General features: G+C 42.5%; 204 protein-coding genes and 3 pseudogenes (1 of these 207 running past the window's edge). 119 read left to right on the top strand and 88 right to left on the bottom strand.

From position 1 onward, the window contains the following. Positions 1-541: the 3' portion of a DEAD/DEAH box helicase gene (locus tag A3K86_RS03925; protein ID WP_068328036.1), read on the top strand. 716 nt of this gene lie to the left of the window's left edge; 541 of the gene's 1,257 nt are visible here — the last part of the coding sequence; its start codon lies off the left edge, out of view; it ends in the stop codon at positions 539-541. 126 nt (positions 542-667) lie between these two features. Here the strand turns inward: A3K86_RS03925 and A3K86_RS03920 are convergent, their stop codons facing one another. After that, on the bottom strand, positions 668-1,741 hold the full coding sequence (locus A3K86_RS03920; protein WP_068328032.1) for a ketoacyl-ACP synthase III: 1,074 nt from the start codon (positions 1,739-1,741) through the stop codon (positions 668-670). Positions 1,742-2,069: 328 nt separating this feature from the next. Here A3K86_RS03920 and A3K86_RS03915 point away from each other — a divergent pair, with 328 nt between their 5' ends. Next, positions 2,070-3,050, top strand: coding sequence for a Gfo/Idh/MocA family protein (locus A3K86_RS03915; protein WP_068328018.1), 981 nt, complete (start codon positions 2,070-2,072; stop codon positions 3,048-3,050). A gap of 65 nt (positions 3,051-3,115) precedes the next feature. Here the strand turns inward: A3K86_RS03915 and A3K86_RS03910 are convergent, their stop codons facing one another. From A3K86_RS03910 to A3K86_RS03855, 12 genes are all read right to left on the bottom strand, one after another. Further along, positions 3,116-4,486 (bottom strand): SLC13 family permease, encoded by a 1,371-nt coding sequence (locus A3K86_RS03910; RefSeq protein ID WP_068328015.1) that lies wholly within the window; start codon positions 4,484-4,486, stop codon positions 3,116-3,118. 794 nt (positions 4,487-5,280) lie between these two features. After that, the gene (locus A3K86_RS03905; protein ID WP_068328012.1) at positions 5,281-5,961 is read right to left on the bottom strand and encodes a SanA/YdcF family protein; all 681 of its coding nucleotides are present in this window, start codon (positions 5,959-5,961) and stop codon (positions 5,281-5,283) included. A gap of 191 nt (positions 5,962-6,152) precedes the next feature. Next, positions 6,153-7,841, bottom strand: a complete 1,689-nt coding sequence (locus A3K86_RS03900) for an NAD-dependent malic enzyme (RefSeq protein WP_068328009.1) — start codon at positions 7,839-7,841, stop codon at positions 6,153-6,155. 305 nt (positions 7,842-8,146) lie between these two features. Beyond that, positions 8,147-10,504 (bottom strand): helicase-related protein, encoded by a 2,358-nt coding sequence (locus A3K86_RS03895; RefSeq protein WP_084406504.1) that lies wholly within the window; start codon positions 10,502-10,504, stop codon positions 8,147-8,149. Between the two features lie 181 nt (positions 10,505-10,685). Beyond that, positions 10,686-11,141: a hypothetical protein gene (locus A3K86_RS03890; protein WP_068327999.1), complete on the bottom strand. Its 456-nt coding sequence runs from the start codon at positions 11,139-11,141 to the stop codon at positions 10,686-10,688. 11 nt (positions 11,142-11,152) lie between these two features. Next, positions 11,153-13,315: an LruC domain-containing protein gene (locus A3K86_RS03885; RefSeq protein ID WP_068330175.1), complete on the bottom strand. Its 2,163-nt coding sequence runs from the start codon at positions 13,313-13,315 to the stop codon at positions 11,153-11,155. Between the two features lie 298 nt (positions 13,316-13,613). After that, positions 13,614-15,770: an ATP-binding cassette domain-containing protein gene (locus A3K86_RS03880; protein WP_068327996.1), complete on the bottom strand. Its 2,157-nt coding sequence runs from the start codon at positions 15,768-15,770 to the stop codon at positions 13,614-13,616. After that, entirely contained in the window at positions 15,767-17,359 is a 1,593-nt protein-coding gene (locus A3K86_RS03875; protein ID WP_068327993.1) for an ABC transporter transmembrane domain-containing protein, read from the bottom strand. The genes A3K86_RS03880 and A3K86_RS03875 overlap by 4 nt, the downstream gene beginning before the upstream one ends. Before the next feature lie 10 nt (positions 17,360-17,369). Then, the gene (locus A3K86_RS03870; RefSeq protein WP_232321902.1) at positions 17,370-18,803 is read right to left on the bottom strand and encodes a TolC family protein; all 1,434 of its coding nucleotides are present in this window, start codon (positions 18,801-18,803) and stop codon (positions 17,370-17,372) included. Then, positions 18,748-20,985, bottom strand: a complete 2,238-nt coding sequence (locus tag A3K86_RS03865) for an ATP-binding response regulator (RefSeq protein WP_068327978.1) — start codon at positions 20,983-20,985, stop codon at positions 18,748-18,750. The genes A3K86_RS03870 and A3K86_RS03865 overlap by 56 nt, the downstream gene beginning before the upstream one ends. 5 nt (positions 20,986-20,990) lie before the next feature. Then, a complete protein-coding gene (locus tag A3K86_RS03860; RefSeq protein ID WP_068327975.1) occupies positions 20,991-22,328 on the bottom strand; it encodes an HlyD family type I secretion periplasmic adaptor subunit in 1,338 nt (445 codons plus the stop codon). A 51-nt stretch (positions 22,329-22,379) separates the two neighbouring features. After that, entirely contained in the window at positions 22,380-22,712 is a 333-nt protein-coding gene (locus A3K86_RS03855) for an Hpt domain-containing protein (RefSeq protein ID WP_068327973.1), read from the bottom strand. A gap of 299 nt (positions 22,713-23,011) precedes the next feature. Here A3K86_RS03855 and A3K86_RS03850 point away from each other — a divergent pair, with 299 nt between their 5' ends. Together A3K86_RS03850 and A3K86_RS03845 are read left to right on the top strand one after the other, a co-directional pair. After that, positions 23,012-29,218 (top strand): tandem-95 repeat protein, encoded by a 6,207-nt coding sequence (locus A3K86_RS03850; protein WP_068327966.1) that lies wholly within the window; start codon positions 23,012-23,014, stop codon positions 29,216-29,218. Positions 29,219-29,369: 151 nt separating this feature from the next. Continuing rightward, positions 29,370-30,017, top strand: a complete 648-nt coding sequence (locus A3K86_RS03845) for a GNAT family N-acetyltransferase (protein ID WP_068327964.1) — start codon at positions 29,370-29,372, stop codon at positions 30,015-30,017. Positions 30,018-30,031: 14 nt separating this feature from the next. On the opposite strand, the gene A3K86_RS03840 is transcribed toward A3K86_RS03845, so the two are convergent. Next, positions 30,032-31,972: a sigma 54-interacting transcriptional regulator gene (locus A3K86_RS03840; protein WP_146145574.1), complete on the bottom strand. Its 1,941-nt coding sequence runs from the start codon at positions 31,970-31,972 to the stop codon at positions 30,032-30,034. Between the two features lie 529 nt (positions 31,973-32,501). Between A3K86_RS03840 and gcvPA the strand changes: the two genes are divergently transcribed. The 4 genes from gcvPA (at position 32,502) to A3K86_RS03820 (ending at position 37,519) form a co-directional block, all read left to right on the top strand. Next, entirely contained in the window at positions 32,502-33,902 is a 1,401-nt protein-coding gene (gcvPA, locus tag A3K86_RS03835) for an aminomethyl-transferring glycine dehydrogenase subunit GcvPA (RefSeq protein WP_068330173.1), read from the top strand. Positions 33,903-33,914: 12 nt separating this feature from the next. Further along, entirely contained in the window at positions 33,915-35,468 is a 1,554-nt protein-coding gene (gcvPB, locus tag A3K86_RS03830) for an aminomethyl-transferring glycine dehydrogenase subunit GcvPB (RefSeq protein ID WP_068327959.1), read from the top strand. A 90-nt stretch (positions 35,469-35,558) separates the two neighbouring features. Continuing rightward, positions 35,559-36,716, top strand: a complete 1,158-nt coding sequence (locus A3K86_RS03825; protein WP_068327955.1) for an ATP-NAD kinase family protein — start codon at positions 35,559-35,561, stop codon at positions 36,714-36,716. A gap of 35 nt (positions 36,717-36,751) precedes the next feature. Continuing rightward, the gene (locus tag A3K86_RS03820) at positions 36,752-37,519 is read left to right on the top strand and encodes an SDR family oxidoreductase (protein WP_068327952.1); all 768 of its coding nucleotides are present in this window, start codon (positions 36,752-36,754) and stop codon (positions 37,517-37,519) included. Between the two features lie 273 nt (positions 37,520-37,792). Here A3K86_RS03820 and A3K86_RS03815 read toward each other — a convergent pair whose 3' ends face one another. The 5 genes from A3K86_RS03815 to A3K86_RS03795 form a co-directional block, all read right to left on the bottom strand. Further along, entirely contained in the window at positions 37,793-40,069 is a 2,277-nt protein-coding gene (locus A3K86_RS03815) for a glycoside hydrolase (protein ID WP_068327949.1), read from the bottom strand. A 172-nt stretch (positions 40,070-40,241) separates the two neighbouring features. Next, complete coding sequence (locus A3K86_RS03810) at positions 40,242-41,135, bottom strand: DUF2861 family protein (RefSeq protein ID WP_232321901.1); 894 nt, start codon at positions 41,133-41,135, stop codon at positions 40,242-40,244. A gap of 18 nt (positions 41,136-41,153) precedes the next feature. Next, positions 41,154-41,810: a response regulator transcription factor gene (locus A3K86_RS03805; protein ID WP_068327946.1), complete on the bottom strand. Its 657-nt coding sequence runs from the start codon at positions 41,808-41,810 to the stop codon at positions 41,154-41,156. Then, positions 41,788-43,284, bottom strand: coding sequence for an ATP-binding protein (locus A3K86_RS03800; protein WP_068327943.1), 1,497 nt, complete (start codon positions 43,282-43,284; stop codon positions 41,788-41,790). Before A3K86_RS03800 ends, A3K86_RS03805 begins: the two co-directional genes overlap by 23 nt. 150 nt (positions 43,285-43,434) lie before the next feature. Beyond that, complete coding sequence (locus tag A3K86_RS03795; protein WP_068327940.1) at positions 43,435-43,890, bottom strand: tellurite resistance TerB family protein; 456 nt, start codon at positions 43,888-43,890, stop codon at positions 43,435-43,437. 241 nt (positions 43,891-44,131) lie between these two features. Between A3K86_RS03795 and hrpA the strand changes: the two genes are divergently transcribed. Continuing rightward, the gene (hrpA, locus tag A3K86_RS03790) at positions 44,132-47,995 is read left to right on the top strand and encodes an ATP-dependent RNA helicase HrpA (RefSeq protein ID WP_269747604.1); all 3,864 of its coding nucleotides are present in this window, start codon (positions 44,132-44,134) and stop codon (positions 47,993-47,995) included. 201 nt (positions 47,996-48,196) lie between these two features. Here hrpA and A3K86_RS03785 read toward each other — a convergent pair whose 3' ends face one another. Both A3K86_RS03785 and A3K86_RS03780 read right to left on the bottom strand, forming a co-directional pair. Beyond that, entirely contained in the window at positions 48,197-49,501 is a 1,305-nt protein-coding gene (locus tag A3K86_RS03785) for an inosine/guanosine kinase (protein ID WP_068327937.1), read from the bottom strand. Positions 49,502-49,871: 370 nt separating this feature from the next. Continuing rightward, on the bottom strand, positions 49,872-50,567 hold the full coding sequence (locus A3K86_RS03780; RefSeq protein ID WP_068327934.1) for a DUF2786 domain-containing protein: 696 nt from the start codon (positions 50,565-50,567) through the stop codon (positions 49,872-49,874). Positions 50,568-50,806: 239 nt separating this feature from the next. On the opposite strand from A3K86_RS03780, the gene A3K86_RS03775 reads away from it, so the two are divergent. Beyond that, the gene (locus A3K86_RS03775) at positions 50,807-51,778 is read left to right on the top strand and encodes a hypothetical protein (protein ID WP_068327931.1); all 972 of its coding nucleotides are present in this window, start codon (positions 50,807-50,809) and stop codon (positions 51,776-51,778) included. 95 nt (positions 51,779-51,873) lie between these two features. On the opposite strand, the gene A3K86_RS03770 is transcribed toward A3K86_RS03775, so the two are convergent. Beyond that, positions 51,874-52,317 carry a DUF411 domain-containing protein gene (locus tag A3K86_RS03770; protein ID WP_068327928.1) on the bottom strand — a complete coding sequence of 148 codons (444 nt, stop codon included), beginning with the start codon at positions 52,315-52,317 and terminating at the stop codon, positions 51,874-51,876. Positions 52,318-52,393: 76 nt separating this feature from the next. Continuing rightward, positions 52,394-52,756 carry a hypothetical protein gene (locus A3K86_RS03765; protein ID WP_068327924.1) on the bottom strand — a complete coding sequence of 121 codons (363 nt, stop codon included), beginning with the start codon at positions 52,754-52,756 and terminating at the stop codon, positions 52,394-52,396. 510 nt (positions 52,757-53,266) lie between these two features. Here A3K86_RS03765 and A3K86_RS03760 point away from each other — a divergent pair. Continuing rightward, on the top strand, positions 53,267-54,994 hold the full coding sequence (locus A3K86_RS03760; protein WP_068327911.1) for a chitinase: 1,728 nt from the start codon (positions 53,267-53,269) through the stop codon (positions 54,992-54,994). 112 nt (positions 54,995-55,106) lie between these two features. Here A3K86_RS03760 and A3K86_RS03755 read toward each other — a convergent pair whose 3' ends face one another. Further along, on the bottom strand, positions 55,107-57,536 hold the full coding sequence (locus A3K86_RS03755; RefSeq protein ID WP_068327909.1) for a hybrid sensor histidine kinase/response regulator: 2,430 nt from the start codon (positions 57,534-57,536) through the stop codon (positions 55,107-55,109). Between the two features lie 377 nt (positions 57,537-57,913). On the opposite strand from A3K86_RS03755, the gene A3K86_RS03750 reads away from it, so the two are divergent. Together A3K86_RS03750 and A3K86_RS03745 are read left to right on the top strand one after the other, a co-directional pair. Continuing rightward, positions 57,914-58,282 (top strand): helix-turn-helix domain-containing protein, encoded by a 369-nt coding sequence (locus A3K86_RS03750; RefSeq protein WP_068327906.1) that lies wholly within the window; start codon positions 57,914-57,916, stop codon positions 58,280-58,282. 459 nt (positions 58,283-58,741) lie between these two features. Beyond that, positions 58,742-59,821 (top strand): porin, encoded by a 1,080-nt coding sequence (locus A3K86_RS03745; protein WP_068327904.1) that lies wholly within the window; start codon positions 58,742-58,744, stop codon positions 59,819-59,821. Positions 59,822-59,937: 116 nt separating this feature from the next. On the opposite strand, the gene A3K86_RS03740 is transcribed toward A3K86_RS03745, so the two are convergent. The 5 genes from A3K86_RS03740 to A3K86_RS03720 form a co-directional block, all read right to left on the bottom strand. Further along, positions 59,938-60,777 carry a pirin family protein gene (locus tag A3K86_RS03740; RefSeq protein ID WP_068327902.1) on the bottom strand — a complete coding sequence of 280 codons (840 nt, stop codon included), beginning with the start codon at positions 60,775-60,777 and terminating at the stop codon, positions 59,938-59,940. Positions 60,778-60,895: 118 nt separating this feature from the next. Next, complete coding sequence (locus A3K86_RS03735; RefSeq protein WP_068327900.1) at positions 60,896-61,501, bottom strand: DNA-J related domain-containing protein; 606 nt, start codon at positions 61,499-61,501, stop codon at positions 60,896-60,898. Positions 61,502-61,623: 122 nt separating this feature from the next. Next, positions 61,624-62,919: a serine/threonine transporter gene (locus A3K86_RS03730; protein ID WP_068327896.1), complete on the bottom strand. Its 1,296-nt coding sequence runs from the start codon at positions 62,917-62,919 to the stop codon at positions 61,624-61,626. Positions 62,920-64,070: 1,151 nt separating this feature from the next. After that, positions 64,071-64,553, bottom strand: a complete 483-nt coding sequence (locus A3K86_RS03725) for a YajQ family cyclic di-GMP-binding protein (RefSeq protein WP_068327893.1) — start codon at positions 64,551-64,553, stop codon at positions 64,071-64,073. 94 nt (positions 64,554-64,647) lie between these two features. Then, positions 64,648-65,703, bottom strand: coding sequence for a 3-deoxy-7-phosphoheptulonate synthase (locus A3K86_RS03720; protein WP_068327890.1), 1,056 nt, complete (start codon positions 65,701-65,703; stop codon positions 64,648-64,650). A 280-nt stretch (positions 65,704-65,983) separates the two neighbouring features. Between A3K86_RS03720 and A3K86_RS03715 the strand changes: the two genes are divergently transcribed. Then, on the top strand, positions 65,984-66,892 hold the full coding sequence (locus A3K86_RS03715) for a putative PEP-binding protein (RefSeq protein WP_068327882.1): 909 nt from the start codon (positions 65,984-65,986) through the stop codon (positions 66,890-66,892). Between the two features lie 124 nt (positions 66,893-67,016). Here A3K86_RS03715 and A3K86_RS03710 read toward each other — a convergent pair whose 3' ends face one another. The 4 genes from A3K86_RS03710 to A3K86_RS03695 all read right to left on the bottom strand — a co-directional run bounded on the left by A3K86_RS03710 (position 67,017) and on the right by A3K86_RS03695 (position 72,108). Further along, positions 67,017-67,397: a hypothetical protein gene (locus A3K86_RS03710; RefSeq protein ID WP_068327881.1), complete on the bottom strand. Its 381-nt coding sequence runs from the start codon at positions 67,395-67,397 to the stop codon at positions 67,017-67,019. A 179-nt stretch (positions 67,398-67,576) separates the two neighbouring features. Further along, complete coding sequence (locus tag A3K86_RS03705) at positions 67,577-68,665, bottom strand: acyltransferase (RefSeq protein WP_084406501.1); 1,089 nt, start codon at positions 68,663-68,665, stop codon at positions 67,577-67,579. A 184-nt stretch (positions 68,666-68,849) separates the two neighbouring features. After that, positions 68,850-70,364, bottom strand: a complete 1,515-nt coding sequence (locus A3K86_RS03700; RefSeq protein ID WP_068327880.1) for a protein adenylyltransferase SelO — start codon at positions 70,362-70,364, stop codon at positions 68,850-68,852. 238 nt (positions 70,365-70,602) lie between these two features. Continuing rightward, positions 70,603-72,108, bottom strand: coding sequence for a hypothetical protein (locus A3K86_RS03695; protein WP_232321900.1), 1,506 nt, complete (start codon positions 72,106-72,108; stop codon positions 70,603-70,605). Between the two features lie 198 nt (positions 72,109-72,306). Between A3K86_RS03695 and A3K86_RS03690 the strand changes: the two genes are divergently transcribed. The 5 genes from A3K86_RS03690 (at position 72,307) to A3K86_RS23050 (ending at position 76,857) form a co-directional block, all read left to right on the top strand. Next, complete coding sequence (locus A3K86_RS03690; RefSeq protein WP_068327879.1) at positions 72,307-73,149, top strand: CvfB family protein; 843 nt, start codon at positions 72,307-72,309, stop codon at positions 73,147-73,149. Positions 73,150-73,438: 289 nt separating this feature from the next. Beyond that, positions 73,439-75,055, top strand: a complete 1,617-nt coding sequence (locus A3K86_RS03685; RefSeq protein ID WP_068327877.1) for a peptide ABC transporter substrate-binding protein — start codon at positions 73,439-73,441, stop codon at positions 75,053-75,055. A 74-nt stretch (positions 75,056-75,129) separates the two neighbouring features. Continuing rightward, positions 75,130-75,747, top strand: coding sequence for an NUDIX hydrolase (locus A3K86_RS03680; protein ID WP_068327874.1), 618 nt, complete (start codon positions 75,130-75,132; stop codon positions 75,745-75,747). A gap of 245 nt (positions 75,748-75,992) precedes the next feature. Further along, positions 75,993-76,547: an OmpA family protein gene (locus A3K86_RS03675; protein ID WP_068327870.1), complete on the top strand. Its 555-nt coding sequence runs from the start codon at positions 75,993-75,995 to the stop codon at positions 76,545-76,547. Positions 76,548-76,722: 175 nt separating this feature from the next. After that, the gene (locus tag A3K86_RS23050) at positions 76,723-76,857 is read left to right on the top strand and encodes a hypothetical protein (protein ID WP_269747595.1); all 135 of its coding nucleotides are present in this window, start codon (positions 76,723-76,725) and stop codon (positions 76,855-76,857) included. 316 nt (positions 76,858-77,173) lie between these two features. On the opposite strand, the gene moeB is transcribed toward A3K86_RS23050, so the two are convergent. Beyond that, positions 77,174-77,920: a molybdopterin-synthase adenylyltransferase MoeB gene (gene moeB / locus A3K86_RS03670; protein WP_084406500.1), complete on the bottom strand. Its 747-nt coding sequence runs from the start codon at positions 77,918-77,920 to the stop codon at positions 77,174-77,176. Positions 77,921-77,941: 21 nt separating this feature from the next. Then, entirely contained in the window at positions 77,942-79,177 is a 1,236-nt protein-coding gene (gene moeA, locus A3K86_RS03665; RefSeq protein WP_068327867.1) for a molybdopterin molybdotransferase MoeA, read from the bottom strand. A 68-nt stretch (positions 79,178-79,245) separates the two neighbouring features. Here moeA and A3K86_RS22615 point away from each other — a divergent pair, with 68 nt between their 5' ends. Next, positions 79,246-79,434, top strand: a complete 189-nt coding sequence (locus tag A3K86_RS22615; protein WP_146145575.1) for a hypothetical protein — start codon at positions 79,246-79,248, stop codon at positions 79,432-79,434. Positions 79,435-79,548: 114 nt separating this feature from the next. Then, positions 79,549-80,202 carry a GTP cyclohydrolase I FolE gene (gene folE, locus A3K86_RS03660; protein WP_068327863.1) on the top strand — a complete coding sequence of 218 codons (654 nt, stop codon included), beginning with the start codon at positions 79,549-79,551 and terminating at the stop codon, positions 80,200-80,202. 99 nt (positions 80,203-80,301) lie between these two features. Here folE and A3K86_RS03655 read toward each other — a convergent pair whose 3' ends face one another. Next, positions 80,302-81,315 (bottom strand): TerC family protein, encoded by a 1,014-nt coding sequence (locus A3K86_RS03655; RefSeq protein WP_068327859.1) that lies wholly within the window; start codon positions 81,313-81,315, stop codon positions 80,302-80,304. A 1,064-nt stretch (positions 81,316-82,379) separates the two neighbouring features. Here A3K86_RS03655 and A3K86_RS03650 point away from each other — a divergent pair. The 5 genes from A3K86_RS03650 to A3K86_RS22610 all read left to right on the top strand — a co-directional run bounded on the left by A3K86_RS03650 (position 82,380) and on the right by A3K86_RS22610 (position 84,594). Beyond that, the gene (locus A3K86_RS03650) at positions 82,380-82,748 is read left to right on the top strand and encodes a hypothetical protein (protein ID WP_068327855.1); all 369 of its coding nucleotides are present in this window, start codon (positions 82,380-82,382) and stop codon (positions 82,746-82,748) included. Positions 82,749-82,782: 34 nt separating this feature from the next. Further along, positions 82,783-83,046: a hypothetical protein gene (locus tag A3K86_RS03645; protein ID WP_068327852.1), complete on the top strand. Its 264-nt coding sequence runs from the start codon at positions 82,783-82,785 to the stop codon at positions 83,044-83,046. Between the two features lie 228 nt (positions 83,047-83,274). Beyond that, a complete protein-coding gene (locus A3K86_RS03640) occupies positions 83,275-83,535 on the top strand; it encodes a hypothetical protein (protein ID WP_068327848.1) in 261 nt (86 codons plus the stop codon). 400 nt (positions 83,536-83,935) lie between these two features. Further along, positions 83,936-84,124 (top strand): hypothetical protein, encoded by a 189-nt coding sequence (locus A3K86_RS03635; protein WP_146145576.1) that lies wholly within the window; start codon positions 83,936-83,938, stop codon positions 84,122-84,124. Positions 84,125-84,420: 296 nt separating this feature from the next. Continuing rightward, complete coding sequence (locus A3K86_RS22610) at positions 84,421-84,594, top strand: hypothetical protein (protein ID WP_157599458.1); 174 nt, start codon at positions 84,421-84,423, stop codon at positions 84,592-84,594. Between the two features lie 189 nt (positions 84,595-84,783). Here A3K86_RS22610 and A3K86_RS03630 read toward each other — a convergent pair whose 3' ends face one another. Continuing rightward, positions 84,784-85,620, bottom strand: coding sequence for an arginase family protein (locus A3K86_RS03630; RefSeq protein WP_068327844.1), 837 nt, complete (start codon positions 85,618-85,620; stop codon positions 84,784-84,786). A 6-nt stretch (positions 85,621-85,626) separates the two neighbouring features. Beyond that, on the bottom strand, positions 85,627-86,361 hold the full coding sequence (locus A3K86_RS03625; RefSeq protein WP_068327835.1) for an IclR family transcriptional regulator: 735 nt from the start codon (positions 86,359-86,361) through the stop codon (positions 85,627-85,629). Between the two features lie 1,065 nt (positions 86,362-87,426). Here A3K86_RS03625 and A3K86_RS03620 point away from each other — a divergent pair. After that, positions 87,427-87,837: a hypothetical protein gene (locus A3K86_RS03620; RefSeq protein WP_068327833.1), complete on the top strand. Its 411-nt coding sequence runs from the start codon at positions 87,427-87,429 to the stop codon at positions 87,835-87,837. Positions 87,838-87,945: 108 nt separating this feature from the next. Here the strand turns inward: A3K86_RS03620 and A3K86_RS03615 are convergent, their stop codons facing one another. After that, a complete protein-coding gene (locus A3K86_RS03615; RefSeq protein ID WP_068330164.1) occupies positions 87,946-89,352 on the bottom strand; it encodes a basic amino acid/polyamine antiporter in 1,407 nt (468 codons plus the stop codon). 221 nt (positions 89,353-89,573) lie between these two features. Next, positions 89,574-90,053 (bottom strand): cell division inhibitor SulA, encoded by a 480-nt coding sequence (locus A3K86_RS03610; protein ID WP_068327832.1) that lies wholly within the window; start codon positions 90,051-90,053, stop codon positions 89,574-89,576. A 735-nt stretch (positions 90,054-90,788) separates the two neighbouring features. On the opposite strand from A3K86_RS03610, the gene A3K86_RS03605 reads away from it, so the two are divergent. From A3K86_RS03605 to cobA, 12 genes are all read left to right on the top strand, one after another. Continuing rightward, complete coding sequence (locus tag A3K86_RS03605) at positions 90,789-91,280, top strand: hypothetical protein (protein WP_068327829.1); 492 nt, start codon at positions 90,789-90,791, stop codon at positions 91,278-91,280. A 128-nt stretch (positions 91,281-91,408) separates the two neighbouring features. Continuing rightward, the gene (locus A3K86_RS03600) at positions 91,409-91,834 is read left to right on the top strand and encodes a hypothetical protein (RefSeq protein ID WP_068327826.1); all 426 of its coding nucleotides are present in this window, start codon (positions 91,409-91,411) and stop codon (positions 91,832-91,834) included. Positions 91,835-92,036: 202 nt separating this feature from the next. Further along, on the top strand, positions 92,037-92,435 hold the full coding sequence (locus tag A3K86_RS03595) for a hypothetical protein (RefSeq protein WP_068327824.1): 399 nt from the start codon (positions 92,037-92,039) through the stop codon (positions 92,433-92,435). Between the two features lie 170 nt (positions 92,436-92,605). Then, positions 92,606-92,938 carry a hypothetical protein gene (locus A3K86_RS03590; RefSeq protein ID WP_146145577.1) on the top strand — a complete coding sequence of 111 codons (333 nt, stop codon included), beginning with the start codon at positions 92,606-92,608 and terminating at the stop codon, positions 92,936-92,938. 102 nt (positions 92,939-93,040) lie between these two features. After that, positions 93,041-93,526, top strand: a complete 486-nt coding sequence (locus tag A3K86_RS03585; protein ID WP_068327816.1) for a hypothetical protein — start codon at positions 93,041-93,043, stop codon at positions 93,524-93,526. A gap of 105 nt (positions 93,527-93,631) precedes the next feature. Beyond that, the gene (locus tag A3K86_RS03580) at positions 93,632-94,042 is read left to right on the top strand and encodes a hypothetical protein (RefSeq protein ID WP_068327813.1); all 411 of its coding nucleotides are present in this window, start codon (positions 93,632-93,634) and stop codon (positions 94,040-94,042) included. 134 nt (positions 94,043-94,176) lie between these two features. Further along, positions 94,177-94,728, top strand: coding sequence for a hypothetical protein (locus tag A3K86_RS03575; protein ID WP_068327810.1), 552 nt, complete (start codon positions 94,177-94,179; stop codon positions 94,726-94,728). Between the two features lie 237 nt (positions 94,729-94,965). Then, positions 94,966-95,916, top strand: a complete 951-nt coding sequence (locus A3K86_RS03570) for a precorrin-2 dehydrogenase/sirohydrochlorin ferrochelatase family protein (RefSeq protein WP_068327789.1) — start codon at positions 94,966-94,968, stop codon at positions 95,914-95,916. 228 nt (positions 95,917-96,144) lie between these two features. After that, entirely contained in the window at positions 96,145-98,709 is a 2,565-nt protein-coding gene (gene nirB, locus A3K86_RS03565; RefSeq protein ID WP_068327786.1) for a nitrite reductase large subunit NirB, read from the top strand. Further along, entirely contained in the window at positions 98,709-99,038 is a 330-nt protein-coding gene (gene nirD / locus A3K86_RS03560) for a nitrite reductase small subunit NirD (protein WP_068327783.1), read from the top strand. The genes nirB and nirD overlap by 1 nt, the downstream gene beginning before the upstream one ends. 138 nt (positions 99,039-99,176) lie before the next feature. Then, positions 99,177-99,998, top strand: coding sequence for a nitrite transporter NirC (nirC, locus tag A3K86_RS03555; protein ID WP_068327780.1), 822 nt, complete (start codon positions 99,177-99,179; stop codon positions 99,996-99,998). A 36-nt stretch (positions 99,999-100,034) separates the two neighbouring features. Next, complete coding sequence (cobA, locus tag A3K86_RS03550) at positions 100,035-100,814, top strand: uroporphyrinogen-III C-methyltransferase (RefSeq protein WP_068327778.1); 780 nt, start codon at positions 100,035-100,037, stop codon at positions 100,812-100,814. Positions 100,815-100,951: 137 nt separating this feature from the next. Here the strand turns inward: cobA and A3K86_RS03545 are convergent, their stop codons facing one another. Then, entirely contained in the window at positions 100,952-101,740 is a 789-nt protein-coding gene (locus tag A3K86_RS03545; RefSeq protein WP_068327777.1) for a PEP-CTERM sorting domain-containing protein, read from the bottom strand. A gap of 335 nt (positions 101,741-102,075) precedes the next feature. Here A3K86_RS03545 and A3K86_RS03540 point away from each other — a divergent pair, with 335 nt between their 5' ends. After that, positions 102,076-102,552: a DM13 domain-containing protein gene (locus tag A3K86_RS03540; protein WP_068327774.1), complete on the top strand. Its 477-nt coding sequence runs from the start codon at positions 102,076-102,078 to the stop codon at positions 102,550-102,552. A gap of 131 nt (positions 102,553-102,683) precedes the next feature. Here A3K86_RS03540 and A3K86_RS03535 read toward each other — a convergent pair whose 3' ends face one another. From A3K86_RS03535 to A3K86_RS03520, 4 genes are all read right to left on the bottom strand, one after another. After that, a complete protein-coding gene (locus A3K86_RS03535; protein WP_068327771.1) occupies positions 102,684-103,409 on the bottom strand; it encodes a phosphate ABC transporter ATP-binding protein in 726 nt (241 codons plus the stop codon). 1 nt (position 103,410) lies between these two features. Further along, entirely contained in the window at positions 103,411-104,271 is an 861-nt protein-coding gene (locus tag A3K86_RS03530) for a PstA family ABC transporter permease (protein WP_068327768.1), read from the bottom strand. Beyond that, on the bottom strand, positions 104,268-105,071 hold the full coding sequence (locus tag A3K86_RS03525; protein ID WP_232321899.1) for a PstC family ABC transporter permease: 804 nt from the start codon (positions 105,069-105,071) through the stop codon (positions 104,268-104,270). Before A3K86_RS03525 ends, A3K86_RS03530 begins: the two co-directional genes overlap by 4 nt. Positions 105,072-105,167: 96 nt before the next feature. Continuing rightward, positions 105,168-106,001, bottom strand: a complete 834-nt coding sequence (locus A3K86_RS03520; RefSeq protein ID WP_068327762.1) for a phosphate ABC transporter substrate-binding protein — start codon at positions 105,999-106,001, stop codon at positions 105,168-105,170. 399 nt (positions 106,002-106,400) lie between these two features. Between A3K86_RS03520 and cyaB the strand changes: the two genes are divergently transcribed. The 4 genes from cyaB (at position 106,401) to A3K86_RS03500 (ending at position 108,566) form a co-directional block, all read left to right on the top strand. Beyond that, positions 106,401-106,952 (top strand): class IV adenylate cyclase, encoded by a 552-nt coding sequence (cyaB, locus tag A3K86_RS03515; protein WP_068327758.1) that lies wholly within the window; start codon positions 106,401-106,403, stop codon positions 106,950-106,952. Positions 106,953-107,009: 57 nt separating this feature from the next. Continuing rightward, complete coding sequence (locus tag A3K86_RS03510) at positions 107,010-107,417, top strand: GFA family protein (protein ID WP_068327755.1); 408 nt, start codon at positions 107,010-107,012, stop codon at positions 107,415-107,417. A 231-nt stretch (positions 107,418-107,648) separates the two neighbouring features. Beyond that, a complete protein-coding gene (locus A3K86_RS03505) occupies positions 107,649-107,915 on the top strand; it encodes a hypothetical protein (protein WP_068327752.1) in 267 nt (88 codons plus the stop codon). Positions 107,916-108,008: 93 nt separating this feature from the next. After that, positions 108,009-108,566 carry a nucleotidyltransferase family protein gene (locus A3K86_RS03500; RefSeq protein WP_068327749.1) on the top strand — a complete coding sequence of 186 codons (558 nt, stop codon included), beginning with the start codon at positions 108,009-108,011 and terminating at the stop codon, positions 108,564-108,566. Here A3K86_RS03500 and A3K86_RS03495 read toward each other — a convergent pair. After that, a complete protein-coding gene (locus A3K86_RS03495) occupies positions 108,552-109,466 on the bottom strand; it encodes a LysR family transcriptional regulator (RefSeq protein WP_068327748.1) in 915 nt (304 codons plus the stop codon). The two genes, A3K86_RS03500 and A3K86_RS03495, sit on opposite strands and share 15 nt — an antisense overlap. A gap of 221 nt (positions 109,467-109,687) precedes the next feature. On the opposite strand from A3K86_RS03495, the gene A3K86_RS03490 reads away from it, so the two are divergent. The 9 genes from A3K86_RS03490 to A3K86_RS03450 all read left to right on the top strand — a co-directional run bounded on the left by A3K86_RS03490 (position 109,688) and on the right by A3K86_RS03450 (position 119,716). Continuing rightward, positions 109,688-112,606, top strand: coding sequence for an amylo-alpha-1,6-glucosidase (locus tag A3K86_RS03490; RefSeq protein WP_068327746.1), 2,919 nt, complete (start codon positions 109,688-109,690; stop codon positions 112,604-112,606). Between the two features lie 261 nt (positions 112,607-112,867). Next, complete coding sequence (locus A3K86_RS03485) at positions 112,868-113,728, top strand: MBL fold metallo-hydrolase (protein WP_068327743.1); 861 nt, start codon at positions 112,868-112,870, stop codon at positions 113,726-113,728. Positions 113,729-114,185: 457 nt separating this feature from the next. After that, the gene (locus A3K86_RS03480; RefSeq protein ID WP_068327740.1) at positions 114,186-115,427 is read left to right on the top strand and encodes a serine hydrolase domain-containing protein; all 1,242 of its coding nucleotides are present in this window, start codon (positions 114,186-114,188) and stop codon (positions 115,425-115,427) included. A gap of 200 nt (positions 115,428-115,627) precedes the next feature. After that, positions 115,628-116,536, top strand: a complete 909-nt coding sequence (locus A3K86_RS03475; RefSeq protein WP_084406497.1) for a DMT family transporter — start codon at positions 115,628-115,630, stop codon at positions 116,534-116,536. A 49-nt stretch (positions 116,537-116,585) separates the two neighbouring features. Beyond that, positions 116,586-116,981 carry a DUF2391 family protein gene (locus tag A3K86_RS03470; protein ID WP_068327734.1) on the top strand — a complete coding sequence of 132 codons (396 nt, stop codon included), beginning with the start codon at positions 116,586-116,588 and terminating at the stop codon, positions 116,979-116,981. A gap of 41 nt (positions 116,982-117,022) precedes the next feature. Then, entirely contained in the window at positions 117,023-117,814 is a 792-nt protein-coding gene (locus A3K86_RS03465) for a carbon-nitrogen hydrolase family protein (RefSeq protein ID WP_068327731.1), read from the top strand. 223 nt (positions 117,815-118,037) lie between these two features. Further along, complete coding sequence (locus A3K86_RS03460; protein ID WP_068327728.1) at positions 118,038-118,691, top strand: class I SAM-dependent methyltransferase; 654 nt, start codon at positions 118,038-118,040, stop codon at positions 118,689-118,691. 211 nt (positions 118,692-118,902) lie between these two features. Continuing rightward, on the top strand, positions 118,903-119,304 hold the full coding sequence (locus A3K86_RS03455) for a hypothetical protein (protein ID WP_068327724.1): 402 nt from the start codon (positions 118,903-118,905) through the stop codon (positions 119,302-119,304). Between the two features lie 40 nt (positions 119,305-119,344). After that, the gene (locus A3K86_RS03450) at positions 119,345-119,716 is read left to right on the top strand and encodes a zf-TFIIB domain-containing protein (RefSeq protein ID WP_068327721.1); all 372 of its coding nucleotides are present in this window, start codon (positions 119,345-119,347) and stop codon (positions 119,714-119,716) included. Between the two features lie 55 nt (positions 119,717-119,771). Here the strand turns inward: A3K86_RS03450 and A3K86_RS03445 are convergent, their stop codons facing one another. Further along, positions 119,772-121,298: a YfcC family protein gene (locus tag A3K86_RS03445; RefSeq protein ID WP_068327718.1), complete on the bottom strand. Its 1,527-nt coding sequence runs from the start codon at positions 121,296-121,298 to the stop codon at positions 119,772-119,774. 349 nt (positions 121,299-121,647) lie between these two features. Between A3K86_RS03445 and A3K86_RS03440 the strand changes: the two genes are divergently transcribed. The 7 genes from A3K86_RS03440 to A3K86_RS03415 all read left to right on the top strand — a co-directional run bounded on the left by A3K86_RS03440 (position 121,648) and on the right by A3K86_RS03415 (position 127,222). After that, positions 121,648-122,601 (top strand): helix-turn-helix transcriptional regulator, encoded by a 954-nt coding sequence (locus A3K86_RS03440; RefSeq protein ID WP_068327715.1) that lies wholly within the window; start codon positions 121,648-121,650, stop codon positions 122,599-122,601. A 122-nt stretch (positions 122,602-122,723) separates the two neighbouring features. Further along, entirely contained in the window at positions 122,724-123,797 is a 1,074-nt protein-coding gene (locus A3K86_RS03435) for a chemotaxis protein (protein WP_068327713.1), read from the top strand. 51 nt (positions 123,798-123,848) lie between these two features. After that, positions 123,849-125,570 carry an ATPase gene (locus A3K86_RS03430; protein ID WP_068327710.1) on the top strand — a complete coding sequence of 574 codons (1,722 nt, stop codon included), beginning with the start codon at positions 123,849-123,851 and terminating at the stop codon, positions 125,568-125,570. After that, the gene (locus A3K86_RS22440) at positions 125,567-125,854 is read left to right on the top strand and encodes a YkgJ family cysteine cluster protein (protein WP_084406496.1); all 288 of its coding nucleotides are present in this window, start codon (positions 125,567-125,569) and stop codon (positions 125,852-125,854) included. The genes A3K86_RS03430 and A3K86_RS22440 overlap by 4 nt, the downstream gene beginning before the upstream one ends. A gap of 17 nt (positions 125,855-125,871) precedes the next feature. After that, on the top strand, positions 125,872-126,210 hold the full coding sequence (locus A3K86_RS03425) for a hypothetical protein (RefSeq protein ID WP_068327708.1): 339 nt from the start codon (positions 125,872-125,874) through the stop codon (positions 126,208-126,210). Positions 126,211-126,367: 157 nt separating this feature from the next. Beyond that, on the top strand, positions 126,368-126,823 hold the full coding sequence (locus A3K86_RS03420; protein WP_415860028.1) for a GNAT family N-acetyltransferase: 456 nt from the start codon (positions 126,368-126,370) through the stop codon (positions 126,821-126,823). A gap of 30 nt (positions 126,824-126,853) precedes the next feature. Beyond that, positions 126,854-127,222 (top strand): MmcQ/YjbR family DNA-binding protein, encoded by a 369-nt coding sequence (locus A3K86_RS03415; protein WP_068327705.1) that lies wholly within the window; start codon positions 126,854-126,856, stop codon positions 127,220-127,222. Positions 127,223-127,331: 109 nt separating this feature from the next. Here the strand turns inward: A3K86_RS03415 and A3K86_RS03410 are convergent, their stop codons facing one another. Further along, the gene (locus A3K86_RS03410; protein ID WP_068327702.1) at positions 127,332-127,685 is read right to left on the bottom strand and encodes a hypothetical protein; all 354 of its coding nucleotides are present in this window, start codon (positions 127,683-127,685) and stop codon (positions 127,332-127,334) included. Between the two features lie 305 nt (positions 127,686-127,990). Here A3K86_RS03410 and A3K86_RS03405 point away from each other — a divergent pair, with 305 nt between their 5' ends. The 5 genes from A3K86_RS03405 to A3K86_RS03385 all read left to right on the top strand — a co-directional run bounded on the left by A3K86_RS03405 (position 127,991) and on the right by A3K86_RS03385 (position 130,455). Beyond that, the gene (locus A3K86_RS03405) at positions 127,991-128,563 is read left to right on the top strand and encodes a dioxygenase family protein (RefSeq protein ID WP_068327699.1); all 573 of its coding nucleotides are present in this window, start codon (positions 127,991-127,993) and stop codon (positions 128,561-128,563) included. A 126-nt stretch (positions 128,564-128,689) separates the two neighbouring features. Then, positions 128,690-128,920: a hypothetical protein gene (locus A3K86_RS03400; protein WP_068327696.1), complete on the top strand. Its 231-nt coding sequence runs from the start codon at positions 128,690-128,692 to the stop codon at positions 128,918-128,920. A gap of 199 nt (positions 128,921-129,119) precedes the next feature. After that, a complete protein-coding gene (locus A3K86_RS03395; protein ID WP_068327693.1) occupies positions 129,120-129,788 on the top strand; it encodes a class I SAM-dependent methyltransferase in 669 nt (222 codons plus the stop codon). Next, the gene (locus A3K86_RS03390; RefSeq protein WP_068327690.1) at positions 129,785-130,084 is read left to right on the top strand and encodes a hypothetical protein; all 300 of its coding nucleotides are present in this window, start codon (positions 129,785-129,787) and stop codon (positions 130,082-130,084) included. Before A3K86_RS03395 ends, A3K86_RS03390 begins: the two co-directional genes overlap by 4 nt. Positions 130,085-130,098: 14 nt before the next feature. Beyond that, on the top strand, positions 130,099-130,455 hold the full coding sequence (locus A3K86_RS03385; protein ID WP_068327688.1) for a hypothetical protein: 357 nt from the start codon (positions 130,099-130,101) through the stop codon (positions 130,453-130,455). Positions 130,456-130,596: 141 nt separating this feature from the next. Here the strand turns inward: A3K86_RS03385 and A3K86_RS03380 are convergent, their stop codons facing one another. Then, positions 130,597-131,091: a peptidylprolyl isomerase gene (locus tag A3K86_RS03380; RefSeq protein ID WP_068327686.1), complete on the bottom strand. Its 495-nt coding sequence runs from the start codon at positions 131,089-131,091 to the stop codon at positions 130,597-130,599. A gap of 207 nt (positions 131,092-131,298) precedes the next feature. Here A3K86_RS03380 and A3K86_RS03375 point away from each other — a divergent pair, with 207 nt between their 5' ends. The 4 genes from A3K86_RS03375 (at position 131,299) to A3K86_RS03360 (ending at position 136,408) form a co-directional block, all read left to right on the top strand. Next, the gene (locus tag A3K86_RS03375; RefSeq protein ID WP_068327684.1) at positions 131,299-131,844 is read left to right on the top strand and encodes an outer membrane beta-barrel protein; all 546 of its coding nucleotides are present in this window, start codon (positions 131,299-131,301) and stop codon (positions 131,842-131,844) included. A gap of 20 nt (positions 131,845-131,864) precedes the next feature. Further along, positions 131,865-133,037 carry a hypothetical protein gene (locus A3K86_RS03370; protein ID WP_146145579.1) on the top strand — a complete coding sequence of 391 codons (1,173 nt, stop codon included), beginning with the start codon at positions 131,865-131,867 and terminating at the stop codon, positions 133,035-133,037. Between the two features lie 68 nt (positions 133,038-133,105). Beyond that, on the top strand, positions 133,106-134,635 hold the full coding sequence (locus A3K86_RS03365) for a hypothetical protein (RefSeq protein WP_068327678.1): 1,530 nt from the start codon (positions 133,106-133,108) through the stop codon (positions 134,633-134,635). 27 nt (positions 134,636-134,662) lie between these two features. Next, positions 134,663-136,408 (top strand): hypothetical protein, encoded by a 1,746-nt coding sequence (locus tag A3K86_RS03360; RefSeq protein ID WP_146145580.1) that lies wholly within the window; start codon positions 134,663-134,665, stop codon positions 136,406-136,408. Between the two features lie 41 nt (positions 136,409-136,449). Here A3K86_RS03360 and A3K86_RS03355 read toward each other — a convergent pair whose 3' ends face one another. After that, complete coding sequence (locus A3K86_RS03355; protein ID WP_068327670.1) at positions 136,450-138,990, bottom strand: Ig-like domain-containing protein; 2,541 nt, start codon at positions 138,988-138,990, stop codon at positions 136,450-136,452. Positions 138,991-139,293: 303 nt separating this feature from the next. Continuing rightward, positions 139,294-140,535, bottom strand: a complete 1,242-nt coding sequence (locus A3K86_RS03350; protein WP_068327667.1) for an SGNH/GDSL hydrolase family protein — start codon at positions 140,533-140,535, stop codon at positions 139,294-139,296. A gap of 569 nt (positions 140,536-141,104) precedes the next feature. On the opposite strand from A3K86_RS03350, the gene A3K86_RS03345 reads away from it, so the two are divergent. Further along, on the top strand, positions 141,105-141,767 hold the full coding sequence (locus tag A3K86_RS03345) for a TapB family protein (RefSeq protein WP_068327664.1): 663 nt from the start codon (positions 141,105-141,107) through the stop codon (positions 141,765-141,767). 145 nt (positions 141,768-141,912) lie between these two features. Beyond that, on the top strand, positions 141,913-142,614 hold the full coding sequence (locus A3K86_RS03340) for a class I SAM-dependent methyltransferase (RefSeq protein WP_068327661.1): 702 nt from the start codon (positions 141,913-141,915) through the stop codon (positions 142,612-142,614). A gap of 86 nt (positions 142,615-142,700) precedes the next feature. On the opposite strand, the gene A3K86_RS03335 is transcribed toward A3K86_RS03340, so the two are convergent. The 3 genes from A3K86_RS03335 to A3K86_RS03325 all read right to left on the bottom strand — a co-directional run bounded on the left by A3K86_RS03335 (position 142,701) and on the right by A3K86_RS03325 (position 144,301). Next, complete coding sequence (locus A3K86_RS03335; protein ID WP_068327658.1) at positions 142,701-142,934, bottom strand: glutaredoxin family protein; 234 nt, start codon at positions 142,932-142,934, stop codon at positions 142,701-142,703. 111 nt (positions 142,935-143,045) lie between these two features. Next, positions 143,046-143,714, bottom strand: a complete 669-nt coding sequence (locus tag A3K86_RS03330; protein WP_068327655.1) for a glutathione S-transferase — start codon at positions 143,712-143,714, stop codon at positions 143,046-143,048. A 116-nt stretch (positions 143,715-143,830) separates the two neighbouring features. Beyond that, positions 143,831-144,301: a hypothetical protein gene (locus tag A3K86_RS03325; protein WP_068327652.1), complete on the bottom strand. Its 471-nt coding sequence runs from the start codon at positions 144,299-144,301 to the stop codon at positions 143,831-143,833. A 101-nt stretch (positions 144,302-144,402) separates the two neighbouring features. Between A3K86_RS03325 and A3K86_RS03320 the strand changes: the two genes are divergently transcribed. The 8 genes from A3K86_RS03320 to A3K86_RS03290 all read left to right on the top strand — a co-directional run bounded on the left by A3K86_RS03320 (position 144,403) and on the right by A3K86_RS03290 (position 150,345). Further along, positions 144,403-144,918 (top strand): ClbS/DfsB family four-helix bundle protein, encoded by a 516-nt coding sequence (locus tag A3K86_RS03320; RefSeq protein WP_068327650.1) that lies wholly within the window; start codon positions 144,403-144,405, stop codon positions 144,916-144,918. A 19-nt stretch (positions 144,919-144,937) separates the two neighbouring features. Further along, the gene (locus A3K86_RS03315) at positions 144,938-145,309 is read left to right on the top strand and encodes an MmcQ/YjbR family DNA-binding protein (protein ID WP_068327647.1); all 372 of its coding nucleotides are present in this window, start codon (positions 144,938-144,940) and stop codon (positions 145,307-145,309) included. A 151-nt stretch (positions 145,310-145,460) separates the two neighbouring features. Next, entirely contained in the window at positions 145,461-146,552 is a 1,092-nt protein-coding gene (locus A3K86_RS03310) for a polysaccharide deacetylase family protein (protein WP_146145581.1), read from the top strand. Between the two features lie 197 nt (positions 146,553-146,749). Further along, entirely contained in the window at positions 146,750-148,258 is a 1,509-nt protein-coding gene (locus A3K86_RS03305; RefSeq protein WP_068327643.1) for a peptide MFS transporter, read from the top strand. 115 nt (positions 148,259-148,373) lie between these two features. Further along, positions 148,374-148,595 carry a DUF4177 domain-containing protein gene (locus tag A3K86_RS03300; protein ID WP_068327640.1) on the top strand — a complete coding sequence of 74 codons (222 nt, stop codon included), beginning with the start codon at positions 148,374-148,376 and terminating at the stop codon, positions 148,593-148,595. Position 148,596: 1 nt separating this feature from the next. Next, positions 148,597-148,842 (top strand): membrane protein insertion efficiency factor YidD, encoded by a 246-nt coding sequence (gene yidD / locus A3K86_RS22435; protein ID WP_084406492.1) that lies wholly within the window; start codon positions 148,597-148,599, stop codon positions 148,840-148,842. A gap of 112 nt (positions 148,843-148,954) precedes the next feature. Continuing rightward, positions 148,955-149,842 (top strand): patatin-like phospholipase family protein, encoded by an 888-nt coding sequence (locus A3K86_RS03295; protein ID WP_068327637.1) that lies wholly within the window; start codon positions 148,955-148,957, stop codon positions 149,840-149,842. 137 nt (positions 149,843-149,979) lie between these two features. Further along, positions 149,980-150,345 carry a spore gernimation protein gene (locus tag A3K86_RS03290; RefSeq protein ID WP_146145582.1) on the top strand — a complete coding sequence of 122 codons (366 nt, stop codon included), beginning with the start codon at positions 149,980-149,982 and terminating at the stop codon, positions 150,343-150,345. A gap of 6 nt (positions 150,346-150,351) precedes the next feature. On the opposite strand, the gene A3K86_RS03285 is transcribed toward A3K86_RS03290, so the two are convergent. Then, the gene (locus tag A3K86_RS03285; protein WP_068327626.1) at positions 150,352-150,738 is read right to left on the bottom strand and encodes a nitrous oxide-stimulated promoter family protein; all 387 of its coding nucleotides are present in this window, start codon (positions 150,736-150,738) and stop codon (positions 150,352-150,354) included. Positions 150,739-150,964: 226 nt separating this feature from the next. Here A3K86_RS03285 and A3K86_RS03280 point away from each other — a divergent pair, with 226 nt between their 5' ends. The 3 genes from A3K86_RS03280 (at position 150,965) to A3K86_RS03270 (ending at position 153,658) form a co-directional block, all read left to right on the top strand. Then, positions 150,965-151,258 carry a hypothetical protein gene (locus A3K86_RS03280; RefSeq protein ID WP_048898335.1) on the top strand — a complete coding sequence of 98 codons (294 nt, stop codon included), beginning with the start codon at positions 150,965-150,967 and terminating at the stop codon, positions 151,256-151,258. 219 nt (positions 151,259-151,477) lie between these two features. Next, positions 151,478-152,134 (top strand): thiopurine S-methyltransferase, encoded by a 657-nt coding sequence (locus tag A3K86_RS03275; RefSeq protein ID WP_068327620.1) that lies wholly within the window; start codon positions 151,478-151,480, stop codon positions 152,132-152,134. A 546-nt stretch (positions 152,135-152,680) separates the two neighbouring features. After that, entirely contained in the window at positions 152,681-153,658 is a 978-nt protein-coding gene (locus A3K86_RS03270; protein ID WP_068327619.1) for a hemolysin, read from the top strand. A 199-nt stretch (positions 153,659-153,857) separates the two neighbouring features. Here the strand turns inward: A3K86_RS03270 and purT are convergent, their stop codons facing one another. Continuing rightward, complete coding sequence (gene purT / locus A3K86_RS03265) at positions 153,858-155,033, bottom strand: formate-dependent phosphoribosylglycinamide formyltransferase (protein WP_068327618.1); 1,176 nt, start codon at positions 155,031-155,033, stop codon at positions 153,858-153,860. Between the two features lie 301 nt (positions 155,034-155,334). Between purT and A3K86_RS03260 the strand changes: the two genes are divergently transcribed. Further along, positions 155,335-155,739, top strand: a complete 405-nt coding sequence (locus A3K86_RS03260; protein WP_068327617.1) for a hypothetical protein — start codon at positions 155,335-155,337, stop codon at positions 155,737-155,739. A gap of 82 nt (positions 155,740-155,821) precedes the next feature. Here A3K86_RS03260 and A3K86_RS03255 read toward each other — a convergent pair whose 3' ends face one another. From A3K86_RS03255 to cspE (A3K86_RS03210), 10 genes are all read right to left on the bottom strand, one after another. After that, positions 155,822-158,029 carry a cytochrome-c peroxidase gene (locus A3K86_RS03255; RefSeq protein ID WP_068327616.1) on the bottom strand — a complete coding sequence of 736 codons (2,208 nt, stop codon included), beginning with the start codon at positions 158,027-158,029 and terminating at the stop codon, positions 155,822-155,824. 336 nt (positions 158,030-158,365) lie between these two features. Beyond that, positions 158,366-159,082, bottom strand: a complete 717-nt coding sequence (locus A3K86_RS03250) for a PEP-CTERM sorting domain-containing protein (protein WP_068327614.1) — start codon at positions 159,080-159,082, stop codon at positions 158,366-158,368. A 368-nt stretch (positions 159,083-159,450) separates the two neighbouring features. Further along, entirely contained in the window at positions 159,451-160,338 is an 888-nt protein-coding gene (locus A3K86_RS03245; RefSeq protein WP_068327611.1) for a DMT family transporter, read from the bottom strand. Between the two features lie 184 nt (positions 160,339-160,522). Continuing rightward, entirely contained in the window at positions 160,523-161,407 is an 885-nt protein-coding gene (cdd, locus tag A3K86_RS03240) for a cytidine deaminase (RefSeq protein WP_068327608.1), read from the bottom strand. A gap of 312 nt (positions 161,408-161,719) precedes the next feature. Then, positions 161,720-162,403, bottom strand: a complete 684-nt coding sequence (locus A3K86_RS03235) for a CidB/LrgB family autolysis modulator (protein ID WP_068327606.1) — start codon at positions 162,401-162,403, stop codon at positions 161,720-161,722. A 2-nt stretch (positions 162,404-162,405) separates the two neighbouring features. Further along, positions 162,406-162,744, bottom strand: a complete 339-nt coding sequence (locus tag A3K86_RS03230) for a CidA/LrgA family protein (protein ID WP_068327603.1) — start codon at positions 162,742-162,744, stop codon at positions 162,406-162,408. 136 nt (positions 162,745-162,880) lie between these two features. Beyond that, complete coding sequence (locus A3K86_RS03225) at positions 162,881-163,417, bottom strand: response regulator transcription factor (RefSeq protein ID WP_068327600.1); 537 nt, start codon at positions 163,415-163,417, stop codon at positions 162,881-162,883. A 208-nt stretch (positions 163,418-163,625) separates the two neighbouring features. After that, on the bottom strand, positions 163,626-165,050 hold the full coding sequence (gene sbcB, locus A3K86_RS03220) for an exodeoxyribonuclease I (protein WP_068327598.1): 1,425 nt from the start codon (positions 165,048-165,050) through the stop codon (positions 163,626-163,628). 207 nt (positions 165,051-165,257) lie between these two features. After that, positions 165,258-165,467, bottom strand: coding sequence for a transcription antiterminator/RNA stability regulator CspE (gene cspE, locus A3K86_RS03215; protein ID WP_068327595.1), 210 nt, complete (start codon positions 165,465-165,467; stop codon positions 165,258-165,260). 687 nt (positions 165,468-166,154) lie between these two features. Then, positions 166,155-166,364 carry a transcription antiterminator/RNA stability regulator CspE gene (gene cspE, locus A3K86_RS03210; protein WP_068327593.1) on the bottom strand — a complete coding sequence of 70 codons (210 nt, stop codon included), beginning with the start codon at positions 166,362-166,364 and terminating at the stop codon, positions 166,155-166,157. Between the two features lie 423 nt (positions 166,365-166,787). Between cspE (A3K86_RS03210) and A3K86_RS03205 the strand changes: the two genes are divergently transcribed. Both A3K86_RS03205 and A3K86_RS03200 read left to right on the top strand, forming a co-directional pair. Beyond that, on the top strand, positions 166,788-167,099 hold the full coding sequence (locus A3K86_RS03205; RefSeq protein ID WP_068327590.1) for a DUF496 family protein: 312 nt from the start codon (positions 166,788-166,790) through the stop codon (positions 167,097-167,099). Between the two features lie 394 nt (positions 167,100-167,493). Then, complete coding sequence (locus A3K86_RS03200; protein ID WP_232321898.1) at positions 167,494-168,849, top strand: MipA/OmpV family protein; 1,356 nt, start codon at positions 167,494-167,496, stop codon at positions 168,847-168,849. Between the two features lie 102 nt (positions 168,850-168,951). Here the strand turns inward: A3K86_RS03200 and pncB are convergent, their stop codons facing one another. After that, positions 168,952-170,145: a nicotinate phosphoribosyltransferase gene (pncB, locus tag A3K86_RS03195; protein WP_068327583.1), complete on the bottom strand. Its 1,194-nt coding sequence runs from the start codon at positions 170,143-170,145 to the stop codon at positions 168,952-168,954. Positions 170,146-170,466: 321 nt separating this feature from the next. Here pncB and pepN point away from each other — a divergent pair, with 321 nt between their 5' ends. From pepN to A3K86_RS03180, 3 genes are all read left to right on the top strand, one after another. Next, on the top strand, positions 170,467-173,076 hold the full coding sequence (gene pepN, locus A3K86_RS03190; protein WP_068327580.1) for an aminopeptidase N: 2,610 nt from the start codon (positions 170,467-170,469) through the stop codon (positions 173,074-173,076). Between the two features lie 107 nt (positions 173,077-173,183). After that, on the top strand, positions 173,184-173,402 hold the full coding sequence (locus A3K86_RS03185) for a DUF2835 domain-containing protein (protein ID WP_068327576.1): 219 nt from the start codon (positions 173,184-173,186) through the stop codon (positions 173,400-173,402). Between the two features lie 417 nt (positions 173,403-173,819). Continuing rightward, positions 173,820-178,649, top strand: a complete 4,830-nt coding sequence (locus A3K86_RS03180; RefSeq protein WP_068327573.1) for an NAD-glutamate dehydrogenase — start codon at positions 173,820-173,822, stop codon at positions 178,647-178,649. 130 nt (positions 178,650-178,779) lie between these two features. On the opposite strand, the gene A3K86_RS03175 is transcribed toward A3K86_RS03180, so the two are convergent. Next, positions 178,780-179,787 carry a GGDEF domain-containing protein gene (locus A3K86_RS03175; protein ID WP_084406490.1) on the bottom strand — a complete coding sequence of 336 codons (1,008 nt, stop codon included), beginning with the start codon at positions 179,785-179,787 and terminating at the stop codon, positions 178,780-178,782. 410 nt (positions 179,788-180,197) lie between these two features. Here A3K86_RS03175 and pyrD point away from each other — a divergent pair, with 410 nt between their 5' ends. The 7 genes from pyrD to rmf all read left to right on the top strand — a co-directional run bounded on the left by pyrD (position 180,198) and on the right by rmf (position 190,201). Beyond that, positions 180,198-181,208, top strand: coding sequence for a quinone-dependent dihydroorotate dehydrogenase (gene pyrD, locus A3K86_RS03170; RefSeq protein WP_068327570.1), 1,011 nt, complete (start codon positions 180,198-180,200; stop codon positions 181,206-181,208). A 183-nt stretch (positions 181,209-181,391) separates the two neighbouring features. Then, the gene (locus tag A3K86_RS03165) at positions 181,392-181,931 is read left to right on the top strand and encodes a cell division protein ZapC (protein WP_068327566.1); all 540 of its coding nucleotides are present in this window, start codon (positions 181,392-181,394) and stop codon (positions 181,929-181,931) included. Positions 181,932-183,492: 1,561 nt separating this feature from the next. After that, a complete protein-coding gene (rlmKL, locus tag A3K86_RS03160; RefSeq protein WP_068327564.1) occupies positions 183,493-185,634 on the top strand; it encodes a bifunctional 23S rRNA (guanine(2069)-N(7))-methyltransferase RlmK/23S rRNA (guanine(2445)-N(2))-methyltransferase RlmL in 2,142 nt (713 codons plus the stop codon). Continuing rightward, positions 185,635-185,886 carry a glutaredoxin family protein gene (locus tag A3K86_RS03155; RefSeq protein ID WP_084406489.1) on the top strand — a complete coding sequence of 84 codons (252 nt, stop codon included), beginning with the start codon at positions 185,635-185,637 and terminating at the stop codon, positions 185,884-185,886. After that, the gene (gene uup / locus A3K86_RS03150) at positions 185,873-187,801 is read left to right on the top strand and encodes an ATP-binding cassette ATPase Uup (RefSeq protein ID WP_068327557.1); all 1,929 of its coding nucleotides are present in this window, start codon (positions 185,873-185,875) and stop codon (positions 187,799-187,801) included. The genes A3K86_RS03155 and uup overlap by 14 nt, the downstream gene beginning before the upstream one ends. Next, entirely contained in the window at positions 187,801-189,852 is a 2,052-nt protein-coding gene (locus tag A3K86_RS03145) for a DUF3466 family protein (RefSeq protein ID WP_068327554.1), read from the top strand. Before uup ends, A3K86_RS03145 begins: the two co-directional genes overlap by 1 nt. 175 nt (positions 189,853-190,027) lie before the next feature. Further along, positions 190,028-190,201 (top strand): ribosome modulation factor, encoded by a 174-nt coding sequence (gene rmf, locus A3K86_RS03140; RefSeq protein ID WP_068327552.1) that lies wholly within the window; start codon positions 190,028-190,030, stop codon positions 190,199-190,201. A gap of 384 nt (positions 190,202-190,585) precedes the next feature. Here the strand turns inward: rmf and fabA are convergent, their stop codons facing one another. Both fabA and A3K86_RS03130 read right to left on the bottom strand, forming a co-directional pair. Then, a complete protein-coding gene (fabA, locus tag A3K86_RS03135; protein ID WP_084406488.1) occupies positions 190,586-191,101 on the bottom strand; it encodes a bifunctional 3-hydroxydecanoyl-ACP dehydratase/trans-2-decenoyl-ACP isomerase in 516 nt (171 codons plus the stop codon). Between the two features lie 69 nt (positions 191,102-191,170). Next, positions 191,171-192,865: an AAA family ATPase gene (locus A3K86_RS03130; protein WP_068327546.1), complete on the bottom strand. Its 1,695-nt coding sequence runs from the start codon at positions 192,863-192,865 to the stop codon at positions 191,171-191,173. A 187-nt stretch (positions 192,866-193,052) separates the two neighbouring features. Between A3K86_RS03130 and matP the strand changes: the two genes are divergently transcribed. Beyond that, complete coding sequence (gene matP / locus A3K86_RS03125; RefSeq protein ID WP_068327543.1) at positions 193,053-193,514, top strand: macrodomain Ter protein MatP; 462 nt, start codon at positions 193,053-193,055, stop codon at positions 193,512-193,514. 36 nt (positions 193,515-193,550) lie between these two features. Further along, on the top strand, positions 193,551-193,856 hold the full coding sequence (locus A3K86_RS03120; protein WP_068327540.1) for a DUF3634 family protein: 306 nt from the start codon (positions 193,551-193,553) through the stop codon (positions 193,854-193,856). Between the two features lie 78 nt (positions 193,857-193,934). Here A3K86_RS03120 and A3K86_RS03115 read toward each other — a convergent pair whose 3' ends face one another. After that, positions 193,935-194,204: a hypothetical protein gene (locus A3K86_RS03115; RefSeq protein ID WP_232321897.1), complete on the bottom strand. Its 270-nt coding sequence runs from the start codon at positions 194,202-194,204 to the stop codon at positions 193,935-193,937. A gap of 216 nt (positions 194,205-194,420) precedes the next feature. Here A3K86_RS03115 and A3K86_RS03110 point away from each other — a divergent pair, with 216 nt between their 5' ends. Then, complete coding sequence (locus A3K86_RS03110; protein ID WP_084406487.1) at positions 194,421-195,143, top strand: PilZ domain-containing protein; 723 nt, start codon at positions 194,421-194,423, stop codon at positions 195,141-195,143. Here A3K86_RS03110 and A3K86_RS03105 read toward each other — a convergent pair. From A3K86_RS03105 to A3K86_RS22605, 3 genes are all read right to left on the bottom strand, one after another. Next, positions 195,140-195,520 carry a response regulator gene (locus A3K86_RS03105; RefSeq protein ID WP_068327534.1) on the bottom strand — a complete coding sequence of 127 codons (381 nt, stop codon included), beginning with the start codon at positions 195,518-195,520 and terminating at the stop codon, positions 195,140-195,142. The two genes, A3K86_RS03110 and A3K86_RS03105, sit on opposite strands and share 4 nt — an antisense overlap. Positions 195,521-195,660: 140 nt before the next feature. Further along, positions 195,661-195,888: a hypothetical protein gene (locus A3K86_RS03100; protein ID WP_068327531.1), complete on the bottom strand. Its 228-nt coding sequence runs from the start codon at positions 195,886-195,888 to the stop codon at positions 195,661-195,663. 323 nt (positions 195,889-196,211) lie between these two features. Then, the gene (locus tag A3K86_RS22605) at positions 196,212-196,370 is read right to left on the bottom strand and encodes a hypothetical protein (protein ID WP_107270191.1); all 159 of its coding nucleotides are present in this window, start codon (positions 196,368-196,370) and stop codon (positions 196,212-196,214) included. A gap of 394 nt (positions 196,371-196,764) precedes the next feature. Here A3K86_RS22605 and A3K86_RS03095 point away from each other — a divergent pair, with 394 nt between their 5' ends. Together A3K86_RS03095 and A3K86_RS03090 are read left to right on the top strand one after the other, a co-directional pair. Further along, positions 196,765-197,772, top strand: a complete 1,008-nt coding sequence (locus tag A3K86_RS03095) for an alpha/beta fold hydrolase (RefSeq protein ID WP_068327528.1) — start codon at positions 196,765-196,767, stop codon at positions 197,770-197,772. Positions 197,773-197,852: 80 nt separating this feature from the next. Continuing rightward, positions 197,853-198,179: a DUF6176 family protein gene (locus A3K86_RS03090; protein WP_068327524.1), complete on the top strand. Its 327-nt coding sequence runs from the start codon at positions 197,853-197,855 to the stop codon at positions 198,177-198,179. On the opposite strand, the gene A3K86_RS03085 is transcribed toward A3K86_RS03090, so the two are convergent. Further along, entirely contained in the window at positions 198,176-198,634 is a 459-nt protein-coding gene (locus tag A3K86_RS03085; RefSeq protein ID WP_068327520.1) for a DUF302 domain-containing protein, read from the bottom strand. The two genes, A3K86_RS03090 and A3K86_RS03085, sit on opposite strands and share 4 nt — an antisense overlap. A gap of 90 nt (positions 198,635-198,724) precedes the next feature. On the opposite strand from A3K86_RS03085, the gene A3K86_RS03080 reads away from it, so the two are divergent. From A3K86_RS03080 to A3K86_RS03070, 3 genes are read left to right on the top strand one after another with little or no spacing between them, the layout of a single operon-like run. Further along, entirely contained in the window at positions 198,725-199,315 is a 591-nt protein-coding gene (locus A3K86_RS03080) for a GNAT family N-acetyltransferase (protein ID WP_068327517.1), read from the top strand. Between the two features lie 30 nt (positions 199,316-199,345). Beyond that, a complete protein-coding gene (locus A3K86_RS03075; protein WP_198160399.1) occupies positions 199,346-199,897 on the top strand; it encodes a P-loop NTPase family protein in 552 nt (183 codons plus the stop codon). A gap of 23 nt (positions 199,898-199,920) precedes the next feature. After that, entirely contained in the window at positions 199,921-200,346 is a 426-nt protein-coding gene (locus tag A3K86_RS03070; RefSeq protein ID WP_068327512.1) for a GNAT family N-acetyltransferase, read from the top strand. A 78-nt stretch (positions 200,347-200,424) separates the two neighbouring features. Here the strand turns inward: A3K86_RS03070 and A3K86_RS03065 are convergent, their stop codons facing one another. Continuing rightward, the gene (locus A3K86_RS03065) at positions 200,425-200,586 is read right to left on the bottom strand and encodes a CCGSCS motif protein (RefSeq protein WP_162844295.1); all 162 of its coding nucleotides are present in this window, start codon (positions 200,584-200,586) and stop codon (positions 200,425-200,427) included. Between the two features lie 308 nt (positions 200,587-200,894). On the opposite strand from A3K86_RS03065, the gene A3K86_RS03060 reads away from it, so the two are divergent. Further along, positions 200,895-201,239: a hypothetical protein gene (locus A3K86_RS03060; RefSeq protein ID WP_068327506.1), complete on the top strand. Its 345-nt coding sequence runs from the start codon at positions 200,895-200,897 to the stop codon at positions 201,237-201,239. Between the two features lie 63 nt (positions 201,240-201,302). Here the strand turns inward: A3K86_RS03060 and A3K86_RS23110 are convergent, their stop codons facing one another. The 4 genes and pseudogenes from A3K86_RS23110 to A3K86_RS03045 form a co-directional block, all read right to left on the bottom strand. Beyond that, positions 201,303-201,542: a DUF3653 domain-containing protein gene (locus tag A3K86_RS23110; protein WP_332310115.1), complete on the bottom strand. Its 240-nt coding sequence runs from the start codon at positions 201,540-201,542 to the stop codon at positions 201,303-201,305. A 711-nt stretch (positions 201,543-202,253) separates the two neighbouring features. Continuing rightward, positions 202,254-202,500: pseudogene (locus A3K86_RS22430) on the bottom strand (SDR family NAD(P)-dependent oxidoreductase). 143 nt (positions 202,501-202,643) lie between these two features. Beyond that, positions 202,644-204,713, bottom strand: coding sequence for a PAS domain-containing hybrid sensor histidine kinase/response regulator (locus tag A3K86_RS03050; protein WP_068327503.1), 2,070 nt, complete (start codon positions 204,711-204,713; stop codon positions 202,644-202,646). Positions 204,714-204,715: 2 nt separating this feature from the next. Continuing rightward, a complete protein-coding gene (locus A3K86_RS03045; protein ID WP_068327500.1) occupies positions 204,716-205,888 on the bottom strand; it encodes an FIST signal transduction protein in 1,173 nt (390 codons plus the stop codon). Between the two features lie 159 nt (positions 205,889-206,047). Between A3K86_RS03045 and A3K86_RS03040 the strand changes: the two genes are divergently transcribed. Further along, positions 206,048-206,776 (top strand): SDR family oxidoreductase, encoded by a 729-nt coding sequence (locus A3K86_RS03040; protein WP_107270193.1) that lies wholly within the window; start codon positions 206,048-206,050, stop codon positions 206,774-206,776. Between the two features lie 84 nt (positions 206,777-206,860). On the opposite strand, the gene A3K86_RS03035 is transcribed toward A3K86_RS03040, so the two are convergent. Beyond that, positions 206,861-207,304, bottom strand: a complete 444-nt coding sequence (locus A3K86_RS03035) for a hypothetical protein (protein ID WP_068327494.1) — start codon at positions 207,302-207,304, stop codon at positions 206,861-206,863. A gap of 276 nt (positions 207,305-207,580) precedes the next feature. Here A3K86_RS03035 and ccoN point away from each other — a divergent pair, with 276 nt between their 5' ends. The 10 genes from ccoN to uspE all read left to right on the top strand — a co-directional run bounded on the left by ccoN (position 207,581) and on the right by uspE (position 216,787). Then, positions 207,581-209,008 (top strand): cytochrome-c oxidase, cbb3-type subunit I, encoded by a 1,428-nt coding sequence (gene ccoN / locus A3K86_RS03030; RefSeq protein WP_068327491.1) that lies wholly within the window; start codon positions 207,581-207,583, stop codon positions 209,006-209,008. 12 nt (positions 209,009-209,020) lie between these two features. Beyond that, positions 209,021-209,629, top strand: coding sequence for a cytochrome-c oxidase, cbb3-type subunit II (ccoO, locus tag A3K86_RS03025; RefSeq protein ID WP_068327487.1), 609 nt, complete (start codon positions 209,021-209,023; stop codon positions 209,627-209,629). 11 nt (positions 209,630-209,640) lie between these two features. Continuing rightward, positions 209,641-209,814, top strand: coding sequence for a cbb3-type cytochrome oxidase subunit 3 (locus tag A3K86_RS03020; RefSeq protein WP_068327484.1), 174 nt, complete (start codon positions 209,641-209,643; stop codon positions 209,812-209,814). A gap of 5 nt (positions 209,815-209,819) precedes the next feature. Next, positions 209,820-210,800, top strand: a complete 981-nt coding sequence (gene ccoP / locus A3K86_RS03015) for a cytochrome-c oxidase, cbb3-type subunit III (protein ID WP_068327481.1) — start codon at positions 209,820-209,822, stop codon at positions 210,798-210,800. A gap of 120 nt (positions 210,801-210,920) precedes the next feature. After that, positions 210,921-211,412, top strand: a complete 492-nt coding sequence (locus A3K86_RS03010) for a FixH family protein (RefSeq protein WP_068327478.1) — start codon at positions 210,921-210,923, stop codon at positions 211,410-211,412. Beyond that, entirely contained in the window at positions 211,409-213,802 is a 2,394-nt protein-coding gene (locus tag A3K86_RS03005) for a heavy metal translocating P-type ATPase (protein WP_068327474.1), read from the top strand. Before A3K86_RS03010 ends, A3K86_RS03005 begins: the two co-directional genes overlap by 4 nt. Continuing rightward, positions 213,795-214,001 (top strand): cbb3-type cytochrome oxidase assembly protein CcoS, encoded by a 207-nt coding sequence (gene ccoS / locus A3K86_RS03000; RefSeq protein WP_068327471.1) that lies wholly within the window; start codon positions 213,795-213,797, stop codon positions 213,999-214,001. Before A3K86_RS03005 ends, ccoS begins: the two co-directional genes overlap by 8 nt. Further along, positions 213,998-214,675 (top strand): sulfite exporter TauE/SafE family protein, encoded by a 678-nt coding sequence (locus tag A3K86_RS02995; RefSeq protein WP_068327468.1) that lies wholly within the window; start codon positions 213,998-214,000, stop codon positions 214,673-214,675. The genes ccoS and A3K86_RS02995 overlap by 4 nt, the downstream gene beginning before the upstream one ends. Before the next feature lie 73 nt (positions 214,676-214,748). After that, the gene (locus tag A3K86_RS02990; RefSeq protein ID WP_068327464.1) at positions 214,749-215,504 is read left to right on the top strand and encodes an FNR family transcription factor; all 756 of its coding nucleotides are present in this window, start codon (positions 214,749-214,751) and stop codon (positions 215,502-215,504) included. 338 nt (positions 215,505-215,842) lie between these two features. Beyond that, positions 215,843-216,787, top strand: a complete 945-nt coding sequence (gene uspE, locus A3K86_RS02985; protein WP_068327461.1) for a universal stress protein UspE — start codon at positions 215,843-215,845, stop codon at positions 216,785-216,787. A 65-nt stretch (positions 216,788-216,852) separates the two neighbouring features. On the opposite strand, the gene A3K86_RS02980 is transcribed toward uspE, so the two are convergent. The 3 genes from A3K86_RS02980 to A3K86_RS02970 all read right to left on the bottom strand — a co-directional run bounded on the left by A3K86_RS02980 (position 216,853) and on the right by A3K86_RS02970 (position 219,742). Then, positions 216,853-217,224, bottom strand: a complete 372-nt coding sequence (locus A3K86_RS02980) for a hypothetical protein (protein ID WP_232321896.1) — start codon at positions 217,222-217,224, stop codon at positions 216,853-216,855. A gap of 301 nt (positions 217,225-217,525) precedes the next feature. Continuing rightward, the gene (gene ttcA, locus A3K86_RS02975; protein ID WP_068327456.1) at positions 217,526-218,419 is read right to left on the bottom strand and encodes a tRNA 2-thiocytidine(32) synthetase TtcA; all 894 of its coding nucleotides are present in this window, start codon (positions 218,417-218,419) and stop codon (positions 217,526-217,528) included. 132 nt (positions 218,420-218,551) lie between these two features. Beyond that, positions 218,552-219,742 carry a D-alanyl-D-alanine carboxypeptidase family protein gene (locus A3K86_RS02970; RefSeq protein WP_068327453.1) on the bottom strand — a complete coding sequence of 397 codons (1,191 nt, stop codon included), beginning with the start codon at positions 219,740-219,742 and terminating at the stop codon, positions 218,552-218,554. Positions 219,743-220,079: 337 nt separating this feature from the next. Between A3K86_RS02970 and A3K86_RS02965 the strand changes: the two genes are divergently transcribed. Then, on the top strand, positions 220,080-221,564 hold the full coding sequence (locus tag A3K86_RS02965; RefSeq protein ID WP_068327450.1) for a carboxypeptidase M32: 1,485 nt from the start codon (positions 220,080-220,082) through the stop codon (positions 221,562-221,564). A gap of 114 nt (positions 221,565-221,678) precedes the next feature. Here A3K86_RS02965 and A3K86_RS02960 read toward each other — a convergent pair whose 3' ends face one another. Beyond that, positions 221,679-223,742 (bottom strand): hypothetical protein, encoded by a 2,064-nt coding sequence (locus tag A3K86_RS02960; RefSeq protein WP_068327447.1) that lies wholly within the window; start codon positions 223,740-223,742, stop codon positions 221,679-221,681. After that, positions 223,724-227,340: pseudogene (locus A3K86_RS02955) on the bottom strand (hypothetical protein). The gene A3K86_RS02960 and the pseudogene A3K86_RS02955 overlap by 19 nt, the downstream one beginning before the upstream one ends. Before the next feature lie 72 nt (positions 227,341-227,412). On the opposite strand from A3K86_RS02955, the gene A3K86_RS02950 reads away from it, so the two are divergent. Further along, positions 227,413-228,267 carry a helix-turn-helix transcriptional regulator gene (locus A3K86_RS02950; RefSeq protein ID WP_068327442.1) on the top strand — a complete coding sequence of 285 codons (855 nt, stop codon included), beginning with the start codon at positions 227,413-227,415 and terminating at the stop codon, positions 228,265-228,267. Between the two features lie 67 nt (positions 228,268-228,334). Continuing rightward, positions 228,335-228,436 (top strand): annotated as a pseudogene (locus A3K86_RS22925) (carboxypeptidase); the annotation flags it as partial. A 79-nt stretch (positions 228,437-228,515) separates the two neighbouring features. Here the strand turns inward: A3K86_RS22925 and A3K86_RS02945 are convergent. Next, a complete protein-coding gene (locus tag A3K86_RS02945) occupies positions 228,516-228,812 on the bottom strand; it encodes a DUF3861 domain-containing protein (RefSeq protein ID WP_068327439.1) in 297 nt (98 codons plus the stop codon). A 231-nt stretch (positions 228,813-229,043) separates the two neighbouring features. Here A3K86_RS02945 and A3K86_RS02940 point away from each other — a divergent pair, with 231 nt between their 5' ends. After that, positions 229,044-229,472 carry a MarR family winged helix-turn-helix transcriptional regulator gene (locus tag A3K86_RS02940; RefSeq protein ID WP_068327436.1) on the top strand — a complete coding sequence of 143 codons (429 nt, stop codon included), beginning with the start codon at positions 229,044-229,046 and terminating at the stop codon, positions 229,470-229,472. A 76-nt stretch (positions 229,473-229,548) separates the two neighbouring features. Here the strand turns inward: A3K86_RS02940 and A3K86_RS02935 are convergent, their stop codons facing one another. Next, complete coding sequence (locus A3K86_RS02935) at positions 229,549-230,649, bottom strand: Fic family protein (protein WP_068327433.1); 1,101 nt, start codon at positions 230,647-230,649, stop codon at positions 229,549-229,551. Positions 230,650-230,686: the final 37 nt, after the last annotated feature.

The following is a 230,686-nucleotide window of genomic DNA, read 5'->3' as shown; positions in this document are numbered from 1 at the left end:
CTACTTGATTGGTTCGCGTAACTGGCAACAGGTGCTGGTATTCACCCGCACTAAGCAAGGTTCTGACGAGTTAGCGAAAGAGTTGGGTTTAGACGGCATTAAAGCCGCATCTATCAATGGTGATAAAAGCCAAGGTGCACGTCAACGTGCACTAGATGAATTCAAATCGGGCAAAGTGCGTGCGTTGATCGCGACCGATGTTGCGGCTCGTGGTCTGGATATCGAGCAGCTTGGTTATGTGGTGAATTTTGATATGCCATTTAAAGCTGAGGATTATGTTCACCGTATTGGTCGTACTGGTCGTGCTGGCAGCGTGGGCAAAGCTGTATCACTGATGAGCATTGATGAAGAGCCGTTACTTCGTGCGATTGAAGATTTGCTTGATAATCGTCTACCGCAAGAATGGCTAGAAGGTTATGAACCGGATCCAACGATTTCAGCACCAGAGCATCAACGTCGTGGTCGTTCGGCAGATAAGCGTCGTGCTAAAGCGAAATCCAAGATCCATCGTAATCGAGGACGTAATACTCAACGTCGTTAATCAAAACGCCACTTGGCTTAATGTGAACACTATTGTTTTTGACTAAGCCTTTATGAAACAATGCCCGCAATATTTTGGCGGGCATTGTCGTATTACGGCAGTGGTAAAGAATGTTAGCTATTGCGCTTATTTGGCTGCACAGTGCTTGATGGCGTCGTCCAGCAGTTCTAATGCGGTTTGCTCACAATCAGGTAACGTAGCCGTTGGCGGGTTAACCGGTGTTACGCGTTCACCCCATTGAATGACGCTCGCTCCCCACGTTAAACCAGCACCGAATGCAGCAGACAAGATCTTGCTGTTTGGTTTTACGATACCTTGTTCCACCGCTTCACATAGCGCAATAGGAACTGTTGCAGCAGAGGTGTTGCCGTATTTATGGATATTAATGAAAGCTTTGTCGAGAGGGATTTTGGCGTGCTCACATAAAGCTTCAATAATGCGCTTATTGGCTTGGTGAGGAATAACTACATCAATGTCATCACTTTCGAGCTCGGCACGTTGTAGCACCAAATTGGCTGCTGCTCCCATGCCGCGCACAGCACGACGGAAAATATCGCGACCAATAAAGTTAAATGTGAAGTGTCCCGCATTAGGGTTAAAGCGATCCATACTGGTGCCAAAATTAGGGATAGCTAACACATCACGACCTTCAGCATCGCAACCTAGCTGCGCTTGTAATAGTCCTGTTGGTTTGTCTGTTTTGCTCAGTACAACAGCACCAGCGCCATCACCAAATAAAACAGCAGTATCACGTTGCCCCCAGTCTAAATACCAGGTCAGACGCTCAGCACCGATAACTAACGCATGGCGATAGTTACCTGCCTGAATCATGCGGGTTGCTGTTTCAAGCCCATATAAAAAGCCAGTACAAGCGGCATTCATGTCAAACGCAGCCGCTTTACTTGCGCCTAAGTCCAACTGCACTTTAGAGGCGATATTTGGAATTAAGGTGTCAGGTGAGCAGGTGGCGACAATAATAAGATCCAGTTCATTCGCATCGATACCTGCGGTTTGCAGTGCACGCGCTCCTGCAACTTCTGCTAACTTGGAAGTATCAACATGACTGATACGGCGAGATTGAATGCCGGTACGTGTTTGAATCCATTCGTCGCTAGTATCAACAAATGTACTCAAGGTGTCATTAGTGAGTTCGGTCTGCGGTAAGCATTTACCCCAGCCAGTAATTTCTGCGTAATACATCTAGCGTTATACCTTATTCTTTTCATGGAATTACGGTAAACAAATGCAGTTAAAGCATGTTTACGTAACTGGTGTATTCATACTAACCCTCATGCATCAATGTGCAACGTTGAAATGGGTAAACAGTCGCGGATGCCACAGTTTCTGTTTAAAACAAATATCACTTACGAAGCGTTATTTTACTTAATGCAAGGTGTTGAGTTATCTACCTTTCTGCTCAGCTTAAAAAGTTATGTTTATATATATGTTGGTGTTGGCTAACAGGTATTAGTCTGGCATCGACAAAGGTATACTTTCAGCTTAGTAATAAAAATAAATAGGGAAGTAGATGATTAAGTTTGCAGTCATTGGCACGAATTGGATCACCGATGCTTTTATCGAAGGCGCAACCGCAACGGGTAAGATGGAACTGGTGGCGGTGTACTCAAGAACGGTAGAGAAAGCCCAAGAGTTTGCTGAAAAATACGGTGAGTTAGCGTGCTTTGATGAGCTGACTGAGTTGGCAACCAGTGATCTCATTGATGCGGTTTACATCGCAAGTCCGAACTCACTTCACGCAGAACAAGCCAAGTGTTTTATTGAGCAGGGCAAGCATGTGATTGGTGAGAAGCCTTTGGCTTCAAATATCGCCGAAGTGGAATCGCTATTTGAGCTAGCGCAACAGCAGAAAGTTGTACTGTTCGAAGCGATGAAAACACCTTACACGCCTAACTTTGCAATCCTTAAACAAGCACTGCCTAAACTGGGTAAGTTGCGTAAGGTGTACCTGAGTTACTGTCAGTATTCTTCTCGTTATCAAAAATTCTTAAATGGTGAAAACCCAAACACCTTTAATCCTGAGTTTTCAAATGGCTCATTAATGGATATTGGTATTTACCCGTTAAGCGCAGCAGTTGCTTTGTTTGGAGAACCTAATAGTTTTACAGCTCAAGGCTCATTACTATCTTCAGGCGTTGATGCGCATGGAACACTCGTACTGCATTACCCTGATTTTGACGTTACGATTGCGCATTCAAAAGTGAGTGACGGGATGATCCCAAGCGAGCTACAAGGTGAGCAGGGGACTATTACAGTCAATGGGATTTACGATTGCCTAGATGTGAACTTACATCGCCGAGGTGAACCTACCGTGACGTTGTCACAACAGCAAGCGCAGAACACGATGCAATATGAAGCAGAAGTGTTTGCAGAGCTGGTTGAGAAAGGGCAAGTGACCCATCAGGGCATGAATCGTACTCGTATTGTGAGCAATATTATTACTCATGCGCGTGGTGTAATTGGGGTTCGTTATCCTGCGGATGAAGTCTAATAAAGGCTAAGAAAAAGAGAAGCGACCAGGAGGTCGCTTCTTTTGTTATGGGGGAAGTGTTTTAATTACCAGAAAATGTACGCAAAAGCTGATAGTGCAGCGATACATGCAAGGTTAAGGTAGATACCGGCTTTCATCATTTCGCTTTGCTTGATGTGACCAGAGCCAAATACGATTGCGTTTGGTGGGGTCGCAACAGGTAGCATGAAGGCACAAGATGCGGCAACGGCGATAAGCGCAGATAGTACGACAGGTGATACGCCTAATGCTTCAGCAACGGTTGCGAATACTGGTACTAATAGCGCCGCACTTGCTGTGTTACTCGCGAATTCGGTTAGGAATACTACGAAAGCGGCCACGACTAAGATTGTGAAGAACAGTCCTGCTTGCTCTAGGAAACCACCTAGGCTGTGCGCCAAGAACACGCTGGTGCCCGTTGCTTTTAATACATTACTTAGACAGATACCACCACCAAATAGAAGTAGTACACCCCAGTCAGTCGATTTTTCAATATCCTTCCAAGCAACAACACGTGATGCACCAAGTAGAACGATGGCACCTAGTGCAACTAATGTATCGAACTTGCTAAAACCACCTAAGAAAGCATTGATTGGCTTGCTGAAAATCCAGCATGAAACAGTAAGAGCAAAGATTGCCAGTGTTATCAGTTTGCCGTTGCTCCATTCCACTGGCTTGTGGTCAAGCTCGAAAGTGTGGTTTAGGTTTGGCTTCAGTAGGACATAAAGTAGTAATACTGTGATTGGTAATAAGATTAATGAGATTGGTAGGCCAAACGCCATCCACTCGGTGAAGTTTAAGCCAACTTCTGCCGCAGCAATTGCATTCGGTGGGCTACCTACAACCGTTGCAATACCACCAATACTGGCACAGTAAGCAATACCCAATAGAACGAAAACATAGGTGCTGCGCTCACTCTTAGCATTCACTTTGTTGAGAACACCAAGAACAAGAGGCAACATCATTGCGGTAGTAGCAGTGTTACTGATCCACATAGAGAGGAAAGCTGTGACACCAAATAGCATGAAGACTGCCACCGACATACGCCCTTTAGCGATCAGCAATACTTTATCGGCAATGGCCTTATCCAGTTCTTGTTTGTGAAGAGCTGCTGCCAATGCAAAACCACCTAAAAATAGGAAAATAATAGGGTTGGCGAAATTGCTTAAGGCTTTTGGTGTTTCGAAAACACCGAAACCAATCGCGAGGATTGGCACTAAAATCGCGGTGATACTGACGTGAACGGCTTCAGTTAGCCAAAGGATGGCGACGAAAGCGAGAATACTTAAGCCGATAACCACATTTTTCTCAAACGGGAGGGTGTTTAACAAAATAGTAAACAGCGCAATGTCTGCGAGCAAGATTAGGCTATTTCGATCAAACAGCCACTTTTTTAGCGTAAGTGATAAGGCTGTCATAATGTCTTCCTTTTGATGTAATTGCTTCGTGCAATGGGATTGTTATCGCTCTCTCAAATAAAGCATCGTAAAAATAGTGACAAAGCCGCATATTAACTATGAATCTATTAACCGCTACATTTGTTTATTCTGAACAATGACTTATCTGAGGAGAGCTGTTTTAATGAAACGAATGTTACACCTTTTAAATGTAATGTTAACGCCTTGGTGGTGAAATGTTGTTCGACTGCGCTGCGAAAATAGAAAACTGTGATGTGATGAAAATGGAATGAGTAGAACTCTACACATACACTTGCGCTCATAACCTTCCAAAAAGGAAGAGGGTCAAATCTGCAATGCAGATGTTACTGCTATGTTTAAAAATAAGCTTGGAGTAGGCTAAAAGTGTGATGTAACTCGACATCTATGATTCGGTCATTTGTTCACCCTAGTTACTAATTTGCCCATCTTGTATTATGCAACCTCTCAATTAAAGGCATTAATTTGCACTTAAAAATAAAATGGATAAAGGCTAGGGAAATGGCAAAGGATAAAAGATTAATTCGTAAACGAATTCAAAAAGATGCGAGCGCTCATGTGAAAGGGGTTAAGGCGAAATTTCTTCGTGATTACCTGTCGCGGTAAAATAGAAAAAGCACAGTATTCAAACTTTTGAGCTTCATTTTGATGTGCCATTCTCTGTTTGTAGCTACGTAGTTGGATTGAGTTTGTAATCGGTTACTATTGCCAGAATGTGAAAAGCACTAAGGTCATGATTTGGACTTTAGTGCTTTTTTGTTTTGAAGCGGGCAGGTTTATGAGCGAAGATCTGGTGGACCAATAAACTCAGCTGGCTTGTCGTTGATGGGTTCTTTAGGGCCAAGGAAGCGTGGCTGGATATTGAGCAAATAGAGATCCAAAATCGCTTTGCTGCGTGCTAGTACCTCACGAGCGCGGATCTTAAGCCCAGCAAGCCCTTTAGGTGCCGGTACGGCTAAACAGATGGCATCTATTTCATTTTTGTCAGCAATGAATAGGGCGCGTTCGCAATGAAAGCGCTGCGTGATCACTACAAAGTGATCGGCATCGAAGACTTCTTTGGCTCTCACAATCGAATCGAGAGTACGAAAGCCTGCATAATCGAGCACGATATCTTGATCGGGAATTTCAGCTTTCAGTAAATCCCGCTTCATGGTCCACGGCTCATTGTAAGACCGATGCGCGTTATCGCCACTGAGCAGCAATACGTTGACCTTCTGCTGCTGATATAAATCAATCGCGGCTTGAATACGGTACTGATAAAACGGATTGAGTGTTTTGGCAATGTACTTGCTGGTGCCCAGCACTAAGCCAATGGAGCGCGCAGGAATATCTGCGGGATCGGTAAAGATGCGATCAGCCGTACTTTCTGAAATCCAACGATCGAGCAATAGGCTGCTACCAACAGCAACGATGCCAACAATGGCTGAAATGCGAATGAGATTTAACAGCTTCATACCAATCCAATGAGAATTTATTGGAAACATCTTACCTTAATATATTGATAATGTTAGGTAAAAAGCAGGTCAAATGTGATGCTTTTTCAAGCTATTATGTCAATTTTCTTGTGGGCGAGATTTTGATACCTCGACAGACGTAAAAAAGCCTGCATAGTTGCAGGCTTTGAAGGTGTCAGTTTTGCATGAAATTAGAATGCAGTGCGCTTGTAGCGACGGTACTCTGATTTCCAGAAGTTTGAGTTGATCTTCTCTTTGATGCGCTCATCAGTGTTCTTAGGTGCTTTACGTTGCTCAACAGCTTTCTTAGCAACAGCAAACGCAATGTGACGCGAAACTTCTTGAATGTCTTCTAGCGGTGGTAGTAGGGCACCAGAACCGTTCTTCGCCAGTGGTGAACACTCAGCTAGCGCACGGCTAGATTCCATTAGCATCTCATCCGTTACACGGCGTGCATTCACAGCAAGTACACCTAAACCAATACCTGGGAAAATGTAGCTGTTGTTGCATTGCGCAATTGGGTAAGTTTTACCGTTGTGGATCACTGGCTCAAATGGTGAACCCGTTGCCACTAGTGCGTTACCATCAGTCCAACGGATCAAATCAGCTGGTGTTGCTTCAACACGGCTAGTTGGGTTAGACAGTGGGAAGATGATTGGACGCTCACAGTGCTGGTGCATTTCGCGGATAACATCTTCGCTGAATAGACCAGGAACACCTGATACACCAATCAAGATGGTTGGTTTCGCGTTACGCATTACATCTAGTAGTGATACGTTGTTGTCTTCTAGATCCCACTCGTTCATGGTCGTGCGCTTCTGAACCAACTTCTTCTGGAAGTTGATTAGGTTTGGCATATCGTCGATCAATAGACCCCAACGGTCAACCATGAAGACTTGGCTACGTGCTTTGGCATCAGAAATACCTTCCGATACCATTTGTGCAATGATCGCTTCTGCGATACCACAACCTGCTGAGCCTGCACCTAAGAAAGTTACACGCTGATCTGATAGTTTGCTGCCTGCTGCTTTACATGCTGCAAGTAGTGAACCAACGGTTACCGCTGCTGTACCTTGGATGTCATCGTTGAAACAACATACTTGCTCTTTGTAGCGCTCAAGAAGAGGCATCGCATTTTTCTGAGCGAAATCTTCAAATTGAATTAGCGCTTCAGGCCAACGTTGTTTCACTGCAGAAATAAATTCATCAACGAAGTTCTCGTACTCTTGACCAGTAATACGAGGATGACGCCAACCCATGTACATAGGATCAGATAGACGTTGTGGGTTGTTAGTACCTACATCCAGTACAACTGGAAGGGTGTAAGCAGGGCTGATACCACCACAAGCGGTGTAAAGTGATAGCTTACCAATTGGAATACCCATACCACCGATACCTTGGTCACCTAGACCAAGAATACGCTCACCATCAGTTACCACGATAACTTTAACGTTATGACGTGATGCATTGTTTAGCATTTCTTCAATGCGGTCACGGTTAGGGTAAGAGATGAAAAGACCACGACCACGACGGTAGATGTTCGAGAAGTTTTCACATGCCGCACCTACAGTCGGGGTGTAGATGATTGGCATCATTTCTGTGATGTGGTTTTCAACCAAACGGTAGAATAGCGTTTCGTTGGTGTCTTGAATGTTGCGCAGGTAAATGTGCTTATCAATGTCGTTTTCGAATTTTTGGTATTGTTGATAAGCACGTTCTTCTTGTTCTTCGATACTTTCGATGGCTTCTGGAAGCAGACCTTCCAGGTTAAAGAACATACGTTCTTCGACAGAGAATGCACTACCTTTGTTTAGCAGAGGTGTTTCAAGCAGCGCAGGGCCTGCGTAGGGAATGTATAAAGGTCTTTTATCGTTGTTCATGCAATAGACTCTGTTTTGATGGAGAAATGAAGAGAGCGAATAACTTTTTCTCTAAGGCGGTAATCCTAGTCTTTCAATGGAGTGAATTCAAAGGCAGATCGCATTATTTTCGAGAAAGAGATCAAGTTTCTATAGATTGCTGACAATCCTCACTTTATGTCAGCTAATAGACTGTTAAAACATGAGGTGCCAGCCGCTAGATATGTAAAAAAATAGCGCAAAGAATGCGCTATTTGTGAACACTGACTTTTAGAGCGGCTAAGAAGCTCCCGGGTAAAAATGGGTAAATATTGGTAAATTAAGGATTAGCGAATATCGACCACACGACTGGCTTTTCGATACTTGATTCGCCAGCCTTGCCAACTTGGTAGTTCCCAACGTTGCGGATCTTGTTTACGTTTTCCGCTTTCGTATACCACTGTCGCTAATTTTCCTGCTACCGCGTATTCAACCGTCAGGTGCAGATCGGCAATATAAATGCGTTGTGGAAATTGGCGGGTAAAATCTTCCAGCTCCCACTCTGGAATACCATCGAAAGGGATGTCGCCATTTTCAAATAGCGCTAAATCCTCTAAAGATTCAATACCCAGCGCATCAATTTGTTCGGTTAACCATGAATGGAAATCTACCGCTGCTTGTCGCGTGCAAATCGCAGGATCGGCTTTGCCCAACTGTAGGTACAGATTCCATAAGCTGATGGCTTGTTGACGTTCTGCCGCTAAACCGGGCATTACCTGATCCTTGATGATCATATCGACAACCATTTCAGTGGTTAATGCTTGCGAATCTTGCAACTCAAACTCTTGAATAACGCGACCAGCATACTGGCGTTGGTGAGTTGAAATACACTGTCCATCGACGATTTGACTGTCGGTTAGGCTTACTTCGCCTAAGTCGTTGTCGATAAGTTGCGATAAACGAATCGGTGCCATACAAGTCGCAAGGTTTAAGGTTTGCTTGACTCCGCGCCCCGGCATGCTGAATTGGTCAAACACAATGGCGGCTTCAGCTTGTTCGGTAAAGCGACTGTCTCTGCCTAAGCTAACTTCACTAAATCCATTTCCCAATGCTTGGCGGCGTTTTTCTCGGCGTACATAAACCAATTCAGGCGCCGCTTTAATTACGGCATTTAACCACGCGTCACGCTTGATTGATGTTGCAACAGATAACTGTGGTAATGCGAGAGCTTCACGAATTTGCTCGGCAAGCTGGCGCGCTTCTTTTAATAGCTCGTTATCGACAGTAATAAATTCCGGTGTCGGTTCACGTAACAGTTTGATTAACGCGGTTGCATCACAGAAGTGCTTTTCCCACTGTTCGATCTGAGCGAGTTTCTCTTCACTTTTAGGTACTTGCCACAAACGGTGTGAAATTGTTAGTGCAGCAGATAAATCAGCCATTGCCTCGGTTGCCGCTTTATCGGGCATTGCGGTAATAAGATGCGCAAAGAGTGAATCAATTGGCAGCGGGTATAAACGCTTGCCGTGCGCGGTCACCTTGCCATCGTCGTTAATGGCGTTCATTTGTAGTAGGCGTTGTTGCGCTTGGTGTAATGACTTTTCTGGTAGAGCATCAATAAACGGCAAGTCAGTAAGGCGATGGCCACAACACGCAGCCGCGAGCATAGGCTCAATCAATTCTTCACGGTGAAGTTCGGGCGGAGTAATTAACTCAAGCGGTGCCGCTTTGCCAAACAGACGAATACATTTACCCGCGGCGATACGACCAGCACGGCCTTTTCGTTGCTCTGCACTGGCTTGAGAAATAGCGTGTAACCCCAGTACAGTTCGACCATTGCGCTGGTGGGTACGGCGCTCTAATCCTGCATCAATGATAAAGGTCACGCCGGGAATGGTCAGTGAAGTTTCAGCAACATTGGTTGCTAAAATGATGCGTTTGTTGTGGCTGGTGGAAAGAGCGCGTTGGCGATCATGATCCGAGACCGCTGCATGCAATGGGATCACTTCTGCATCACAATGTTTGAGCTGACTTTGGCACTGAGCGATTTCCTTTTTACCCGGTAAAAACACCAAAATATCGCCTTGTTGGTCAATATTGGCTTCAACCGCTTTGGCAACTCTTCGCTCAAGGTTACGAATATCTGGGCTTTGACGGCTGCCATCGCTGCTGTTGTCGGTGTAATGTTCCACTTCAACAGGAAAGTTACGGCCTTCTGCGTGTAAATGCTCGCCACCTAAGTATTGGGTAAGGCGTTGGCTGTCGATGGTTGCAGATGTTAGCACTATACGATGTTGATTGTGCGTTTTGAGTAAGGCGAGTAATAAGTCTGTATCCCAACGACGTTCGTGAAATTCATCGATGATGACGGTATCAAAGTTACTCAGTTGATTTTCACTCAGCCAACGCAAGGCAACGCCGGGTGTAACAAAAATGATTTGAGTATCGTCATCACAATGATTTTCAAATCGGATGGCATAGCCGATTTGCTTTGCTAACGGTTGACCACTTTCTGTTGCGAGAAATTCTGCCAGTGAAGAACAGGCTATACGGCGTGGCTCGATAACTAACACGCGACCTTGCTCTGCCGCCCATAAAGGTAAACGTGTTGACTTCCCTGAGCCTGTTTCGGCTTCAACAACAAGGTTGGCACGAGTTAAGGCGGTAAGAAATTGTGGTTTAAGGACGTCGATAGGTAATTGCAAGGTGGGATCCAAATCTTTGTAAAAGCTTGTTGGATCATAATATTTATTGGCTGAACAAAAAAGGGTGGTGAGAGTTAGAAAAAAAGGAGCAGCTTAGGTGAAGCTAGTAACACCTAAACTGCTAATACCATAAAGGGAAAGGCTAGAACAGAGTGTTTATCAATACTGATAGATGTTGCTACTACTGGTTAATGACGATCTCACTGACTGGTAGCGGAATGACTTGGCGAAAAGGCTGACGAGCCCCGTCTTGATACCAAGCTTCAACTAACAAGCTTTCGCGTTTTGGTGTGACGGTAAGCTTGCCTTTAAATTTACCGTCTTTCATGGTGCTGGTGATCATACGGCTACTGCTATCAGGGATAGGCGTACCGTCTTGCGCTTCTGTAAATCGACCGTAGATATTGAGGTACATATCTTCCGATGAATTAAGGTCAATATCGACCGTAACAGGGTAGGCGCTACGGAACTTGAAGCCTTCTGGAACTACAATATCTTCAAATTTTTTATTGGGTGCCGCAGGGCTATCTGCGGCAGGTGAATTGCCACCAGCGCCTGAATCATCACCGCCGCCGCCACCACCGCCACAAGCAATCAGTTGCAGACTCAAAAATAAAGCAATTGTTAAACGAATCATGGCGATGCTCCTTATTCAAATAGGCTTTGTTGGTTAGCTTTACTGCGTAAGAACCAAGTTTGGTTGGAGCTTCCGCCTGAGGTTGCGTAACCCTCAAGTTCAGGGTAAGCGGTTAGGATGTTGATGCGCTCGGTTGGGTGCATCCAGTTGTCTTCAATGATTAATCCCCATGGAATACCATTGCTAGTTCGGTAGCTATCGCAATTAGGACCCGGACAGTTGGCAACGCTGTACACCGATGTATCGTCTTGGGTTGAGAAGAAGTTTTCAGATGCCAGTGAAGTTAAGCAGTCGCCTTTTAAGTGAACTTCGAGTGCGCGCCCTGGGTAGTCTGTACCAAAGCTGCTACCACGATAACGACCTTCAGGTGCGAAGATGAATGGGTTGAGTGGCATGTCAGGACCCGTATCTAAACCTGTTGTGAAAGGAATACTGACTTCAAAGGTGAATTGATCCGCTGGATCTGAGCTACATCCGCGCCATACTCGGTAGTATTTTCCAGAGCTGCCTGAACAGACTGGAGCGTCGATTTCTTGTTTAAGATCTGCAGATATAATGGCGACCGCGTTGGTTTGACCGGCCTCTAATACATCGGCGGTATGACGGGTTTTGCCATTGACCACAAGTTTAGTGAGAGCCTCGTTAACTGCACTGCGTGCGACATCATCAAACTGAACGGCAAAGCCGTTGGTGAAGCTAGCACCATAAGCTTGCAACTTACCACTGATATCGTAACGGACAATTTTCCCTTCGCTGTTCGAGACAGTATCAACACGGTAATACATCACCACATCATTGAAGTCGAAATCCCCTTTGTTTGGCCAGTTATCTTCATATGCCAAGGTTGCCCATTCACCTTCACCCGGATAATAAGAGTGGGTCAGAGTTTGCTCTTCAATGGTTACGCTGTAGTCTTCAACTTCACCGTAAGTGACACCACCGAAAGATTGTAGCCCTGTATCTTTACCAATTCTGAAGCGTGCCCAGGTATTACCCGCTACTGCGTCTTCAGGTATCCGAAATTTCAAACTATGTGAACCGGGAGCGAGTAGTTCATCAACGATCACTTGTTCAGTTGAAGCATCAAATTGACCGTTTTGGTTCCAGTCAAACCATGCACTAACATAACCCGCCGCACCACCACCGACCGTGACTTGAATTAGTGCGTCAGAGCCTTGTTTAAGCGCAGAGTTAAAAGTGATGCCGTCTTCATCATCGTTACCGTCATTATCATCAGAACTTGGTGAAATTTGGGCTTCTCCTTCGGCATCTATATCACTACCAAAGAAAAAATTAGGTCCGATAAAGTGACGGGGACCATTGCTAGCTAGCGAGGTTTTATAACTGTCAGGTGCATCACCAAAATCGGTATTACTTGCAATCACAGGAGCACTAGCACAGCGAGCACCATCGTTTTGACTAGAAGATGGACCACTAGCGAAAAACTCAGCTTTAGGTTTTAAATCGCCAAGGTCACGTAAATCTAAACGATAGATAATGCCATCGTTATTGTTACTGATGTACATGAAGCCTGACTTATCAAAATATTGCGCCCCAAAGGTAGTGGTACCGCCAAGTTCTGTTGAACCAATACGGCTAAAGCTCGCTTTACCTTGGCTATCAAAGCTAAACAGATATAAATCATTATTGGTATTTTCTACTGCAAATAATTCACCAGTTTCTGGGTAGAAAGCAAAGTCGGTAAGTTGAAGCGTAGCTTGTGCAGCAGTCATGATTTCTTCTGCGACCAAACTATCGTCACCGGCACTTAAATCAATCTTGAACATCCCAGTACCTTTTAAATAGACGTAGTAATGATTATCGAATACATCACCAACAAAATAGTTTTTATCTGGTAAACCGCTTATTACCGTTAAGTCTTCCACTTTGAAGGCTTGGTTGATACGAGTGACCGTACTGCTGCTTTTGTTCCAACCATAGATGTAGCGATCTGTTTCGTTAAAGCCCACCGCATTGATGGTGCCTCCAGCCCCAGTCTCTGTCTGGCTGATGGTGTAATTACCGGTCGATAAATCAACCGCGTAAACCGTTGATGGGTTGCCTTGAAATAATAGAGCTTCGGTCGGACAGCCATTAAAAGGCGCAACAGCGAAGCTTGGCATCGAGACACTTGCTCCGAGTGTCAGGGCGATTGGAACTAGCTTTTTTTTCATTTCAGCCTCTGCGTAATGTCGGTGATTACTCAGAGCCATTCAAAATGGTTGCCAAGGTTTGAATATTAATTGCGAATGATTTAAGTGGCTGATTTTATGATCTTTTACTGTCTTTCGATTTCAGCGAAGTGTATGGCGGTTGAGGAGTGATATCAGCTTTTGCATTTTGAGAACTGTTTGAAAAATGCTGATTAGACAACACGATAAAGAAAGGCAGACATCCGCGAAGTGTGCATATCTATAGATAAAAGGAAGGTCGAGCAATGTGGCTCGACCTATATATTGAGATAGGAGTAAGTTAATTACTCAACGTCTGAATTACCTTATCAGGGAAGCCGAAATACTTTTGTGCCCCGTCTTTATCGAGTAGTAGGCAGTTATTTGAAGCTGCGATAAAGGATTTATCGTTGGTGGTGAAAATAACAGTCGCCGCTGCTAACTTTTCAGTAAATAGTTGATTAATGTATTTCACACACTCTTTTTCACAGCCGACGAAAGGTTCATCCATTATGATGACGCCTTGGTCGTTACTGCCTAGCCCTAATGCAATGCGCAGGCGTTGCTGAACACCGTTAGGTAGTGAGGCGACGTAATCGGATGACATCTGTGTTTCTAACCCTTGAGGGAGCCAAGGCGAAAGGTCGAAGAAATTAACCATCTCTTCCATTTGATCACGAGCAATCAAACCATCGTGAATAATAAAGTTAGAGGCTAATGTGCCCTCAAAGATGTGAAGGTCGAATGGAATATAATTGATCGCTTTACGATAACGAAAATTATTAAACTGCTTAATGTTGTAACCATCTAACAGCACATTACCTTGATAGCGTTCTTCCAGTCCCGCCAAAATTGTCAGTAAGGTTGTTTTGCCTGAGCCTGACACGCCAGAAATTGAGACTTTATCGCCAGCCTTCGTATTGAACGCCAGATTGGTTAACCCAGTCGGCGTACCTTGGTAGCGATGGGTAAGTCCGCTGATAACCACATTGCCATTAAACTGGCGAATAGGCGGGCTACTTTCTAGCGCGTTACGGTCATCGTTTAAAGACATTAAAGCATTAATCTGAGCACTGGCAGATTTGATGGTTTTGAATTTAGTGATGGAATTGTAAATCCCCATGATTGGTCCGAGGGCTTTCCAGACCAAAATGATGATAGCAAGCATCGCGCCTGCTTGGGTTTCGCCCGCCATAACCCCCATTACCGCAGTGACAATACTGGCAGTACCAATGGCTTGGATTAGCCCTTGTCCCATTGATTGAATCTTGCCATTGGTGACAGATACCCCCTTAGTGTCTTCCAAATTTTGATTATGGGCGGCATGAAAACGCGAACGAATAACGCGTAATAGCGGTAAGCCTTGAATGGTATTGATGTTGCGTAACAGTTCATTCCACTGATAAGACACCATCGCGTTTGCTCGGGAGCTTTTTGCGGTCACTTGGCTGTAGATGTAACGAGAGTAGACGCAGAATGCCAACATCAAGCCAATGCCTGCCAATACAGTGAGCGCAGCACTGCCAGAGATAATGGTGATCGCCAAAATAAAGATGATCACAAATGGCATATCAAAATAACTCAGGCTTGATTCTGCGGTCACGAGTTTACGCAGCTGATCGATATCCTTTAAACGTGCAAGCTGTGAAGACACCCCAGCGGATGATGTCATGGCATAAGGGAGCCAGAGTAATTTGCTGAGTACATTTTTGGATATGTGAGTGGCGAGATCTTTGCCTGATGTTGCCAGAATATTCATCCGCAGTCGTTTAAAACCGTACTCAGCAGCGGCTAAGAAAATGGCAAAACTGGTTAGCCAAAATAGTGTGGCTTCAGAGCCTGATGAGAGGGCAAAGCTATAAACACCCATAATGAAGAACGGCTGCATGGCACCAAGCAAATTGATGATTAAGCTTAAAATCATCAAGCTCTTTATTTCGTTGGTGTAGCGGTAAAACGCGTGTTTTATCCAATTGGACTTATCTTGTGATTCTGGCGGCGGTTCGCGGAAGATTTTAGAATATTCTGAAATCTCACACACATCGCAGCTAACGTTCGCTATAGCTGCATCTGTTATAGCGTGTTCAATAACAACATTGTTGCGATAGTCATAAAGCTTGGCGATGTGGTTTTCAATGCCAAGAAAAATCGCGCTGACAGTATCGAACTCGATAAAGGCAGGCACGCTGATGTTGCTTAATTGGGTTAAATCTTTAAGCTGACGGCGTTGGCATTCGTAATCAAGTCGAGTCAGTGTGCTGGCGAAACTATCAATATCATTTTCTTGGGGTGTGAAAGCATCACTGAGAATTTCAGGTGTTCCTTCCCATTGCAAGCACACCAAGGTGTAGGCGATGCCCAACATGCTTGGTGAATCTTGATAACGCTGCCGAAATTTAGCGGAGCCAAAGTCGCCCAAGCGTTCTGCGGTATTACTGAAATCAATTAATACACTCATGCGGCAACCTTAATCTCAAATTTGTGGTTCGTTAATCGGTTATCTAACGCGCCTAATTTATTGCTGACAATGACACAGATGAGGTTGTTGGTTTTGGGCGAAATACACGAAAGTAATAAGCGGCCAAACTGATCGTCGAACACCATATCTAGATCATCAATCAGCAAAATAGATTTGTTACTCAGCAGGGCACGCACCACCAATAAAGCAAATAATACTTGGCGCGAAATCGGCAGTTGGTTGTGACTGGAAATTTGGGTATAAAACCCGTTTTTCAGCCCATCGATTTTGTTTTTAATGGCCAAGTTTTCGCACAGCGCAAAAGCGGCATTGTTGAGGTGTGGTTGAAAACAAGTGAGGTTATCAATGATGGTGCCTTCCACTAAGGTGGAGTTTTTATCAACCTTAATAATGCTGTTACGCCATGTGCCGTAAGGGATATCGTCAATGCTTTGCTCATCCACATGAATATCACTCAGTTGGTCTTGGCTATCGCGCATTAAACTACGCAGGGTGTGGCTTTTACCACTACCACTGACACCGCTAAAGATATGAATTTGACCTGTGGCGAGGCTAAGGGACTGACCATTGTCGTTGGCTTTAAGTTCTATTTTGTTAACGCTATCGAGGCGCTTATCTTGTTCTTGGCTAGCGTCTAAATCCAACAGCTCAGCAATTCGTTCAATGTTGAGTTCATTAACTCGCCAGCGGCTTAGCGTTCGCATCACTTGCTGGTAAGGGGCGAAGTAACGGTTTGTTAATAGAATAACCGCTGCCATCACACCTTGGCTGATTTCTAAATTGATAACCGCGTGGGCGCAAAGTACGACCACAATCGCAACGGACAGTTGTTGAAGCAAAGTAATGGTGAGATTGAATGAAGACTCAAGTTTTTCATAGGTGACACTTTGCTGCTCGCGCTCGCGGATCATCTCAACCATGATCGACTCAATGCGGTACTCCATCGTGCGGCTTTTTATATCGAGTGGGTTCGACACAATTTCGATAATTTTAGAGTTGGTGAGTCCTTCAATATCGGAACGTTGCGATAAAACCGCGACCCGCTTTTTAGATAGGTAACGAGCCGTAATTAATAGAATCAGTGAAGCTGCTATTAACGCCAGTCCCGCCCACATATTGATTAAACACACGATGAGAATCGTCACTAGGCTTGTGCCTGCGTTGATCATGGCTTTAATTGTTTCGCCACCGAAGAAGTGCTTGATTTCAGGGATGGTTGCAATGCGCTCTAGGTATTCTCCCATTTCTAAACGATTGAAACGGGCAATGTTAGCGCCGCAAATCGCACTAAATACTTTATTGGTGAGTTGGCTTTCAAAGCGCTTCATGATGATGGACAGGAGATTTTCTTCTTGGCGTTTGAGTTGATAGTCCAAAAAGATGGCAACCAAGATGATGGCGAACAATAGCATCAAGGAGTTGGTTGATTGGTTTGGCAGGATGCGATCAAAAATGATCAGAATAGAGAAGGGCAGTACCAAGCCAAGCAAGGTGGTCATTATGGTTGAGAACACCAAATACAGCTTATCGAGTGGGCTGATTTTCCGAGTAAATAAATGACTTTTCATTGTTTACTCCTTATTGCGCCAATAAGTGAAAGGGGATTGGTGAGTCTGCTTTGCTGTCATTCATTGGCGACATCTGCTCGGCGATTTTACCTATGGTAACAGGGGTTAAGTTGCCTATTCTGTCATTCAGTTGCAGGGTGGTGATGATGTAGTCGTAACGGGCGTTTTCATAGTCGCGGATGCTGCTGAACAGCTTGCTTTCTGCGGAAAGCAAGTCAGTGATAGTTCGCGTGCCGAGCTTGTGGGCTTTTTGAATGCCAATATAAGAGGCGTAATTGGCTTTGATGATTTCCGCTAAGCTGTCAAGCGAGGCGGAGAAATCATTGATGTTATAGATGAACTCATCAAATGATTGCTGGCTTTGTTGTTTACGATCTTCAAGATCAATTTCTGCTTTCTCAATATTGACCTTGTTCTGCTCATAGCGGTAATAGTCACGACCGCCATTTAAAATTGGGACATCTAAGGTCAGCGCGTATTTGGCTTCTTCTGTCACGCCTTTATCGGGGAATACATTGGCAGTGGCATCGTTGGTATTGTCGTAGGTATAACCAATGCTGCCTTTTAGTGACGGTACAAAATCAGCCCCTGTCTCTTTTAATGCTTGGCGGCTTTGAGTGACTTGGCGCTGTGCTATCAGCAATTGATAGTCAGATTCATACATCACTTGGTTTAGCTGTCGTTGCTGCTGGTTACCGATGGGCTCGAAATCAACGGCGGATTGCAAATCAAAGTCAGGGCTAACGGGTTGTAGAACTAAGGTTTCAAGCTTGGTAAGTACAATGCGTTGGTCTTTTTTTAATGAACGTAACGTGTTGGCGGTACGCTCTTTTTGTGCCAAGACTTCATACCTTTCGGTTCCTGCTACATTGCCTAGCTCGACGTTACGAGTGATCAGGCGCAAGCGGGTTTGCGATGATTCAAATTCCGCTTGAGTGGCTCGAATTTGTGCTCGCGCTTTGAGGTATTCGAAGTAAGTGGTGGCCGTATCACGAATGATGGATTGACGAGTCTGTTCAGTTCTTAGTTTTTCAATATCTAAATCGACTTTGGCACTGGAATGGGAATAGATATCGGCAAGATTAAATAAGGTCTGCGATAGAGTGATATTCACGCCGTGATTGTTGTAGCCGTTATCAAGGCTAGGCGCTTGATGCTGGTGTGTTTTGCCATCATTCCAGTTGGTACTTGCAGAGGCGTTCAGCGAGGGTAAAAACTTAGCGCGATTGATATCGACATCGTATTCAGCGGCGCGTAGTCCGGTTTCTGCACTATTTAGCGCTAAGTTGTTCTGTAGCGCAGCATCGACCACTTCCAATAAGTTATCAGCATGCACAGGGCTAGTGCTGATCCCAAGGAGCAGCACACTGGAAATGACATGACGCAAATTAGCAGATTTTCTGAATGGCCATGTATTTCTTAATAACTTTGATGATTTCATCATTTTTGTACGGCTTACTGATGACATAGTCCATCCCTGCTTCAATACATGACTTGTGTTCACTGGCGCTGGTGAGTGCGGTTGCGCCGATAATGGTGGCGGGTTGACTATCCTGTTCAACCTCGCGTTGGCGAATGAGTTTGGTCGCTTCAATACCGCCCATGCCCGGCATAATGCAGTCCATAAAGACGATGTCGGCACCGTGATCTTTCATATACTCGACGGCTTGAGCTCCATCGCTAACGGTATGTGCATCGTAGCCTTGCTTGCTCAATAGTTTTTTGAGTAAGAATTGCTGTACTTTGTCATCTTCAACAATCAAGAAGGCATGCTGCCGTTGCTCGTTGGCTTGCTCGGTATCTTGAATAGCTTCAACTAGATTAGGTACAAGCTCATGGGGAATGAACGGGGTATAGAACACGCGATCGACAAACTCGTGTGTATCTTGCACCGTACTGGATTCTGAAGCTGCTAGTAGCAACTTGGTTCTGGCTTTTTTCAAGCGCGAGTGCAAGGTTTTACAGAACGACTTGAGCTGAATGCCTTTGATGGTGTCCGTGATCAAGATAGCGTCAAAGTCATTCATTCTAGGTAGTGATTTGAAAATATCGTTTGCCGAGCGAATGACCTCCACTTGCGCACTGTAGCGCTCGAGCATCCGCGACATAATATCGATCTGAAGTTCAGAGTCGGTGCACACCATAAAGCGTTTATTCTCTAGGGTTGGCTCGGTACGGTAAAAACGTTTAGGTGTAATGTCGATGCTGATTTGTAGCTTTTGCATCTGAGTTTGCGTGTCGTCTTGTGATAGACAATCAGCCTGCGACCAAGATGAACCAAAGTGATTCACCTTGGTTAAAATCGCTTTTGACCATTCATCGTTAATACCGCTTTTCTCTTCGATTTGTTGCCAGCTCGCTTGCTGTATTTGAGGTAGAGCAAGCGCATAGGTAGGTAAGAAGATTATTTCAAATACCAAGCGGGTTTGCTCGACTTCATCGGCAGCTTGATTGCGAACCGACAGCAAAATATAAGGTTCATTTTGCGCTGAAATAGCATTAGAGAGCTGAAGGAACAGTACCCAAAACAAGCTGGTGGCATTACCTTCGATAACTTCGGGTAAGTTGTCGTCAAGGTGACACTCTAAAACGCCTTGAGTGTGCTGAGTTTTGGCTGAGAGGTGAACCACAAGTTCAGACAGCAGTGGTAAGAAGGTGACATCGCCGGAGGTATCTTTGCTGCCCCCTGAGATTAAACGGTTATAGTTATCCGCTAAATCCGACAAGGTATTGGTGGCTAAACTGATATCTCGCGCCATTACCGCGCCATTTTCCCCTGCATCTTGAGCCAGTAAACGCACACCACCTTGAATGGTGTTTGTCATGCCGCGAATTTCGTAACCGATAAGCGCGTAGAGCTGGCGATAAAGATCGGCATGGCGTTTTTGTTGTTCGACATCTTCATACATTGCTGCCAGATTGGCAAAAATGCGACGCTCTGCTGGGCTAGTATCTAATCGATTAAGCTGTTGGTGGATGGCTTGGGTGTCTATGTTTTCAAGTTGAGCGGCAAGCTTTTCAATACTGTGCTCTTGAGGCTGACTTTGCTTCTTACGATTGGTAGTTAAAGACTGGACTAAGGTTAACCCACATAATACTGAGCCTGTTAATACAGCAATTAAGATCGCGAGTGAAAACAGGGATTGTTGCTGTTGTTCGAAGGCTGTTTGTTTGGCGCTCACCAGATTTTGCTGAGCCTGTTGTAAGCTGGCATAACTAGTAACGATAGACTGTTGAAACTGACGAATATCACTTGTGCCGATAAATCTATCGATACTCACCTCAAGCTGAGGGTAGAGCATGTTGCCGACTAAACTGATGGTTTGCTTTTCTTGCGATGCGAGTTGCTGAAAAGTGGCGATGTTGTTTTTCACATCTGTTAGCAGTTGCAGCATCGGAGTTTGGCTTGGTGAGCAGCTTTGTCCTTCACAACGAATGGCAGCATGAAGCACGAGATCGGTACTTTGCAGTAAGCGATTGGCACTCAATAGCAATGGAGATTGACTAACGTCCTGTTTGGCTGATTCGGTTTGTTGCCATTGAAAGCCAATTGCCGATAAGGCAAGGGCACCAACCCCAATTGTTGCGATGGCAAGCTGTGTAATTCTTCTTTTAGCGATTTTCACTGGGCTTACCTCTCATCAAAAGCATCATCAATGGCGCTCATTACAGGCTTCAATGCATAGTCGATGGCATAACGTGAACCTGTTTTAATATCAGCGGTAAACTCCATATAGGGAGAGAGCGCAAATTTCGCCCCAGATTTTTCTAAGTAGTCACGCTGGATGGCGATCTTGGCGATATAAAATTCGTTCTCTTCTTCTTTGTATGAAGAACGGCTAATGGACTCGATTCGTCCGGCAATAAAGCCGTATTTGGCAAAGTTGTAAGTATCAAACTTGAGTTTCACATCTTGTCCTACTTCCACAAAACCCATGTCTTTTTTGGCAATTTTGGCTTCAGCATGAAGGCTATTTTGGAGTGGAGCGATATCCGCAATGCTCTCGTTTGGGGCAATAACCGCAGACTTAAAGTTGAAGTGAACCTTATCGACGATACCGTCAACGGGTGAGTAAACCGTTAAGCGATCGACTTTGTCCGCATGTTGAGGGAGCTGAGCTTTTTTCAGTTGGAGATCTTTTTCTAGCTGATTAATTTGGATTTGATACCCAGCATTACGGCTAGCGATAGTATCTTGTAGTTGTTTGCTTAAACGGTCTGCTTGGAATTTTTCGTTCATCATGGCTTCGGATAGATTTTCAATTTCACGCACCATGTTGGTTTCTTGTACCTGCATGTTCAGCACATCGATGTAAGACGCCATTTCTTCTTTGTATAAGGTTTCTTTGATGGTTAGTTGCTTTTTAATTAACGCCAATTGCTTGCGGGAGCTCTGAATACGTTTGCTCATTGAGGCGATAAGCTTTTGCTTGTGAGCGATATCGAGCTCGATTAGCTCTTGGTTTGAGGTGTTCTTCTTAAACTCTTTTTGCCACGACTGAGTGTATTGGCTGATAAGCGCAGGGTAGGCCTGGTATTGGCTGTAATCAGGTTGATGTTGTTTTATTAATCCTAAGTAGCGGGCGATGTCCATTTCTAGCCCAATAATATCTAAGGTAGCTGATTGGAATTGGCTATCGCGATCGACAGATTTTAAGCGAGCGATGGGCTGTCCGGCATACACATAATCGCCAGCCTTAACCAACATGGTATCGAGAATACCACCTTCAAGATGCTGGACACGCTCAATATCGGATTGCAGCAAGACTTCACCGCGAGATGACACCACAATATCTATCTTGGCCTGCGCGGCGAGCACCAATAGCACGATGACCGCAATAAATAAGCACAATAGCGATTTGTGCACCGTGGTCATCGCACTTTTAATATAGATACTGTCTTCGGCATCTTTGGCTTGCGAGTTCTGTGATTCAACGAGCGCTTTTTGAATGTGTTTTTCGATACTCATCGCGTCGACTCCCTGATGCAATGATGGCGACGAATAACGTCACGCCGTGGATCAGTTGGCAATCGGCAAAGTGGTGACTTGCTGATTCACTTTTTCAATTTCGACAAGCACTTGATCTATCATAGGTGCTGCAGGTTTATTACCGTTCTTGCACAAGACCTCAATGGCTTCTAATTGCATGGTCGCTTGTTCTTCACACAGGGTAAGCAGCACCCCTTTTAATGAGTGCACGGTCTGGAATAGTGTTTCCATATCATTATTGGCGTACAGTTCTTTTATTCGTGCGACATCATCACCGTGTTCTGCGCTATACAGCTCCACAATCATCGACATCATGTCTTCGTCATTGTCCATTGACTCACTAAAAGCAGCGTAATTAATCATTGCAGCCGATCCTTTTATCTCAAGTTATTGAGGAATAATGGGGTTTGCTAACAATAATCTATGGTTCAGGTTTGACTATATTACAAGGCAGATTGGCTGAGTGATTCTCGATTTATTGATCAATCTCTCATCTTGTTTAGCGTGGTTTTTTTGACGCTATGTGTGCGATATATCAAGGTTTTTTCATATTTTTATAAATCGATGCTGATAAATTTGCCAATCTATTAGGGCTGTTCTTAGGTATATAAAGGTAATTCTATTTTTGTATACATAGGCTGACATGAGCACGGAGGCAAATCATGGCTGGTAAAAAGCATCAAGATGGAAGTCACTCGCAGGATAATGAGTTGAATGATGCGGTGGAGCATGCTGCTACGCCTGATGAATCAACCGATGAGCACCGTGCCCAAGACAGGCAAAATCAGCAAAGTACGATGTCATCAACCACAGCTACTGGTGCTGAAGCTTCGGAACAGCATGATCAAGCGAACCCACAAGCTGGTGGGGAAAAGCGAGCTCAAGATGATGAGCTAGAAGGCGATGCTGGCGCGGGAGGAGCAAAACAAGCGCAAGATGAACCTTCGGGGCGTCAAGGTCGTCGTCAACAAGAATCCGAGCAACAAGCAAGTGCTGCTGAGGAGCCGAAATCACCACAGGGTGACGTTGGTGTTCAATCGGTTGGCGGAGATTCGCCTCGTGGCGGTGGACGTCAGGATGGTGAACGACAAGAAGCTCGTGACGGCGGTGAGGCTCAAGCAAGTGCTGGTGGCGCGGCTTCTGGAGCAGGCAGTCGTGGTGGTGCGCAGCGCCAACAAGCGGAGCAGCAAGAGTTTGATACCGCCACGACCAGCGAGACATTCCAAGTTGATGTTGCCGATGCTGGTGCTGCTGCGCGAAGTTTGGAAGATGATTTTGATACTGAAACCGTCTCTGAAACTTTCCAAGTACAAGTAGACAACGTGAATGATGAAGTCGAAATTGATGCGGATAAGCCGATCAGTTTCGATGGTGTCGAAGACAACGTTATTGTGATCACTGAAGCTGAATTGTTAGCCAATGCCAGTGATGTTGATGGCGATGATTTGGTTGTGACAAATTTGTCGGTTGAAAACGCCAAGGTTGAAACGAAAACAGATCAAGAAACTGGTGAGGTTTCTTACGTTATTACACCTGAGCCAAACGTTAATGGTGAGTTGGCAATCAAATTTGATGTTTCCGATCAGCATGGCAGCGAGGTGGCATCTGGTGCAACATTGACGTTGGAAGCGGTGAACGATGCTGCTGTAGTCACAGACACGGAACTTGTCGGTAAAGAAGACATCAGCATTACATTCACTCAAGATATGTTGCTGCAAAATGCCACCGATGTAGACAGTGATAATCTAACGGCTATCAACCTTTCGATTGATGACAAATACGGTGAGTTAGTTGATAACAAAGATGGCTCATTTACTTTTACGCCGACCCAAGATTATAACGGCGATGTGCCATTTAAATTTGAAGTGGATGATGGTGATGGTGCAATAACACCAGCGCAAGGTACACTTGATCTTGCGGCAGTTAATGATGCCCCTGTCTTAGCTGAAACGAGCTATAAAGTTAACGAAGATGGTTCTATCTTGATTGAGAAGAGTAGCTTGCTGGCGAATGCGAGCGATGTTGATCAAGATGATATTGAGCTGGTTAAGATTGAATCTGACGATAATGGCACAGTCGTTGAACAACCCAATGGTGATTGGTTATATACCCCAAACCCAGATTACAGCGGTGACGCAAATTTAAAAATCACCTTAAATGATGGCACCGTTGATGCGGTGTTTGATGCGCCTGTAACGGTAGTACCTGATGCCGATGAGCCGATGCTAAATCTCGCGCTTACCAATATGTCTTTGGTTGATTTTGGGGTAGGGCACGATAGTGCACTTCAAGGTTGGCACACGGATAATGCGCGTGATTTCATCGAAATGCATCCAGATTATGTTTACGGTGTCGGTGATGATCGCGGCAAAGTGATTGAACTAGAAGCCAATCGTGGTGATGAGTCTAACCTTTATTCCGATTTAGACGTGAAAGCCGGTGATATTGTTGAAGTGAATTTCGATATGTCGGCACGTCGTGGTTTTGAAGGTGAAGACTCGCAAATTGATATCTATTTTGAAGGTGAGCTTGTTGATTCACTGATCTCACACCAAGCGGGATGGGATAGCTACAGTTATCAATTTACCGCGACCAAAGACAACCCAAGAATTGAATTTGACTCTCCTGATGATAACAGCCTTGGTGGCTTACTCGATAAAATTCAAATCACCAAAGCCATTCCTGAAGATCAGCCTGTTCCCCTTCATATTGATGCCGCAGTGACGGATTTAGACAGCTCTGAATCGTTGCAATCCTTGGTGGTTGATAATTTGCCTGACGGTGCCGTGCTAACGGATGGCGATAATGTTTTCTATGCCGAGGGCGACAAGGATAGCGTCGATATTAATGGCTGGGATTTAAGCCAATTGAGCTTCCAAGGTGCCGAGAACTTTAATGGTCCTGTCGAGTTGAAAGTCACCGCAACATCGCAAGAAGATGCAACAGCGGGAAGCGAGACGGCAACCACCAGCGCAGAGATTAACTTTGAAGTTGTACCTATTAATGATCCCGTGGTGATTGATGAAAAAAGCCCGTTAGAGTTTACCACCGAAGAAGATACGCCAATCTTAATCACTGAAGCGGCTCTATTAAAGAACGCCAGTGATGTGGATGGTGACAATTTAATCGTCACTAACTTCAGTATCGACAATGCGACCTTCCAAACCATTATTGACCCAGATACGGGCGATAAATCTTTCTTAGTTACCCCAGCGCAAGACTTCCATGGTGAGCTTGATATTAGTTTTAATGTCTCTGATCAAAGTGGCAGTATTGTCGCTTCCGATGCCGAACTAACGGTAACGCCAGTTAATGATCCTGTGATCGCCGAAGACGACAGTGAACTGAAAGGGGCTGATCCACTTATTCGTTTAGATGCTGATCCAGAGCACGGTAGTGTGCAGTGCTTGAACAAAGACGGTGAGTGGGAAGACATGCAGGTTGGTGTCGAGTACCCAGCCGATACCCAAGTTCAGTATGTTCCTGATACCGAAGATGTCCAAGCCGGTACTCGTGATATCAAAGTGGGTAGCTTTGATAGTGATACATCAACCAAGGTATTTGATGGTCGCGCTAAGGTCGAAGACTGGGGTGAGGTTGACGGTAATACTGCGGTTTATGAAGAGGGCGGCGTGACAATCACAACGCAGGTGAATGTCGGTGAGTTAGGGGCATGGAATGGCGCGGGAAGTCATGTTGGGGCTGGGATAGGTAACACCACGCGCCATGGTTTAGATACCAAAGAAACGTTAACCGTCACCGTTGAAGGTGAAGATGTTAACCAAATTACCTTCCAACTTGATGGCTTAGGGGGCTATTTCGATGAAACCAGTCGTAATGCCACCGAGGTGATCATCAAAGCCTATGATGCTGATGGTAACTTGATTGACTCGCAAGGCGGATACCGTGAATCCGGTGAGTATCAAGATACTTATGCCTTTACTACAGATGTGCCAGTTCATCACTTTACTTTAGGCACAACTGGCAGCAACGGCACATACGTGGTGCAGAACATGACAGTGTCGCGCACTATGGCTGATGAAATTCAGATGACCACCATTCAGCCAGATGGCAGCGAAGTGGCGAATGTCGCTAAGTTGGATTTGAACCACAGTAAAGCAGACGAAGCGGTAGATGTCACTGAGCAGTTGGTTGAGGTGGACGACAGTATCACCACGCGTGCTATCGAAGTGGAAGAAGATGGTCAGTTAATTATTGATCCTGCCGATCTTCTAAAAAATGATACTGATATTGACGGTGATATCCTGACTATTACTGGCGTTGAAGCAACCGATGATACCCACGGTAAGGTTGAACTCGACGAAGACGGTAATGTGGTGTTCATCCCTGATCCAGATTATAAAGGTCCTGCATCGTTTACTTACACCGTCTCGGACGGCATGGGATCTTCTGATACTGCAACGGTATCGGTGCAAGTTACGCCAGTAAATGATGATCCTATCGCGCCAACTCTTGAGATGAATGTCGATGAAGATCAGGTGTTGGTGATTGATCCTGCTTATATCCTCAAACAAGCCTCGGATGTTGATAGCGATCAGCTCACTCTTGAAAGTTTGGTTTTAAAACAGCCTCAAGCAGGGCAATTACAGCAGCAACCTGATGGTATGTATCACTTGATCACCCCGCCAGATTTCAATGGTTTGATTGAGCTTGATTACCAAATATCGGACGGTACAGAGCTGGTCGATGGTGGAATGAAAGTGGATGTTCTGCCCGTTAATGACGCACCATTTAATGGCGGTAACGCGCACTTAACCACTCATGAAGACGGTGCATTTACCTTTAATGCCGATGACATGCTGGATCTGTTTGGTGATGTCGATGGCGATGGCGACCAACTCGTCGTATCGCGTGTGATAACGGTTGAAGGTGAGGAGGCCGGAAACGTTGAACAAAACGAAGACGGAAGCTGGACCTTTACCCCGAATAAAGATTATTCAGGTACCGCTGAATTACAAGTCGAAGTTAAAGACCCAGACGGTTTAACCGCGGTATTAGATGTTCCTGTTTATATCCGTCCAGTCGCCGATGGCGCAGTGATAACCACAGATGCCCAAGGACCTATTGTGTTTGATGAAGACACCACAGGGTTGCTTGGGTTGAATGTAGAAATGCTCGATGCTTCCGAGCAGTTAAGCCATTTGGTGATCACGGGCTTCCCTGTCGGCTTTGAAGTCAGTGATGGGCAAAATACCGTTACGATCACCGAACCTGGGCAAGTTATCGATGTAACAGAGTGGAGCTTTAATGATCTCTCGATGACACCACCGCAAGACTTTCACGGCAGTTTCTCTGTCACTGTGTCAGCGACCACCGCTGATTACGGTGAAGAGTCATCAAATGAACTAGCGGATGCGACACAAGCTTACAGCGATTTTGATACTGGCGCTGGTGAAACCTTGGTGCTGACATTAGATGATCTGCTTGATATGGCAGACATTGATGCCGCAGAGGGCGATCAAGTTCAAAGCGTGCACTTGATAGATCGTAGCCAAGGCGAGATGACCGATAACGGTGATGGTACTTGGTCTTTTACGCCTGCTGATGGCTTTAATGGTCATGTCGATTTTGCTTACCAAGTTCACCACGATGGTGAGTGGCATGATACTCAGAGTGCTATTCATGTCAGTGAAGAGGCTGGTGCGGAAGCAGTCAACACACCGCCAACCGTTGATAGCATTGTGACTACAGAACTAGGCGCGGGTAATACGTTAACCTTCACCGATGCAGATATGCTGGCACAAGTCTCAGATGCCGACGGCAATGAATTAAGCATTGAATCGGTACAGCTTATTTCAGGCCAAGGCGTGTTAGAAACCAACGCGGAAGGTGAATATAGCTTTGTACCGGCCGAAGGCTATAGCGGTGAAGCGCAAATTGCGTTTGTTGCTACCGATGGTGAAGCCAGCATACGCAGTCACTTTAATGTGGACATTGCTTCACCTGAACCAAGCACTGAATCACAACCTGACTTTATGCTTAGCGAAATGGGGGCGTTAGAGCTCAGTCCGCAAGATATTTTGTCGGAGCTGGGTTTGAGCGATGAGCACTCAGTAACCTCTGTTGATTATCATGGCGAGCAAGGCACCTTAATCGAAGATGATGGGCAATGGGTATTTTGGAGTGACGAAGATTTTGCAGGGCAATTAGACTTAGAAGTTTCGACAGCTGATAGCGGCGATGGTGGCACGGCTGTGCATCAGTTGTCGCTAGACGTTGCTGATTATCAAGACCCAGAAGCACAACCTCAAGCTAAAGGGGAAGAGCCTGAGTCGCAAGGCGCACAACAGCAAGCTTTTGATACTCAAACTCAACAAGATGACCCTGAATCCTCAGAAGAGTCAGAGCAAGGTGCAGATATTACTGCCGCACCGGGTAGTGATGTACGTATCGATATTCCTGATGCTATCGCAGAAAATTCAGACGTTGACCAAGTCGATATTAGTAACTTGCCAGCAGGCTCAAGCTTGTCGTCAGGGATAGATAATCAAGATGGCAGTTTTACCATTAGCGGTGATCTAGATGCGCCAATTACCTTGACCTTACCTGAGGGTTTTGAAGGCAGTGCTGATATTTCATTTGTGGGTAAAGATGACATGGGTGCAGAAGTGGAAGGAGCAGCGGAGACATTAACACTCGATGTTGATGATGAGTATGCGATGCAGTCAGGTAAGAGTGCCCAAGAAGGGCAGCCTATGCCTGAAGAGTCTGGTCAAGGTGATTGGACTCAAGGCGATGAGCGTGATCAAGGTGTCGATGTGATGGATGATAGTTCTTCCTACGATAGCGACGATGGCATGTCGCAGCAAGGTGACCAAAGCGCAGTAGACGAGAGCTTCCAGCCGTAATAAAGCGTACGGATTACTGTGCATAATAACTGATGGGCTAATAGTATTAGCCCATATTTAGTTACTAAGTATTACCATGAGCTTTACGCTAAACAGATAAAGTCGTAAGTTGGTTCTTCGTTAAACTTGTTGGTTTTATCTTAGGCTGAATATGGAAACAAACATTAGTTATCGTCAATACAGAGATAGTGATTACCAAGCTTGTGAAGACTTAGTGAAACAAGCTTGGTGCTTTGATAAGCATTTTCCATCTAAGAGCATGGCTGATGTTTTGGGGTTCTTTTATACCTCGGGTGCGCCGTTAGTCTCTAATTTCTCTCTTGTTGCTGAAGTAGAAGGAAAGGTGGTTGGGTTTATTTTTGGTATTAACAAGGGTAAACCACAGCATTCAATTCCCATGTCTTACCGTGTTAAAGCTTTATCAATGTTAGCTAAATATTGGCTATCACCTTCGGCTTCTTGGCAGCAGAAAAAAGCCGTGATGCGTGATTTCGCCTTGCACAGTAATAATCGTAATGCGTTACGTGAAGAGTGGGGAAGTGAGCTGCTGTTATTTGTGATTGACGAAAAGTACCAAGGTGCTGGCATTGGTAGTCGAATGACAAAGGCGTTTCTGCAAGATTGTCGCGATAGCGGTGTATCCGAAGTCACTGTTGAAGCAAACCGTGATGGCGCAAGTTTGTTTTACGAAAAACAGGGCTTCGAATATAAGGGGCAGTTTGATTCGCCACTACACCAAAGGTGCTCAAATTGCAGTGAAGCATGCTTGTATATCAATACGCTTAACCTGAGTGAATAAGCATAGGGAACGCTCTACCCAATAACCTGATATAACTTCATTTTTCGATATAGCGTGCTGCGCGAAAGCCCCAGAGCTTTCGCGGTGCGGCTGACATTTCCTTTGTATTGAGCAAGGCTAGATAGCAAGATCGCTTTTTCATTATCAATCGTGGCGGCTTGCTGTTTATCGCGAATTGCGTGCAGTGTTGGGTCTGATTTTATCGGGTGTGTATCGACATTACCTCCAGTGCTATTTTTTACGTTTGGGTGCGGTGACGCATAACTGTCTTGGTGATGGCTTTGTTGATGATTGTTTTGTTGGTAATGACGGATCCGAGCAGGTAGGTATTCCGCAGTAAGCGGCCCACCATTAGCGATGTAATAAAGACGTTCAGTAATATTTTGTAACTCACGCACGTTGCCGGGCCAAGTGTAGTTATTGATACAGTTAATGAGCTCTTGATCGTAATGGTCTTGATTGTCGCTCTTACTCGAAATGGAGCTTGAAAATTGTTTGATGAAGCAATCAAACAGTAATGCGATATCATCGACACGTTCACGTAGCGGTGGGATTTTGAAAGACATTACGTTGAGGCGGTAATAAAGGTCTTGGCGGAAATTGCCTTTATTCATTTCGTCGAACAAAGATTTGTTCGTCGCGCAGATGATGCGGACGTCAGTTGGAATCGCACGGTTACCACCAATACGGGTCAGCCGCTTTTCTTGAATCACTCGAAGTAGAATCACTTGCTGTTCTAACGGCATATCACCGATTTCATCTAAAAAGAGAGTGCCGCCTTGCGCTAATTCAAATTTGCCCGGCTTTCCGCCTTTTCTTGCTCCGGTAAATGCGCCATCACTATAGCCAAAGAGTTCGCTACCGATCAGATCGCGAGGAATCGTGCCGCAGTTTATGGCAATAAAAGGTCCATGACTGCGTTTGCTCGCGTTGTGGATCGACTGAGCAAAAAGCTCTTTCCCCGTACCACTTTCCCCTGTGATTAAGACATTACTTTGGTTGGCTGAAAGTATTTGCGCATTGTGGATGGCCTGCCTCATGGAAGGTGTCTTGGTGACGATATCATCAAAGGTATATCTCGCGTGGCTACCACTGACATCATTTACTAACTTATTCACTTCTTTTAATGGCTTTACGATGATCATTGCTTTACGGTTGGTAGGCTCATTTAAAGCAGAAGTTTTGGTCGTACTCTCATTGTTATTAAGTAGACTACCGCTAATTAAACATGAAATATCGCCATCGGTTGATGGGAAGAGGGTGTGAAAGTGGTGAAAAGGTTTTCCATCGCGAAGAAGCGAGTGAATTGGACTATTCTTTGTCTGGAAAATAAGATCAGCGAGTTGCTTTTCAAAGTGAGATTGTGACGTTTTTAGGTTTGTAAGCAGTACATTATTAAGGAACTCGACCTTACCTTCACTATCAATAACAAATACGCCGTCAGAAATGTTGGTTAAAATATTATTTAAGTGGCTATTGAGTTGCGCGAGATCACTATTTAATTGTTCTAGTTCAATAGTACGTTTTTTTACTTCTTGTTGTAATTGCTCTCTGGCTTTTTTCCTTGCGGTGATATCGCGACCTACAGCTTGGTATTCTATGATGTGACCATAGTCATTAAAAAAAGCGCGACCAGTCCATTCTACCCAAACGATTTGTTTTTCTTTATTAATGAACCGAAATACGCCTGAATTTATTGGGGTTTCAATGGTAATTGAGGCGATGAATTCGAGCAGTTTGTTTATATCTTCATGGTAAATAAAATCGATTTCGCTTCGCCCGATAAGCTCTTGCCGAGTTTTACCAGTAAAATCACAGTAGGCATCATTAACGAAAGTTAGCTTCATGTCAGGTGTTTGCTTAGTTACAAACTCAGACATGTCTTCAATTATAGAAAGGTATTGTTGCTCTTGAATACTTAGCGTCTCTAGCTTCCTGCTTTGATATGATACCACTCGTTCACCTCGATAAATTGACTCTCTGCTCTATATACGTATTTCTCAAGTTCTTTCGATGTTTAGGTCTAAGTCGTTGTTGGTTGTAAAGCTGATTAAACAGCCGAACATCCACCATAAATACCATTGTGTAGCACAAAATTGTGAGTTTTGTGTCACGTTATGGTGCTTTAATTGTTAGCTAGCGGTTTTAAGCATTGTGACAACACTGTGCCAAATTTAGCCAAATCAAACAGGTGTGACACGGTGGTGCAACAGTGTTGGCACAGTAGTGAAAAAGGGATACTGCTGCATATTGGTGGGTTTAGGTTTGTTGTTAAATTAAATTTAATAATTATATCAGAAGGTTAGATAGGTAAATTTAAAAGTGTGAAGTCAGTATTTTAGATTGGTATATGAGTTGCTCCTAGGGATAGGTACAAACAGACAAGTACAAATAGGTACGAATAGATAGGTACATACAGAATTTGAGGTTGTTATTTAATTTAGCGACCTTGTTCGAAAATGGAATATCTTCATGGAGGTAGAAATGACCAAGCGAAATATTGTTTATCCTTATATTCCCAATACCGCTCCCGAGACTAAAGCTGTGCTCATGGAAAAGGTAAAGGCGAAAACAGAAATGGAATTATTCGATTCTATTCCTGCTCACCTATTACAAAAAGAAATGAACCTTCCTGAGCCATTATTAGACGAATATTCAATTCGCAGGCATGCTGATAATCTACTTTCTCAAAATGCCAATCTTTCCACGCACAAATATTTTTTAGGGGCTGGTTGTGCACCGCATTATGTACCTGCCGTTGTTGATGAAATTATAGGCCGTGGCGAACTTGCTACTGCGTACTCAGGCTTAATGGCTGACCAAGGTAAATCGCAAATTCAGTTTGAATACCAAAGCATGATGGCTGAATTGTTGGATATGGGCTGTATGGCGATGCCGCAATATGATGGTGGCACATCTGCAGGTCATGCGATTCGTATAGCTTGCCGCATTACTGAGCGTCGTAAAGTGCTAATGCCGAAAAGCATGAGTCCACAAAATGGCGAAATTATCCAAAATTACTTGGGTGGTATTGAACAATCTTTTGCTGACATTGAATACATCGCATTTGATAAACAAACAGGCTTGTTAGATTTAGATGATCTTCAAAGCAAGCTGGACGACCAAACTGCGGCGGTATTTATTGAGAACCCAACCTTCCTTGGTGTTGTTGAAACTCAGGCTGAACAGATTGGCAAACTGGCTAAACAAGCTGGCGCTGAATTTATTGTTTACGCAGATCCGATTTCATTAGGTGTTATCGAAGCACCGGGTACTTATGGTGCCACGATTGCTTGTGGTGATATTCACTCGTTAGGTAATCACATGTCGGCGGGTGGCGGTGTTGCTGGTTACGTGATGGTGAAAGATGAAGAGGCGTATTTATATCAACTCAAAGATCAGATGGTTGGCGCATCTCCAACAAGTGTTGATGGCGAAATCGGCTTCTCTTGGGTAACCGCTTTTGAGCGTACTTCTTATGCAGTACGTGAAGATGCACTTGAGTTTACTGGTACCAATGCTGCGTTGCTTTCAATGGCGGCAGGGGTGTATTTAGCGCTGATGGGTCCACAGGGTATGGCATCTATTGGCGAATCCATTATGCAAAAATCTCAATACGCAGCGAAGCAACTGGCTGAGATACCTGGGGTATCAATTCAGTTCACAGCGCCTTTCTTCAAAGAGTTTGTAGTTGATTTTAACCGCACCAACAAGACGGTTGCGGAAATTAATCAAGGCTTGCTGCAACACAAAATATTCGGTGGCTACGATTTATCACAAAGCTTCCCAGAGCTTGGGCAAAGTGCGCTGTTCTGCGTAACAGAGATTCACACCCAAAGTGATATTGATGAGCTAGTTGAAACGTTGAAAGCAATGGTTGAGTAGGGGGATGACATAATGGAAAACATTAAACTAAGAGAGTTTCACCAAGCACGTTGGAATGAGCCTGTGATCATGGAAATGGGCACACCGGGTGAAAGAGGTATTCTCATCCCTCAAGCTGAACAGGCTGTAAAAGCCGCAGCAGGCAATGTGGTATCAGTATTGGGAAGTATTAAGCGTAAGCATCAACCTGCTTTGCCGGAAGTAAACCAAGCTTTGGTGAATCGTCACTATATTCGCCTATCGCAGGAGAACTTGGGCGCTGATAACGCGCTCGGTATTTCGCAAGGGACATGTACCTTGAAGTACAGTCCGAAAGTGCAAGAGCATATGGTTCGTCATCCAGGCTTGGCTGGGGTTCACCCGCTACAGGCGGAAGAATCCATGCAGGGTATCTTGAAAATGTATTACGAAACCGAGCAGATCATGAAAGAGATCGGCGGGATGGATCGTATTTCATTCTTACCTGCTTCGGGTGGCCATGCCATCTATTCTAACGCGCAAATCATTAGCGCTTATCACAAAGCTAATGGTAATACGCATAAGAACGAGATCATCACCACTCTTCATTCTCACCCCGTTGATGCAGCGGCGACCGCGATTCTTGGTTATCGCGTGATCACCTTATTACCGGATGAGAAAACTGGCTTGCCATGTTTAGAAGAGTTCAAAGCAGCCTTGAGTGATAAAACCGCTGGGATCTTCATTACTAACCCAGAAGATACCGGTATTTACAACTCGCAAATCGATCAGTTTACCCAAGCAGCACATGATGTAGGTGCAATCTGTGCCTACGACCAAGCGAATGCGAATGCGTTATTAGGTATTGCGCGTGCTCGTGAAGCTGGGTTTGATTTGATGCACTTTAACTTGCACAAATCCTTCTCGTCTCCTCACGGTGGTGGTGGTCCTGGTTGTGGTGCTTTGGGCTGTGCTGCAGAGCTAGCGCCGTTCCTACCGAAACCAACTGTTGAGTTTGATGGTAGCAAATACTGGCTAGATTACGACCGTGACCAAAGTATTGGTCATGTGAAAGCTTACTTGGGTAACTTCCCTGTTGTTGCTCGTGCGTACATGTGGTGTATGTCGCTAGGGGCGGAAGGGCTTAAACAGGTTGCTATCACTTCGGTGTTGAATAACCAATACATGACCCAAGAAATCCTCGAAAAAGTACCGGGTGTATCGCTTCATTATGCCGAAGAAGGTGTTCGTCGAATGGAGCAAACACGCTTGTCGTTCGACAAACTGGCTGAGCAAACTGGTGGCTTAGGTGTTGATGCCGTGAATGCGCGTATCGTCGATTACGGTATTTCTGAGTTGTGGCAATCGCATCACCCATACACAGTGCCAGAACCATTCACGCCAGAGCCATGTGATTCTTACAACAAAGATGACATGGACTACTTTGTGCAAGTGCTGAAAGCGGTAGCAACAGATTGCATCGAGCATCCGGAAGTTGTCGCGACAGCACCAAATAAAGCCAGCCGACACCTACCAAACCATGTAATGGGTGAAGACTTTAAAGTCATCGCAACCACATGGCGTCAATACACTCGACGTTTTCGCTAAACCTTAACTCGGTGCTACCACAGCTTTTAGGTGGTAGCACTGCTCTTTGGATAAGTAAGGCAATCCAAACTGGAAGAGGTGGTTTAACGAATGAAGAAAATAGGCGTCATTGTAAATCCGGTTGCCGGCATTGGTGGACGGGTCGGGCTTAAAGGCAGCGATGGTGATCTGATCCAACGGAAAGCCTTTGAGTTAGGTGCGCATTCAGAGTCTAGCGCCAGAACCGTCGAAGCTCTACAGATGCTTCATCAGGTTACTGATGAGTTTGAGCTGATCACTTGCCCTAGCAAAATGGGTGAGCAAGCCGCTAAGCAAGCTGGTTTTAGTCCTAAAGTGATTAACGGTATCAGCATTGGCTATACCAGTGCACAGGATACCGAGCAAGCAGTAAAAGAAATGGTTGCACGCTGTGTAGACATGATTTTATTCGCGGGTGGCGATGGTACAGCACGCAATATCTATAGTGCGATAGCCAGTACTGCACACCAGAGCGAAATTCCAGTATTAGGAATACCGGCTGGGGTGAAAATTCATTCTGGTGTTTACGCGGTCAATCCGAAAGGTGCAGGCAGAACCGTGGCTGATTTTATCACGGGGAAGTTAGTACAAACCCGTGAAGCTGAAGTCATGGATTTGGATGAAGAAGGGTACCGCGAAGGACGAGTTTCAGCCAAATTGTTCGGTTACCTCAAGGTTCCAGCCAATACTAAGCAAATTCAAAGTGTTAAACAGCGTAGTCGCTCGGAAGCGTCAATACTCAACGCGATTAGTTGCGATGTGGTGGAAGCCATGCAGCCCGATGCGCTCTATATCATAGGCCCGGGCACAACCACACGCAGCATTATGGAAAGGCTTGGTTTACCCAATACCTTAATCGGTGTTGACGTGGTGTGTAATCGTAAACTCATTGCCAATGATGTGAGTGAGCAAACCTTATGGGAGCTTGTTCAGCAGCATTTATCGAATACGCAGTTAGAACGCACTCTGGCGGTAAAAATCATCATCACGGCCATAGGTGGGCAAGGGCATATTTTAGGGAGAGGGAATCAACAAATAAGTCCGCGCATTATTCATTGTGTCGGGCAACAGAATATTGAAATTGTTGCAACGAAAGAAAAGCTACTGTCGATTAATCAAAAAAGGCTATTAGTTGATACTGGTGACGCAGCGCTAAATGAAGCGCTCTGTGGTTATAAAAAAGTGATCACAGGGTATATGGAATCAACGATATGCCAAGTTGTTAATTAAAGCGTTATGTTTTAACCACACAAAGGATAGTTAATATGTTTTCATTGAAGAATAAAGTTGCTGTTGTTACTGGTGGCGGTTCAGGTGTTGGTCTGGCAACAGTTAAGCGTTTTATCGAAGCCGGAGCAAAAGTGGTGCTAGCAGATATTGCAGACCAACAAGCGCTCGCTGATGAGCTTGGCTGTATGTTTGTCAAAGTGGATGTGTCGAAAGAAGATCAAGTACAGCACCTGTTTGAAATGACCCGCGAGACGCTAGGCAAGATCGATATTTGCGTGAACAACGCCGGCATTATTGTACCTGGTGAGATGCTAGAAGAAGCGACAATGGATGAATACCTACGCGTCTATAACATCAACTTTGGTGGCGTGCTGTATGGTTTGAAACATGCGCCTGTTCATATGAATGATGGTGGTTCAATCATCAATACTGCATCGCTGGCAGGTAAGATTGGCTTCCCGGGGTATGGTGCTTATTGCTCGACCAAAGGTGGCGTTATTCAGCTTACTCGCGTTGCTGCGCTAGAACTTGCTGATCGTAATATTCGCGTGAACTGCGTTTGTCCTTCAACCATTGATACCCCGATGGCACATGCCGAAGGTAATGAACTTGAGCTGATGCTAAAAGACTATGTTTGGCCATTAGGCCGCTTGTGCCAAGCGGAAGAAGTGGCAGCGATAAACCATTTCTTAGCATCGGATGATTGTAGTTACTTAACAGGCACAGCCATTGATTTAGATGGTGGCTACAAAGCTGGGACAGGCATGAACGCGATAGGCAAGTTAACCGAAGGCCTGATGTAAAACTGAGTAGGTAAACGGCTTACTCTGCCTAACAATACTCTGCTTAACAAAAGTTACGAAAGCCCTAGAGGCAAGGTTATCAATAGCCAAGATATCGTTGCGGGTCAATTGGTCGGTCACCAAGCGTTACTTACATTATCGGGGCGAGATAACATTGCTCATACTATGAAAAGCACCGAATTGGGGTATTCGGTGCTTTTGTTTTTTATGTATTGATCAATGGCTATAACTTTATACTGCGATAAAACAAAATAGGATTGATGATGTTAAGGGCTAAAACGATTTTGACTGCCATTCAATCACTTTACCGTTGCTTAATTTCGCTCTGATTGAAAGCGCCTTCACTTTCGTATTACCTTGGACAAACGCCTTGTTAGAGAAGTTAGCAATGATTTTACTGCCATCACTGAAGGTGGTTTGTTGGATAACACCTTGCTTATCTAACCATGAAAAATTAACTAAAGCTTTATCCCATAGTTGTTGATGGATGGGCTCAAAGGCGATCTGATAATGTTTCAATGCGCGGATGCGAGGGCTGTTGCTACTCAAGGCTTCATCGCGTGTCAAATGCACCATAGGTGGCGTGTTGTAAAGCATCGCTGTTAAATCGCGCGCCGCTTTGACATCGGTGAACTTTAAGATGTCAGTATGCCAGTGGTGATTATTAATCACTTCATCGTGAAATACAGTTTGATATAACGGTACACGGTATTGGGGTGAAAACAGTAAAGTTTTGTATGGCGTTTTTACCTTTGCCGGCTTAAAGAAGAACTCGGGTTTATGGTCAGGATACCAACGTCCAAGGTAATAAGGCGACTTGCGGTTTTTGTGCATGTCTTTATCTGTCCAACCAAAGCCTACGGTTTCTAAACCATGGGCAAAACTGATCCCTTTCGTTGTCAAGCTGTTGCCATCTTCCGAGCCAAGAACCAACTGATCTTGGCTCGCAATCCACGCCATTCGATCGTTGAAAGCTGTGAGCATATCTGACTCGCTGCTGCCATCACGGTAATCTTCACGCGCCATTGCAGTTGCATCAACATCCAAAAAGAGGCTGTTGAAGCGGCCATATTTCACAATATCTAATATGCGTTGCTGAACATACGCTAAGTGACAGTTTGGATTTAGATAATAGCCGTTTCCTCTAAACCCTTTTTTCTTAGTGCCATCAGCTTGTTCAATGGCACATTGCTGGCGCATTGGGGTTGGTAATTGTGCCGTCAGCCAACCATCATTGGTGCCTGCAGGAATTGCAGTGTTATATGAGTCATAAGTCGCCACAAGGTAATTAGCGTTCTTTGCTGCGTCAATAACTTCAGGGTTATAGAATGCTGGCATCCAGTTATCAAACCCTAACCATAGCTTATTAAGTCCCGCTTTTTTAAAGCTAGCTAGCATATCGGTCGAGAGTGCTTGTCCCCATTTATTGGGCGTGATGAGGAATTTACCCGCGTGCTTCGCTAGCCATTGAGTGCGTTGTTGGGCGGTATCAAATTGCGCTTTAATAGTATTGTCGCTGAGTGTTGGACGAGCGACTGAAAACTTATTAGCGAGAGAAATACTGATTGAGTCAAGCAGCAGCTGTTTATGGTATTGGCTAAACCAATCTTTGCCTTGCGTTAAATTGCCAAGTTCTCGATTTGCTTCTTTCGAAACTGCTAACGACGAGTCATTGAAAAACCAATCTTTTAGTCCCCACCAATCTCTAACGTCTTGAATACTTAAAGGGTCTTTACCAAAGAGATACACATGGCTGGCACCAATTAGGCGTTGTAGTTGAGGATTGCGTTTCATTTTTACATCAAACGATTCGCTGAGCTTATTGGCAATGCGCCACTGACGATAATGCTGCGCACCACCAAGGACGCTTTTACTACGACTAATCACCACAGTAAACGGCTGATTACGGTTTAATACTGTAAATTGATGGGCAGCTTGCATGTCTACTTTGTGTTTTGTTGGTGCAAAATTGAGCTGGTTATTGGTTGCAGTAATTAACTGGTAGCTGAAAAAATTATCGTTAATTTCTGCTGTCCAAAAAGGCATTTTTAGATCTTGCGTTGTATTTGCTCCAGAGTGGCTATCATCGAGGTATTTTGCCCATTGTGGGTGATTAATAGGTATGCGCATACCTTCGCCGAAGGGAAGTAATAAGCTAGTCGTTTTTTGTTCATCAAGGTTGAACCAATCAAGTGTAATTGGCTGATTACGATGAATTTTACTGTGCTTGGATACAGCAAAACTTAAGGTGAGCTCGTTATTGTTTAGCCGAGCTTTAGCCTGAATGCCGCTTGGTTGCAGTGTCCAACTTGCACTGACACTGCCATTCGTTTTGAGGTTAGTGATAGTTTGGGTTTGATGATTGACCTTAAGGGCTGCCGTATTGATAGGTAACCCGTTCCATTGGACATTAAGGTATTGTGGAGAAAGGGTAATGTTTTCTGTTGGTGTACCAAGTGTGATATCACTCGCTTCTGCATTTGATACGCCTACATAGGAAAAAGTAACAAATGATAACGCACAAAGCGCCTTGAACTGACGGTTTGTCATGTTTCGCTCCTTAATAACTTGAGAGGTTATTAAAGCGAATGACTGTTATCATTTTGTCTTCTGTTTGTCTCCAATTGTCTGGTAAATGTAAACCTTTTTGGTAATCCGCTGTAATGATTCCATGAGAAGATTAAGTTAATGCTCAATTTGTCACTTAAATTGAGTTGGCTAACTACTGCTCTGAATAGGGAATAGCTACTCTTTGGATATAATTGATAATGATCCCTTGTTGATATTCACTTAGTGCAGCTGTTGCACTGAGGTGTTTGGCTTCCTCAGGGTAAGGGCTTGATTTCGGTACTGGCATATCATTATGAGTAAAAGGGATCTTGGCACCAAGTTGTTCATAATTTATATCGAACCATTGCCAGCTAACATTGGCTGGGGAGCATGTTTCTACATGAGGAGGCAAGTTAACTCGAATGTGAGGTGCACTTAGCTTGTTTTCTAAGGTGAGCCAACGGTCATCATCTACGTTTGAAATGATCAGCGGGATAGTATGATTATTTAGCTTGAGTTGATAGATGCCAGAACTTGGTGTTAATAGCATGTCTTTGACTTCAAATTCTTGGTATTGCTTCTTGAGTTGGAATTGAGCATCAAGCAATACCTTGCCTTGCGGGGAGCGGAGCACAATAGGGTAAGACGCTGCTTTATTGGTATTTGTTTGATCTTCTGGCGCTAAATTTTCTTGGGCTGACAACTTTATTTGATAGCTTTGCGTCGATAGCCCAAAACTGCGCACAATGCTGAGTTCAATGTGAGCACCTGTAGGGACATTACTTGCATGCATAGTGAGCTTTTGACCGCACTCGGTTTGATTCAAGATCGCTTGTTTTGCTGGTACCCAATATTGCTCATTAAGTTCATATTGGCTAAGCGCTAACACCAGTTCTTGCCAAGCCAGTTCAGGTTGGTGTTCAACGAGGGCCTGATATGTATGTCTTAGCGGGGTGTCACTGAACCAGGTATCAGCCGGCTGAGCTGCAAGCATTGTAGGTGTGGCTGTGATGATGCAAGACAGTAGTACCGGGAGCTTGTTTTTTATGAGTGAACTAAAAGCCATGAATAGTGCTGCTCTCTACTATTTGGAATGTGATTCTTTTACTAAGCGATAACCAACGCCACGGTGTGTTTCGATATTTAACACAGGTAGCTTTTGGCGTAAGCGTAATACGTGATTATCGACGGTACGGGTATTTGGAAACGCTTGGTAGCCCCAGATTTTATTGAGTAGTTCATCGCGATGGAAAACACGACCTTGGTTTTGTACCAGTAACACTAGTAGCTGAAATTCTTTTGGTTTTAATGAAATGTATTCATTATTTAATTTAGCTTGGCGTTCACCAAGATGAATCTCAATACCTGCGTAGTTGAGGTTAGTATTGCCTAATGGGCGTAATTGGCTGATCACCCGGGCTAATAGTTCTTCATTAGCAAAAGGTTTGGTCATGTAATCTTTTGCTCCAGCCATTAACCCTTCAACGCGTTGGGCTACATCAACTCTGGCGGTAAGCACTATTACTGGAAGTGCCTTTAAAAGCAGCCAATCAGAAAGGTGCTGTAAGCTATCACCATCATCTAGTTGACGATCCAATATAACCAAATCAGCTTTGAACCAAAGTGCGTTAACATCAGGCGCTTTTTGAACCCATAAGCATTGGTAACCATGGGATTTGAAGAAACTGACAAGTCCTTGACCAAGCAAGGCATCATCTTCAATCAATAGAATGGTTTTCATAAGGAAGTTCCAAAATAAAACGAGTGGGATTACGTGAAATGAGCAGCTTACCTCCGGCTTTTTTCATCAGATGGGAAACGATAGTTAAGCCGATTCCCATATTGTCATGATGCTTTCTTTGCTTAGTTGAATTGTGAATAACATTCAGAAGTGGCCAACGTGATAAATACATGATGATAGGGTGAGGAAGCTGACCTTCATCTTGCACTTCAATGGTGACTTTATTCGTTAGTTTTGCACGAACGATTACCTTACCTTGACCGTGCTGTTTGGCATTTTTAATCAAGTTATCAAGGCACACAGTTAGCCAGTAATAAGGTAAGTTGAGTTCTTGATCATGGCTCAGCTGATACGGCACATTGTGTTTTTTGCATACATATTCTAGCCACTCATCGAGTGAGGCTGGTTGTTCTAATAACTGAGCTGAATCTGTCGTGCTTAAATAGATTTTACTGTTTTCTGTCAGCTGAGAGAGACGCTGAAAATCTGAAATGAGTCGCCAAGTGGCGTCTTGTCCTTCTGGCGACATATGATCATATTGCTCACGAAACATTTCAACGGTTAACCCCAAGCTAGTAATAGGGGTGCGAAGCTCGTGGGTGAGCAACTGCAAAATAAAACTTCTCTCTCGACTTTGCTGTCTTTTAATGAATATCCCTCTAAGGCTTACGATGACTATTAACAAGCTCAGAAAGCCAATTATGGCTTGGGTGAAAGTCTGATAATGATCTGTACGTTCGCTAATACATAGGTTGCTATAGTGCAGAGTGCAGCTTTCACTATTTAGAGAGATATTGAGCTCTTTAGTTAAAGGTTGCCAAGTGCTATCTGGGATCGCCTTCCAGCCCTGTTCGCCACTTAGCCATAAGGTATTATCTTGTAACCCATCGCTTTCTAACCATGCGCGAAAACCACTAAAAAGAGCTTCACGACCTTGGGTTGAAAGAGGTGAGAGCTTAGTAAAAAGAGGATGATGCGGATTAGCTATTGTTAAGTAATTAGTAAGCTGAGTGAGTGAATCTGGGTATTGAGTAACATAGCGGTCAGCAAAGCTGCCACCAGCCGGGTGGAGTAAGCTATGGCTCGAAAACCATTGTGTCGGTAATGCTTGTTGATGACATAGTGCAAGCTCAAATGTAATGGCGTCTTTTAGTTCTTGGTTGGTAGTCGATAATAGCGTCTTAGATTGATCTGCTGGGTGGTTGCGGCATGTGGCGACCAATGTGGCTAATGATTGGATCTCTTGCCAAGAAAAACGTTCAAAATTAGGGTAGCGAGCGCTCTCTTGCAGTAATGTCGTCGGGTATTGATTTAAGGTTTGTTGAGATACAGTAACTGGCACGGCATTCCAGCTTCGCTGATAGAGGGTTTGCCATTTGCCTTGTAGGCTGAGTGCTTGCTCACTTTGGGCTAACAGTGTGCAAGGGAAAGTAACAGCCAAACAAAGGAATAAAAGCGTGGTAAGGCGGCTCATCAAGCAAGTCCGATAACAAGGTAAGCAGCAATTTTAGTGATATCTCGTTCTCAATTGTAACCTTTATGTCAATAAATCAGTTATTAGTTAGCACAATTGCTGTATCCCCCCCTTAAAAAGAGAAGAGGGGAGCACGACAAATAAGGTGAATTAATTAGGCTTAGGAGTAGCAGCCAGTTTGGCTTTGATAAATTGTGAGTGATCAACATAGATCAGCTCGGACACTTGGCGGATCACCGCTTCTTCAAGCGGGTCAATCACACCGTCGGCATAAGCCACTTGCCACATAGCCTCGATTAACGAATAGCGCTGCTCTGGCTGTAATGCACGTAGCTTGGTGGTGAATTCGTAGAGTGATACCGAATTGGCGCTTTTCACTTTGGCATCAGCCAGTAATTGGTTTGCACGAGCTTCGCTGACATCAAGTAAGCTGACCAACAAACTAACCTTGGCTTGTTCTTCCCTAGGGTCGACCTCATGGTCAGCGCTTGCCACTTCGCAGAGCAATGAGGCCATGGCGACATGCATACTCGTTGTATCAACTGCGCCACCATCCGTTCCTTCGTGCATGACTTGACGCAATAAAGTGCGTAGTTGATTAAACATATTGATCTCTCAGTTATTGCTATTTGGTAATGGTTATTACGTTCATTCCAATAGGATTGACACAGTAATTTATGTTATCGATAAAAGTATAGACAGCGAATTTTCCAGATAACTCCCTGAAAGAGGAAGTTAGTCGTCCATTTATGGTAGAATCCCGCCAGTTTTTTAGTGTTCAGAATCAGGAAATCCCTTGAGTCAGGATAACAACTCTTCTCAAAGCGTTTTAAATAATGAAAAAACGCTGAAAGCAGCGATCAAAGACTGCATGATGCGCGACCGTTTCCGTTTGCAGAAACGAGTTCAAGGCGCGGCAAGAATTAAAAATGAAAAAGCCAAACATGCTGTTTTTGATGAGATTGCTCTCGACATTGCTAAGTCAATGCAAGTGGTTGAGATGCGTAAAACCCAGCGTCCAACCATCACCTATCCAGAACTGCTTCCAGTAAGCCAGAAGAAAGACGAAATCGCCGAAGCCATTAAGCACAACCAAGTTGTGATTGTGGCGGGTGAAACCGGTTCGGGTAAAACCACTCAGTTACCAAAAATCTGTTTAGAGCTAGGGCGTGGTACCTCGGGTATGATTGGTCATACTCAGCCTCGTCGTCTGGCTGCTCGCTCTGTCGCGACACGTATTGCTGAAGAGCTGCAATGTGAGCTTGGTTCATACGTAGGTTATAAGGTGCGATTTAACGACAAAGTGTCTGATCGCAGCCAAGTTAAACTGATGACAGACGGTATCTTGCTGGCAGAAATCCAGAACGACCGTTTCTTAAATCAGTACGACACTATCATTATCGATGAAGCTCACGAACGTAGCTTAAACATCGATTTCATCATGGGTTATTTGCGTGAGCTACTGCCAAAACGCCCAGATCTGAAAGTGATCATCACCTCGGCAACTATCGACCCAGAGCGTTTCTCTAAGCATTTCAATAATGCGCCAATCATTGAAGTGTCTGGTCGTACGTATCCGGTTGAAACCCGTTACCGTCCAATTAGCGAAGACGGCGATGATAGCGACCGTGATCAACTACAAGCGATTTTTGACGCTGTTGATGAGCTCTGCGATGAAGGTTTAGGTGACATCCTGATCTTCATGAACGGTGAACGTGAAATTCGTGATACCGCAGACGCACTTGAAAAGCGTAATCTGCGTGATACCGAGATTTTGCCACTGTACGCCCGTTTGTCGGCAGGGGAGCAAAACCGCGTATTCCAATCGCACTCTGGTCGTCGCATTGTATTGTCAACGAACGTGGCTGAAACCTCGTTAACCGTACCGGGTATTAAGTATGTTATCGACCCTGGTACTGCGCGCATCAGTCGTTATAGCTACCGTACCAAAGTACAGCGCTTGCCGATTGAGCCGATTTCTCAAGCGAGTGCCAATCAGCGTAAAGGTCGTTGTGGTCGTGTGCAGGAAGGTATCTGTATTCGTCTGTATTCTGAAGACGATTTCCTATCGCGCCCTGAGTTTACTGATCCAGAAATTCTGCGTACTAACTTAGCGTCAGTTATTCTGCAAATGACAGCGATTGGCTTGGGTGATATTCAAGCTTTCCCATTTGTAGAAGCTCCCGACAACCGCAATATTCAAGACGGTATCCGCCTGCTTGACGAGTTAGGCGCCATTAATAACAAGGCGACTGATCCGCGTAAGCGCCTAACGACGCTAGGTCGTCAGTTATCTCGTTTGCCAATCGATCCTCGTTTAGCGCGTATGGTGCTGGAAGCGCCAAAGCAAGGTGCATTGCGTGAAGTAATGATCATTGCATCGGCATTGTCGATTCAAGATCCTCGTGAACGTCCGTCCGAGAAGAAACAAGCTTCTGACGAGAAGCACCGTCGCTTTAACGACAAAGAATCAGATTTCTTGAGCTATGTGAATCTGTGGGATCACATCCAAGAGCAACAACAGGCGCTATCGGGTAATCAGTTCCGTCGTCAGTGTAAGAAAGACTACCTTAACTACTTGCGTGTACGCGAATGGCAAGACATTTACTACCAAGTATCGCAAGTAGTGAAAGAGCTAGACTTCAAAATCAATGAACAAGAAGCCAGCTACCAAGGTATACATACCGCATTGTTGGCGGGTATGTTGTCGCACATTGGTTTGAAAGACCAAGAGAAAAACGAGTACCAAGGTGCACGTAATGCGCGCTTTAATATTTTCCCAGGCTCTGGCATTTTCAAGAAACAGCCGAAGTGGGTAATGGTAGCTGAGCTGGTAGAAACCTCTCGTTTATGGGGCCGTGTTGCTGCGAAAATTCAACCTGAGTGGGTTGAGCCATTAGCGCAGCACCTTATTAAACGCAGCTACAGTGAACCTCATTGGGAGAAGAAACAAGCGGCTGTATTTGCGTTCGAGAAAGTGATGCTTTACGGGATCCCAGTTGTGGGTAAGCGTAAGGTCAACTATGGTCGTATCGACGGGCAAGTATCGCGTGAAATCTTCATTCGTTCTGCGCTGGTGGAAGGGGATTGGGAAACTAAGCATAAGTTCTTCCATCAAAACCGTAAGCTGCTTCGTGAAGTTGAAGAGCTTGAGCACAAATCACGTCGCCGTGACATTTTGATCGATGATGACCAGTTGTTTGAATTCTACGATCAGCGTATCGATCATAGTGTCGTATCTGGGCGTCATTTCGATACTTGGTGGAAGAAAGCAGCGCGTGAAGATAACGAGTTACTTAACTTTGAGCGCGAGATGCTATTCCGTGGCGATGCTAGTCATGTGACGGACTTGGATTACCCGAACTTTTGGCACCAAGGAATCTTGAAACTAAAACTAAGCTATCAATTTGAGCCGGGTGAGGATAACGATGGTGTGACTGTTCACATTCCGTTGCCTATTCTAAACCAGGTTGAACCTGATGGTTTTGACTGGCAGATCCCGGGCTTACGACAAGAGTTAGTGGTATCACTGATCAAGTCGTTACCGAAAACATTACGCCGTAACTTTGTACCTGCACCTAACTATGCTGATGCATTCTTAGCACGTGTTGAAGCGCAATCTATGCCGCTACTTGATGCGCTAGAAAAAGAATTGAAGCGTATGACGGGCGTGAGTATCTTGCGTGAAGACTGGAATTTAGATCAGATCCCTGATCACCTGAAGATCACTTATCGCAGTGTCGATCACCGCAACCGTAAGCTAAAAGAAAGTAAAGATCTGTTCGGTCTTAAAGAAAGCTTGAAAGACAAGGTTCAAGAAACCTTATCGCAAGTGGCTGATGATGATATCGAGCAAGAAGGTCTGAAAACGTGGAGCTTTGGTACTTTGCCTGAGCGTTATCAGCAAAAGCGTGGCGGTTTTGAAGTAAAAGCCTACCCAGCGCTGGTGGATAACAAAGACTCGGTGGGTATCAAACTGTACGAAACGCAGGAAGAGCAGCAAAGCGTGATGCAGCAAGGTTTGCGTCGTTTGGTGCTACTGAATGTACCTTCGCCAATTAAATATCTGCATGCTAACTTGCCGAACAAATCTAAATTGGGTCTGTACTTTAACCCTTACGGTCGCGTGCTTGATTTGATCGATGACTGTATAGCCTGTGGTATTGATAAGTTGCTTGAACAGCAGGGTGGTTTAGTTTGGGAGCCTGAGAAGTTTGAAGCGACCAAAGAATATATCCGTGCTGAACTGGGTGACACCGTCGTTGAAATTGCCCAGCAAGTAGAAGAAATTCTTACGACGGCATTCAATATCAATAAGCGATTGAAAGGCCGTGTTGATTTAACGATGGCATTTGCGCTATCAGATATTAAAGCGCAGATTGAAGGTTTGATCTTCAAAGGCTTTGCGACAGAATGTGGTTGGAAACGTCTGCCAGATATTCTTCGTTACATGCGTGCGATTGAACGTCGAATGGAGAAACTACCAATCGATCCAAACAAAGACCGCGTGCATATCCTGAAGATTGAATCAGTGACGAATGACTACAAAGAGTTGCTGAATAAGATCCCGAAAGGTCAGCCTATTCCAGATCAGGTGAAAGAAATTCGCTGGATGATTGAAGAACTTCGCGTAAGTTACTTTGCTCAGCAGTTGGGTACACCGTATCCGGTATCTGATAAACGTGTGTTGAATGCTATTGCTGAGTGTTGATGGTATAACACTGGCGCTGCATCAATAGATAGCCGTTTATTGATAAGAGAAAACCGAAGCTGATTTAGCTTCGGTTTTTTTATGTCTTTTGATGGGCTTATATGAATTAAGACAGGCTTAGTCCGCGCTAAATGGCAGATACAAAAAACGGAGCTTCATGCTCCGTTTTCCGTCTATTGATGTCTTGCGAAGAAGGGGGAATTAACGTTCCCAGTAATCTTCTTTCAAGCAGTCTTCACGCTCTGGCAGACCACGAGATAGACGCGGTGCATGCTGGGTTAACACTTCGTAGCTTACACGGTTCGAGTAACGACAGATTTGCGAGAACGATGAATAAGTCAGGAATTCCCCCTGATGCTTAGACGAGTTCGGCACGTTCGCTTTGTGGAAGCCGTTAGCTGACATGTCGTGCAGTAGGGCAGACAAAGCTGCATCACCTGCGCCATTGGTGTTTTTGATCTCAACAGGGCCGCCTAGGTAAGGTGCAATGTGAGAGTAAACACGGATAGGGTTTTCACAGCTATCTTTACGCATTGGGCGGCTGAACTCGTATTTGTTGAATTCAGGGATTTGACCCGGTAGCAGTGGGTGAGTCGACTCACGTTTTAGTTCGTCGTCAGTGTAACCTGCCATGTATAGTCCAACAGGACCGGCAGTACATAGCACCATATCAACCCACTCAAGTGCTTTGTCTGCTGCTAGCAGTGGATCTTTCTCACCTGTTAGTGCTTCGCCTTCCTCTTCGTTCATTGCAACGCAAGAAACGTGTTCTTTCAGGAATTCAATCCACCATTCTTTCTTGTCTTCGATAACGTACTTGGTACCCAAAGTAAGGACTACAGGAACGTTATGCTTTTTCGCGTGATCGATCGCACGAAGCGCTGCGTCTTTCATTGGATCGGTTGGTTTACCGCGAACAAGGTAAGAAGAAAGCACAAGGGCAGAAGCATTTTCGAAAGCACATTCTGGAATGCTATCAGCACGAAGTTGGTTCATGTCGCCTTCGTTGATCGCGAAAGTACGTTCACCGTCTTCTGTGATTAGGGTGTAACAACGACCAATAGGGCCATCAACAGGCTGAAGGTAGTCAAGATCCATACGGCTTGAGGTGTTACATAGGTAACGGTACGCGTAAGAGCCAATCTTAAGATCTTTGCTCATTACGCCAAGTAGGATCGACTTATCATCCGCTAGCACAGAGTAGTTGTGCAGGGTATTACCGATAGTATCGCCAGGGTATTCGTGGCTGATCAGGTTACGCTCTTTAAGCTCTTCGTAAAGTAGTTCTGCTTTATCTTGGTCGAGCACTAATGAGTGACCTTTACTCAGAGAATGACGAGCTAGAAACTCATCATCAACACGCGCTTCAATGTCAACAATGGTTTGACCAACACCCACAATGTGAGAGCTTGCAAGTGGTGTTTCTTGTTGAATTTGAGCCATTAATGGATCGCGGGCATTGACAGGAAAGTAATGCTTTGACTTACGCTGACCAGGAAATTTCATGTTGTAGTAAAGGCTATTTGTTTGGGGGATTTTGATTTGATTCTACCACAGAAATCAAAGAAACAATCGCTTTCATCACAATCTAATGACAAAAAGTAGTTTGGCGGCTTATTTTTAAGCGATCTAAGTCACAGAAATTTATGGGAAGTGCAAAAACAGTACAGAGATTGAACGGATTGAGAATGAATCCTACTTGGGGCTAATTGTTGTGAGTTATATTTTAGTGAAATTAGCGTTTTGGTGATCCCGTTTTTAACGCGATATGGCTAATAAGATAGAGAAAAGCCAAGGTACGAAACCTTGGCTTTACGAGCTTTAATGTGAGCCGAAAGCTTTATAAAAGAATCAACTCAAAGAAATAAGGGAAGTATTACTCTAGCATCAGCTTGGCTGCAGGCGATGAACCGTCAACAGGGCGGTTAACGGAGATACTGCGACCTTTCTTCATGCCTCTTTCGTAATCATCAGTGATGCCTTTCATCGCTTCTTGAAGTTGCTGTTTGAAAGTCTCACGGTCGATGTTTTGAAATTCTTTATCGATATAGTTGGTAAGGCGTTGCTCGTGATCATCATCTGTAGTCAGCACAGGTAGCTTCTCAAGCGCACCTTCAATCCAACCCGCTAAGAATGATGATACTCGGCGAGTCACTTCACTTGAACTTGCACCAGTGCCAGCAAAGCTATTACGGAATTGTCCTGTTTGCTGGTTCATCTCACGGTAAACGATATCGAAAGCAAAGGCTGCAAAAATGGCACGTTCTGCCACCCCAATGAACTCAGCTTCTTTTAAACCTTTGTAGTTGGTTAGCACGCATTCCACGCCGAAACGACGGTTAATACCACGAATAATTTTAAGAATCTGCGGGCTAATATCAGCAGGTAACAAGGTTTTGCTTTTGGTTTTACCCATTTTAATGAACTCGACATCGTCTTTGTCCAAGCCGTATTTCAGCATCAGACGATGCGCCATGCGAATGGCTTGTGCGGCTTCGTTCACGTTTGCAGAGTTACCTAGCTCTAAGCATTTAGCAATTTTTTGAAGTGCTTTGCGCTTATTTTCAGACATTCAATCAAACTCGCTCTAAAAATGGGGGACATATTTTAACTGGTTATCAGCAAAATTTCAGAGAAAATTTAGTAACGTCCTAAACCTTGTTTGCATATGCTGCAAAAAACACCAGTGAAAGAGTAAGTATTTGAGTTACTTGTAATGAAATCTGTGTTGTACCTTGAGGAATCAGATTGGGCTTAGCATAATATCAGTAACACGACCGCTTGGTTTTAAGCTTAGAAGAAGACCTCATCATGACATCGCAACATCATGCCATTGATATCCCATTTGAATATCGCCATACCTGTTGGTTTTGTGGTGAACCCTACTATGACTCGTTTGGCTTTATGCCTAACCCTAACTATGAGCATCAAAGTGAGCCTTTATTGATCCCTAGTTGTCAGGAGTGCTTTAATTGCTGCAAAGGGATTAAAGTGAGCAGTTTGGATTTGCTACGTGATAAGGTCAAAGAGCAGCTTCATAAGCGCTATGCTAAGCATCTTCAAATTGGCATTAATTGGACCAAAGAAGAGTTAGAAGATTGTGAGTTTGAAGGTAAAGCGCTGGAAGGCTTTCGTGAAAGTGCTTGGATGATGTTTGAAATCGCCAAAGCGCGGGTTAACTACCAAGGTTGGCCTGTCAGCATAGATGGTATGCCTGTTGCTGGTATTAGCAACGCTTTCCAATTTGAGTTTGATGGTATCCGTTATACCGGATTACAACATGCAGTGAAGCAACTCGCGTTGAGCCATGGCATTCCTCAGCCTTATTTAGAGCAGGTTATTGAGTTAGTGGGCCGTGAGAAAATGGCTTATGCCTTACGTTTTTGTAAAACTTCGTATGGTTACTCGGAAGGGCAGATTAAAGCTAGCATTGAGAGTTTAAAAGCCCTGTTGGCAGAGGAAGCGGCAAATGCATCAGTGGCTGATCAGTCTATATCGAGCGATGCCAAGCGAGAGATACCGTTATCTGAAATTAAAGAGTTAATCTTATTTCGTACTATGGTTTCGCCGCATGCCATTCAGTGGGCGCTTGAGCGAGGTATCGATACTCTTGAAAAGCTAGCGCAGCAAGAAGAGGGGTTTTTTGCTCACTTTGAGCAAGACTCAGAAATGGTCGCCTTTACCTATTTTAATGGTTTGCAGATCTACCTTGAGCATAGAGAGAATGATCCGCAATGGGCTGAGTACGAAGACCCTAATCGAGACTTGTTCGCGAGTAAATAATTGTTCGATTAAAATGAAAACAGCCCAGCATTTGCTGGGCTGTTTTTTATCAGCTTTAAACAACCGCTTGTAACAGTTGTAAAAAAGAAATGTGATTACTGGTTATGGCGCGACCACACCATAGTCTTCCCATTTTTATCAAAAGCAAGAACCTCATAAGGCTGCTCAACACCATTTTGTTCCATACCCGGAGAGCCCATCGGCATGCCCGGTACTGTTAGACCAATGGCACGTTTTGGTTTCTTAGCCAAGAACTTCTTAATTTCTGCTGCCGGCACATGCCCTTCGAATGTGTAACCATCGATTTGTGCCGTGTGGCAAGACGCCAGTTCAGGTGTTAGACCTAGCTTGATTTTTATCGGGGCCATTTCGTTGGTTTTCACTACGTCTAAATCGAAGCCATTTTCTTCCATATGTTCAACCCAAGCACCGCAACAGCCGCAGTAAGGTGATTGGTAGTTTGTACCCTTGATGGTGCTAGCCATCGACAGTGAGCTAACAGAAAGTAGAGATACAGCAACTAGGTGAGAAAATTTCATAACGAACTCCAAATTATCAAAATAAATCAATTTTTCACGGCGAAAATTCGCCATGAGTTAAAAAGGTAACTGTGATTTATCGTGACATTGGAGGACGCAGGATGCGTTCTGAATAGTTAAAGACTTGAGCAATAGGATCGCCATAATCATGGCTTTCTGGCATTGCATCTAAAGAAAACGGGTAAGCGAATAAAGCAGCGACCGATGAGGTCGTAGAATGACAATCTGGGCTTTGGCAGTGGGATGCCATATCGCCTGCCGTATGTGATGATAGACAGCCATCATCACTTTGCATAACCATGTCACCGCAACACGTCATCTCACTGTGAGACAGTAACGTTTGTGTCGAGTAAGGCATGGCATTGGCTGAAAGAGGAAATAAGGTCAGCAGAAGAGCAGTTATTAACCACTGTGAAATGAAACGCTGAAATAGCTTCATAGTGTGCTCCTCCTTTTTGTGACGTATTCGAGCCAAATAGTGATCTTCGTAAATTATACGTACGATTTATTATTAGGGAAGATAATTCTTTGGTTTGCTGCGTCATTTGCTCAAGATCACAACTTTTCGCAGAGCGTATTTATGGAGGAAGTAAAGCAAAGCTTTGATGCTTAATTCATAGTCTGACCGTGCTTCAATACTCGATGTAAGCGGCTGTTTTACATCATGCTGGCATAAGATGTTACTCGAAGATTTAATCTCTTTTTTCGAGAATATAACCAAGTTTGTAAAAAGCGAATTATTCTAGGTTTGTTGAGCGAAATAAGTGCATTAGGCTGTTATTCGTCGTTAAGGAAAAAGCGATTGGCTTAACCAAGATTCATGAAGCGGACGGGCAGAAAAGCACTTACGTGAAACGTACTTTGCATAACGTGTTTGTGCCATCGTGTGGCTTGGCTGTTTGGAAAACATGCTCAGGCTGCCAGTGGTAATAAATTAAAGGACTATAGAATGATTAAGCTGAAATATCTCCCAGTGCTTGTTGGGTGCAGCCTTGCTGCAAACAGCTTTGCAATGAACATCCAGCCAGATCCTCAGGTACCGGGTGGTTACATCATTTCACGTGCGGATGTTGAGGCCGTTGAAAAACAAAAAACGGCGGATCCAATGTACGGTGTATGGGCGCAAGCTTTACGTACTTTGCCGAATGCCCAAGTTGAAGCGATTGAACCGGGCTTGGCAACAAACCCTGTTAACGTTAAACGAGCAGAGCGTGTGTTCCCATACGCTGAATGGGACTTCTTAACTAAGATGGCTGCACCTGAATATACCTATACACGTTTCCTTCGTGCGATTGGTAAATTCCCTGCGTTCTGTGGCGACTACACCGATGGTCGTGATGCTGATGCGATTTGTAAAAAATCTATCGTGACAGCCTTTGCCCACTTTGCTCAAGAAACCGGTGGTCATATCTCTAAAGATAACCATTGGGATAACCCGCTTGGTTTGGAAGAGTGGCAGCAAGCACTTGTGCACGTTCGTGAAATGGGGTGGTCTGAAGGTCAGGAAGGCTACCGCACAGGCTGTGGTCAAAATGACTGGCAGAACAAAAAATGGCCATGTGCAGCGGGTCAGGGCTATTTTGGACGTGGCGCGAAACAGCTTTCTTACCACTTTAACTATGGGGCATTCTCTGAGGTCATGTACGACGGTGACGCCACTGTTTTGCTTGATAACCCAGGGTTAGTCGCGGATTCTTGGTTGAACTTGGCTTCAGCAATTTGGTTCTTCTTAACACCTCAAGCGCCAAAACCAGCAATGCTGCACGTTATTGACCGTACTTGGAAGCCATCACAACGTGAAATTGACGCGGGTATTGGTTTCGGCTTTGGTACCACAATTAATGTGATTAACGGCGGTATTGAATGTGGTGAGCAAAACAAAGATAAAGGTCAGCCAGTTAACCGCGTGAAGTACTGGGAAGGGCTTTCTTCTCACTACCATGTACCTGTTGAAGCTGACGAAGTGAACACGTGTTGGCAACAAACACCTTATGCGAGTTTGAACCTAAATGGCGCGACTGACGTGTTGTACACCAACTGGGATGGTAACTGGAAGTATTACCCAGATCGTCCTGAAGGTAAGTCGTTTGAATGTTCGTTAGTTGGTTTCCAAACTGCATACTCAGCGCTTGTTCCGGGCGATTATGAGAAGTGTGTAACTAATTTCTATGAGTCGCATGCAGGTTGGCCGAAAGTACGTGTGGTTGATTCTATCGAACCAGGTCCAGGACCGGGTCCAAACCCTGGCCCAGATCCAACACCGGGTGATATTACTAAATGGGTACCAGGACAAACTAAGGTTAACAATGGCGATAAAGTGACTTATAACAATAAGTGCTTTACTGCGAAAAATAACCCTGGTGTGTGGGATACCCCAACACAGTCAAACTGGTTCTGGGATGAGTTTACTTGCCCTGTAGGTCCTAACCCAGCGCCAAACCCTGAACCGACGCCAGACCCAACGCCGGATCCAAAACCAGAGCCAACACCGGATCCTAAACCAACGCCAGATCCAAGCTACATCCAATGGCAAGCGGGTGTGACTAAGGTAAACAATGGTGACAAAGTAACGAATGCTGGTAAGTGTTTTGTTGCGCAGAACAACCCTGGCGTTTGGGAAACACCAACGGCTTCAAACTGGTTCTGGAACGAAGAGGTATGCAAAGGAGCGGCATAAGCGCCTTACTTACGTGTGCTAATTAGTTAGTAACATCTTAGTTCTTAACGAATAACGGCCTTAAACTCAGTTTAAGGCCGTTTATTTTTGCTTATCGTTTGGTTAGTAAAGGTTAAGCTTCGCACACCGCATGCTTTTCAAGTTTTTCGATCAAGACTTCGCGGCGGAAGGGTTTCGGTAGGTAGTCATCCATGCCTGAGTCAAAACAACGCTGTATATCGTCATCTAAGATAGAAGCGGTAAGGGCGATGATATGCGTCGAACCTAAGTGCTCGTTTTGCTCATACTCACGAATTTTGGTGGTAGCTTCAAAACCGTCCATGATTGGCATCATGCAATCCATTAAAACCAAAGAAGTTTCACGGTGGTTAGCTTTGTATTTCTCAACGGCTTCTTGGCCATTATTGGCAATTTCAAATTGGTAGCCAAGGCGTTTGAGGTTCACTGAGACCACTTTCTGGTTGACGACATTATCTTCCACAATCAGCACTAAGCCGTCTTTTGTTTCGTTAGCGACCGGTTCAATATCTGTATTCACATCCTGATCTTCATCATGCACTTTGGCAGACTTAATCAAAGTATCGAGACGGTTACCCAGCAGCGGCAGGGTAATATAACCCGCGGTGCAATCGCCATAGTCAGGCTTTTCTGAGTTATTGTTTCGTGCGACTAGAATTGGGAGCTCAGGGTACTTTTGATGAAGAGCCTCTACCTTGTCACCATAGAAGCGTGTATCTAATACGATCACGGTATCTTTGTTGAGTTCAGGACTGATTTCATCTGGTGATGCCACAATGTCGAATGGATAACCAAATGTTTTTAAGTTCTGGACTAAGAGCTGATCTGCGTTTGGGCTACAGTAAACCAAGCTTTTACTGACACTTTTGCGTGAACGAGTTTCTGGATCTTTAGCGAGTTGGATTGTGAAGTAAAACTCACTGCCTTCACCTTTGGCAGACTCAATTTCTATTTTGCCACCCATCATTTTGATCATTTTTGATGATATCGCGAGGCCAAGTCCTGTCCCGCCAAAGTTGGCAGAAGTGCTGCTGCTTTCTTGCTTAAATTCTTCAAACACCTGAGCATGTTTGCTCTTTTCAATACCTATCCCTGTGTCTTTCACTGAGAAGAAGAACTCTTGTAATTGTTCGTTTTCTTCACCAGCATGCAAACTAAACGTCACCGAACCAGTTTGAGTAAACTTGATGGCATTCGAGGCAAGGTTCATTAAAACCTGTCGGACTTTTTGCTCATCAGCGCGAACATAATCAGGGATATGGCCTTCCAAATTCACCACAATATCGACTTGTTTTTGCTGAGCCTTAGCAGCAATAAGAGCTGCGGTATCGTAGATGATTTCCTTTAGATCACAGGTATGCGCATTAACTTCAAGGTTGCCTGATTCAATCTTCGACAAATCGAGTACGTCATTAATAAGCATCAGCAAAGTCTGCGAAGACGCATTGATGGTCGTGAGGTAATCTTTTTGAATAGCCGATAACTTTGAATCACTTAAGATTTCGGTCATCCCAATAATGCCGTTGAGAGGAGTGCGAATTTCATGAGACATATTGGCAAGGAACGAACTCTTGGCACGGTTGGCACGAGTCTCTTTTTCTTTTGAGCTGATCAAGGCGGTTTCTAGTTGTCCAATCGCACGAATGACAAACATCAAAACCATAATAATTGCAATGCAAAGCAGCCCTGCCAATAGGTAGCTATACATGTGATAGCTTGAAAGCTCTTTTTTGATCAGAATAGGGATCAAGTTATAAAGCGTATTGAGGTTCGCCTCTACACGATGAATGGTTGAGCGCAAATCGCCAAGTTGGCCAAGATTATGGGTATAACCCAAGGTTTCAAAGCCACCGCGTAGTTGGTAATAGTTGCTAGAAAACGCCATAAACTCATTTTGTAATGCTTCGTTATTACTATGGCGCTGGATTGTCTGTTCAAGGACTAACAAGGAACGATCAATATCGTTAAGTAAGCGTGTGTCAAAGTCTTTGAAAAAGGCGATCAGTAACTCTTGAGTATCAATAAGTTGATAAGTTAAGGCTTCATCATTAACAGTAAAAGCACGGCGTTCAAAGTCTAAAGTCGCTTGTTTAAGTTCATCGATATAGCCGATATTGTTGTTGTCAGTACCATAAATTTGAAAAACAGTATTGGTTAGCCGATTGAATTGGCTGACATAAGCATCAATGGCGTTGAGAGTATTCTCACTATCGTAGTTTGCGTTGAGTTTGTGAGCTTCTAAATTTGCATTGATATTATGCAGTTGCTGACGGATGGCGTTTGCTTCTTGCTCCATCTTCTCTATGTATTTATCGTCTTGGCGCGCCAGAAAGTCTTTCTCATGGCGGCGCATCATCAACATTTGCTGAGAAGAAGTAGCAATATCTAATTGAAGTTGATGTAAAGCGCTTTCTTCTTTCTCTAGTAGGTTAGTGGCATAGAAGAAAACTATTACCAAAGTGAGGATCACACCGCCTCCCCAGTAGAGCAGTGTTTGAATGGATTGGTTTTTAGTCTTTGTCATCGAACTCTTCCTTGAAACGATAATGAGGCAATCAATAAGAATACATAGCGTTAGCAGGCATTTAATACGATTGTAATATTAGTATTAACGCACATTGAAAAACGGCTTGCGCATTGTTTTTTAGCGATATGAGATATAAAACCAGTTTCAACTGATGATGCTTGATGTCCTCATAATGAGTAAAGCAATGACAGTGCTTTTTTGTTGTGAAGCAAGCGCAAGAATTTACCAAGCCTTACTTTGTCCTGACATTTATGCGAGGGCTATCGGTTTTAATATTTGCATTAACTCAACGCCAGTCAGCATAGGCCGCAAGAGCCTTAAGCAGTAGCTGACATAGACTGGCAACAAACGGCGAAGTGGCAGGATTTTGGGATATGCAATATACAGAAGAAGACCAACAAATTTTACATGACACATGGATGAGCTATAAGGCGAAAATGCGCGTGACTCAAATTGAGATGGCGAAAAAGCTAGGCATTAGTCAGCTTGTATTTTCTGATATTCTTCGTGGGAAATTACCGCTAGAACATAAGTTTGTTAATCAATTCTGTGAATATATTGGTGTAGACCCATTATTAACACTCCCGTCATTGCGTAAGAATATAGGCAGTGCAAGCTCGGCAGGAAGCGTTCTAGTGACTAACCGTTATATTTTGGACGGTGAAATCCGCAATGTTCGTTACAGTGGTAATCAGCTGATTGTTGAATATGAGCACGGCGTAACTGAAGCGACAGCACATTAAATCATAATAAGCATTAATACCTTAGTTTCTAAAAAACGCCTGATGATTTTCATTGGGCGTTTTTTTATATCTTAATGGTATCGTTGATTTCGATTGGTGGTGTTAAATTGCTTTGGTGTGTGTTTATTGCTTTTGTTTTTTCTTGTGCAGGTGTTATTAATATTGGTAATGCTTGTTTTTGGTTTTATGTGATTGATTTTTAATGATTTGTTTTTAGATTGAGAAATTTAAGTAATTTTGTACTAGTTTGCTATTACAATTTATTTTTAGATCTGTTACTTTGTTTTTGCTCTTGAACGGCAAGAGCGTTTCTTTCTAGTAATTAACTTTATTAATAACCTATTGGTTGTGGCATTTAATTACTTTTAAGGCACTGGTTGTATTTAGCAAATAAATGCAATTAGCAATAAAGTCACTTGAACTCAATTAAGAACCATCATTCAAAAGAAGTTGTATAGAATGAAATTAAAACAATCAGCATTATTGATCACATCCCTTTTAGTAGCAGGCCAAGTTTCTGCAATGACTGTTTATCAAGATGATCAGAACAAATTTGATGTTGGTGGCGTGTTTGTATTAGACGCTTTCCAGCCTAAATGGGGAGATGATGAAATCTTCTCTGCAGGTCGTAGCATCCTAAACTTTGGTTTTGAACGTCAAATAAATGCAGACACTAGTATCGATGCCAAATTAGAGTGGGATCAGTTTTTAAACTCACCAACGTCTGGTAAGAGTAATTTCCGCAATCGCTTGGGTTATGTCACGGTAAAAAATGAGCAATTGGGTAGCCTGCGTTTTGGTAAACAGTGGTCAGCTTACCATGATGTTGCGCGCTACATGGATAACCTGGTGATTATCGATCCTGACGCGACCCCAATTTACTCTGAGGGCACAGATGGTGGTTTTGCAGCAACGGGGCGCGGTGACAATCTGGTCGCTTACCGCTACAACCGTGACGGTCTGAATGTATCTGCACACTACGGTTTCACTAGCCAAGGTGAGACTGGTGATATTAAACGTGCACACAACTATGCAGCATCAACTAGCTACGACTTTGATTTTGGTTTGAGCTTAGGTGTTGCGTACCTTGAGAACAAGGTGAGTGTGGACGGTGGTGCTGATGTAAATGGCTTAAAAGATGGCGACAAGCAAAAAGCGGCCACTTTTGGTGGTCAGTACGTGCGTGATGGTTTGAAGGTGTCAGCGGTTTACACCAAAGGTAATAAGATCCACAAAGCAGGGTTGCAGGGTGGCAATAGCGAGATGAAGTGGGCTGATGCTGACGCGATGGATGTCTATGCACACTACGCGTTTGCATCAGGCTTCCGTCCTTATGCTTACGCATCTCATGTTGATTTTAAAGAGAACGACAAAGGCATCGGTGGTGAGCGTCAAGTATATGCGTTAGGCGTAGCTTATGCTTTCACGCCAGAAACCATTCTGACGTTTGAAGCGAAGCAAAATAAACTCAATGAGTTTAATGCGAACTCAAGCCAAACTGACAATGGTGGCGGTTTCAACTTCGCATACATTTTCTAGGTTGTTACTACTTAGACTTTAATCAGTAACTTCTGATTCAAAGCCCTCGAGCGAGGGCTTTGTTTTACCTGTTTATTGCTAGTTGAATGATGCCGTATTGGAAAATAGCATGATTATTAAACCAAGGTTCCATTCTGGTAATCTTCAATCGCTTGATTAATTTCATCCATACTGTTCATCACAAACGGTCCATAGTGCACTACAGGCTCATTGATCGGTGTGCCTGATAGTAACAACACACCAGCAGCATCACTGGCTGCCATTGCCAGTCCTTCACCTTCAGACAGCAAAGCTAGTTGTCCTTGCTCGATGTGCTTGCCGCCGATTGTGATCGTTCCTTTATATACGTACACCATAGTTTGGTATTCAGGGTTGAGGCAGGCTGAAATATTGGCTGCGCCTTGCGTTCGCCAATCAGCGACTGTCAGAGGTACACCGGTTTGCTGAAGTGGTCCAGTGACAGTGTCACCTTTAATCGTTAAGTCACCTGCAATGACTCTTACTAGGCTATGGTCTGGCAGGGTTTTCTCTGCAATAACCTCGGTTTGGAAGTCATGATATTGCGCGGGGTCTTTCTTTTTAACCGCAGGTAAGTTGATCCAAATTTGAAAACCATGCAATTGACCATCGGTCATCATCGGCATTTCACTGTGGATCACACCATTACCCGCTGACATCCATTGTGCGCCACCATCACGAAGCTCCCCAACATTACCCATGTGATCCTTATGCTGAAAATGACCACTTAGCATGTAGGTTAACGTCTCAATACCACGATGTGGGTGAGGTGGAAAACCTCCGACGTAATCATCGGGCGATACTGACTTTAGCTCGTCGATCATTAAGAACGGGCTAAAGTGAGGGTTATCGAAGCCATGAACACGCTGAATACGAACGCCATCACCATCAGCAGAAGAGTGAGATTGAATAATTTGATGTACTTTGCGATAAGCCATAATTGCCTCCAACGTTTATGTCTAGAGTGTAGGAGGCGACAGGGCGTGATAACAGGGGGTAAAAACGAACAGCTTGTTCAAAAAAATCGAACAGAGATATTTGCCCAAATGAAGGCGGTTAGTTTTGAAGCCGCTGCCATGCTTCACAAATATCACGGAATTTTTCGGCGTCACCATTAGGGCGGTCAGGGTGCCAGCGTAGGGCTAACTTACGCCATTGTCGGCGTATTTGAGCGGAAGATGCATCATGAGGGAGGTCAAATAACGCGAGATCTTCTGGGCGTGCTTGTAGCGAGGATGGCGATGGATTATTGCCTATATGGCTTTGGTATCGACGCCAAAATGAAGACAGCAATGACTGGATAGTATCTGTATCGGCATCATAGTTTTGCCAGTCAAGATAGTAGCTGCGCAAAGGATCATCGTTATCGATCTGGTGTTCATGGCTACTTGTATTCGCCATTAAGCAAATATCCATGGCTTGCGCTTGCAGCCATTGCTTAGGTAGCAGCATCTCTTGCAGCTGATAAAGAGCATTCATTAATAAGAAGTTGCGTTTGAACAGGTCTTTTTCTGCGTTCTCATCAAGCTGAGACAATATCCCGCGTTGTTTTAGTTCATCGGCGAGGGTATGGATCATCCAGCCGCTTGGTTGCTGCTTTAAGATCGAAATCATAGGCCAGATGAGAGGGTTATCGTATTCAGAGTACTGCTCAATATTCATCGTGTTCTTTTTATTAATAACTTTGCTATTACTCTAGCAGACTTAGGGACGTCAGGTACAAAAAAGGCCATCAAATGATGGCCTTAGTGTTTACTCGGTTACGCTGTTAGCGTGTTGAGCTCTTACTGTGCAAGTGAGTAGAAGATTGCAGAGATAGAGATCAGGCCGATTAGCGTCACGAAGATGTTGCTTAGTGCGCCAGAGTACTTACGCATTGAAGGTACTTTCTTGATTGCGTACATCGGCATGATGAACAGTAGCATCGCGATGATAGGGCCACCTAGGCTCTCGATCATACCAAGGATACTTGGGTTGATAGTGGCAACAGCCCAAGAAGTCACAAGCATGAATAGCGCAGTGATAGTGTTCAGTTTCTTAGGACCGATTTCTTTGTTGCGGTCACGAGCCAGCTTAACGATCAGACCATTTAGACCTTCACTTGCACCAAGGTAGTGACCAAGGAAAGACTTAGTGATTGCGATGATAGCAACGATTGGCGCAACGTAAGCGATAGTCGGTGTATCAAAGTGGTTTGATAGGTAAGTTAGGATAGAAACGTTCTGCGCTTTTGCTTCTGCAAGGTTTGCAGGCGATAGGCTTAGTACACAGCTGAATACGAAGAACATAACAACCATAACCATCATGATGTGAGCGCGAGCAAGAATGCGAGAACATTGCTTCTCTGCTTGCTCACCGTACTCTTTTTGTTTCGCAACAGCGAAAGAAGAGATCACAGGAGAGTGGTTGAACGAGAATACCATTACTGGAAGGATCAGCCATACTGCCATTAGGATAGTGCTGATGCCGCCTTCTGCTGGCATTACTTGATCGAAGATTGCACCGTTCCAGTAAGGAACAAGGTAAAGCGCAAGCATTAGTAGTACAGCAACGAATGGGAATACTAGCACGCTCATTGCTTTAACGATTAGTTGTTCACCAAGACGAACAACAGCCATTAGACCAACGATAAGAACGAATGCAAGAATTGCACGTGCTGGTGGCTCAATACCCAGTTGGTTAAGCATGAAGCTTTCAACTGTGTTAGTTAGTGCCACACTGTAAACCAATAGAATTGGGTAGATAGCAAAGAAGTAAAGTAGGGTGATTACTTTACCCATGCCTGCACCGAAGTGTTCTTCTACTACTTCAGTGATATCTGCGCCTGGGTTAGAGCTTGATAGAACAAAGCGCGTCATACCACGGTGAGCAAAGAAAGTCATAGGTAGAGCAAGTAGTGCCATTACGATTAGTGGGATAAGACCGCCCACACCTGCGTTGATTGGCAAAAATAGTGTACCTGCACCTACGGCGGTACCAAATAGGCCTAGAACCCAGATAGTATCGTTTTTGCTCCAGCCAAGTTTGGCTGCGCTGTTTGATGATGAAGAGTCAACAGTATTGTTTTTCACAGTGTCCATTATGGACATCTCCTTTATAGGTATATTGATATAGCCTTCAAAGGGTCTTCGCTAGTGATACTCGTACTGCCCAATTGATGAGTTGGACTGAAAAAGTAATGCATCCATGTTTCGTCAGTGACGAACCGATAACAAGCAGTGAGCATTGACGTGTAGTACTTACTGTACAGACAAGAAAAGAAGCGGTTGGTGAAGTTGAGTAACGGAAGGGAAATTCAGATAATTCTCAAAGTTAAACAAGTGACGGGTCCTGAGTCATTCATGCGTATCCATGCGGCCAAATTGTGCGACTAATGCCAATGTGTGCTGTGTATCTCTAATTAAAACCTTATAAATACTAATGAAACCCTGATGACGGGAAGGAGTATAGGGGATTAGGCGTAGTACAACTATTGATTTCTGACAAGTTATGTATCGATTGAGCAAAAATTATCATTTGTATAACAAATGATTTGGTGTTTGCTGTTGGTATATTGAGCGATGCGATACTTTATTCGTCGCGTCTGTTCTTTTTATTAAAAAATAATTAATGGTGACAAATAAATTAATTCAAATTATATCTACCGATAATTGCCTTTTCGCTTATTCAGTAGGTTTCGTAACTTATGTTTTACTTTTAATTTAATATGAAATCATGCGCTAAGATAATAGTTGTATTGATGGCCGTGTTGAGTGATGTGTGTGCGAGGATGCTTGCTGTACGGGGTTGTAGAAGATGAGCAGCTTATGCGTGGCTCGCGTGTTTGACCTGATAGCTGAACTGCGATTTTAGATTAAGCTTAATTTTACTTGGTATAAGTACGGTATTAATGCAGCGAAATAGCGCTATCTTTTTTAAACGTCAAGTATTCGTTTCTTCTACCTGAGTTTTATCTGATTACACTTCACATAGTGTTAAATTGAGTGTTATTTAGAGGTAAACGGAGAATAACTAAGAGGTATATGGGAGCGGTAGTTTGCTGTTTTTTGCGAAGGTTTTGATGCATAAATATCAGGAAGAATTGGGCGTAGATTGCTTTAATAGTGTGAGATAAATTGATGCCAAAGTGTGCCCTTAGGATGACAGATAATAAAAAACGCGCAGCGGAAAGCTGCGCGTTTTAGGCTAAGTTGAACCGTCAGTATTAAATAGTAACTGACGTCGCGTTCAATTAGTCACGGAAGTTGTCAAACTGGAATGGCTGACCAAGATCAGATTCGCGGATCAGTGCCATTGTCGCTTGAAGATCATCACGCTTCTTGCCCGTTACGCGAACTTTATCGCCTTGGATAGAAGCTTGAACTTTTAGCTTCGCATCTTTAATCAGTTTAACCACTTTTTTAGCAACGGCTTGATCTACGCCTTGCTTGAACTCAACTATGCAAGAGAAAGACTTACCTGTACGGGTTGTTTCTTTCTGCTCCATAGATTGTGCGTCAACGTAACGTTTTGCTAGGTTGCTGCGAAGAATACTCACAAGCTGAGTTAATTGGAAATCTGATTCAGTTGTAATTTTAACTGCATCTTTTTCTAGTTTGATACTTGCATCAACACCACGGAAGTCGAAACGAGTTTCTAGTTCACGTGCAGAGTTGTCTACCGCATTTCTTACTTCAACCAAATCGACTTCAGAAATAATATCAAAAGAAGGCATGTCTAGATTCCTAGTTTTATCAAGTTATTACCAAGCGTAATGGTGATTGTACAACTTGGTATAAGAAAAAGGGGCTTAGCCCCTTTAGTCAAAATTATTGTTTGTGCTTAATCGCATCAGCCAGCATATCAAGCATGGTAACGGTATCGTCCCAGTTAATACATGGGTCGGTGATCGACTGACCATACGTTAGCTCGCTAAGCTTACAACCATTTACTGCTTGGTTACCTTCAACGATAAAGCTTTCAGCCATAATACCAGCAATCGAGGTACTGCCATTACGAATTTGTTGGCAGATGTCTTCCGCTACATTCAATTGCTGACGGTGCTGTTTCTGACAGTTACCGTGGCTGAAATCGACAATCAGACGTGGAGGTAACTCAAAGCTTTCCAATGTCTGACACGAGTTCGCAATATCTTCAGCATGGTAGTTAGGCGCTTTACCGCCACGAAGAATAACGTGACCATAAGGATTGCCTGATGTGCGGTAGATAGTCATTTGACCATCTTTTGCTGGCGAGCAGAAAATGTGAGATTCACGTGTTGCGCGAATTGCATCAACAGCAATCTTAATGTTGCCATCTGTACCGTTTTTAAAGCCTACTGGGCAAGACAGAGCAGATGCCATTTCACGGTGAATCTGTGATTCAGTGGTACGCGCACCAATAGCGCCCCAAGAAATAAGATCTGCGATGTACTGACCAGTAATCATATCTAGGAATTCAGTTGCGGTGGCTAAGCCAAGCTTGTTGATATCAACCAACAGCTTACGCGCTTTATGTAAACCAGCAACAAGATCCAAGCTACCATCTAGGTGCGGATCTGATACCAAACCTTTCCAACCTACAACCGTGCGTGGTTTTTCAAAGTAGGTACGCATTACGATACAAAGTTCGTCTTTGTATTGGTCTTGAATATCAGCAAGACGCTTAGCGTAATCTAATGCGGCATCGGTATCATGCACCGAACATGGACCTACGATAACAAGCAGTCGGTTATCTTCACCGGCAAGGATTTGCTCTACTTGACGACGACACTGGGCCACATGGTCTGCGATTTCATCTGTAATAGGGTAGGCAGCTTCAACTTCAGCTGGTGCAGGCATCGCACCTAAGCTAACGGTACGGAGTTCATCGGTTTTCATTGGCATAATACGTTTGCCTACCTTGGTATCTCAAATTAACGACGCGTTAAGATAGCCCAAATGACGTCAGGAATAAACCAAACATGTGATATGACGTAAGTTTTTCCCAAAAAATCCATCGCTTTGTTACGATTCCGTAATTATTCGTTATCCAGCTATCTCGGTTAAGAATAGATAAGGTGAATAAATCCTTTCAATTTTTCTTGCTAATCCCCTACATATACGTCATGTTGCAAATGCTAATTCTTGTTTTCGTCATGGATGATAGGAGTGCAATTAGAGCCTTATGACAAACCCTACCGCAATACCGTTAAACACCACGTATGTACTGACTCAGGTTGAACAATTGCAACAAACTGACCCTATTGGTTTGGTGTCAATAGATGATCTTGTTCGCCATCATTTCGCGTTTCACCCTTATGTGTATTCCCGTAGTCATGATCTCGATGCTGACCAACAAGCAGAGCTTGCTAAAGAGTGTGGTGACATGCCTGCCGCTGAATATTATGTCAGCGAACTTGCAAACATATTGATTAAAGCAGCACAACAGCAGGCTAATAAAGAGCAAGTCTTACGTGTCGCGCTATCAGGCGTGGAATCCTCAAGTCGACGCCAGCAGCAAGGCAATCAGTTAGAGCCACAAGAAGTGAATCCTGCGATGGGCTTACGTGGTGTATCGCGTTTTGCTAATACCTATCATCGCCCTAGTTTTGAGCTCGATTGTGAAGCGATTAAGCGAGCGAGAATGGGCGAGAAGCTACACAATATCGAATTGGTTATCCCTTTTGTCCGCACATTCAGTGAAGCGGCAACTGTGATTGATATTTTGGCGGAACAAGGGTTATGTCGAGGTGCGCAGGGTTTAAAAGTACACCTGTTTGTTGAGTTACCTGCGAACGCACTGCTGGCTGAGAAGTTCTTACAATATTTCGATGGTCTGGTGGTCGATATCGACGTGCTAGCGCAATTTACTCTTGCGCTTGATCCTGAGCATCAAGATCTGACATACCTGTATGATGAGCAAAATGAAGCGGTGCTAACTTTGCTTCGCCATAGCTTAAAAGCCGCTGAAAAAGCAGGTAAGCCGTGTGAAGTGGTAAGTCGTCATCTCGATGATTCACCAAAGCTTGTTCATTGGTTACATGAGCAGGGCGTGAGTCAGGTGATCAAAGCTAGTTACTTGAAGGCAGATTAAGAAACAGAATAACGTTATCACTTACTTAGACAAGATTATTGAAAACGCCCACTTAGGGCGTTTTTGCTATTGGGGTATTTTCTAATACCGCGAATCGAGCGAACAGTGTGGGGATAAGAGGGCACTATAAGCAATCTTGCTGTGACAATAACTCGTAGTCAGCAAGTGGATCGTTCGTAAAGCTATAAGATAAATGCTTGCAGATCTGGTGGGTGTCATCGGAAAACTTAAACGTGACATTAGCAATCAGCTGACCATTGTTCTTCTTTTGAATGGTGATCTCCGAGGTATGATTGTCGTTGTCGAGTACAAATGGCTCTAACCATCCTTCTTGCCATGACATTTGCATCAGCACTGAGTGGGCTTTTTCTTCCAGCGCTTTCGGCTCACTGATCAGTTTTTGATAAGCCAGAAAGCTAAATAAAGCCAATATAGCCAAACATACCTTAGTTACATTCGTCATGCCGCCCTCAGTGATTTTCTGCGCAATTGTCTGAATTGTCATTAATTCATGCTGTTATCAGCGAATAAATATGACTTAACAGGTATAGACTTATTTTCTATGCAATTAAAAGTTAAGCGCTGAAAAAGTGGGGTTGATCAAATCTTTAAGGTTTGAAATTTGAAGTTTTGGTGTTTGAAAGGAAGCCTGTGTCGCACACAGGCTTTATTGACGAAGTCGATTTACCTTAATAGCAGTGTACGCAGCGGTGTTTTTTCAATTAGCTTGGTAATTCCCATAGAGATAATAAAAGTCACAGGAACAGCACTAAGTCCGACCCAACTGCCTTGCCAATTGAGTAATAGTGAAAGGTTAAATAGGTAAATCACAATGAGCATGTGAACAAGATATACCCCAAGCACGTCCTTGCTGTATGAGGTTACGGATGACTTGGCTCCAAATTGTGGAAATGCCAATAGCAGCATGAAAATACCAACAGCCCACAGTGGCGTACCTAATAAGAAATCATGGGTATTAAATGGCACATCATAATGAGTTAGCATGAATGCCTCACCTAAGTGCATTCCCATCCCAGTAACAGCGAGACAGCCTGCAATAAGAGGGGAGAGTCGCCACTCTTGGTGTTGAATATAAAAGCCAATAGCGACCATCAAGCCACTAAAAAAAGGACCGTTTCGGGTAAATATTGGTGCAGATAGCTCGAATATGGGTTGATAGCTGCCAGCCATAAGCCCATAAAGGTAGAGTGCAATAAGGCTTGGTAAAAGCCACTGGGTTTGTTTTAGGTGTATAAAGCCAGCAATCACGGTTACTGCACAAACTAAGCCTGGAATATACCAAAGGTGAACCATTCCCCCTTCAAAAACACTATTTAACGGCTGCTGTAATAAGTACTGCCAATAGCCCATGCGTTCGGCAAGATAGCCGTTTTCACTGAGCACTTTTAAGTTAAAAGGTGCGATGAGGTAAATCAGACTCCATGCCAGCCAAACCTTGAGCAATGTTTGGCTGTAGCGTTTAACGGTTGGGAAAGGGGTAGCCAGTAATTTAGGCGCTATTAGGTATCCGGCAATCAGAAAGAAGAGTGGCACTGCGAAACGACTAAGCTGATTTAGCAGCAATGCAAACCAAGGAACGTCATCAAAGACTGGTGTTGTGTAGAACACACTGCAATGGATCATAATAATGGCAAATAGGGCGATCATGCGTCCCCATTCAAAGCTGGCTATGTAGTTATGCTTTGTTGTTAGTGGTCCTTGAGTTGTATTGCTTTGTGTCTTTGCTTGTAGGTCGAAAAGGCGATCACTCATGAATTAATTGATACCAAAAATTAAGTCTTTCGCAAAAGCTATCGATCGCACGAATGGTTTTCTAGCCTGAGAGGTGACAAAAAGGAGAAAACTTAGAGCTAGGTTGAAGTCTTAACCATGAAGTGTGAGCGCTATCGAGAAATTTCGTAGCGCTAACTTTCTTTTATTCTCTTTAGTGCGCGTACTAAGACGAGCAGCTGATCTCAAGGGTTTTCCCCCAATCGGGTGGTAAATCCGCTAATTTCTCAAACTCTGGATGTTCATCGAAAGGGGTGGAAAGCACTGTCATTAACTGCTCAATTTTCTCGAAATCACCTTGTTCTGCCGCAGCAATTGCTTGTTGAGCCAAATAGTTACGCAAAATGAATTTAGGGTTCGTCGCTTGCATTGCCTTGAGTCGCTGAGCATCAGAGGTTTGTATTAATTCTGCTTCAACGCGATCTTGATAGGATTGCAGCCATTGGCTAAGTAGTTCGTGGTTATTGCTACAAAGTGTTGTTTGGGCGGAACTGGCTTTTAATATTTCGTCTTGGCTGATAGCTATTCGAGCATGTGTTAAGTGGCTTAAGGTACGGAAGAATCGGGTGTAATCGAGCGCCAATGCTTGAAGTAGCTGGAATAGGCTTTGGAATAGCTCTGCATCATTATCTTGTTTTGTTGTCAGCCCGAGTTTGGCGCGCATACGCTGACTAAATTCAACCTGCAATCGTGGTTCGTAGCTGTCTAATATCGTATTGAGCTTTTCATCTTGAATAATAGGAGAAAGCGCATAACCAAGTGCAGCAAGATTCCAAAGGGCAATGCTTGGCTGCTGATTAAACGCGTATCGACCCGAGTAGTCAGAGTGATTACAGATAAAGTGGCGGTTGTAGTCGTCAAGAAACCCGTAAGGACCATAATCAAACGTCAGTCCGAGAATCGACATATTATCCGTATTCATTACACCATGAGCAAAGCCAACACTTTGCCAGTCGGCAATCATGGTTGCAGTTCGGGCAACGACTTGCTCAAACCAGGCTTCGTAGCGGCTCTCATCATCACTGATCGTGGTAAGTAATTCAGGAAAGTGATGCTGAATGACATAATCAGCGAGCTGCTTGAGTTCTTGGTGTTGCTGGCTATAAAACAAATATTCAAAATGACCAAAACGTACATGGCTTTCCGCCACGCGAACAAGTGTTGCGCCGCGCTCAATTTGCTCACGATAAACCGGTGTTGTGCTGGTTAAAATCGCAAGAGCATGGGTAGTCGCAATCCCTAAGCCATGCATAGCAGCACTGGCGAGGTATTCGCGAATGGATGAACGCAGTACTGCGCGCCCATCGCCTTGGCGTGAATAGGGTGTGAGCCCTGAGCCTTTCAAATGAATATCCCACTTATTGCCTGTAGAAGTGGTGACTTCTCCCATCAATAAACCACGTCCATCGCCTAAATCTGGGTTGTATTGCCCAAATTGATGCCCTGTGTACTTCATCGCGAGAGGTTCAAATTGCGGTAGGGTGCGGTTACCAGTAAATAATTCAATAAAGTCTTGGCTGGCTGCGACCTGAACATCCAATTCGAGCATGTCGCTTACTTGCGGGTTAACACTCACTAGAAAAGGATCGCTTAACGGTTGAGGGTTAACTCGGGTATATAAGCTCGTTGGTAGTTGAGCAAAGGTGTTATTAACAGTCAGTTGTTCCAGCGAGCGAGCCATGCGACATCCTGTAGGTAGTGATCCAGAAAGGGTATTGCTGCTAACCCTAATGGTTTTTAACAATTTAACAACCACGGATTTATTACGGTTTTCCGATAAAGAAAGTATAGATAGAGGAGGCTAGGCGTTGGGTAAGACGAGGAATTAGAGTGTTAAGAGCTGAAAGGTTGAGATTTAAGAAATAGATACTCGCACTTGCCAGACGCTAGCAGTGGAAGTGCGAGTTTGATTTTGGTTGTTACCCTTGCGGTAATTGCAACTCTTTGGCGAGCTTGGATTCCGTTTTTTTAGGCTCTTTGGTTTTACTGGTATCAGATAGCGAGTCTAAGCTGTTTTCTTCTTTCTTGGCTGGCTGCTCATCTTCTTCAGTTGCTTTAGCCGAGGACTTCTTCCTTGGCGTAAGATCAATAGCCTCAATATCTACCACTTTGGAGCGGTTCATGATGATCTTCCAGCGCTGAATTCGCACGGTTTTGTCTTCATCAGTTTCTTTGGTGATCAAGTTGATCAAATGACGTTTCTCAACAGAATCTTTTGTTACCTGACCATCTTTAAGGTGGTAAATACGCTGCGAGCCTTTTTCCATCAAACTGGCGACAATACGCAAATCAAGCATGATGGACTCACGAGTTTGCTCATAACCCGTTAGGAATTTAGTTGGCGACATGCGGGTCGTGCTTTTGTAATGCAACACGGCTTCTTCACGCTGTGACACCTTGTGTTTACGCGCTTTACGAATATCGGCGTCGAGCTTATTGAATTGGGTGTATTCCAGCCACTCAAGCTGACGACCGATTAGGTGTCCACTGTTAGCATCGGAGAATTGTTTACGCCATTTAGGTTTACCTTTACGTACCCAGCGCCAAAGCATTTGCTTTAAGTCATCTTTAAAGACTTCACGCGCAGCGTAAATGAAAGACAGCACCAAAATGAAAGAGGCGGTAATATCGCCCAATACACCACGCGCTTTGATCAGCATGATAGTAACGAAAATCATCACAAAACCTGCCGCAAAACCTGTGACGATCTTGCGGGTGTTTTTACCGAGCTCGATGGTTTTTTCATTCATGGTTACCGGATATTCGATCAAACGACGCAGAAGACGCATTTTGTTCGACATCCGAGTTGGGTCTTGCATTGCTTTGCTGGAGTTATAGTTATGCTTTTCGCGGTGCTCAGCTTCTTTTTGGCAAACGTCTAATAATAGGTCGCGAATATTGTTGTAGTCGTTACCACGAGGTAAGTGAGCTACCAACTGTAAGCAACGCTGCTCAGTGAACCATGAAAGGTAATTGTCGATATTTTCGTAATATTTAAGCAGCTTTTTATCGGTCGGAATACTTCGGCGTAATCGCTTTAAAATACGAACCGTTAATTGAGCGACTTCTTCCACTTCTTCAGTGGTGCGATCTTGCTTATCGTCGAGTAACTGCTGAGAGGTTTTCTCGAGTGCTAGCGCATATTGATAGGCAAATAAACTCAAACTTAAACGGTATTGTTCGGTTGAAAGTTTACCGCGACTGGCAAGGCGACTGTGAACAAGCGGGAGGTGGTTAACGTCACTAAAATAAGTGCGTTTGCCGTGAATGGCATTGTGGTAGAACTCGTCTTCGCTAACGATTTTATCGGTTAGTCCAAGTTCACCGGGAACGAAAATGAAAAGATCTAACTGTCGATTGGTCGTTTCTTGAATGACATGGGAGATTTTAACTTTATGCCCGTCTTTTTTTTCAACAGTGATCACGTTGACAAATTACCTCTGGTTGGTTTGTTTTATTCTAGTTGATTTCATACACCTTTAGCAGTTGATTTTACTGCTCTAAATGTCAATAGCATGAAATTTCGTCAATATTTTTCCAGATAGGTCAGGCAGTAGTGAAGAACATCACGTATAATGCGTCCGGTAAAACTATTGAAATTATTAACCCTGAGAGTGTCATAAATGATTAGAATTGGACAATACAACACATTAGAAGTCGTCAAATTAGTTGATTTTGGCGTTTTTCTTGATGGTGGTGAAGACTTTGGCAATATTTTACTGCCGAAATCGTCTGTTCCAGCAGACACTCAACTGGGTGATAAGCTTGAAGTGTTTGTTTACTTCGATTCGCACGATGAAGTTATTGCTACTACCAAACAACCAAAAGCGATCGTAGGTGATTTTGCTCTGCTACGTGTGGTTGGTATTTGTGGTGTGGGCGCGTTTGTTGATTGGGGACTAGAGAAAGACTTATTAGTGCCGTTCAGTGAGCAACGTCGTCGCCTAGAGGTTGGTCAAGACATCATGGTGCGCATCTACACAGATAAAGCATCTGGCCGTATCGTTGGTTCGACTAAGTTCAACCGCTTCTTAGATAAAACCCCTGCGAAATATAAAGTGGGTGAAGAAGTACGTGTCACTATCGCAGAAATTACTGACTTAGGTTACAAAGCTGTGATCGAAGGTAAGCACTGGGGTCTACTATTTAAGACGGAAGCTTTTGGTAAGTTGTTCGTTGGTAAGAGCCTAAAAGTTTACATCAAAGAAATTCGCCCAGACGGTAAAATTAACCTGTCGCTACAACGTGCAGGTAAAGCGGGTGTTGATGAGCTAGCCGATAAAATCCTAACGACACTTGAGCGTAAAGGTGGCTTTGTGCCACTAAGCGATAAGTCAGCGCCGGAAGATATTTTTAAAGAGTTCCGTACAAGTAAGGCTACGTTTAAGAAAACCATTGGTGGTCTTTACAAGAAAGGACTTATCGTTATTGAACGTGAAGGTATTCGCCTAAACGACAACGATTAATCTTGAGCGTGTAGATTCACGCATTACAAGTTTTCTAAATGCCTCCCTGTTTCTATTTTCTAAATAGTGCAGGGAGGCATTTTTATTTGCACTGTTTTTAGCTCTTTATTGATACATTCATCTAACTTTGTGCTTGCGCAAAAAATGGCAGGTTAGTGGCGTTTTTTAGTTAAAAAGGCTAGTAAATGTAAATTTTTCTAGTTATACATGTAAGGCAAATTACAACTTAGTATCAAAGCGTTGCGCCAATTAGGATGTATGGCGTGGCATAAAACTAAAAGGATTTACTATGAATGTGTTGAAAAGCTCTGTAGTGGCTATTGCAGTGGCAATGGCTTGTGCTGCCAATGTTCAGGCTGCAGAGGTTCCCGCTGGAGTTAAGCTGGCTAAAGTGCAAGAACTGGTGCGCGGTAATGGCGATGAAGTGCCAACGTTGGACCCAACGTTTTCATCTGACACTGCGAGTTCACGCGTTATTCAAGATATGTTTGAAGGTCTAGTGACTGAAGACCTAGATGGTAACGTGGTACCAGCACTGGCAACAAGCTGGGAAGTCGATGACTCTGGTATGGTTTATACATTCCACATTCGTGACGATGCATTGTGGTCAAACGGTAAGCCAATTGAAGCACGTGATTTTGAATATAGTTTAAAACGTGCCATCAATCCGGCGACAGCAGCACCTTATGCTTGGTATCTGACAATGGCGCAAATCCACAATGCAGATGCGATTAGTAAGGGGAACAAGCCGATTGATGAGCTTGGCGTTAAAGCAATTGATGCGAAAACACTGCAAATCACACTAGATAAGCCAGTTCCGTACTTTACGAAGATGATGGTTCACCCATCAACATATCCTGTTTATAAAGACGCCGTCGAGAAATACGGTGATAACTGGACTAAACCAGAAAATATTGTCACGAGCAGTGCCTATAAGTTGTCTAAGTGGGTACTGAATGAGCGTATTGTTCTAGAGCAAAATGATCGCTACTGGAATAACGATAAGACTGTGATCACTAAGGTGACATACCTACCAATTCAAGATTTGACTGCGGAATATAACCGTTTCCGTACCGGTGAAATCGACATTACCTCTTCTTTCCCATTAGAGCAGTACAACGCAATCAAGAAAGAGCGCCCGAACGAGCTGCTAACCATGCCGTCACTTGGTACTTATTACTACCTGTTCAACATGGATAAAGCGCCGTTTGATGATGCTCGCGTTCGTAAAGCGTTGGCGTACTCAATTGACCGTAACGTTGTGACTGACATTATTCTTGGTCAAGGTCAGCTTCCTGCATACAGTGTAACGCCACCGTCAGTGGCAGGTTTTGATGCACCTGAACTTGCTTGGGGTGAGCTAAGCCAGAAAGAGCGTAATCAAAAAGCGAAAGAGCTGCTAACGGAAGCGGGTTATGGTCCAAGTAACCCACTTGAGTTTGAACTGGTGTACAACACCAGTGAGTCTCATAAGAAATTGGCGCTGGTGGTTTCTTCTATGTGGAAGAAAAACCTTGGTGTGAAAGTAGAGCTCGCTAACCAAGAATGGAAAACGTTCTTACAGAAATTGGGCGAGAAGGATTTTCAGTTAGCACGTTATGCATGGGTAGGGGATTATAACGAAGCATCAACCTTCTTATCTTACTTTGAAAGTCACGGTATGAATTACTCTGGTTGGAGTAATATTGATTACGATAAAGCGATGGCAAATGCGATTAAAGCGCCAGATAACAGCAAGCGTAACCAATACTATCAAACGGCTGAGCAAGTGTTTGCACAAGAAATGCCTGCGATCCCATTGTATTTCTATACTCGTTCAGTGTTGAAACAAACCAAAGTTGGCGGGTACTCAAAAGTGAATGCCAGCGATGCTCGTTTCACTCGTGACATGTATATAACGCAATAAGTATTTAATTGCTTAACAAGCCGAGCCTTAGTGCTCGGCTTGTTTTTTTGATGAGTTTTTAACGGGAGTAAGTGTTGAGTCAGTGGTTAACATGGGCAAAAGAGCTTCAAGCTTTAAGCCAAGCAGGCAAAGCTTATTCGAAAGATAACTATGATATTGAGCGTTTTGAAACTATTGAAAACATCTCCCATAAGATGTTTGCAGAGTTGAGTGGTACGCCAGTTGAACGTGTTCAGCAGTTGTTTATTCCTGAGTCAGGCTACCCGACACCTAAGGTGGATTTACGGGCTGGCGTGATTAAAGATAATAAGATATTGCTGGTGCGTGAACGTGAAGATAATTGTTGGACCTTACCTGGTGGTTGGGCGGATGTGAATGAAACGCCGTCGCAAGGTGTAATACGTGAAGTGTTTGAAGAGTCTGGCTATAAAGTCGATAAACCTAGGTTGGTTGCTATAAAAGATCGCGCAATTCATCCGTATGTGCCGACATATCCTTTTCATATTTATAAGATGTTTTTTCTGTGTGATTTTGTCTCTGGTTCTCCTGAGATAAATATCGAGATATCAGAAATTGGCTTTTTTGAACTGGATAATTTACCTCCGCTATCGGAGAGTCGAGTGTTAGTTGAAGATATCGCCATGATGTTCGAGCACAATCGAAAGCCCAATTTAACTGTGTTGGTTGATTAAAGCCGAAGTGTTTACACAATGTGGTAAAGGGAGTTGCTGAGCTTGGTCTTTCTCTTTGTCATTTTGACTGCAACGTATATTCGTTGTTTTATCTTTCTTCGGGACACTTCAAATTTTAGTTTTCAGTAGCTGTAACCCTGAATTACTGTTGCGAGATAACTCCACATTAAAATTGATTTAAGATGAGCCTATCCACTTGATTTGTTAACGTTTGTACTTAATTTCACAACAGGATAAACAGAACAATGAAATGGATGAAAGCGGGTGTTTTTACGTTAGCATCACTTATCATGCTAGGTTGCCAATCAACGAGTAACGGGCCTGAAAAAGCCGAAGAACCATACAATAGAGCGGCAGTAGAGCGTTATGTTGATCAGCTCTATACCAAGACTGAGCGCGTGGTATCGGCTCAAGATGGCATGGTAAGTCGTGATGGCAATCAGATCTCGATTTTACTCGATGGCGATCGTAGTTTTGACTACAACAGTGCTTATATACGTAGTGATAGCCATAAAGTATTGAGTGCGCTTTCAGCCTTAATGGCAAAAAATGAAAAAGCGAAACTGTTTATTGGTGGTCACACCGACAGTAAAGGCCGTGAAGAGTATAACCGCTCACTTTCACAAAAACGTGCCAACTCTGTTGCTCATTATTTAAAATTGCGTGGTGTTGAAGATGAGCGTATTAGCACTTACGGCTTTGGCGAAGTGAGCCCAATCGCGGACAACGCGACTTCATGGGGACGCCAAAAGAACCGCCGTATCGATATTCGTATCACACCAATCTTGGATGAGTTTTAACTAATAGTTAATCCACTTGTCACTATTGAATGAGAATATTTTGGCGTAGTAGCGCAGTAATGCAGTTAGCTAAATAAGTGCGAGGCTAGTCTATTACGCCATTGATCGTTTCAGCAGGATAGCTTGAACGGTTGCTTAAACTAAGAGGTACAATTAAGAGAGAAATAGGATGGAAATGAAAAAGGAACTTGAACAGGAATATTCACTACCAGAACTATCAGCAAATGCTGCAATGACTTGGGCGGGATATTTTATTTTCTTCGCAATGTTTATATCTATGTTATTGGGCGTCATTATTGCTCATGGTTAATTGCAAACCTGCAATATAAACAATCCGATGGCAGCGATGATGCCAGATGCTAAGAGCCATATAAACACTAGTGATATCTAGTAGATAAACATAGAAATACCGCACTAACGCCAATCTTAATAATAATAACTTTGTTGCCGCAATACTCAGTCAGAGAGCATGTAACATGATACAGAGTAGGGAACATAAGGATAAGCAATGGTGATTAATCTTAGCCTTAATCCAAACTAAAACACCCCAGTATGATTTACTGGGGTGTTTTTTATCTGGGTGTTACGCAAAATGTATTCGCATACATATCGGCATGTAGACTTGGTTAGCTACACACCGAACAGTTTGCTTGTTTGCCCAATTTCATCTCACGCCAGTTCATGCTCATGGCATCTAGCATTAAGATTTTGCCCGTTAGTGGTGTACCCATGTTAGCTGCGACTTTAATGGCTTCCATTGCTTGAACTGCACCAACAATACCGACAACAGGTGACATGATCCCAGCTTCAACACAGCTAAGCGCTTGTTGACCGAATAGGGCGCTCAAACAGTTATAACAAGGTTGGTCGCCTTGGTAAGTGTACACACTGATTTGACCTTCCATACGAATAGCCGCACCAGAGATCAATGGTGTTTTAGTTTGAAAACATAAATGGTTGAGTTGATTACGCGTATCAACGTTATCACTACAATCTAGCACTAGAGTGTGCGCTTCGATCAATGGCAGCAATTCTTCATCTGAAAGACGTTTGGCAACTGTTTCAACCACTACGTTAGGGTTGATAGTTTGCAGCGCGTGTTTAGCAGATTCAACCTTCAGTTGACCAACGGTACCATCGTTATGCAGCACCTGACGCTGAAGGTTAGATACTTCTACCTTGTCGTCATCAATCAACGTCAATTTGCCAACACCCGCAGCAGCAAGATATTGAGTTGAGGCACAGCCTAAACCACCAGCGCCAAGCACAAGCATTGAAGCTCCTTTTAGTGCTTCTTGCCCTTCAAAATCAAACTGACGAAGAATGATTTGGCGGTTGTAGCGAAGCATTTCTGCATCGGTTAATTCGACCACGGTAAATCCTATTCTCAGCTATTAATACATAGTGTGATTGAATAGCTCAATCGTCACTTCTTCGCCAGCTTCAACACGGCCGCGTTCACGTTCTAGTACCACAAAGCAGTTGGCATGGTGCATGGAGCTAAAGGCGCCAGAGCCTTGGTTGCCAGTGGTTGCGACTTCAACTTGACCTTCAGCATTGATCGAATAAATACCGCGTTGGAAGTCAGTACGACCAGGGCGTTTCTTAAATAGTGTTGTCGCTTTTGCCTTCATGCGTTGCGGTGCTTGGTATTGCGTATGACCAGACAGTTTTGCCAGCATAGGTTGTACTAGCTGGTATAGCGTTAGCATTGCAGACACTGGGTTACCCGGAAGGCCACAGAACCACGCGTTGTTGATGGTACCAAACGCAAATGGTTTGCCCGGTTTCATCGCGATTTTCCAGAAGCCGATTTCACCTTGTTCATCAAGAATATCTTTGGTGTAGTCAGCTTCACCCACGCTTACACCGCCAGAGGTCACTAATACATCAGCTTCGGTTGATGCCTTATGGAAAGCTTCACGAAGTTGTTCAGGGCAATCAGGAATAATGCCAAGATCCAGTACGTCACAACCAAATTTTTCAAGTAGGGCGCGAATGCCGTAGCGGTTGCTATCGTAGATTTGACCTGCTTCTAGCGGCTCACCAAGTGGGCGTAGCTCATCACCGGTTGAGAAGAAAGCCACTTTGGGGCGAACCAAAACAGAAATAGTCGCAATACCCAATGACGCAAGTAACGGCATTTCACGTGCAGTAATACGCGTACCTTTAGCAACTACGACATCGTTAAGACGAACATCATCACCAATTGGGCGAACATTGTCATTTGCTGGTGGTTTAACAAGGAAACGGATGTTATCACCATCAACGTCAGTTTCTTCCTGCATAACAACCGCATCAGCACCTTCTGGCATTTGAGCGCCAGTCATGATGCGAATACATTGACCTGCGTGCCACTCTCCTTCAAAAGGGATGCCAGCAAAAGACTTACCCGCTAGCGTAAGTGTATCTGTGTTCGCGAGATCAGCGGTGCGAACGGCATAACCGTCCATCGCTGAGTTTGCAAATGGAGGAACATTAATTGGCGAGCGAATGTCTTCGGCAACCACGTAACCCATTGCATCAGGTAAAGCGATGGTGGTTGAACCCTCAAGCGGGGTTACTTGGTCAAGAATCTTTTCAAGTGCAGTTTCGACAGGCATTAGGCCTGGAGTATCGCAACATCCCATAATCAGTGGTGTCCGTCGTTTAATTGTACCCTCACAGTATATTCTGTTGGGGGCAGGAGAGATAAGTCTTGGCTTACTTCGTCTTTATACCAATCAACACCAGTGTGGTGCATTTATTGGTATGCGCTTCAATTATGACAAAAAATTTCAGTCTGCCCCACTGTAAATATGAGGAAAACGATGATTCTATCGCCATGTCGTTGCAGGAAATGTTGATTCCTAAGCCAAAAGAGGTAGAACCAGGAAAAAACACCTAACAATTACGAGGTGTAATTCTTCTCATTTGTCTGTATCCTTCCTCACAGCATTAAACACTGGCATTGTTCAAAATAGGCACTTAGCATTCAGCCTGAGCCAAGTGGAGGGAAAGAATGACAGTAATGAGTGAATCAGCACAGCTAGTTCGCGATGCGCTAGTCGCACGCGGTTTAGAAACTCCGATGACAGATAAAGTTGTTAGTCGTGAGGAGAAAAAAGAAAAGATTGAATACCACATGCGTGAAATTCTGGAGCTGCTATCGCTAGATCTAAGCGATGATAGTCTGACGGAAACACCGCATCGTATCGCAAAGATGTATGTGGATGAGGTTTTTTCAGGGCTGGATTACACCAACTTTCCAAAAATCACAGTCATCGAAAATAAGATGAAATGTGATGAAATGGTACGAGTAAAAGACATCACTTTAACCAGCACCTGTGAGCACCACTTGGTGACTATTGATGGTAAAGCGACGGTTGCGTATATCCCACGCGGTAAGATTATCGGCTTATCGAAGATCAACCGTATTGTTCGCTTCTTTGCTCAACGCCCACAAGTACAAGAACGTCTAACACAGCAAATCCTGGTGGCATTGCAAACATTGCTAGAAAGTGATGACGTAGCTGTGACCATTGATGCAACGCATTACTGTGTTAAAGCGCGTGGTGTCATGGATGCAACCAGCGAAACGACAACAACAGCATTGGGTGGTATTTTCAAAAAGAATCCCGCAACCCGTGCAGAGTTTCTACACGGCATTCGCTAATTCCGTGACGATAAAAAATCGAATATAAAAAACGCGCCCCTTCAATTGAAGGGGCGCGTTTTTATTAACGGTTAATTTTGTGGGTTTTAACTAACTCTATTAATCCTTGCCGTGCACACTTTGCGTTGCTGGCTGATCCGTTACAGTACTCGCCATAGCTTGGGTTTCACTTTCTACTTGGTTACGTGTTTTCCAAAGCGAAGCCACAATAGCAATGGTAATCGTTAGGGCAATTACCACTAATGATACCGGTGTTGGAATCGCATAAGCCGTTTCCATCAATAGCATCTTGATACCAATGAAACTCAAGATGAATGCTAACGCCACTCGTAGGTAGCAGAAGCGCGTCAACATCCCTTCAAGTACAAAGTACAGTGAACGCAGACCCAATAGCGCAAATACGTTCGCTGTTAGCACCAAGAACGGTTCTTGAGTAACCGCAAAGATCGCCGGGATAGAATCAAGCGCGAACATCACATCGGTTAACGCAATCACTGCCACCACAATTAATAGTGGTGTCGCAATCCAGCCCATGCTGTCTTTGTAGAACATCGCGGTTCCACGGTAGTCATTAGATACGCGTACACACTTCTTCACTAATCGAACAGGTAGACTGTCAGAGAAGTCTTCTTGCTCCTCTTCACCTTCACGCCATAATTTGTAGCCAGTGTAGAGTAGGAAAGCGGCAAATACGTATAACACCCAGTGGAACTCTTTAAGCAATTGAGCACCAACGCCAATCATGATTGCACGTAGTATAAGTGCGCCAACCACACCTAACATCAAGACTCGCGGACGCAAATGCTGTGGTACCGAAAACTGACTGAAAATCAGTGCGAACACAAAGAGGTTATCTACGCTGAGAGATTTCTCAAGTAAGTAACCAGTTAGAAATGCAGTCGCTGCTTCGCTGTTGGTGTAGCTACTTCCTGGCGCCATAACAGGCCAGTAGTAGTAAATCACCATGTTGAAGATCAAAGCCAAGAACACCCAAAACAAGCTCCAAATAGCCGCTTTTTTAATGGTGACTTTGCCACCTCGGGTTTGGTAAAGATCCAGTGCCAACATACATAAAGTAAGTAGGGCAAAGCCTTCGTAGGAAAAAAGGCTCATAAGGGTAACTCCTTCAAACGAATACCATTGTTTGGTTTCATATCAACTGAGGTTTGTGTGATCAGATTGATATCAGTTTCGGCAAACGTGGAAGGGCTGGCAGGACAGAATGCACTGACAAAGACCTTCCACGCATAACATACAAGTACACTTCCAGTGCACTCAGGCAACCGCAACTTTCGCTGCATAGGTGCCTTGCTTATGGTGTTGGTCTTGTCAAAGTGAGATGAGATTTCAGGTCTACTTACGACTGCCGGAAGCATGAGGCTTCGGGATGACGACAGGCGAACACAAGTCAGTGTAAACAGTGACGAGCGTGACTACTCCCCAAACAAGTGGATTCTATGCCTGAAATTTGATTCGCGCTAGTTATTTTTTCACAGAATGAACTGTTTTTTTGCCATCGGTAGATCCTTCTCTGACATCACACTCTGTCATAAAAGTCATTTCCTTAAATACAGCATAAATGAGTGAGTATGAAAGCGTGTCAGCAGTATTCAATAACAAGAAGGTTATTAACTAACAAGTTTGGCAGTTTTACTTGTTTTTTATTTTAGACTGATAGTCAGCTCTTGTAATCTCTGTCTTTAATATGTTTTTGTGAAATAGCTATTTATAATAGAACGCGAATGTAATTGGATGCGGTTTTTTGTTTTTTTTTGTTTGTTATTCTTTAGATGTGTCTAAGTTATGAATAAACGTAAACTTAATCGACTGCTATAGTGTTTGTAAATGACAGTCTTAGACTAGGATGCTGTTGTATCTATCAATAACCACGATGAATAAATAACATTATAATCTTACATCTATTTGTTATTCCCATAAGGTCATTGTCTTTAACTTTGTTAACTAATTGAGTGTCAACATAGAATTAAGCGAGCGTAAATAGCTCATTTATGTGTGAATTTATGCCTTGTGTTGCATTTCGCTTTCTCCGTTTAGAGTAATTAATCTACTTTATCTGTTTGTTATGTATTGATTTGTTTTTTCATGTAACTTGATTTGTGCTTTTTGGCAGCGTCAGGATAATAGCGTTCTCTTTTTTGCCTGTAGAGGAGAGTAATATGAATTTAAATAATAAAGATGGCCTGCAAACAATTAAATCTATGTTAGATATGATTCGTGAGATTGGTATTGACCTAGATGAACGTAATGTACAAGAAAAACTCTACGTTTTAGAGATGAAATACAACATCAAGGCCGTTATTGATGCAGCGAAACAGTGTGGGTTAGAAATTAATAAAGATGACGTAAAGACGGCAATTACTGCGGTAACAATTAATTTTGATTCTTGCGATGGTAACTTAGAACATCATTTATTGAGCATCCTTGAATCACAAAGCCACTCTTTGTACAAGAAAGCAATTAAAACCACACCAGAGTTTCAGCAACTACTTTACATGGTAGGCGAAGCGGTTGATTATCGAAAATAAGAACTAAAATAATAAATTAAAAGATAGCTTAATTATGTTGAACCTAAATAAACTTAAAAAATTGATTCAGATTTCTAAAGTAATGGAGCTTAATTTACGTGATGATAACGTAAAGACATGCATTGTTGCTGTTTCATTGGACGATGGTATACATGAAACGAACTTGAGTGAAGCGCTCATGTCCGGTTATCGTTCTCAATCTACCGTCTTTATGAATGCCTTAAAATGTACCGTTGAGTTCAAAGCGGCTTCAAATATATTAACTACTGAGATAGAGAAGTCTTTAACTGCTCTATAATATCTTATTGTTTGACTCTTCCATTTATACTTGATTTGAGATTATGACAGCGCGCCCATTATGAGTGCGTTGTCATTTTTGACTCATTCATAACTTAATGTAATCGATAAAAACTGAAAAATGCAGATTCACTGGCAACAGTAGTCATTCCTTGATAGGTTAAGCGCACCATATGAAATTGTTTTAATTCGCCAGTAGCATAATGATAACAATAAAGAGGGAGCTGCAATGATCAGAAATCGTATTAATTGGCTAATCAGATTCTGTCACCATAACGGTTTGAATATCGCGAGTGAAAAAGTCCAAGCTTGTATCGTTGCAGCATCGATGACAGATTCTATAAAAGATGCAGAACTTGTTGAGTATTTTATGAAAGCATATCAATCAGATGCCACTCTGTTTATGAAAGCACTTCAAATGACAGATGAATATCTTGCCATTCAACGTCATGTTAATTTGCAATTATTGTTGGCGGAAGAAGTCGGCTAAATATTTATTTGTATGATGAAATAGCAGTGTGTTTAATGCTATTTCCTACCAGAGATTGTCTCATAATACATGACCCTACCTTCGTGTAATCATTAAGTGGTAGTATTCTCTGCTATCGCTTAATAATTTTCCTCTTCCTGTTTTAATAAAGTCTTTACCAATTATTTTTATAAAGCACAACTTGTTTATAACCTATCTAGGTATTGCTCAATATTAAATATTGTTTTATATTCCGGTGCACAATAATTACAAAAAGAAGCTTTTAATCATCATTATAAATTTAGCTTCGTAATCAATGCTGGGTATAGCTGCAATTGATAAAAATGGATGTAGGATTGGTAAAATGACAAGAAGTAAAATTAGACGCTTAATCGATTTATGCCGTGTAATAGAGTTAAACGTGAAGGACGAAACTGTACAGGCTTGTATTGTTGCTGTGTCTATGGACCATACCATTGGTGAAAATATGATAGGCGAGGCATTTATGAATGCATATCGCTCCCAAGCTCAACCGTTTATTCGTGCGTTGCAATCGACAGGTGAGTTTAAAGTATCAATGCAAATGTTGATGGAAGAGCTAGCGATTTAACATAGTTAACTATCAAACAAGAAATTACAGGTAGCCTAATAGAGCTACCTTTTTGCTTTATGAGGGGTAGATAGCGTGACTGCGTAAGCTTAGGGCAATAGTCGCTCTGAGTTGTATAAGCTTGATGGGAAAAGATAGCGGAATGATGGTGACTTTATGCAACTGAGTTAATTCTTAATGCTTGCTGAACTAGGTTTTAATTGTTCTATCGAAAAAAGTAATTGATTTGTAGGTCAATTTTTGTTCGATTGTGGTTTGTTATCTTACCACATGAAATAAATGCGTAAGGAGTAGTTATGGAAAAGAAAATGCTTCGTCGTAATATTTCTTATATGGAACGAGAGCTATCAGCGATGAAGCGAGAGTTAGCTATGCTTGAAGAGCGAGAGTTCCAAAATAAGAAATCGCAATTAGAGCCGATTTTCCGCCCTGAAGGTGTGATGGTTTCTGAGTTGGCTGCTGTAGATTAACTTGAATGAAAATTCAGCTTGATGCTTTGTTAACACCCTAAGCGGCATTTTTTACCAAGGAAAATGTAGTAAGAATATGAAAACGGTGCCCATGGGCACCGTTTTCGCTTTTCATCATGTGTCTAACGTAACCAACAGTTTAATGCTCGACTTGGTCTATTATTTTCTTTGAGGTTAGGCTTCAACTCTTCAAGCAGCATGGGTCAGTATGGGCGGTAGCTCACATAGCGCATCTAATATCTCTTTAGTTTGTCGAGAGCAGATCAAATTGTCTTTCGCACCAACCAGTTGGATCATTTTAACTTTGCCCGATAGTACGCATTGACGTAGGGTACGCAAGATGATTTTGCTGCTTAGTCGATTGTTATCGTTAAAGCCTGCGCTTGGCATTAAAGCAGCTAAGTCTACGGTAATGATCAAATCGTCACATCGAGCGATATAGTTAGTGAGTTCAGATTTGATCGGTGTGCGATTTCTGAAACTATAATCCTCAGACGATAACCAATTAACCCCAAGATCCTCTGCGTACTCGTAAAGTTGACTATTTTGGCTCTCTTCATCCACACCTAAGCAGAACAAACGCGTATTATCGTACTGGTTTAGAGCAAAGTGAAAGGCCGAACCCACCTGTACATCAAGCGTTTGTTTAAGATCGAAACGATGACCAATGTTGATCAAACCGATCTCATTTTTTTGCAAGGCGATAATCGGTATGGCATGTAGCAACGTTTCGTGGCAGTTCGAAAGCACAACTGGCATTGAATGCATGCCTAAATGTTGGCTTAAGCAGTGTTGGTAACTGGCAGGGTTATCATTGGTTACCACAAAGTGTCCTGCATCGGAATAAACTGCTGAAGTTGATTGCGGATATAGCCAGTAAGAGGCGAGCTCCAGACTCTGTTGAGCAAATTCAAACGCGGCCTGAGACATTGGCTTTACTCGTTCACACACTGTCATAAAGGTGAAAGGGTGAACAGGTTGCTTGTGGGCGTGACGCATTCGGTAGCGTTTGAAGATGCTTAACATTGTGAATTACCTTTCCGGTGGCAACACTCTAGCTGCTTGTAGTACATGTAAGATGATTCGCTCTTTGTTGGCTTCTACACGGTGGGCGGGAGCCATTACTGAAATTGCGCCAATCAACTTACTCCTTTTCATTACTGGGGCGCTGATGCCTGAAACACCGGGGTCAATTTCCGATGTACTCACGGCATAGCCATTGCGCCGTATTTTTTCTAACTCTGCTTGCCATTCATCCATATGATGTTCTTCACCGAAATAGCGCAGGATTTTTTCGCAGCGCTGAGGCGGTAAAAAAGCGAGCATAACTTTGGATGAAGCACCTCGCAGTAGGGGCTGACTTTGCCCTTGAGAGAAGCTACAGCGAAGTGCTTGCATGCTTTCTTTTTGGCTGACACATAGTGCTCGATAACCGACGGGCACCATGTAAGCTGTCATTTCACCTGTCTGTTTTTGCAGTCGACTTAAAACAGCATCGACGGCATCTAAGTTGTGTTGGCTTGTTTCGTAACTGCGCATTAAGAGCAGTGCAGCAGCGCCAATCACCAACCGTTTGTCGTAAGGGCTTTCTTCAATCAAGTTCCACTCCTTCAAAACTTTTAAATGGCGATACAAGCTACTAATAGGTACTTGTAACTGTTCACTTAATGTTTTGGCAGATACCGGAGATTCATTAACAGCAACATGCATTAGCAACTGCAACGCCTTCTCATTCACTTGATTGGATGCGCTTTTTTTCTCTTTCATGTGACTTTTTTATTCCTATTCACCTATCACTACAAATGTAATTCTTACATGGTGAGAATATTGAAATTATTGATGGGGTTGATTCTCATTATGTGAGAAAAATAAGGTCTCAGCTGTGATCTGCCACATGCATATTTACCTTTGATGCTGTGAAATATCTCCGAAGGGCTGTGAGGAATGGTAAGAACTCAGAGCGAGCAAAAAGATCAACTAACAGTTGTCGGTGAGCAGCCATCATGTGTGCTGTAGGGGACGGTAGAGAGTTGAGAAAAGGAGCGGGGGCGTTATTTACTATAAAGTTAGTTACGTACAAAGTGTGGATGATAAAAGTATGCGGGCTAAGTGTATCTCAAGGTGAAGCAAGAATAAGAGAGCGTTATTTTGTAAGTGCTACTTTGGTATTAATTATATGATAAATGTTAATTCATCGAGCTAATGATAACTTGCTCCGTTAGTGTTTAATCTTCTATTTTCCCTCATTCTGTAAAAGAAAACTCTAAGTTTAATAATTTCGACCTATGTAATTAATGTAAGTGTCACAGTTTCTTAGTATAAAAATGATGATTGCATTATTTTGCTGTGCAGATAAAAGTCATATGAATAAACTATTTTGTGATTGTTGTTCAACGGATGAAATAAAAGATCAGTTTGTATGTGATTTTATGTTGTTGTTTTTGGTGGTTTTTTCTTGTGTCTTGTCGGTTGGGTTAGTGTTTTTTTATGTTTAGTCCGTGTATTAATTATTGATGAAATAGCTATGGATATTCCAAGTTTATTTATCTAGTTAATTAGTCTAATACGGAAAAACAAAAAAGAAATATCTCAATTATCGATGGAGTGAAGCAAAAAATTAAAGGTTATATTTGGTTGCTATTGTTCTTTTATAGTATTGCGCTTGTTAATTAAATGTTTTAAAGATATTTAATTGTTGATTTAATTAATCTAAAAGCAAGATCAAACGCAAACTTTCACTATTTTGAAATACCTTTAGGGCAACTTGAACGTATATTAAATCTAAGGCAACAGGTTTCATCAGTTACACCATGTTTCGTATTAAGGATAGATATGAATACATATAAAGAAATCGAGAAGAATGAGAATGTGGTGTTTGATTACACATCTTTCCTTTCAGCGTCTTGCCGGCAGAGCCATCTTTCATTCACAGATGCCCTAAGAGCGGTGCTACCATCGTTTGAAGTGTTATGGAAATCTTCACTTCCAGCAGGGATCACTGATGAAGAAAAGCTACAGCAACAAGCGCTAAAAGTATTATCGACAAACACCAGCGATACAAACAATTTGATCAGGCTACTAAGGCTTGCGCGCACAGAACGGATTATGTGCCTGCGTATTACTATGCCTTATGCGCTTGACTATGAGCAGTTGGAGTACATTACCGATAAAACGGATTGTGCCATCACGTTTGATGACGACTGCGGAGAAGTGTTGAATATTCGCATTAACGCGCCTTCATAACGATTAGAAGTCTATAGCCTAGCTTCAAAAGCGTGATAAGAAAAAGCCAGCATTGCTGGCTTTTATTTTGTTAGGAGGAAATTGCTGGTGGTGTAGAGGTTATAGCGCTTACAGCATGCCTTTCCAAAGCATACCAACAGCAAGGGTTGCAGCTACCGTTAAAACACCTGCCGCGGCTTTTTCTTTACCCAAGAACACTTCAACACCTTGTTCGCGTTTAGCCTTAATGTAGAAGTACAAACCCGGAAGATAAAGTAGGGCAGATAACAGCAAATAATTAAGACCTGAAGCGTATAGCAACCACATACCGTATAAGCTTGCACAGATCCCAACGATAAGTAGCTTACCTTTATCTCTTCGCTCAATGGCTAAACGCAGCGTATAAGCACCAACTAAAAAGTAAGGAACCAAGATCATTTCAGACGCGATAGCAAGTAACGTATCGTATGTACCACCTGCAAAAACAACAAAGAACAGTGATACTTGTACACACACATTAGTCAGTTTTAAAGCCTTGATTGGGCTGCCTGCTTCGTTTTGAGTGGTGTACTCTTGCGGGAACATATTCGATTTAGCGGCAAGGTAAGGGGCTTCAGATGCTAGCACTGTCCAGCTTAGGAACGCACCACATACAGAGATCAACAAACCTGCGCCGATAATTACGCCACCCCAAGGGCCTAGAATATGAGTAAGCACCTTTGCCATTGATGGGTTTTGCAGCTGTGCGAGTTCTTGTGTACTAATTACACCCATCGAAAGCAAAGTAACAAAAACATAAATAGAAAGAGCAGTCAGCAAACCAAGAATGGTCGCACGACCGATATCTTTACGGTGGCGAGCACGGCTAGAAACGACCACCGCACCTTCAATACCAATAAATACCCACACAGTGATCAACATAGTGCCTTTTACCTGTGATAAAAGATCATGCCCAGATCCAAAATGTAAGCCCGTAAAGTCGAAAACAAAGGTATCCCATTTAAACGAGATCATTGCGACCACAATAAATAGGAATAGCGGCACCAGTTTGGCCACTGTTGTGATCATATTGATCACCGCAGCCGTTTGAACGCCACGTAAAACTAAGTAGTGAACAGCCCATAAAAGGACAGATGCGCCAGCGACTGCCAGCCAAGTGTTCCCTTCACCAAACAGCACCATATCTGGTGTATCGACAAACATACCTAACGTACTGAACACAATAACAAGGTAAGAAACGTTCGCTAGCATGGCACTGAGCCAGTAACCCCACGCAGAGCAGAAGCCTACGAAGTCACCAAAGCCAGCTTGTGCGTAGCCAAATACGCCGCTTTCGATATTAGGTTTGAGGTGTGAGAGATATTGAAATGAGAGCGCGAGGAAGATCATGCCCACGCCCGTGATAGTCCAGCCAATCATAACAGCAGCGGGACTGGCGACGGCAGCCATATTCTGTGGAAGACTAAACACACCTGCACCGATCATCGAGCCGATTACCAGCGCCGTCATTGCGCCTAATCCGAGTTTATTGTCCAAAATTAAAACCACTATAAATTCTTCGTGGCGAAGATAATATAGGATCTTATTTTGGATATTAGTCGGCTTGCACAGATTTTGTGACATGAGGCTTATGTCACGCGGTAAAATTCACTCTTCATTGCCTTGGATCAAATATCAACCAAATCATCAATTAAACTAATACTTGATGTTTTGTCGAATTAGTTGAGTAAATCCATTATGACGGAATTACTGTACATTTAGTGAAGAGTGATGCGTGACTTTGCCTGTTCTTTGCTGATCACAAATGCTAAAGATTTTCCGGCTTGGGCTGCTTCACGAATGGCGTTGGTTTGGTACTCACTGATCTCACCAGAAGAAATAACAGCGCTGCAGTTGCCGCTTTGGAGTGCCATTTCCATTAGTTTAGGTAAAGACTTACTCTTGGTTTTGTGAAGTACCAGCACTTTACTTAAATCAATCTTCGCACTTTCTAAAAGCTTCTTATCTAATACCGCATCGTGCCCAATAAACATGATCCAGCGATTTTCATTATTTGCTTGCTTTAAAAGACGTAAAAAGTAAGCCAGCTCAGTTTGATGTTCATCGCTAAAACTTACTTCGATAGGACAGGTCACAGATGAGCATAAAGGTATAGATGAACTCTGGATAGCAGAGAAAGTCGATTTGTAAGCTTGGGCAGCAGACACAGAAGGTAGCGTTTCAAATAGTTCAATCATTGCCGTCATCCTCTAACTAGTGGTTATCTATACATGCTGTATGTATATACAGTATTGCGAAATAAGGCTTTTGGCAACTGATAATTTTGATTTTTGTTCGAAAAGCTAGACGTTAATTGCCGTCAAAGTTAGACGGTGGGTTTGTTAAGTGCTTGAATTTATTGTGGTAATTGATGTTGCAAGTAGAGCGATGCTGAAATGAACTAAATATATAGCTTTGCCAATCTAAGAGTTTCATCACACTGTATACAGTGGTTCATACAGTGGTTCATACAGTGGTTCATACAGTGGTTCTAGTTCCGGTATCATTTGGGGTTCTGTATAGCTGAATGGGATTTTCCGTACTACTCAGCTTTACTTCGTCTATAGATTCCGATGTTGTGATGTTCCGTCTGCTATAAAGTGGTCAAAAACCAAGCGATCAGATTTTTTATCTAATAAATTCATGGTTTAAGCCTTATTAATTAGACATTCATCAAGTCACATATTAAATCTGCTGCTATTATGCCTGCTGCATTTTGCTACTACGCATGCAGGGGAATAAATCCTTAGATGGGAGCGTATTTGATGCTTTCTATATTGGAGTAGCTAAATGCGGTCTCTGTGACTTTGTAATGTACGGTCACAGGTCGTACATATCGTGCGCTTTTCTGCGGGTTTAGTGGGGGGACGAATTCAGCTCGTAGAAGAAATGTTATGTTATTCGTGCTAGGAAGTTATAGGAGTTTACCACTAATGAACAAGGTTATATGTTCTAAGTTTATAGTCATATTGGGCTGTATATTTGCAAGTTTACAGCTCTCTGCGCAAAGTTTTTCATTAGATAAAACATTGGTCGAAACAAGTAATGAACTTGGTTTTAAGATGGCAAAAGACATCAAAGTGGGAGAAGTGGCTTATTTACAACCAGTTGGCTTTTCAGTTTGTAAGGAAAACGGAAAGCTAAAACTAAACGGTTTGGCTATTGTTGGTACGAAGATTCCTGAACTATCGAATATGTATATGCTCCAGAATACAACTAATGGAATTGTCGTCGAAAGTGCTGGGATGAGTTTAGGTTATATGGGGTATTATAATGTTGCGATGAAGATTGCTTCATCCCGAAAATGTAGTGAACTTAATAGTACTAATCCAGTGCCTATGCTAGATATTGTTTCAGTTTTTGGAGTTGAAAGCTTATCAGAACTAATTAATGAAGGTCTAAGGATAAAAAAATTACTAACATAACAAGCCTATTAAGTTGACCCTTAACACGGCACATTTTCGGAATGAGTTGACTTGTGTGTTTACGGTGGCTTGATTGGGTTTTGTGGCGGGCAACTTATGGCGGGAGTTATGTTTAATAAAGGATTAAAATGAAATTGAAACTTATAATCATGAGTGTGTTGGCTATCTTGCTTAGTGCCTGCAATAGCACTAGCATTAGTACTAGCCAAAATACTAAGACATTTTCTAACAAGAAAGCCTACACATACGAACCAGTTAAGATATCAAACCCCCAAGAGGCGACCATTTCTGACTATGTGTATTTCGCAGCCAACCAAGCCGATAGTAAAGACTACAAAAAATTCGCGCTTGTACGCGAATACACCAAACACAGTTCAGGTAAGTTTTTTCCAAACAAGATTACTATGTTCATGTTTGATAAGGAAGATGACTTTAAGGAACTTGCACGTTATGAAAAGCCCTACAGAAAGTTAAAGTTGCTTGGTGTTTTTGATACGGAAGAGTATAAGAATGCTCGGTTCGTTCCAATTGGCAGTCTCTCTGGCGTGGCATAAACATAACAAACTGCTCAAGGCAGACTATCAACGCTCGACGGTTTTGGTTTGGAGTTCGGTGCGCTTGCTAGGTTCATCGTGGCGCAACTTATGTTAAGCGTTATACCTGTAATCTTACTTATGATTAGTTATTGTTTTAAAAGTAAGATAAGAACAGAGTAGTATTTGAAATATAAATTAAAATAAGACATAAGGTATAAAAATGAAGTTATATATTCCAGTTTTCTTGGCTGTATTACTAAGTGGTTGTTCAGCAAGCAATTATCAAGATGAATTAGCTGTTGAAATAATAACTGAAAAATTATCTAAAAATGGCCCATCTATGTTTTGTGACCAGCCAGAGTATGTAGCTTGCTATAAAATTTCTCAAAAAAGATGCATGCTCGAAGTCAGCACAGGTTCGGATATATGTGATAAGAAAGCTAAAAATAAATTTGCTAATGTCTCTCTGAGTAATCTGGAAAGTTATTCAGAGTATTATAGCTTTTGTCTAGTTATGAAACATGCAATGAAATATCCTAGTGAGTTAGAAGAAATTGGAGCTTGTTTAGAAGGAGTTGAATTTGACGATGATAAAGGTCTTCGTTCCTTGTTTAAATAAATATAATTTTGTTGAACGTTTGGCATAACAAGGCAGCCCGTTACACTCGAAAGTTTTGGTATGAAATTAGGTGTGCCTTATTGTTTCAGTGGGGCATACCTTATTGCAAGCGTTAGGTACTTATGAAAATCATCATATTATTTATAATTTCACTATTTTCAGGGTTAGTTATGGCATCAGACTCATCAAATGTAATCGAACTCCAAACTATAGATAAGCAGCACTTAGGTTTTGCTTTATTCCACCCGGAATTTGAAGCAAATTCTGGTGACTGCGTATTTGTTATCGTTCCTCAAAATACTGAGCTATATGATTTGAAAGAGACAACTATTCTTCTTGATATAAAGGAGGAGGGTGAGTATCAATGGTCTAGAACAGAGGACGATATTGTTGTTTTGTCGAAAGGTGTTCAAATTCTAGAGTTTGATGGCAATGGCACACTAGTTCATCTCCCTTCAAAAACAGTACTCGGTACTTGGTTTTCAGCCAAACCAAGACAATAGCTCCTTTCATATAAGTTCGGCGTGCCTAATAAAGGTACTAAGGTGATGATGGGCTTCGGCTTCTTTGGTGGGCGCACTCTATTGTTGGCATTATAAATTAAAATGAGAAATATAAAATTAATATATACGGTGCTTTTATTAGTGCTGTCGGGATGCTCTAGTATACCAGTAGATCACTCAGCACCAAAATTGCAATTGGATGACATTTCGGTTGTTAATAAATCAAGCGGAGATGTAAAAGTCGGCATTGCTAGAAATAATAATCTACTATCATCAATGTTACACTACTGGCCAACTGTCTCGGGTAAAGCTATTAGTGGAATGTTAACGGGTGATGTTATCGAATTTTATGTACCTGCTGGTAAGCTTAAGTTAGGAGCTGCTTGTTATGGGGGCTGGAGTCAAAGTTGGAAACTTACAGAACTTAATTTAGATGTTACGGTTAAAGATGAAAGATTCTTTTTATTATCACCTGCAGTTTTAGATGGAAGTAAATATTTAGATATTGAAGAAGTATCTGAAGATGTTTATAAGTCTAAATTGAAGAGTGGGCAAAGAATAGAAGTTGGTACAGTCTCAAAGCGCTGAACCAATTTATAACAAAGGCAATCACGGTGACGTTCTCTTCGGCGGTTTTTGTTCCAAGTGAACGCTTTAATCGAAGAGTTAAATTTATAGATAAGAATATTTAATATGAATAAAGTGTTTTTTGTAATGATTGCGACTTTATTTTTTGTTGATGCCCAAGCTTCGAATATACCTTCATCTATAAATATGGTTAAAACATTCAGGTATGAAGATGACATTATTCGTATAATAAAGAATAATATGGAAATTAAACCTGAAATAGAAATTGAGAAGTTTTCGACTCCAGATTATAAGCTTATTGATAATGTAGTAATAGACCATGTCGAAGTGGATGGAAATAGGTTAGGCTTTCAAAATATTTCTGGAGTATTTGTTGAATCTATTGGTTTGGTCGAAGATGATATTAAGTTTGTCTTAGATTACTACTTTTTACATGGTAGAAGTGAAACTATTGTTTGTAACCTGCCTATTGGTAGTGTGGGGTTTGGAGAACCTCATTGTAGTTTCTCTAATTAGTTGAAAGAAAAAAACATCCAATGTTACTTATTACAATCAGCAATTTTATCTTGCAGTTCAGTGTACTATGCAGAGGCTTAGTCACTGAACTTCAAACTTTATTATAGGGAACTAGGAGTCTACAGGGGAGTAAAATGAAATCCTTAATAATATTTTTGACATTACTAATGTGTTCTATGGCGGTGAGTGCTGAGAGTTCAACTATTAATTTTAATAATGTTGATTACATACACCGTTGGTCGAAAGCATCACAATTTGAGTTTACTCCAGAGAATCAATCTGATTTAAGAAACTGGACTGATATGCTTACCATCAATTACTACAAAGGCGTAAATGACGGTGAAAGACTTGCGCTAGTAGCAAATAATATTTTAGCTAGCTACCAGCAATTTGGGGCGCATATCATTAGAACTGATTCTATTCCTAGAACAAAACAAAAAACAGCAGAACATTTGATCGTTGCTATCTTTAAGCAACCACAATTTTTAGAATTTGTGCAAGCTCGCATAATGATAAACGGTGGTGTTGGAGCGTCAATTGTATATTCGCATAGAGTTTATGGCGAACATGTAAGTGACGAGATGCTTAAGTGGATGGAGTTAAACGGCTCTAAATTAGAAAACAACTTAATGTCTCTTCAATCGATCCCTCTATATTTACAACTTAAAAAGCTCGCTAAAAATTAGGCTGGCGGAATTTGAACTTTGATTACTATAAAGTGGATGTCAAATTGCTGAGGTTAGCCCTCCAACATTGCTTGCGCGAATCAAAACGATACCATCGGGTTGGTAGTTAAGGGCTGAAACTTTACGTTTCGGATTAAACCCTTTTGGCAATTTGTTGCAAATCTTACGTTTTATGCTTATAAAATTGACTCAAGTTATTTGAGTTATAAACAATCATTCAGCCTGAGATTTGACTAGATGGACTTTTTCCCTGCCTTTTTACGCCTGACAGACAGGCAAGTGCTCGTTGTTGGTGGTGGTGATGTTGCCTGCCGTAAGGTGGATTTATTACTGCGTGCAAATGCTAACGTTACTGTTCTTTCACCTGAACTACATCCATTTCTTGCCAATTATGTTGATAAGGGCAGGCTGATTTATTTATGTAAACACTACGAAGACATCGATTTGGCTGGCTTTGACCAAGTATGGGCAACCACAGATCAGCGAGATTTAAATCATCAGGTATATCGAGATGCGACAGCTCGTGGTTTATGGGTAAATGTAGTTGATGATCCAAATTTTTGTCATTTTATTACACCTTCAATGGTGGATCGTTCACCAATTCAGGTTGCAATTTCCAGTGGTGGTGCCTCACCAGTTTTAGTTCGTTATCTACGTGAGCGCTTTGAAACTATGCTGCCTCAGAACTTGGCGATGCTGGCTGATTATGCTGGTAAGCAAAGAGAACGCATTAAAGAGCATTTTAAAACGGTTGATGAACGAAGAAAATTTTGGGAGCGCTTTTTCCGTCTACCAGAAGTTGAACACGCTAAGCAAGTTAATGAGCTTGAAAGTGCTTTTGGTCGTTTGTTGCTATCACCTGAAGAAACTCATCAAGCTGTTACGATAGTAAATATTGGACGCGATCCGGAGCTACTGACATTAAAAGCATTACGCTTGATGCAACAGGCAGAATATGTTCTTTATAGTCATGATTGTCCTGAGATTTTCGTTGACCTCTGTCGACGTGATGCCGAACGTGAGCTTTTGCAACAGGCTGATTTAATTGAAAAAGCGGCAGTTCTAGCTGAGCAAGATATTAGAGTTTGTGTACTTACTTCTGCTCATCTTTCAAACGAGGAAATGAAAGCTTTATTGCCATTTTCTCATGAACCGATTTTCGTTTCGGCAAGCGATGCAACAACCTGAAATATTCATTAATTTAAATAGGCGAAATGGTGTTTCTTTCGCCTATTCATTCCCTCAAAGATGTCTGTTAAACCTAGCGTTTATTAACATTTCCTCTCCAAAATCGCTTTCAATTCACAGCTACCCCTTTAGAGTAGTATTTTATTGTAATTGATTTACATCATTTATTAACTTTCCTTCACAACTGAAAATCCCCAACAGTTTTTTTGCTTTCGGTCAGGATTTTCTATGAGTAGCAAGATGAAGTTGGTCATTATCGGCAACGGTATGGTTGGCCATCGTTATATCGAAGATTTAGTTGAGAAAACGGATGTCTCTAATTTCGAGATCACCGTATTTTGTGAGGAGCCACGGGTAGCTTATGACCGTGTTCATCTCTCTTCCTATTTCTCCCACCATACCGCTGATGAGCTTTCTCTTGTCAAAACCGGTTTCTATGAAAAGCACGGCATTAACGTTTTAATTGGTGAGCGTGCTATCAACATCAACCGCGAAAATCGCATCGTATATTCTAACTCAGGTCGTGAAATTGCTTACGATAAGTTGATTTTGGCGACAGGTTCATACCCTTGGGTTCCACCCATCAAAGGTTCTGAAAACAAAGACTGTTTTGTTTATCGCACCATTGAAGATCTCAAAGCTATTGAAAACTCGGCAAAGAAAAGCAAAAGCGGTGTCGTTGTTGGCGGTGGTTTGCTAGGCCTTGAAGCTGCGGGGGCATTGAAAGCATTGGGTGTTGAAACTCATGTGATTGAGTTTGCTCCTGTGTTGATGGCTGAGCAGTTGGATCTCCAAGGTGGTCAGCAACTTCGTAACAAGATTGAGCGTATGGGTGTTCAGGTCCATACCAGCAAGAACACGAAAGAAATTGTTGCAGAGGGAACTACAGCACGAAATACCATGAAGTTTGCTGATGATACTGAATTGGAAGTGGATTTCATTGTCTTTTCAACCGGTATTCGCCCGCAGGATAAACTGGCTCGTCAGGCTCAGCTTGATATTGCACCACGAGGTGGTATTGCAATTAATGATGTTTGTTTGACATCTGATGAGAATATTTACGCAATCGGTGAATGTGCTTCTTGGAATGAAACCTTCTTTGGTTTAGTTGCACCGGGTTACAAGATGGCAACCGTTGCTGTTGACCATTTGCTAGGCCATGACAGTCAGTTTGAAGGTGCTGATATGAGTGCCAAGCTGAAATTGTTAGGTGTTAAAGTCGGCAGTATTGGTGATGCCAATGGTCGTACTCCTGGCTGTAAGAGCTTTGTTTACCTCAATGAAGAAGAAGATGTTTACAAACGCCTGATTGTTTCTGAAGACGGTAAGAAATTACTCGGCGCTGTTTTGGTTGGTGACACTTCAGATTATGGCGATTTATTACAGCTGAAACTTAATGAAATCGATCTGCCAGAACATCCTGACGCATTGATCTTGCCAGCACACGCAGGGGCTGAAAAGCCAACGTTAGGTGCTGATGCTTTACCTGAGTCTGCCGTGATTTGTTCGTGCTTTGATGTTACTAAAGGCAAAATCGCTCAGGCTGTTGCAGATGGTCATCACACGTTAGCTGATATTAAAGCGACGACAGGAGCGGGCACTGGTTGTGGTGGTTGTATCCCGTTGGTGACTTCTGTGCTCAATGCTGAACTTGAAAAAGCCGGTGTTGAAGTTAGCAATGATATTTGTGAACACTTTGCTTATTCCCGCCAAGAGTTGTTCCACCTTATCCGTATTGAAGGCATCAAGAGCTTTGATGAGATGCTGGAAAAACACGGTAAAGGTTACGGTTGTGAAGTTTGTAAACCTGCGATTGGTTCTGTTCTGGCGTCATGCTGGGGTGATCACGTCTTAAAACCACAACACGTTAGCCTTCAAGACACCAATGATAATTTCCTTGGCAATATGCAAAAAGATGGCACTTACTCAGTGATCCCGCGTATGGCGGGTGGCGAAGTGACACCTCAGGCATTGGGTTCGTTGGCGAAAGTTGCTGAAGAATACAATTTGTACACTAAGGTTACGGGTGCTCAGCGTATTGGTCTGTTTGGGGCCCAGAAAGATGATCTGCCAGCTATTTGGGAAAAGCTGATTGATGCCGGTTTTGAATCGGGTCAAGCCTATGCCAAAGCGCTTCGCATGGCGAAAACTTGTGTGGGTAGCACTTGGTGCCGTTACGGTGTTCAAGACAGTGTTGGTCTTGGCGCCATGATTGAGAATCGCTACAAAGGTATTCGTACACCACACAAAATGAAGTTCGGTGTTTCTGGTTGTACTCGTGAGTGTGCTGAAGCGCAAGGTAAAGACCTAGGTATTATTGCTACGGATGCGGGCTGGAATATGTACGTATGTGGTAATGGTGGTATGAAACCTCGCCATGCCGATCTGCTTGCTTCGGATTTGGATCTGGAAACACTTCTTAAGTACATCGATCGTTTCATGATGTTTTACATTCGTACGGCAGACAAGCTACAGCGTACTTCCGTTTGGTTGGACAACATGGAAGGTGGGGTCGACTACCTACGTGAAGTGATTGTTGATAACAAACTGGGTATTAATGAACAGCTTGAAGCGGATATTAACAACCTTATCGATAATTACAGCTGTGAATGGAATGACACCATTAAAGATGAAGACCAATTGAAGCGCTTTGCTCACTTTATCAATAGTGATCAGCGTGACGATAACGTGGTGTTTGTGCCTGAGCGTGAACAACATCGTCCGGCAACTTTCACAGAGAAACATCCTGCCGTTAAAGGCGACATTCTGCACGTAGAACTGGAGAACTCATAATGAGCAAATGGCAAACAATCTGCGCGTTGGAAGACATTATTCCTGGCACTGGCGTTTGTGCGCTAGTTAATGGCGAGCAAGTTGCGTTGTTCCGTCCATATAAAGATGAGCAGGTTTTCGCAATTAATAATATGGATCCATTCGCCAAATCTAACGTACTTTCTCGTGGTTTGATTTGTGAGCATCAAGGTGAGCTTTGGGTTGCTAGCCCTTTGAAAAAACAGCGTTTTAATCTGAAAGATGGGCGCTGTCTTGAAGATGAACGCTTTAGTTTGAAAGCTTTTGAGGTGCGTATTCATCAGGGCATGGTTGAAATGCCTGCACTCTAAATTGCCTGTTGCCCTCGTCATTGGGGGCAACACTTTCAGCAACAAACAATAAGTTAATACATGAATAATGGTTTCCGGGTAACAACTGGAGACAAACCTTTATTCATGTCTTAATTTCACTGTTTTAAGGAAATAACAATGTTTGCAGATCCAATTAAAAAATGCGGGGATAACGCAGCGCGTATTAAGCGATTGGTTGAAGATAATCCAATTGGGTTTTGGATTAGTTCAGCAATGGCAGGAGCATATGTCGGATTGGGTATCATTTTAATCTTCACTTTTGGCAACCTAGTTGATCCGTCTATTCGTCCAATTGTTATGGGCTCTACCTTTGGTGTGGCGTTGACCTTGGTGATTATGGCTGGTTCTGAGTTATTTACCGGCCATACAATGTTCCTCACTCTTGGTGCTAAAACAGGCCAAATCACATGGATGGATAACTTAAAAATTCTACCGCAAACTTGGCTTGGTAACTTGCTGGGTTCTATTGCTGTTGCCGCGTTATTTATGTATGCCGGTGGCGGTAAGTTGCTGCCTGATGCGACTAGCTTGGTTCATAAAGTTGCGCTTGCTAAAACTTCTGCGCCAGCAATGGTATTGTTCTTTAAAGGTATTCTTTGTAACTGGTTGGTTTGTTTAGCTATCTGGATGTGTCAACGCGTAGAAGGTAGCAGTCGCTTTATTGCTATTTGGTGGTGTCTGCTGGCATTCATTGGTTGTGGTTACGAGCACTCGATCGCCAATATGACGATCTTTGCTTTGTCTTGGTTTGGTAATAGCGCTGAGGCTTACACATTGGGTGGTATTGGTCATAACTTGTTATGGGTTTCTCTAGGTAATGCTGTTTCAGGTGTGGTGTTTATGGGGCTGGGATACTGGTACTCAACACCTAAAGCTGAGCGTCCAGTAGTCAATAATAAGACTTCAGAAGTGGCTCAAGCTGCTGCAGTTAACGCTTAATCATTCAAGAATATTAACGAAGAGTGGAGCAAATTAATGTCATCGTTTTTGTCATCTGAACATGTTGATATCGGTATCCAAAAGCAAGGATTTGTTTCACTAGTTGGTGCAGGTCCGGGAGATCCGGATCTGCTCACTGTCAAAGCGTTGCGCTTAATTCAACAAGCTGAAGTCGTGGTGTACGATCGATTGGTTTCAGCTGAAATTATGGCGTTGGTTAACCCAAATGCTGAGCGAATTTATGTTGGTAAGCAGCTGGATTATCACTGTGTACCGCAAGAACAGATAAATCAGATTTTGGCGGAACATGCAGAGCAGGGTAAACATGTTGTGCGCTTAAAAGGTGGCGATCCATTTATTTTTGGTCGCGGCGGTGAAGAGCTTGAATTGTTAGTTGAGCGCAATATTCGTTATGAAGTCGTGCCGGGAATAACCGCAGCTGCGGGATGTACGGCTTATTCTGGGATCCCTCTTACGCATAGAGAACACTCTCAAAGCGTGCAGTTTATTACTGGGCATGTGAAGAAAGACGGTGAGAATATTGATTGGTCATCGTTGGCAAAAGCGAATCATACTTTAGTGTTTTATATGGGATTAAAGCAATCGCCTTTAATTAGCCAAAAACTGCTGGATCATGGTCTTGATGCAAATACAGCTTGTGCCATTATTGAAAAGGGAACCACACTACAACAGCGTGTTTTCACCTCAACATTGGCTGAGTTACCTGCGATAGCTAAAGATGCCGTTAGCCCATCGCTGATTGTTATTGGTAGTGTTACCGAGCTTCATCAAAAGCTGAGTTGGTATAACCAATAACGTTATCGTTCTATTCGATTAATTCGTTAATAATTTAAGAGCCACATTCATTATTAATTGTGAATGTGGCTTTTGTTTTTGCTTGTTATTATCGGTTTTATTATTGCAGGCTCGATAAAACAATTAATGTGAACGTGTTAGCTGCGTACTTTGCGGCGAACTAGACATAGGCTAAGTAACCCCATCCCAAATAGAGTGGCAGGTTCAGGCACTCGAATGGTTAAGCCTTCAACATCAGTACCACTCGTAGTAATGATTGTTGCAGCACCTGTTAGGGGATCGATTTTAAAGTAATCGCCGTCATCATCAGCAGCAAATAGGCTGATTCCGTCAGTGGCTAGAGCCGCTTCAGGGCTAAGTCCTGTTAGTGTTCCTCCTGCACCCACAAGTGTAGCGACACCTGTCATGGTATTAATGGTGTATAAGCTGTCTTCGCTTGTATCAACACCGAATAAGACTTCGCCCAGGAAAGTTAAGCCTTCTAAATCAAAACCAACAGAGCTGTTAAGTGAAGTTGCAGCACCTGTCGTTAGGTCAACCGTCCATAAGTCATTATTATCCCCCGCAATAGCCAGACCACTTGAAGAGATTGCAAAGCCCGGATTTGTAATGCTTACGCCAAGTCCGCCGACAGATGTACCGACACCAGTTGCAGTATCTATAGTAATCAGTGAATTCGATGAATCATCAATACCGTAGAGAGTTGAACCAAAAAAGGAAATACCCTCTACATCATTAAATCCGACGGCACCAATACCACCAATGGCTGTACCTGTACCTGTTGCAAAGTCGATGCTGTAGAGCGTTGAGCTAGTAGTATCACCATCTACACCAAAACCAATAGGTGCAGCAGATGCTGAGTTAGCAAAAATAGAAGAAGCTAACAATCCTGCTGCTTTAATTAGAGTGTGTTTGTAGTTAGTCATGTGCAATCCCTTCATCATTATAAGGTTATGGTTGTTAATAATGAGATTGCATAAACTGTGCCTGATAAATTTTTACTTTAGTTTTAATGGCTTATGCGATTTTGAACGTTTGTTATATTTGGGGTTGTAAAATTTTCTGACACGATTCTTATGATCGAATCAATGTATCATTGTTAATTTTGTTTGAGGTTGTGATGACAATGAGAGGATTGAAGGCACTATAATTCCTCCTTATTTTACTTTCAAATTCAACCGCTAAAGGCTAGTTTTACACTGAGTGTTTTTCGTGGTGCTCAATGTGGATAGAGCACGGTATGAAATTCAAAGGAGGTTGAATGAAAGTAAAAACGTTAATCATACTTTTAGTGAGTCATTTAATTGTGGGCGCAGCGGGTTTTGCTCTTGGCATCTACGCGTTACCAATCTTGATTGCGCCAACTGCTCCAACGGTGACAGAAGTCTCAACGGTTTCTGCTCAAGCACAGTTTTCTGCTGAGTTTACGAAAGAGCTTCAAGATAGCGATTCGTTCCACTGGGGAGAAGGCACGGTGACGGTTGGCCCTGAATTTATCACCTTGATGGGAAAACTCGCGCCAGGCCCTGACTATAAGTTGTATTTATCACCAGAGTTTGTGGAAACTGAAGATGATTTTAATCGTTTAAAATCAACTATGACGAGGGTAGGTGATGTTAAAACGTTCGAAAATTTTGTTGTGCCAGTACCTGAAGGTATAAACCCTGCAAGCTATAACGCGGTGATCATCTGGTGTGAGACTTTTGGTGAGTTCATTACCGCTGCGAAATACCAATAAGCTTTATAAAATAACCCTCCCAGCCTCCCCTTGAAAAGGGGAGGAGCTTTGCTGGTCTTCTCCCCTTTTTAAGGGGGAGCTAGAGGGGGGTTATTAATCATGCACCGTTGCTCCATATGATGTATTGAGAGTTAGAGGGAGTTATTAACCACACGCCCTTGCTCAAAATAATAAATATAATCAGCTAGCTTTTGGGTTTGCTGCGCGGAATGAGACACCATCACTATGGTGTAGTGCTGGGCTAATTCGCTAATTAACGATTCGATTTGTTCTGTGGTTTTAGGATCTAGCGAAGCGGTTGGTTCATCTAGTAATAATATTTCGGGCTCTAGAGCGAGAGTGCGAGCAAGGCAAAGTCGCTGTTGTTGCCCGCCAGAAAGTGACTGGGCTGGCTTATCTAATCTGTCTTTTACTTCGTCCCATAATGTCGTTTGGCTAAGTGCAGTTGAGAGTTTATTCTGCGCTACTTTCCCTGTCATACCACTTACAACTTTAAGCGGCAGCAAAATATTGTCTGCGATTGTGCCCGGTAAAAGTTGTGGATGTTGAAATACCATACCTACTTTTTGTCGTAATGTTGGTAGTTGTTGTGATTTTAAAGTATGTACAGCTTCTAAGTTGCCATCAATAGTTAACTCGATTTTGCCTTGAGTGTAACAATCGGCAAAACAATCATTAAGGCGATTGATGGCGCGGAGAAAGGTCGTTTTTCCTGAACCAGATGGCCCGGTAAGTACATGCACTCTATTTTTGTAAAGGTTCATACTGACATCAGAAATCACAGTCTGAGAGCCAAATGTTATGGTGAGGTTGGCTATTTTCCCTGTCACTCGATGGGCGTGCTGTAATGGTCTCATATTAGTGTTTCCGTAAAGAGTTACGCTGTAACAGTGTGGCTGAGGTGAAAATGGTAGCGGTGAGGCATAGCAAGGTTAATGCGGCTCCAAAAGCCATTTGTAACTCAGTGTCATTTTGATATTGGGCGCTGAAATAGAAAATTGTGAAAGGCAGAGCCTCATAGCGTTCGAATAACCCTCCGGGTAATCCTGCATTGGCGACTGCGCCTGTCAGCATAATGACCGCTGTATCTTCAGCGGCACGCCCCATTGCTAACATGATGCCGCCAATAATACCTTTTACCGCTTGAGGCAATAGTACGCAGCGTAATGTTTTCCAGCGTGACATGCCGAGCGATAGTGCTGTGATTTCTAATGAATGAGGCAAGGCGAGTAAAGCAGTGCGAGTAGCGACAGCTAAGTACGGAATGATTAACATCGCAAGGCACAGTGCTGATAACAGTAAGCAAGTATTGGCGGTTGGTAATAGCCAGCTTCGCAGAAACAGGATCAGGGTAAAGCCGAAAAGCCCCATTAAAATAGAAGGGATCCCTGCCAGAATATCGATACCAAGTGCAACTAGGTATTTGAATCGTGATTGCGAACGACTGGCTAGCCAAATACCAGTGGCAATGCCGGGCAATAACGCAAGTGCGGTGGCGCAAAACACGACTGTGAGGGTGCCTACACATGCTGGCCATATCCCATCCCAGATCGGTTCTAACCCTAGAAGGGCATTGAGGGGATCACTGTCACCAAAAAAGAGGGAAAGACTAAGTGCTGGGGCGCCACGACTAATAATAAAACCGACCAATAAACCCAAACATAATACCAATCCTACCGTACAGGTAAGACACCACAGGTGAAATAGTCGTGCTTTCATACAGCGTCCTCTTTGGTTGAGGTTAACTGCGCGTGTTCCATTTTTCTTATTAACAACGTCACAGCCACACTCATGGCGAGTAATATAAATCCCGCTGCGAATAATGAATTGTACTCAGCGCTACCATTCTCGGTCGCTAATACTAAGCCAATGTGAGCCGTTAAAGTGCGGACAGAATCAAATACACTACTGGTTAGTTGTGGGGCGTTGCCTGCTAACATAAGAGGCAAAAGTGTGTCGCCAATGGCCCGACTAAAACCAAGTAACATCGCAGAAACCATGGCTTTTTGGGCATGAGGAAAGATTAGGTAAACCAGGGTTTGGCTCTCGGTAAAACCTGTTGCGACAGATGCAAGGTGTATTTGTTTAGCTAATGGCCGACAGTGAGTATCGAGCATCATCACCATCACGGGCAAGATCAACACCACCACTATGAGTGTGGCGGCGAGCAGGCAAAAGCCTGAGCCACTGCGGAAGGTTTCTCGTAGTAGTGGAACGAGTAAAAACACGGCAGCGATGCCATAAACCACAGTGGGTATACCTGCCATTAAGCGGATCAGGCTTCTTATCCACGCGGCAGGTTTGTGGTAGCGTTCGAGTAAGCAAAAACCGCTGATTCCGATTGCAATAGGAAAGGCGATGATAAGCGCAAGCAGACCAATTAGCCCTGAGCTCGTAATCATGGTGAGTATGCCGTAGTGCCCTTGCTCTGGTTGCCAGAGCAGGGTGAGTACTGGTGCCTCAGTATTAAAAAATACGGGAAGGGCGAACCACAATAAAAAGCCAAATAGCAATATCATGAGAGCGCATACAACTGAAACGAATGTAAGTAATACACGCTCTGTGGTGATCGAAGAAACCATTAAATAACCAAATATCTATCTGAATATGGCTAGTTATTGCTGGTTTAGTGGTATATAACCCGATGCTCGAATATATTCAGCGCCTTGCGGGCTGTATATGTAATCAATGAACTCACGTACTAATCCTTGAGGTTGTCCTTTGGTGTTCATGTACAGTTTGCGTACCACTGGGTATTTTCCTGATGCGCAAGCTTCATTCGTTGGGTGCACATTATCTAATGCAGGTGCCTTTACGGTGTCATCAATATAACCAACACTGCTATAACCAATGGCGCCTGGGTCACGTGCGATAGCTGTTTTCATCGCACCGTTTGAAGGGACCACATTAGCGAAGTTTGCCATTGGTGACTCATGAAGTAGTTTCTTAACGAACACGGCACGCGTACCGCTGGCTTCATCACGGGTGAATAGGTTGATCATACGATCCTCACCACCTAGCGCTTTCCAGTTTGTTAGCTTGCCTGCGTAAATGTCAGCAACTTGTTGTTCGGTTAGCCCCTGAATAGGATTAGAAGGGTTTACGATCACGGCTACACCATCAATTGCAAATGGGAAAGAAATCAGTCCGTGCTTGGCTTCATTGGGTTTAAGTGCCCGTCCAGTGTTGCCAATTTCTACCAAGCCTTTAGCCACTTGTTGCGCGCCAACACCTGAACCGCCACCAGCAATCGTGATACGAATATCGTGGTTTGCTTTCATGACTGATTTAGCGGCTTTTTTCATTACTGGAATATGCGCGGTGCCGCCGGCAATATTGATTGAGCCAGAAAGCCCTTCAAATCTATCGAGATCTGTTGCCATGGCTGCAGCAGGAATACAACAAAGGCCGCAGAGTAGCAGTTTGGCTAAACCTGATTTGATTCGCATAAAATATCCTTATTAATAAAACGCAAGAGTAGAGACGGAAGAGCCGCTGTAAAAGACTGATTTCGAGATGAGAGATTACGCCTGCTAGTTATGTTATACAAATAAATGACAAGTAAGATGTGATATTAACCTATGATTTTAATCACAATTTATAAAAGTGAGTTGTTTGATAGTAGGTGCAGGATATGAATGGGAAGCGATAAGTCGTAGCTAAATAAACACAGCTGTTGGTACGAGCTGATATTATTTGACTTAACGTATTGATAACTTCTGTTTTTCAGTTATTTATGTATGGCTATCAGATTTATGGCTTTTTAACATGATAAAATGCGTCTTTTAAATGCCAGTGTGTGCGAAGTAGGACATGGCAGTTACGTATCGAATCTGTGGGGCAAATAAATGAGTAGTGAGCATTTTAAAGGGAAATATGAAGTTGAGCTCAAATATCGCGTGCATTCAAAAGTAGCGTTTCTTAAAACACTAACCGCAATGTCTCATCAGGTTATGCTCGAAGATAATCTTGAATCGGATTGTTACTTTGATACCCCAGAGAGAGCATTAACGTCGCAAAATAAAAGTGTGTGTATTCGTACAATGGAGCCCTCGGGGATCAAACTTTGGATAGTAAAAGGCCCTGAGCCTGATCGCTGTGAAGCTACCAATATTACCGATGCTGAAAATGCAAAAAGCATGTTAGTTAATATGGGGTACGAAATAGTGCTGAAAGCCACTAAAACACGCAGCATTTACTTTGTTGGTGCCTATCACATCACGTTTGACTCGTTAGACGGTATCGGTGATTTTGCTGAGTTTGCAATTATGACTAACGATGAAACCCAACTTCCTCGCTTCAAAAAAGAGCTATTGTCACTTGCTGCACAGTTTGGATTATCTGAAGCCGATCTTGAATCCAGATCATACAAAACCATGCTGTTAGAGCAGAATTTGTAGTGTGTTTGTGTGAGGTGTTGTAGTTACGAATAAATATAAATTTATAAGGAAATAATAATGAGAAAGTTAAGTGGCTCGTGCCTTTGTAATAAGGTACAGATTGAAGTACCAGATGATTTTGAGTATATGGGGAACTGCCACTGCTCAGAGTGTCGCAAATTTACAGGTTCAGACTATTCATCGGTAGGTGGAATAAGCTCAGATAAGTTTCGTTTTATTGCTGGTGAAGAGTTTGTGACTATTTACCCTAAAAGCGCGGAGACAGAGCTCGCATTTTGCCGCTGTTGTGGTTCGAGTTTGTTTTCACATAAATTAAAAACACATAAGCATAATATTCGGTTGGGTATTTTGGATGATGTGCCGACGCATAAGCCAAGTTTTCATATTTTTACAGCGTCAAAAGCCCCTTGGAATGAGATCACCGATGATCTAAAGCAATTTGAAAAGGGGCCAGTAAAGTCATAGTTACAAATTAAACTCTAACTTTCCTGATTATGGTAAACAAGCGAATTTCATTCACGTTCATTGGGGGTATAAAACAACATGGAAAGGTTCAGCAGGTTGTCCGACAATACATCCGGGGCAATGGAAAGACTTTTTGTCCAAAGTGCCAAGTGGTGTCGGTGTGCTTGTTATACCTTAGTAATAGTATGTGGCTTTTTTTCTTCATCATGCGCTTTTGCCAGTGATGGAATTGTGAGTGAGTATGAGCAACTTTCTGTTTTGTATAATCAGCATTATCTTGCTGATGAGCCTGAACAAGCGATGGCGATAGCATTAGAGCAGTTAGATATGGATCCGAGTGATTCTGTGGCATTGTTGCGTTTTGCTTTATCGGTGCAAGGTTCATGCGACAAAGTTCAGCCATTCTTTAGTCAGTATGGTGCTAACAATGAATTTCAATTTGTTACAGAGCTTGCTAAGTTAGTGATTAAGAAAGAGTGCAATATCCAGCTTGATTAATTAATGGCTATTAAGTTGTAATCAAACACCCAGTAGGTCTTTACTGGGTGTTATTCTTTAGAATGCTGTGTGTTTGTTTAATGAGCTGACGCAATGACACAAGAATATGCAGATAAGATCATTGAGTTTATCGAACGAGATCCCGTGAGGGTGGCTGCGCTTGATTGTGTGTATCGGTTGGATTTACCGCAATGTTACATAGCTGCTGGTTTTGTTCGAAACTTGGTGTGGGATGCCTTGCACAATAAAGTAATAATGACGCCATTAAATGATGTGGACGTTATTTATTTTGATTCAAGCGAGAGCGATGTTAACGCTTATTTAATGTATGAACAGCAGTTGCAAGCAGCAATGCCAAACTTAAATTGGCAGGTGCGAAATCAAGCGCTCATGCATGAACGTAATGGTGATAGTCCATATAGCAATACACTTGACGCGATGAGTTATTGGCCTGAAAAAGAAACGGCGGTGGGTATTCGAAAAGTTGAAAACAATAGGTATGACTGTATTGCTGCTTTTGGGTTTGAGTCTCTTTTTAACTTGAATGTGACGCATAATCTGAAACGACCAATGGCGCTGTTTGAACAACGACTTTACAGTAAGGCTTGGCTGTCGCACTGGCCGTTATTGACGGTGTTACACGATGATTGATTTCACTTGTAGGCAAATATTTTCAATTAAGGTTAAATGCGATTTAGAAGTTTCTCTCCTGTGATGATAAATACCAACGGTCCCAGGGTTCGGCTGTTTTTTCATCGATAATGTTTTAAGCCCATAAGATTCTAGATAAGGTTTTAACGCTTTAGTATAAGGCATTATGGCTACAGTGGTTTTGAGGGTTTCGATACTGGCAAGTAGCGAATCGAGTTCGTAAGTGGCACGTTGGTCCAGTTGTTGGCGTTCACGTTCGTGTTGTTTTGGGATTGGATTGTCGACAATATGACTAAATTTCTTAGCATCATAAGTGACAGACAAAGAAGGATACTCGTGCAACATGGCATCAGTCACTGTTTTGTTTAGCAGTGGATGTTCAGGCCCTACGAAAAATGCATCAGTGGTTTGAAATAAAGGAATAAAAGTTACGTCACATTTGGCTGATAAGCCAACAATTTCATGGCCAATAAAAAACTCAATTTCCTCGTTGATTAACGAGTCCATTAAACAGAGATGGTTACCAAACTCGACATGGGTTGAGGCAAGTGGTGAGTGAGACAGGTGAGTATCTAATGCTTGTTTAACAAAAAGTGGCCACCAAGCATCACCTGTACCGATTTTTATTTTACCGTCTTGGTATTTCTTCCTTTCATCAATTCCTTGCATCATCAAATTATATTCGTGTTGCATCGCATTGCTATGACGATAAAGGATGCGTCCGTATTCGGTAAGTATCATGCCTTTTGAGGTACGCTCAAAGAGGTCGACATCTAAACTTTCTTCTAACTTTCGCAGGTTGTTGGTGATTGTGGGTTGGCTGAGCCCTGCCATTCTTGCGGCTGCGCTTATGCTTTTGCAACGGGCGACAAGTAAAAATTGTTGCAGTGATTTATCCATGTCTTTTCCTCTAAAAACTGCGAGTCATTTTGCACAATTTCACTTTCAAATCACAAATTTGAAATTAGGTTAGAGACAGAATAAAGGTATTTCATAGATCTAGATCACGAGAGAGGGTGTAGATATAGCTTTTATCTATAGCTTGTTGGTTTCTACCTATTTTTCCCACTAAAGCGAGTTTTTTACACTGGCGCACAAAATAACAAATGGAAGGGATAAACATGAAACCAAGTATTATTGCGCTTGCAGTTGCATCTTGTATCGGATTAGCTGGTTGTAATTGGCATTCGGATAGCCAGGAAAGTGTTAATACACCAACAGTGGCACCGAAACCTGAGGATAAACCCATTATTAAAGCAGATTTATTCTTACGTGGTTTGAATGGCGATTGGGGAACGGCTGAACATGCCAAACTGCAATATCTTGGTAATAATCAGTATGAAACGGTTCTTAGAGTCGCGCGCGGTAGTAACCAGTTTAAGATTGCTGATCCCGGTTGGCAGATTGAGTACACCCATTTTACTGAGCCGACTGAATTTGATGTAGCGCAGGATTACTATCCGAAACCCGAACTCAATGAAAATTGTATGAACGATGACTGTAATTCGGTGATTACGTTTAAAGAAAAAGGTTACTACAAGTTTTCAGTGAGTTTTGCTGATGAAAGCAGTGCAACTATGACAGTAACCAAAGCGACTCAAACAGAAGCTGAGAAATACTATGCGGACGCGATTATTGATCCTGCTATGGTACATAAAGGGCATTCTATAAAAGAGTCCAAGCCATTTGCGAATTTCGATGGTTCTCTAGATACCGTGGTTTTCTCAGTAAAAGATCCTAAAGCTAAATTGCGTGAATTTGGTATTTCGACAACCACTGAATTACGTGATGCGTTAGATCAAGGAGTGATCGTTAACGAACAGGCTGGTCCGCAAGTGGTCACTGGTGATGTTGCGTTTGATGCTTTATTTGCTATGAGCCTTAAAGAGCTAAGCCAGCTTTCGGTTTCAGAAATTAAAGACGGCAACTATAACTTTAACAAACCTATTAAAGCTGAAGTGTTCGAAACAGGGGCTAAATGGCATTACGTTTGGACTCGTGATTTGGCGTATGCTGCCGATCTTTCGTTGGCCTTAATGAACCCGACACGGGTGGAAAATGGTCTCAAATTCAAATTATCGGGTTTTCGAGATTCGACAAATAAGCAGTATGACGGTGAGCAAATAGTTCAAGATACAGGCACTGGTGGAAGCTGGCCGATCAGCACTGACCGTACAACATGGGCGCTAGGTGCTGAACGACTTCTTTCGGCGCTTCAAGGTGAAGAATATAATCAATTTGCAGAACGAGCTTATAATGCACTTAGTAATACTTTGGAGGCTGATCGGGTAGCAGCATTTGATCAAAAGTCTGGTTTATATGTTGGTGAACAATCCTTCCTTGATTGGCGCGATCAAACATACTCAACATGGACACCACAAGATGTAAACGCCATTGGTAGCAGTAAAGCTTTATCGACCAACGTTGTTCATTATCGAGCGATGCGTTTAGCCGCGAAATTGGCTGAGCAATTTGACTCAAAAAATGCCGTTAAATATGGTGAGTGGGCCAAACAGTTAAAAGCCGCTATTAATGATAAATTCTGGAACGATCAGCGTGGAATGTATGTTAGCTATCTATTTGATAATGGCCAAGACATAGCGATTGACAAATACGACATGTTGGGTGAATCGTTGGCGATTATCAGTGGCATTGCGAGTGTTGGGCAAGCTAAGAAAATCATGGCTAATTATCCTCACAGTGAATTTGGTGTGCCAGTGTACTTCCCGCAACAACCAGATGTGCCTGTATACCATAACCGGGCTATTTGGCCGTTTGTGACAGCATATAGTTTGCGTGCTGCTAAACACACTATGAACGTTGCAGCGGCGAATAACGCAGTACAATCTTTGGTTCGTGGAACGGCGACTAACTTATCTAATATGGAAAATCTTGAGTGGTTGTCTGGCAAATCATTCATTATCCATAGCGATCATGGGGCGGATGCTAGCCTTGATGGCCCGGTAATTAACTCACAGCGTCAACTGTGGTCTGTGGGAGGGTATTTGAACATGGTGGTTGAAACGATTTTTGGTATTCATACTGAAAGCGGTCAACTTGAGGTTAAACCCTTTATTACCGGTTGGATTCGCAATAACTTGTTCGCGCATTCACAGCAAATAACACTGAATAATTTTGATTACAAAGGAAAACAGTATTCGGTCACTATTGATCTACCGCCCGTAGATGATGATATGTCTGGTTATTACCCTGTTGATGATGTGAAGCTTGATGATAAAGGTAATTATCAAGTTACCTTAGGAGCAAAAGTGGGTAATGACAGTACAATAAAAGTGATTTCAGGCGTTAAACCTTATGCAATAAAAGATAGTCGGGTGTTCTCACCAAAAGAGCCAGCATTGACTGCAAAAGTGATTACGAATGAAGGCAATAAAGGCGTTGCGATTGATATTGCCAGCCAATATAAAATTAACCTATATCGTAACGGTAAGTTGATTGAGCAGGGTGTCGTTGCGCAGCAGTATACCGACATGTCGCAAGGCTTTGCGTGTTATGTAGCGGAAAGTATTAATGACCAAGGCTTCCGTTCGAATCCAAGCCAGCCAGTGTGTGTAGGTGATGAAATTCGCGTTAAATTAGTAGGTGAGTACCAAACGTTAAAACAGGGCGTGTCGACCGTTACTGTTAGTAAAGATAGCGGTACGGTAAAAGGGCTAAATACATTCGTTGTTCCTAAGACGGGCTCTTATCAAATGGCGGCTTGGTATAACAATAACCTTGGTCAACTTAATACGGGAATTACCAATACGGTTAAGCAGTTGGAAGTTCGCGATGATGCGGGTCAGCTTGTTGGTGCCGGTGTCCTGCAAATGGGGCATATTGGTGAAAATAATGGTATGCGTTATTCAACCCCTATTGAAGTGAAGCTAGAGCAGGGCAAGGTTTATCAACTTGCACTTAAAGATCATTTCAATATGAGTTACCTCAAATCAAATGAAACATACATTTATGCTGGTGGCGTCAAAGGTGTGAAGAATGAAGCAAATATTGCAGATATTCGTATTACAGCGCTTCAATAAATTGACAGTTTAAAGCGTATAACAAAGCCGCTGAGGTTCTTCAGCGGCTTTTTTTTTTACAAAATCGCTGATGTGATAGGGCTGCTACTGTGTTTGTGTTGCGTTGAAATAATGAGAATATTCGTTAAGCAAGCTTTTGAAAAGATTATCAATATTTCTTCAATGTTCGATATCAATCAAGGCATAAATTTAATCAAAAGGTATGATGTCTGCTGATTATAAGGCGCTGCGCGTGCCTTGAATGACGTACGAGATAGGAAGATGGAATTAAAAGTATTAGTCGATAACAACACAATAATTGACCGTTATTATCTAGGGGAGCCGGGGGTTTCATACTTAATTACTGACGGTGATACTAAGGTGTTATTCGACGTTGGGTATTCTGACATTTTCATTCAGAACGCCAAAAAGATGGGAGAAACCTTGCTGGATGTTGATCATGTGGTGATCTCTCATGGTCATAATGATCATACCGGTGGTCTTTTTCCACTGGCTAAACTGTTTGCAGAGGCGAGAGCTGAAGGTGAAGCGAGTCAAAATGCTGAGCTTTCACAAGTGCGTGAGCCAACTTTGATTGCCCATCCTGATGCGTTTGCTTATAAAGCTTTTGAGGGCGAAGAGATTGGTTCGGTGCTGGATGGAAAAAAGGTAAGTAAGTATTTTGCAACTCAGTTAAGCACTGAGCCTGTTTGGCTTACAGATCGCCTTGTCTTTTTAGGCGAGATTGAAAGAAGTAACGATTTTGAAAACCTAGATCCGATCGGTCAATGTGAGTGTGGCGATGAGATGCACGATGATTTTGTCAAAGACGACTCTGCATTAGCCTATAAATCTGCACAAGGCTTGGTAATTATTACTGGCTGCTCCCATGCGGGGATTTGTAACATCATTGAACATGCTAAAAAGGTTTGTGGTGATGACCGCATCGTTGATGTTATCGGTGGGTTTCATTTACTCGCTCCGAGTGAAGTACAGGCTCAGGGCACTCTAGACTACTTCAAGCACCAAGCGATCACGCAGATCCACCCATGCCATTGCACAAGTTTGGAGTACAAAATTAAGCTTGCAAATAACTCGGATGTTAAAGATGTTGGTGTAGGGTTAAATTTGCACTTTGCGTGATGCAATCTGAATAATATAAATGCTGTTTAGAGCCGATGTTAATTGTGGCTAAGAGTCTTATGTTGTTATTCAGCACAATATAAGGCTCGAATAAGGTTATTTGATATTGCTCACAATAAAAAGAAAAATCGGCGCATAAACACCATGTAATATTTCGCTTTATGACTTTCCATATGTATAAAGTGTCCGCTATCGCTTGTTATCAATCATCTGCTTTAGTTTCTGAATATAAGAAATCAAAATGAATCATCTATTGAAGCAAATAAACAAGTAGTTGTTGTAAAGTGATTTGTTAAATTAGAAGAATAGCAAGGCAGGCAAGTAATAAACATTCATGCTTTATTGAATAATTTTTCAAATGAAAGAGCTCAAGACTTTAATTTGGCACTGTAGCGAAAGAGAGCATGCCGACTAGGGTGTGACAAAGTTAGGAATGAATTGGATAGGGAGTGCCGAAATGTTGAAAACTTCAATTTTCGCTTCACAGTTTATGGAAAGCGCTTTTTGTGCGTGTAGATTTAAAACCGTGGTTGTAAAAAAACTTGTTATCGTTGGTATTTCTTTAATAGGTTTTAGTGCACAGGCAAAAGTCAGTGATGGGGGAAATACGGTCCCAACGGCATTAATCTTCAATGGGAAGCTGCAATCAATTGAATCTCGTATGCGGGATTATGATATCCCTGGTGTTAGTATCGCATTGATACAAAACAGACAAATATCGTGGGTGGCTAATTTCGGCTGGAAAGACATAGCAACCCAACAGGAAGTGACATCAGATACACTTTTTCAAGTCGCTTCTATTAGTAAACCTGTTACAGCTGTGGCAGCTTTAAAGCTTGTCGAGGAAGGAAAACTTAACCTCAACACACCAGCCAATGAATATCTACAAAGTTGGCAAATTCCAAAAAATGAACACAATGCTGCGTCACCTGTTTTGGTGAAACAGCTATTAAATCATACCGCAGGGTTAACAGTATCAGGCTTTGCTGGTTACGAGGTTGGTAAGCCTATTCCGTCAATTACCGAGGTGCTTGAAGGGGCTTCATTGTTTGGACGTTTATTGGGGCAAAATAACGCCAATTCACCCTCAGTCGAAGTGGCTAAGACTCCCGGTACTGATTTTGCCTATTCTGGTGGCGGTTATAGCGTATTGCAGCAGCTACTGGTAGACAAAGAACATACAGATTTTACTCATTTAATGCAGCAAAAAGTGCTGTCGCCATTAGGAATGCAGCAAAGTACTTTTCAGCAGCCAATAGATAATGTACGGGCAGATTTTGTCGCGACTGGATATATGGAAAATAACAAACCAGTGGCAGGGCATTACCATGTTTACCCTGAGCAAGCAGCGGCAGGGTTGTGGACCACAGCATCGGATCTCGCTAAGTTCGCCATTGATATTCAAAATGCACTCCATGACGACAGTGGTGTTGTATTATCTCAAGCATCAGCAAAGACAATGACGTCGCCAACAATTAATCAAGCCGTAGGGCTTGGCGTGTTTCTAATGGGAGCGAATATCGACGGACAAGGTTATTTTATGCATGACGGATGGAATAAAGGATTTTCATCAACCATGTTAGCGCATAAATCTGAAGGCTATGGCGTGATTATTTTGACTAATGCAAATAAACCTAACTTTAATAAAGAGCTAGTAATAGGCTTAATGCTTGAGTATGGCTGGCTAATAACAAGTTAATATGCTCTTCGCATTAGAAAGCAGTCGGCAAGAATTTATGAGTGTTTTTAGTATTAAAGCCTGTGGTCGATAATGTGTTGGGCGTGTTGTGCGTTATGCTGGAAAGGCGGATGTCTAATTGTGTTAGACATCCGCCTTTCCTTATCGAGCTGAGTCTCATATGATCATGGCTTCGAATCACATCTAGTAGTTTATTGAATATGTCTGATCGTATTACTCATTTTATCCCTGTTGGCGTGAGATACATGCTGCTCTCAGCATTGGCTTTTGCATTGATGTCTAGCTGTGTAAAGCTAGTGAGTACCTATGGTATTCCTGTTTTTGAAATTGTGGCGGCGAGGGCAATTGTGTCTCTCATTATCAGTTATGTAGATGTGAGACGTAAGAAGATTTCTATATGGGGTAATAATAAAAAACTACTCGTAGCACGAGGTGTCGCAGGCTCACTAGCTTTGGTTTGTGTGTATTACGCCGTAGCGACATTGCCTTTAGCTGAAGCGACAATTTTGCAATATTTGCACCCGGTGTTTACAGCTTTCTTAGCGCTATTTTTCCTACGAGAACGTGTTCAAAAATCGACAGCGATTTGTATTGCATTGAGCATCATGGGGTTGATGTTTATCGTCAGTCCAAGCTGGTCGGTTGAGAGTGCATCATCATTGCCTATGTTTAGCGTAGCTGTTGCACTTTGTGGTGCTTTTGGTAGTGCTGTCGCTTACGTGATAGTGAAAAAGCTGAGTAAAACAGAAGATAGCTCAGTGATCATTTTTTATTTCCCACTGATTGCTTTGCCTTTCTCTTTGCTTTTGTTGGGTGACAAATTTGTTATGCCAGATACTGAAGCATTGTTTTTGTTGTTATTCGTAGGGATCTTTACCCAGATTGGTCAAATTGGTTTGACTAAAGCAATGCAAACAGCAGCTGCTAGTAAAGCGACGGCGTATTCTTACGTACAAGTTGTATTTTCTATTATTCTGGGCGTGCTGGTCTTTAATGAAGTTCCTTCGTTCTGGACGATGGTGGGGGGAGCGATGATCATACTTGGGGCGCTAGTCAATGTGTTTGGTAGTATGAAGGCTAAGCCTGCGTCAACCAAAGCGAGCGCTTAACTGACTGGTTTTAGAGATTTAATTAGGGTGAAATAGGCGAGGGAGTGCCATGAAAATTAGCTTCAATATGGAAGATGCAAGCCAAGTCTTTGTTGGTGCGTTTGCGCTTGCTGTTCCTATTTCATTTTCAGAAGAGGCTTGGCGGTTAGGTGAGACGTTACCTATCCCTAACTTACTGATGCTCTTTATGTTGTCTGTGCTTTTCCTTAGTGTTTTTACGTATCAAAGCGTATTTCAAAAGAACGTGAGTCAGCGTCTGTTCGTGTTTTTATTCCGTATTGTTATTGCCTATCTAATGACAGCATTCGTGGTATTTTTAGTGTTGTTATGTATAGATAAGCTTCCTTTATTTGATGATCCCGTTACTTCAATTCGCCGAATAATTGTGATCACTATGCCAGCATCAATGGGAGCTATTATTGTTGATAGTTTTGATAAGGAATAATGGTCTCTAATATTTTGTGAGGGTTAGTTCGGAGGGATGTTATGAATATATCAATTGTTCAAATGGATGTGGTGTATAAAAACAAAGCGGAAAATATAGCTAAATTATCCAACATGCTTGAAGCTGCCGATAAGGTGGGTGAACTTGTGTTATTACCTGAGCTATTCTCAACGGGCTATATATTTAATAGTCCGGAAGAAATTCATGCGCTGTGTGAAGACTATACTAACAGCCTAACAATAACAGCCTTAACTCAATTGGCGTCAGCACATAATACAACAATAGTGGCTGGGGTTGCTGAAGTGGAAGATAACCAATATTTCAATTCTATCGCTGTCGTTGATAAGCATGGATTACAACATAAATATCGAAAAATAAGCCAAACCAATATAGACAGACAATACTTTTCTAGAGGCGATAGCTTGTTAACCTTTAAACACCATGGTTTGGTTTTTGGTGTGGCTGTGTGTTTTGACCTGTGGTTTCCTGAAATTATTCGACCATATGCGGAACTAGGGATAGATGTATTACTGCATCCTGCTAATTTTGGTGGCCCATATAGCTTACATGTGTCGCGTTCACGAGCAATTGAAAACAGCATGCACGTGGCGACCTGTAATCGCATAGGTAAAGACATAACAAAAGAGTTGTCAGCAGAATATTGCGGTAGTAGTCAACTATGCACACCTAATGGCGAGTATTTAGTACAATTTGCACAACATGAAGAATTAGTGACTGTTGATATCTTGGGTTCCCACATTGAAAATAAGAAAGTAATTGGTGTTGATTTGCTTTCTGAGATAAGAGCTATAACACAACAATTAAGAGTGTAATACAAAAATAATCCATAATAATCAAATGTTTTAATGCTATTTAGAAAATCAGTTTTTGATTAAATAAGCTTAAGTTAAATTTAAAATAATCCAAAATGCCTTAGGTGTTCGGTATAGGTGGATTTGCTGGTGAAAGTTATATTAATAACTATCTGGTAAGCTTTGATTTTTATGCATTTTGGTATAGGTTTTGTGTTATTGCCACACAATAATTTTTCAAAATATGAACCAAGAAGCTATCAAGGCAGGTCAAGCTGTCTATTCAAAAAAAGTTCTTTCTATCTATGATCTTTGGGTATTAGGTTTTTCTAATCATTATTTATGGAAGTGTCCTACGCGACTGATCAGCCAACAGTTTGTAGAGAAGGTGACCGATAACCACTTAGATGTTGGGGTAGGTACTGGGTATTACCTAAAGAAACATTTAACAACGGACACTAAGCGTATTGGCTTGGTGGATTTGAATGATAATAGCTTGGAATCAACGTCTAGAGCTATTCAACATTTAAACCCTGAAGTTTACTGCCGAAATGTCTTTGAACCCTTGTCGCTCAACTGTGAGAAGTTTGACTCTGTAAGCATTAATTACTTGCTGCATTGCTTGCCGGGTGATTTATCAGAAAAGAGTGCTGTTTTCATTAATTTGAAAGAGGTGATGAACGAAGGGGCTGTACTTTTTGGAAGCACGATTCTCGGTCAAGGCACACCGAAAAACGTTTTTGCGCAAAAGTTGATGGACTTTTATAACAAAAAAGGCATCTTTACTAACGAAAATGATGATCTTCAATCACTTGAAACGGCACTTAAGCAGCATTTTTCTAATGTGAAAATTCAGGTCGTTGGTTGTGTCGCTTTATTCTCTGGTATAAAAGCCTAGCCTATAAAATATTTATTACTTTTCATAATGGATAAACTTAAAAGCGTAATATCAACGTTGATATTACGCTTTTTTGTGACTGCTACTAATCAAGTCGCTCTATGACGGAGTGTTTTGAGATCTACTTCACTATAAAACTACAACAATGAAAATTGCAGGCGCTAATGACGTAAAATCCATTATTAAATAGATATTTAGCAAAGGGGGGCAATTGGCTTCGGTTAAAGTTTATTATCAACATCGTGATGGTGGCGATGAATTGGTAAACTTCGAAAGAGAGGTTAAATCTCATCGCGAGCTGTGCGAGATATTTGATAATTACCCATGGGAAAGTGAACTTATTTTATCTGAGCAACATGGAGAAGGTGGCGGCTTCTTTATTGTGCTTGGCGATGAAGACGACGTTTATGCGAGCTATCAGTTTGTACCTATGGAATTACATAATGGTTTATTAGACATTGATATCGTGGCAAAACCGGGTTTTATGAGGTTGTTGGGGCGTAAATCTTTTTCTACTGGTTTAGAAACAGTCACTCTAAAAGATGCTAAATACAAATTGAAAGAGCTATTTGAACACTCTGTGGAATCACTATATCGGAAATATACGAAATAGTACTAAAGAGTTAAAAGTTGTGTAATACAAGGAGAGAGATGTGAAGTGTCCGAAATGCCATTCAAACTTTGAGCAGTTACATACTGCATTGGGCGATGTTGAGCGTTGCACTGAGTGTAAAGGTTTATGGCTTGATGCCTATGAAGTTGAAGCGATGAAGCCGTTAGCAGATGAAATCGACTGTGGTGATGAAGCCGTCGGTAAAGCGTATAACGTGGTTGATCGTATTAGTTGCCCTGTATGCCCAAATAATAAATTGCTTCGATTGGTAGACCCTAAACAGCCGCATATTTGGTTTGAAAGCTGTCCGACATGTAAAGGACGTTTCTATGATGCTGGTGAGTTTAAAGATTTAGCAACGTTGGATTTATCGGATTTCTTTAAGAAATTTGGCCTGACAGAGCGGGTTTGATTGCAAATATGCACGGGGAACTGAGTTCCCCGTGTTCTTTATTATACGAATGTGATTACAGCATCATCACTTGTGCGACTAAGAGTAGAGAACCAAAACCTAGCAAGAAAATCACGATAGGTAATACGAACTTCACCCATTTGTTGAATGGAATATCGAGCATTTGTAGGGTGACAAGTACCAAACCAGTCGGTGCAAGGAAAAGCATCGCATATTGGCCCCAGTTGTAAGCCGAAACTACAATGTCACGTGGGATCATTACAGTATCTGCAAGCGGCGCCATAATAGGCATAGAAAGTACAGCCAAGCCAGATGACGATGGTACAACCAAGCCAAGCAAGAAGAAGATAAACATTTGGCTGACTGCAAACACGCTACCATGCATGCCTGAAACCAGCTCTGATGCCCAAGCCAGAATAGTGTCTGAAACCATGCCTTGTTCAAGGATGATATTCACTCCACGCGCCATACCGATAATAAGCGATACAGCAACCAGCTCTGATGCGCCTTGAGTGAACGCTTCAACCGCTTCTTTTTCTCTTAAGCCTGAGATAAAAATGATGATAATGGCAATTGTGAGGAAAGAGGCGGCCATTTGACCAAACCACCAACCTTGGGTTGATACACCCCAAATCATCATTGGGAAGGCAATAGTGAATAAACCTAAAATCACTTTACGGCGTAAGGTGAATGGGACTTTTTCGGTTAAGTCTTTACCTTTCAAGAAGCGTTCTCGGAAGGCTTCTCTATCTTCATAGGTGTATGAAAAAGAAGGATCTGCTTTGATTTTCTTGCAGTACCAATACAAGTAACCAATAACGGTAATGATACCGACAACTAGACCAAAGGTACGAACGCCAATCCCTTCAGTAAATGAAATCCCTGCTGCGTTGGAAGCGATAACCACACTAAATGGGTTAATGGTTGAGAATGCAGTGCCGATGGAGGCGGCAAGGAAGATAGCACCGACACAAACGATAGAGTCAAAGCCGAGTGTGAGGAAAATAGGTACAAGGATAGGGTAGAAGGCAACGGCCTCTTCTTCCAAGCCACAAGAGGTGCCACCAAGTGCCATTACCACACAAACAATGGCGACAAAGAGAAACTCTCGCCCTTTGGTTTTCTCCGATAAGGTTACTAACCCTGCATTAAATGCCCCAGTTTTGTTAATAACGCCAATCATGCCCCCCAAAATCAAAATAAAGACGATGATATCAGCGCCTTCAATGGTCCCTTCAACCATTGCAATCGCGATGTCACTGAGCCCTTTGGGTGATTGCGCTAGTTGTTCGTAAGTATCAGGGATCGCAATAGGCTTTTTGATCGTGCCATTCACAAATTGATCAATAGCAATATTGATATTGAGTTCGGATAGCGCCTCTTGGGTTGCTGGCACACTAGAGATAGTGCCGTGAGGATCTTCAACCAACAGCGTGCTTTGGCTTGCGTCGTAAGAGAGTTTTGAATACGAGCCTGCGGGCACAATCCAGGTTAACCCAATGGCAAGCAATGTAATGGCAAACAGAATTGTAAAGGCGGTTGGAAACTGAAAAGTTCGGGTTTTGACTTTGGTAAGCTGCATAGGAATTACCTCTAAGCCGTTAAAAGAAAAGATATAAATCAACTCAGGCTAATAAGGTAATGTGTTAGCAAGTGTAATAATGCAGGCTAGATCTCAAAGTGTGAAGAGTGATAATTTGAATTAAATCAAGATGATAATGAATGCTTATTCCTTGATTTGGCGTTTTGCTTAACAGGGATTATAAAAATAGCGATAATTACAGTATGGTGTTTTGTAAGTTGAGGGAGAGTATGTATAATGTGCGACACAATCTGTCGTACAGTCACTGATAATAGCCCTATCAAGTAAGTATAAAGGGCGATGTCTTATTGCTGCGGAGTACGACATTCGAGGTTAGTAGAGAGTACTGATGGCAAAGAGAACAAGCACTCAAGAGTCGATAGTGCTGGCTTTTGAGTTGTTAAAACGTATCCCAAGGTACCAAAAAGTCACCGCGTCGCAGCTTCGGGATCAGCTTGATGCTATTGGGATCAGGCGTGATATACGCACGATCCAGCGTAACTTGGAAATGCTTAGTGAGCATTTTCAAATTGATCGAGATGAACGAACAAAGCCTTATGGATATTCATGGGATAAGCAGGCAAAAGGGCTAACGATGCCGAATTTAAGTGCTCATGAAGCTTTGTTGCTACTCATGGCTGAAGCGCACTTGAAGAATTTACTGCCGAGTGAAGTGATGACCTCGTTAGACGGTTTTTTTACAGAAGCCAAACGTCAACTGATGCCGATGAGTGAATCAGTTAGAGAAAGAGATTGGTTAGATAAAGTCAGAGTCGTAAGTGATACTCAACCTCTATTAGCACCAAAGATTGATAATTCAGTTTTTCAATCGGTAAGTGAGGCTTTGTTTCAAGATCGTCTACTGCAAATCGAGTATCGAAATGCACGCCAACAATTAAGACAAGCACTTGTGATGCCTTTAGGTTTAGCGCAGCAGGGACCAAGGTTGTATTTAGTTTGTCGTTTCGATGGCTTTGAGAATGAACGCAGCCTAGCGGTTCACCGCATTGTTAAAGCAACAGTTTCATCGTTTAACTTTGAGCGTCCTGCGTCTTTTCAATTAAGTAAATACGATGCTGATGATCGCTTTGGTTTTGGTGAAGGTCAGTTATGTCAGCTTAAGTTTAATATTGCGAAAACGGCAGGTTATCACTTATTAGAAACTCCATTGGCTGAGGATCAGACCGTGGTGGAGAATGAAGATTATTACGTTATATCAGCAACTGTGATTAATTCTTTACGATTAACGCGTTGGTTAAATAGCTTTGGAGATGATGTATGGGATATTAGCTATTTAGAATAAATAGTTAATCTATCCATGCCATTTATTCAATAAGAATTAGCGATTAAAGCTTAATTACATTCTACTCACCGATTATTGGTGAGGGAATAAGTTCGAATAAAAATTAAAGTAAGGGGAATGTCATGCCACTACCATTTATTTTAGCTGGAGCCGCTGTAGCTGCGGCAAGTTACGGTGCAAAAAAAGGCTACGATGGTTACCAAGATAAAACATTAGCTAATGAAATTCTTGAGTCAGCAAAAAAAGATTACGAAAACGAGAAAGAAGTATTCGATGTTGCTAACGATCGTACCAATAGAAGTTTAACTAAGCTGGGTGAATCTCAATTAAAAGTAGGTCAAGACTTTAAAGAGTTTCGCACAATTGCTGAAAAGTTATTAGCGCAATTAGAGCTGTCGGGTTCTCACGATCTTAAGATTGATATCCCTCAGCATAAGTTGGATGAAATTGATGGCTTGGCATTGTCGGCGACTGAGTACTTAAGCAAAGTGGTTGCTGGCGGTATGGGTGGTGCGGCAGCAGCTTATGCCGTGTATGGCGGTGTTATGGCCTTAGCGGCGGCATCAACAGGTACACCTATTGCCGCGTTATCTGGTGCTGCAGCATACAATGCGGCGATGGCTGCAATTGGTGGCGGTTCACTCGCTGCTGGTGGTTTTGGCATGGCAGGCGGCGCAATGGTACTGGGTGGTGTTGTTGCTGCGCCAATCATTGCAGTAGCGGGCTGGGCATTTGCTTCACACGCTGAAGAAGCTTTGAACGATGCGCGTGAAACACGAATTGAAGTGGATGACGCAGTATCAAAAATGGTCAAAGGTAAAAAGCAGCTTAATAAAACGCGCTTATATGTAGATCAAATTTATACTGAAACTAACCGTGTTTATCAGATCTTTTTAACCTACTTTGACAGTTTGAAAATGATGGAACAATTGATTAATACGGGCGGTGACATTAAAGCGGTTGAAGATGAAGTGATTCGCATAATTCAAAATGGCTACCAAGTTGCTGCAATCCTTACTGACATCATTACAACACCATTGTTTAAGCCGAAATATGATGCAAACGGTGAAGTAGTGATTAATAAAGACAATGTTGTTGAAATCGAAACAGATAAAGATGGCATGCAAGTAATCAATGAATCAGCGATTAAAGCGTCTATGGCTAAGTCGCAAGAAGATTCACGTCAGTTTGCTTGATTTAGGAAGTGGCACTTGGGTGCCACTTTTTTGATATAGAGAATAATAACGATGACAGCAGTAACAGCAGCATCTAACGTAACTCGAGATTTTCACCTAAAAGAAGAATTGCACAATACTGTCGTGCAAAGTCTTGTAACGTCATTTGGTTTAGATTTTTTATTATTTGAAGATAAAAAAGGTGGCGACGTTGCCACTGTTCATAATGTACGTCAGCACCAACAAGGTGAAACAGACATTCACCTTGCACAGCATATAAAGCAAGAATATGCAGATCGCGGCGCCTATAAGCCAGTAAAGACAGATGAAAATGGCAATACGGTGTTTAATAGCCAGGGTAAAGCGGTAAAGGTCGATCGCTATCATTCTGATGCTGGCTATAAGCAAAGGGGGGCAGAAGATAAACAGAGCCACCAAAATGGTGATTTGTACGATGCTTATCGCGATCAAGCGATGACGCAAAACGAAAATCGCCAGCTTGACCATATCATCTCGTCTCATGAGGTGCATAATGATGCTGGACGTGTGTTAGCAGGGCTTGATGGTGTTGAATTAGCCAATCAAAGCTCAAACTTCCAATCGACGCACTCTTACGTTAACAACCTTAAGTCTGCGCATTCGATGGATGAGTTTTTAGGTGATGTGTTGCCACGAACAATCACATCGAAGAAAGAGAGCATCAGAGCGTATCAAGCAAAGTTGGCGGATATGCCAATGGATACCGCTCAACAGCGTCATGAAAAACGCAAAGTAGAAGATAAGGTTCGCAAAGAGCAAGAACACTTAGATGTACTGGAAAGTCTTGATCATGAAAAAATGCGAGAGGCTGATAACCATGCGCGTAAGCAGTATGATCAGCAAATTAATCAGCAGTATTACACTAGTAGTAAGTTTCTAAAGAGTACCGCTTATGCCTCTGTGAGTGCTGGCTTTAAAATGGGGATGCGCCAAGCGTTAGGGCTCATTTTTGCTGAAGTGTGGTTTGAACTTAAAGAGCATTTACCGTTTTTGTTTAATGAAGCGAAAGAGAACTTCACCTTGAAAGGTTTTCTTGCCCGTTTAAAGCAGCTCGCAACCGATATCTGGCAGCGTATTAAAGTGCGCTTTAAAGCGATTTTGGTTGAGTTCAAAGATGGCGCGATAGCCGGTGTACTTTCGAGCTTAACTACCACTGTAATGAACATTTTCTTCACCACTCAAAAGGCAATTGGGAAATTGCTGCGTGAGATGTGGTCTAGTCTGGTTTCTGCCGCTAAGCTGATTTTCTTTAATCCGAATAAACTCTCTGCTGGCGACTTGGTTCGTGAAGTCACACGCATTTTATCGACAGGCGTCGCCGTTGCGATGGGCGTCATCCTAAATCAGCATCTTGCTTCAATAATGACATTCCCATTTGGTAGCGAAATTGCCGCGTTTGTCAGTGCGATTGCGACAGGTTTAATGACGTTAGGCATTAGCTACTTTCTCGACCATAGTGCGCTGATGCAAAAAGTGTGGAACTTCTTAAATAAATTCAAAAGCCAAGCGAAGCAGACTCTTGAATACTTTCAGAAGGTTAATGCAGAGCTAGATCGGTATCTTTCAGAGTTAGCAGCCATTGAATTTAACTTAAACCCATGCGAATTACGGGCATTTAACGATAATTTAGCTGCAATGAATACAGAGTATGAAAAAGGCTTAGTCTTAAAGAAAGAGGTCGAACGAAGAAATATCGATTTACCTTTCGAGGCTGGCAACTTAAACAGTACTCGTGATTGGTTAGCCAGTTTATGAGTAGTGTGAAGCGAGCACCGTTTCCCTGTAATGGCTGCGGTAAATGTTGTGGCAATGTGCATTTGTCTGAGTTGACGAAAGCGCTAGACAGAGGTGACGGTACCTGCCGCTATCTCGACACGCATTCTAAGCAGTGCCAGATCTATGAACAGCGTCCTGAGATATGTCGGGTTGAGTTGCAATATCAACAAAATTATTCAGAGCAATATGAGTGGCAGGAGTTCGTTGATATGAATTTGGTTATTTGCCGCAGTTTACCCGAGCCACAAGGTTGGTCGTCATAATGACAAGTGAGGAAGTCATGCTAAATAAGTTAGATAAATTTGGAAGTGCACTCGATAAATTTAATACCTCAGTAAATGATGCTAAAAGCGTGGTTGAGACAGCAAAAGAGGGTGAGTTAGCCACCAAGCAGTTTGTGCCTGTTTTAGATATGGTTGATGAGCGTATCGAGCAAGCGGGTAAACGTCTTAAGCAAGATGTGATGACAATGGTTGACGAGTTACATCAGAAAAACAAACAAGAGTTAGAAGCCCGTTTATTGCTAGAACGTCAGCATGAGAAGAAGATGTTGCTGATTAATATTGGTATTGCATCTATGGCGGTCATTACCTTTATTTTCCAACGTGTGCTGGGTTAGCGATAGATCTGAAAGATAAGAAGTTAGTCAGCGTGAGTTTGATTGTATTCTTGGTTCAGCCTTTGTTGCCTTAAGCGTGGCATACTAGCGGGGATTTATTATCAAGAGCATGAGTGGCGTAATCGTGAATAATACTGACTCCAGCAAACCTCAAAAATTGAGTCTTCAACGCATAACGCCGTCACAAATCCCAATGAGTTTATTACTAGAAGCAGATCCTTGTGAGGAGAGTGTGAACTCATATTTATGGGCACAGAACGGCTACTGTTTTGCGGCAATGCATGATAAGTCTATCGTCGGTGTTTGTATTGCTAACCCTATAAAGGGTGAAGATGTAGTAGAGATATTTAATGTGTCAGTGACACCGTCACTTCAAGCGCAAGGCATTGGTACTAAGTTGCTTTCATATTCACTCGAACAATTAGCATCAAATGGTGTTACGCGAGTTGAGTTAGGTACGGGAAGTTTTGGTTATCAGCTTACTTATTATCAGCGCTTAGGCTTTAGAGTTGATGCCATCATCAAGGATCATTTTCTCGATAATTACTCTGAGCCCATTTTTGAGTATGGCGTTCAGCACAAAGATATGCTGCGATTGGCTATTGAACTATAGTCAGCATTATAAAGCTGGGAGAGCAATGCGATGACGTTTGAAGAGTTTAATGATTTTTGCCGTGCAAAAGTTGCTACAACTTATGTTATGCAGTGGGGTAATGCGCATGTTTGGAAAGTCGGTGGTAAAGTGTTCGCCATTGGTGGCTGGGGCTCTGAGGATAAACCTGCTTTTGTGTTCAAAACGTCAGATCTTAATTATGTCTTTTTAAGCGAAAAGGATGGGTATAAACCTGCACCATATTTTGCTACTCGTGGCATGAAATGGATTCAGCACTTTGACAGTACCGCAGAAACTGATGAAGAACTGAAATACTATCTGGATGAATCTTATCGCCTCGTATCTTTAGGGCTAACGAAGAAAAAGCAAAAAGAATTAGGGTTAAACCAACCTGAATAAGTCAGTCTAACGGTCTTCCTCGAATTAAAATAAAGGTCAGCAAAAGCTGACCTTTATGCGTTCTGACTGATAGTTAAAGGGTGATAGTCAAATGGTGATAACAAACTGGCTATTGGGTTTGCTCTTGATTCTGTTCTTGGTTTTGATTTTCGTCACTGTCAGTGGTTGTAATCATAATGAGGAAGCAAATTGCGCTGTAAATAGTTCCAATAGGCCAGCCAAACAAAAGTAGGGCTAAGAAAATACCACAGCATAGTTTATTAGCCGCAAAAGCCCCGTAAGTACCCAGCCCGCCAATAACAAAAAAGCTGAGCGCTAATATAGTAAAGAGTGACTGCCCTAAGTAGATACCTTCGGCTGCCATTATGCTATCAAAGAGTTGACCGCCACCCATAAATAATAAGCCAATTAAGATAGAAACAATTCCGACTAGTCCCACTAGCACTCGTAATGGAGTATTCATTAAAACTTCGTCCTTTGAAATTGAATTAGGTGAGCGCTGATACTCAGCGCATCTTTGTATTATGAGCGTTGCATAGTAATAGGATATAAATACTGCATGTAAATGTTCAATATTGAATATTTTCTATTGGGGTTTAAATCGCATAATTCACAGCAACTTAGCGTTTTGTTGCTTTAAGTTAGTAGGTATTGCGCTTTTGCTGATCAGCCTGAGAGATGAGTCTTAGAACGTTGAGATAAACGTACAGGCAAAATACGTCTTGTGAGCCACACTTAGTTTATATTGCGATTAAGTGAGAGAGTACAATGAAGCGACGTCAGTTTTTAGCCATTTCGGCAGTTTGGCTTGCCTTTCCTTCACGAGGAAATGAAAAGCAACTAACGCCTAGCCAGGCAGAAGGGCCGTTTTACCCTGTTGTTGCGATTCCAGATCGAAGTGATTTGGTTCTAAGTGATGCTGGGCTGAAAGGCAAAGAAATGATGCTGAAGGGGCAAGTGCTGAACAAAGCTGGTCAGCCACTTAATGGCATTCGTATTGAAATTTGGCAGTGTGATGCCAATGGTATTTACGATCATCCTCAGCAGCCGAATAACCAAAATTTCGACTCTCACTTTGCTGGCTTTGGTTCGGTTCAGACGGATGAGCGTGGACGTTATGCATTTCGAACTATTTATCCGGTACCTTACGGGCCGCGTCCGCCTCATATTCACGTTAAGCTATGGCGGGGAAAACAAGAACTACTCACCACTCAGCTCTATCTTCCAGAGCAAACAGGGAACGAATGGTGGGGCGGGAGTGAACGACAGCACCTTCAAATGCACATTGCTGATAGCCAAGATGATCAACAAGCTTATTTTGAGTTCGTATTGTCGGCGTAAAAAACAGCAGAATGCGCCAATATGAATGTTGGAGATAAGACATGGTGTCACGGTTAGGCTTAGTGATTGCCTTACTGATAGTAGTGTAATTATACTTGCGCCGTCTTATCACTGTGCTTTTATTTTATGCAAAATAACCTCAAAGATAACTTCTTACTCACGCCTGATAGCGCCAATCAGTTACGAAAGGATTTCATTATAGAGAAAGCGTATCTGGAAAAACCTAAACTGATCACTAGCATCACTCCAGATGAACTAGGGATAATGACAGTCGGGGTTTTCAGCTTTCTATCATTTTTCATTACTTTCTTTTTGATTGCAGAAACACTGCGTTCTTTGAAGAAAGGCACTTCTTAGGTTTTTGCTATAAGGTCGTTTTTGTTAGGTCTAAGCGATGATTTTGCTGTGCAAGTTAGATGCCGAAAATTGCTTTTAATAGAGTGACTCACAATTCAACAAAAAAATTGCTGCTATTATTTTTCTTTTTGATAATTATTCTTATTTGTGGTTTTGTGAAATAAGAGTTTTAAGTGATTTCAAGAAGGGATGATAAGGGATGGCGGACGAAAATAAGTGGGAGCAATTTGCGAGTAGTTTTGAAGAAAAGAATAACTACGTCGTTGGAATAAAAGATATTCAGCGAGTTAAAGTTGCACTGTTGTCGGTCACGAATTTGGGCAAGATGCTTGAGCTTGGCTGCGGTAATGGTACATACACATCATGTTTTGTGGATTCTGCCAGCCATATTACAGCGACAGATCTTTCAGAAGATATGGTGGCGGTTACCAAAGAGCGTTTTGATGGTATTGAGCATGTAACCGTGGAATCTGCTGACTGTTTTGCTTTGCCTTACGAAGATAACAGTTTTGATACTGTGTTTATGGCGAACTTACTGCATGTGATCCCAGAGCCAGAACGCGCATTAGCCGAGGCTAATCGGGTATTAAAGCCGGAAGGTAAGCTGATGGCGATGAGCTTCACTTTAGATGGCATGAGCTTTTTCAATAAGCTTGGGCTTAAGTACCGCTTCGTAAAAACCTATGGTGCTAAGTCTGGTTCATCAACCATGATGACTCCTCAACTTGCCAGCTCACTTGCTAGTACTGCAAAATTTGAAAACATCACAACGCAGGTGTTGGGTAAATCAGTGAAAGCGGTTTACTTGTCTGCGACCAAACGAAAAGTCACAGAAAATCAAACGATAGAGGCTGCCGTCGCAGTATGACAATAAACCAGATCATGATTGATTATTTAGTTAATGTACACACGCTGCCGCAAGATTTAGCGGTCGCAGTCAATAATGAAGCGCATGATTTGTTTGATAATGCGCGTATCTACCAGTTAGTGGTATCTTCCGAGTTACTATGGCGAGTTTGGATGATCGATCAAGATAATCAACTGTGGATAGAGGTGAATTTGCTCGGTGAAGATGCTGAAGTAGATTGTCATACCTTAAAATTGGATGAAGGCACCTATAGCAAAATTGAGTATGAGCCATATTCAGTGTTAAGGAATGAGTAAAAGTAAGGAGAGCGATGCAATATACAAGGAATGTATTAGCGGCTGTATTTTTTATTGCGATTAGCCACGGGGTTATTTTTGCCTTACTGAAGGTGGGTGATTGGTTGTGGGGGGCAATTGAGATTCGTTTTTTGAGCGACTACTTTTTCTACGCTCTTGTGATTCAATGGGCTATTGGTGCTTTTTTCTTGTTCTCCACGCCCAGAGGCATTAATCACTTACATCACAGTCCATCGAAAGCAACCAGAATGGCGGCATCGCTTGCCGACGAATCGACAGAAGCATCGCACCAGACGACAGTAGATCTTGGGTTAAGTACCAAGTTGTTTATTTCTGGGGCATTCAGCTTACTGGTTTGTTTATTGATCTAACTGCTTCTCTATTGTTATTGCAGCTTGTTTGCTGTGGTAAGTCTCTCGTATATAAACGAAAAAAAACACTGACTTGTATTCACGAATGTGACGAAGTCAGTGCTTTTTTTGTGGTTTCATACCCGACAGAGTGAGCTGTGCTTACTCTTTAATAGTGACCTTTTCAATTACGATTGGCTCACTTGGTACGTCGTCGTGGCCACGTTTGCAGGTTGTGCGAACAACGGCAATTTTCTTCACTACATCCATACCCGCAGTCACTTTACCAAACACACAATAACCCCAGCCCATGTTGGTGGTAGCAGTGTGATCCAAGAAATCATTGTTATCTAAGTTAATAAAGAATTGCGCTGTTGCTGAATGTGGTGCATCAGTACGTGCCATTGCGATAGTACCGATTTCATTTTTCAGGCCACGATTAGCTTCATTCGCGATAGGTGCATGTGTTGGCTTTTCAGTCATGTCAGCAGTGTGGCCACCACCTTGGATCATGAAGCCTTTGATCACACGGTGAAAAATAGTGCCTTCGTAAAAACCTTCCTGACAGTATTTCAAAAAGTTCTTACAAGTGACTGGCGCGCGCTCCATGTTCAACTCAATCTCAATGTCGCCCATGTTGGTGCTTAGAATAATCATTAGTTTAACCGTGTTAGTTGCTATTTCCGGTGGGAATTATACGCATGCTAGAAAATGAAGGACAACATTTATTGGCTTAAGAGAGTAAGGATAGCTATAGAAAGGTTAACACTCTGTAACATATGGCGAGCATTTTTTAGTTGTATCTGTTGCTGAATTTTATACTGGATGATATTCTGTATAAAATTAACAACTTTAATAATAACAATGAGAAAGAAAGGCAAAATCATACCGCTATGCATACTTGGCTTTATTTCTAGCTCTGCATTATCAAATGAAGCTAAGTATGAAAATTATGTGTCAGTCGGTCTGGCACAGATGAAAGCTGATCAGGAATTAGCGAATACCACGATTGAAGGGGTAGGGCTAGCGTATACCTTATTCACAAAAGACTCTGAATGGGGAGCAACAGGATACTTCGAATATGCTGCCAGCAACGATAATGTAAATAGTTTGTCTATTGATGAGTCTATGTGGAATTTAATGCTTGGTGTGACATATCGACCTGCTGATATACAGTGGTTTCGTTTTTCTCCAATGTTAGGTATTGCGAATTATAACTTAGAGTTAGATTCACCCAATGGAAAGAATAAAGACTCTGAATATGGCGTGAGTTTTGGTTTGGACGTGCAAGTAGACATACCTAAAACATCATACTACGTAGAGTCGAATTACAAAGTAATAGATATCAATGGTGAATATTCACATGTTGATATTTCAACACTTTATTTAGGTGTTGGTTATAAATTCTAGTTACCTATATTGAGGGAAATATGTTTAAAAAATCAATAATACTATCCTCTGTAATAATTGCTTTATCTGGCTGTAATGATTCAGAGGATTATATTTATCAACCCCAGCAAGAACGATATGTAGATATGTCTACAACTGTGGCGCCTGTAATGGAGGTGAAATCTAATCTTGTAGGGGTAAATAGCATCAATGAGTATCAACATGATTGGAAGTTAGATGATTATGTTGTTGAAATTAACGAGCTGCAAGATGGTGGTGAGAATGGTCATCGTACAGGTTTAAGTCTTGTCGATGGCAATTTTACTTTCCCGGTTACTGGGGAAGCGATAATTACTGCTTATCATAAAGATGATGTTGAAAGCCCAGACAAACTTAATGGTAATGTCTCACAAATCTATACCTACCATGCTCAAACTGAAATCAGCAATACTCAAGTTGAATTTCAATTAAAGTTTGTCAATCATGGATGGATGTATATTACGGCGGTATACCGTGATGAAGATATTGCTAATATTGAAAGTGTTTCACTGGTTGAAGATGGTGAAAATAGAAAAGTAGAGATGGTTCGCGTTGATGATGCTAACGGAAACCACTATTTCTATGGTTATGTGCGTGCAAATGCGAAGCTAGAAGTTACCGAACTTACGGGAAAAACAACTTCAACAGATATCCCATATATTACTGAAACCGGTAATAATGAAGGTAACCATGGCGAGTTTGTGGTTAGTAAAAAAGACGGAAATGTGATTATTGAAGAGCCGGATTGGACTAAGTTGCCAATCATTACTCCAATTGCGCCACCTGAAGTGTTGAAGTTTACAGAATATGATGTTTATACCGATGTAGAAAGTTGTAAACAAGGTGCAATGAAAGAAGGGGTAAGCCACTATATCCCAGTCGCTAGTTCATGTTTATTGCGTCAAGATGATGGTACATATACTGAAGAGTTAGTTGGTGAAAAAGCTAGAATTACACCGGCACCTCTAAACTTTAGCGATAGATATTTGGGTGGAGCTGACTATGAGCATGAGTGTAATTATAAAGCGTTTGCAACTGGCTTAACGCACTATGCTTGGGATGACCTGAATTCTGAGTGTTATGTGTCGACAGAAAACAATGTTAAAGGTGAGTTTATTGAATATGACTTGTTTTTTGATAAGGGGCTTGTTGCTCACGAGGTAACAGAAGATTAATTAAAACAATATAGCGCCTAATTTAGGTTAGGTGCTCTCTATAATTATTATATAAGTTTGGTTTGACGATGAAGAGAAGCATTTTATCTTTAGCATTATTGTCTTTGCTTTCAGGTTGTAATACAGAAAGTGAGAGTACAGTTGATCAAAGTCGAGTTGTTGAAGTAAATACGTTTATTGCGCCAGTAATGGAAACTAAAAGTTATGCGATAGCAAGTACGATTAGTTACCAACATTCACCAAAGCTTGAGGGTTATACGGTTGAAGTGAATGAACTTGGCGATGCTGATAATTATTCAGGCACTGGATATATAATTAGTGATGGTGCTTATGATTTTCCAATTAAAAAATCAGCACAAATTGTAGCTTATCATGATGATCAATCTAGCCCTACTATTAGCGGTGTGGTTTCTTCTGTATATACATATCGAGCTTTAGCCGATGTTGATGACACTCAAATGTCATTCCCATTGGAATTTACGAATGATAATTGGATGTACATTACAGCGGTATTTAGAAAGAGCGATATTGCTAATTTAAGTCTCGTTAGGTTAGAAAGCACTGATGGTTCAGATAGTGTACCAATGAATTTGGTCGAAGATGAGACTAACGGTCATTATTACTATTATGGCTATGTACGCGGAGATGCGGTAATAAAATTTGATCACGCACTTTATGGTAGCTTAGAGTCAAACATTACTTATACTCTTTCAGAGTCTGAAAACAATGCAGGTAAGCATGGTGAATTTGTTGTTTCGGATAAAGAGGGAAATGTAGAAATCATTATTCCTGACTGGGACAAGTTACCATCGAATCCCCCTGTTGAGTTACCAGTACCCACATGGTTCACTGACGATAAAACTGTGGTAGATGCGAAGGAGTGCTTAAATAAGGCATATGATAAAGGCGCTAATTACTATGCAGTAATGAAAGATAATTGTCGTTGGGATTCAACCTCAGAAGCAGGTGGTATACATACGCTAGATGAAACAGTGGCTGCTAGCTATACTGTGGCATCGGTTCCTACCCCTTCTATTAGTAAAGAGCGCATTAGTGATCCAAATAGAAATCATACTGAAGAAATAGATGTAGATGGTTCGGTAGAGATCAAGATGGTTGGTAAATATTTTGATGATTATGCGGAATATTATCCAAGCTATGATCAAATTATTGGTGAGTCAAACGGTGCTTCATTAAATGATTTTGATATTACAGGCACTTTCCCTACAGTTAAAAATACATCTGGCAATACCGTTCTTATAAATACAAAAGCTTTTATAATAAAGCCAGGAGTAGGCACTGTAATAATTAGTATCGTAGGAGAGTTCAATTTTGATGGTAGCGTTAACGTTACTATTATAGATACTGTCGGTAATAGCTATACAGGTAATAGTTTAAGTGATTTACCTTCTATGTGGCAGTCAATCGCAGCTGACCACATGGATGCGACTTTAGATGATAATAAAACCATCACCTTAAATAGTAATGAGTATGAAACAAACTTTATAACAAATATTCAGCTGCGTGAAGTTGGCAATTCAGTCATCTATGAAAAGGATTACGTAGGCGTTAAGTATATTGGAACCCCAGCAAATTGATAGTGGCTTATTATGGAAATAGATAATATGAATAAAAAGATGAAAAGAACATTAATATACGTATCAGTCCTAGCCACGCTTATGGGGTGTAATTCTGAAACAAGTGACCAAGTCACTCATAGTGAATCAAGAATTGTTGGTGCAGAGGCTAGAATTGCTCCTGTAATGGAAGTGAAATCTGTAGGGGTGAATGCAACAGCAATTAATTATCAGCATTCTCCTCGTATTGATGGGTATACCGTTTCTGTTGATGAACTAAATGATGGCGGAGATTCCTATCAAGACGATGGCTATACACTAGCGGAAGGCGATTTTGAATTCCCTATTGTAGGTGCCGCAAAAGTTTCTGTTCAACATGATGATAGTTTTGATAGTTCCTATTTAAATGGTGATGTATCCAGAATTTACACATATCAAGCGGAAACGGTAGATATTGCAGATACGCAAATGAACTTTAATATTGAGTTTGTTAATGCAGGGTGGATGTATGTAACTGCAGTGTTTAAAGAATCAGATATTGCACAAATTAGTGAAATTAAATTAGTCGCTAATGGTAATGAAGTTGAAATGGTTAAATCTGCTGATAGTCAGCATCATTATTTTTATGGTTATGTAAGAAATGATGCTGAATTAGTGCTTAACTATTACGGTCAAGAGTTGCGTAGTAATATCGTCTATAACACTCAGCAAGGCACGAATGAAGGTAAGCATGGTGAGTTTGTAGTAAGTACCAAAGAAGGTAATGTAATTATTACTGACCCTGATTGGGATAAACTAGAGCCAACACCAATAGTACTGCCACCAAAGCCAAAGGAATATTCAGATGTTGTTACATATTATTATTCAACAGCAGATGAATGTTCGTATAATGCGAGTTTAAATTCAGCAAATTATTTTGCAGTGAAATTAGAGCCATCAACATCATTATCAACAGTAAGTTGTTCTTGGGAGCAACGAGGCGGACCACAAACGGATAAAGGGTTAGAGAGTCAAGGCTTTGAAGTTGTACCAACATATATTCCACTTATGTTTGATAGGACTCCATTTATTGATACGAGGCAAGAATGTATTCATTTAGCTCTCGCAACACCAGCAACACATTATGCTTATATTGAGACAGGTTCTTATCAAAAGAGCTGTTATATTCAATCTGAGTCAGGAACTACAGGTAGTTGGGATGTGATTTATTTCGGTGGAGAAATACATTCATTAGCTTCTGTGCTTGATGTGCAACGTATTTTCCATGAGACCCCCAATGATACAACATTTACAGTCAATAGTGACTCTAGTGTGACATTTTCAACGAAAAACTCTTCATATATTCGAGATGATTATGCGACTGACTTTTATAAATTAGCTAATGAAGTTGAATCGGTGGAGTTATCCGAGCTTGATGTTTCTACCTTGTTTGAGGGGATTACTTTTGACTCAACAGCGCTAACAGAATTTGTTCAGGTTGTTATTGTTGCGAGGGATACCGCAAAAGGTAGCACAGACGAGATAAGGGTAGTATGGTATCCATATGACCGAGGAGAAGATGTTGATATATATGCAAGTATGGAATCTCCAACGAAAACAACATTGGCTGACTTACAAAGGGACTTTGATATTTATGCGGCTTCAAAGCCAACATGGATAGTCAAAACGAATGTGAAAAGTTACATGAATGGTGGAAACCAAGTTCAAACGAACGGTTATTATCAAATTCGTTATGGTTCAGCCTCGTTGGTTACGTTTGAAGCTGATTTCAAAGGTATACAGATTAAGAAATAAAATTGAAGTGCCCTGAAAAGGGCACTTTTTATTTAGTTGAATTACTGCGCATTCATCGCTTTCAACTTATCACCTACAGGGCCTGAGAAGTTGTAGCCGTCGTGTTCATCCCAGTTGATAGACCATGTCATAACACCGCCGAAGTTAGGGTATAACTTGGTTGGTACAACCGTGCCACAGTGTGTACCTTTGGTGGCACAATCTAAAGCATTCAGGATGTTTTGCGTTGGTGCTTGACCTGAGTTTGCAGAGCTAGGGCCAGATGGCAAACCGTAGGCCACTTGGTCGTCACGTAGTGGCGCGAATTGCGTACCATCGGCTAGAGTAAACCCTTCAACCAACATACGTGCAGAAGCGACCATCATATCAACAGAACCTTCTGGCGCGGCACCAGTCATGTATGGGTTAGGAAGGCCACCATTGTTGTATAGCTGTACATGCAGTAAGTCTAAGGTATCGCGTAATTGGTCGATGACAGGAATGTAAGCACCCCAAATACCAGAGTAGGCCACCATACCACCTTGAACATAAGGATGTTCAGGTGCCATGGTGAGGTACATATCACCGCCCATGTTGGTTTCGATTTGGCGTAATGCACGTGGTAAGCGAGCTTGAATTTGGGTGCCATGCATCAGGTTAGAGCCACTTTCTAAGTCCACATCTAAACCGTCGAAACCCCATTCTTTGATGATGTTAGTTAAGCTGCTAACAAAGTTCGCTTCATCCGAATCAGTATTTAGAGTGATAGTACCTTCTGCACCACCTAGCGACAGGACAATCACTTTGCCTTGAGCTTGTAGATCACGAACATCTTGTTTGAATTGAACCGGATCTAACGCTGCACAGCTGCTGTGAATATCGCCAGAGTACAAATTGAAGTGAACAGTACCATTGCTGTTACGGTCGTTATCCGCAAAGGCAATATCAATTACATCCCATGCTGGTGAAATGTCACGTAATCGCATAGGACAGCCAGCACCATTGACGAAGTTATGCCAGTAACCGATCAGCTTGTGCTTGGTTGCTGATTGTTCAATCACTTTCACTGAAGATGCCGTTGATATCGCGGTTGCGCCTGTGGTGTCAGTTGCCATTGCCGTAATCGAATAGTTACCAGCAGAGCCTGCTGTCCAATTTGCTTGGTAAGGTGAGCTTGTATCTGTAGCAACCACAGTGCCGTTAACAAGGAAGTCGACTTTTTGAATCGCACTATTGATTGAACTTGCTGTGGCAGAAAGATTAAACGCTTTACCTAAACTAACCGTTGTACCGCTTGTTGGAGAGGTAAGGCTGGTTACTAATGCTTGGTCGCTCACATTCACCAGTACTGATGATTCAGCGTTGTTACCTTCGTTATCGGTAGCGACTGCTTTTAGTGCGACTTCACCCAAGCCTGTTGCTAGCCAGTTCACTGAATATGGTGTACTGGTGTCAACGCCTAGGTTTTCAGTACCCGCGAAGAACTGTACTTGAGTCACACTGCCGTCAGCATCCGTAGCGGAGGCGGCAACAGTAACGTCAGAGCCTGCAAGCACGATGCTGTTATTGCTTGGAGAGGTAATATTCACCTCTGGCACGATGGCGCAAATACCTTGATCTGTCCATGCATCTGTCCAGTATTGTCCTTTTCCTGGCTCGTAAGCCCATGTTGCGTCAGAAGAACACCAGCCAGCAATATCACAACGGTATTTGAAGTTGTTGTTTTGTACTAAATCACCAACTTGGTAGCGTGTGCCAGCAGAGTAGACGGGAATGCCCTGACAACCACCAGCGGAGTCACCGCCGACATTAAGCGAGACGCTTTGGCTAAAGGTTGAAGCGTTTTCATTGTCAGTTGCTTTAACTTTGAAAGTTTTAACACCAGCTTGTGCTTGCCATGTGTGTTCGAAAGGTGCTGCAGTGTCAGTCGCAACCAGTTGGTCATCTACGTAAAAGTCGACTTGCGTTAGGCTGCCATCTTTATCACTAGCATCAGCGGTGATCACTAGGTTTTCACCAGCATTAACTCGGGTAGCAGCAGTTGGATTCGTAAGTGTCACTTCCGGTGGTAAGTTGTTGGTTGCACTCACTACTGTAATGTGGCGGTTTTGGCTGCTGGTTGCCCCAAGGTTATCGGTGACTTTGGCTTCGATAGTGTGACTACCGACAACAGATGACCAGTTTAGGCTGTAAGGTTCAGTGGTGATCACGCCTAAAGAAGTGCCGCCAAGGATGAACTCAACACTTTCAACAGTACCATCAGAATCACTGGCGGTGGCGCTTAATACAACGTTATCTCCCGCTGTAAACTGCGCATTGGCAAGTGGGGAAGTGATAGAGACTGACGGCGGATTATTGTCTGGTGCGCCACCACATTGACCAAGTGAAGTCCACTCTTGCCATTGACCAGAGTGAGTCGCTGGATCATTGCCTTGGCTCCACCAATTGGCCTTATAAGCAATACCATTGCTTTGTACTTGGTCGTTAGTGTTATAGGTCGAGTTTGTATCCCAAGTTGGAAGTGGGGAACAATCAATCGCATAAGCTTGGCTTGAAAGGCTTAGCCCTGCGAGGATTGCACAGGCGATAATGGATCGTTGCATGATAATTTCCCTATCAAAAATATTAATAGATTTATAGAGTTGCGCCTTTAATGATGACCTTGTTGACAGAAAAATGAGAGAGAAATTACGAAGATCATTTTATATTTCACAGCACATTCACAGCAAAATATAAAATGTACAAAAAAGCGGACAAATTTATGGAAGCAGCTCGATGTTTTTTATAAGAGTAAATTAAGTGTGTTTTTTTGCTTTTACTTCGCCCCAAAGGTGGGGAGTGAAATACAAAGCACAAAAAAGCCGACACATTGAATGTCGGCTTGACGTAATATTAAGAGTTTTGAGTTAGAAGTTAAACTGACTCATTACACCAGAAAGAATGTTATCAGCAATGAATTTATGGGTTGCTGTCGTTGGGTGAGTCACACCCCAGAATACATACTTGTCAGAGCCGTGGTAGGCACATTCATTGGTTAAGCTGTGCTTGTATAGGTAATCCATCGCAGAGCTACGATTTATGTTCAAACATGCATCGCTTGCATTTTCAAAACCGTATTTTTGAGGGTTTTGAGTTAGTTGTTCAAATAACTGGTTTGCATCAACAAGCGCTACATTTAGTCCTTTCATTCGATATAGCAATGCTTGCTCACGAATGTATTCGTTAAATAGCACAATCTTCGCGCGAACTTTTTCAATTTCTTCTTGGGTTGAGTACTTGAACTGTGGCGCTTTGGTTGCGTCAGGCAGAGTGAATAACATGATGTTTTCCGCCCCTGCATCTGTTAGGCGAACAAGCGCATTGTCGAAGTCTGTTTTCACAACATCAACGCTACGGTTGTAGTTCATGAAATCGTTTAAACCAAACTCAAGAGTGAATAGAGTGCGAGATGGTTGATAGTTAGTCGCCATTTTCATGTAAGTCAGGTAAGAAGTAACTTGCTCTGTTACACCTGTTAGCGCTAGGTATTGGTTAGAGCCTGCCGCACCGCCCACAGCCCAGTTGTATAGAGGGATGTTCTTATCGCGGGCAAGGTATTCTGTCCAAACTAAACCGTTTGAGAAGCGGCCAAGGAACCAAGAGTTCGGGTTAGGGAAGCGCCATAGCGAAGCATTAAACATATTGTTGGTGTCAGACAAGCTATCGCCAAATGCCACCATTCTGTTAATAGTATTTGCAGAGGTTGGTGCATCGTTAGTCCAGATAGAGTGGTTATACGACATACCATGATCAGCAGCGTAGAAACTGATGTCGGCGGCTTCATGATCTACACCAAGTGTTGTCTTACAACGCTGAGCAATTTCATCTTGGCTAGTTTGGGTATAGAACATGTTTTTAAATGAAATGGAAGAATACCAATAACCATCAATAGTGAAGTACTCATTGTTATCATCTAAAGCCCATTCCCATTTGGTAGCTGGGTCATTGTGGTTGAAGTGAGTACGATACCAGCAACGTACATAAGTGTAAGTTTGTGAGCCTTGAACGCTCATTACGTCGGCTTGGGTAATAGCTTCGGGTGTAATCGGTTCTGATGCGTGTGCTGTCATAGTTGCGGGCAGCAGCAAACTAAGTAATAGCTTTTTCATATTATTTCTTCTTTATTGTGATACCAGCCAATCTGGTAGCGTTATTTTGCTATATTATGCAACTACGTCAACTTTATGATTTGTTTAGTTTTTAGACTTGGTACTAGGATCTATTTACCCACAGAAAATGAAATATCGTTATAAGGAATACAATGGGCAGGGAAAGGGGATAATTCCGTTGATGATAATGGTGTGCTTTTATGGGAACGTTGCCATAGGATCTTTAAATGTAACTTATTCTCATTTGTTTGTTTCTTTATGGTGGGATGACGATCAGATTTGTAACTCGTAGTTAATGTATTTGCTGAGTCTAAAAAAGTAGGCATGAAAGTGCGTTTGGGCGAAAAACGAACGATTTAAGAAGCGGGACTAGCCTCTATATGAATAACTGAGCGTAAACTTTGAGCTTTGTATCATATATTCAATTAATTTATTGAATCCTTATTTTGAGCATGTAATTTTGTGCTTTGTTTGTCTATATACATGATTTTAATGACATTGAATCATTAAAACAATTTACGCTGTCCGTGAAATGTGCAGGCGGCATACTGAGATGAGTTTAGGGATTTATGAAAATTAAGTTACTGCCATTGGCAATTATGATTGGGATCACTGCAGGTTGTGGTGGCAGCGGTGGGTCTGATGAGGCGCCAGAGCCAAAAGTTACAGCTTCTTCTTGTTTTAACGCTGAGTTATACACAGTGGGTAGAAAAGTCGAAGTTCAAACAAAAGAGAATGGTCAGCTTGAAGAAACAATGGTGCTGAGTAACTTAGGGCATGAAATGTACCGTGGTGAAAATGTTTTACATCAACAAGCAAAATCAAAATCAGGGAAGACTTTTAGCCTGTATTTAATGATTGATGAAGGGAGCAAAACTCAAACTACTGTTGGTCTGGCGGCTGATGGTGTTGACGCATATTATAAGCCAGGGAAGCTGGATAAATTTGCCCTTTCACAAGGAGAGAGTTACGAGCAAGTGTTAACAATGGTTTCTTCTATGGGGGAAGTTGTGACGAATAATAAAACTACTTTCAAGGGTATTGAAACCGTTAAAGTGCCAGCTGGTGAATTCAGGGCATGTAAATTTGAAGAACAAATGTCAATAACACAAATTGATGGAAGTCAGACTCAATCCATCAACAATAAATGGTATGCGGTAGATAAAGGTTATCTAGTTAAGCAAAGTGAAAAAAATAGCCTCAGCGAGTTAGTTAGCTACAAAGAGCTGTAGTCCTTGTGCTAATTCGCGATAGCGCTGATATTTTAGAAACCGTAACTTATTTGAGTTGCGGTTTTTTTATGGAAGTACTGTTCGCCATTGAGAAAATTGAGATAATACCGCCCTTGTTTTGCCAATCCCAATTTTGAGGTCAGCCATGCAATCCCCTTTATATTCAAAGCACGCTCAGCAGTATGATACAGCGGTAACCGATAACGTCTATAACGCTAAATTTGAGCGCCCAACATTGCAGTCGATGATCGGGGAGCTTGAAGGGAAAGATGTATTGGACTTGGGGTGTGGCTCTGGTGTGTATGTTGATTTTTTCATAGCAAAAGGCGCCAATAAAATCACCTGTGTTGATTACTCATCTGCTATGGTCGACATTGTTAAACAGAAATACGCCCAGCGCGTAGAAGCTTATGTTCAAGATGCCGCACAAGGCCTACCAAACGTTAACTCAAATAGTATTGACCTAATTGTTAGCCCCTTAATGCTGCATTACATTGAAGACTTAACGCCACTGTTTACTGATATAGCTCGTGTACTTAAACCAGAAGGGCAGTTTGTGTTCTCAACCCATCATCCTTTTGGAGATTTTGAGTGTAGCCAAACGGGTAATTACTTTGAACGCGAGTTACTGCACGATGAGTGGAATACGATTGGCGAGCCTGTAAAAGTTAGCTTTTATCGACGTTCTTTAACTGAGCTAACGCAGGGGTTAATGGAGCATGGTTTGGTGATCAGCCAAATTAGTGAAGGTCAGGTTGGCGAAGATGTGAAAGCGATAGATCCAGATGCATACGCTTTCTTGTCAACTAAGCCGAACTTCATTTTCATTAAAAGTCAGAAGTTATAATTGTCAAAACAAAGCCGCTAATCATTTGTTAGCGGCTTTGTTTAATCGCTGTAAAAACAGCTATATCTTACGCTAGTCGCAGTATTTTAATCTTTCGACTTCAAGATCTTATCAAAATTCTTAGCATTCCAGCCGATCATCACCTGATCACCAATCTTGAGTACTGGAATGGAGCGAGCACGCATCGCGCTTAGTTCTTTTTGTGCTTTTGGCGCGGCAGCATTCACCAAGCGGTAGGGAATGTGTTTGCTATCGAGGTAACGCTGCGCATCTTTGCAGTGCGCGCATTTATCTTTCACATAGAGTGTGATTTTCTTCATAGGACTATCTTTACTTGTTTTTGTTCTGGCTAAGCCTGCTGTTTAGCATCAGACTTTTAGTTACTCTTTTCGAGAACAGCTTATTGAGCGTACTTAAGTGAGTGTGGCTGATTAACTTTCACGGTTAAAAATAACATCATCTGTTGCTTGATGCCATTGGGCGAATGGCTTTAATGCTTGGCTGTATACCGGGTGTTGATATAAGAGTTCAAGCCAATGTCTTAGATGAGGGTAAGGCGCAGCACGAAACCAAGGTTTTTCTGTTTGTGAAAACTGGCGAATGAAAGGTAACAGCGCAAAGTCCATCAGGCTTAACTTATCGTCTAACAAATATGGCTGGTGGTTGAGTCTTTCTTCTAGGGTTTGAATAAAGACCTCACACTGAGTTCTAGCTTGCACTGTATCAGGATCGTGATAACGGGCTGACGCTCGGTAGTGCTCTAGTTGTGGAATGAATGTTGAATCGCAGTGCTCAATTAAATCTAAGATAGCTTTTAGCTGTTCGGGGGCACTTGCGCGAAGGTAATTATCTTCATCGTGACAATGTAACGCCCACAACATGATGTCGAGACTTTCATCAATGACTTGTTGATTACTAGGGAAGTAAAGCACCGGCACTGTGCCTTTAGCTGAAGCGGCAAGCATTTCTTGCGGTTTTTGCTTGAGGTTAATATTCCTCAGAATCACGGTTTTATCGGCAAGCAATAAACTAAAGCGAGCTCGCATTGCGTAGGGACAACGTGGGATGGAGTATAAAATAGGGTATGTGAGAGAAGTCATCTCGCTAAGCTGCCTCGCTTAATACATTACCGTTAAGCTTATACCAAGAGAGATGAGTAAGAAGATAGGCTCAGCATTTCTTGTGAGCCTATTGAGACATTCAATGTTGATGGTTATTAAACGAGTGGATACTCGCTCAGAAAGTCTTCAAGGTGGTTTTGCCCTGGTTGAGAGCGGCACTCCGCTTGCCAGCATAAATAAATGGCAGTCTCGTGTGCGGCAATCAAATCAAACACAGCTTGTTGCTGTGAGGATAGCTCTTCGCTTGACTGAGCCCATTCGCGGTATTGCTTTTCGTATGGGGCAACCCATTGCTCAAGAGTGGTGACTAAGTCATCCCAAGGTAGATCAATCCAGCGCTTAGCATCATGTTCGCCTTTTTCTATCATGGCAAGGTTTTGGCTCTGAAATTCGATGCCTTCAGCAAGGTAGTATTGCTCAATAAGACGAGCGGTTCTGACTTCAACATCAATCAAAGTTTGCCATAGCTTAGCATTTGATTTTTGTGTGTAATGGTTTGCAAAGTACTCAAAAAAAGCGATGCCATACAACTCACCTTGGTAAGCTGTATTAATATGTTGGTTCATAACATGAAGTCCCAATAATTACTGCAAGATCGACATATATTCAGCATGTTATGCCGATTAGCAGGGAATGCAATACGGTGATGAGTGAAAAGGAGTCTTTTATGTCATCTGTGCCACAAAATCAGTCGGAGTTGATAGAGGCAATTACCCAAGCCCATGCCAAATTACGTACTGACTTAGAAAACATTCCTGAGTCATATACACGTCTACAAGGTGTGGAAGGTAATGTAAAAGGCACGCAAATTAGTGTTTGCGATACGTTGGCGTATTTAGTGGGATGGGGGCAACTTGTATTGCATTGGCACAGTGAAAAACAGGCAGGCAGAGATGTTGCGATGCCAGCGCAAGGCTTTAAATGGAATCAGCTTGGTTTATTAGCGCAGCACTTTCACCATGAATACCGACACCATAGTTACAATGATTTGCTACGTGCATTTGATCACACTACAGAGCAAATTTTAGAGCTAATTTACTCTCTTGATGAGTATCAGCTTTACGGTTGTCCTTGGTACGAGAAATGGACGTTAGGGCGGATGATCCAATTTAATACCTCGTCACCGATGAAAAATATGCGAACGAAAGTACGACGGTTTAAGCGTGAGAACGCAATTAAATAGCATGAAGGAGTATGTTGTGATGAACAATGACTTACAGGCAAAAGCCGAAATTGAATCCTATTTGACTTCAATGAAAGGCGGTGAAAGCAGTTATCCATTCGGTCCTGAGGCGCTTGTATTTAAAGTGATGGGTAAAATGTATGGCTTAGTATCAGAGAAGGATGGTGAAGTCATTGTGACTTTGAAGTGTCAGCCAGAGGATGGCGAAGTATTAACATCACAATTTGAATCCGTCTCGCCAGGTTATTACATGAATAAAAAACATTGGATTACGATTAGCCTTAACGGCGATGTGAGTGATGCGATGTTAAAAGACTTAGCGAAGAGTTCTTATCAATTAATAGTGAGTAAGTTGAAAAAGTCTGAGAAGGCAGAACTTGCTGCTCACTAACGATAAATACTTACCAAATATCTAATATTGGCTGTTGTTAAATAAAGAGATATTAAAGTCCTGCCTTGTTGGTAATTGGTGGGACTTTTTTGCGGTAATGATATTCATGTGCCATTCTCAATAGTGACTAATGAGCGAGGTGGCAACAGGGATGGCTGCAAAGTTAGCTGTAGTAATACATGCAGAAGAAGAATTTGATTGGCATGGACAATTCTCCAGTGCTAACAATCAAGTTTCTCCTCAGTATGCCTTGATTGCCCTGATTGAAAAACTCATTGTGCTAGGTGCAAAAGTCACTTTGGCAATGGATTACGCTTTTGTTGCCAGCCCTAACGGACAAACCGTTATTCAACACTTTTCGAGCAGGCAAGGGGAGAGCATTGAGTTTGCTAGCCACCTGCACCCTTGGGTGAACCCGCCGTTCTCTCAGTCTCATCATAATGTATCTAAGTTCGAGTCATTTCCCGGTAACTTACCTGCAGATATTGAACGTGAGAAACTTCAAACCTTAACCGACTTAATTCATGATATTTCAGGTACAAAGCCGCTCAGTTATTTAGCTGGTCGCCATGGCTTTGGAGCAAATACTTTGGCGACGCTTAATGAATTAGGGTATCAAGTCGACCTTAGTATCTGCCCTTATTACGACTTTTCTGCCAGTGAAGGACCTGACTTCAGAGCATTTGATTGTCGACGTTTTGAAAAAGAAGGGGTGACATTTTTACCACATACGTCGGCAGTAACATCGTGGTCTCGTCATTATCAGAAACGTTTTAATCGTCATGCAAGTCTATACAGCGAATGGCAACAAAGCCCACTGAAAAAAGTAATGGGTCGAGGAATAGGGCTTAGGTTAGATCGTCTATCGCCAGAAGGACTTAGCCTGCGACAAATGCAGCGTGTTTATTTGGCTCAGAAACAAAATGGATTGAAAGAATTCGTATTGTCGTTTCATTCTTCGAGCCTGTTAGTTAACGCGACGCCCTACGTGAAAGCACAGCGTGATGTAGCGGCATTAGAAGCACGTTTAATTGCGTTTGTAACATGGGCTTTTAATGTTGAGCAATGCCGAGCTTTTTTACCTCAATCTTTTGCTTCTAAGCTTGCTTTACTATCAAAGTCTAAATCACAGTCTCGAGCAGCCACACCAGCCCGTACTACTTCAACGTCTACTTCATTTCCACCGAGTTCATCACGCTCTCAGCTTCAACATGCAAAAGTTTCAGCCAAAGGTGAATGTTAATGCCTTTTGTATGCTTAGAGTGAATCTTTTGTAAATCATTATCAAAATCACATCACTTTCAAAAGCTTATCTGGATCAAAAAAACGTCATTAAATTGTTACTTTTGTAAGCTTTGTTGCATAAGTGTATTTTGGATCATTATTTTGTAATTCTGCATATGGTACTTTTTTCGGCGCATAATGTTAAAGGAGTATAATATGCAAGATGCAAATGCTAGATTTCCCAGTATAGCGAAGGTTTTAATTTTGCGGCAGTTCCTTTGGGGAGCTGCTTTTTACGGGGCTTATGTTCTATTAACCAAATTTTTTCTAGACGAGTTAAATTACAGTGAAGCAGATACCATCATGATGATGGGTGCTTTTGGCGCAGTTGGTCCGGTATTCTCGGCAGTGGGTGGTTTTGTTGCTGACCGTTTTATTGGTTCATTCCGTGCGGTATATATTGGTTACACCACATACACCATTGGTTTTCTTATTCTAGGCTTTGGGGCATCAACACTTAATGTGCCATTAAGTATTTTTGCTATCGCATTGATTGGCTACGCTCGTGGTCTTTCAGCAACAAGCCCAACAGTTCTGCTTGGTAATTCCTATTCTGAAACCAACCGTGAAGCTTTCCAACAAGGCTTAACAGTTAACTATTCGATAAACAACCTGGGTTCGTTTGCATCTAAGTACTTGTTCCCATTCTTTATCGCATATTGGGCTTATCAAGGTAATTTCTTTATTTCATCAGGCTTGATGGCCATTACTCTAGTTCTGTTCGTGACATTCCGTAAGCAATTTACGGCAGTTGGTAACGATCTAGACCGTCGTCCAGTGAGCATGAAAACATGGGGCTTGTTTGTTATCGGCTCTGTGGCAATGCTTGGTCTGGTGTTCTGGATCTTCTCTAACCTTGATGAAGGTAAATACCTATTGTACGCACTAGGTGCAGGCGCCATTCTGTACTTTATCTTTGAAATTACGAGAGCTTCTGCTGTTCACAAGTACAAAATGTGCGCAGTGTTAGTGATGATTTTCATTATGATCACCTTCTATTTCTACTATGGTCAAATGTTAACATCAATGAACATCTACGCGATTAACCTAATGAGTGGTGAGTTACTTGGCTTTATTCCAATTAAGCCTGAGTCAAATGCAGCCTTTAACCCATTATGGTGTTTCGTGTTGGGTGGTCCGACAATTTTCGTTTATAACTGGCTAGAGAAAAAAGGTTTCTCTCCAAGTATTCCAACTAAATTTGCAGCGGCGTTTGTATTTAGTGGCATAGCATTTACTTTACTTGGTCTATCAACTCATTTTGTTGGTGAGAACGGTAAGATTGCAGCAGACTGGATCCTATGGGTTCACTTCTTCCAATCTTTAGCTGAGTTGATTGTGGGTGCATTAGGTGCGGGCTTTATCTTCGAGATGGTGCCACGTTACTTATCAGCATTCGCGATTGGTTTACGTTCTGTCGCTCTTTCATTGAGTGGTATTTTGGCGGCAGTCATTTCAACTAAGATTGCATTGCCAAAAGATCAGGTGTTGACGCCTGAAATCATTGAAAATGTATACGCAAGTTACTTCTTCAACTTAGCTGCATTTGCGATTGTGATGGCTGTGATCACTTTGATGCTCTCTAAAGTGATTGCGAAACTGATTAAGAAAAGTGAAGACGCAGAGAAAGGCGAAGGCACTGGTAAGCCAGTCTCTCAAATGTAATTATCTAATTAACTAGATACATAAAAACCACCGCTATTTTTCGATAGCGGTGGTTTTTTTTGTGATTTTACAGTGCTATAAAAAGTAAAGGGATAATAAATATTCAGAGGCAAGGATGACAAATTTTACCGAGTACAAAGTCGTTCACATTGTTGAAGGTGGATGCAGTACATTAATTTTTGGTTCAAGCGGTTTGCCATTGAAGCAGTTGGAAGAAACGTTGAATGAAGAAGCTGCTGAAGGGTGGCAGTTGGTTTTTCAGGTTATAGAACGTAAGCGCTTTTGGCTGTTTTGGAGCCGTGAAGCCATTATCGTCACTTTAGGGCGTCATCGTTAAGATGGTAACGCGATTAGTTATTCGAGCCATAGAGCGTTACCAGCGGGCTGGTGGCTCGCGTCATTTCTTTAATCTTGCTTGTAACTTCGAGCCGACTTGCTCGGAGTACACCCGCCAAGCGATTATTCATTATGGGCTAGGCAAGGGTGTTGCTATGGGGTGGAAGCGGATACGGCGTTGTAATAATCCGCACTGCACCAAAGCGATTTCAGATCCGCTCCCTTTACCTCATCAACAGTCAAAGTAATCTAGTCATAGATTGGTTTTCTCTATTAATACAATCAACACAATCAGCTTTAGCTATCAAAGTATGAGTTTTACACTAACAACATTAAGAAACATTGTAAGTTGTTAGAGTTATGACGAAAAAAGCGCTAATTGTGGAAGGCGGTGCCATGCGAGGCATCTTTGCGAGTGGGGTATTAGACGCCTTTATGGCGAAGGATTATCAGCCATATGATTTTGCCATTGGGGTATCGGCTGGTGCATCTAATCTTGTTGGTTATCTATCACATGCACCTAAACGCAGTTTTAACGTCATCACTACAATGGCGACCGATAAAACCTTCTTCAATCCCGCTCGCTTCTTGCGTGGCGGTAATTTGGTGGATGTGAAATGGTTATGGGAGGAGTCCAATCATCGTTATCCACTCGATTGTCAGAAGCTGTTTTCAAGTATCCCCATGTATGCGGTGGCGACTAATACAGAAACAGGACAACCGGATTACTTTCATGTATCACCAGAGAATGTCAGTAAGGTAATTGAAGCTACAACAGCCTTACCCATTGCATATAAACCGACACCTTGTTTTTCAGGTGGCTGTTTTACCGATGGTGGGGTTGCTGATTCGATTCCGGTAAAAGAAGCATATCGCCGTGGAGCTCGTGAAATTACAGTGATTTTATCTCATCCGTTGAGCTATAACATGAGCCCAACAAAGTATCCGTGGTTAATGAAACGCGTATTAGCGCGTTATCCGTCGATAGCTCAAGCCATGATCCAACGCGCTGAAAATTATAATGCTTCGTTAGATTTCATTCGTAATCCGCCAGCTGGTGCGATTGTTCGTGTAATCGCGCCGCCGGAAGACTTTTCGGTTAAGCGCTTAACCATGAATAACAATTTGCTTAACGAAGGTTATCAAATGGGGCTTGAGGCTGGAGAGTCACATTTAGCGAGCATAAATGGTGTACACGGTCTGCATAGTGAGAACTGTCATTTTTGCGTAGATGCGATGACCGCATGATATGCATCGCTGTCACAAATACGTAATTAGATGGAATCTTTGATCGCGTTTGTTGTCGATATACTTATGCGCAGATTGAATATATTGCGCAGCCAATTTGTATCAGAATTGGTGTCGGTAACAACGAGGTAATGAGTTTGAAATACAAGGTAGCAGCCCTGATAGTAACAGCGGCATTTACACTGACTGCGTGTAATGATGGTCAGTTGTCAGTATCGCCGGTACGAGACGTGCAGAATATTGAAGTACAAAATGACCATACAGTTCGCGTTGAATGTGAGACAGGGATTTGCCAGTTCGAGCTAACCACAGCCAATCATGACGAAATTAAAGTCAATATGTTCTACAACAGCAAACTACCGTTTGAGAAAATTGAAGGGGTCAGTGTTACTGGGCCTGAAGGTGCGACGGTACGTATTGAAGGTAATAATCAATTTACGTTAGAACTTGAAGGCAGCGACAAGCCGACCAAAGTTCAAGTGATTGACTATTACCGTAACTGATCGTGGTTATTCCATCATTTTGCGTTTGTGGCGGTTTGAAGCGTTTGCTTCAGGCTTCCCTGGCACAGGTCTTTTTTCCGCCAATAAGTGACGAATTGCGAGGATAGGGTGTTTGAGTAACATCCTAGGGCCGCTATAACGCATAATGGTTTGTGATTGTAGTTTGTAATCTGATTTATAACAGTGAATAGGGCATTGGCGACAGGTTGGTTTTGCTTCACCATATGGGCAGCGATCGAGTCGCATTTTGGCGTAGTGCAAAAAATCATCACAGCTAGCACAAAGTGTTGTTTCACTATGATGATCACGACAATAAATGTGTACCATTGCCTCAAGGGTTTTGAACTCAGTATTTAATGAACCGAGTAGAATAATGTTATCGCTTGGGTTCATGTTACAGCCAGCAATTGATGCTAAATATTAAACCTGCAAATAAAATACACCTAAAAGCCCGTTTGCGCAAAAGATGATCACAAAACGTGACATATATGTCATTTTTGGCGCAATATGTAAGTAACTGGAAAAAATAACGCGTTTTATTGCAAGAACTGGCCTTGATGGGTTGATTTCATTGGGTTCGCGCAGTAGTATCCGCTCCTCTTTTTTTGTGGTGGTATATATGAGCAGATTTGAGTGCCTTGAGAGAATTGTTGACGAATACCGTAAGAAAGTTCGTGACGCTGAGTTCAACAAACAGAATGATAGCGAAGTAGCGAAGGTTTTAGTGTTATTAGTCGGTAACTCTATGTTCAGCTTGGCCGATGAATTTGCGGATTGGGTTAACCGTGGCGGTGATCGTTCGTACGGTGGTAAGTTTTTCGTTTCTAAGCAACTAATGACGTTGTTAGAGCCTGTGACTTTCCGTGGTGTAACAGTACGCCGTGACTCGATTAAGCTATTCCGCGTATCATAAGCTGATTGCATAATCGAAATTCAATGACTTTCATGAAGAAAAAAAATTGAAGACCATATTTTTCAATCTAGTTTCATAGATGAAACGCGATTGGACAAGAAGGATGCCTCGGCATCCTTTTTTGCGTTTAGGGGAAAAAAGCAAGCCGCTGTTAGGGGTTAATCAAATAGCGAGAACTTGTTATCCTAAGCCAAATAAAGTCAGCTAGAGATAAAAATAATGGATGCAGAATTTTGGCATAGCCGCTGGGCAGAGAACCGTATTGGTTTTCACCTGAGCGACACAAATCCACTGTTGATCAAGCATTGGCCCGCGTTACAAGCCAGCCGTGAAGATACGGTACTGGTGCCAATGTGTGGTAAGTCGATCGACCTTGATTGGTTAGCGCAAAAACACGAAAACGTGGTTGGTATTGAGTTAAGTCAGATCGCGGTTCGTGCGTTCTTCTCAGAACACCTCTACACTCCATTGGTTGTAGAGCAGGGTAATGGCAATGCCATGTACCAGTTCGACGAAATCACAATCCATTGTGGTGACTTCTTTACCGTTAATGCTGAGCCTGCTGATGTGGTATACGATCGAGCTGCACTGATTGCGATGCCTGAATCACTACGAAAAGCTTATGTTGAGCGTCTTCTGTCGCTTACCAAGCCTGGTGGTCGTATTTTGCTGGTAACTTTGGATTACCCACAAGATCAAATGGACGGTCCTCCATTCTCAGTGCCAGAGGCTGAAGTGAAAGCTTTATTTGAGGGATGTCAAATCACACATTTAGAGCGTGATGATGCAGACGAAACACACCCACGTCGCCAACGTGGTTTGACTCGTTTTGCTGAAGAAGTGTGGTTGATTGAAACACCTGCTTTAGCGCTATAAGGCTTTTTGAGAAGATAAAGCTCAATATTAAGTGTGATATGAATGATTGCTAAGGAGCCATACGGCTCCTTTTTTACACTTATTATCTCTGATTACTTGTATTCGCCAGCGTAAGTTCTTTCTTGTTTTCGGAAGCTTATTTCGATTTATTCAACTTGGCTGTGGTAGCTCTAATGGGTATAGCGCTTGGCTTTATTGGCATGAGCTATCGCATGGTGAAATAAGTGAATATGAATTTGGACAAAAAAGCTGCAATTCAATAATTCTTATTGATGTAATTATCAGATCAAGATCTCTTTTTTTGATAATTGTTCTCATCTATAGCACTCCTTTAAATTATCGCTCCAAGGTATTATCTCGATATATTATTTTGTGAAATGCCTGTATGCGATTGTGATTCTGCTGTTGCATGCCTTTTTTGGTTTTATGTATGCTTTTCTGTACTTTTAATCCTTGTTGTTGACTGGTCTGTCCTCTCTAAAAGCATATTGATGCTTTTAAGTCATGCTGTTAGCTTTGGGATTGTTCCCATAAGGATGACTAAAAATGATTAAAAAACGTTTATTGCCTGTTATTTTGGGCCTTACAGCTGCAACCGCAACATCAGTCTCTGCGAATGAAGTCGTTGAGAGTATTTTGCTTGACGATGTTAATTTGAATGGTTACGTGAAAAAGAGCTTTGAAGTGAAGTTTGAAAGCGAGCCAGAATTGTTCCCGTACGCTTTCCGTGGCAGCCGAGTACAAATGAAGCTGCTCGTTGAGCTGTTCTATAACTCAAATAACGGTAAAAAAGCAGCACGTGTTGTTACTTTAGGTAATGGTTATGTACCGGGTAAACCAGGTACAGAGCTGACTTACGATGCGCCATTATTGGCTCGCTTCACACAAAACTACCCAGTAACTTTTGATTACAGCATTTACCAAGCGGGTGGTACACCAATTTTTGGTGACGATTACTCTCCACAAAACGAAGCTACGGATGTTTCTGTTTCTACTACGACTGTAGCGCCAACGATTGGTCTTACTGCGACAGCAACACCGGGTGCTGCGCCAAGTTTTGGTGGCTCTCTAGGAACTCAGCTTGGTGTTGCATACACGTCGCGTTACTCAAGTAAAGACTACGTGACCGCTGTGAAACCTTCAGTAGGCGCAGCACGTGGTACAGGTGTGAAATGGACCACATCGTTAAGCCAGTTATACACCAATGATTACCAGTACTACGGTAAGTGGGCAGGGGTTTACCATTACACTGATTGTTACAACGAAAACATCTTGCCAGAAGAAAACCTACCTCGCTTGATTTATGGCTTTAAACCTAAATTCCAGTACGTATTCACGCCTGAGTTTGAACGCGGAACTGAGCCTAAAACTGAAATGATTGTTCGTGCGGGTATGAAGGAGGTAGAAGAGGGCTTTAGTCGCGGTGCGTGTACTTGGTCTGATTACGGCACTAAAACGCATTACACAGAAGCTCAGGTGCGCTTCTCTATCGATTGGGATCAGCTAATGGTTAACACCTACTAGTTTGTCTCGCTATCAGTATTGCTGCTCATCGGTAGTGAAGAGCAGTAAACTCGAAGCTTAAGTCAAAAACCAAACCCACATGAGTGACGCGGTAACTTATGTGGGTTTTATTTTGCAGAGAGTTAAGCCTAGTGAAATGGCTTAACTCTCTGAATCTTCAGTGCAGTAGGGTGCTAAATTAAGTTGGATAACTTGAGGTTTAGAACACTACTTTTACGTCTGCAGCTGTATCAACCGCGTCAGATACCGCCTGTTCGATAGTATCACGACGCGTTAGTGCAACACCTAAGCGACGACGACCATCAATTTCAGGTTTAGCGAATAGACGCACTTGAGTATGAGGACGTGCCAGTGCTGCTGTTAAGTTATCAAAACGGATGTTTTGTGAAGTACCTTCAGCAAGTACAACAGCAGAGGCTGATGGACCAAATTGGTTGATGTTGCTAATTGGTAGACCAAGGAAAGCGCGAACGTGAAGGGCAAACTCAGAGAGTTCTTGAGAGATCAGCGTTACCATGCCCGTATCGTGTGGGCGCGGTGATACTTCGCTAAATAGCACTTCATCACCTTTAATGAATAGCTCAACACCAAATAGACCGTAACCGCCTAATGCGTTCACAACCTTCTCTGCAACGTCTTGAGCGGCTTTTAGTGCCTTCTCAGACATCTGTTGTGGCTGCCATGACTCACGGTAATCACCATCTTCTTGGCGGTGACCGATAGGGGCGCAGAAATGTACTCCGTCAGAGGCGCGAACAGTAAGTAGAGTGATTTCGTAATCAAATTCAACAAAGCCTTCAACAATAACGCGACCAGCGCCAGCACGTCCGCCTTCTTGTGCGTATTGCCATGCAGACTCAATATCAGCATGGGTTTTGATCACGCTCTGACCTTTGCCTGATGAGCTCATGATTGGTTTTACAACACATGGCGTACCAATGCGCTTGATGGAAGCGACAAAGTCATCGTACTTATCTGAAAACTCGTAAGGAGAGGTTGGAATAGAAAGCTCTTCTGCAGCAAGGCGGCGAATACCTTCACGATTCATCGTTTGTTTGGTCGCATTAGCTGTTGGCACCACGTTCAAGCCTTGCGCTTCAAGCTCGACTAGCATGTCGGTAGCAATAGCTTCGATTTCAGGAACAACGTAGTGAGGTTGCTCTTGCTCAATCACTTTCTTTAGTGCTTCACCGTCTAGCATATCGATCACATGGCTGCGATGTGCCACATGCATTGCTGGCGCGTGTGGATAGCGGTCTACAGCAATCACTTCTAAGCCTAATCGTTGACATTCAATGGCAACTTCTTTGCCTAGTTCACCTGAACCAAGAAGAAGAACGCGAGTTGCATCTGGGCGAGTAGCAGAACCTAACATGGACTTTCCTTACGAGAGTGAGTATTGAACTGATGCGATCATACCTGATTTAAATGATTGCGCAAACGTTTGCGCGTGGGTTGTTTAGTGTGTGGACAAGTCTTGTTCAGCGAGAGTAAAAACGTTCCGCTTTGTTTGTAAAATGATTGTCAGAGTTACGCACTTAGGCTCGCCACTGGTTATTGGAATCGCTACAGTAACGATTATTGAAATGAAATATGTCTCTCCTAAGTCTGTAATGCCAGCTGATAGCGTTAAGTATGACGAGTGAGAGTCATCATAAAGAAATAGGTAATATTCGATGAAAAAGTGGATTGTAGGTTTGGCTCTGTGTGCAGCAGTACCATTTTCGGCTTTCGCAAGCCAAGGGCTAGGTGTTTTTGTTGGAAGTCCTATGTCGGGCATTCAATATAAGCACAACGATTTGCGCTTTTCATTGGGCATTAGCGACTTTGGCTTAGCTTTTGATAAAACTTTCAATGTTGGTTCGCTAACTAATAACAACAAGCTAGATAACGTATACACCTTTGTTGGTGCGCAGTACGTTGATAATCACAACAAAAAGTTTGGCGTACGCTCTGGCGTGGGTTTCCAATTGCCTGTTGATAGTTTTGAGCTGTACGGTGAAGTTGGTCCATCTTTGTACGTGGTTGAAAAGGTAGATTTAGATCTTGAAGCGGCACTGGGTGTACGTATTCGTTTTTAAATAATCTAAGCCATAAATAGAAACACCACCCAATAAACCGGGTGGTGTTTTGCTTTTCATGAATGGAATACAAAATCAGGACTTATAATGGACCGCCTTGGTCGAAGAGATCCCCTGAGTTTTTCCAACATTTATCAGATGGTAAACCACTTGCACCAACGGCTTCATAGGTTACCCATTTGTCATCCGCACGCCCATCGCCATCACTATCAGCATCATAATGACCTGCGTGGAAGGTCAGACTTGGGTGGTCAAATGGCGCCTGATCACAGCGAACGCGTTCATCTGTTAATGACTTCATAAAGGCAACCAGTGCTTGCTGCTCATATTCGGTCAGATCTAATGCGCGAATATCAGGGTCAAGGTTGGCTTTGTTTGGCCCGAATCCTGTGCTGTTATCAGTATCACTGCCACTGTGGTTACCGCCACGGTTATAAAACTCAACGACTTGCTCTAGCGTAGCGTAGCCACCGTTGTGGAAGTAAGGCGCAGTTAGGGCAACGTTTCGTAAGATGGATGTTTTGAACGCACCGTCAACAGCATCATTCTCTTTGTTGCTGAGTACGCGTGATTTTAGTTCATCCAACTGCTGATCTTTATCACAAGGCAGTACGTTTACAGCTAATTCTTCAAACGTACAGGGATCGACTTGGAATGGATCAGGAACGTTTTGTCCAAGCAGTATTTGCTTAAATTGGCGAGTGAACGAAAGTGGGTTGCCCCAAGGGTCTTTAGCACCTACACCCAAGTCTTCTTTTGTTGGCTTAACGCCGATGTTGTAAAAACCGTTGTCGTAGAGCGCGACACGATTATCAGCCATCACCATGCGTTCAACTAAACCTTCCTCTTCTTCTTCAGCTTGTAGGTGAGTTGCGGCTGAAGAAAATTCAGGGCCTTTATGACAATTAATACACTTACCTTTGTCGACAAAGACTTTTAGGCCGTCTTTTTGTAACTGAGATAAGGCGTTGTCATCTGCAGGAATTTCAGGGCTACAGTGGGGTGATTTACATCCTCGATACTGATCAAATGGTGTTTGATCTGAGAGTAATTCAGCTTCATAAAGCATGATTGCGATACCCCAGAACATTGAAAAGTTAAGTTCAGCTTGAGTGTGTCCACTAGCATCAGCAACGAGTGAAGGCTCGCTGGAGTTAGTATCAATACGGTACGTACCACGACCCGCCCAATATTGAGGTTGGAAAGCCATACGGATCATTCGAGCATAACTAATGGTTAACCCTTGTCCGCTTGGGTGTACTAGACCACCTAGATGACTATCGTCCGAAGCAACATCTTGGCTTGCGAGAGGACGTAAGCTCATCATACGTCGACCGACATCAGCAAATGTTCGTCCTGCACATGACATTTCAAAGTCACTTAATGTAGGGCCAACAGCTTGTGATGCAAGCGAAGCATTGCGTAAATCTAGTTCAGCCAGTTGTGGCGTTCGACCAGAAAGTACCACAATACGTGCATCTTTATTGCGAAGTCCGAATGGGTCAACGCCGTTGAAGACGTTATTACCACGCCCATCCCAGAAGTTACGGAAGTTATACGCTGCGTTAATTACGCTTGGTGTATTTCGCGGTTCAACCTTACGCGCTGGGTAGTGGGAAAGTGTTTTGAAAATATCACCACTTGGATCACCACAATATTCATCAAGGTCGCGAGGGATTGTGGTACCGAATGAACCATCAAAGGTACCCGGTGACGATGAAGTATCGTTCGTTGAGTACAAAACAGCAGAGTTACGATCGCTTGGGTCCTGAAGTTGATGGAACGGAAAGTCTTCAGGTGTCAGTGTGATGTTAGAGCGCGCAATATTTCCACTAGCAGTTACTCCGGCAGTTGCTGCTGGGGAATCTTGTGACACTGAACCACCAAAATCCAGATCAGGGTTTGGATCTCCGCTACTACTCACACGAGTTAGACCAGGGCTTAGTGAATTCGTGAAGCGGTTATCGGCACCTGCTTTAAAGTGACAACTCGCACAGGCTTGCCCATCACTACCTGTTTGCTGGTCCCAAAAAAAGGCTTTGCCGAGTTTGATTGCCCAGCTTCTGTCCTTAATGATTGAGTCTAGGTTTGGTAGTGGCGGCTTTAAGTTTGTTAGGGCGATAGGGATGAGGCTTTCAGGGTTTTCAGGTGGCTCAGCATTGAGCTCATCACTGACAGATCCATTATTTTCAATCTCAGCGATAGCGATTCCGCTTAAAGAGATAAACGCACACGCTATGGAAGTATAGAGAAACCGTTTATAAGCCGTAGGCTTGCTGTTCGATTCCATTTTCTCCTCCTGATGGAGTGTTGATATTGGTGTAGGACGTTTTGGTTGAGAGTTAAATGTAATCTAGAGTTTTTACTAAATTTGAATCATGAGTGAGAATTTGCGACGGAAAAATATGAGCTAAGGCAGCAAAAGGAAAAGTGCTTATTAAAGATTTAGAATAGAGAGCTTATTTAAGCTTTAAGCTAAAGGCTCGGATTTATATCATCATTACAGTGAATACCGAGCCTTGCAGAAACTTAAAGGATGAACGTCAATATATTGGTGACGTTACATGTATGCCTCTAAAATAATCAACATATAGCGCTTTTAGCCAAGTAGTAATCTAGATGTTTACTACTGACTTTCTTGTTTGACGAGTTTACGGCGAAATAGTGTGATTCCACCGAGAATCGAAAGGAATAAAGCCAATGTCTGAGGTTCAGGCACAGACACAGTCCCATCTAGATAAAAACCTGGGTTCGCATCATCGTAAAGGTGAAGCCCTGGACCTGTAGGTGAGAGAGTCAAGGTGACATCTAAAACACCGTAGTCGTAGAAATCACCAACATCAAAACCAAGGGCTAGTCCTGTAGAAAAGAAACTAGGTAATGCAATTGAATCAAATAGTGTTAAATCAAAAGGTAAATTGTTTGCTAAATCTAGTCCTTCCGCAACTTCCCATGACGAGGCGGTAGTACCTGAATATGGGTCAGCCATATCGTCACTCACATCCCAGTCAAACTCATCATCAAAAATTGCAGCATCAAGTAGGGTTACGATCTGAGCATCTTCGATGGTTGCACCTGTTTTATTAATAACTTTCCAATTCAACGTACCGTAATTGTCGGCATCTAAAGTCGCTGTAAAGCTTGTTGTGAAGTCAGGTGTAAAAGTTGAGAAACCAATATTATCAATATCAAACGAATCGTCCTGATAAATGCTTGTTCCGTCAGACAAGAAGCCACTAAAGGCATACAAGTCAATATATTGAGCATTAGTAACTTGAGAGAACAGTAGTGTAGAGCTTAAAGCGAGAGATGAAAGAATAGTTTTGGGTGTCGAGCAAGTCATGATGTAGCCTCCATTCACATTTACATATTCAATAAAGCAAATATGAAGCCACATTAATAAAGTTATTATTTTTTAGAATGTTAGTTATTAGTAAGCATGAAGCGATGGTCTGAGTTGTAAAAAAAACGGACACTTTTCTGGTGGGGGAATTGGTAGAGGTTTGTAAATAAAGCGTTCTTTGATTTTATAAGTTTTATCGTTAACAGGACATACAGTTGTGTGTTTACAGTCTCAATAAGAAATGTCGTTTTAATTAAGCAGCACAGTCGGAGAAATAGACGTTAATCACGATAAAAAATGCCCAAGCGTAGACAATCGGCTTGGGCATAATGAAAGATTGGTGATGTTTAGATATTAATTGGTTTGCATTAACCGGTTGCCTTCGGTTTGCGGTTTTCCCACTGAGTGATGAAGGCCACAGAAGCGATGATGATTGCGGCACCCAACCATAGGCGACCTGGCGGTACCCAGCCAAACACTAACCAACCAGCCAACACATTAAGTGGTAGCTTAGCGTGATCAAACGGTTGTACGAACGAGGCGTCAGCCACAGCGTAAGCTTTGGCAATTGCCCATTGTGCTAGTGCGGTTAATAAGCCAGCGCCAATTAATAGTAACCAAGCTTCGCTTGAACTTGGAACCATAAAATCAGGCACGGCTAATAAAATATTAAATGGGGTAATTAGCAGCAGAAGGTAAACAACCATGGTTGTTGGTGAGTCATGCTTAGAGAGCTTTTTCACCATTAGCGAGTAACTAGCCCAGAAGAAAGCAGCGCCAACAGGTAAGAGTGTTGCCCATGTGAAGTTATCACTCCAAGGCTCAAGAATGATCATTGCCCCAACGAAGCCCGCTAGGGTTGCGAACCAACGTGCTGCGCCGACACGCTCTTTAAGCAATAAACCTGAACCAACGGTAGCAAAGAGTGGCGATGTCATTAGCAGCGCGATACCTTGCCAAATAGGTACAGGGTAGGCGAGCGCCCATAGCCAGAGCTGAATACCAATTACAGAGAGGAAAACACGAAAACAGTGTTGACCAAAATGCTTAGTTTGCAGAGCTTGGCGAAGACCAAGGTTTTTTAGCCAAGGTAGCATCGCAATCAGCGCAATGAAGTACTGAATGAAGGCAACCGTGGTTGAAGGAAAATGAAGATTGACGCTTAACACTTGCGCAAGGCTGTTAACGATAGCGAAAGCTAATCCAGCGGTAAGCATCCAGCTGGCACCTTGCAGCGGATTGTGGTGTTGTGACATGGGTTAACAATTTGATAGAAATAGTTGTGCCATCATACTCTGAGTTATTTGTGATACCAATGAAAGATAAGCACAAATTTGAATGAGTTTTGTTCGCACACTACTGTAAGGCGTAAAACAAAAAAGGCGGTAATACGCATATCACCACCTTTCAGTTAACTTGCTAGCTCAAGCGATAGCAATATTATAAAGCGCTGTAAGTCAGAGGGATATCTGGGTTAAGTGCTTCTAATGTATTTTGAGTATCAGCTAGGTGTGTAATGTTGCTGCTTTTCTCAACCAATGCCGCTTCAGCGATGCGATCTAGCGTGTAGCCTGCAACGTTCATGCTGATAAGTGCCACTTGTAGTGGTGGAAGGCTAGGGTTGAATGCCGCATTCTCTGCGTACATACCAAAGAAGATTTCACCATCATCCGCTTTTAACGCTACACCACTGAAGTTTTTAGTGTAAGGCGCATGAGCACGGTTAGCAGCATGGCAAGCGGCTGCAACTAGGCTGTCGCTCTCATCAATGGCTAAACCATGGTTTACTTCTGTTAGAAGGGCATCGGTAATACCAAGATCACTCGGACCGAATGACTCAGGTAAATATTGTTGAAGTGTTTTTTCTTCACGCTCAGGTAGTTGGATCTTCATGGTTTTCGCTGAGCTTAATTCGTTCATGAATTGGCGACAGTGTCCACAAGGGCTGTAGTTAACAGTAACATCTTTGATGCCTGTTTCGCCTTTGATCCATGCGTGGCTGATAGCGCATTGTTCAGCGTGAACCGTTTGAGAAAGTGCTGCGCCAACAAATTCCATATTGCCACCAAAGTACAGACGACCAGACTCACCACGAGCGATTGCACCGACACAGAAATTTGAAAGGGGAGAAACTGAGTAAGTAGCAGCCAAAGGCAGAAGAGCAACACGTAATTCACTATCTGTCATGTGAGTCTGGTTAAGCAATTGCTCAAACTGCTCAGCACTGATAGTGGCATCAAATTTTTCATCTTCAAGCAGAGGCTTGATAGCTGTTGCAAGATCCGCTGGTAAAGTACCTAAAGCATCCATAACTTTAGTGTGCATGAGGATTTCTCCGTCTTGTGTATGGAGAAATATTGTAGACAGCTCAAATCTTTCTTAAAGTGATCTTGATCACATTTAACTTTAATTCGTTTCACTCCTTACATAACTGGGAGTGCGCTCACACAAATAACGTATTGCGGTAGTCATATTTTTCAATGAGATAGCAATGTATACGATTACCAGCACAGTTGTATGTTTTTAATATTGATTGGTTTAATGTTGGGCGAGAGGTGAGTGTGAATAAGAAAATAACCGCATTTACGTTAAGAGATTGAGGGGGAAAGCGTAAATGCGGTTAGAGAATAGATGAAGTTAGGCTTGGAAAATAGCAACCAATACAGGAAAAACAACAGGTGCTAACACGGCAGTCATCACACCGCAGATCACTAAAGCTAATGAACTAAATGCGCCTTCCTGATAGTTCTCTTCAGCGGCTTTAGCTGTGCCAAGGGCGTGCGAGACTGTTCCCATCGTTAATCCACGCGCAATTGGGTGCTCAATACCTGCCAATTTGAACAATGGGTAGCCTAAGACAGCACCAAATAAACCCGCAATGATAACCATGATGGCTGCAATCGCGGGAACGCCGCCAATTTGCTCAGACACGGCCATAGCGATAGGTGTGGTTACAGATTTAGGTAAGATACTCGCAACCAACTGGATGTCCGCCCCAAAGGCAAAGGCAATACCTGCACCAGTAAGCATCGAAAGCAAACTACCGATAAAGCAAACTGTAAGGATAGTTTTCCATTTTTCACGAATTTGGGATAGTTGCTCGTAGAGCGGAAAAGCTAATGCAACAACGGCTGGTTCAAGCAGGGCATTGAGCCAATAGTTTTGTTCGAAGTAAGTCTCATAAGGTACTTTGAGCCACATGAGCAAAGGAATGATAACAAGCAAACAAATAAGAAGAGGGTTAACTATCGGGTGCTGAAAGCGTTTTGATAACAAGCGAGCTAAATAAAAGACTACTAAGGTGGTAACTAACCAAATCACTGCTATTTCTCCTTATGGTGCGCGGCAACACCAATAACAAGGAAGACCACTAAGCTGCTGCCAATAGTGCTAAGAAGAATTGGCAGGCTGTTGGCGCTAATTAATGAAAGGTGGTCCATTAAGCCAACACCAACGGGGACGAACAGCAATGCCATGTAGCGAATTAAGATATGACAACCTGATTGAACCCAGTTTGCACGGATCAAACCGGCAGAAAGCAATCCAAAAAGTAGAAGCATGCCGATAATGCTACCAGGGATAGGAAGACCAAGAAGGGATTGTGAACTTTTACCTAAGAAGAGGCAGATCAGAATAATGCTAAAAGCGCGTAGGTAACTCATGCCAAGGTGCTGCGTTGTTCAAGTTGGATTCATCATACAAAATAAATGTGAGCTACACCACACTTATTTTGTATGATGAATAGTGTTGGTTCTAGCTATATTGTTGTGAATTAGGTGACACTGTAACTCACGGGTATTACAGCATCATGATATCGGTTAATAAATACAGAGCAGCACCAGCACCCGCAATAATGACGATGACGACTTTCCCCAAAATACTGAGGCTGTCTTTTGGCTCAGGACCAACATTGTTTGATAGTGGTTGTGCTTTTAATTGCTTCAATGGCGTTGCTTTGGGCTGTTTAAAGTTATGAATTAAACGACAAGTTTTGTTGGGAAGAGGGACTCGATAGCCATAGCCACTCAAACTTTCGATTTCTATTGCAGCATGGTTCTGATAGATCAGCTTTTCGTTTAGTGAAAACACTAAGCCGTGTAAGTCAAAGTGACTATTGTGCTGGCTATCACCTGAATCAATTTGGATGAAGGTCTTGTTATACAGTGCAGTGGTACAAACCACTTCTCCCGCGTAGTAGCACAACGCTTCCAGCAATCGCGATTCATGCACTGTAAGTAGGCTTTCAGAGCCATCTTTCCATACCAGAGTACGAAGATCTGGCTCGAAATCAACATCAGGAAATCGATAACATCGGGTAAGGGCTTTCGTCGTCATAGCTACCACTTTCTGCTAATCGGTCTTATCTGCTGGTATAAAACCAACCTGATAGATTAAAAAGAATTGGTTTAAGTGTTGTAGCCCTTCGGGATTAGTTCAACTTTTTATATTGGAAAACTGTCTTATAAAAAAACACCCTGCTGTGAAGCGCAACAGGGTGTTGATGTTTAGTACACTTATTTGGTTTCTTAAGAACAGCTTACGCTTATGTTAGTTGGCTAACGTACGCGTATACTTTCTTGAGGATAGCCATTTTGTTTTCATCGTCTTGGTGTTCTACCGCGACTAGATCTAGGTTTTCAGCCCAAGCTGGTAAGTGTTGCTCAAAGTAATCTTGGCAATGATGCTTCCAAATGCTTTGTTCTTGCTGTGTCAGCGTCATCGGGAAATTACGTGCGCGATAGCGGAATAACAAAGGCTTGATGCGATCATCACCGACTTGCGGCTCGAAGTTGGCAAGTTCAGCTGGGTCCATCTCGCGAATAATATCCATCGTGGCGCGATCTGCAGGAGTAAAGAAGCCACTGTATAGCTTTCTATCTACGTTGTCGTCGTCTTCAAACTCACGCTCAACACTGAAAATAGCATCTAACTTTTCACGTACTTCAGGGTGTTCTTTTAGCAGTTTGAGGTGCTTGAGGCATTGCTCACGATCGATACCTAAACGATCTGCATCCTCGGCTTTTAGGGTTTTTGCTGGCGCCAGGACAGGGCACTTATTAAGGTGAACTAGCTTAACCGGTACTGGAAGCTCACCTTCAGGTAAATCACTGTGTTTGGTATACAGACGTTCGCGTAGTGTATCAGCGTCTAACTCAATTAACGGCGTTGGATCTTTGGCTAAGTTTACCGTGATCACTGCATTCTTATTTGTTGGATGCCACTGCATTGGCACAATCCAACTGGTATTGCCACATTCAGTACCAAACATGCCTGATACATGTACCAGAGGAGTCAGGTTACTGATATCAACAAGATCTTGGAGTTTACGTTTATTACGTAGATCGAATAGGTAGTTGAACAACTTCGGTTGGTTTTGCTTGAGCAATTTAGCCAGCTCGATGGTGGCATATACGTCAGCCATCGCATCGTGAGCGTTGGTATGTTCAATCCCGTTTGCAACGGAAAGGTGCTCAAGCTTAAAGCTTGGAAAACCGTCGTCGTTGGTTGGCCAGTTTAAGCCGTCTGGTCGTAATGCGTAGCAGGTACGCATGATATCCAGTAAATCCCAACGCGAGTTGCCGTTTTTCCAGCTCCAAGCATAAGGGTCGAAGAAGTTACGATACAAAGTGTAGCGGCTAACTTCATCATCAAAACGGACGTTGTTGTAACCAACGACACAAGTATTCGGAACGGATAGTTCGTCGTGAATACGCGTAATGAACTCATGCTCAGGTAAACCTTTCTCCATCGCTTCTTGCGGAGTAATACCTGTAATTAAACAGGCCTCTGGAGAAGGTAGGTAATCGCTAGGTGGCTTACAGTAGATAACAAGAGGCTCACCGATCACATTGAAATCCATGTCGGTGCGGATTGCCGCAAACTGCGATGGGCGATCTAACGCTGGGTTGGCGCCGAAAGTTTCATAATCCAGCCACAGAAAAGTTGGCTGATGACTATTGTTGCTCATTGATTTTCCCTACAGGGATGAATTACTTAACTATGAGCATAGTACCAAACAATCGCATGTCAGCTACAGTGTTAATCTTTAGTGAGGTGTAAGAAAAGTGTGATAGTTATGAATTTGTTTGTTGGTTGAGCTGGCAGGGGAATAAGATAAAAAAAGGGCGCCATATAGGCACCCTTTAGGAATTTTTTAATTCTGATTAATCAGAAATTAAACGCGCTCAACGTTAGCAGCTTGAGGACCTTTTTGACCTTGCTCGATGTCAAAAGTCACTTTTTGGCCTTCAGCTAGAGATTTGAAGCCTTCACCAGTGATTGCACGGAAGTGTACGAATACGTCTGCACCGCCGTTGTCTTGAGTGATGAAACCAAAACCTTTCTCGTCGTTAAACCACTTAACTGTACCAGTTGCTTTAGACATAGTATGTCTCCTGAAAAATAATTTTTAAAACGCAAAATTGCGCACTTAAGCCGACATAATGAATTACTTATGGACAAAAGAATGAAGCTCTTCAGGACGGTAGCTTAAGTTTAAGCGGTAGAACGAAGGGTCTTTCAATACTTGCATTTGCATAAATAGGACTGCATTACAGGCCGAGAGCTATTAAGCCACAGGGGAGTGCGTTGGGCAAGACAATATTTTATTATTTTAAACAAAAGGGAATAAAATGTGACATATAGCTCAATAATACAGCGAAAAAGCCATTCTATTTAATAACTTATAGTGGTGTTAACTTATTTTTTATTCGCAATACTGTTAATAGTAGTCAGTAAAGACGATAACTAAAGGCCAGAAAAAGGAAAAACACGGTCGTTTTTATCATTGAAGTGCAATGTCGCTGCTGAAGAGATATTGAAATTATTGCTTTTTTGAGCACTTGATTAGCAAAATGATGCTTTGTTTGTTGTTTTTTATTTCGAGCGATTAAATCTCAAATGAAAGTCGTATTTTATAAGTATAAAGCTACGAAAGAGTGTGATTTGGGCTGGTTGCAATAAATCTTTGAAGTTGTGCATAAAACTTCAGCTTAACAATGTGAAGTTTTTTTAACCAAAATAACAAAAGGGCTGCGTAAGGCAGCCCTTTGTATTGGTTGAACAGTATTAATTATACTTTTTCAACGTTTGCAGCTTGTAGACCTTTTGGACCTTGCTCTGTTTCGTACGCTACTTTTTGACCTTCAGCTAGCGTTTTGAATCCGTCGCCAGTGATAGCACGGAAATGAACGAATACGTCAGCACCGCCGTTATCCTGAGTGATAAAACCAAAACCTTTCTCTTCGTTAAACCACTTAACGGTACCTGTTGCTTTAGACATGTTGTCTCCTGATTCCTTACTTCAACAAAATGCTAATAATTACTATCACAACCATGATGACTAAGACCTGATTCCTTCAGACAACATACCAGAGCGATGTATCAAAGAAGTGTTGCAGTTAGTTAGTGCCATAATCGTAAAAATTACTAGTCATGAAAAGACTAGGCAGAATAGAGCAAAAAGCAAATATTTTGGGCGTTAAAATGTGGATGATTTCACATCATTTCTTATTAAATTCAAGGATCTTTGAAGTGAAAACAGTTTGTCATGAACCAAAATTAAAATATGGCGACAGTTGAGTATGCTATCAACTAGGTTGGTGAAATATAAAGCATTAAGTTGCCGCTTGCTTGAGCTTACTGGCTAGTTTCTGATATAACCATTGGCAGCAAGGGTTTAGTAGATTCATATTAAGGACACATAATGAACAATATCATCGAACTCGTTCGTCAAGCTCGCCGTAAAAACAAGCTTAAACGCGAAATCCTAGACAACGATCGTAAGATCCGCGACAACCGTAAGCGTGTTGAGTTACTAGAGAACCTAATGGAATACATTCGTCCTGGTATGAGCCATGACGAAATTGTTGAAATCGTTGAGAACATGAAAGGCGATTATGAAGACCGCGTTGATGATCACATCATCATCAGTGCTGAGCTTTCTAAAGAACGTCGTGAAGTGAGCAAAGCAGTTAAAGAACTGAAACGCGCAGAGATTGCTGCTCACAAAGAATAATGACGAAAGTACGTTATTTATAACGTAGTAACAGTCATCATAAGCCTGATAGAAATATCAGGCTTTTTTTTGTGCTTAGTAACAGACAAGATGAAAATTTAACCGTTATTAAGAATAAATATTTAGTCGAATTATCAAATGGCTAATGACGTTTTTCGTCGCTGAATACGTATTGATGACATATTTTTGATATTCGTCTCGTTTTTATCTGCTAGAATCCGCATCACAGGATATGAGAGCTAGGATAAATATCAGATTTATCTTAGCTCTTTTGTAATAAAAGCAAGACACTTAGACGCCTTATCAAAGCATACTGCTGCTATATAATGATTGATAATCTTATAGCAGGTAAATCTCTTGCTAAATGTCAGTACTACCTTCAGAGGAACATTTCTTGAAACATTGGCTTGGCCTTGCACTGTCAGCAACAGCAGTGCTATCTAGCGCTTCATATGCACAAACTGAGCAACCAACACTAGGTGAGCAAACCTCCAGTGTTGAATCGTTGCGTGAACATCGTGAAGCAGAGAAAAATTGGGGGATTGCCGCTGTTATTAGACAAGCCAGTATTCCATATTCTCAAGGAGCCGGCGTCGATGATTCATCAGTAGCGACTTTTGTCCCTATGATGTTTTACAAAGGGGATAACTTCTATATCAATGGCACCGAGACTGGGTATCGTCTTTATACAAAAGATCAATTTTCAGTTGGCGCAGTGCTTCGCATGCACTTTATTGATATTCCTGCGGCATATCAAAACCAAATCGGTGGTGATACTGGCATGGGAGGTTTGCAGTTTAGGTATCAGTGGGATGAAAACGTGTATGGCTTTGCTGAGGTCGTGACTGACCCTGAAGCGCATATGCAAGCAAACCTGCAAGTTGGTGCAAAGTATGAGCTCGGTGATTGGTATTTGCATCCATCAGCAACTTTGATCAATAAAACGGATGATTACAACAGCCACTACTATGGTATCAATCGTGAAAAGCTTGAAAGCGGAACTGATATCAAAGTGGGTAGCAAAGTTCGTTATCATGTTGCATCAAACTTTTACTTACTCGGTGGTGCGTATGTCACCCGTTTTGATAAAGCGGTTCGACAGTCACAAACAGTGAATGATGATTGGCATACTGAGTTCTATGCAGGCTTTGGTTTCTTTAATGACGCATCGAAGCCACGCCGTTCTTCAATTGATACTAAACCCTATTTAAGAGTGGCACATGGTTGGGCGACACCGTCTGATATGGGAGAGATCTTAACGGGAAATACTGTTAAAGATAAATATAACAACCAGTTATCATCAGTATTTTATGGTCACCCATTAACGGATGAGTTATTTGGTATTCCATTAGATATTTATTTAACACCGGGTTTGGTAACGCACTGGCAGTCAGAGGTGCAGGACTTCTCAACTGAGCTTGTGATGGCGATTAAAGCCTATTACACCGTTAATTGGCCTGTGAAGTGGCGTTTTGGTGTTGCGGAAGGTTTGTCTTACGTGAATAGCATCACGTACATCGAAGGTTCTGAAATGGAGCGTAAGGGTTACGAGCCAAGTAAGTTACTTAACTACATTGATTTGTCGTTAGATGTGAATATCGGTGATTTGGTGAATGTACCAAAACTGGACAATGTATGGTTGGGTTACAGTATGCACCACCGTTCAGCGATCTTTGAATCTGCTTCGCAGTTTGGTCGAATCAAAGGCGGCAGTAACTACAATACGGTTTACTTGCAGTTTGACTTTTAAGCTAACTTCCCGAGTTAACAGCTAAAACAATAAATCCGAGCTAATTAGGCTCGGATTTTTTATGTTCGCTTACAGGGAAAAGCGTAAGAGGAGAAGCAGAGATTACTGCGCAATATCGAATGCTTGGCGAAGCTGCGATAAATACGCTTCGTCACGACACATACTCTTGCCTGGTTCGTCAGAGATCTTAGCCACAGGGCGACCTTCACACTCAGTGAGCTTTAACACGACATTTAAGGTATCAACATTGGGCAAATCACAGCTTAGCTGAGTACCAATACCAAAGCTGACATTAATACGACCTTGGAAGTGTTTGTAGATCGTCAATGCTTTATCCAAAGTCAGGCTATCGGAGAACACCAGTGATTTAGTCATGGTATCAATGCCTAGTGACTCATAGTGAGCAATGGCTTTTTCGCCCCATTCGATAGGGTCACCACTGTCATGACGCAAGCCGACAAAGCGGTTAGACAAACGTAGGTCAAAATCGCGTAGGAAAGCATCCATGTTGATGCAGTCGGTGAGGGCGATACCTAGGCTATCAGGGTACTCTTGAAGCCAGCGATTAAGCGCGAGCTGCTGAGAGTCAGCCAGTTCACCAGTAAGTTGCTGGTGGGCTTGGAACCACTCATGCGCTTGCGTACCCACAGGAGTTAAACCGCGAGTGCGAGCAAGGTGATAGTTTGAGGTCCCTTGGAAGTAAGGGAAATTTTCCGCTAAATAATCAACTACTTTATGCTGAACTGCCTTTGAGAAGCGGCGACGAGTACCAAAGTCAACTAAGGCAAAGTCGCTAAGGTCAGTACCTTGAGCTTTGTCGTAGAAACGTGAGATTTTAGCTTTAAGCTGCTCAATTGCATCATCTGCAACGGCGTCTGGGTAAAGATGCGCACAGCGGATTTCACAAATGATCGCCAGTAATGGCACTTCCCAGAAGATTACATCCAGCCATTTGCCTGTAATCTTGATACTTAGCTGATCGCCAGACGCATCAATTTCAACCTGTTGGCTGTTTAACTTGAATGATTCCAAGAACGCCAAGTAATCAGCTTTAAAGAAACCGATAGTTGATAGGTAGTTGATTTCTTCTTGGCTGAACGACAGAGAATCAAACTGGCGAACTTGAGCTGAAATCGCCTCGCAGTAAGGGCGCAAGTCCTCTTTGCTGCGGCAGTGAAATTCAGCAACAACCTCTGTATCAGGGTATTGGTGAAAAATTGCTTGGTGCATGTGCAATTTATATGCATCTGTATCGAGCAACGAGTCGATCACTCTAGGTGTTCCAGTATGATTCATATCTAAAGCTGTGTTTTACGCCATCTGAAAAATTACATTATTTTGCTGCGAAACACAGCAAAATTAGGGAGCGTACCATACGCTGAAATTGCCCAAACAACAAGGAATTCGCTAGCTAGCTGATTAAATGTTCGACTATTGATAGACGATACACAGAAATATACGCTTTCGGTACGTATAGTTGTAAACAATTCTTGTTTTTAGCGCTCAGGGCGATATAAATAACGAGTTATGCCTCTGATGTAATAGGCAATGTACCAAAAAGTTATCTTACCAGAGCATCCTGCTGTGGTGAAATTAGCGTAATAAAAGGAACAAATAATGGCGGAACAACCTAAAGCGAAATACCGCGCCGACTACAAAGCGCCAGAATACACCATTACTGATATCGCGTTAGATTTTGACTTACAAGATACAGCCACACGTGTGGTTGCTGTGAGCAAAGTGAAGCGATTAGCCGAGCAGGATGCCGCGCTACAATTAGATGGTGATGCGCTAACGCTAATTCGCGTAGAAGTGAATGGTGAAAGTTGGAGCGACTATGAAGAGACCGCAACAGGTTTATCGCTTACCAAACTCCCAGCCGAATTTGAGCTGACAATTGAAACGGAAATTAACCCTGAAGCAAACACACTACTAGAAGGTCTATACAAGTCGGGTGGTGGCTTCTGTACTCAGTGTGAAGCTGAGGGCTTCCGTCGTATCACTTACTACCTAGATCGCCCAGACGTATTGGCGCGCTTCACAACTAAAGTAACAGCTGATAAAGCTAGCTACCCATACTTACTGAGCAACGGTAACCGTATTGCAGAAGGCGAGCTAGAAAATGGCCGCCACTGGGTACAATGGCAAGACCCATTCCCAAAACCAAGCTATTTGTTTGCGCTTGTAGCGGGTGACTTCGATGTACTTCGTGACAAATTCACTACTTGCACCGGTCGTGACGTAGAGCTGGAAATCTTCGTTGATAAGGGCAACCTTGACCGCGCTGATTACGCAATGACGTCATTGAAAAACTCAATGAAGTGGGATGAAGAGCGTTTCGGCCTTGAGTACGATCTTGATATCTACATGATTGTGGCGGTTGATTTCTTCAACATGGGCGCAATGGAGAACAAAGGTCTTAACATCTTTAACTCTAAGTTCGTGTTAGCGAACTCGAAAACAGCAACAGATACCGACTACCAAGGTATCGAAGCAGTAATTGGTCACGAATACTTCCATAACTGGACGGGTAACCGTGTTACTTGTCGTGACTGGTTCCAACTCAGTCTAAAAGAAGGTTTAACGGTATTCCGTGATCAGGAATTCTCATCTGATCTTGGCTCTCGCGCCGTCAACCGTATTAATAATGTACGTGTGGTGCGTGGTCCTCAGTTTGCAGAAGATCGCGGTCCAATGTCTCACCCAATCCGCCCTGATAAAGTTATCGAGATGAATAACTTCTACACCCTAACGGTTTACGAAAAGGGTAGTGAAGTGATCCGCATGATGCATACTTTACTTGGTGAGCAAAATTTCCAAGCAGGTATGAAGTTGTACTTTGAGCGTCATGACGGTACAGCAGCAACCTGTGATGACTTTGTTCAAGCAATGGAAGATGCATCAGGTATTGATCTAACTCGTTTCCGTCGTTGGTACAGCCAAGCGGGAACACCAGTTGTATCAGTAACTACAGATTATGACGCAGAACAGAAGCGTTACCACGTAACTGTTAAGCAACGTACAGCACCAACAGCCGAGCAAGAAGAGAAGCAAGCATTACATATTCCGCTTGATATCGAACTATATGATGAACAAGGCAATGTAATTGAGTTACAACGTAACGGTGAGGCTGTGCATCATGTACTTGATGTGACTGAAGAAGAGCAGGTGTTTGTATTCGATAATGTCGCAAGCAAACCTGTGATTTCACTGCTACGTGAGTTCTCGGCTCCTGTGGTACTTGAGTACGATTACAGTGATGAAGAGTTAGTGTTCTTGATGGTTCACGCTCGTAACGAGTTTGCTCGTTGGGATGCAGGCCAAATGCTACTGGCTAAATACATCCGTGACAATGTCACAAATGTTCAGCAAGGCAAAGCCGTTGAATTCCCTGCTAGTGTTGTTGATGCATTCCGTGGTGCGCTATTGGCAGAAGATTTAGATCCTGCATTTATCGCTGAAATGCTAACGTTGCCAAGCGAAAATGAAATCGCAGGTTGGTACAAGCAAGTTGATGTTGATGCAATCAACAAAGTGGTTGGTGATATCAAAGCGATCTTGGCAGCAGAAATGGAAGATGAGTTAACTGCTATCTACCATTCTCTAGCACAACCAAGCTACACCATTGAACATGAAGCGATGGCGAAACGTGCTCTTCGTAACCGTTGTTTGTCTTACCTAGCATGTACTGAGCAGGGTAATGCACTGGTTGAGGCGCAATACCAAGCGTCTGATAATATGACAGACACGATGGCAGCAATGGCTGCTGCGAACAGTTCAGAGCTAGCCTGTCGCGAAGCGCAAATGAAAGACTTCAGCGATAAATGGACGCACGATGGTTTGGTAATGGATAAATGGTTTGCACTTCAAGGTGCTAACCCTGCTGAAAATGCCTTGGCAGTAGTACGCGAAACCATGAATCACCCGGCGTTTGATCTTAAGAACCCGAACCGTACACGTAACCTAGTGGCGAACTTCTGCGGTAACAACCCAGTTCGCTTCCACGCTAAAGATGGTTCTGGCTATGCGTTCTTAACCGAGATCTTAACCGCGCTGAATAGTTCAAACCCACAAGTGGCATCGCGTCTGATTGAACCATTCTTGAAGTACCGTCAGTATGATGAAGCTCGTCAAACATTGATGCGTGCAGAGCTAGAAAAACTGGCTGCGCTTGAAAACTTGGCGAAAGACTTGTTCGAGAAAGTGCAAAAGGCATTGGGTCAATAAACACGCTTGTGTTAACTGACTAAGTTCAATAGCATAGTTTACGTAAATATGATGCCAGCCTTTATGGCTGGCATTTTTTGTCTTGAAACTTATTCACTGTAGATAACATGTTTTATACCTTTTCAGTCAACATTAGCTATCAAGCCTTTCTTAATCATTATTCGGGTGCTGCCAGTACTGTTGTGGTTGTGACCGATAATGGCATTAGATTGCAATTACCCGCATCACGCTTTCGTCCGTTCTTAAGCCAACTGGGTGTAAAAGGGCGGTTTCGTGTTGATGTGAATGCGCAGAATAAAATTGAGCAGATTTATCAGATAGGCTAAGTGCCTTATGAAGGCTTGTTGATTCAGGCTAGGGTCAATTGAATAAATGGGTGTTACTAAGTAACTTGTTATTAACAACCATGTTCATAGTAAGGGCTTTGACAGCACAAAACTCCAAATGATAATCGAATTATCTTTTATTTATACTGAGAAAAATCGGCGCTAGCCATTAGAAAAATTCATAATCGAAAGAATTGGTTAGACCAATTAACCCAGTAAAAAGGCGGATTGTGCGACTAGTGGATATGGATACAGTATATGAGCGTTACTAAATCTTTACCTTAGTCACATATTCGATTTTTTGTTTGATTTCTAGAGTAATTAACGTAACCAAATAGCAACAAAACACACTACAATGGCTCCACGCATTACGCGTTTATACTAGATTTATAAAAACATAAATGATGGAGCATCACGATGACCGCACCTGACCCTATCGTGCCGGTATTGCTTGAAAAAGTGTATGGCTTAATCCAAGACAAAATTGAAATTCCCCAGCAGTCATTAGTTGAAGTGTTTGCCCAGCGGTTACTAGGCCAGCTAGCAGACGATGATCTATTACAACGAAATGAATCCGACCTATATGGTGCTGTATTAAGTTTATGGCATCACCTGCTTAAGAACGATCCAAAGCAAACTTCTGTTCGTGTTTATAATCCGACACTTAGCCGATACGGTTGGCAGTCGACCCATACCGTAGTCGAAATCGTGGTGCCAGATTCTCCGTTTTTGGTCGACTCAGTGCGTATGACACTAAATCGACTTAATATAACTAGTCACTTAATGCTTAATGGTCCTTATTACTTCAAGCGAAATGAAAGCGGCGCAATCATTGAAGCTTGTGGTGATGAAGGTGATTACCAAACGTTATTCCACATCGAAGTTGACCGTCTCACTGAGAAAAAAGAGATGGATATGCTGAAACACGAACTTGAAAGTGTGTTGGCTGATATCAACTTGGTGGTTGACGATTGGCAGTCGATGCAAGAAAAGATGCAAGAGATTGCGAAAGAGCTAAAAGCGGCATCGCTACCAGTTGACGAAACGCATCGTGCAGAAGCGCTTGAGTTGCTGGACTGGGTAACTCGCCATAATTTCACCTTTATGGGCTACAAAAATTACGATTTGAAGCCAGTAGAAGGTGATTATCAGTTATGTCCAACTGAAGAAACAGGTTTAGGTTTGTTGAGTAAACCTGAAAAAATGCGCTGTTTGATGCTGTCTGATTTACCAGAATCAGCTCGCTTTGAAGCGCGTAAACCTGAGATCTTGATCCTAACGAAGAGTAATGGTCAGTCTAAGATCCACCGCCCAGCTTATATTGACTACATAGGGATCAAACGTTTTGCTGAAGACGGCAGCGTGATTGGTGAGCATCGCTTTATTGGTCTTTATGCTTCGACCGCTTACCACCAAACCGCGATGAACATTCCGCTTATCCGCAATAAGATGTCACGTATTTTAGAAGCTTCTGGTTACTCAGAAGGTTCGCATTCATGGAAAGCGTTGAATAACCTGCTTGAAACATACCCTCGTGACGAGCTATTCCAAGCAACTGAAAAAGAAATGCTGGATGTAGGTTGTGGCGTGGTGCAAATGCAAGATCGTGACTTGCTGCGTTTGTTTGTTCGCCGTGATCCATTCGGTCGCTTCTTCTCTTGTATGGTGTACGTAGCGAAAGAGCGTTACAACACAGAATTGCGCCGTAAAACGCAATCAATCTTAAAAGAGTATTTTGGTTCAGCGCAGCACGTTGAATTCACCACTTTCTTCTCAGAAAGCCCATTAGCGAGGACGCATTATATCGTGAGGGTAGAAAACAATAACTTCGATGTTGATGTGAAAGCCATCGAGCATAATCTAGTAGAAGCCGCCGCTTCTTGGGAAGATCGTATTAGCAATGCACTAGTTGCTAACTTTGGTGAAAGTCGTGGTACTGCACTAGCGAAAAACTATGCACGTGCATTCCCGCGCTCTTATAAAGAAGAGATGTTGCCGGGCTCTGCAGTGGCAGATATCGAACAACTTGAAAGCTTAAGTGAAGAACACAAGTTGGGCATGCTGTTCTATCGTCCGCAAGAAGAAGCCACAGACTCACGCTATGTGAAACTGAAACTCTTCCACCGCGATGAGCCTATTCATCTTTCTGATGTGATGCCAATGTTGGAAAACCTTGGTTTGCGTGTGATTGGTGAATCGCCTTATCAGATCACCACCAGCAAAGGCACGGTTTTCTGGATCCTTGATTTTGCAATGTTGCACAATGCATGCACAGGTATTGATCTTCGTGAAGCTCGTGATCGTTTCCAAGATGCTTTCTCACAAATTTGGCATGGCACATTAGAAAACGATGGCTTTAACCGCTTAGTACTATGCGCAGGTTTAACAGGGCGTGAAATTACTATTTTACGTAGTTTTGCCCGCTACATGCGCCAAGTAGGTTTCCCATTCAGTCAGCACTACATTGAAGAAACGCTCTCTAGCCATAATGATCTTGCACGTGATCTCGTTGGTTTGTTTGAGCTGCGTTTTGATCCAACCAAGAAGTATTCAGAGAAAGCGCAACAAACGTTGATCGACAAATTGAATGCCAAGTTGGATCGTGTTGAAAGCCTAGATGACGACCGTATTATTCGTCGTTACATGGAAATGATCCTCGCAACACAACGTACTAACTACTATCAAGTGGATGAGCAGGGTAAAAACAAACCTTGGTTGTCATTGAAACTGCGTCCATCAGATATTCCTGAAATCCCGCAGCCAGTGCCATTCTTCGAGATTTTCGTCTATGCACCGGATATTGAAGGTGTTCACCTTCGTGGCGGTAAAGTTGCCCGTGGTGGCTTACGTTGGTCTGATCGTCAAGAAGATTTCCGTACAGAGATCTTAGGCCTTGTTAAAGCACAACAAGTGAAGAACACCGTAATCGTACCTGTTGGTGCGAAAGGTGGTTTTGTTTGTAAACGTCAGCCACAACTTACGACGCGTGAAGAGATTTGGGCGGAAGGGCAACGCTGCTACAAACGCTTTATTCGAGCGCTACTGGATGTGACTGATAACATTATTGATGGTGATCTCATTCCACCAGCGAATGTCGTACGTCACGATGAAGATGATCCGTACCTAGTTGTTGCAGCCGATAAAGGGACCGCGACCTTCTCGGATCTTGCTAACTCAGTGTCTGAGGATTACAACTTCTGGCTAGGTGATGCATTTGCCTCTGGTGGTTCGAATGGTTACGACCACAAGAAAATGGGTATCACAGCTAAAGGTGGTTGGGAATCTGTTAAACGTCACTTCCGCGAGTTAGGTGTTGATTGCCAAGAAACTGATTTCACCTGTGTGGGTATCGGTGACATGGCGGGTGACGTGTTTGGTAATGGTATGTTGCTATCGAAACACACTCGTTTGGTGGCGGCATTTAACCACATGCACATCTTCATTGATCCAAACCCAGATTCAGCGGAATCATGGAAAGAGCGCGATCGTTTATTTAATCTGCCACGATCTAGCTGGGAAGATTACGATCAAAGTTTGATCTCTGAAGGCGGTGGCGTGTTCTCTCGTCGTAGTAAGTCGATCAAACTGACCCCTCAGATCCAGAAATTGATTGGCACTCGTAAGCAAAACCTCACACCAACCGAGCTTATTCGCTTGATTCTACAGATGGAAGTGGATCTTCTATGGAATGGCGGTATCGGTACTTATGTGAAAGCTGAAACCGAGACTCACACTGATGTTGGTGACCGTGCTAATGATGCGCTACGCATCAATGGTAACGAGCTTCGCGCTAAAGTTGTTGGTGAAGGCGGTAACTTGGGGATGACCCAGCTAGGCCGTGTTGAGTTCGCGAAACGTGGCGGTCTGGTTAATACTGACTTTGTTGATAACGTAGGTGGTGTTGACTGTTCAGATAACGAAGTGAACATTAAGATCCTGCTTAACAGCTTGGTTGCTGGTGGTGATCTGACTTACAAACAACGTAATGAATTGCTAGAGAGCATGGAAGACGAAGTCGGTGAGATTGTACTTGATGATGCTTATTGTCAGAGTGAATCGATTTCTGTTACTCAGCAGCAGCAAGTTCAACTCTTGAAAGAGCAAATCCGCTTTATTCATCACCTAGAGCGTGAAGGCAAGTTGGATCGTGCGCTTGAATACCTACCAGACGATGAAACTCTGGCTGAGCGTGAGAAATCAGGCATGGGTCTGACACGTCCAGAGCTGGCGGTATTGGTTGCTTACGGCAAGATGGTACTAAAAGAGCAGTTAGTGTCTGACGAAATTGCAGATGATCCGTACCATGCTCGCTTATTACCTGCATACTTCCCGCAACAGCTAAAAGAGAAGTACCGTGCGCAGATGGAAAATCATCCACTGCGTAAAGAGCTGATTGCGACTTCACTTGCGAATCAAATGTCGAACGAAATGGGTTGCAACTTCGTAACGCGTCTTCAAGAGGAGACTGGGGCGACGGTGACTGAAGTTTCATCGGCATATGCTGTCGGTCGTAGTGTGTATGGTTTTGATCAGTTCTTCGATCAAATCCGTGAGCTGGATAATAAGATCCCAGCTGAAGTGCAATACGATATGCTTTACCGCTGTCGTCGTATGCTTCGCCGTACAACGCGTTGGATCTTACGTAATCGCGACCGTAAGTTAGGTATCGAGCAGCAAATTACCTTCTACCAACCAGTTGTGAACTCATTGAACCAGAATCTTGAACGTTACCTTGTAACGGAAGAGGTGAAAGAACACACTGACCAAGCAGCAAGCTTGATTGAGAAAGGTGTGCCTGAAGCACTCGCGCATAACATTTCTCGTCTAAGTAGCTTGTACTCGGCAATGGATATTGCACAAATTGCCAAAGAGCTTGATAAAGATATCGACCAAATTGCGCAAGTTTACTTTGTTGTTGGGGCTGAGCTATCTCTGCACTGGTTCCTACAGCAAGTAAATAATCAATCGGTTGATAACCACTGGCAAGCGCTTGCTCGTGCTTCTTTCCGTGAAGACTTAGATTGGCAGCAACGTCAGTTAACGTCCGCAGTGATCACCAGTATGGCTGAAGGTGCTTCGCCAGAGCAGGGGATCGATGCGTGGATGATTGAACATGAGAAAGCCATTCAGCGTTGGGAGAGTGTTTTAGCTGAGTTCAAGGTAGGTACTGTCCATGAATTTGCTAAATTCTCAGTAGCACTTCGTGAACTTATGTTACTTAACTTAAATTGCCGTCCAAGTAACTAATACGAGAGTTAAAGTTAGACTCATAACGAAAAGCCAACACCATGCGGTGTTGGCTTTTTCTTTATATAACAGTATGTTGCTACAAGATGTTATACAAATGACGGCGGGTGACAATGTCACGTTTCGGCGTTTAATCTGAACTGCAACACACCTGATCACGACCATTTTCTTTGGCGTGGTATAGGGCAATATCAGCGCGTTTTACCCATTTCGCTGTCTCATCGTTTTGATAGGCTTGGGCGACACCTGCAGAAAGCGTTACGTTAGCATGGTACGGGTAATGATTAGCACGTATGTGCTGACAAAGCTTTTCCATCACTAGATTAGCTTCATTAATCTCTGTATTTTCGAGTAATAGTAAAAATTCATCACCGCCTAATCGAAACAGAAGATCCAACTTACGCGTATTTAAGTTTAGGGTTTCCACTACTTGGCGGATCACTTCATCACCCGTGTCATGACCATATAAATCATTGACTTGCTTGAATTTATCAATATCAATTAACGCGATACAACAAGGAGTGTCACGTTTAGTTCGCGTAATTGCACGGTTAAGAAATGCGTCAAGTTGGTTGCGGTTTAGGGCGCCTGTTAATGCATCGCGACTAGAAAGATACTTTAGTTCTTGTTGTAACAGGGTGATGGCTTTAACTGCAAAATGAGATATCGCAGAGCAGGCAATCAAGGCGGCAATAAAACGAAGTGCAACGGGCCAATCGACATGGAAAAAACAGGTTAAGCCACAGCCAATAATCAGCAGTGTATTAGTAATTAACGCGTGGCGAAGAGGAACAATAAAAACGATGGTGACAACAATTGGGTAGAGCCAATAACTTACTAACATACCAAGTTCGTAGATACTCAACATCATTGCAAGAATGAGTAACCCAAGCGGTAGTGCGTTTTGCGTTAAGCTACGGTGAGTATGAATAAAGAAGTAAGCTTCAATGATTAACGCGGCTTCAAAAATAAGCAGTACTAAGCCGAGTAAGGTTTTACCAATAACGAGGTTTTTTATACCGAGGGGAATAAAGGTGAGTATGGTCACGCCCATAACAAATTTGAGCACTTGGTGGTGACGCTGGGTATCGAAAAGTGCTTCTTCGTCGTGAATGTAGCGAAGTTTGGAAATCATCATACAACGGCCTTATAAGAATATTGGTTGGCCAAAACAGCAATTACAAGCTATGTACTGCTTGATATAAGCGTAACCGTACCTGTAATAAAGTCAGAATTCAAAGGATTTGGTCAGCAAGTATTGCTAAAGCGTATATAACTGACAGTAAAGCGGGTGGATCTCTTAACCGGAGAGGGGATTTTCTTATTTTAAATCAACTACAAAACATTGGACTTGTAACGATCAAGCTAAACGATTGCTTTCAAAAATAAATTTCATGGAGATGTAGGTGTACTAACTCATTGTAAATAATAAGGTTAATTCTAACTATCTGTTTTTAGGTACGAATTTATTAAAATTATCGTTGATGTTGGCGAAGAAAATGTGAATAATGTCATCCCGTTTATACGGGGCTTATATTAGGAGGTACAATGTTATACCGCCTCGCACGATCTGCTATTTTCCAGCTAGATGCTGAAAAAGCACATGATCTTGCTATTCAAAACTTCTCTCGCTTCACCGGCACTCCTCTCGATCTTTTCTATCGTCAACATGTTCCTGATCATCCTGTCGAAGTCATGGGCATTAAATTCAAAAACCCTGTTGGTCTGGCTGCAGGCCTAGATAAAAACGGCGAATGTATTGATGCATTTGGCGCGATGGGTTTTGGTTTTGTTGAAGTAGGTACAGTTACTCCACGTCCACAACCAGGTAATGATAAGCCTCGTCTTTTCCGCGTAATTCCAGCGGAAGGTATCATTAACCGCTTTGGTTTTAACAACTTAGGTGTTGATAACCTTGTTGAGAACGTAAAGAAATCAAACTACGACGGTGTTATCGGTATCAATATCGGTAAAAACAAAGATACGCCGATTGAAAAGGGTGCTGAAGATTACCTGATTTGTATGGATAAAGTTTATCCGTACGCTGGTTACATCACAGTAAACATTTCCTCACCGAATACACCGGGACTTCGTACTCTGCAGTATGGTGAAGCACTTGATGATTTATTAGCTCAATTGAAAGAGAAACAAAAAGAGCTAGCAGAGAAGCATGGCAAGTATGTCCCTCTTACATTGAAGATCGCGCCGGATCTCGAAGATCAAGAAATTGTGCAGATTGCGCAGTCACTGATCAAAAATGACATCGATGGTGTGATTGGTACAAATACGACTTTGGATCGTTCACTTATTCAAGGTTTACCGCATTGTGATGAAGCTGGTGGCCTGAGTGGTCGTCCGCTACAAAATCGCAGTACAGAGGTGATTCGTCGTTTAGCTGAAGAACTTGATGGCAAACTACCAATTATTGGGGTAGGTGGTATCGATTCGGCAATGGCAGCACGAGAAAAAATGCAAGCTGGTGCTGAACTTGTTCAGCTTTACTCAGGCTTCATTTACCACGGTCCAAAATTAGTAAAAGACATTGTTACTGCGCTTTAAGCTCAGCTCTAAAAGCAATTTAACGCTAACTTAGCGATAAGATTGTCAAAATTACAGTGTACTGAAGAATAGAAGGGGAATTTATTTCCCCTTTTTTTTTGTCCTTACGAACGTAAAATTATCCTAAAGTTTTCTGTAAGTCGTTGGATAAACAGTATAAAGAACTAAAAGCTGGAGCATCCCGTGTTAAAACCTAATAACTCATGGAAGTGGTATTTCGACCAACAACATAATTCTCTGATGCTAGATCTGGGAAATGAGATGGTTTTTCGCGTGGCAATTCCGGCTAAGTTGCTAGTGACTTGTGCACTTGAAGACAACACTTTTACTGTTGATGACGCAAGCATTTACCAAACCTTCAAAGATCGCATCGATAATCTTGACCTTCCTCGCGCAAGAAAAGCGGAACTCGCGCTTAATGCTGTTGCTGCTAGCCGCTTCCACAAACCAATGATGCCAAAAAGCTGGTTCTTCAAAACACAATCTCATGGTTATGAGCCAGAACTTGGCGAAGTTGTTACCTTAGAAACAGAAACTGGCACTAGTAAGTTCATTGTGATTGAGAATAGCGGCAGTGCAAGTCTATGTATGATGGCTGAGCTTGATACCTTAGCGCTAAATAGCACTAAAGAGATGAAGTACTGCGACACCATCAAAGTAATGAACGACCGTATCCCACCGTTCGTAGAAGAGTTACACCAAGGCCTAGCGCTTGTTGGCTAACAGTTAGTGTCTAGGTTATCTTCCAAGCGCAACACTTAAAAATTAAGTTTATTTACATGAGCTTATAACGCTTTTGATATAAAATGCGGGGTGGGGCGTACATTACGCAATCACATTGCTATTTTATATGGCTATTAAACACCACTAATGCTGTTTAGGTTCATCATTTTCTCGTCGCGCCATAACTCCCTGATAGGCCACAACCTTACTGCATCCTCTGAACTTACTCCTCAAAAGCAGAACGACAGTCTGAGCGGGATTTAAAATCCTAGTTCGTCATCGCTTCCATATCACCTCTATTCGACTCTATACGTAATCTAAACGCTTTCAAGCTAACTAGTCTGACTCTCGCCAAGAATACGATAGGTGTTGAAAGAACGGCTAAACATTGCGTTTGCTCACTACTGCCTATCCATGATCTTCACTGCGCTTCAAAATAAATACCTATATAACGGCGTCGGTACATCAAAAAGGTTAAAAGTAGCCAAGTCGTGACCATGTAACAAATAGAACTTGAATATTTAAGTTTTAAAACTGCTAACGGAAATAGCTTGTAGTTGAGTGAAGTAAACACATTATCTAGTGTGATTTTGCTACCTGGTTGTACGCTTTTACTATGCCTAAATAGGGCAGTAATCACTTCTTATATAACCAAAGCCTTTAAGATTGATGAAAAAACAACCTTGCAGCTGGGTAAAAATTACCCACCTAAAGTGATTTGCATCCGAAAATTAACGATTTTTTTGTACTTTTTTGTGCCTCTTTTCTGTCCAAATAAGCAAAAAAAGAGCATTTAAATGAATGTAAAAATTGATTATATCTATCTACAATTCCTCTTTTTCCTGCTTTGTGTACTTTAATTACATCCGCCTTTATTTTAACTTAACGGTGCTTTCCCAACAGGAAAGAATGCTTAATTCCAACTAGGAAAGAGTGATACAAGCACAGTGAGCACTTACCAATAAAGGTATGTGTTCTAGCTAGTTAATCCAACGGTATTACGTTTTCCTTATATCTTACTTGTTTTTATTCTCTTTTAAAACAATGGTTTGGTGTGAGTGTTTTTGTGGGGAAACAATAATTGATTTTGCTATGTGAATACTTACACTCCATGAGAGCCATGCCAATGCTGAGGTTTGTTTACGCAGGTGAACAATTGATTTTGTGGTGATGCTTTGTTTATGCGCTTCACTTTGTAGAGCTAAGGTGTGGTGTGTCGTTTTAATGGTTTGTTTCTTTCTGTAAGGCGTTTTTACTGTTGAGCTCTTCTTGACCTTGATAGGACAAGATGAGGTTATGTATCTACTGCGTCTGCCTGTTGGCAATAGGGATAGAAATAATCGTTTAATTACGGGGGAAGGCTACTACACGTCAATACATGTTTTGTTCGCGATAGCCTGATGATTTTGGCCGATGTTTGTGTTTGTTAGCTGTGCATGAGCAAGCTTGAAGGGAAAACTGGATATTTTTTAATTAAATATCAGAACCAGACGTGCAATCGCGAGGTATTTTCACTGTTTTCGGTTATAATTCCCGGCAACATAAGTGTGAAAAGAACTCCATGAATCAATATCTAGCTATCACATCACGAGGTCTTGAGAACCTCCTTGCCGAAGAACTTAATCAACTTGGTGCGCAGGACGTTAAAGTCGTACATGCAGGCGTACGTTTTAAGGCTGATCAAGAAACGGCTTACCGCTGCTGTCTATGGACACGAATTTCTTCTCGTATCATTCAGATCCTGAGTGAATTTAATGTACGTACCGATTTAGATTTGTACCTAGGTGCGGCTGCCATCAATTGGCCTGACTATTTCACTAACGATACGCGTATCGTGGTTGACTTTAACGGTACTAACCGTGAAATCCGTAACAGCCAATACGGTGCGATGAAAGTGAAAGATGCGATTGTTGACCGCTTCACTAAAGCGGATCTTCGTCGCCCTAACATCGACCGTGAGCGCCCAGACCTTCGTATTCACACTCGTTTATCGGGTGAGAAGGCGATTCTTGGCTTGGATATGGCGGGTAGTGGTTTACACCAGCGTGGTTACCGCTCGGAATCAGGTCGTGCACCGTTGCGTGAAACGCATGCTGCTGCTCTAGTTATCAAGTCTGGTTGGACACCAGAAACAGCTTTACTCGATCCTATGTGTGGTTCTGGTACTTTGCTGATTGAAGCGGCGATGATAGCGGCAGAGATTGCACCAGGTCTTAAACGTAAGCGTTGGGGCTTTGAGTCAATCAAAGACTTTGATAACGAAGCATGGCAAACCTTGCTTGCTGAAGCCAAAGTTAAAGCACGTCGTGGCCCTGCAAAAGTGACAACGTCATTTTTCGGTCGTGAAATGGACCGTCGCGTATTGGCTATCGCTCGTGATAACGCAGGTCGAGCAGGGGTTTCTAGCCTAATTGACTTTGAATACGGTGATGCAGCGCAATTGACGCGTCCTGATGGCTACGAGACGGGTATTGTACTGTGTAACCCTCCTTACGGTGAGCGTCTTGGTACAACACCAGAGCTTATTTCGCTATACACCGAGTTCGGTAACCGTTTGAAACTGGCATTTGCTGGTTCAACTGCTGCGATTTACTCAGGTTCAAACGAGCTGCTAAGTTGTATGCGCATGCGTGCCGACAAGCAATTTAAGCTTCGTAACGGTGCTCTTGATTGTGTAATGAAGAATTACCTGATCACCGCTGGTGGCGTGAAGCAAGCTGAAGATGGCGAAACAGAAGGTAAACTTGAAGATGTTCAAGTAGCACCTGACTTTGCTAACCGTCTGAAGAAGAACATGACCAAGCTAGACAAGTGGGCGAAACGTGAAGGTATCGATTGTTACCGTATCTACGACGCTGACTTGCCTAACTATAATGCGGCAATCGACCGTTACCAAGATTACTTGGTGATCCAAGAGTACGCGGCACCTAAGTCTGTACCGGAAGAAACAGCACGTCGTCGTATTATGGATATCTTGCGTGCAACGATTCAAGTAACTGGCGTTGATAACAACAAAGTTATCTTGAAAGTACGTGAGCGTCAGAAGGGTAAGAGCCAATACCAGAAGCTATCAAGTGCAGAGCGTCATATGAGCGTTCAAGAGTACGGTGTTCAGCTTAAGGTGAACTTGTACGACTACCTTGATACTGGCTTGTTCCTTGATCACCGTGTTACTCGTCGTAAGCTTGGTGAGATGGCACAAGGTAAAGATTTCCTTAACTTGTTTGCTTACACTGGCTCTGCAAGTGTTCATGCTGCCGTTGGTGGCGCGAAATCAACGACTACGGTTGATATGTCGAACACTTACCTGACTTGGGCTCAAGAGAACATGGAGCTGAATAACCAAGTTGGTAATCAGCACCAATTCATTCAAGCGGATTGCTTGCAGTGGCTACAAGAAGTGGACGATACCTTTGATCTTATCTTTATCGATCCACCTACGTTCTCAAACTCTAAGCGTATGAAGCAAAGCTTTGACGTACAGCGTGATCACATCATGCTACTTGAGAATTTGAAGCGTATGCTTCGTCCTGGCGGTGAGATTGTTTTCTCTAACAATAAACGCCACTTTAAGATGGACTTCGAGCAGCTGGAGAAACTAGCGCTAAATGCGAAGAACATTTCAAGTAAAACGCTGCCAATGGACTTTGCGCGTAATAAACAAATCCATAACTGTTGGGTTATTACTCACAAGGAAGACTAAGTGTTAATCACACTTTATAGTACGGAAGGATGCCATCTTTGCGAGCAGGCCATGAGCCTGCTCGTTGAGGTTGGAGTAGAGCAAAAGGTACAAGTTGTTGATATTGCATTCGATGATGACTTGTTTGCTCGTTACGGCGTCACTATTCCGGTGCTATCTATCTCGCATTCCGATCATTCTGTTTCTGAACTTGGTTGGCCGTTCGATGCGGCACAACTTACCTCATGGTTAACTCGCAATGGCATTAATTAAAATAAGTAACGCCCAGCTGGCGTATGGCGATCATCCGTTATTGGATCATGCTGAATTTATTCTTCAACCAAACGAACGCGTGTGTTTAGTGGGTCGTAATGGTGCTGGTAAATCTACTTTGATGAAAATTCTAGCAGGGGACGTACTGTTAGATGACGGCAGTATTCAGCGCATGAGTGAGCTGAAAGTCTCTCGTTTAGAGCAAGATCCACCGCGTAATGCTGAAGGTACGGTATTTGATTATGTAGCTGAAGGTTTGGCTGAGATCGGTCAGGTTTTACGTGAATACCACCGCTTGCTTGATTTGATTGCTGTAGAGCCAGAAGAGTCTAATTTTAATAAGCTTGCTCGCGCTCAAGAGAAAATTGATCATGCTGATGCATGGCAGTTCGATACCAAAATCACTCAAGTACTTGAGCATTTGCAGCTTCCACCAAGCACGTTATTAACTGATTTGTCGGGTGGTTGGCAACGTAAAGCGGCTTTAGCTCGCGCTTTGGTTTGTGACCCTGATGTTCTGCTATTAGACGAACCGACAAACCACTTAGATGTATCAACCATTGAGTGGCTAGAGGGCTTCTTAAAAGAATTCCGTGGTTCGATTGTCTTCATCTCGCACGACCGCGCATTCATTCGCTCTATGTCGACGCGTATTGTAGACCTTGATCGTGGTCAGCTTGCTTCTTTCCCTGGTGATTACGAAAAATACCTTGAAAGTAAAGAAGAGATGCTTCGTGTCGAAGCAGAGCAAAACGCCGAATTTGATAAAAAGTTAGCGCAAGAAGAAACTTGGATCCGTCAAGGAATCAAAGCGCGTCGTACTCGTAACGAAGGCCGTGTTCGTGCACTTAAACAACTACGTCGTGAACGTAGCGAACGTCGTGAAGTGCAGGGTAAAGCAGAAATGAACCTGCAAGAAGCGAGTCGTTCGGGCAAGATTGTGTTTGAAGCACGAAATATTAGTTACGCCTACGACGATAAGCCAATAATCAAAGACTTCAGCTTTAACGTTATGCGTGGCGATCGTATCGCACTGATTGGTCCAAACGGCTGTGGTAAGAGTACCTTATTAAAAGTACTTCTTGGCTCGCTAGAAGCGACTGAAGGCCACTTCCATTGTGGTACCAAGCTTGAAGTGGCTTATTTTGACCAATACCGTGAAGTATTAGATCCAGAAAAAACAGTGCTTGATAACTTGGCAGAAGGTCGTCAGGAAGTCACTGTAAATGGTCAAACTCGTCATGCGTTAGGTTACCTTCAAGACTTCCTTTTCCATCCTCGTCGTGCTCGTACTCCGGTTAAAGCACTGTCAGGTGGTGAGAAAAACCGCCTTCTTCTCGCAAAATTGTTCCTTAAGCCTAATAATTTATTGGTTCTCGATGAACCAACTAACGATTTAGATATCGAAACATTGGAACTTTTGGAAGAAATTCTTGCCAATTATCAAGGCACTTTGCTTTTAGTCAGCCACGATCGTCAATTTGTTGATAACACCGTCACAACTAGCTGGATTTTTGAAGGCGAAGGTGAGGTAAATGAATACGTTGGTGGTTATCATGATGCTCAAGAGCAACGTGCTAACTCCGCGGCTAACCGAGCAAAAGCGCAAGCTGCTGAAATTGAAGCCGCGAAAAAACGAGAAGAGAACAAACAGCGTCAGGCACAATCTCGTCAGCGCTCGACTAAGAAGCTATCCTTTAAGCTTCAGAAAGAGCTAGATGACCTGCCGCAGAAACTTGAAGATTTGGAAAACGAAATTGCTCAGATTCAGGAACAAGTTAATGATCCTGCGTTCTTCCAAGATGTGAAAAATGACACTCAAGCCGTACTTTCGCGCTTAGCTGAAGCCGAACAAGAGCTTGAAACTGCATTTGAACGTTGGGAAGAGCTAGAAGCAATGCAGAAGGAATCCTAATGCAACAAAAATTGTTAAAGCTATCGACACTCGCGATCTTAATTGCCGGTGTAACCAGTGCGCATGCTGCTGTGTATAAGATTGTTGAAGTAGAAGCTGACGGTAGTGTTGATGCTATTGATTACTACGGAAAGACGACTAACCAGCGTACAGAATACTATGGTCAAGCGATCAAGCCTTCTGCCTCAGAAAACTGTTTCGACGGTTCTTGCGGCAACGGTGATGCCTATACGCTAGTTGGTGAGAGCCGTTTTGGTGCTTCAGGTTTAGAATATCGTGATGAAGTGGCTTACATTTCAGATATTCTGCAAGAAATTAATGATGTAAGTACGCTGGAGTCTTACTGTAAAAATAACCTTGGCTTTAATACCTGCCTAACTTGGGCGGAAAGCCGTTACTACGGTACGGGTTATAACACAGAAGATGTGCGCGATGAGTCAGGTTTCGGTGGTTTGCTTCGTGAGCAACAAGCATTCCGTAATGGCTACACTCGTAATTCATTCTTATTGAAAGACGGTGCGCCAGTTAAGACGTTTGCTGAAACTTCTGGAAATTACGACAATGTTAGTAACCTTGGTACATTGAAAGAAAACTCAATGAACTCGGTACCTAATGGTATTGTGACAGATGGTTCTACCGATGTTGTTTACGGTGTAACAAGCGCAGCTTACTTTGCAAAAGATGGTCGATTTGCTCGTCCATTTACCAAGCGTGGTTTTGTTCAAGATATCGATGGTACGAATAGCGCACAGTTATTACCGCCAGAGAGTGCGACTAAGCTAGCGACGGCGATGGGAACATCTACTGCGTGGGGGGCTGTGAAAAACCCAAGTAATTCAAACTTACTGGTGGTGGGTAGTGCATCATTTACTGAAAGCTACCTAGACGATAGCCGTAAGCTACCTAGCAGTAATAACCTACATATCGGTGGCACAGATGTCGGCTTAAGTACAGATAAGCTGAAGAATTGTCCATCGCAAGCGAGCAGTGACTTAAATGGTTTGTTTAATACATGGGAATGTCAGTTCACCATGTTCTCAAACGATGCTTATTTATGGACTGTGAATCCTGCGGATGGTAAATCAAAAGCGATTCGTATTGCTGAGCGTAAGAACACAAGTAATGACGGTAATACGTTACCAGCTCAAGATCCAGATGAGAAACGTCGTTCTTACCAAGCGTCAGCACGTTCAATTGCTGTCGTAGATAGTAAACCGATCATTGTTGGTTATTCAACGGAACGTGTTTCTAACGATTACTATGCGCAGCGTGCAACGATTTACACGCCAAAATCTACGTTAAATTTAGCCGATGTTAAGGACGACCAATGGACGCCTAAGTTTATTGGTCCAACTATCAAAGATGGTGATAAACGTCAGTTTACATACACCATGGCGACAGATATCAATACTAATAACAAAGTTATTGGTGTCGCTAAGCTAGATCGTGCTGAGTCACGTGCTTATGCAGAGCGTATGTTCATTTATGATAACAACAATAGTTCGTTTAAGTACCTAGATAACTCAATTAACGGCATCTTCTTTGATGGTTCAAACGGCTATGCTGCGGCGATCAATAACAAAGATATGGTTGTTGGTAAGCTAGATGCTGAAACTGCTAACCAAGTAGATGGTCGTCAGCGTCGTCAACGTGGCTTCCTATATAATGCCGGTTCGCAGATCGCTAACTCACCACTGAATGCTGGTGGCGCTTGGTTCCTTGATGATCTAACCAATGATGGTGTTACTAAAGGTAATAAAGTTGCGAATAGTTACCGTATTGCCGAAGCGGGTGACATTAACGATGCAGGCGTAATCTCTGCGACAGCGATTTACTGTGAGGGCGGTTACGATAACCTTTCTCAAGGTGCAACCTGTCAGAATGGCGCTAAGAACGTTGAACGTGTTGTTGCGGTTAAGCTAGTACCTATCAAAGACGGTCAAATTAGCGCGCGTCCAGCGGAAGAAACACAAATCAAACGTAATGGTTCATCGCTAGGTATGCTTGCTCTGACACTACTTGGTTGGATTGGTTTCCGTCGCCGTAAGTAAAATTTGTAAGTTTTGGTCAAAACTCATACAGGCTCACATTTTGTGAGCCTGTTTTGTTTTTGAGGTTGATCATTATCGTTAAATCACTCATCTTTATTACTGGAGTAACAAAAACTCCATCATTATGAAACCAATCATAATGAAAGAAATATAAGTAAGGAATGAGGACCGAAGTATGAAGAGACAAAAGCGGGATCGATTAGAACGCGCACAAGCTCGCGGTTATCAAGCTGGCTTAAATGGGCGCTCTAGTGAGGCGTGTCCGTATCAAGCAACAGATGCCCGTACAAATTGGTTAGGCGGTTGGCGAGAAGCAAGAGGCGACATGCAGCAAGGTCTCTATAAATAGTCCCCCCTCAACGTCCCTTATTTAGCCCCTTAGGAGAGGGGCTTTTTAATGCCTGTAGAAAGTTATAACAAACCGGCACTTCAAAAATATACCTCAATATTTCAATGACTTATAAAGTTGTTCTGGTTGTTACAATGTAACGCTTAGTGTTTAATTATTAGATGTTTCTTGTGATTATAAACGTATTAAAGAGTGCAGGACGTAGCGTGACAATGTCACTTTAATTAATTGACCTGAAGGTTGATTCTGGTGGTGCAGTTAGAAAAGAGTGCAACTGCTGGTGGACTTAGGTTTGATGTTTTAAAGCGAGCTGTGGTTTAGAGGTAATAATAAAAAGGCCGCTGAAAGCGACCTTTAGAGTTTGTTTTGTTTGGCAACAGGTGCTTAGAAAGCGTCTGTGTCTTTGAATAGGCCAACTTTCAGATCTTTTGCTACGTAGATTTCTTTACCGTCTACAAGCACACGACCATCAGCCACACCCATGATTAGTTTACGGTTGATTACGCGCTTAAACTGAATGTCGTAAGTCACTTTTTTCGCTGTTGGTAGGATTTGACCCGTGAACTTAACTTCACCAACACCTAGTGCACGACCTTTACCTTCGCCGCCAGACCAGCCAAGGAAGAAACCAACTAGCTGCCACATAGCATCAAGACCAAGACAACCCGGCATTACTGGGTCAGTTTTGAAGTGGCAATCAAAGAACCATTTGCTTGGGTCGATATCTAGCTCAGCGTGAATGTAGCCTTTGCCGTTATCACCACCTTCGTCTGTGATTTTGATAATGCGATCAATCATTAACATGTTGTCAGACGGTAAGCGTGGGAAGTTAGGGCCGTGTAGCTCACCGTTACCACATGCAACTAGTTCTTCGTATTCGTAAGATTGAGGGCGATTCATCACTATTCATTAGCTCCTTGAAAAGTATGGGAGCAATTTAGCTTACACCTGTACGCCAAACAACTCGGATCAGTGCTGGACAAACCAGTGCTTAATACGAGTTAACCAACTGACTTCATTAGAAAGATCGCCATGATGGAAGTGATCAATACGCTCTGCAATACGCGAAAGTAAGGTCTCTTCGTTCTCATCATCACTTCTAAAGGTTACACCTGTTAGTAATGGCAAGGCTTGGTCTACATTTTCGACTGGCCAGATATGGAATTTTTCATCTTTAATCGCAGCCACCACTTCATCGCTTAGGCATAGATTAACGAGGTTAGTTTTTGGCAAAACCACACCTTGCTGGCCAGTTAGGCCGCGATGGGCACAAACCTTGTAGAAACCTTCAATCTTCTCATTAATGCCGCCAACAGCCTGTACACGACCAAATTGGTCTACAGCACCAGTGACCGCGATTTGTTGATTGATTGGCTGGTTAGATAGAGCAGATACCAATGCGCAAAGCTCTGCAAGAGAGGCGCTATCACCGTCAACTTCACAGTAAGATTGTTCAAATACAATAGATGCCGAGAACGGTAGCGGTTGATCTAAATCTAGTGCAGCGCTAACAAAGGCTTGCATGATCATCATGCCTTTAGCATGAATATTACCGGCAAGATCAACTTTGCGCTCAACATCCGAAATATCGCCATCACCAAAGTGAATAACGCAAGAGATACGCGCAGGTTCACCATAAGATTGAGGGTGCCCTGGGACATCAACAACGGTTAGACCGTTCACCTGACCAATTTCCTCGCCTTGACAGTCAATCACAACCATACCGTGGTGAATGTCTTCAATAGCACGATCCGGTAGGTAGGATTCACGGTACTCTTTAGCGCTGAGAGAGGCTGAGATGTGTTCAGCTGTGATCACGTTACCGTTTGACTCTAACGCCGCTTCAGAGATGATTCCTTGATGCCAGATAGGGCATAAAGGTACTCGAGTTTTATCTTCAGCGTAACGTGCCCCCGTTTTAAGTAGTAAGCGAAGTGCATCGGCATCGGCTAGGTGAGGAAGTTTGGCATGCTCACATACTGATTTCACGTAACTCAGGTATTTAGGCAAGCTCTCTTTAGATAGCACCAAATCTTGCTCAAACTCACCGTACATAGAGAAACCAGAGCTAAGATCAGGCTCGGCGCCATCTAGTTCCGCCATTAAGTAGCGATCACCCATTAGAACCAGCTTTACATTAAGTTTTTCTGCTGGCGGCATAGGGTAAAGCGTTTTCTTCGTTGCGGGCTGCCAGTCGAGCTCACCATTCATGAGTACGCTCTTTAAACGCGGCCACAAAGAAGGGTTCGAAAGGATACTGGTGACAGAAAGTACTAAATAGCCGCCGTTTGCTTGGTGAAGCAAGCCATGCTTGATCTGCGGTTTACTAATTTTACCGTCTTCAACAGGTGGGTAAATTGCACCAAACAAGGTCATTTCGGTAACATTGTCGGCAGCGATGATGACGCTATTGGCTTCTGGTTTGAGTTTCGCATCATGTTGTGCCAATAATTCGATTACGTAGTCTCGGTATACTTTATTATCGGGCGCGATAACTCGAAGTACGCGAGGTTGGTAAGGAATAGCAGTAAACCGGCGTACAGCATCTACCAGTCTGTCTTGTAGCAAACCGGTTTGAGCCGTAGGAATAGTCTCGAATTGATCCAAAATTTCCGCAAATGGCGTGTAATCAGGGATCATGGTACGCCAAGTTTCTTGATGCATAGAGTAAGCTTTCTTTCGTTACTGTGAAAAGGTCAGCAGTATAAAGGATTCATTACCATCATAATAGCTATTAAGGTGATGTTGTTCGCTAAAACAAATAGTTATTCATCATCTTAAGATTGAGCTTTGGCTTATGTAGGGTTACACTGTCACAGTAAGTCTAGACTTTTGAGAATCTCTTTACATTATGAAATATCAGCAACTTGAAAATCTTGAAGCCGGTTGGAAATGGACGTACTTGGTAAAAAAATGGAAAGACGGTGAAACGATAACATCGTATGTTGATACAAGTGAAGACGAAGCCGCCGTTCAGCAATTGTTAGCGTTCGAGCATGAGCCTACCAAGGTGATTGCTTGGATTGGCAAGCATATGTCGCCAGCCTTAGATAACAAGCTTAAACAAGCCATTCGTGCAAAGCGTAAGCGTCACTTTAATGCTGAGCAAGTTCACACTCGTAAGAAGTCTATCGATTTAGACTATCGAGTGTGGGAAAAGCTCGCTGAAAAATCTCAAGAGCTAGATTGTACCTTATCCGATACGATTGAATACTTGCTTAGTGAAAGTAATCGCTCTGAAACAGCGACACGTAAGGTGTCCGATATTAAAAATGAGCTTTCAGAACTATTAGATTTCGATCTTAACGACTAATTAAGCAAGAGCCTTATAGAATTCAGGGGGATACATATGGAATATGTAATTGTACTTGCCGTTGCTGTAGCTATTTTTGTTTTTTGGGACCGTCCTGTAATGGTGCTTCAATTTGATAATGGCGAATTAAAGAAGACAAAAGGGAATATCCCAAATGGTTTTTTAATGGGTTGTAAAGATATCGCGCATAAGCAGCCATTTTCCGGAAAAATAAAAGTTTACAAAAATAGATTTACGACTAAATTAGTATTCTCTAAATCTGTACCTTCTAAAGTTAAGCAACGTATTCATAATGTCTTCCCATATAGTGGGGGTAGCAAAAAACACGGTCGTCGAGCTTAATTAAATTTGAACATGTAAAAAGCCTCCATATTGGAGGCTTTTTTCTTTCTGCTGGATAAAATATCAACCAGGTAAATGTCACGAGCGTCTTAAATAGTCGGTAAGTGCTTTTTGATGGTTAAGATAGCCAGCCACTAAGCTTTTTAATTCCTCTAGTTCTTTTTTTGTTTTTTCATGAGCTTCTTGTTCTAATTTTAACTGCTCACCTAATTCTACAGCGATATATCCACCTTTGATTAAAGCTTTTGTGGTCACTTTATTGCCGGTTAAAGACTTTAAGTCTTCAATCATATAATAGTGCTGATCTATGTCTCGAATTGTGATTGCCATACTGAATACGATTTCCATCAAAGATGCTGCATTTTACAGTCTATCTTATTGATTAGCTATAGAATGATGGCATTTCTCCAGTGGAGCAATACTCACGGTAGTGTGAGAATGCAATCAAAATAATCAACCCCTAACGCACTATAACTAATTGCGGTTGTGGAAGTAAAATTATACTCTTGTGATTGGAGAGTTATGTTTATAAAATAACACCTCTTATTTATCTAATTGCTTTGTATGATGAACAATAAAACCCATAATACCAATGGCGATAGGGAAAAGATAATTCCAGGCTATCAAGGCGTTGCTCTTATTCACAACGGAAGTAATATTACTCTGAGTGTTAAAACACCCTTAGGGCGTATTTGTCGATATGAGACTAAATTTGTTGGTGGTGATGGTCATCAATATTTACTGGTTGAATTACCAAATATCTCTCATCGTGAAATGGAAATGAGCTTTCAAGAAGGCTTTAATGTTGCAATAAGGGCAATTTCAGATAGAGGTGAAGGTGCAGTAATAAAATTATCATCAATGATAGATCACATCATTACTAAGCCAATTGGGTTTATTGTTATCGATATTCCACACTCCGTGACTTTAACGCAGCTTAGGAGTGAACCAAGATATGAAACAAGACTACAAGGTAAAGCTATTATTTCTGAACGTCAGTTCCTTATTGACTTGAACGATCTTTCTCATAAAGGCTGTGGCTTTAGTTATAGTCTGAGATATTCAGAAATAGAGTTAAATGAACAGCTTGTTATTCTTATTCAAAACCCCATCTTAAACACCCAACTCCGTCTTTCTGGTAAAGTAAAAAGCATTCAAAAGAGCGGTGCTTTCTATAAATGTGGCGTAATGTTTGATGAACAAGGTTGTGTTAGTGTCAAACAGCTACTAAGCCAGCTTATTTTTGATGGGGCCACACTAACATTTAAGAAACCACGGTTAGCTTAAGAAGCTTTTGATATGGCTGCGACTTTCTCCAGACAGCGTTCAATCTTCTGCATTGAAAGTGGTTTAACAATGTAGTCTGCTGGTTTAAGCGAAATAACTTGCTTTACCGTATCCATCTCGCTGTCGCCAGTGACTATGATGACTGGCAAAGTAGGGTATTGCTTTTTAATGAACTCCAAAACTTGAATACCATCGAGTGGCTTTATCAAGTTTAGATCGAGAAATACACAGTCCAGTTCATTATTGAGCAGAGCTGAAATCGCATTTTGCGGTGTTGGTGCATGAATGATGGACTGCGGTTTAGCTGACTTACGCAGTAATTGCGTTAATATCTGCGCCATCATTTTGTTGTCCTCAATAATCATGAATCGCTTCATAAGTACATCCTTGTCTTACCTGTTTACAACGACTATGTCCCACATTTATTGGGTAAAGTCGTAAATATACTGACAAGCTTATAGCTTTAAAGCGTCAGAGTGTAGAAGCAATGGCTATAAATCACTTAATGATCATACTTTTAGCATCGATTCGCTTTTTTCAACTTCTTCAACGCTTTTAGTTGTTTATTAATGCGTTTCTTACCGTTCTTACTTGCCATCACGTATTTTTTCTTTAAGTCACTTTGCTTATTCTTAATGCCGTAACACGATAGGTACTGAAAATCATTGATATAGCCATCAACACTTTTGGCTATCGTCGTCATTGGTAATAGTGTAAATAGCAATATCACCATATTTAGTTTCATGAACATATCCCTTGCAGTTATTCGCTTCCTGAGTATTACCGTTCAAGATATGGGTTTGGTAATCAAGTACAAAAGAGTAGAGCTGCGAGTTTACAAGAGAACTAATGTAATTGATGAAGAGAGCACTCAAACAGAACGAGTGTTTAATCTCGTAAGTTTTTAAATAACAGAAGTGTTACGGCGTCACCTTTTGGGTTTGAGGTTTGTTTGAAAGGCTTTTTGCTCTTCTATAGCTACAGAGAAATGAGATGGATTAAGAAGGGAAGGTTCACAATAAGGTAGCGGCAAGTATAAATCAGAGAGGAAACCGCTACCTTACGAAATTATGCTTTTTTCAGATCTTGAGCTGGGTAAGTCAGCGTTTTATCGCCAGCTTTAACATGAACATAGTAACCGCCACCGCTTAGGCCAGTTACAATCATCACACCTAGATCTACACCTTTAGTTGCAACAACTTTATCTTCAATAGCAAATGTGTTCATTTCAATACCTTACAAAGAATCCATGACATTGGATGAGCGCATTTAACCAAAAACTAAGCTTACCACCTAATCGATTTACTCATGAGTATGATGAAATAAATTTATCAGCTTAGTTTCATAAATTAGTGACTTAACCTGAACAATGGGTAAAAGGCGAATTCTGCTTATTGATAGGCGTGTACAATAGAACTGTTTGGTTATTGAGCAACCTTGTTCGTTCTTGTTCAGCATGTGCGATTATCTCTTTGTGAGATTAGACTGACTTTCACATATGCTGCTACTTACAGTATTAATTATATTTATTCGATATAGATATCTACATACTTAATAAATTTATAGCCAGCAATAACAATTTTTATTAGCAACGCTAAAGCATAAATAAAAGGAATTTAAGATGATTAGTAAGAAGCGAGGTAAACTTAGCTGGATAATCCGTATATTATGGGGGTTAATTTTACTTTTAAGTATTGCTGTTAGTTATCTATATTTAACTGGAATGGAAGCAAAAGATAACCTGACGCTAAATAACCCACCTCCGGGTAAATTAATTAACATGGGTGGCTACCGAATGCACCTTAATTGCACAGGAAAAGGATCACCAACCGTTATCTTAGAAGCGGGCGCGGGCGACTTTTCTCTTTCATGGGCAAAGGTTCAACCTGCGATAAGTCATTCCACAAAAGTCTGTTCTTATGATCGTGCTGGCTTTGGTTGGAGTGAATCAGATAGTACAGGTGAAAAAAGCAACATAATGGCAGTTAAAGCATTGAATCAATTGCTTGATAAAGCAAAAATTGACGGGCCATTAGTGTTAGTTGGACATTCGCTTGGAGGTGTTAATACACGTTTATTTGCGAAAATGTACCCAGCGAAAGTGAAGGGATTGGTGCTAATTGATCCATTATATGAACATCAATCCCAATCCGTTGAAGCTATTTTCCAGCAGTCTAGAGAGCATCTAGTTGGCGAATATCAGACTATTTCAGTACTGCAATCCATTGGTTTATTAGCACTGTCACCAGAAGAGATCCCTGATCAAGGGTTACCAGAAAAAGCACTTTGGCAATATAGAGCAATACTGGCGACTAAACCTCATCTTAAAAACATGATCGCTGAAATAAACACGCTATCGGAAAGCTTACAGCAGGTTAAAGATAAAAATATTAGCTCTTTGGGTAACTTACCTTTAATTTTATTAAGTGCAAAACATGAAGATGTTAGTTTTCTTTCAGCAGAGCAAAACCATGAATTAGCAACAGCATGGGATAAAATGCAGAAAGAGCAAGCATTGCTATCTACAAATAGCCAGCATATTAGAGTCAGCAACTCTGGACACTATATTCAGCTTGAACATCCTCAGATTGTGGTTGACGCTATAACTCACATGTTAAATAACACCTAATTATTAAAATAATATAAATTCAATTCACTGTTCAGCAATGTGACATAAACAGCAAGTTTATCGTTATAAGGGATTAAAAAATGGAAATCGCATCAGGTTTAATTAAACTTCGTCAAGGGTTTGATAGCAACGTTGAATATTGGCAGCAAACTATGTCAACGCGTATCGATGAAGTTATGCAGTCATTACAAGCAGAAGGCGTGCAAATTGAATCTTGGTTTAAGGTAAAGATTGAAGGTGACGACTATCTCATCTGGTATATGCGTGCAGAATCTATTGAAAGAGCTGTAGAAGTGTTTCAGCAGTCGAGTAAAGATATCGACAAATTCCATTTTGAAGTGCTGTCTCAAATTACAGCACCGGATGGCTTTATTAATGCTGAACCTTTGTTAGATTTCCATCATTAAGGTGCTTGGGTTGCTTGTTCTGCAAAGCTGGCTAATGCTTTTTTCACCTTGCCAATAACAGCGTCACAGCCTTTAATTTTGTGGCGCTTTGCCAAATATTCAGGGTCATTGTAAGTCAGCCAAACAGTATTGGAGTTGTCTTGGCTGACTAAGGCTTTTTGTGGCAAATCGATTGCGATACTTTGCTGACAGGTCATTAGCTTTGAGCCAACTTTAGGATTACCAAAAATAATCAACTGAGTCGGTGGAAGTGAAACGCCAATTTTAGAGGCGCTCTCTGAGTGCCTGACGCGAGAAAACACTGTCATGCCACTTTGTACGATAACTTGCTCGAACTGATTTGCTGTTGTCTCAACATCAAAATGACTTTTGACCCGGACAAGACCGTCTTGTGCCAAAGTTGAAGTGGTAGTAAGTGCAGCAGCACAAATAAATCCAAACAAATAGCGCTTCATGGCTTCACCTTTAGCACGTAACAGTTGTTCAAGTTGATAGCTTTAAAGCCTAGTTACGGTTATACGGATTTACAAATTAAGGATATGTTTATGTGGTTAAGAGAGGTAACACTTGAATCAAAGCAGGTGAAGTTGATCCCATTGGAAATGGCGCATGCTGAGCATCTCGTTACTGCCGCGAGTGACGGAAACTTATGGGAACTATGGTTCACTTCAGTGCCCAATAAACACACCATTCATGATTACATAGCCAAAGCCTTGAAAGAAAAAGAGCAGGGCACGTCGCTACCATTTGTGGTCATCAATAAAAACACCAACCAAATTATTGGTAGCACACGCTTTTGTAACGCAGATTTACTCAATCATCGAGTTGAAATTGGGTATACCTGGTATGCCAAGGCTTATCAGAGAACCAGCATTAACACCGAGTGTAAAAAGCTGCTTTTAACCTACGCATTTGAAGAGCTTTTTGCCATTGCTGTAGAGTTCTGCACTCATTGGCACAACTACGCTTCAAGGGCCGCCATTTCGCGGTTAGGTGCTAAGCAAGATGGTGTACTTCGTAATCACAAAATAATGTCTGATGGCTCATACCGAGATACCGTTGTCTTCTCAATCATCAATTCAGAGTGGCCAGCAGTAAAAATGAACTTAGAACATAAATTAAAGCCACGTCATTAGTAATAACAAACACATGGACAAAAAGTGGAAATGCAAAAGATCAACGTTGTTGGCACAAGTGGAAGCGGGAAGTCGACCTTTAGCCAAAAGCTCGCAAAAACATTAAATTATCCGTACTTAGAAATGGATGCGATTTACTGGCAACCCAATTGGCAGGAGTCTTCTGATGAAGAGTTCATGGCTGCGCTAAATAGTGAACTAGCTCAACCGAATTGGGTACTTGATGGTAACTATAACCGTACCATTTCGGTAAAATGGGCTGAGGTTGATACCGTGATTTGGATAGATTATTCGTTTCCACGCACAGTATTTCAAGCCGTAAAACGAGCGATAAAGCGGAGTCTGTCAGGCACAGAGTTGTGGGCAGGAACCGGCAATATTGAGACATTTCAGAAATGCTTTTTTAGTCGCGATTCTATTATTTTGTGGACACTTTCGACCTTCAAAAGTAACCGAAAACGTTATCAAGCAATGTTTGCCGATCCTCAATACCAGCACATCAACTTTATACGCTTAACGAGCCCGAAAAAAGCACAAGGCTTTATCAATCAACATATTCAGCAGCAGCAACAAACTGCGTGACGCCGTAACCAAATGGAGCAATAGTGAAAGTTGAATTAGCAGTTTCGCCTTCAAGCGAAGACTTAAAAGTAATTAGCGATGGCATCGCTGCATTTAACGAAAAATACCTACCAAATGATGGGGAGTTTGACTCAGGTTTTCGCTTTGGGCTATTTGTGAAAAATGACAACGGTGAAATCGTCGGGGGGCTCCAAGCCAGTGTTATTTGGAGTTACTGTGTACTCGAGCTGTTATGGCTATCTGAAGAAACACGCGGCACAGGTATTGGTACAGAGCTAATGGGGCAGCTTGAAGCTTTCGCCAAAGAAAAGGGGCTGCAACAAATTCGTACCGAGACCCTCGATTTTCAAGCTAAGCCATTCTACGAGAAGTTAGGGTTTCGCGTATATGGCGTTATCGAAGGTTCACCCGAAAACCATACAACTTACTTTTTGGTGAAAGATATTTAGTTACTGCAAATCAAACAGGTAAAGCCTCTTACTTACCGAAGAGGCTTCAGTTCCCAGTTCCGCATTCCATCTCACGCGTTACGAGCAAGAACCACAGCAAAAACTCTCACCATGCTTTCCTTTTTTCTTTGTATCAGACTGATTTTCTTGTGATTCTTTAGCCGTTGAAACCTGCTCAGCAACTTTCACGTTTTGATCTTTATCTTCTTTTTTGAAAATCTTTTTAAGAGAGAATGTCATATCTAGACCTTTACTTTGGTTAATGTGCATTTTTAATGCATGTTATTATTCCAGAGTGTTTTGGTCAACTACTAAATAATGACGCATAGGTTGTACGGTATCACGTGGACGCTTCGCTTATGTGGAATATGCCGTTAGAGAGACGTAAAACGCTGTGGTTTGATATCAAATCAAAACTGTAAATGCCATAGGTGACTCTAATCTAACACTGCTGTAATATTGGATATTACCTTGATGTTTAATATTGTTTAAGGTTGTATGCAAGAATTACGGTTATGTATTTGCATCAATATTTGAGATAAAAGCTAATGGAAAAATCGCTACTGATCCTTTTAATGTCTGTTGTTTTAGCTGGGTGTGGAACTCTAGATAATAAGACAATATTAATTGACGCTGGAGATTCAAAAGAGAAGGTAATAGATATTTTAGGGCCTCCTTATGATCGACAATTTGAACAACAAAAAGAAGCGTGGCAATACTGTGTTTCTGGAGCTGGTTTTGGATATAACGATCATAAAATAATTTGGTTTACGAATAAAAAAGTTACAGGCATTACAAGCTATAGAACAACACGTAGTGGATGCACTGGTGCTCTGAAAACAATCAAATGGGAAGATGCACCTGATTACACCATTGAAATTCGTCAAAGGTGATATTTTCAGTCCTTAAGAGGAAGCTCATGTAATATGGGCTTTTCATATTAAAGGCGAGGGAAGTTAGATTCTTTTCTTGGCTGCCATACGATACACTTTCTTTTTCTCCTTCGTTACCGTGTCACACATTGGTTGTTTCAAGCGACGACCGCCACGAAACGGCAATGGCGTGACAATATTGGATCTCACGGGTACATAATCTAATTCGTACATACGTTTAAGCCAGTGATATTCATCAAACCGTAACGCCATAGAATCCAGCTCTTTGGGGCTGAATCGGCGTCCTTCGGGAGTGACAATCACACAGTGTTCCTCGTCAATACGAAATCCACGCCAGCGGGTATCATCGGGCAAATAGCCACAGACACGGATTAAAACAATTTCTCAGCCATTGGATTAACGTCCATCCAGCCAGATAGCCAACGTTTGACCGTGATAGGACGAACATGAAACCACGCCGCACCTTGATTGTTATCTTCAAAACAGTGCCAAAACAGTTTACGAATGACTCATGTTTTCTATTGATTTGGTTGTGTCGATAGGTAAATCCGATTCCAGTTAACATTTGGATGTGAACAAAGGATGTATAAACTTATCAAACGCAAACAAAGTAGCCGCAGCAAAACACTGCTAAAGCCACAAGAAAATGATATAAACGAATGTTTCCAAAGGAATTTTGTATTTGAAAATCAGAGGTTTCGGCATAAACGCAAAAGCCATTCAGCTATGTTAAAAAAAATACCCTTTAGTGCGTATAATATATATTATGTTAAATAGGGTGTATGGAGGCGTATATCCGTATGTCTATTTGCTAGCTATCCTCCCTTTTCTTGCTGATTACGATGAAAACATGGCAATTTAACCGTATTGCGTATTTACCATAAAATAGGTAATAAACACCTATTTTTAAGCGCTGCTGCAAATGTTCAGTTTGCCTGGTGCTTCAATATATGTGTTTATTACAGCACAGCTAACAAAGTTAACTGTGCTGGCAATTCAAGTTGAGTTCTTAGATTAACTTGGAACGACATTTGTCTCTGGTAATGTTGAGCCGCCATCGAAAACAATTTCTCTGCCGGTTATATTGCTAGCTTCATCAGACAACAAAAATACAACGGCGCTTGCTGCTTCTTCTGGTTTACCCATTCGACCTTATCATGCCCGGACAAACCATATTGACGCGAATGCCTTTCGTCACAAATTCCATGCTTATGGATTTAGTCATTCCCCAAACGGCAGCTTTTGTTGCGGCGTAACCAATCTAACCAAGATCAGCAACCATTGTCCCAGTTACACTTGAAAAATTAACTATGCTACCTTTGTCGTTTTAAGCCAACGAAATTACGCAGATAAAAAAGAGCTGCTATGAAGCTGCTCTTTCTATATGTGGGTATTTCTGTCAGTTTAAGATTGATATTTAAGTAATGTTGCTTCTAATTCGCTGGCTTGAATCGGTTTAGCGATAAAGTCATTCATGCCGGCTTCTTCACACATCACTTTGTCTGAATACATGGCATTGGCCGTTAGCGCGACAATTGGGACTTGGTGTCCACGCGACCTTAACTCTTGTGTCGCTTGTAAGCCATCGAGTACAGGCATTGAGATATCCATCAAGATCAGGTCGTAAGCTGCTGGTTTATTTTCAAACTCAGCAATGGCTTCTTCACCATTATTGGTAATGCTGACTTTGTGGCCTCGTTTTTCCAGCATTAACTTCGCAACTAATTGATTGGTATGGCTATCTTCGGCTAATAAGATATTTAATGCCCGATCGTTTGTCTGTTTAGAATCAGCTTGTTCACAATTAGCTTCAATCTCACAGCATGAGTACGGTAAATGTAAAGTGAAACAACTGCCCTTGCCCAGCTCACTTTGTAGCGTAATGTTGCCGTTCATTTTGTTGATCAAGTGCTGGCTGATCGCTAAACCTAACCCTGTACCGCCATAGCGACGTGTAATACTACAATCGGCTTGGCTAAACGGTGTGAACAAGTTTTTCTGAGCATCCTGAGCGATACCAATACCTGTATCGGTTACTGATACTCGTAATTGCCCATTTTCAACTTTGGCGTTGATGGTTACAGAACCTTCGTTAGTAAACTTAATGGCATTACCAATTAAGTTAAACATGATCTGAGCAATTCGGTTTTTATCACCTTCTATATACTCAGGCACTGACGGCTCTATAGTGGCGGTAAGTGTGATGTTTTTAGATAACGCTTGCTCTCGTAGCTGACTGATAACCAGATCTATGCAGTCATGAATGCGCATTCTTGAACAATACAGTTCAAAGTTACCGGACTCAATGCGCGACAAATCTAGGATGTCATTAATGATGGTTAACAATAGCTGTGCTGATTGATCCATCTGATTGAGCCAGGTTTGCTGTGTGTTATCCAGCCCTGAGTCCGCCAACATATCCATTAAACCCAGTACACCGTTGAGCGGCGTTCTGATCTCATGGCTCATCATCGCTAAGAATTCGGATTTAGCTTTGTTTGCCGATTCCGCTTGTTTACGTGCTTCGAGTAACTCAAACATTCGCTTTTTGCGATTGGTAATGTTCTTCGCGGTTCCTCGATAGCCCAACAACTTACCTTGTTTGCTAAAGAACGCGGTTCCACTGATGCTTATCCACAAGCCCCCTTCACTTTCTGGTAGCTGCCATTCCACATCTTCAAATGGTTTTTGCGTATTTAGCTTATCGAGAAGTTGTTGGCGTACCTCATCTTGCTCATCAAACATGTCCAGAATGCTGTCATCATCGACAATATGACCTGCAAGATCAGGCGCTGATATATACGTAAAGCATAAATCAGTATCGATTTCCCAGAACCAATCACCCACGGTATTTGCGAAATCCTTGAATCGTTGTTGGCTGTATGTCAGTTCTTGGGTTCTTGCTGCAACCAGCGATTGAAGGCGCTCTCTGTAATCGATATCAATGATGGCACGTTCAAGTAACGGTCGGAAACGGTCAAGTACTCGGCGACACTGTGGTGTGAATTGACCGTGCTCAGAATGCATGAAAAGCAATAGCGCATCACCGGTACTGACTTTTACGCCCGTTAACAAAGCTGACTGACATAGGTTGAGTTGTTCTGACTCTCTAAACTTAAACTCTTCTACTCGAGACGGTGAAAAAAGCACAATGCTTTCACCGTTCATGCAACGGATAAAGGTACTAGAAACATCCCAAATACTAGATTGGAAAACTGGCGAGGTCGAGACTAACTCTTGTAGCGGAGAGGCTTCGTCTTCACGTGTAAGTACAATGGCATTTTCAAAACCTATGTACTTACGTAAAACGGATAGTAAGCTATTGAATACCTGGCGCTTATTGTTTGCGCCAGCCATAGCTGATATGCCTGCTAAAATCGCAGCGTTTTCATCTCGCAGCTGTTTTTCACGCTCATTGCTGCGTAATAAATCGATAAGTGTTTCTTGCAGTTTTTCTGATTCAAAACGTGGCATTACTAATCCCTGTGAAATAATACGGCTGAAATCATCAGGTTACCGTGGGCGTTCTCGCCGCCAGTAAATTGCCCTTGTTCACCAAAGGTAAAGGCACAAACAAACGGAGCTTCATGCATCGCTTTATTGATATATTTCGCTACATCATTCATCTTTTCTTGCACTTGAAGCATGCAACCAGCGCAGTAAATTGCGATGCCACCAATAGGATCCATTTCCTTGCTACTGCCGATCTCATTGGCTGACTCAATGACGCGTCCAGCTCGACTCACCAATCTCTCTTCAGTTCCTTCCATGAAGTACAGCTTTTCACCTTGTTCCACTGTTGCAAATAACTCAATACCACCACGGTCAGTCACTTTACAAGGGTGCGACAGCTTAAAGTAAGGTAAATCATGTACTTGCCCCGCAACACGTCCAAGAGGATTTAAGCTGCTTTTTCTCATGATCTCAGATGAAGCCAAGCTCTTGCCTAACCAGTTAAAATAAATTTCGCTAGCAGGACGACCATTCAACTCTACGACTTCGCGTCCCTCAACTTTAGTGGCAAAAGCATATTTGCCTGTGCTGGCATAACCTGAGTGAAATGAAAAGCTCACCTCACAAGATGGGTAAAACACGCAAATGCCAACACCATTTTGAGTAGTTTGATGTTGATTGAATAACTTCCAATTGCCTTTTACGTAATCATCCGCAGCACTTCCGCCAATGATAGGTACAGGCACTGTCAGCTCATCTTCAATACCTTTTAGCACTTCCTCTTCTGCTCCTGGAGTAGCATGCAGCAAAATTAATGCCGGAAGTTCACCTGGGCGACCGCTATTTTCAATCGCTTGAAGTACCGCTTGGCGAGCCATGTCGTAAGGTGTTTGATTTGATGAAACAATCGCTGAACCATAAGCACCGTTGTAATCACACAACGCCCATAATGCGATGCCCTCGCCTCGCTTATAGCCTGCATCGGTCATAATGCCTTGACAGGAAGTACAGGCTAGAACTTGGCTCTCTGGGTATGCATCAGTAATACGAGCACGAACGATGTTTTCATCATAATGCTCAGACAAATACACCAACACCAATTTAGGGTTCGCAATTTTCATATCCAATTTGCGAATAGCATCCGATATTGCTTGATCGGACGAATGAAAGGCTGAGAAACTAGTTGCGATATCCATGTATTACTTTTTTTAGTATCTGTTGACTCAATGATAGACATTTTCCTGCTTATAATCAGCACTCTATCTAAGTTTTATTCAAAATACACTGAAAGATTATGTGCGACTGTCGTTATGGATGAAAACGATTGCGTGTAATAACGAATGCAAAGGTTAAGAATGACAAACAAAGTATTTTTAGTAACAGGTGGTGCCCGAGGGATCGGTAAAGGAATATGCCAGCAGCTCGCTGAATGTGACGCAATCGTCTTTGCGGTTGATGTTGATGAACAAGCGGGATTTAAATTAGTCGATGACAACCCTTTGATTCGCTTTCGTCAGGCTGATGTCACTCAGCAGAGTGAACTGATGTGTATTATCGACGAAATTGAAACTCAGTATGGTCGCCTAGACGGCTTAGTGAACAATGCCGCGATCTCCAACCCTTATAATGCACCTTTAGCGGAATTAGCACTCACCGATTGGCAACGTACTATTGATATAAACCTTACAGCACCATTAATGCTGACACAGTTAGCGTTACCATTACTAAAAGCAAGTAACGGTAGCGTTATTAACATTGCTTCCACTCGCGCCGCGCAAGCTGAAGCTAATACCGAGGCATACTGTGCATCGAAAGGTGGTTTGGTATCGCTATCAAAAGCATTGGCTGTCAGTTTAGGGCCAGAGGTAAGAGTAAACTGTATTTCTCCGGGCTGGATCCATACCAATGATGAAGAAGTGCTCCGTGAAATCGATCACCAACAGCATTTAACCGGCCGCGTGGGCACTGTAAAAGACATAGCAAACTTGAGTGCATTTCTATTAAGCACAGACGCTGGTTTTATCACTGGCGAGAATTTTACTGTCGATGGCGGAATGACGAAGAAGATGATTTACGCAGAGTAAAACAATCATTAGCACCTCTTCTAACAAAACGGTGGTATTGCATCAACAATACCGCCGTTTTTTCTAAATCAAGACAGTGATTTATTACTTCTTAACCACAAATGTAGCGTGAACAACCCCTTCACCTTGTGTCAGTTTTAGCGCCCATTCCATTTCATCATGCGTACATGCAGGAACAGAAAACTCACCTAACCAACCCGCTTCATTTTCAGAGAAGATGACAGGAATACTGCCCATGTACATTTTCACTCCCTCAACCACGGCTGAAGGCTTTACATTTGTGTTACCAATTTGTATTTGAAGTGGCGTATCACTTTTTAACTCTGTTGAAACAAATGCGATCGGCAAGTTGATATTTTGACCATTAACGGCACAACTTTTTGTTGATAATTGACATGTTAAAACTGTCTTGTTTTCTGGCGAGCCCTGCTTGTAGGTTATTGTTCTCCATACAAATGCTGTAATAAGCACCGCCATCAAGATGATAATTTGAGCAAGCCGGCCTTTGGTAAGTTTTTGTGCTGCCATTTATTTGTACATCCCGTGTTACATAGTTCAAAGTTTTCACATAAATGTTGCTTAACCGTAAACATAGTGTGGGCTTCGCCCTGTTAATCACCTGTTATCTAACGTATTATGCGAGATGAAAATGCCACTTTTACATAAAAATAGCAATTTGATTGTTAAATTGCTCAAAAAAGCAAGAAGACAAGAAATCAGCTACTGGGTGGCATTGCGACAACTTGTTGTTCGCACAAGGAAATAAAGAGTGTAGTTGAACAATAAATAGTGGAAGCATGCAACATGAGCCAAGTAAAGCAGCTTGAACAAAACTACAACTATACAGTCGTTCGTCAATTCACCTTAGCTACTATTCTCTGGGGTATTGTCGGAATGGCCGTTGGTGTATTGATTGCCGCTCAGCTAGTATGGCCGGCGCTTAACTTTGACCTACCTTGGTTGACATACAGCCGTTTGCGACCATTGCATACCAATGCAGTGATCTTCGCGTTCGGTACCAGTGCGCTTTTTGCTACGTCTTACTACGTAGTACAGCGGACTTGTCAGGCAAGACTATTCGGTGGGAAGTTAGCGGCGTTCACCTTCTGGGGATGGCAAGCTATTATCCTTTCTGCGGCAATCTCACTGCCGTTAGGTTGGACTTCAGGTAAGGAATACGCAGAACTGGAATGGCCGATTGATATCGCGATTGCAGTTGTATGGGTTTCTTACGCCATTGTCTTTTTCGGTACCATGATAAAACGTAACACGTCTCATATTTATGTTGCGAACTGGTTTTTCGGTGCCTTCATTCTTACGGTAGCAGTACTACACATTGTAAATAGCGTTGCCATCCCTGTATCCATGACTAAGTCCTACTCTGCTTATTCTGGTGCGGTCGATGCAATGATTCAATGGTGGTATGGTCACAATGCAGTAGGTTTCCTACTTACCGCTGGTTTCTTGGGTATGATGTATTACTTTGTACCTAAGCAGGCTGGTCGTCCAGTTTACTCATACCGTCTTTCTATCGTCCACTTCTGGGCTTTAGTTTCTCTTTATATCTGGGCTGGCCCTCACCACCTTCACTACACAGCACTGCCTGACTGGACTCAGTCTTTAGGTATGGTGATGTCTCTGATCCTATTTGCTCCATCTTGGGGTGGTATGATCAACGGTATCATGACGCTGTCTGGAGCATGGCACAAACTACGCTACGACCCTATCCTTCGCTTCCTCGTCGTCTCATTGTCTTTCTACGGTATGTCTACCTTCGAAGGTCCTATGATGTCGATCAAGACTGTAAACGCCCTTTCTCACTACACGGATTGGACTATCGGTCACGTTCACTCAGGTGCGCTTGGTTGGGTTGCAATGGTATCTATTGGTGCGGTTTACCACTTGATTCCGAAACTGTTTGGTCAAGAACGCATGTACTCAATTAAATTGATTAACGTGCACTTCTGGCTAGCAACTATCGGTACAGTGCTTTACATCGTAGCAATGTGGATCTCAGGCGTAATGCAAGGTCTGATGTGGCGTGCGGTTAACACCGACGGTACTTTGACTTACAGCTTTGTAGAATCACTACAAGCATCTTACCCATTCTACTTTGTTCGCTTCGTAGGTGGCTTCATCTTCCTAGCTGGTATGTTCCTAATGGCATACAACGCTTATAAGACGATTGCAGCACCTAAAGCAAGCCTCAAAGCCACTGAGCAACCAGCATAAGGAGTACGACACATGAGCAATCGTCATGAAATTGTAGAAAAAAATGTCGGCCTCCTAGCCATTCTGATCATTGTTGCGATCAGCTTCGGTGCGCTAGTTGAAATCACGCCGTTGTTATACCAAGACCAAACCACAGAGCCGGTTGAGAACCTACGTCCTTATACTGCGCTTGAGATGGAAGGTCGTGATATTTACATCCGCGAAGGCTGTAACGTTTGTCACAGTCAGATGATCCGTCCTTTCCGTTCTGAAACGGAACGTTACGGTCACTACTCTGTGGCTGGTGAAAGTGTTTGGGAACACCCATTCCTGTGGGGTTCAAAACGTACAGGTCCTGACCTAGCGCGTGTTGGCGGTCGTTATTCAGATGATTGGCACCGTGTTCACCTTCGTGATCCACGCGCTGTAGTACCTGAGTCAAATATGCCAGGCTTCCCTTGGTTAGAAGAAAACGTGCTTGACGGTAAGTTAACATCGAAGAAATTAGCGATCTTCCGCGACAACTTCGGCGTACCATATACTGAAGAGCAAGTTGCTAATGCAAGTGAGGAAGTTAAAGGCAAGACCGAGATGGATGCAATCATTGCTTACCTACAGTCTCTTGGTCACGCGATGAAATAAGGAGCGTTCTTATGGATATTGGAATCGTTCACACTATTTGGACCATCATTCTGTTTGTTAGCTTTATCGGCATTGTAGTTTGGGCATACAGCAAGCGCCAAAAAGCTCGATTCGATGAAGCCGCCAATTTGGTGTTCGCAGACGAAGATAATGATGCGGCGACGCGCGAGAAAGACAGGAGCTAGGAAGCATGACGACGTTTTGGAGTCTATGGATAACTATCATCACCATCGGAACCATGGTGGGTATTTCTGCCCTGCTTTACTGGTGTAGTAAAGATAAAATGGGCGTCGAAGAAGGTGAAGATATGGGGCACGAATACGATGGTATTCGTGAAATTAACAACCCGCTACCGAAATGGTGGTCCTACATGTTCTGGGGCACACTGATCTTCGGTGCAATTTACTTAGCACTTTACCCGGGTTTAGGTAACTTCAAAGGTTTCTTAGGTTGGACTAGTTCAGACCAAACCGTTCGTACCCTTGAAGAGTCACAACGCTCTGTTGCTCTTTCTCAGCAAGAGAAGAAGCTTAACCAATACGCAAAAGAGTTAAGTGACGCTGAAGCTCGCTTTGGTGAAACATTCCAAGCACTGGCTTACGACAGCACAGGTAAAACCTTGCTGCCTATTACCCAGATTGCTGAGAATGAAGAAGCCATCAAAGTCGGTCAACGCCTGTTCATTCAGAACTGTGCGCAGTGTCATGGCTCGGATGCCCGTGGTCAATCTGGTTACCCTAACCTAACGGATCATGCTTGGTTATACGGTGGCGAACCTGAAACCATTAAAACTACCATTATGGAAGGTCGTATTGGTGTAATGCCAGCTTGGATTGATTCACTGGGCAAAGATGGCGTGAAAGAAGTAACAAGTTACGTACTCTCAATGTCTGGCCGTAAAGTGAATGCTAAAGAAGCGGCGGCAGGTAAACAACGTTTCGTTGTTTGTGCTGCATGTCATGGTACGGATGGTAAAGGTAACCCTGCGTTTGGTGCACCGGATCTCACAGATAATGTTTGGCTGTACGGTGGCTCACGTCGTGCGGTTGAAGCTACTATCGTTCACGGTCGCCAAGGTGTAATGCCAGCATGGAAAGACGTACTAGGCGAAGAAAAAGTACAGCTAATTTCTGCCTACGTATGGAACCTAAGCGCTAAAGATAGCAAGTAATCCCCGCGATTCACTATCAGTTACAGTTAATCCAAAAATTAACAACGATAACTGAGACATAACGACTAGCCCCTGATACGCTCAGGGGCTCCTTTCCCAAGTCTTCAAAGGTAATTTAAGATGAAAAAACCTTGGTATAAGCAGTTCTGGCCTTGGTTCCTGATGGCGATCCCAGCAACATCGATCACCTATAGTTTGACCGCGGTCTACATCTTCTCTCAAAACAAAGTCGACCTGGTTGCTGAAGATTATTACAAGAAAGGTAAGGCAATTAACCTTGATCTCTCCCGCCTTAAAGTTGCCGATGCTCTTAAATTAAAAGCGAATGTGCAAGTTGAAGGAGACCAAGTCACTGTTAATTTGAATAAAGGTGAGCTAAAGCAACTTCCTAACTTGCGTGTCACTTTTACCCACCGTACTCTAGCTAATAAAGATTTTACTCAAATGGTTAGCCCAAGCTTAACGGGTATCTACCACTTCCAAGCGCCAGCAACGATTGAAGGCCCTTGGTTTGTAGAGCTAGAACCATTTGAAGGAGACTGGATGTTACATGGCCCTGTGGCGCTACCAACATCCGACCCGATTTCGTTGTACGGGCAGATCAAGGAATGACAAAAGATTGTTACCACTGTGGAGATCCGGTTCCTGCCGGTGAACATTTTCAAGTCGACATTCTGGGCGAAACACGCGACATGTGTTGCCCAGGGTGCCAAGCTGTGGCGGAAACCATTGTCCAAAGCGGCTTAACCTCTTATTACGAATACCGCACTGCACCTGCTGAAAAAGCCGATTTAGTCCCTCAACAGCTTCAATCACTCCTGCTTTATGATCACGAAGAAGTTCAACAAGAGTTTGTAAGAGTCAGTGATAGCAGCAAGGAAGTGACATTGTCACTTGATGGTGTATCTTGTGCAGCCTGCGCTTGGCTGATCGAGAAGCAACTTAAACGCGAAGCTGGTGTTATCTCTATTCGCGTCAATACCACCACGCACCGAGCGCTACTCGCGTGGGACCCAGAACAAGTTAAGCTAAGCCACCTTCTTAGCGTTATTCATCAGTTAGGTTATAAAGCCGCACCTTTTGAGGCTGATGCTCAAGAACAGCAGTACCACAACACCATGAAGCAATACCTCTATAAATTGGGGATTGCAGGGCTTGCAACTATGCAGGTTATGATGCTGGCTGTTGCGCTCTATTTTGAAGTGTTTGGTGATCTCGACACTGAGTTCCGCAGCTACTTACGCTGGGTCAGTTTGATTTTCGCCACTCCAGTCTTACTCTATTCCGCACTACCTTTTTATCTCAATGCGTGGCGTAACCTTAAAGCCATGACGCTAGGCATGGATGTCCCTGTTTCCATTGCCCTATTATTTGCTTATGTCGCCAGTTTTTACGCAACAGTAACAGAGAAAGGTGAAGTATTTTTTGAATCCATTTCCATGTTCACTTTCTTCCTATTATTAGGGCGTTTTTTGGAAATGCGTGCTCGCCGTCAAGCAGCTGCTGCCAGCGCAAACTTATTAAAGCTAGTACCAGCAATGGCAACACTCGAAGACGGATCTCAAGTGGCAGCCAAAACCTTAAAAATTGGTGACGTTGTCACTGTATTACCAGGGGAAAGTCTTCCTGCAGATGGTAAGGTTTTAGCCGGTGAAACCCATATCGATGAATCTATGTTAACTGGCGAACCTATGCCAGTGCCGCGAAGTACAAGCGATTTAGTCTATGCGGGTACTATTAATGGCGATGGCAACATTACTTTAGAAGTGACTCAAGATCGTCAAAATTCGTTAATTTCCAACATTGTACGCCTGCAAGACGAAGCTCAAATGTCAAAGCCCAAAGTTGCTGAGCTAGCTGATGTGGTTGCTCGTTACTTTGTCGCAGGAATCCTCATTATTGCAGCTGGAACTTGGTACTACTGGCATCAACAACAACCTGATGATGCTTTGTGGATCACACTTGCGGTATTAGTTGCTACTTGCCCATGCGCCCTGTCTCTCGCTACACCCACCGCCTTAACGTGTTCAACCTCAAGTTTGGGACGGTTAGGTATTTTGCTACGTCGCGGACATGTGTTGGAGACTCTGTGCAAAGTCAACCAGCTGGTTATTGATAAAACGGGTACCTTAACAGAAGGTAATATCCGTCTTGTTGAGACAAGGCTGTTTTCAGACATAAGCAAAGAACAAGCTTTACAGGTTGCAGCGGAACTAGAGCGATTTGCGAATCACCCTATCGCGAATGCTTTCAAGAACTACCGAGCTGATGTAAAAGCTTTTGATTCTGTCGAAAACACAATTGGGCAAGGATTAACAGGCACTATTGATGACAAAACTTGGCGTATTGGTCAGCTAGGTTTTGTTTTAACCTCCAATCCCAAAACTGAAGAGTTGCAACACAAACTAGATAACCAATATCAGGTATGGTTGTCTTGCAATGGTGAACTTATTGCAGCCTTTAAATTAGAGGACCCTATTCGCGATTCAAGCCAAGAGCTTGTTGAGCAATTTCACCGGGCAGGCATTCGCGTCACTATGTTGACTGGTGATAACTCAGCCAGCGCACAGCAGGTTGCCGATAAGCTTGGTATTGATAAGTTAGTTTCAGGCGTCACCCCCGAAGGAAAATTAGATTACCTTCGCAGCTTAGATCACCAAGATGTGGCATTAATGATTGGTGATGGTGTGAACGATGCGCCTGTGTTGGCTGGAGCTCACCTCTCTGTTGCGATGGGCGGTGGTACCGATATCGCCAAATCATCTGCGGATATGGTGTTGTTAGGTGATCAGCTGACGCGTATCTTGCAAGCGCGTAAACTGGCATTACGCACTAGAAAAATCATCCGCGAAAACCTGTCTTGGGCATTAGGTTATAACTTAGTGATCTTACCGCTGGCTGTTGCTGGCTTCGTTGCGCCTTATATTGCCGTCGTCGGCATGTCAGCGAGTTCGATCATTGTTGTATCAAATTCTTTAAGGTTATTAAAAGAAAATGGCTAGTCTTTACTTATTAATACCAATTGCGATCATCTTTGTGTGCATTGCTGTGGCCATCTTCTTATGGGCAGTGAAATCTGAACAATTTGAAGATCTTGAACGTCAGGGCTACGACATTCTATTTGATGAAAACGATGAAAATAGCAATCCGAAACAAGAAAATGCGTCAAAATCGCAACAGCCACCTGTAGATAAATCATGAACATAGATTTTTATGCGGCTTTTGTGATCGGCTTAATGGGCGCTGGTCATTGCTTAGGTATGTGTGGTGGTGTGGCAGCCGCTTTAACTATGGGTATGCCACAGCAACAACAAACCAATCGTTGGCACTATTTGGTAATGTACAACCTTGGTCGGTTACTGTCTTACGCTATCGCGGGCGGTATTATAGGTGGTGCATTTGCAGGCGTTGCCAGCCTTAGTGGTTCATCTTATGCACTAATTTCACTGCGCCTTTTTGCTGCGTTGATGATGATAGTGTTAGCCCTTTACCTTGGTCAATGGTGGCAAGGTCTGGTCAAACTAGAAAAAGCAGGTCAACACGTTTGGAAACATATCGCCCCGAAAGCTAACGCTTTTTTACCCCTTCGTTCTCCCTTCGCTGCCTTACCTTTTGGCATACTTTGGGGCTGGTTACCGTGCGGACTTGTTTACTCAACACTCAGTTGGGCGGCAGTTTCTGGTAGCGTGCTTGGTGGAAGTAGTATAATGTTCGCCTTTGGCTTAGGCACCCTGCCAGCCATGCTGTTTGTTGGCGGCCTTGCTGCTCAACTTAAACAATTGCTGAATAACCTGTACTTTAAACGAGCGAATGCCTTGCTGTTATTGGCCTATGGGATTCATACTGGTTATATTGCAATCAAACAAATTATGTAGGTTTTTAATACTCGTAATATTACTTCATAATATGTTAAAATATTGACCTACATCAAATTGGTTAGACAGGCTTATGATTTCAGACAAACTTACAACCAAACGTATCCAGTCAGGCGGATGTGCTATCCACTGTCAGGATTGTAGTATTAGTCAGTTGTGTATCCCATTCACTTTGAATGAGTCTGAATTAGATCAGCTCGATCAAATTATCGAGCGTAAAAAACCTATCCAGAAAGGCCAAGAGCTTTTCAAAGCTGGCGATGAACTAAAATCGCTATATGCTATTCGCTCAGGCACGATTAAAAGCTATACCATCACTGAACAAGGTGATGAGCAAATTACGGCTTTCCATCTTGCGGGTGACTTGGTTGGTTTCGACGCGATCAATGAAATGTTACACCCTAGCTTTGCTCAGTCACTTGAAACTTCAATGGTTTGTGAAATTCCATTTGAAATTCTTGATGACTTATCAGGCAAAATGCCTAAACTTCGTCAACAAATCATGCGTTTGATGAGTAACGAAATTAAAGGCGACCAAGAAATGATCCTTCTGCTTTCGAAGAAAAATGCAGAAGAACGTTTAGCGGCATTCTTGTACAACTTATCACTACGTTTCTCTCAGCGTGGCTTCTCACCTCGCGAGTTTCGTCTAACTATGACCCGTGGTGATATTGGTAACTACCTAGGCTTAACGGTTGAAACTATCAGTCGTCTATTGGGTCGTTTCCAGAAGTCAGAAATGCTTAGCGTAAAAGGTAAGTACATTACCATTCTTGACCATGAAGAATTAGCGCGACTAGCGGGTGTGAGTAAGAACAACAACCTCTAATCGGCTTTTGGTAAATTCCGTAAGCAATTGCTTAAAAAGGTGATACGTTTTTGAAGCGTATCACTTTTTTTATGCCTGAGATTTCAAATTTCCTATTATTTTGCCCTGTTTGGGTTAAAGTTAATGTATAGCATGACTAAAAAGTCGATGATTGCGTCTAATAAACTGGAGGAGTAAAAAGAGCACTGTTCCCTACTCTATAGTCTAAGGAGTGACTTAGAATTTGTGGGATACGCTAGACTTAATGCCAACAACTTAATGATGTAATGCTATAACTCTGTACTTTTGGTTAGTTTTGCCAACACAGTCATGAAGACAAATTGTGTAAGGGGGCAGTTATGACACAGTACAACAATATCCTCGTTGTCGCCGATCCGGCTCAAGACAACCAGCCTGCGCTATCTCGTGCCGTGCATCTTGCACAAGGCTCACCTGAAACAAAAATCACGCTGTTCTTAGCGATTTATGATTTTTCCTACGAAATGACTTCGATGCTATCCGCCGATGAACGAAACGCCATGCGAAAAGGTGTGGTTCAACAACGTGAAGAATGGTTGAAAGATATTATTCGCCCTCATGTTGAAAACGGCATTGATATCACGCTAACTGTTGTGTGGCATAACCGCCCTTATGAAGCGGCAATAGCTGAAGTATTTAGCAATCATCATGATCTCGTGATTAAAGCGACCCATGAGCATGACAAACTGGGCGCTATTATTTTCACGCCAACCGACTGGCATTTATTACGTAAGTGCCCATGCCCTGTTCTTATGGTGAAAGAACATAGCTGGCCTGATAACGGCAAGATTATCGCGAGTGTTAATTTAGCCGCTGATAGCGAAACTCATGACGCATTGAATGACCAAATCATTACTGAAGCAAAAAGCTTTGCGAAAAAGCTCAACGCAGAAGTAAATATCATTAATGCCTACCCTTCAACTCCGGTGAATATCACAATTGAACTACCAGAGTTTGATCCAGCCTCTTACACTGATGCTGTTCGAGGTCATCACCTCACATCAATGAAAGCACTTCGTCAAAAACACGGTATCCCAGAAGAACAAACCTGTGTTGTTGAAGGCTTACCTGAGGATGTCATCCCTCGTGTAGCTGAAGAGCTTGATGCGGAAATGGTTATTTTGGGAACAACAGGTCGAACTGGCCTCTCTGCGATATTCATTGGTAACACAGCAGAGCACACCATAGATAGCTTGAATTGTGACTTATTGGCGCTGAAACCTGAAGGCTACATCAGCCCACTGGCACCTAATATTGAAAGCTAAAAATCAGTAGTTATTACAATAAAAACGGAACCTTCGGGTTCCGTTTTATGTTTTCGCTATTTGAATTATTTCGCTACAGGCTTGACTGGCTTTACCGCGTTGGTGTTTTCAGCTTTCTTCTTATCACTAATCCCAGCAAGTGCTTTTACTGCTTTGGTAATGAACAACTCTGTATTTTTTTCTTCACAATAATCGCGACTCAAACCGCGACGATTCCATTCACTCGCAACAGCAAAGCGCGTATGGACTGAATTACGACCATGCACATACACATCACAGATTTCTTGGTTTGACATCTGCTGAGGCGTCGATGAAACCGTGCTACTACGTAAACCTAGAGCTTGAGTTTGTTTTGATGAACAACCTGAAACAGTAGCTGCAATTATGATCGCAACGAGCGCGGATAGTTTTAGTTGTTTGTGTTTAGCAATCGCCATAGTTCCCTGCTGTCTTGATGTGAGACTGGATATTGAATACGAAGAAAAGTATTTCATATCGCTAGCTATTTGAATTGAAAGTTATTCTACATGACATCCGCCATAATGCGAAAACAGACTGACAAATTTTGAATCAGGATACGCAGTAAAAATGCGAGTTTTATTCCAACCTAGTTTATATCAACTGTAATAAATAGCTGCTCAAGTGATTACCTCTTTGAGCTGGAGGTGCAGATACAAAAAGAGCGGCTTACTTGCCGCTCTTTGATCATTTAATCATTGTGCTAACTGCACCTTGATATTAAACGTTGGTTACATCAATGAATAATGACTCATCGATGTTGGTCGATGATACGGTTGCTTCAGAGAATGCGTACTCTGCGCGCTCACCTTCACGGTCTAACGGCAAGTTTACAAAATCAAACAGCTCTTTATCCGCAAGCTGACTTGGACTTACATTTTGAATTGACTTGAAGATGCTTTCTACGCGACCAGGTGTTTTCTTATCCCAATCAATCAGCATGGCTTTGATTGCTTGGCGCTGAAGGTTTTCTTGTGAACCACATAGGTTACAAGGGATGATTGGGAAATCTTTATGCTCTGCGTACTTGATCAGATCTTTTTCACGACAGTACGTTAGTGGACGAATTACCACGTTACGACCATCATCTGAACGTAGCTTAGGTGGCATCGCTTTCAAGCGAGAACCATGGAACATGTTCAGGAACATAGTCTCCACGATGTCATCCATGTGGTGACCCAATGCCAGTTTAGTTGCACCAATTTTCTCAGCGAATGAGTAAAGCGTACCACGACGTAAACGTGAACACAGACCACAAGTTGTTTTACCTTCTGGGATCTTCTCTTTAACTACAGAGTAAGTGTCTTTATCGACGATGTAGTAAGGAATGTTCAGAGTCTCAAAGTACTCAGGCAAAATGTGATCAGGGAAACCTGGTTGTTTCTGATCAAGGTTTACCGCTACCACATCAAATTTTACTGGCGCAGCTTTTTGCAGATTCAGTAGGATATCCAACATCGCAAATGAATCTTTACCGCCACTGATACAAGCCATTACAACATCGTTTTCTTCGATCATGTTGTAATCGATGATTGCGTTTCCAACATTCCTTCTCAGACGTTTCTGAAGTTTGTTGAATTCAAGTGTCTCTTTTCTATTATCATTTTGATTCATTGCGAGTTCTCACACTGCCGATAAATCGACTGTCGATTTCCTAATGGATTCTTTGTAGGGCGTGGATTATACGGATATTGCCCCAATAAAAAAAGCCGCTAACAGCGGCTTTCCTTATGGTTTGTGTTGGAATTAATTAAATAAACCAACAAAAAAGCGTTTAATGTAGTCCATCACCTTACTAAAGAAGCTACCTTCTTCTACCGTCTCTAGGGCAACTAACGGTGCTTCGCCAATGTCTTCACCATTAACTTGGTATATTACCTTACCAACTTCAGTGCCTTTACGTAGTGGTGCTTCAAGCGAGTGAGAAAGTTCAACTTGTGCTTTCAGTCCTTTCACTTCATTGCGTGACGCCGTAACATACGTATCTTGACCTACACCAAGGGCAATGCTGTCTTTCTCACCAAACCACACTTTCTCAGCAATGATCTCTTCCCCCTGCTTATGAGGAGAAACAGTATTGAAGAAGCGGAAGCCATAGTTTAATAGCTGTTTACTCTCGGCTTCGCGGCTCTTCGTACTACTTGACCCCATCACCACAGATATCAACCGCATATTATCTTGGGTGGCAGAGCTGGCTAAGCTGAAGCCTGCACCGCTGGTGTAACCGGTCTTCATCCCATCTACATTCAAACTACGATCACCCAATAACCCATTTCGATTTCGTTGGGTAATGTTGTTGTAGTTAAACGAGCGTTCGCTGTAAATCGAGTAAATGTCTGGCAAATCGTGGATCAGTGCCCGACCAAGTACTGCAATATCGTAAGGTGTTGAATAAAGGTTATCGGCATCTAAACCATGCGGATTCGAGAACGACGAATCCTTCATTCCTAACTTAGAGGCCCACGAGTTCATTAACCCGACAAATGCCCCTTCAGAACCGGCAACATGTTCCGCAATGGCCACACTCGCATCATTACCCGATTGGACAATCAAGCCGCGATACAAATCCATCATGCCGACTTCACTGCCAACTTCGATAAACATCTTTGATGAGTCTGGGAAATTTCGGGCCCAAGCGTTACGGCTGACGACCACCACATCATCAGCACTGATATTACCTTGTTTCATTTCACGACCTGCTACATAGCTGGTCATGAGTTTGGTTAAACTGGCTGGGTTAAGTTTTTCATGAGCATTACGCTCTACCAACACTTTACCTGTGTGGTAATCAATCAAAACATACCCTTTGGCTCCTAATACAGGAGGATCAGGAATAACTGTAGGCGCTGCCGAAGCAGAAAAAGAGAGAGAAAGCAGCACCGCGGCAGATAAGGAAAATCCTGATAGCGATGCGAAAACGCGAGGAACTGTATTCATCGTGCTATAAATCCATTCTTACACAGAGAAATCCAGTATATCGAAGAGAAAGATTAATGCCTGCCTCCCTCATCAACAATTACGATTGAGGTTAAATTCTGACAATTATTCACGATATTTTACATTCAATTAAGTGACCAACTTAAAGTTATGTAACTTGTGACATTGACGCATTTAGCGCCCCAATTAAATAGCATACTGCATAAATAGTTAAAATTTGAAAATCATGCACTTGTCGGTATGCTAAAGCGTAATAACTCTTTTAATATCAGGCTAAGTAAGGTCATGTCACCTCATGCTTAGCCCTACAATGCAAACTATTCAACAGGGAAAGATGATGTCTTGTTATCAACAACTTGAAAAGCACTTCAAAAAACTGTCTCGTTTTAATCATTTAGGTGCCATTTGTGGCTGGGATCAGGCTTCAATGATGCCTGAAGGTGGTAATGATGCACGTTCTGCTGCCCTTGCTGAACTCGCTGTATTTACTCACCAATTACTGACTGCACCTGAATTAGAGCAACAATTTTCTGAAGCAGAAAAAGAAGCGCTCACGCTTGATCAGCAAGCAAGCTTACGAGAAATGAAAAACCGTTGGCAACAAGCAACCGCCCTACCTGAATCACTTGTAGAAGCTCAGTCTAAAGCTGGTTCAACGTGTGAACATGCATGGCGTACACAACGTACTGAAAACAATTGGGATGACTTCAAAGCTAACCTTGAAAAAGTGGTTGAACTCTCGCGTCAAGAAGCTCAAATTCGCGCTGAAGCAACAGGACTAAGCCGCTATAACGCACTTGTTGATCTTTACGAACCGGGCATGACAACAGAACAACTAGATGTCATTTTTGATGATGTTAAATCTTGGCTGCCAGAGCTAATTCAAAAGATCCAAGCAAAACAACAGCAAGAACACGTTATTACGCCGCAAGGTCCATTTGCCGTAGACCAACAAAAAGCACTCAGCATTGAAATGATGAAGTTACTTGGCTTCGATTTTAACCACGGTCGTATTGATGTGAGTGTTCATCCATTCTGTGGCGGTGTACCAACAGATGTTCGCATGACCACGCGTTACGACGAAGCCGACTTCACGTCAGCACTAATGGGCGTGATTCATGAAACAGGCCATGCCCGTTACGAGCAAGGTTTGCCTAAAGCTTGGGCTGAGTTACCTGTCGGTGAAGCGCGCTCTATGGGTATTCACGAATCACAAAGCTTGCTATTTGAAATGCAGCTTTCGCGCAGCCCTGAATTTATCAATTTGTTGGCACCAACTGCCCAAGCGCTATTTGAGCGCCATGATGATCCTGCGTTATCCGCTGAAAACATCACTCAATACAACACACGTGTGAAGCCTGACTTTATCCGTGTCGATGCTGATGAGGTAACTTACCCTGCTCATATCATTCTGCGATACGAAATTGAGCGTGATCTCATTGAAGGAAAAATCGAAGTGGCTGACATTCCAACCCTCTGGAATGAAAAGATGACGCAATACTTAGGTGTGAACACTGAAGGTAATTACACCAACGGCTGTATGCAAGACATTCACTGGACTGACGGCAGCTTTGGTTATTTCCCAAGCTACACCCTCGGCGCGATGTATGCAGCACAATTTATGGCAAGCATCCGCAAAGAAATGGATGTTGAGCAGCTCATTCAAGATAACAACCTCACTCCAATCTTTGATTGGCTGGAAACTAACATTTGGTCCAAAGCATCAACACTCACAACGGATGAACTTGTTATTCAAGCGACAGGTGAACCGTTGAATCCGCGCTACTTCAAGGCACATTTAGAAGCGCGTTACCTTGGATAGGTTAAGTTAAAGCAATAAGAAAATGCCTTCTAAAAAGGCTATGATGTATGAGCCCTCCGTAAAAGAGGGCTTTCTAATTCGTACTAGTTGTAACTTAGACTGCTTTTTTAGCATCTAAGATTTAAAGCGCAGCATCTCAGCATACTCACGTAGATGCTTAAATGGATAAGGTGTTACGGTTGGTAGACGATGCCTTAAGTGATAAACGTCAAACAAGTTTTCCACCTCTTCAGGTAGTGCATCAAACGAATGTTTTATCAGGTATAAATGGCTAAAGGTCTCGATTTTGCTTTGCGGACTGCCTTTACCACCAGCAAAGTACATACCCTGCTCTCGGTTATAGAAGAAACCTAAAGATGCATTAAAGAACCCCTCACTTTGTCCTCTCATCGATGTTTTTAAGAAGAATCCTTGTTCGCGCAGCCAATCATAGAATTGTTTTTCATCATTGCTTTTGTATGCAATTGTCGAAAACTCATCAAACGGTAGAGGGGTCGTATCATCCCACTCAGACAATATCGCTCTCAGTTTGTTGATTACTTTACTCTCTGAGTTTTCTTCAATGAACTGAGTCAACAATGCAATCGGGACATCTTGGGCTCGTCCTTTTTTAAGCTCACGCAATCGCTCCGCAACCGCTTCAAATTCCGGTAGCATTTGAATACCCGTATCAATGAAAATGGCATAGTCCCCCGTCTCCGGCCAATAAATATAAGGGGAACGTTGGAATCCTTGAAATACTTGCCATTTATCATTACCTAAATCGAGTTCAATATCTTCAAGCTCCTCTTGAGTCGCTTGTGTATATTGCCATTCATCGCCCACTAACTTAGACGCATACACTGGCCAGGGCCCGTCTCGAACCTCTGAAAATTCGCCTTGCGGTCGATGAGGCATGTAATATACACATCCTTCAGGGCTTCTTGGGTATTCAATCAAATGCTTTTTTGTATGAACTTCTAGCTTGATAAGTAGTTCTTTTAACAGTACCTCCACCACATGGCGGTTTGGCTGGCCTTGACGGTTCCATAAGCGCTCTGGATAACACGACTGAAAAACTGTGTCTTGGTACTTTTTGCGATAAACCTGATACGGGTCTTCTTCAGCTGACTTGTAGGTGTCTTTATTACCAACAATTAGGATATTCAGTGCCCCACGAATCGGAACTTCAGCTATTTCTGCGTTTATATCAAGATGCTCGATACCATGAAGCAAGGTTAGTGCAGCATCAGTATCTTTGTTTTTGGTTAAATCACAGATCACCAAACGATGCTCTTTCAACGTATCAAACAGCCCTACATAGTGATTTTTGACAATCGTATCTGAAACGAACCTGTGCTTTTCTCCGGGAATCCGCTGCAACTTCACTGAAACTGAATCGCCATAAGCTTGCTTAAGATCTTGCATGAACTGCTCAAGAATACCGACCTTAGATAGTTGAAAACCACTATAAGATTCTTTGGTTATATCAATCGCCTGAATTCGATTTTTCGCATTAGAGTAAAGCGGCTTCTTGATGTAGTCTCCCTTTATGGATTTGCTTACCAACATCCCCACATCATCAAGTTGATAACGTGTAGCAAACTTTGCCTTTTTCTGTATCTCTCCGTTCTCTAACGTAAACCAAGACAAAGGAGAAAACGTTTTGGCACTCATTGACAGTGTTTGTTTGAATCCAAGCGCTGCACATGGCGCTAAATCGATTTCCACGGTCGTTAATTCATAGCCTGAGTGACCTTTCGGTAACTTTTTGCTTTTGACTAGATAATATAAGCCTTCACTTTCAAAGCGCTTTATCTCTGGCGTAGCGCCACTCAATACTTTTGGTATCGCTTTAATCAGTAAACGGGCCAATTGCCATGTAGGTAGCTCGGCAGCGTTAACTGTTTTGATAGCCAAAGACGTGTCTTTGAGGTCTAATTTGGCGTCCTTTGGTAACAGCACCCAATAACACGCTTCTTTATTGGCACCTTTGACTAAGCAATAAACACTTCCTGACTTATAGATTTCAGACGCTAATGTTACTAAACGCTTAGGTCGTTCTGAGAAGTCTATTCCTTTATAACTGACACAGTAAATCGCGAAGCTTCTATCAACCCAATCAGTGTCAATGGATATTTGTTCCACTAAGGTTGATAAAGGACCGTGTGAGGAAGGTTCTAGCTGTTGTGTAACCATTTTATCAACTCCTGTACTGCGGTTAGGTTGGTATCGGCATTGCTATCATCAATTAGTGCCGAAATTTCAATAACTTTAGCTAACTGTGGTGAGGTTTCTACGAAGCACGAGTCCAAATATCTAATCGGCTTTGAGGCATCCCCTAACGCATTCACGTAAATAAACTTCGAAGGTCCAAACTCTTCTTCTACCAATGAAATTTTCGAACTGTAATCTTCGCTGCTTTCATTACCTTCATGCTTCCAGTATTTGCTGTCTAGCCAGATCGGTTGCTCAACCCCTGCAAATTTGACTCTATTATCAAATCGCTCGTAAATAGAATTTGGAACTTCTTCAAAGATAAAATCGAATGCTGTTAGCACCGCCTCTACCGCTTGCTCGCCCAATGCTCCCTTATAAATGTTGGTAAACATAACTGGCGTCATCACATACGCTTCTTTTTGCCACGAACAGGCAAAACCTTTGTGTTCAAACCACGGCCTCACATATTGGTTCTGAACTAACGTAGCTAGGCTGCATGCTTCCTCAGAAACCATATCGCCAGTAGGCACTCTATCAAAGAACTCGAAGGCATTCGGATCACCATCTAAGTTACCCAGATAACGGTAGTAACCGTTGGTCATAGACTGTAAGTACAATCGATTAAATCGCTCCGGTTGAGCGACGATCGTCGGATAGCGAAGTAACTGAGTTCTAATGTCTTGCCACTCTTGAATATCATTATCAGATGCAGGTTGATTATGTAGACGACGAACTAGTGCTTTGATTGACCGCATACCGTCTTTGTTGTTTCTTTGAGCAAGATTGAATAAACGTCGAACAACCCTGTCCTCAACTAAAGACTTATTAGCTGATTTCGCTTTATCAACCAAAGCAACATATTCGTGCGAAAACAAGCTTGGGTCTCTACTCTCTTCCGCTAGAATTTCTTTCAAACTGGAATCAGCAAACAAGAGAATTTGTTTTCGTTTCAGAGATGTTCTCCCGGCTCTTCCTACCGCTTGTTCAATGTATTTCCTTACCGCGCTTTGGTAGTCACTTGTTTGGTAATATTGCTGTAAAGAGCGCTCTCTGCTCATGCCCATAAGTTGCTGACGACACCAGCTTTCAGCACTTTTCGGCGACAACTCTCCGTTCTCTTGCAAAGATAAGATTTGGTGAAACTGACAAAGCTGGTTAGCAGTATGCGAATAATCATCTGACAACATTAGCTGAGTAGGTTTTTCAAGATATATACTATCTATATCGCTTCGCTGCTGGGTGCTATAAGTGACATCGGCAACGGATATTAGGCTTCCACCTTCCAACGCTAAATTGACTGCATAATCAGGGTTTTTACCAGCACCCATTGAAGCATATGTACTGAACACAACGACTTTCCCTGCTTCTGTGTTTAGGTGATTGGAAATTTCATCATAGCCAACTAACCTCATCCAATCAGCGTTCACGCCAAAATATGTCTTGGTTGGAACATTAAATTCTATCGCCCATTTATCACAGCAAAACTGGATGAAATCATTAATATCCTGACGTGTTGTATCAAGAGTACGGTTTAACAGCGACAGCATATAACGATTATCAGGAACTGACATAAACGCTTTAATACTCGCTAAGAGCTTAGACAGCCAGCTCCGAACAAATGCCTGCTCTGACTCAGCAATACCCAGATGGTGATTTAGGATAAAGTGGCTTGAGCGAGCCTCCGGCTTATATTCTTCTAACAAAGTATCAAGAAACGCATCTCGACTATTAAGATACTTAACCTTTAAAACCACACCATTATCTTTATAGTTGCGCTTACTATGATAATAATCATTTACCCGCTGCTTTTGCTCTCTCGACAAAGACAAAAGCTTTTTACCCAAACGCTCATTCAAGTACTTAAAATCAAAGTTATGTATTACGGTATCAGCTCTCGCTGTTGCACTTATACCGAGAATAACAGCTCCGGCATCAACCATATCCGCCAAGACACCCGATGGTGAAAGATTTAAGAATGACGCTTTACAATTTACGGTATCGCGAGTCCCCTGATTATGGGCGACTTCAACAAGTTTCATTCCGGTATGATGGTAGCTCTTGCTAGAACTCAACTTGCTCGCTTGTCCACCCACTGATTGCCTCAGCCCCCTAGTATCAAAAGACTCGTAAACAGCAGACTCAAATTCTTGTAGGTTAAAGTGAGTAAGCAGGGATTGAACGGCTTCTTGAAACGTTCCTTCTAGGCTTCTATTTTCGCGCCCTTCAATTTCAAGGCTACGAACGTTCTCCCAGTACTGAAATACGGCTTTACGCATAGTGCCAAGAAACCACTGGTATATAACATCCGCTTCATTGACAAAGCGGGTTAAAAGCCCATTTTTTTCAATGAGAGAACCTTCCACTTTCTCATCACTAAATATGAGATTTTTCTGCTTCAATAGATCTGATTTTAATGACAGCTTATGAGTGGCACTGCTTACATGCGTGAAGCTTCTATCTGAAAACAACCGAACAGGTCGTTCATTCAAGTTAGGTCCTTCCGTATTAAACGCAAACGCTAGGTTCCACTTGGTGCCAAATTCTTCGAGTCGCTCACGCAGTGGTTCAAACAGGTCTTCAATCTTGTCGTAGCGAGGCGAACTCTCAAGTTGGTGATCTCGAAAGTTTGCTCTCAGAGTTCTTATAGCCCAAATTAAGTCCTGCGCTTGTTGTTTACACAGTTCGGAAAGGATGACTTGATTTTGCTTGTCAATTTCATCAATGATAAGCACCGCACCACTTAAATCGCGTAATGGACTGTAGCGCGAGCGGGTATTGTGGAAGCCTTTCAGAAACTTGCTCGTCGTTAAGAAAACAACATGAGCGCTTCCATTGCGGATTTTTTCTCCCGGCAGAAGTGCTTCAACAGAGGCCAATAACGACCCATTTAATGAGACTCTATCGCCCCCTTTTTGTTTCTTTTGTATACGCGCAACTAAATTGCGATAGAAGTAACCTGCTTGCCTATTTAAAGAGACTTTGACTTCCGGCTTGCTTGCATGATGCCTTAGACCTGATATGGCGTTCCACTCTGCTTGAACATCACGCTCAGCGTTCAAATTTAATCCGGTTAACACATCATTCACTACCGCATCAGAACATTGCAATAACTGCTCTGACTGATTGGGTAGGTGGACTATTTGCGCTTTAAGGTATTTTTGCTGTTCTAAAGTAAAACGAGGCTCACCTTTGACTGTCTGATTTTCAATTAACTTCAGCAAGTCTGCTTTAGCGCTTACTACGTTATCTACAGAGTCTGTAATGTAATAGAGCAAACGCTTGGTTCTACTAACGCTCTCCTCTTTCCGTAATTCATTTTGCACTTTCTCGAGCATTTGCTGGAGCAAAAAATTTAATGCCGTGTATGTTTTTCCGATTCCCGTCTGAAAAGGTAATGGCAGCAATGCACCAGATTTAGCCCCATTAGTTTTAATATGACTTTCGAGCGATTCAGTAATTACCTGATCAAGGGGGGAATAATCGGGGACAAGCTGGAAATCAAAATAAGTAAACTCTTCTATCGACACGTGCATACCATATTACCCTGCAAATCTTGATGTTTTATGAACAAAACCATACTATGACGCCAATAGCTACAGGTAAATGCTGTGTACTTATACACGTAGCATAACTCGACAGGATTCAAACTATGAGTAAATGGCCCGTTAGGTGGGATCTACTTTTTCGATACAGAATGATTGAAATTATTGCGCTATGGGAAGGACGTTTAAACACAAGCCATTTGATGCAAAGTTTTGGAATTGGACGGCAGCAAGCTTCAAAGTATATTAATACATACTTAGCCGATGTAGCGCCAGGTAACCTTATTTATGATAAGCAGTTAAAAGGCTACAAACCAAGTGATAACTTTATTCCACAGCTAACTAGTGGTCATGCCGATGAATATTTACATCTCCTTTCAAGAAGTGAAGATATCACCGTAACATTTAATGAACTTGATATGGGCTTTGAAAACGTTGCAATGATTCGCCCTATCACACGTAATATCTCGCCAAATATTCTACGCCCATTAATTCAAGCAATCAGAGAGAAAAAACGTGTCGACATATGCTACACACCTCTAAAAAATGGTGAAGAAGTTGAGAGAATAATTTCTCCTCATACACTAGTTTGTACCCCGTTACGTTGGCATGTTCGTGCATATTGCGAGCACTCTAAAGGTTATAGAGATTTTGTATTGAGCCGTATTCACGGTATACCTGATATCAACGATCCAGCAAGTAAAAGTAAAAATAGTGATAAGCTCTGGAACACCAAAGTGAACATCGAGATAATTCCAGATCAACGTCTTAATCAAAAACAAAAAGCAGTTATTGAAAAAGACTATGGCATGAGCGATGGCGTTCTTAATATAACCACGAATGCATCACTTATTCGATATGTACTTAATACATATAATATTGATATACATATTCAAAAGTCTAACCCTCAAGGACAGCAAATTGTGATCCAAAATTTGGCTTCGCTTGAAAGTTTTTTATAAGCAGCAATTTATTCGATATTCTTATAATTAACAATTGGTACATATATCCTGTTGATGGTATTTGGTAGGTCCATTAAAAACAACGGATGAACTTGTTATTCAAGCGACAGGAGAACCGTTGAATCCACGCTACTTCAAAGCACATTTAGAAGCACGTTACCTTGGGTAAATTCAGGTAATAACGGCGAATAAACAAAAGGCTGGTACTAAACCAGCCTTTTGTGTTTTAGGAAACTGAACGACAAACATTAACGCTTACCCTTCACTGTATTTTTCAGATTTTGCATAAATGTTTTAAAGTGTGGCATGAACTCAGCGAATAACTCATGCTTTCTGTTTAACATCATCACAGGGCCTAGCAAGCGCAATGCGACTGCAACTCGTGTTGCTTCGGGAGCTGCTAACCCACTATTTTCATTGATTTTTTCAACCGCAGAAAATAAGTCTTCTCTGTCTTGCATTTCAAACTGTAAACGTTGTGGCACTAGGCCTTCTGCAACACCAATTTCTTCTACGGTAATACGATACTGATTTTCTTTTCTCATCGGAAATACTTAAACCTCTTACATTAGCTTCTTAAAAAAGCGTTCAGCTTTTGGCGTTATCGGTAATGAAGTTACTGTCATTAGCCCCATGGCAACAAGCGCAACTAACTCAGCAAACATAACCGCAAGTGTGATCATTGATTTAGCAACTTGCAGTAACACCCAAACAAGTTGATAATATCAACTATAATTATTTAGTTGATAAAGTCAACCTTATTTCTAAGGACCTGTATGTCAAACTCAAGCGCACTGGATAACCTTTTCCAGCTAGTTCATTCACTTAAACGTCAAATGCATGAGCAAATAGAGCTGCTAAATCTTCCTATCACGCCAATGCATGTGCGTGTTATCAAGATAATTGCCAAAAAATCACCTTGTACCGCGATGGATGTGGTGCACTTTATTAATCGTGATAAAGCACAAGTCACACGGTTAATAAAATCATTAATCGAAGAAGGCTTTGTTGAGAAAGTACCGAATCCAGAAGATAAGCGCAGTCAATGTCTGTTAACGACAGATAAAGGAAAAGCTGTACTAGAACAGCTACATGAAGTTGACAACCTTATCACTGGCAAGATCACTCAAGGCTTATCGTCCCAAGACCTTGAAGACTTCCAGCGCATTGCAAGTAAGATGACAATGAATATTACTAAGAAGTAATTTAATGGGGTAAAACGCAAAGAAAAAGCCGCAAGCGCGGCTTATTGATGGCAATTTGTATAGCCTACGATACTGATTACACGCTAACCACATAACGTGTGCTTCGGCCACCTGCTTCGGTTTTGTTGAGGCAACCTAGCTTAACCAGTAGCGTTAAATGACGTGTTGCGGTTGGACGGCTCACTTTCGCCACTTTGGCGTATTGGCTGGCGTTGATCCCCATATCAAAATCACCATCTAGCATACGGTTCAAAACTTTCATCTGCTCTGGCGTTAGTTGGGTTTGATCGATACGGCGCCAGAAATTTGTTTTGGATACCGTTTGCTCAATCTCAGCCAATACATCGCAAAAGGTGTGGTTGAGTGTTTCTAAGAACCACACTAACCAAGCGGTGACATCCATCGCCCCTTTCTGGGTTTGCTCCAAGATTTCGTAATATGATTTTCGCTTCGCTAAGATACTGACAGACATCGCATAAAAGCGAACAGACTGTTTTTCTGCCTGTGCTAACGCTAAATCGGTTAGTAAGCGAGTAATACGGCCGTTACCATCATCCATTGGGTGGATAGTCACAAACCATAAATGCGTTATGGCCGCGCGAATAAGCGGATCGAGTGCAACATCATCGCGAGATTGATTGAACCAATGAATAAACTGTTCTAGTTCATTATCTAGCTGTGCTCTCGCTGGCGCTTCAAAGTGAATAACAGGGCGATCGATGCGACCAGACACCACCTGCATTGGCGCTTCACCTCGCAATTTTCCACCTTCAACAGGATTGAACATGGTATAGCCTTCGGGAAACAGCAATCGGTGCCAATCTAAAATACGCTCAAGGGTCAATTCAGTATCTAAGTTATTTACCGCATCTAGCATTATTTCCGCCAAGCCATCAGTTTGCTCTGAAGTGGGATACGGCTTATCTTCTGTAACACCAAGCTTATTTGCCAGTGACGAACGAACAGAAAATGCATTCAGTTTTTCGCCTTCAATCGCGCTAGAGTGGATGATATTAGCCAATAAGGTATCCAGCATCGCCTGCTGTTCATTTTCACCTTGCGCTGAAACTTTACCAAGCAACACACCTTGGTTAAATCTGACATCGCGCAGCAATGCTGCAAGTTCAGCCTCTTGCCAAGTAAAGTTAGGCCAGTTTTTTTGCTGCCAAATCCACATTAGCTTTCCTTCATGATTCAATTAACAACGCTATTTG

Source organism: Photobacterium jeanii (assembly GCF_001650345.1).
GTDB lineage: Bacteria > Pseudomonadota > Gammaproteobacteria > Enterobacterales > Vibrionaceae > Photobacterium > Photobacterium jeanii.
The sequence above is the reverse complement of the archived record's forward strand: the minus strand, read 5'-3'. Positions and strand labels throughout refer to the sequence as shown.

Excerpts from the sequence above, each read along its gene's own strand:
- A3K86_RS03920 (WP_068328032.1), bottom strand. The coding sequence starts at position 1,741 with ATGTATTACGCAGAAATTACTGGCTGGGGTAAATGCTTACCGCAGACC.
- A3K86_RS03915 (WP_068328018.1), top strand. The coding sequence starts at position 2,070 with ATGATTAAGTTTGCAGTCATTGGCACGAATTGGATCACCGATGCTTTT.
- A3K86_RS03910 (WP_068328015.1), bottom strand. The coding sequence starts at position 4,486 with ATGACAGCCTTATCACTTACGCTAAAAAAGTGGCTGTTTGATCGAAAT.
- A3K86_RS03905 (WP_068328012.1), bottom strand. The coding sequence starts at position 5,961 with ATGAAGCTGTTAAATCTCATTCGCATTTCAGCCATTGTTGGCATCGTT.
- A3K86_RS03900 (WP_068328009.1), bottom strand. The coding sequence starts at position 7,841 with ATGAACAACGATAAAAGACCTTTATACATTCCCTACGCAGGCCCTGCG.
- A3K86_RS03890 (WP_068327999.1), bottom strand. The coding sequence starts at position 11,141 with ATGATTCGTTTAACAATTGCTTTATTTTTGAGTCTGCAACTGATTGCT.
- A3K86_RS03885 (WP_068330175.1), bottom strand. The coding sequence starts at position 13,315 with ATGAAAAAAAAGCTAGTTCCAATCGCCCTGACACTCGGAGCAAGTGTC.
- A3K86_RS03880 (WP_068327996.1), bottom strand. The coding sequence starts at position 15,770 with ATGAGTGTATTAATTGATTTCAGTAATACCGCAGAACGCTTGGGCGAC.
- A3K86_RS03875 (WP_068327993.1), bottom strand. The coding sequence starts at position 17,359 with ATGAAAAGTCATTTATTTACTCGGAAAATCAGCCCACTCGATAAGCTG.
- A3K86_RS03870 (WP_232321902.1), bottom strand. The coding sequence starts at position 18,803 with ATGATGAAATCATCAAAGTTATTAAGAAATACATGGCCATTCAGAAAA.
- A3K86_RS03860 (WP_068327975.1), bottom strand. The coding sequence starts at position 22,328 with ATGAGTATCGAAAAACACATTCAAAAAGCGCTCGTTGAATCACAGAAC.
- A3K86_RS03855 (WP_068327973.1), bottom strand. The coding sequence starts at position 22,712 with ATGATTAATTACGCTGCTTTTAGTGAGTCAATGGACAATGACGAAGAC.
- A3K86_RS03850 (WP_068327966.1), top strand. The coding sequence starts at position 23,012 with ATGGCTGGTAAAAAGCATCAAGATGGAAGTCACTCGCAGGATAATGAG.
- A3K86_RS03845 (WP_068327964.1), top strand. The coding sequence starts at position 29,370 with ATGGAAACAAACATTAGTTATCGTCAATACAGAGATAGTGATTACCAA.
- gcvPA (WP_068330173.1), top strand. The coding sequence starts at position 32,502 with ATGACCAAGCGAAATATTGTTTATCCTTATATTCCCAATACCGCTCCC.
- gcvPB (WP_068327959.1), top strand. The coding sequence starts at position 33,915 with ATGGAAAACATTAAACTAAGAGAGTTTCACCAAGCACGTTGGAATGAG.
- A3K86_RS03825 (WP_068327955.1), top strand. The coding sequence starts at position 35,559 with ATGAAGAAAATAGGCGTCATTGTAAATCCGGTTGCCGGCATTGGTGGA.
- A3K86_RS03820 (WP_068327952.1), top strand. The coding sequence starts at position 36,752 with ATGTTTTCATTGAAGAATAAAGTTGCTGTTGTTACTGGTGGCGGTTCA.
- A3K86_RS03815 (WP_068327949.1), bottom strand. The coding sequence starts at position 40,069 with ATGACAAACCGTCAGTTCAAGGCGCTTTGTGCGTTATCATTTGTTACT.
- A3K86_RS03810 (WP_232321901.1), bottom strand. The coding sequence starts at position 41,135 with ATGGCTTTTAGTTCACTCATAAAAAACAAGCTCCCGGTACTACTGTCT.
- A3K86_RS03805 (WP_068327946.1), bottom strand. The coding sequence starts at position 41,810 with ATGAAAACCATTCTATTGATTGAAGATGATGCCTTGCTTGGTCAAGGA.
- A3K86_RS03800 (WP_068327943.1), bottom strand. The coding sequence starts at position 43,284 with ATGAGCCGCCTTACCACGCTTTTATTCCTTTGTTTGGCTGTTACTTTC.
- A3K86_RS03795 (WP_068327940.1), bottom strand. The coding sequence starts at position 43,890 with ATGTTTAATCAACTACGCACTTTATTGCGTCAAGTCATGCACGAAGGA.
- A3K86_RS03785 (WP_068327937.1), bottom strand. The coding sequence starts at position 49,501 with ATGAAATTTCCTGGTCAGCGTAAGTCAAAGCATTACTTTCCTGTCAAT.
- A3K86_RS03780 (WP_068327934.1), bottom strand. The coding sequence starts at position 50,567 with ATGTCTGAAAATAAGCGCAAAGCACTTCAAAAAATTGCTAAATGCTTA.
- A3K86_RS03775 (WP_068327931.1), top strand. The coding sequence starts at position 50,807 with ATGACATCGCAACATCATGCCATTGATATCCCATTTGAATATCGCCAT.
- A3K86_RS03770 (WP_068327928.1), bottom strand. The coding sequence starts at position 52,317 with ATGAAATTTTCTCACCTAGTTGCTGTATCTCTACTTTCTGTTAGCTCA.
- A3K86_RS03765 (WP_068327924.1), bottom strand. The coding sequence starts at position 52,756 with ATGAAGCTATTTCAGCGTTTCATTTCACAGTGGTTAATAACTGCTCTT.
- A3K86_RS03760 (WP_068327911.1), top strand. The coding sequence starts at position 53,267 with ATGATTAAGCTGAAATATCTCCCAGTGCTTGTTGGGTGCAGCCTTGCT.
- A3K86_RS03755 (WP_068327909.1), bottom strand. The coding sequence starts at position 57,536 with ATGACAAAGACTAAAAACCAATCCATTCAAACACTGCTCTACTGGGGA.
- A3K86_RS03750 (WP_068327906.1), top strand. The coding sequence starts at position 57,914 with ATGCAATATACAGAAGAAGACCAACAAATTTTACATGACACATGGATG.
- A3K86_RS03745 (WP_068327904.1), top strand. The coding sequence starts at position 58,742 with ATGAAATTAAAACAATCAGCATTATTGATCACATCCCTTTTAGTAGCA.
- A3K86_RS03740 (WP_068327902.1), bottom strand. The coding sequence starts at position 60,777 with ATGGCTTATCGCAAAGTACATCAAATTATTCAATCTCACTCTTCTGCT.
- A3K86_RS03735 (WP_068327900.1), bottom strand. The coding sequence starts at position 61,501 with ATGAATATTGAGCAGTACTCTGAATACGATAACCCTCTCATCTGGCCT.
- A3K86_RS03730 (WP_068327896.1), bottom strand. The coding sequence starts at position 62,919 with ATGGACACTGTGAAAAACAATACTGTTGACTCTTCATCATCAAACAGC.
- A3K86_RS03725 (WP_068327893.1), bottom strand. The coding sequence starts at position 64,553 with ATGCCTTCTTTTGATATTATTTCTGAAGTCGATTTGGTTGAAGTAAGA.
- A3K86_RS03720 (WP_068327890.1), bottom strand. The coding sequence starts at position 65,703 with ATGCCAATGAAAACCGATGAACTCCGTACCGTTAGCTTAGGTGCGATG.
- A3K86_RS03715 (WP_068327882.1), top strand. The coding sequence starts at position 65,984 with ATGACAAACCCTACCGCAATACCGTTAAACACCACGTATGTACTGACT.
- A3K86_RS03710 (WP_068327881.1), bottom strand. The coding sequence starts at position 67,397 with ATGACAATTCAGACAATTGCGCAGAAAATCACTGAGGGCGGCATGACG.
- A3K86_RS03705 (WP_084406501.1), bottom strand. The coding sequence starts at position 68,665 with ATGAGTGATCGCCTTTTCGACCTACAAGCAAAGACACAAAGCAATACA.
- A3K86_RS03700 (WP_068327880.1), bottom strand. The coding sequence starts at position 70,364 with ATGGCTCGCTCGCTGGAACAACTGACTGTTAATAACACCTTTGCTCAA.
- A3K86_RS03690 (WP_068327879.1), top strand. The coding sequence starts at position 72,307 with ATGATTAGAATTGGACAATACAACACATTAGAAGTCGTCAAATTAGTT.
- A3K86_RS03685 (WP_068327877.1), top strand. The coding sequence starts at position 73,439 with ATGAATGTGTTGAAAAGCTCTGTAGTGGCTATTGCAGTGGCAATGGCT.
- A3K86_RS03675 (WP_068327870.1), top strand. The coding sequence starts at position 75,993 with ATGAAATGGATGAAAGCGGGTGTTTTTACGTTAGCATCACTTATCATG.
- A3K86_RS23050 (WP_269747595.1), top strand. The coding sequence starts at position 76,723 with ATGAAAAAGGAACTTGAACAGGAATATTCACTACCAGAACTATCAGCA.
- moeA (WP_068327867.1), bottom strand. The coding sequence starts at position 79,177 with ATGGGATGTTGCGATACTCCAGGCCTAATGCCTGTCGAAACTGCACTT.
- folE (WP_068327863.1), top strand. The coding sequence starts at position 79,549 with ATGACAGTAATGAGTGAATCAGCACAGCTAGTTCGCGATGCGCTAGTC.
- A3K86_RS03655 (WP_068327859.1), bottom strand. The coding sequence starts at position 81,315 with ATGAGCCTTTTTTCCTACGAAGGCTTTGCCCTACTTACTTTATGTATG.
- A3K86_RS03650 (WP_068327855.1), top strand. The coding sequence starts at position 82,380 with ATGAATTTAAATAATAAAGATGGCCTGCAAACAATTAAATCTATGTTA.
- A3K86_RS03645 (WP_068327852.1), top strand. The coding sequence starts at position 82,783 with ATGTTGAACCTAAATAAACTTAAAAAATTGATTCAGATTTCTAAAGTA.
- A3K86_RS03640 (WP_068327848.1), top strand. The coding sequence starts at position 83,275 with ATGATCAGAAATCGTATTAATTGGCTAATCAGATTCTGTCACCATAAC.
- A3K86_RS22610 (WP_157599458.1), top strand. The coding sequence starts at position 84,421 with ATGGAAAAGAAAATGCTTCGTCGTAATATTTCTTATATGGAACGAGAG.
- A3K86_RS03630 (WP_068327844.1), bottom strand. The coding sequence starts at position 85,620 with ATGTTAAGCATCTTCAAACGCTACCGAATGCGTCACGCCCACAAGCAA.
- A3K86_RS03625 (WP_068327835.1), bottom strand. The coding sequence starts at position 86,361 with ATGAAAGAGAAAAAAAGCGCATCCAATCAAGTGAATGAGAAGGCGTTG.
- A3K86_RS03620 (WP_068327833.1), top strand. The coding sequence starts at position 87,427 with ATGAATACATATAAAGAAATCGAGAAGAATGAGAATGTGGTGTTTGAT.
- A3K86_RS03610 (WP_068327832.1), bottom strand. The coding sequence starts at position 90,053 with ATGATTGAACTATTTGAAACGCTACCTTCTGTGTCTGCTGCCCAAGCT.
- A3K86_RS03605 (WP_068327829.1), top strand. The coding sequence starts at position 90,789 with ATGAACAAGGTTATATGTTCTAAGTTTATAGTCATATTGGGCTGTATA.
- A3K86_RS03600 (WP_068327826.1), top strand. The coding sequence starts at position 91,409 with ATGAAATTGAAACTTATAATCATGAGTGTGTTGGCTATCTTGCTTAGT.
- A3K86_RS03595 (WP_068327824.1), top strand. The coding sequence starts at position 92,037 with ATGAAGTTATATATTCCAGTTTTCTTGGCTGTATTACTAAGTGGTTGT.
- A3K86_RS03590 (WP_146145577.1), top strand. The coding sequence starts at position 92,606 with ATGGCATCAGACTCATCAAATGTAATCGAACTCCAAACTATAGATAAG.
- A3K86_RS03585 (WP_068327816.1), top strand. The coding sequence starts at position 93,041 with ATGAGAAATATAAAATTAATATATACGGTGCTTTTATTAGTGCTGTCG.
- A3K86_RS03580 (WP_068327813.1), top strand. The coding sequence starts at position 93,632 with ATGAATAAAGTGTTTTTTGTAATGATTGCGACTTTATTTTTTGTTGAT.
- A3K86_RS03575 (WP_068327810.1), top strand. The coding sequence starts at position 94,177 with ATGAAATCCTTAATAATATTTTTGACATTACTAATGTGTTCTATGGCG.
- A3K86_RS03570 (WP_068327789.1), top strand. The coding sequence starts at position 94,966 with ATGGACTTTTTCCCTGCCTTTTTACGCCTGACAGACAGGCAAGTGCTC.
- nirB (WP_068327786.1), top strand. The coding sequence starts at position 96,145 with ATGAGTAGCAAGATGAAGTTGGTCATTATCGGCAACGGTATGGTTGGC.
- nirD (WP_068327783.1), top strand. The coding sequence starts at position 98,709 with ATGAGCAAATGGCAAACAATCTGCGCGTTGGAAGACATTATTCCTGGC.
- nirC (WP_068327780.1), top strand. The coding sequence starts at position 99,177 with ATGTTTGCAGATCCAATTAAAAAATGCGGGGATAACGCAGCGCGTATT.
- cobA (WP_068327778.1), top strand. The coding sequence starts at position 100,035 with ATGTCATCGTTTTTGTCATCTGAACATGTTGATATCGGTATCCAAAAG.
- A3K86_RS03545 (WP_068327777.1), bottom strand. The coding sequence starts at position 101,740 with ATGACTAACTACAAACACACTCTAATTAAAGCAGCAGGATTGTTAGCT.
- A3K86_RS03540 (WP_068327774.1), top strand. The coding sequence starts at position 102,076 with ATGAAAGTAAAAACGTTAATCATACTTTTAGTGAGTCATTTAATTGTG.
- A3K86_RS03535 (WP_068327771.1), bottom strand. The coding sequence starts at position 103,409 with ATGAGACCATTACAGCACGCCCATCGAGTGACAGGGAAAATAGCCAAC.
- A3K86_RS03530 (WP_068327768.1), bottom strand. The coding sequence starts at position 104,271 with ATGAAAGCACGACTATTTCACCTGTGGTGTCTTACCTGTACGGTAGGA.
- A3K86_RS03525 (WP_232321899.1), bottom strand. The coding sequence starts at position 105,071 with ATGATATTGCTATTTGGCTTTTTATTGTGGTTCGCCCTTCCCGTATTT.
- A3K86_RS03520 (WP_068327762.1), bottom strand. The coding sequence starts at position 106,001 with ATGCGAATCAAATCAGGTTTAGCCAAACTGCTACTCTGCGGCCTTTGT.
- cyaB (WP_068327758.1), top strand. The coding sequence starts at position 106,401 with ATGAGTAGTGAGCATTTTAAAGGGAAATATGAAGTTGAGCTCAAATAT.
- A3K86_RS03510 (WP_068327755.1), top strand. The coding sequence starts at position 107,010 with ATGAGAAAGTTAAGTGGCTCGTGCCTTTGTAATAAGGTACAGATTGAA.
- A3K86_RS03500 (WP_068327749.1), top strand. The coding sequence starts at position 108,009 with ATGACACAAGAATATGCAGATAAGATCATTGAGTTTATCGAACGAGAT.
- A3K86_RS03495 (WP_068327748.1), bottom strand. The coding sequence starts at position 109,466 with ATGGATAAATCACTGCAACAATTTTTACTTGTCGCCCGTTGCAAAAGC.
- A3K86_RS03490 (WP_068327746.1), top strand. The coding sequence starts at position 109,688 with ATGAAACCAAGTATTATTGCGCTTGCAGTTGCATCTTGTATCGGATTA.
- A3K86_RS03485 (WP_068327743.1), top strand. The coding sequence starts at position 112,868 with ATGGAATTAAAAGTATTAGTCGATAACAACACAATAATTGACCGTTAT.
- A3K86_RS03480 (WP_068327740.1), top strand. The coding sequence starts at position 114,186 with ATGTTGAAAACTTCAATTTTCGCTTCACAGTTTATGGAAAGCGCTTTT.
- A3K86_RS03475 (WP_084406497.1), top strand. The coding sequence starts at position 115,628 with ATGTCTGATCGTATTACTCATTTTATCCCTGTTGGCGTGAGATACATG.
- A3K86_RS03470 (WP_068327734.1), top strand. The coding sequence starts at position 116,586 with ATGAAAATTAGCTTCAATATGGAAGATGCAAGCCAAGTCTTTGTTGGT.
- A3K86_RS03465 (WP_068327731.1), top strand. The coding sequence starts at position 117,023 with ATGAATATATCAATTGTTCAAATGGATGTGGTGTATAAAAACAAAGCG.
- A3K86_RS03460 (WP_068327728.1), top strand. The coding sequence starts at position 118,038 with ATGAACCAAGAAGCTATCAAGGCAGGTCAAGCTGTCTATTCAAAAAAA.
- A3K86_RS03445 (WP_068327718.1), bottom strand. The coding sequence starts at position 121,298 with ATGCAGCTTACCAAAGTCAAAACCCGAACTTTTCAGTTTCCAACCGCC.
- A3K86_RS03440 (WP_068327715.1), top strand. The coding sequence starts at position 121,648 with ATGGCAAAGAGAACAAGCACTCAAGAGTCGATAGTGCTGGCTTTTGAG.
- A3K86_RS03435 (WP_068327713.1), top strand. The coding sequence starts at position 122,724 with ATGCCACTACCATTTATTTTAGCTGGAGCCGCTGTAGCTGCGGCAAGT.
- A3K86_RS03430 (WP_068327710.1), top strand. The coding sequence starts at position 123,849 with ATGACAGCAGTAACAGCAGCATCTAACGTAACTCGAGATTTTCACCTA.
- A3K86_RS22440 (WP_084406496.1), top strand. The coding sequence starts at position 125,567 with ATGAGTAGTGTGAAGCGAGCACCGTTTCCCTGTAATGGCTGCGGTAAA.
- A3K86_RS03425 (WP_068327708.1), top strand. The coding sequence starts at position 125,872 with ATGCTAAATAAGTTAGATAAATTTGGAAGTGCACTCGATAAATTTAAT.
- A3K86_RS03415 (WP_068327705.1), top strand. The coding sequence starts at position 126,854 with ATGACGTTTGAAGAGTTTAATGATTTTTGCCGTGCAAAAGTTGCTACA.
- A3K86_RS03410 (WP_068327702.1), bottom strand. The coding sequence starts at position 127,685 with ATGAATACTCCATTACGAGTGCTAGTGGGACTAGTCGGAATTGTTTCT.
- A3K86_RS03405 (WP_068327699.1), top strand. The coding sequence starts at position 127,991 with ATGAAGCGACGTCAGTTTTTAGCCATTTCGGCAGTTTGGCTTGCCTTT.
- A3K86_RS03400 (WP_068327696.1), top strand. The coding sequence starts at position 128,690 with ATGCAAAATAACCTCAAAGATAACTTCTTACTCACGCCTGATAGCGCC.
- A3K86_RS03395 (WP_068327693.1), top strand. The coding sequence starts at position 129,120 with ATGGCGGACGAAAATAAGTGGGAGCAATTTGCGAGTAGTTTTGAAGAA.
- A3K86_RS03390 (WP_068327690.1), top strand. The coding sequence starts at position 129,785 with ATGACAATAAACCAGATCATGATTGATTATTTAGTTAATGTACACACG.
- A3K86_RS03385 (WP_068327688.1), top strand. The coding sequence starts at position 130,099 with ATGCAATATACAAGGAATGTATTAGCGGCTGTATTTTTTATTGCGATT.
- A3K86_RS03380 (WP_068327686.1), bottom strand. The coding sequence starts at position 131,091 with ATGATTATTCTAAGCACCAACATGGGCGACATTGAGATTGAGTTGAAC.
- A3K86_RS03375 (WP_068327684.1), top strand. The coding sequence starts at position 131,299 with ATGAGAAAGAAAGGCAAAATCATACCGCTATGCATACTTGGCTTTATT.
- A3K86_RS03370 (WP_146145579.1), top strand. The coding sequence starts at position 131,865 with ATGTTTAAAAAATCAATAATACTATCCTCTGTAATAATTGCTTTATCT.
- A3K86_RS03365 (WP_068327678.1), top strand. The coding sequence starts at position 133,106 with ATGAAGAGAAGCATTTTATCTTTAGCATTATTGTCTTTGCTTTCAGGT.
- A3K86_RS03360 (WP_146145580.1), top strand. The coding sequence starts at position 134,663 with ATGAATAAAAAGATGAAAAGAACATTAATATACGTATCAGTCCTAGCC.
- A3K86_RS03355 (WP_068327670.1), bottom strand. The coding sequence starts at position 138,990 with ATGCAACGATCCATTATCGCCTGTGCAATCCTCGCAGGGCTAAGCCTT.
- A3K86_RS03350 (WP_068327667.1), bottom strand. The coding sequence starts at position 140,535 with ATGAAAAAGCTATTACTTAGTTTGCTGCTGCCCGCAACTATGACAGCA.
- A3K86_RS03345 (WP_068327664.1), top strand. The coding sequence starts at position 141,105 with ATGAAAATTAAGTTACTGCCATTGGCAATTATGATTGGGATCACTGCA.
- A3K86_RS03340 (WP_068327661.1), top strand. The coding sequence starts at position 141,913 with ATGCAATCCCCTTTATATTCAAAGCACGCTCAGCAGTATGATACAGCG.
- A3K86_RS03335 (WP_068327658.1), bottom strand. The coding sequence starts at position 142,934 with ATGAAGAAAATCACACTCTATGTGAAAGATAAATGCGCGCACTGCAAA.
- A3K86_RS03330 (WP_068327655.1), bottom strand. The coding sequence starts at position 143,714 with ATGACTTCTCTCACATACCCTATTTTATACTCCATCCCACGTTGTCCC.
- A3K86_RS03325 (WP_068327652.1), bottom strand. The coding sequence starts at position 144,301 with ATGAACCAACATATTAATACAGCTTACCAAGGTGAGTTGTATGGCATC.
- A3K86_RS03320 (WP_068327650.1), top strand. The coding sequence starts at position 144,403 with ATGTCATCTGTGCCACAAAATCAGTCGGAGTTGATAGAGGCAATTACC.
- A3K86_RS03315 (WP_068327647.1), top strand. The coding sequence starts at position 144,938 with ATGAACAATGACTTACAGGCAAAAGCCGAAATTGAATCCTATTTGACT.
- A3K86_RS03310 (WP_146145581.1), top strand. The coding sequence starts at position 145,461 with ATGGCTGCAAAGTTAGCTGTAGTAATACATGCAGAAGAAGAATTTGAT.
- A3K86_RS03305 (WP_068327643.1), top strand. The coding sequence starts at position 146,750 with ATGCAAGATGCAAATGCTAGATTTCCCAGTATAGCGAAGGTTTTAATT.
- A3K86_RS03300 (WP_068327640.1), top strand. The coding sequence starts at position 148,374 with ATGACAAATTTTACCGAGTACAAAGTCGTTCACATTGTTGAAGGTGGA.
- yidD (WP_084406492.1), top strand. The coding sequence starts at position 148,597 with ATGGTAACGCGATTAGTTATTCGAGCCATAGAGCGTTACCAGCGGGCT.
- A3K86_RS03295 (WP_068327637.1), top strand. The coding sequence starts at position 148,955 with ATGACGAAAAAAGCGCTAATTGTGGAAGGCGGTGCCATGCGAGGCATC.
- A3K86_RS03285 (WP_068327626.1), bottom strand. The coding sequence starts at position 150,738 with ATGAACCCAAGCGATAACATTATTCTACTCGGTTCATTAAATACTGAG.
- A3K86_RS03280 (WP_048898335.1), top strand. The coding sequence starts at position 150,965 with ATGAGCAGATTTGAGTGCCTTGAGAGAATTGTTGACGAATACCGTAAG.
- A3K86_RS03275 (WP_068327620.1), top strand. The coding sequence starts at position 151,478 with ATGGATGCAGAATTTTGGCATAGCCGCTGGGCAGAGAACCGTATTGGT.
- A3K86_RS03270 (WP_068327619.1), top strand. The coding sequence starts at position 152,681 with ATGATTAAAAAACGTTTATTGCCTGTTATTTTGGGCCTTACAGCTGCA.
- purT (WP_068327618.1), bottom strand. The coding sequence starts at position 155,033 with ATGTTAGGTTCTGCTACTCGCCCAGATGCAACTCGCGTTCTTCTTCTT.
- A3K86_RS03260 (WP_068327617.1), top strand. The coding sequence starts at position 155,335 with ATGAAAAAGTGGATTGTAGGTTTGGCTCTGTGTGCAGCAGTACCATTT.
- A3K86_RS03255 (WP_068327616.1), bottom strand. The coding sequence starts at position 158,029 with ATGGAATCGAACAGCAAGCCTACGGCTTATAAACGGTTTCTCTATACT.
- A3K86_RS03250 (WP_068327614.1), bottom strand. The coding sequence starts at position 159,082 with ATGACTTGCTCGACACCCAAAACTATTCTTTCATCTCTCGCTTTAAGC.
- A3K86_RS03245 (WP_068327611.1), bottom strand. The coding sequence starts at position 160,338 with ATGTCACAACACCACAATCCGCTGCAAGGTGCCAGCTGGATGCTTACC.
- cdd (WP_068327608.1), bottom strand. The coding sequence starts at position 161,407 with ATGCACACTAAAGTTATGGATGCTTTAGGTACTTTACCAGCGGATCTT.
- A3K86_RS03230 (WP_068327603.1), bottom strand. The coding sequence starts at position 162,744 with ATGAGTTACCTACGCGCTTTTAGCATTATTCTGATCTGCCTCTTCTTA.
- A3K86_RS03225 (WP_068327600.1), bottom strand. The coding sequence starts at position 163,417 with ATGACGACGAAAGCCCTTACCCGATGTTATCGATTTCCTGATGTTGAT.
- sbcB (WP_068327598.1), bottom strand. The coding sequence starts at position 165,050 with ATGAGCAACAATAGTCATCAGCCAACTTTTCTGTGGCTGGATTATGAA.
- cspE (WP_068327595.1), bottom strand. The coding sequence starts at position 165,467 with ATGTCTAAAGCAACTGGTACAGTTAAGTGGTTTAACGACGAGAAAGGT.
- cspE (WP_068327593.1), bottom strand. The coding sequence starts at position 166,364 with ATGTCTAAAGCAACAGGTACCGTTAAGTGGTTTAACGAAGAGAAAGGT.
- A3K86_RS03205 (WP_068327590.1), top strand. The coding sequence starts at position 166,788 with ATGAACAATATCATCGAACTCGTTCGTCAAGCTCGCCGTAAAAACAAG.
- pncB (WP_068327583.1), bottom strand. The coding sequence starts at position 170,145 with ATGAATCATACTGGAACACCTAGAGTGATCGACTCGTTGCTCGATACA.
- pepN (WP_068327580.1), top strand. The coding sequence starts at position 170,467 with ATGGCGGAACAACCTAAAGCGAAATACCGCGCCGACTACAAAGCGCCA.
- A3K86_RS03185 (WP_068327576.1), top strand. The coding sequence starts at position 173,184 with ATGTTTTATACCTTTTCAGTCAACATTAGCTATCAAGCCTTTCTTAAT.
- A3K86_RS03180 (WP_068327573.1), top strand. The coding sequence starts at position 173,820 with ATGACCGCACCTGACCCTATCGTGCCGGTATTGCTTGAAAAAGTGTAT.
- A3K86_RS03175 (WP_084406490.1), bottom strand. The coding sequence starts at position 179,787 with ATGATGATTTCCAAACTTCGCTACATTCACGACGAAGAAGCACTTTTC.
- pyrD (WP_068327570.1), top strand. The coding sequence starts at position 180,198 with ATGTTATACCGCCTCGCACGATCTGCTATTTTCCAGCTAGATGCTGAA.
- rlmKL (WP_068327564.1), top strand. The coding sequence starts at position 183,493 with ATGAATCAATATCTAGCTATCACATCACGAGGTCTTGAGAACCTCCTT.
- uup (WP_068327557.1), top strand. The coding sequence starts at position 185,873 with ATGGCATTAATTAAAATAAGTAACGCCCAGCTGGCGTATGGCGATCAT.
- A3K86_RS03145 (WP_068327554.1), top strand. The coding sequence starts at position 187,801 with ATGCAACAAAAATTGTTAAAGCTATCGACACTCGCGATCTTAATTGCC.
- rmf (WP_068327552.1), top strand. The coding sequence starts at position 190,028 with ATGAAGAGACAAAAGCGGGATCGATTAGAACGCGCACAAGCTCGCGGT.
- fabA (WP_084406488.1), bottom strand. The coding sequence starts at position 191,101 with ATGAATCGCCCTCAATCTTACGAATACGAAGAACTAGTTGCATGTGGT.
- A3K86_RS03130 (WP_068327546.1), bottom strand. The coding sequence starts at position 192,865 with ATGCATCAAGAAACTTGGCGTACCATGATCCCTGATTACACGCCATTT.
- matP (WP_068327543.1), top strand. The coding sequence starts at position 193,053 with ATGAAATATCAGCAACTTGAAAATCTTGAAGCCGGTTGGAAATGGACG.
- A3K86_RS03120 (WP_068327540.1), top strand. The coding sequence starts at position 193,551 with ATGGAATATGTAATTGTACTTGCCGTTGCTGTAGCTATTTTTGTTTTT.
- A3K86_RS03115 (WP_232321897.1), bottom strand. The coding sequence starts at position 194,204 with ATGGAAATCGTATTCAGTATGGCAATCACAATTCGAGACATAGATCAG.
- A3K86_RS03110 (WP_084406487.1), top strand. The coding sequence starts at position 194,421 with ATGATGAACAATAAAACCCATAATACCAATGGCGATAGGGAAAAGATA.
- A3K86_RS03105 (WP_068327534.1), bottom strand. The coding sequence starts at position 195,520 with ATGAAGCGATTCATGATTATTGAGGACAACAAAATGATGGCGCAGATA.
- A3K86_RS03100 (WP_068327531.1), bottom strand. The coding sequence starts at position 195,888 with ATGAAACTAAATATGGTGATATTGCTATTTACACTATTACCAATGACG.
- A3K86_RS22605 (WP_107270191.1), bottom strand. The coding sequence starts at position 196,370 with ATGAACACATTTGCTATTGAAGATAAAGTTGTTGCAACTAAAGGTGTA.
- A3K86_RS03095 (WP_068327528.1), top strand. The coding sequence starts at position 196,765 with ATGATTAGTAAGAAGCGAGGTAAACTTAGCTGGATAATCCGTATATTA.
- A3K86_RS03090 (WP_068327524.1), top strand. The coding sequence starts at position 197,853 with ATGGAAATCGCATCAGGTTTAATTAAACTTCGTCAAGGGTTTGATAGC.
- A3K86_RS03085 (WP_068327520.1), bottom strand. The coding sequence starts at position 198,634 with ATGAAGCGCTATTTGTTTGGATTTATTTGTGCTGCTGCACTTACTACC.
- A3K86_RS03080 (WP_068327517.1), top strand. The coding sequence starts at position 198,725 with ATGTGGTTAAGAGAGGTAACACTTGAATCAAAGCAGGTGAAGTTGATC.
- A3K86_RS03075 (WP_198160399.1), top strand. The coding sequence starts at position 199,346 with ATGCAAAAGATCAACGTTGTTGGCACAAGTGGAAGCGGGAAGTCGACC.
- A3K86_RS03065 (WP_162844295.1), bottom strand. The coding sequence starts at position 200,586 with ATGACATTCTCTCTTAAAAAGATTTTCAAAAAAGAAGATAAAGATCAA.
- A3K86_RS03060 (WP_068327506.1), top strand. The coding sequence starts at position 200,895 with ATGGAAAAATCGCTACTGATCCTTTTAATGTCTGTTGTTTTAGCTGGG.
- A3K86_RS03050 (WP_068327503.1), bottom strand. The coding sequence starts at position 204,713 with ATGCCACGTTTTGAATCAGAAAAACTGCAAGAAACACTTATCGATTTA.
- A3K86_RS03045 (WP_068327500.1), bottom strand. The coding sequence starts at position 205,888 with ATGGATATCGCAACTAGTTTCTCAGCCTTTCATTCGTCCGATCAAGCA.
- A3K86_RS03040 (WP_107270193.1), top strand. The coding sequence starts at position 206,048 with ATGACAAACAAAGTATTTTTAGTAACAGGTGGTGCCCGAGGGATCGGT.
- A3K86_RS03035 (WP_068327494.1), bottom strand. The coding sequence starts at position 207,304 with ATGGCAGCACAAAAACTTACCAAAGGCCGGCTTGCTCAAATTATCATC.
- ccoN (WP_068327491.1), top strand. The coding sequence starts at position 207,581 with ATGAGCCAAGTAAAGCAGCTTGAACAAAACTACAACTATACAGTCGTT.
- ccoO (WP_068327487.1), top strand. The coding sequence starts at position 209,021 with ATGAGCAATCGTCATGAAATTGTAGAAAAAAATGTCGGCCTCCTAGCC.
- A3K86_RS03020 (WP_068327484.1), top strand. The coding sequence starts at position 209,641 with ATGGATATTGGAATCGTTCACACTATTTGGACCATCATTCTGTTTGTT.
- ccoP (WP_068327481.1), top strand. The coding sequence starts at position 209,820 with ATGACGACGTTTTGGAGTCTATGGATAACTATCATCACCATCGGAACC.
- A3K86_RS03010 (WP_068327478.1), top strand. The coding sequence starts at position 210,921 with ATGAAAAAACCTTGGTATAAGCAGTTCTGGCCTTGGTTCCTGATGGCG.
- A3K86_RS03005 (WP_068327474.1), top strand. The coding sequence starts at position 211,409 with ATGACAAAAGATTGTTACCACTGTGGAGATCCGGTTCCTGCCGGTGAA.
- ccoS (WP_068327471.1), top strand. The coding sequence starts at position 213,795 with ATGGCTAGTCTTTACTTATTAATACCAATTGCGATCATCTTTGTGTGC.
- A3K86_RS02995 (WP_068327468.1), top strand. The coding sequence starts at position 213,998 with ATGAACATAGATTTTTATGCGGCTTTTGTGATCGGCTTAATGGGCGCT.
- A3K86_RS02990 (WP_068327464.1), top strand. The coding sequence starts at position 214,749 with ATGATTTCAGACAAACTTACAACCAAACGTATCCAGTCAGGCGGATGT.
- uspE (WP_068327461.1), top strand. The coding sequence starts at position 215,843 with ATGACACAGTACAACAATATCCTCGTTGTCGCCGATCCGGCTCAAGAC.
- A3K86_RS02980 (WP_232321896.1), bottom strand. The coding sequence starts at position 217,224 with ATGGCGATTGCTAAACACAAACAACTAAAACTATCCGCGCTCGTTGCG.
- ttcA (WP_068327456.1), bottom strand. The coding sequence starts at position 218,419 with ATGAATCAAAATGATAATAGAAAAGAGACACTTGAATTCAACAAACTT.
- A3K86_RS02970 (WP_068327453.1), bottom strand. The coding sequence starts at position 219,742 with ATGAATACAGTTCCTCGCGTTTTCGCATCGCTATCAGGATTTTCCTTA.
- A3K86_RS02965 (WP_068327450.1), top strand. The coding sequence starts at position 220,080 with ATGTCTTGTTATCAACAACTTGAAAAGCACTTCAAAAAACTGTCTCGT.
- A3K86_RS02960 (WP_068327447.1), bottom strand. The coding sequence starts at position 223,742 with ATGGTTACACAACAGCTAGAACCTTCCTCACACGGTCCTTTATCAACC.
- A3K86_RS02950 (WP_068327442.1), top strand. The coding sequence starts at position 227,413 with ATGAGTAAATGGCCCGTTAGGTGGGATCTACTTTTTCGATACAGAATG.
- A3K86_RS02945 (WP_068327439.1), bottom strand. The coding sequence starts at position 228,812 with ATGAGAAAAGAAAATCAGTATCGTATTACCGTAGAAGAAATTGGTGTT.
- A3K86_RS02940 (WP_068327436.1), top strand. The coding sequence starts at position 229,044 with ATGTCAAACTCAAGCGCACTGGATAACCTTTTCCAGCTAGTTCATTCA.
- A3K86_RS02935 (WP_068327433.1), bottom strand. The coding sequence starts at position 230,649 with ATGTGGATTTGGCAGCAAAAAAACTGGCCTAACTTTACTTGGCAAGAG.